Origin of the sequence: Streptomyces caeruleatus, assembly GCF_001514235.1 — a bacterium.
GTDB classification, from domain to species: Bacteria; Actinomycetota; Actinomycetes; order Streptomycetales; family Streptomycetaceae; genus Streptomyces; species Streptomyces caeruleatus.
In genome coordinates, this window is the sequence record NZ_KQ948934.1 from 1 (window position 1) to 230686 (window position 230686).

Here is a 230686-nt window from a genome sequence, read left to right on the forward strand (position 1 = left end):
TTGTTCCAAACTCTATCAGGATTTTTCCGCCTCCCTGACCACCGTCCTGCAGGCATGCAGAAAGTGACCCAGAGATAGGATCTGACAAGTTTGGTGCTGCCGGACGAGGATGCGTAGTTGCGTCACTCAGCCCCAAGCAGGAGTACGACTGTACACGCGCCAACAGAGCGGGTGCAAATCGATGTGGGGTATGGTCTAGACCACTCTGAAGCGCCCACGCGGAACCGGCACTTCGTGTGACATACCCTGCTGAACAGTGTGCCGCCCGCACAGGCAGCGACGGCCCATATCGATCTCCACCCCTGGGAGGCTTCCCATGACCACCGTCACGTCCCCACTTGCAGGACGCGCCGTCGGACTGGCGTCAGTGCCGGATCCGGTCTTCTCCGGGGCCATGGTCGGCCCCGGCACGGCGATCGACCCGGTGCGCGAGCCGTCCGAGGCGGTGTCGCCGGTTGACGGAGTCATCGTTTCCCTCCACCCCCACGCATTTGTCGTCGTCGATGAGCAGGGCCACGGTGTGCTCACCCACCTGGGCATCGACACCGTGCAGCTCAACGGCGAAGGCTTCGAGTTGCTCGTGAACAAGGGGGACACCGTGACGCGCGGCCAGGGCATCGTCCGCTGGGACCCCTCGGCCGTCGAGGCAGCCGGCAAGTCGCCGGTATGCCCGATCGTGGCCCTCGAAGCCACGGCAGAGGCCCTCTCCGAACTGCGTGACAACGGCGATGTGAAGGCTGGCGACAGTCTCTTCGTCTGGAAGTGACTGCGTTGCCGTCCTGCGGCGGCAAGTAAGGACGACAACCACCGCGGCGGCGGGACCCGCCGCACTATCGGAGACGGGTGAGATGGAGACAACCCTGCGAGGCGTCGGCGTGAGCCACGGTGTGGCGATCGGCGAGGTTCGGCACATGGGAACGGCGGTCCTCGAACCGCCTGCCAAGCAGATTCCGGCCGAGGACGCGGAGCGTGAACAGGGGCGCGCTCGTAAGGCCGTGGAGGCAGTGGCAGCCGACTTGATGGCGCGCGGCAATCTGGCGGGCGGGGAGGCCCAGGCGGTCCTTGAGGCGCAGGCCATGATGGCCCAGGACCCGGAACTGATGGCGGACGTGGATCGGCGTATCGCCGTGGGCAGCACTGCCGAGCGTGCTGTGTACGACGCCTTCGCCGCGTACCGCGAGCTGCTGGCGGGTGCCGGCGAGTATCTCGCCGGTCGGGTGGCCGACCTCGATGACGTGCGGAATCGTATCGTCGCTCGTTTGCTCGGGGTCCCGATGCCGGGTGTCCCGGACAGCGACGAGCCCTACGTCCTGGTCGCTCGCGACCTCGCTCCGGCCGACACTGCGCTGCTGGACCCGGCTCTCGTTCTTGGCTTTGTCACGGAAGAGGGTGGACCGACCAGTCACAGCGCGATTCTGGCGAGGGCCCTCGGTGTCCCGGCCGTCGTCGCGATGCCGGGTGCCGGTGAGCTCGCCGAAGGCACGGTCATCGCTGTCGACGGCAGCACGGGCAACGTCTTCGTGAACCCGACCGATGCCAAGAAGACGGAGCTGGAGGCGGCTGCTGCGGCGCGCAAGGCGGCACTCGCGGCGTCGACCGGACCGGGTGCCACGGCGGACGGCCACAAGGTGCCGCTGCTCGTCAACGTCGGCGGTCCGTCGGATGTGCCGGCCGCTGTCGAGGCAGGCGCCGAGGGTGTCGGCCTGTTCCGGACCGAGTTCCTCTTCCTCGACGACAGTAAGAAGGCGCCGTCGGAGGAGAAGCAGGTAGAGGCCTACCGGCAGGTGCTCGAGGCCTTCCCCGAGGGCCGTGTTGTCGTGCGTGTCCTGGACGCGGGCGCGGACAAGCCGCTGGACTTCCTGACGCCGGCCGACGAGCCGAACCCGGCGCTGGGTGTGCGGGGGCTGCGGACGCTGCTGGACCACCCCGAGGTGCTGCGAACCCAGCTGACGGCTCTCGCGAAGGCGGCGGAGGGACTTCCTGTCTACCTCGAGGTCATGGCCCCGATGGTGGCGGACCGTGCCGATGCGAAGGCGTTCGCGGACGCGTGCCGCGCGGCCGGGCTTCAGGCGAAGTTCGGTGCGATGGTGGAGATTCCGTCGGCCGCGCTGCGGGCGCGGTCGATCTTGCAGGAGGTCGAGTTCCTGTCGCTGGGGACGAACGACCTCGCGCAGTACACCTTCGCCGCGGACCGTCAGGTGGGTGCAGTGTCCCGGCTTCAGGATCCGTGGCAGCCGGCGCTGCTCGACCTGGTCGCTTTGTCCGCAGAGGCGGCGAAGGCCGAGGGCAAGAGCTGTGGTGTCTGTGGTGAGGCGGCGTCGGACCCGCTGCTGGCGTGTGTGCTGACCGGTCTGGGTGTCACCTCTCTGTCCATGGGTTCGGCGTCGATTCCTTATGTCCGGGCGACGCTGGCGAAGTACACGCTGGCGCAGTGTGAGCGTGCTGCTGCGGCCGCGCGGGCGGCGGACAGCGCCGAGGAGGCGCGCAACGCCGCTCAGGCGGTGCTGTCCGGCGAGTAGTCGATCCGGCCCGGTCGGGTCGTGAGGTTGTGGGGCGCTCCACTCTTTGGGTGGAGCGCCCCGTTCGTGTTCAGTGACGGTGTGCCGGTGGGGTTTCCTCATTGCCGAGATCCGGCGGTACGCAGTAGTCGACGCCCGATTCCGGGGAGATGAGGTCGCCGGAATCGATGTCGGTGCAGTAGGCATCGAAGACTTCGCCTGCGGTCAGGGGTTCCAGGCCCTCTCCACGCAGGCGCCAGCCGTAGATGCGGTCGGAGGTGCCGGCGGCGCTGGTCCGCATGACGAGCCCGCCGGGGCTCTGGGTGGCGAGGCCGAGGGCGAGGACGGTGGTGAATTCCAGGGCTTCGGCCTCGTCGAGGTGTGTCGCGCCCTCGGTGTCTTCGTCGGCGTGCAGGACGGAGACGAGTGTCTCGGGGGTTCCCGTGACACTGCAGACGAGGTGTCGGCTTCCGGGATGGGCCGTGTCGAGGATGCGGACGACGAGGTTCGAGGCGCGGGCGAAGGCCGCGCGGCCGATGTCCTCGCCGCAGGTGGCGCAGGCGCCGAGACGTGCCAGGAGTGTGGACGCGTACTCCCAGGTGGCTTGTCGGACGGCTTCGTCGACGAGGGCCGGGACGAGGTCTGCCAGGGGCTGGCCCTGGTAGGGGATGGTGGGTCCGGTCGTCGCGAGTTGGGCGGTAAAGCGCGTGCGGCTCGACGGGTCGTCGGGAGCCAGGCCCGTTTCCGCGCAGAACTCGGCGTATTCCTGTGGGTCGAAGAGGGCTAGCGTCGTATGGCTGCCTTGCGAGGCCCGGGTCCTGAGGAGGGCCTCCACTTGTTGGAGGTAGATCTTGTGATCGTCGAAGGTGAAGCTGCGGTAGTGCCTCATCGCACGGAAGTCGTGCTCGTCGGTCAGCAGGCCGATCGTGCCGGCGATTTCGCGGCGCAGGATGCGTCGCATTGTCTGGTCGTCGGTGTGTGCCACGTTTCCCCCTGTGCGCAGTCGATCAATGCTCACTCACAGTAACCGGCGGCACTGACAACGGCTTCGGGGCGATGGCGTCGCGAGCGTCCCGGCCCTCGGGCTTCTCCTGAATTGGGGGCCCGAGGCCGGGGGCGTGGGTCAGGCGCGCTTGCGGGCGAGTTCCTCGTAGAAGTGCAGAAGGTCGAGGTTGTCGATGGAGCCCGGGTTGACCGCCTTCTCCAGCGGGGTGCCTTGGAGGAGGCGCTTGACCGGGACTTCGATGCGCTTTCCGGTGAGGGTGTGGGGGACGCCGGGGACCTCGATGACCTCGTCGGGGACGTGACGTGGTGAGAGCTGTTCGCGGATGGTCTGCTTGATGCGGTTCAGGAGGTCTTCGTCGAGCACGGCTCCCGGGGCCAGGTGCACGAACAGGGGCATCCAGTAGCCGCCGTCGGGCTGTTCGATGCCGATGACGAGGGTTTCCTTGATCTCGGGGAGGCGTTCCACCGCTTCGTAGATGTCGGCCGAGCCCATGCGGACGCCCTGGCGATTGAGCGTCGAGTCGGAGCGGCCGTGGATGACGACGGAGCCGCGGGAGGTGACGGTGATCCAGTCGCCGTGGCGCCATACGCCGGGGTAGGTGTCGAAGTAGCTGTCGTGGTACCGGCTGCCCTCGGGGTCGTTCCAGAAGTAGATCGGCATGGACGGCATGGGGTTGGTGACCACGAGTTCGCCGACCTCGTCGGTGACGGGGTTGCCGCTGGGGTCCCAGGACCGCAGGTCGGTGCCGAGGCTGGGGGCCTGGAGCTCGCCGATGTGCACGGGCAGGGTGGGCACGGCTCCCGCGAAGCAGGAGCACACGTCCGTGCCGCCGCTGACGGAGGCGATCCAGAGGTCGTCGCGGACCTCGTCGTGCAGCCAGCGGAATCCGTCGGGCGGCAGTGGTGATCCGGTGGTGGCGACGCACTGCACCTTGGTGAGGTCGAAGTCGCGGCCGGGGTGGACGTCGGCCTTGCGGCAGGCCATGACGTACGCGGCGGAAGTGCCGTAGAGGGTGGCTTCCGTGCGTTCGGCGATGCGCCACTGGGCGCCCGTGTCGGGGAAGCCGGGGCTGCCGTCGTACAGGACGATCGTGGTGCCGGTGAGGAGGCCGGAGACGAGGAAGTTCCACATCATCCAGCCCGTCGAGGTGTACCAGAAGAAACGGTCCTCGGGGCCCAGGTCGCAGTGCAGGCCGAGTTGTTTGAGGTGCTCGACGAGGATGCCTCCCTGGGACTGGACGATGGCCTTGGGAAGGCCGGTCGTGCCGGAGGAGTAGAGCACCCAGAGGGGGTGGTCGAAGGGGACCTGTTCGAAGACGGGTTCCTCGTCGGCGGAGGTGAGCGCCGACCAGTCCAGGGCGCCGTCGGGGGCCTCGGTGCCGAGGAGGGGAATGTGCACCACGGCGCGCAGCGTGGGCAGTTCGCGGCGCAGTTCGGTGACGATGTCGCGGCGGTCGTGCTCCTTGCCGCCGTAGCGGTAGCCGTCGACGGTGAACAGGACGATCGGTTCGATCTGCTGGAAGCGGTCGAGGACGCTGCGGGCGCCGAAGTCGGGTGCGCAGGAGGTCCAGACGCCGCCGACGGCGGCCGTGGCCAGGAGGGCGACCACAGCCTGGGGGATGTTCGGGAGGTAGCCGCTGACGCGGTCTCCTGGGCGTACGCCGAGGGCGCGCAGCTCGGCAGCGAGGGAGCCGACCTGGCGACGCAGTTCGGACCAGGTGACGGGTCGGGGGTCGTGGGACTCGTCGACGTACAGAAGCGCGGGTTCGTCGGCGCGGGTCGCGGAAGCGCGCAGGGCGTGTTCGGCGTAGTTCAGGGTCGCGCCGGGGAACCATTGGGCGCCGGGCATCGAGCGGTCGCCGAGCACGCGCGCGTAGGGGGTGGAGAAGCGTACGTCGAACCACTCCGTGACGGCTTTCCAGAAGGTGTCCAGTTCGTCGACCGACCATCGGTGCAGGGCCGCGTAGCCGCCCTCGGAGGGGGCGTCGTGGTTTTCGGCGGCCCAGGCCTGGAACTTGGTGACCTGAGCCTGGGCGATGCGTTCCGGATCTGGCTGCCAGAGCGGCTGAGGGTTCATGATCGACATGGAGCGGCTCCCGGACTGTGCGCGTCGTGTGCGTCTTCCGCGCACGGCTGGGTTGTGCGCGTGACGCGGCTGACACGGACGATGCCATGTGATCGACTTCTGCACCAGGGTCCGCCCCACATAGTCCGTGTCGTGAAGATGTGGTCCAGGCACGGGTGAACGGCAGTTGAACGACACGCGTGTGTGGGGCGGTCAATGGCAGGCTGAGCAGCATGGACGGTCGTGACCTGGTGCGTTCGATGAAGGTGGTCGGTTCTGTGGGGGCGGCCCAGGGGTTGCGTACCGTGCGGGCGGCGTGGCGTAGGAGGCGTGTCGACGCCGCGGGGCTGCCGCCCCGGGGTGCCGAGCGCGCTCGGGTGCCCGGACCTGTGCAGGAGGTGCGGCCGGGGCCGGGCGGTGGTGTGATCCGGTTCAGCCGGTCCGAGCTGCGCGTGACCGTCGCCGTGAACGGGGCCGTGTTCTGGGGCTGGGACGGGGCCGGTCCCGAGCCGTCGTACGCGCTCGTGGACCGCTGTCCGGAGCCGGATCCCCGGGCGGTGCTGGAGCCCGACAAGGATGGTGGCTGGCGGGTCGTGGCGGAGCGGGTGACGGTCGTCATCTCGCGGCACGGCGCCGTGGAGGTGCAGACGCCCGGGGGCGTGACGCTCCGGCGTGAGCTGCCGCCGCGCTGGTGGGAACCAGTGGGTGGTGGGTCCGCACGATGGATGCAGCGCTCGGAGGTAGCCGCGGACGCGCGGTTCTTCGGGCTCGGGGGACGGGCGTCGGGACCTCGGTTGAGGGACGGGACGTATCGGCTGTGGAACACCGACCCCGGCCATGCGTTCGACCCGGGCGACGATCCGCTGTACATCACCATGCCGGTGCAGCTGGTGGTGGCCGACGCGGCCACGCACCTGGTGTTCTACGACACCTCGTGGGACGGCACGGTGACGCTGCTGGCGGGCGAGGAAGGCGCCGGCTCCGGGCATGACCGGGCGGGGACGAGTGAACTGCGGATGGACGGCGGCCCGCTGCGCTGCTGGGTGATAGTGGGCACCCCAGCGCGCGTGCTGCTCGTCTGGGCCGCGCTCACCGGTGCGGCCGCGCTGCCGCCGGCGTGGGCGCTGGGCCACCAGCACGCGCGGTGGGGCTTCGGCAGCGAGCAGGAGGTGCGGCGGATCGTCTCGGGGTATCAGGAGCGAGACCTGCCGCTGGATGCCGTGCATCTGGACATCGACCACCACGACGAGCACCAGGTGTTCACGGTCGACCAGGAGCGCTTTCCCAAACTGCCGCAGCTTGCCGAGGACTTGCGCGGGGACGGCATCCGCCTGGTGTCGATCGTCGACCCGGCGGTCAAGGCAGTGGCGGGCAATGCCGTGTACGACAGCGGATCGGCCGAGGACGCGTTCGTGCGGGACGCCTCCGGGCGGCTCGTGCGAGGGGTCGTCTGGCCCGGGGAGGCGGTCTTCCCGGACTTCACCCACGCGCGCGTGCGGCAGTGGTGGGGTGGTCTGTACGAGGAACGGCTGGGGCAGGGCTTCTCGGGTTTCTGGCATGACATGAACGAGCCGACTTCGTTCGCGGCGTTCGGGGAGTCGACGTTGCCGCGTTCGGCCCGGCACTCATTTGAAGGGCGGGGCGGGGACCATCGGGAGGCGCACAACGTCTACGCCCTGTGCATGGCCCGGGCCGGTTACGAAGGGCTGCTCGAACTGGCGCCCGAGGAGCGGCCCTTCGTCTTCTCGCGTTCCGGGTGGACCGGCATGCAGCGCTACGGCGGGACCTGGTCCGGGGATGTGGCGACAGGCTGGCCGGGTCTGCGGGCATCGCTGTCGCTGGTCATGGGCCTCGGGCTGTGCGGTGTGCCGTACTCGGGGCCGGACGTGGGCGGCTTCGACGGGAGCCCCTCGCCGGAGCTGTATCTGCGATGGTTCCAGTTGGCCGCGTATCTGCCGCTGTTCCGTACGCACGCGAGTCTGCGGGCGGGACGCCGGGAGCCGTGGGAGTTCGGTCCCCAGGTGCTGGAGCACGCACGCGTGGCGCTCGTCGAGCGTCGGAGACTGCTGCCGTACTTCGTGACGCTGGCGCATCTGGCCCGGCGCACCGGGGCGCCCTATGTGCGTCCGCTGTGGTGGTCGGCGCCCGAGGACCGTGCGCTGCGTGACTGTGAGGATGCGTTTCTGCTGGGCGACTGCCTGCTGGTGGCACCGGTGCTTGACCCGGGCACGGACCGGCGTGCGGTGCAGCTGCCTCAAGGCCGTTGGTACGACACGGCAACGGGGCGGGCGTACGAAGGCCCAGGGCAGGTTCTCGTCGAGGCGCCCTTGTCCCGCATCCCGGTGCTGGCGCGTTCGGGCGCCGTCGTCCCCGTGCGTGGGGACGACGGCGGGCTGGAACTGGAGGTGTGGGCGCCCGCCCGGGGGCGCACCGGCGGCGGGCTGGTCGTGCCTGATGCGGGCGACGGCTGGGACGAACCGGAGATCGAGCGTTACGTCACCCGCTGGGACGGACGGAAGCTGCTGGTCGAGCTGGAGCACGAGGACGGCGTGATCACATCACCCCGTCCGGTGCGCATACGAGGGCTCGACGAGCGTCATATGTAGCGGCCCTCGAAGAACGCCTTCACGGCCAGCGTGTGCAGCGGGAAGGCCAGTTCCTCCGGCCTGTGCAGGAGGTGCCAGCCCTCGGTCTCGTCCGTGGCAGCCGAGGTCGGCAGACGGTCGGCGGGCCGTTCCGGCAGGAGGCCGAACAGCAGCAGGTGGCCGTCGGGCGAGCTCATCGCGTCGGCGAGTCGTACGTCGCGGCCGGCCGCGGCGATGCCGGTCTCTTCCTTGAGTTCGCGTACGACGGCCTGCCGCCAGTCCTCGCGATCGTCGATGTAGCCGCCCGGCAGGGCGATGCCTCCGCGCGCGGGGGCCACGGTTCGGGTGATGACGACCAGGGCCGTGCCCTTGGTGTCGTACACGGGCTGGAGCGCGACGGCTACCGGCAGGGGGTTGCGGTAGGCCACCGTGCCGCATGCCGGGCAGGTGCGGGGCCAGCTGGAGACGCCCTCTCCGTAGGGCGCGCCGCAGCTCGAACAATGGGAGTCTGCTGCGGAGTTGGGGACGGAGAACTGAGTTTCGGACACGCGGCGGACTGTATCCGATCAGCGGAAGGGCGTCTTCCGGGGGCCGGTCATCAGGGCTTCGTGAGGGAGTTCCAGGACACGGGGAAGTCGAAGTAGGTGTCCGGATAAGGCTCCGGCTTGTATGTGAAGTGCCACCACTCCTCGGCGAGGTTCACGAATCCGAGGGCTTCGAGAGTGCTCTTGAGCAGCAGTCGGTTGGCGCGCTGTTCGCCCTGGATACGTGGGTCGAGCGTGTGCGAAAGGGTGTCGAAGCAGTCGAATCCGGTGCCCATGTCGACGGAGTTGTCGGGGAAGCGCTCGCCCTGCGGCGCGTAGCAGGGCACAAGGGGCTCTCCAGGTACGTACGGCCTGGTGGGTTTGGCCGGCAGCCTGACGATCGTCAGGTCCATGGTCGAGCCGCGGCTGTGGCCGGATTTCTCCGCGATGTATCCGTCTTCGAACAGGCGGGTCTTGTCGACGTCGGGGTAGAACTCGCCTTTCATGGCCTGGTCGTCGAGGTCCTCGGCCCAGCGGACGAAGTGGTCGACGGCGCGCTGAGGCCGGTAGCAGTCGTACACCTTGAGTGTGTAGCCCTGGCGCAGCAGCCGTCTCTGGGCCTGGTGGAGCGCTTCGGCGGCGGCTCGGGTGAGGATGCAGAGGGGCTGTCGGTAGCCGTCGATGCGCTCGCCCACGAAGTTGTGCGGGGTGAAGTAGCGCATCTCCTGAATGATGGTGGGATCCACGGTTCTCAGCGCCACGAAGTTCTCCGGCGCTCGTGGCTCGGGTTTCGCCTGGGCGGTGGCGGGAGCGGCGGTCACGGCCAGCAGGGTGGCGAGGGTGATGACCAGTCCCCGTACCGCGGTCGAGAGTCGTGTCATGTCTCCTGCGTCTATCAGGAGTCCGTTCCGTGAGGGAAGTGGCCGGACGCGGTCCACTCGTAAGGTCACTCTGCCGCTTCGCGGTTGCCCGTGGCACACTTCTGACGTTCCGTCAGATACGTTCCTCAGGAGGGACTATGCCACGCACGCGCACGCCGGTGGTCGCAGGGTGGTTCGCCGGTGACGGGGACGACTTCCGACTGCTGGGCACCCGCTGCTCGACCTGCGCGTCGGTCTTCTTTCCTCGCGAGGACGCGCACTGCCGCAACCCGGGCTGCTCCGGCGGCGATCTGGAGGAGTTCCCGCTCTCGCGGCGCGGACGCGTTTGGTCGTACACGGACAGCCAGTATCGGCCTCCGTCACCCTATGTGACCGATCCGGAACTTCCGTGGGAGCCGTACGCGTTGATCGCTGTGGAACTGGAATCCGAGCGCCTCGTGGTGCTGGGGCAGGCGGTTCCCGGGGTCACCGTCGCCGATCTGACGGTGGGCATGGAGGTCGAGGCCGTCCCGGGCGTGCTGCACGAGGACGCCGAGACCATCTGGACGACCTGGCATTGGCGGCCGACGGGGGTGGCGGCGTGACGGACGAGGTGGCGGTGCTCGGTGTGGGCATGCATCCCTGGGGCAAATGGGGACGCGGTTTCGTCGAGTACGGGGTGGCGGCGGCCCGCGCGGCACTCGCCGACGCGGGGCTGGAGTGGCGGGACATCGGGTCGATCGTCGGCGCGGACACCGTGCGGGGCGGCTATCCGGGCTATGTGGCCGGGGCGACCTTCGCGAAGGCCCTCGGCTGGCAGGGTGCCCGGGTCACGAGTGTGTACGCGGCGTGCGCGTCCGGGGCGCAGGCCGTCAACACCGCGCGGGCGCAGATACTTGCGGGGCTCGCGGACGTGGTGCTCGTGGTGGGGGCCGATGCGGCGCCCAAGGGGTTCTTCCGGCCGGCGGGCGGTGACCGTCCCGACGATCCGGACTGGCTTCGCTTCCGCGTTCTCGGCGCGACCAATCCGGCGTACTTCGGGCTGTACGCGCGTCGGCGGATGGCTGTGCACGGGGACACGCCTCAGGACTTCGCGCAGGTCAAGGTGAAGAACGCCGCCCTGGGCGCGCTGAATCCCTACGCCCGCTACCGCAAGCCGGTCACCGCCGAGGAGGTCGCCGCCTCCGCGGTGGTCGCCGACCCGCTGCGGCTGCTCGACATCTGCGCGACCTCGGACGGAGGTGCGGCGCTCGTGCTGGCCGGCATGGAGTTCGCACGTCGGCACGGCGTCACGGATCCGGTGCGGATCCGGGCGGTGTCCACTGTGACGCCGCGCTATCCGAACACGGTTCTGGATCTGCCCGACATAGCGACGGACTCGGCAGCGGCGGTACCACCGGAGGGGACGTTCCGGGAATCGATCGCACGCGCCGCCTACGAGGAGGCGGGCATCGGCCCCGAGGACCTGAGCTTCGCGGAGGTCTACGACCTGTCCACCGCGCTGGAGTTGCAGTGGTACGAGGACCTGGGGCTGTGCGGTCAGGGGGATGCCGCGAAGCTGCTGCGGGAGGGCTCGACAGCGCTGGGCGGACGCATACCGGTGAACACGAGCGGCGGCCTGGCGTCGTTCGGGGAGGCGGTTCCGGCCCAGGCCATCGCCCAGGTGTGCGAACTCACTTGGCAGCTGAGAGGAGGTGCGGGTGACCGGCAGGTCGCCGGGGCGCGGGCGGGCATCGCCGCGAACCAGGGGCTGTTCGGGCACGGGTCGGCGGTGGTCGCGGTGCGATGAGGCGTGACGACCAGGCATCCATCTACGCTGTGTAAGCAACCCGGAATCCTGTGTGAACGTCTCATGAACTGGGCTCGGGCGTACGTGGTGGGCGCAATCATGCTCCCGTGGACTCCTGGACGGATACTCTCCGCTTCGCTTTCCAACCGGTGGTCAATCTGACGACCGGAGGAGTAGCGGGGCTGGAGATACTCGCCCGCCCGGAGACCGGCGACGTCCTGGCCGAGGCCCGCCGCGATCCTGAACTCGACGGTCGGCTGGCCGTGTTGGCGTTCCGTGCGGCAGCTCGCAAGGAGACGTTGCTACCCCTGTACGTCAACGTGTTCGCCGGCACTCTCGCCGACCTGGGCGGGCTCACACCGCTGCACGACGCCGTGCGCGCGGCGGGCCGGCTGCCGTGGGAGGTGACGATCGACATCGGGCCGCCATACACGCACGTCCCGCAGCAGGCGCTGCTGGAAGCGATCGGCGCGCTCCGTGACCAGGGTTTCCGGATCTGTGCGGACGGCGTCGGCGACGGAGACGTCCCGTTGCGGCTGCTCACCGACATGGCGCCGGACCTGGTGAAGCTCGACGCGTCCCTGCTGGCGCGGCCTGCGGGGGTGCGGGCGATGCGGACGCTGTGCGAGCAGTCGGGCGCGCTCCTGTGCGTCGAGGGTGTGGAAACGGAGCTGCAGTGCGCTTCCGCGCGGTCGGCCGGTGCCCAGTTGGCTCAGGGTGAGCTGTTCGCCCCGCCGGCTCGGTTGCCCGCGGCGGAGGTATACGTTCCGCCGCGCTCCCCAGGGCTGGCGGCGACGCCGCGATCGGGGCCGTCGGTGCGGGAGTTCGTGCGGCCGGCCGCGCTGCTGCCCGCCACCGCGTCCGCGGGCCAGGTCCGGGCTCTGCTGACCGGGTCGCCGGACGTGTCCGGGGTCCTTCTGGTGGACCGGAGCGGCGTTCCGGTGCGGTCGGTGCACCGTTCCCGCTTCCTGCTGTCGATGTCGGGACGCTACGGCCATGCCCTGTACGCGGACCGGCCCGCGGCCAAGCTCGGGGATCAGCCGCGCACGGTGGGCGTCGACGCCACCGCGTGGGAGGTGTTGGACGTCGTCGCGGACGGCGGCAGGGCCCGTACGTCGGACGATGTGGCCGTGGTCGACCGGTACGGCAGGTGTGTGGGGGTCGTACGGCTCGCGGACCTCGTGCGGGCCCTGGCAGAGACCCGGGTCGAGGAGGCGGCCGGACTCAACCCGCTGACCCGGCTGCCGGGCTCGGACTCGATCACCGGCGAGGTGGACCGGCGGATCGCGGACGGGCGGACGTTCGCGTTGAGTTGGCTGGATGTCGACCACTTCAAACAGGTCAACGACGGCGCCGGCTTCGCGGCGGGCGACGAGCTCATCCGGTCGGTGGGACGGGCGCTGCAACACGTGGCGTCGGACAGTACGCGCGTGGGTCACATCGGAGGGGACGACTTCCTGGTGCTGGCGGATCCGGAGGGGTTGCACCCGCTGGCCGCCTCGGTCCTCGACGCGCCTTGGTCGGCGGCTGGACGTCCCGTCACATTGTCCCTGGCCACGGTCCTCTGCGAACCCGGAAGCGTGACGGACCACCGGCAGGCGGCCTCCTGTCTGGCTCCGTTGAAGAAGGCCGCGAAGTCGCTGAGCGGGGCGAGCTGGGTGCTGGGCCGCGCAGGGGTGCCCGGGCTGGAGATCCTGCGCGGGGTGGAGACCGCCCCACCCCAGGCGCAGTGCGCGGTGGCGGAGCCCGGCAGGGGGTGAGACGCTTTCTCCACGTGGCCGACGGTGGCTGAAAGGTGACCGAAGGCCTCAGCACAGCCATGACCATCGGCCTCTGCCGGGTCCAGCAGGAACTGGCCTGCCTGCCGGCCTCAGCAGGGCCTCGGTGCCCATCCCACCCACCAGCGGGCGCGCCAGGAGCACGGTCGGCGTGGGTCCGTGACCCGTCGGCACGCCCTCAACCGTTGGCGTCGGCGACCTTGACGCCCCTTGGACGCCGGTGAACACTTCCCGGTGTCAGCCGACATCGCCGTACATTCTCGGCGTATCCACGCACTGCGCCGTGCGGTTCCGCCTGTACCAAGGCCCACTCCCCCACAGGTGATTCGGCTACTACGGCACGCTCGTCACGGACGCCGGGCGGGGCGCGGGACCATCCCTGCCTTCGGCTGAAGTCGCCATGGGAAACGCACCCCGCAGGAGACCGGGCCGATGGTCCCGGTCAGGGCCTAGGAGCCGCCATGAGCAATGGAGACATATTCCTCGGTGAGGTCATCGGTACCGCGATCCTGATCCTCTTCGGGGCGGGCGTGGTCGCCGCCGTCCTACTCAACTACTCCAAGGCCAAGGACGCGGGCTGGGTCGTCATCGCCTTCGGCTGGGGGTTCGGCGTGATGGCCGGCGCCTACACCGCGGCGCCGCTGTCCGGCGGACAGCTCAACCCGGCCGTGACGGTCGGGATCGCCATCGACACCGGGGAGTGGGACAAGGTCCCCGTCTACATCGCCGGCCAGATGGTCGGCGCGATCCTCGGTGCGGTGTTGTGCTGGCTGGTCTACTACGCACAGTTCCAGGCCAACGCGGACGAAGAGATCGCCCAGCCGACCCTCGGGATCTTCTCCACGGCGCCCGCGATCCGCAACACCGTGGCGAACCTCGTCACCGAGATCATCGCGACGATCGCGCTGGTGCTGCCGATCCTCGCCTTCGGCCTGACCAAGGGACTCGGTGTGTCCGGCACCGCCATTCTGATTGTCTCGTTCCTGGTGGTCGGCATCGGTCTGTCGCTCGGCGGTCCCACGGGATACGCCATCAACCCGGCCCGTGACCTGGGCCCCCGCATAGTCCACGCTCTGCTCCCGATTCCCAACAAGGGAACCTCGGACTGGAGTTACTCGTGGATTCCGGTGGTCGGACCGCTGATCGGCGGGGTGCTGTCCGGGCTCATCTTCAACGCAGCCTTCTGAAGGAACCGACGAAGGGGACGCCATGACGGACAAGTTCGTTGCCGCCATCGACCAGGGCACGACCTCGAGCCGCTGCATCATCTTCAACCAGGACGGCGCCATCGTGGCCGTCGACCAGCGCGAGCACCGCCAGATCTTCCCCAAACCCGGCTGGGTGGAACACGACGCCACCGAGATCTGGTCAAAGGTGCAGGCCGTGGTCGCCGGTGCCATCGCCAAGGCCGGGCTGCGTGCCGACCAGCTCAGCGCGCTCGGCATCACCAACCAGCGTGAGACGACGGTTCTCTGGGACCGGGCCACAGGCAAGCCGGTGCACAACGCGATCGTGTGGCAGGACACCCGTACGGCGGCATTGTGCAACCAGCTCGGCGGCTCGGACGGGCAGGACCGTTTCCGCGAGCAGACCGGCCTGCCACTGGCCAGCTACTTCTCCGGCCCCAAGGCGGCCTGGCTGCTGGACAACGTGCCCGGTCTCCGGGCCCGTGCCGAGCGCGGTGAGATCGCCTTCGGCACCATCGACTCCTGGCTGATCTGGAACCTCACCGGCGGCACGGACGGCGGGCACCACGTCACCGACGTGACGAACGCCGGACGCACGATGCTGATGAACCTGGAGACCCTGCAGTGGGACTCCTCGATCCTGTCCGCCATGAGCGTGCCGGAGGCCGTGCTTCCGGAGATCAGGTCCTCCTCCGAGGTGTACGGAACCGCCGTCGGACAGCTGGCCGGGGTGCCGGTCGCCTCGGCCCTGGGCGACCAGCAGGCCGCCGTGTTCGGGCAGGCCTGCTACGACGTGGGCACGGCGAAGAACACGTACGGCACCGGCAGCTTCCTGCTGCTCAACACCGGCAACCGGCCGGTTCCGTCGAAGAACGGCCTGCTGACGACGATGGGCTACAAGATCGGCAGTGAGGCGCCGGTGTACTGCCTGGAGGGGGCGATAGCCATAACGGGCGCGCTGGTCCAATGGTTCCGCGACCAGCTCGGCATCATCCGCACCGCCGACGAGATCGAGCCCTTGGCAGCCAGCGTCGAGGACAACGGCGGTGCGTACATCGTGCCCGCGTTCTCCGGCCTGTTCGCGCCGTACTGGCGTTCCGACGCGCGCGGGGTGATCACCGGCCTGACGCGCTACGTCACCAAGGCGCACCTCGCTCGCGCGGTTCTGGAAGCGACGAGCTGGCAGACGCGCGAGGTCGTGGACGCCATGTACCAGGACTCCGGCGTGGAGATCACGACTCTGAAGGTCGACGGTGGCATGACGAAGAACAACCTGCTCATGCAGCACCAGGCGGATGTGCTCGACGTGCCGGTGATCCGGCCCAAGGTCTCCGAGACGACCTGCCTGGGGGCCGCGTACGCCGCCGGGCTGGCCACCGGGGTGTGGAACGACCTGGACGAGCTCAAGGCGCACTGGGCGAAGGACGCCGAGTGGACGCCCGGCATGACCGCCGATGTCAGGGACCGTGAGTACCACAACTGGCGCAAGGCGGTGGAGAAGAGCTTCGGCTGGCTGGACGACGGCGAGAGCTGACGGGACGGCTTAAGCCGAAGAACGGTCCACGCGTGCGTACGTCCCTCGTGAGAGCTACGCGCGCGTGCCCATGAGCCACGGCTCGTACCCCGGTCGGCGGGGGTACGGGCCGTGCCCATCTCTCCCGGACTCAGGTGGTCACGGTCTCGCGGCGGTCCGCCTGGAAGGCCATGGCGTGCTGGACGACACCGATGAGGATCTCCTTCACGGACTCCCTGTCGCGGGCGTCGCACAGCAGCAGCGGTACGTCGCTGTCGAGGTCGAGGGCCTGCCGTATGGCCTCCGCGGGGTAACGGTCCGCCCCCTCGAAGCAGTTGACGCCGACGAGGAAGGGTATGGAGCGCCGCTCGAAGTAGTCGACGGCGGCGAAGCAGTCCTCAAGGCGGCGGGTGTCGGCGAGCACGACGGCGCCGAGCGCGCCTTCGGACAGTTCGTCCCACATGAACCAGAACCGCTCCTGGCCGGGTGTGCCGAAGAGGTACAGCACCAGATCCTCGCGCAGGGTGATGCGACCGAAGTCCATGGCCACGGTGGTGGTGCGCTTGCCCTCGACACCGCTCGTGTCGTCGACCGGGCGTCCGGCCTCGGTGAGCAGTTCCTCGGTGCGCAGCGGCCTGATCTCGCTGACCGCGCCGACGAGGGTCGTCTTGCCCACCCCGAAGCCGCCGGCCACCAGGATCTTGAGCGTGACGGGCTCGACCGGAGGCTTCCCGCGCTCAGAACGCCCGAAGATCATCGATCTCTTCTCCTGCTTGATGGGGGTCTCGCGACGGCCGGCCGTAGCCTCCGCCGCCAGGGGTTTCGATGACGAGTACGTCGCCGGGGCCGACGTCCGCGGAATCGCTTCCGCCGAGTGCGGTGACCGTTCCGTCGGCGTGTTCCACGCGGTTGGCTCCCAGCGCGCCCGGTTCTCCGCCCGCCATGCCGTACGGCGGGATCCGGCGGTGCTGGGACAGCGTGGAGACGGTCATGGGCTCGTGGAACCGGATACGGCGCACGGCACCGTCCCCGCCGCGCCACTGGCCGGCCCCGCCGCTGCCGTGCCGTACGGCGAACTCGTCGAGCTGTACGGGCAGTCGCCACTCCAGCACTTCGGGATCGGTGAGCCGCGAGTTGGTCATGTGGGTCTGGACGACAGGCGCGCCGGGGAACCCGTCCCCCGCTCCGGATCCGGAGGCCACGGTCTCGTAGTACTGGTGGCGTTCGTTGCCGAAGGTGACGTTGTTCATGGTGCCGGAGCCCTCGGCCTGGACGCCCAGTGCTGCGTAGAGGGCGCCGGTGATGGCCTGGGAGGTCTCCACGTTTCCCGCGACGACCGCTGCCGGGGGTTCGGGGGCGAGCATGGAGCCGGGCGGCACGACGATGTCGAGGGGGCGCAGGCAGCCGTCGTTGAGCGGGATGTCGTCGGCGACGAGGGTGCGGAAGACATACAGGACGGCGGCGTTGACGACCGAGAAGGGGGCGTTGAAGTTCGTGGCCAGTTGTGGGGACGTGCCGGTGAAATCGACGGTGGCGGAGCGGTTTTCGCGGTCCACGCGCACGCGTACCCGGATGAACGCGCCGGAGTCGGTCTCGTAGGCGTACTCGCCGTCCTCCAGGGCGTCGACGACCCGGCGTACTGCTTCCTCCGCGTTGTCCTGGACGTGCTTCATGTACGCCTGGACGACGGCGAGGCCGAAATTGTCGATCATACGGGCGACTTCGTCGACGCCCTTCTGGTTGGCCGCGATCTGGGCGCGCAGGTCCGCGAGGTTGGTCTTGGGGTTACGGGACGGGTAGGGCGCGTCGGTGAGCAGGCGGAGGGTCTCCGGCTCGCGGAAACGACCGTTCTCGGCGAGCAGCCAGTTGTCGAAGAGGATGCCCTCCTCCTCGATGGTGCGGCTGTTCGCCGGCATGGAGCCGGGGGCGATGCCACCGATCTCCGCGTGGTGGCCGCGTGAGGCGACGTAGAAGAGGAGCTCTGGTTCACGCTCCGTGTTCGTCGCGCCGTTCGTGTCGAAGACGGGGGTGATCACGGTGACGTCGGGGAGGTGGGTGCCGCCGTGGTACGGGTCGTTGACGGCGTAGGTGTCACCGGGACGCATCCGCGAGCCGCGGCGGCGGATGACCTCCTTGACACTGGTGCCCATCGAGCCCAGGTGGACGGGGATGTGTGGGGCGTTGGCCACCAGGTTTCCGTCCGGGTCGAAGAGCGCGCAGGAGAAGTCCAGGCGTTCCTTGATGTTGACGGACTGGGCCGTCGATTCGAGCCGGGCGCCCATCTGTTCGGCGATGGACATGAAGAGGTTGTTGAAGACCTCAAGAAGAACAGGGTCGGCTTTCGTGTCGAGATCGGAACTCTCCGTAATCGCCGCGCGTTCCATGACCAGATGCCCGTCGTCAGTCGTCGCGGCTTGCCAGCCGTCGTCGACGACGGTCGTCGCGCTGGCCTCGGTGATGATCGCCGGGCCGGTGACGGTCTCGCCGGGGGGCAGGTACTCACGGCGGTGGAGGGGTACGTCGCACCAGGTGCCGCCCGTGTGGAGGCGGACGGTCTCCGGTGCGGCCGGGCTGCCTTCGGGGGCGGCTTCGTAAGGGGCGAGGACGGAGAGATCGGGGGGTTCGGTGATGCCGGTGGCTTCGGCGGAGAGGGCTTCGACGACGATCGGGCGGTCGAGCGTGAAGGAGTACGTGGCGCGATGACGATCTTCGAAAACGTGCCTCATCGTGTGGGGTTCGGTGAGTTCGACGGTGAGGGTGGTGTCGGTGCCGTCGTAGCGGAGTTGGGCACGACGGGTGACCTTGATGCGGTCCTCGGGGACGTCCGCGTCGAGGAGTTCGGCGCGGGCAGCGGATTCCAGGTCGTTGGCCGTCTTGTGGACGCCGGGCATCGAGGCGGCCTCCAGGGGTGCCTCGACGGACTGTTCGCGCATGGACGTGGTGTCGGCGAGGCCGATGCCGAGGGCGGACAGGACGCCGGCCATGGGCGGCACGAGGACGGTGCGGATGCCGAGGGAGTCGGCGACCATGCACGCGTGCTGGCCGCCCGCTCCACCGAAGGTGGTGAGGGCGTAGCGGGTGACGTCGTGGCCTTTCTGTACGGAGATCCGCTTCACGGCGTTGGCGATGTTGGCGACCGCGATCTGGAGGTAGCCCTCGGCGACCTGCTCGGGCGTGCGGTCGTCGCCGGTGTCGTTCCGGATGTCGCGGGCGAGGTCGGTGAAGCGCTCGCGGACGAGGGCGGCGTCGAGCGGCTGGTCGCCTTCGGGGCCGAACACCTTGGGAAAATGGGCGGGTTGGATGCGGCCGAGCATGACGTTGGCGTCGGTGACCGCCAGCGGGCCGCCGCCCCGGTAACAGGCGGGACCCGGGTCCGCGCCCGCCGAGTCCGGCCCTACGCGGTAGCGGGACCCGTCGAAGTGGAGTACCGAGCCGCCGCCCGCTGCGACGGTGTGGATGTCGAGCATGGGGGCGCGCAGCCTGACCCCGGCGATCTGGGTGGTGAAGACGCGTTCGTACTCGCCGGCGAAGTGGGAGACGTCAGTGGAGGTGCCGCCCATGTCGAACCCGATGACCCGGTCGAAGCCGGCGAGCTGCGACATGCGCGCCATGCCGACGATGCCTCCGGCGGGGCCGGAGAGGATCGCGTCCTTGCCGCGGAACTGTCCTGCTTCGGCGAGGCCGCCGTTGGACTGCATGAACATCAGCCGTACGCCTTCGAGCTCGTCGGCGACGTGCTGGACGTAGCGGCGCAGCACGGGCGAGAGGTAGGCGTCGACGACGGCGGTGTCCCCGCGCGGGACGATCTTCATGAGGGGGCTGACCTCGCTGGACAGCGAGATCTGCGGGAAGCCGACGCGGGCGGCGAGCTGCCCGACGGCCTGTTCGTGGGCGGGGTGGAGGTGGCTGTGCATGCAGACCACGGCGACGGCGCGGATCCCGTCGTCGTACGCCTGCTGGAGGTGGTCTTCGAGGGCGCCCAGGTCGGGCGAGCGCACGACCGTGCCGTCGGCGGCGATGCGCTCGTCGATCTCGACGACCCGTTCGTACAACAGCTCGGGCAGTTCGATGCGGCGGGCGAAGATGCGCGGGCGGTTCTGGTAGGCGATGCGCAGGGCGTCGCGGAAACCCCGGGTGATGACGAGCAGGGTCCGCTCGCCCTTGCGCTCGAGGAGGGCGTTCGTGGCGACCGTCGTGCCCATGCGGACCGCCTCGACGGGGTCCCGGGAACCGTCGAGCAGCTGGCGTACGCCCGCGACGGCCGCGTCGGAGTAGCGGGCCGGATTCTCCGAGAGGAGCTTGTGCGTCAGCAGCCGGCCGTCCGGGCGGCGCGCGACGATGTCCGTGAAGGTGCCGCCTCGGTCGACCCAGAACTGCCAGCCTGTCACGTCACTACCCCGCTTCCACGCCGCTCACAGCGCCCGCAGGCCGTTGATCACGTCGCGCAGAATACTCTCGTCCACCAGCTCCGCCGGCGGTACTGGCCGGTTCACATGGACGAATTCCGCGTCCACGAGATCCCCGATGAGGACCCGTACGACTCCGATGGGCAGATCGAGCTCGGCGGAGAGTTCGGCGACGGACTGCGGCGCGTGACGGCACAGTCCGACGATGTCCACGTGCTCCGGGGACAGCGTCGAGTCCGCTTCCGGGTCGTCCGCGTGCGGTTCCGCGACGACCACCGCGATCAGGTCGAGGCGGTGCTGGGCCGCACTGGTGGTGCGGCCCCGCGTCATGGCGTACGGACGAACGACTGGTCCGGCCTCGTCGTCGAACCAGTGGCTTCTTCCCTGACCGTCAGCGCTCATGCCATCCCACTACCCGCCCGCGGGCAGATCGGTGCGCGGAGCGGTACCGAGGTGCACCCCGACACGCTTGACGAGCAGCGTCATCTCGTAGGCGACGAGGCCGACGTCGGAATCGGCGTCCGAGAGGACCGCGAGGCAGCTGCCGTCGCCTGCGGCCGTGACAAACAGGAAGGCGTCGTCGAGTTCGACGACGGTCTGCCGGACGTTGCCCGCCTCGAAGTGGCGGCCCACGCCCTTGGCGAGGCTGTGGAAGCCGGACGCGACGGCGGCCAGGTGCTCGCTGTCCTCGCGGGTCAGGTCCTTGGACACGCCCGTCGGCAGGCCGTCGCCGGAGAGCACGAGGGCCTTGCGAATGCTGGCGACGCGGTCCACCAGATCGTCGAGAAGCCAGTTGAGCTCGCCGGCCTGGTTGGTCGCGGTGTGGCCGGTCGCCTTCGGTGCGGTCATCGACCGTCCCCCTTAGTCGTTCGTTGTGGTGCTGTGCCGGTGTGGGCGTCCTCGCCCTCGGCGTTCTCCTGGCGGCCGCGCTGCCAGCCGCGTTGGAGGGAGGCCATGCGGCTGCGGACCTCGTCCGCGTCCCGCTCGGCGAGCTCCGCACGGTCCTCACCGCGCTGTGCGGGGCCCTGTTTGAGCTGCGGAGCGAGGCTGGCCTGTCGCACACGGCGGGGCAGCGGTCCCACGCCGGAGGCGGTCTGCGGTTGCGCTGCGGGCCGGTCCGGGGCGGGGTCTTCGGGGCTGCTCGACGCGATGGCGGGACGCCGTGCGCGCCTCGGGAGAGCCGGGGGCTCCGGCGGTTCACCGGTGCCGCGCCCAGTGGAGGGCGAATCGTGGCCGCGGCCGCCGATCCGGTCGGGCGCTTCCGCTCCCTCGCCGTGGTGCCCGGTAGTGCGACGGCGGGTCGGCAAGGGAGCGAGGCCGTTCGGCTCCGGCCGGCTCGGGCCCGGCGAAGGCTCCGGGTCCGGTTCCTCCCGGCGGGAGCGCTGCTCGGTGACCGGACGTCCGTGCGAGCTGACCAACTTGGGCGTCCTGCTGCTGCGGCGGGGCAGCGGAACCGGGGCGCTCACCTCGTCGTCCGGGTCGGCCTGGGCCGGTCCGCCGTGGATGCCGGAGACCGGGCGCTGTTCGCCGAGGGGACCCGTCGTCTCGTCCTCCGTGGCGGCGAGGGTGCGACGCGGGCGGAAGAGGCCCCCGCGCTCGGCTTCCTCGTCGTCGAGCCCGTCCGGGAAGTCGCTGAGGGCGTCGAGATCGACGGGACCCTCCAGCTCGACCGGGCCGTCGAGGAGCGCCCCGGGCAGACCGGGTACGCGGGCCGGGACATGGGACAGGGCGGCCCGGCGCGCCTCCTCCAGCTCGGCTTCCTTGGAGGGCGTGGGGCGATCGAGGCGGAAACCGATGCCGTTGGTGTCCGGGACGTCATCAGTAAGGAGCGCGTCGGGGATGAAGACGACGGCGGTGGTCCCGCCGTACGGCGACGGCTGCAGCGAGACCCGGACGTTCTGCCGCTGGGCGAGGCGGCTGACCACGAACAGGCCGAGCCGGTCGGTGTCGGACAGTTCGAACTCGGGTGTCTCGGCGAGCCGGAGGTTGGCGTCCAGCAGAACGTCGGCCGCCATACCCAGGCCGCGGTCGTGGATCTCCAGGGTGAAGCCGTTGGCGACCCGCTCGCCGAGCACCTGGACTGCGGTGTGCGGCGGGGAGAACACCGTGGCGTTCTCCAGGAGTTCGGCCACGAGGTGGGTGATGTCCGCGACGGCGGGGCCGGTGACGGCGACGCGGGGCAGACGGCGGACCTCGATGCGCTCGTAGTCCTCGACCTCGGCCACGGCGGCACGGACGACGTCCATGAGCTGTACGGGTTTGCGCCACTGCCGGGAGGGGGCGGCGCCGGAGAGGATCACCAGGCCCTCGGCGTGCCGGCGCATACGGGTCGTCAGGTGGTCCAGGCGGAACAGGTCGGCGAGTTCGTCGGTGTCCTCGGTCCGGCGTTCCATGGTGTCGAGGAGCGTGAGCTGCTTGTGGAGGAGGACCTGGCTGCGGCGGGCGAGGTTGACGAAGACCTCGGAGACGCCTGCGCGTAGTTCGGCCTGCTTGACGGCTGCCTCGACGGCGGCGCGCTGGAGGGTGTTGAGAGCCTGGCCGACCTCGCCGATCTCGTTCTTGTCGTACTCCAGGCGCGGGACCTCGGTCTCCACGTCGACCTGTTCGCCGGCGGAGAGGCGGCGCATCACGCTGGGCAGCCGTACGCCGGACGCCTCATGGGCGTCCAGGCGCAGTTGTCGCAGATCGCGGATGAGGGCGCGACCGATGCGCACGGACAGGATGAGCGAGAACAGCAGGGCGAGCAGACCGAGTACGCCGGCGATGGCCGCCTTGATGATGACGCCCATCGCGACGGGGCTGACACGGTCCTGATAGCGGGTGCCCGCCTCGTCGTTCATCTGGCTGAGTTCGTCGAGGACGCCGGCGGCGGCGGTGTCCCAGGTCTTGGCGTCGACGGTGCTGGGCCTGCCGGGCTGGGTGGCGATGACGGCCTGTTCGACGTCGTTCAGTGGCGCCGTGGAGGCGTTCCGCCAGAAGCGCTCGTAGCGCTCACGCTCCGACGAGGGCAGATCCATCAGGCTGATCTCGTACATGAGCGTGCGCTGGGCGACGAGATCGGAGACGTCGTGTATCTCCTGGCGGGAGAGCTTTCCGACCACGAGGGCGGAGCTGAGCAACGCGTCCTCGCGGGAGAGCAGTTCGCGGGCTCGGGTGACGTTGAGGAGGGCGCGGGCCTGCTTGTCCATCGCCACGCTGTCGATCCCGTCGAGGGAGCCCAGCAGGGTGTAACAGGGGTCGACGAGCCGGTTGTAGAGGCCGAGGGCCTTGGTGCGGGTGACCGTGCCGTCCTCGACGCTGCGGCGCAGGGGGCTGATGCCCTCGAAGGCGTCGAGGACGGCGGTGAGGCGTTCGCTGTCGCCCTGGTCCAGTCCGTCGCGGACGTCGGGGTCCTTGGCGTTCTTGCGGATCTCGGCGACGGCGGCGTCGGTGGCGTTCTGGGTGGCCCGCAGTGCGGTCAGGGCGTCCGAGGCCCGGCGATCGGCGAGATAGACCAGTGCCTGGCGGCGTTCCTGTTGCAGGACGCGGACGGCGTCCTCGGTGGAGTAGCCGATCTTCTCGACGAGGGACGACACCGTGAACAGCTGGGCCACACCTCGCCCGGTGAGTACCGTGGCGAAGCCCCAGATGGCGGTCAGGGACACCAGCGGCACGAGAAGCAGCGCCACCATCTTCCGGCGGATCGACTTCCCGCGAAAGCGCATGGCCTCCCCCAGCTCAAACCCCCCAACCGGGCAGGGGGCACACCTGTGCGTCAACAATTGGCGCGAGCCTACTACCGACGCACAAGTAACTCGAAGAGAGATCCGGAAGCTGAACTTCCGCACTGCCGACGAGACATGGGGAGTTGTCCGGGCATTGCGGGAGATTGCCTCCCGTGATCCCCCGGCGCCCGCACGAACGGTTCCGGCCAGTCCGCGGGGCCAGTTGGCCGGAAATTTATCTTTCTCGGGAATCTTCGGGACGCGCCGATCGTCCTTCTGTACGGGAAAGGGGACGGAATGGGCCACAGGAGCCGCATCCCGTCACCCGGGCGGCGTAAAACAGCGCAAGCCGGGCAGCCACTGGGGAGCCGAGTCTTCAGGCACGGGCAAGCGGTCTGCTGGCGGTGGGGAGTGACACGGTGATGGGCACGGCGGAGCGGCACGACGCAGCCGAGGACGGCGCCACGGCGCATGTGACGGTGCGGCGCGGCACCGAAGCGCTGGATCGCGACATTCCGGTGGACGGGCGCGAGGCGACGGGCGGTGGCCGGGATGTCCCGGTGGGCGCGGGTGCGTTGACAGCGGACGAGCGCGACACCTCGGTCCCCTCCGGCGTCGAGGCCGCGAGAGGCGAGAGTACGGCCGTGATGAGCGGCGGCGGGGCGAGCCGAGGTTGGGCGACCCACCGGCCGCTGTGGGTGGAGGAGGACGCCCGGCGGCCCCGGATGCCGGATCCGGTGCGGACGTCGGCCGTGCGGGCGGTGCTGATCATCGCGGTCACACTGATCCAGGCGATGGTGGCCTTCCTGTGCACCATGGCGGGGTCATGGCTGGCCTTCCCGATGGTGATCAGCAGTGTGGTCAGCACCGTGGTGGCCACGTGGGGTGCCCTGGACGTCTGGGTGACCCGCCAAGTGTGGAAGCAGCGCAACGGCGTGGTCTCGACGCCCAGCAGCACGGCACGCGCCCTGCGCCGTGAGCGGCGGCGGGCTCGACGCCAGGCACGGCAGGCCGAGCGCGCACAGGAACGAATACGGCGGCAGGGCGGGGCCGGGCAGCTGTCGCACTCCTGAGCACGGTCGAGCGGCGCGGAGCCGGAGGCCACCGCGCCGCCCGCAGACACTCAGCGGTGGCGAGTCGGCTCCGAACCACCCGGGGACAGGGTCAGGGCCGCTGCCGTTCCAGCGTGCCGCTGCCGCCGGCCCGGGACCAGGTCGAGCGAACGGCTCCTGAGAGATCAGGTCATACGACGGCCGGCCGTTCCTGGTTCGCCCCACAGACCAGTTCACGCCGGGCTCGCATGAAGGGGCGTGGACGGTCCACCGAGAGGACCGCGGTCGTACGGCCGTCCCGTTCGTACAGAGCGAGGAACCCGTCCTCGGCCGGCGCTCCGTCGGAGAGTTCACCTTCGACGATACGCACCGTGTCCCCGCCTGACGCCGGACGACGAACTGGATGCGTGCGCCGTACTGGTCCGACCAGAATGGACGAGTGCGCGGCGGGGATGTCGATCGTCCAGGAGGAGTCCTTCGGTCCGGTGCTCACCGTGGAGCGCTTCAGCGGCGAGGACCAGGCGGTGCGGCTCGCGAACGGCACGATCTACGGCCTCGCCGACGCCGTGTGGACGAGCGACGAGGCGAAGGCGGCGCGTGTGGCGGCCGCGCTGCGCCTGGGCACGGTGTGGATCAACGACTACCACCCCTATGTCCCACAGGCCGGGTGGGGTGGCTTCAAGCAGTCCGGCTTCGGCCGCGAACTCGGGCCCTCCGGGCTCGCCGAGTACCGCGAGACGAAGCACATCTGGCGCAACACCAATCCCACACCGCAGGGGTGGTTCGCCTCACTCTCGGGTAACAGCACGCTCAACACCTGTCCCTGATCACGACATCCCCACGAGCCACTCCCTCCCCCCTTCCCCGGCCCACGAGGAGTCCGCTCATGTCAGCAACGGAGCAACCGACCACTCCACACAGTCAAGACGACGCCGAACTCGCCGAGTTCGGCTACAAACCCGAACTCAAGCGCACGCTCGGCAACTTCCACACCTTCGCCGCCGGGATCAGCTACATCTCGATCCTGACCGGCACCTTCCAGCTGTTCTACTTCGGCTACGGCAGCGGCGGCCCCGCCTACTGGTGGTCGTGGCCGATGGTCTTCGTCGGCCAGTTCATGGTCGCCCTCTGCTTCGCGGAGCTGGCCGCCCGGTATCCCGTCGCGGGGTCCGTCTACAACTGGTCGAAGAAGATCGGCAATCCGCATCTGGGGTGGCTCGCCGGCTGGATGATGTTGATCGCGTCCATAGTGTCCATATCGGCCGTGGCGCTGGCCTACCAGTTGACGCTCCCCCAGATCTCGTCGGCCTTCCAGCTCGTGGGCGACGGCACCGGCACGTACGACGTGGCGACCAACGCGGTCATCCTGGCCGCGGTGTTGATCCTCTTCACCACCTTGGTGAACGCCGTCGGAGTCAAGTTGATGGCGAGGATCAACACCGCGGGCGTGTTCATCGAGTTGATCGCCACTGTCGTATTGATCGTCCTGTTCGCCGTCCACATCACCCGCGGCCCGCAGGTGGTCATGGAGACGAACGGCACCAGCGCGGGTTACGGCGCCGGATACCTGGGCGCCTTCCTGGTGGCCTCACTGGCGTCCGCGTACGTCATGTACGGCTTCGACACGGCCTCCTCCCTCGGTGAGGAGTGCCTGGACCCGTCACGCAACGCGCCGCGTGCCATCATCCGTGCCATCGTGGCCTCCTTCGTCCTCGGCGGCCTGATCCTGCTGCTCGCGCTGATGAGCGTCTCCAGCCTGAACGGCGAGGAGCTGTCCACGGACGGCCTCCAGTACGTCGTGCTGAACGTCCTCGGCCCGACGGCCGGCAAGGCCATGCTGTGGTGCGTGCTGATCGCCGTCACGGTGTGCGCCCTGGCGGTCCACACGGCGGCGATCCGGCTGGCGTTCGCGATGGCGCGGGACAACAACCTCCCAGCCTCGTCGAAGCTGGCGAAGGTCAGCCCGCGCTTCCAGACACCGATCCTGCCGACCGTGATCATCGGCGTCCTGGCGCTCGCCATCCTGGTGGTCAACATCCGCCAGCCGCAGATCTTCACCGTCGTCACCAGCATCGGCATCATCATGATCTACCTCGCCTACCTCGGGGTCACCGCGCCGATGCTGGTGGCGCGACTGCGCGGCAAGTGGCAGCCGGCGGGCGACGGCAAGTTCTCCCTGGGCCGGTGGGGGCTGTTGGTCAACATCGTCGCCGTGGTGTGGGGCGCTGCCATGACCCTCAACCTGATCTGGCCGCGCGCCTCGGTCTACAACGCGACGGCTCCGTACCACTGGTATCTGCGATGGGGCGCGGTGCTGTTCGTCGCGGTCATCGCGGGCGGCGGCTTCGCCTACTACTGGTTCGTCCAGCGGCACCGCACCGGCGTCCTCGCCGAACACAGCCTGGAGACCCCGGCCACGCCCACCGAGGAGGTCGACTCCGCATGACTGTCGACGAGTTCGACGCCCGCGGTGCCGCCGGTGCTGGGCGGCTGCTCCTCGCACAACTCCTGCATCGCCTTCCGGGCCCCGGCCGAGGACCTCGACGACTGGGCGGCCGCGGGCTGTACGGGCTGGAGCGCGGCCGACGTCTTCCCGCTCTACCGGCGGCTGGAGAACAACGACGCTCCCGGCGACCACCACGGCCGCACCGGCCCGGTGAAACTGCGCACGCTGAAGGGCGCGGACCCGTGCGGCACGGCCCTGTTGGAGGCCTGCGCGCAGGCCGGGATCCCCACGGTCGGCTTCAACACCGGGACGACGGTGGGCCGCGGCGCCAACTGGTTCCAAATCAACTCCGACGAGAACTACGTCCGCCAGTCCTCGTCCGTGGCGTATCTCCACCCGGTCATGGGCAAGCGGCGGAACGTAGAGGTCCGTACGGGCGTACGCGCCAAGAAGCTGGTCCTCGACGGACGGCGCTGCGTGGGCGCCGAGTATCTGGACCCGGACCTGATCCACGCGCGGACGGTACGGGCCCGGCGCGAGGTGATCGTCTTCTGCGGGGCGATCGACTCGCCGAAGCTGCAGATGCTGTCGGGCATCGGCCCGGCCGAGCAGCTGCGTGAGGTCGGCGTCGAGGTCGTGGTCGATGCGGCCGGCGTGGGCGAGAACCTCCAGGACCACCCCGAGGGCGTCATCATGTGGGAGGCCCGGCAGCCGATGACCACCATGTCCAGCCAGTGGTGCCAGGCCGGCATCTTCTACGACACCGAACCCGGCCTGGACCAACCGGACCTGATGTTCCACTACGCCTCGGTGCCGTTCGACATGAACACCGCCCGGCACGGCTACCCGACGTCGGAGAACGCCTTATGCCTCACCCCGAACGTCACGCGCGCGAAGTCACGCGGGACGGTGCGGCTGCGGACGCGGGACTACCGGGACAAGCCGACGGTGGATCCGCAGTCCTTCACGCACGAGCACACGCACGAGCACGAGGTGCGGGTGATGACGTACGGGCTGAGGCTGGCGCGTCGCATCGCCGCGCAGCCCGCGCTCGGCGGCTGGGCGGGCGCCGAGCTGGCGCCCGGCCCGGACGTGTGGACCGGCGTGCATCACGACGATGATGATCGGCGAGAAGTGCGCGGACCTGCTGAAGGCCGACGCCTGAGAACTCGCCTCAGAGGGCGTTGCTCGCGGGCTTCTTGTACATACGCGTCGCCGTGATCTCGCTGTGCACCGCCTCCCCCGCCCGGGGCTGCTGGGGCAGTCCCGGGCGGAGGTGTTCCTCCACGCTGATGTACTTCAGGCCCGCCCTGAGGTCGGCGTCGTTGCGCAGTCGGATGACCAGCGGGAACTCGGCCAGCGCGGTCGTGTCGAACAGACCGGTGGTGTAGAGGAGCTGGACGCCGAGCGCGTCCGACACCGCGCGCTGGAGTTCCAGCAGGTAGGTGGCGTTGGCGCGGCCGATCGGGTTGTCGAGGAACAGGGTCCCGGCATGCCGGTGCTTGTCCCGGCCCCGGTCGTTCGAACGCAGCGCGGCCATCGTGCAGTACAGGGCGATGGCCGCCGTGAGCAGCTGACCGCCCGAGAACACGTCGCCCATCTGTCCCACGGGCACGCGCTCGGCCCGCAGCACCGCGTCCGGCTTGAGGATCTCGACGGCGACGCCCTTCGGCTGGAGGGCCGCGGCGACGCCGCGCAGCAGCAGGGACATGCCGTCGCGCCGCAGGTCCGAGTTCTTCTTCACCGCGGCACGAGTCGCCTCGTCGATGACCTCGCCCAGCCGTTCGGTGAGAGTGGCCTGGTCGGGCTCCTCGAAGCGGATACGCAGGAACTCCTGCCCGGACCACTCGCCGAGGCCCTCGGGGAGCCGGGACAGCCGCTGGGCGGACCGCAGGGTGGTCAGCGCCGACTCGACCAGGCCCCTGAGCCGGTCCACGATCGAGTCGCGGTTGCGCTCCAGCTGCGCCAACTCGTCGGTGAGCACGCGGAGCCGGGGCGCGAAGGCGTCCGCCCACTTCTGCGCGTGCTCGGGCAGCGCGGAGGCGGGCAGCTCGCGGATCTGCTGGCGGGCGGGCGTGCGGACCTGCTCGTAGCGGGTGGAGTTGGCGTGCCGTACGAGCACGTCGCTCGCCTCGCGTACGGCGGTCTCGGCGGCGGAGAGGTCGGCGGCACAGCCGCGCAGCGACCGGCGGGCCTCGGCGGCGGACTGCCGGGCCTCCTCCGGGCTGCCGGGGTACGGCTCCGGCGTCTCCTGCTCCTCGTCCGAGGTGTGCTCGCGCAGCAGGTCGCGCAGCATCGCGGCGATCTCGTCGAAGCCGCCGGCCGCGTCCTCGGCGGCCCGGTGCGCGTCGAGGAGCTCGGCGTGGGCCTCGCGGGCCCGTGTCAACGCCTCGGTGCGGGAGGCGAGTTCGGCGGTCGCCGTGCGCAGCAGGGCCTGCGCGTGCTCGGCGTCACGCGGCTGGAGTTCCTCGGACAGCTCGGTGTGCGCCTCGCCGTCCTCGGGCGCGTGCCGCTCGGCCTCGCCACGCAGCCTTCCGAGCTGCTCCATCGCGCTGGACATGCGGGTCTCCAGGAGCTGGACCAGCTCCTCCGCGCGCGTGGCGGCCGCTTGCCGGGAGGGCCCGTCGGAGCCGTCGGGCGACTGAAGGAGCTGTTCGGCGCGGGTACGGACCTTGTTACTCAGCCGGTCCAGCTCCGCGCGGGCCGCGCTCTCGTCGCTCTCCGCTCGGGCCTGCTCGGCCCGCAGATCGGCGCCGACGCCGACCTTCTCGTACACCTGGGAGGCGGCCCGGTACGCCTCGCGCAGCGCGGGCAGGGACGACCTCGGGGCATCGGCGTCGGCGTCCGTGTCCGGTACGTCGTCGGGGGCGCCCGCGATCTCCGAGCGCTCGGCGCGCAGGGCACGTGCGGTGCGGCGCGCGTCGTCGGCTGCGCGCTGGGCGGCACGGCGGTCCTCGTCGGCGGCGCGGGCGCGCTCCAGGCACACCTGGGCGCGGGCCTCGGACTCGGTGGCCTCGTCGGCGAGTTCACGCAGCTTGACCTGCCAGCCGGACCGCTCGCGCAGCCGGAAGGCGAGTCCGGCGAGGGCGTCGGCGGCGCGCCGGGCCTTCTGTGCGGCCTCCTGCCGCTCGTCACGGACCTGGGCGGCCTCGGCGGCGGCTTCGTCGGCCTCGGCCCGCACCGTCCGCGCCTCGGCCAGCTCGGCCTCGGACTCCTCGGCGAACGCGCGCGTGTCCCGGGCGGTCTGCGCCAGTTCCACCAGGTGGCCGGCCGGGCAGCCGGTCCGCCAGGAGGCGAGCCGCGCCGCCAGTTCCCGGTCCTTGCCGAGCCGGGCGGCGAGCGTACGGATCTCCTCGTCCCGCTCGGTCGCCCGCGCGCGCAGCGCCTGCCGCTCCTCGTCGGCGGCGTGCTCGTCGTGCATGGCCGGGTTCGGCGGTACGAGGAAGACGTCCCCGCTCTGGGAGTCGGGCGCCGGGGTCGGGGCGAGCAGGGCCGCCGCCGTGCCGACCGCGACGGCCGAGCGGGGCAGCAGCGCCGCGTCGCCGAGCGCCTCGCGGGCACGCGCGTGTGTGTCCGGGTCGGTGATGATCACGCCGTCGACCAGTTCGGGCCGGGCGGCCAGCACGCGCGCGTGGTCGGCGGGGTCGACGGCCTGCGCGAGATAGCGCCAGCCGGGCAGGGCCGGGATGCCCTGCTCGCCGAGGAACTCCACGGTGGCCAGCACGTCCGGGCCGGGCGGCAGCAGCCCGCCGTCGCCGAGCGCGCCCAGGATCCGGGAGTCGTCGGCGGCTGCCGTCCGCAGCTCGAAGAGCTGCCGCTCGGCGGCGGAGACGGCGTCGTCGAGGAGTTCACGCAGCTCGTCGGCGAACCGGTCGAGGTCCTCGGGCGTCAGGCCGCCTTCGGCGGCGGCACCCGAGGCGGCCTCCAGCCCGCCGTCGCGCGCGGGTGTGGCCCCCTTGCCGTCGTCACCACTGCGCGGAGCGGGCACGGCACCGCGCCGCGCGCCAAGATCGCCGGTCTCCCCGAAATCGCCGGTCAGACCGATCAGTTCGGCCAGCCGCTCCTCCGCCGCCAGCCCCTCGGTGAGACGGCGCTCGGCGTCGTAGGAACGCTCAGCGGCGGTCGCCGCGTCCGCCGCGCGGGCCGCCGTCAGCTCCGCGCGGGACTCGGTGGAGGCCGCTTCGCGCGCGTGCTCCGAGGCGCGCCGCGACGCCTCGCGGGCGGTGTCCCAGGCGGCGACGGCTGACTTCTCGGCGTCGCTCGCCGCGAGGGCCGCGCGGGCCGGGTCGGCGTCGGGCGCGCTGTCGTCGAGCCAGCCCGCGCGCACGGCCTCGGCGGTCTCCTGCTCGACCTCGGACAGCCGCTGCTTCAGATGCCCGACCTCGCTGCGGGCCCGCTGTGCCTCGGTGGCGGCGGCGGTGGAGTCCCGGTAGGCGGAGTCGCTGACCTCCTGGAGGGCGGCGGACCGCTCCTCCTCCTCGTTGGCGAGTGCCTCGGCTCCCTGAGCGGCCGCTTGCAGGGCCCGTACAAGATCGACGGCGGCCTTGGCGCGGGCGGCCAGCGCTGGGGCCGCGTCCCGCTCGGCCTCCTGGATCGCGGCGGCCACGCGGGCGACGCGGTCGGCGGCGGCGCGGTGGCGCAGGGCGGTCTCGGCGGCCTGCCAGGCGGAGTGCAGCGTGCGTGCCTCGGCGAGTTCGCGCTTCTGCGCGGCCGCCGTCTTCTCGGCCGCCGCGAGCGCCAACGAGGCGTGCCGGTAGGCGAGTTCGGCGGCGATCAGCGCGCTGCGCTCCCGCGCCGCCTCCGAGTGGGTGACGGCGTACGCGGCGGCGGTGACCCGCTGGGCGAGGTCGCCCGCCCGGACGCGCTCCTGGACACCGCGTGCGGACAGCCGCCGGGCCAGGGTCCGGGTCCGCCGCTCGGCTCCGGCGTGGATGTCACGCGCGCGTGCACGGGTCTCGGCGGCCTCGACGATCCGCCCGAGCAGGTCGACCGACCCACCGGTGAAGTCCCGTTCGGCGATCAGCTCGGCGCGCCGGCCCAGCTTGTTGCCGAAGCCGCTGACCAGGTCGGCGAGGCCGTCGGTGTCGCGGGTGTCGGTCACGGCCCGCAGCAGCAGGTCGGTGAAGTCGGAGTCCTTCTTGACCGCGAAGAGCCCGGCGGCCTCACCTTCGTCGGCGTTCATCTCCCGCTGGTAGCGGAAGAGTTCGGGGTCGAGCCCGAGGTCGCCGAGGTGCTCGATCCAGCGGTCGTGGATCTCCTCCCAGTGCACCTCCAGGTGCGGGTAGGCCTTGCCCGCCTCGGTGATGGCGTCCCGGAAGCCCTTCATGGTGCGGCGTCGGCCCTGGGCGCCCGACTGGCCCTCGACAGGCGGCCGTACGGCGGTCGACTCGGCGACGGGCAGGTTGTCCAGGCTCAGCCCGGGTCCCGGCCGGAAGGAGTACCAGGCCTCGGCGAACTTGCGCGGGTCGTTGGAGACCTGGCGTCCGCGCCACTCGCTGACCTTGCCGACGACGACGCACTCTCCGGTGAGCGTGTGCTGCCACTCCAGCGCGACATGCCCGCAGTCGTCGGCGAGCAGGAACTTGCGCAGCACTCCGGAGCTGGCGCCGCCGAGGGTGTTGCGGTGGCCCGGCAGCATCACGGAGAAGATCAGCTTGAGCAGGACCGACTTGCCGCCGCCGTTCTCCAGGAAGAGCACGCCGGCGGGAGCGGGCCGGCGCGGCGGCCCGACGGGCTCCTCCTCGAAGAACTCCGCCTGCGTGGGCGCGGGATCGGGCACGGGCTCACCGACACCGCGCAGGTCCAGCACGGTGTCGGCGTAGCGCGCACCGGCCGGCCCGATGGAGTAGAGGCGGACCCGGGACAGCTCGTACATGGCGGACTCTCGTAAGTCTTCGGCTAGGTCTTGGGCGGATCAGGGGCGGTCGGGGATGCAGGCGAACAGGACTCGGGGCGAGGGCACTCAGGCGGAGTGGAACGGCAGCCCGGCGTCGGCCACCAGGTCCAGGTCCTCCGTGTCCTCGGCGGCCAGCAGCGTCGGAGTGCCGTCGGTGACCGGGACCACGCCCAGCTCCAGCAGTTCGGCCATGGCCGCGCCGCCCGCCATGTCACGCACCTGGAGCTGGTAGCGGGCCGTGGTGCGGTACGTGCCGCCGTTGTCGTCGCCGGTGCGCTGGAGGAAGCCGGAGTCGGTGAGGAAGGCGGCCGCCTTGCCGACGATGCCGGTGGTGGAACCGGCGAGTCTGCGCGCGGCCTTGGTGGCACCGGTCGCGCTGCGTCTCACCCAGATCCGCCAGGCGGCCTCCAGACCGGGCGCGTCCGTCGCCGGGTCGGTGTTCTCGCCCTGCTCGTCGGCGCGCTCCTCCAGCCGCCGGCACGCCTGCCGTACGAAGGCGTCGACGCCGTTGACCGTGACGCGTCCGATGTAGCCGTCGTCGGCGAGGTCCTCGGGCCGGGGGAACGCCATCGCGGCGATGGCGAGATGGGCCAGGCCGTGCAGGAAACGGTCGCCGCCGTCGGCGGAGGTACGACGCGCGTAGTCGCCCATGCGGACGGCGAACACGGAGTCCTCGGCGGCCGTCACGGCCATCCCCGCGCGCGGGGACACTTCCAGCACGACCAGTCCGAGCCCGGCGGCGACGGCGTCCGCGAGCCGGGCGAACGGCGGGTCCTCCCGGTACCGCCGCAACAGTTCCGCGTACTCCTGGTCCCGCGCGGGCTGCAGCTTCGGCTGGAGGCCGAAGGCGACCAGCCGGGCCGCGTCGGCGGCGTCGGCGGGGGTGACGGCGGCGGTCGCCGATGGGGCGGGGGCCTCCGTGTCACTCCATTCGACGTGCTCGCTCACGGTCGGTGCTCCTTGCTGCGCTGTCGCTCACTCATGCTGCTTCCGTCCTGTCCGCCGCCATCCCGGCCGCGTCCAGCAGGGCCGTACCGACGATGAGGTCGGCTCCGCCGAACTCCGGATCGTCCAGCTCGGTCCCGTCGTCCACGGCGAACAGCAGCTTCTCCTCGCCCTGCCGGTAGGCCGTGCCGACCGGTGGGCTGGCCGCGTGAACGGCCAGCAGCGCGACGAGGTAGGGCAGATCGGGGTCCTGTCGACGTGCCTGGGCCAGCAGTCCGGAGAGTCTGCGCGGTGCGTCGGCCGGCAGGTCGAGCAGCTCCATCGCCGCGGCCAGCTGCTCCTCGCTGAACCGGCTGTCGTCCGGCGTCGCGATGAGGTCGGGCTCGGGCATCTCGGCGCCCAGGTGCTCCCGCTCCACGGGCGGCGTCAGCAGTATGTCGACGAGATCGCCCACCCGCACCGAAACCGGCGTACGCAACCCGGTCCCGCGCGCGAAGAAGGCGTCCGTGACCCGGACGGACTGCTCCAGGGGCAACGGCAGGACGGGGGCGACGAGATGGCCGTACAGGTCGATGCCCGATGTCGTCATCGGTGTCGCGAAGGCCTGCCGGTCCTGTTCGGCGCGGAAGAGCGGGCCGGCCTCCAGCAGGCGGGACTGCAACTGCGTGTGGCGTCGGATGCAGTCCTTGACGATGTCGACCAGCTCGGCGGCGCGCCGCTTGTGCTCCGGGTCCTCGGTCTCGTCGCGGGCCTTGCGGATGTTGGTGAGGATCGCGTTCTCGTGACGGTACCGGTCGGCCACGTGGTCGAGTGCCTCGGCGATCATGTCCGGCACCGCGTTCAGCCAGTCGACCGCGCGGACGTTGCGGCGGGTCGCGTCCAGGGCCCTGCGGAGCGTCTCGGAGTACTGCACGGTGCGGTACCGGGCCTGTTCGGCGGCCAGCTGGGCGTCGGCGAGGCGGCCGCGGTTGATCAGCACCTCCAGCTTGACCTCGGCGGCGATCTGGGCGCTGGTGACATCGGTGTCGAGGGCGCCGACCAGGACGTTGACCGCCTCGTCCGTCGTGCGGAGGTACACCGTGCCGCCCGGTCCCGGCACCTCCTCGATCAGCTTGAAGTCGTAGTCCCGGCGGACATAGCTGCCGTCCGGCGCGAAGGTGCCGTACACGGCGCGGAAGCCGCGGTCCACGCTGCCGACGTTGATCAGGTTCTCCAGGACCCAGCGGGCCACCCGCTCGTGCTCGGCGACCGGGCGGTGCGGGGCCTGGGCGGCGATGCGCGGGATGAGCCGGGCGACGACCTGATCGTGGTCGGCGCCCGTGTCGAAGTCCATGTTCAGGGTGACCAGGTCGATGGCGGCGAGGGCCACCTCGGCCATGCCGTACACCGAGTACTCGCCGGCGAGGTTGGCCTTGCGGGCGTCCAGGTCGTGCAGCGGCGCGGTGCACGCGAGCGCGCGCAGCCGCCGCGCCAGGCCCTCGTCGGCGGCCGGGCCCGGAGCCGGGCGCGGTCCCGCGCTGAGCTGGGGCGGAACACGGTCCGTCGATGCAGGCGAAGTCACGGTGCACAGACTAGGTCCTGGGTCTGACATCGACCCAAACGGAAGCGCTCCGCCGGGTGAGCCGGGGGCTGCGGGTCGCGGGGGGGGTGCGGGTCATCGCTTGCCTGCGGGCCGTCCGTGGTTGCTCGCGCCCGCGCGGCGGAACCGCATGTCGACGCAGCCCCGCGCCCCTACGAGGCGCCCGTCACCCGGCGCCGGTAGACCTCCACGACCCGGTCCAGCGAATCGTCGAGGTAGACCGCGAGCAGCTTCTCGGCCTCGCCCTTGTCGCCCGCCTCCAGGGCCCGAAGGATCTCCCGGTTGCGCGCGAGGTACGGCTCGTGCAGCCGACGCGGATCGTCCACCACGTGGAAGGCCAGGCGCAGCTCCGCGAAGACGCTGCGCATCAGCTCGTCCGTGCGGGCGCTCCCCGCGAGGGCGACCAGCTCCCGGTGGAAGTGGATATTGGCCGTACCCACACCTTTCCAGTCATCCTCGGCGGACGCCCGGCGGCCCTCCCCGACGGCCGCCGCGAGGCTGTCCAGAGCGTACGGCGGCTCACCTAGACCCCGTACGACGGCACACTCGACGAGGCGTCGGGTGCGGTAGATGTCCTCGACGTCCTCCACGGCGAGGACCCGGACGAACACGCCCCGGTTCAGCTCGTGCACCAGCAGCCGTTCATGGGTGAGCAGCCGGAACGCCTCGCGCAGTGTGTTGCGGGACACACCGAGCGCCCCTCCGATGCTGTCTTCCGACAGCCGCGTGCCGGGCGGGAAGAACCCTTCGGCGATACGGCTCCTGAGGATGTCCGAGACCCGTTCCGCGGTGCTCGTGCGGCCCAGGAGGGCACGGTCGTCGGCCAGTCCGCCCAGCTGCTCTGCCATGCCCGGAATTCAACCGCAGAGACGAGAACGAAACAACAGGGGTATTGAAGGATCGTTCAACGATCCTCTACCTTGCTGCTCACCGTTCAGCTCAGTCCCGCACCCTCCGTCCCTCTCTGCGAGGTGCCCATGAGCACGCCCCCGCCACCGAAGGCCCTGCCCGACGCCTACTCCACCGCCGGTGAACGCACCGCTGACGAACGCACCGCTGACGAACACGCCGCCGACGACGGCGCGTTGGCCTGGCTGCGCGCCCTGGGTCCGCGCGGCCGCCGCGCCTTCGCGGGCGCTTTCGGCGGCTATGCCCTGGATTCGTACGACTACTTCACACTGCCGCTCAGCATGGTCGCGCTCGCCGCGTACTTCGGTCTGGACAGCGGCCAGACCGGCCTGTTCACCACCGTCACGCTGGTGGTCTCCGCGGTCGGCGGCGCCCTCGCTGGCGTGCTGGCCGACCGGATCGGCCGGGTCAGGGCGCTGATGATCACGGTCGTCACGTACGCGGTCTTCACCGTCGCCTGCGGCTTCGCGCCCAACTACGAGACGCTGCTGGTCTTCCGCGCCCTCCAGGGCCTCGGCTTCGGCGGCGAGTGGGCGGTCGGCGCGATCCTGGTCGCCGAGTACGCGAGCGCCAAGCACCGGGGCCGCACCCTCGGCGCGATCCAGAGCTCCTGGGCCGTCGGCTGGGCTCTGGCCGCGATCATGTACACCCTGGTCTTCTCGCTCGCCGACGACGACCTGGCCTGGCGCGTGATGTTCTGGACCGGCGCGCTGCCCGCCCTGCTGGTCATCTGGATGCGGCGCCGGGTGCACGACGCGCCGGAGGCGGTGGCCGTACGCGAACAGAGCCCGCAGAAGGGCTCGTTCACGGCCATCTTCAAGCCCGGCCTGTTGCGGACAACGGTCTTCGCGGGGCTACTCTCCACCGGCGTCCAGGGTGGCTACTACACGCTGGCCACCTGGGTGCCGACGTATCTGAAGACCGAGCGCGACCTGTCGGTCGTCGGCACCGGCGGCTATCTGACGTTCCTGATCTCGGGCGCCTTCATCGGCTACCTGACTGGTGGTTATCTCACCGACCGGCTGGGCCGCCGGCGCAACATCTGGCTGTTCGCGCTGCTGTCGGCCGTCTGCATCCTGGCGTACGCGAACATCCCGGACGGCGCCAACACCCTGCTCCTCGTACTCGGTTTCCCGCTCGGGTTCTGCATGTCGGCGATCTTCAGCGGCTTCGGGTCCTACCTGAGCGAGCTGTACCCGACGGCGGTGCGCGGCACGGGACAGGGCTTCACGTACAACACCGGCCGCGCGGTCGGCGCCGTCTTCCCCACCACGGTCGGCTTCCTCGCCGACAGCTGGGGCGTGGGCGGCGCGCTGGTCTTCGGCGCGATCGGCTACGGCATCGCTGCGCTGGCCCTGCTCGGGCTGCCGGAGACGCGCGGGAAGGAGCTGGTGTGAACCGCACGGAGGCCCGCCCGGTCACTCCCCCGACGGCGGACCGGCCCGTTACCGCCGTCGACGAGCACGCGCACGCGTGGAGCCCCGCGACCGCCCGCGACCGCTTCCGGGCGGGCCTCACGGGCCCCACGGCCGGGGTCGCCGCCGGGCACACCCAGGTCAACCTGATCTCGGTGCCCGCCGACTGGGCGTACGACATGCTGCTGTTCTGCCAGCGCAACCCCAAGCCCTGCCCGGTCCTCGACGTCACGGACGCCGGTTCCTGGACCACCGTCCTCGCGGACGGCGCCGACCTGCGCACGGATCTGCCGCGCTACCGGGTGTGGCGGGACGGCGAGTTGGTGGAGGAGCCCACGGACGTGCGTGCGCACTGGCGGGGCGATCTGGTGTCGTTCCTGATCGGGTGCAGTTTCACCTTCGAGTCGGCGCTGGCCGGGGCGGGCGTCCCGATCCGCCATGTCGAGCAGGGCCGTAACGTCCCGATGTACGTCACGACTCGGCAGTGCCGCCCGGCAGGACGGCTGCACGGCCCGATGGTGGTGTCCATGCGCCCGGTGCCGCCGCAGCACGTGGCGGCAGCCCTGCGCGAGACGGGCCTGCTGCCCGCGGTGCACGGCGGCCCCGTGCACTGCGGCGATCCCTCGGCACTCGGCATCACCGACCTCGACCGTCCCGATTTCGGCGACCCGGTCGACTTGGAGACGGACGACATCCCGATGTTCTGGGCCTGCGGAGTGACCCCGCAGGCAGCCGTGACGGCCTCGCGCCCGCCGTTCGCCATCACCCACGCACCGGGCCAGATGTTCCTGACCGATGCCCGCGACGAGCAGTACCGCATCGTCGCCTGACCACAGGACTGAGGAAACGACACAACCATGACCTCGATCGATCTCAACGCCGACCTCGGCGAGGGCTTCGGCCGCTGGCAGCTCACCGACGACGAACGGCTGTTGTCCGTCGTCACGAGCGCCAACGTGGCCTGCGGCTTCCACGCCGGGGACGCGGCCACCATGCGGCGGGTGTGCGAGCAGGCGGCCGAGCGCGGCGTACGGATCGGCGCCCAGGTCTCCTACCGGGACCTGGCGGGGTTCGGGCGGCGCGCGATGGACGTGCCGCCCGCCGAGCTGATGGCCGAGGTGGCCTACCAGATCGGCGCCCTGGAGGTGTTCGCGCGAGCGGCGGGGACGCGCGTGTCGTACGTCAAACCGCACGGCGCGCTCTACAACCGGGTCGTGCACGACGAGGAGCAGGCCGGCGCGGTCGTCGACGGCGTGCTCCTGGCGGACGCCACGCTGCCCGTGCTCGGCCTGCCCGGCTCGCGGCTGCTGGACCTGGCCGCCAAGGCCGGACTCCCGCCCGTCGCGGAGGCGTTCGCGGACCGTGCGTACACCGAGCAGGGCACGCTCGTGCCGCGCGGCCAGGACGGCGCCGTGGTCACCGACCCGGGGGCCGTCGTGGAGCGCTCGGTGGGGCTGGCCCGCGCGGGCGTGGTCACCTCCCGCTCGGGGTCCCGGGTCGAGGTACGCGCGCGGTCCCTGTGCCTGCACGGGGACACGCCCGGGGCCGTCGAGCTGGCCCGCCGGGTGCGGGCGCGGCTGGAGGAGTCGGGTGTCAGGGTGGAGGCCTTCGTATGAGGGCGCTGCCCGTCGGCGATGACGCCCTGCTCGTCGAGGTGGCCTCGGGCGAGGAGGCCCGGGCGCTGCACACGGAGTTGCTGCGGCGCCGTGGCGAGGGCTCGCTGTCGGTCCGCGAGATCGTCCCCGCCGCCCGGACCGTCCTGCTCGACGGCCTCGCCGACCCGGCCCGGCTGGCCTCCGAACTGACCACCGCCGTGGTACCGCCCGCTCCCCCACGCGCGCGTGAGGTCGTCGAACTCCCGGTGCGCTACGACGGGCCCGACCTCGCCGACGTGGCCGCGCACTGGGGCGTCACCCCGCGCGAGGTGGCCCGTATCCACGCGGACACCGAGTTCAGTGTGGCCTTCTGCGGCTTCGCGCCCGGGTTCGGCTATCTGACGGGTCTGCCGCCGCGCTACGACGTCCCGCGCCGGGCCACCCCGCGCACGGCCGTCCCCGCCGGTGCGGTGGCGCTGGCGGGTCCGTACACGGGCGTGTACCCGCGCTCGTCGCCGGGCGGCTGGCAGCTGATCGGCACCACGGACAGCGTGCTGTGGGACCACACGCGCGTGCCGGCCGCGCTGCTGTCGCCGGGCACGCGCGTGCGCTTCGTTCCGGTGGGGAACTCATGACCGACCGCGCGCTCGGTGTCGTACGCGCCGGGGCACTCACCACCGTGCAGGACCTCGGCCGCCCCGGACACGCCCACCTCGGCGTGCCCCGCTCGGGCGCGCTGGACGGGCCGGCGGCGGCGCTGGTCAACCGGCTGGTCGGCAACGCCCCCGAGGCCGCCGTACTGGAGACCACGCTCAACGGCTGTGCGCTGCGGCCTCGTTCGGCGGTGACCGTCGCGGTCGGCGGTGCGCCCTGCCGTGTCACGGTCGACGGACGCCCGGTCGCCTGGGGCGCACCGCTGCGGGTGCCCGCCGGTGCGCTCCTGGACGTCGGCGCGGCCGTGTCGGGCGTACGGAGCTATGTGGCCGTCTCCGGCGGCATCGCCGTCGAGCCGGTCCTCGGCAGCCGCTCCACGGACCTCCTGTCCGGCCTGGGCCCACCGCCCCTCACGGACGGCACCGTGCTCCCCCTGGGCCGGGCGACGCGCCTGCACGCGCGCGTGGACGTCGCCCCGCAGCCCGCGCCGCCCGCCGAACTCGTCCTGCGCGTGACGCCGGGCCCGCGCGACGACTGGTTCACACCGGCGGCCGTGCGCGCCTTCACCTCCCGCGCGTACCGCGTGTCCCCCGCGAGCAACCGCATCGGGCTGCGCACCGAGGGCCCCGCACTGGAGCGGGCGGTCACCCGCGAACTCCCCAGCGAGGGCGTCGTCCTGGGCGCGGTCCAGGTCCCGCCCGACGGCCGTCCGGTCGTGTTCCTGGCCGACCATCCGACGACGGGCGGCTACCCGGTCGTCGCCGTCGTCCGCGCCGCCGACCTCCCGGCCGCCGCGCAGGCGGTACCGGGCACCCCGGTGCGCTTCGTGGCCGTACGGCGTCGCTGACCTCGCGCTCCGCCACGCACGCGTGCGCTACGCCGCCTCCGGCGCGGGCCGCTGCCCCGCGACCGAGCGCGGCCCTGGCACCGCCAACCCCTCCGGCAGGGACCACTGCCCCGACACCGACCGGGGCTCCGGTACGGGGCGCTCCAGCACGGGCCGTTCGATCACCGGCCGAGGCTCCGGCACGGGCCGCCGCTCCGGCACGGGCCCCGGCCCCGGCACGGCTCTCTGCTCCGGCAACGACATCCGCTGCTCCGGCACCGGCACCGGCACCGCCAGCGAGGCCAGTGCCGCGGACACCGACTGCGCCGCGCCCAGGTCGAGCCGGCCGCAGGTGCCCTTCGCACGGTGCCGCATCTCGGTGACGGCGAGGCGCAGCAGCTGGGGCAGCAGGTCGTTGCAGCGCCGGATCACCCAGGCGGTACCGGCGGTGGCCAGCCACAGCAGGCTCGCCGACCTGGTGGGCGGCGGGAACTCGGGCTCTGCCGAAGGCGCGGCCCCGGTCGCGATGCCCCGCTTCGCCAGCATCGCGTGGAAGCGCAGCGCCAGTTGCCGGTGCCCGCGCTCCCCGGGATGCAGCCGGTCCGAGCTCCACATCGCCGGATCGCCGATCCAGTCGTCGTCGACGGCGTGCAGATGCACGGCCCCGTACCGCTCGGACAGCGTGTGGACCACCGTGTTGACCGCCCGCTGCCGTCGGGCCAGCGGATTGCCCAGCACCCCCGGCAGCCCCAGCATCGTGCCCGGGTCGGGCAGACAGGCCGTGAGCACGGCGGTGCCCTGCCGGGCGAAGGACGCGTAGACCTTGTCGAGGCGTTCGGCGATCTTCTCGATGTCGTAGGTGCCGCGCAGCGTGTCGTTGACGCCCACGACGACGGACGCGACCTGCGGGCGCAGGGCCAGCGCGGCCGGCAGCTGGGTCTCCAGCACGTCCCGCGTCTGGGCCCCGCTGACGGCCAGATTGGTGAACTCGGCGGAGGGTTCGGACAGCCCGGCGGCGAGCAACGCGGCCCAGCCCCGCCACCCGTCCCCCACCGGATCGCCCACCCCCTCGGTCAGCGAGTCCCCGAGGGCGACGTACCGGAGCGGTCTCATGCCGCGCCCTCCGCACGCGCGAAGGGACGCACCGGCACCGCCGCGTCGTGCGCGGTGAGGAAGGCGTCCACCGCCGTGCCCCACCCGAAGCACTCCGCACGCGCGCGTGCCGCCTCCCGGCGCTCGCGCTCGGGACGGTCGAGCAGCGTCTCCACGGCGTCCGCGAAGGCGTCCCCGTCGTTGGCCGCGGTGGCCCCGGCCGAGCCGATCACCTCCGGCAGCGCGGACGACGAGCTCGCCACGACGGGTGTGCCGCAGGCCATGGCCTCCAAGGCGGCGAGCCCGAACGTCTCGGCGGGTCCGGGGGCCAGGCAGATGTCGGCGGACGCCTGGAGCGCGCCGAGCAGGCTGCGGTCGGCGACGTGCCCGAGGAAGGTCACCGGCAGGTCGCGCTCCTGCGCCCGCTGTTCGAGCCGGGCGCGCAAAGGACCGTTTCCGGCCACCACGAGCACCGCGCGCACCCCGCGTCCGCGCAGCGCCTCCAGGGCGTCCAGCGCGGTGCCGGGCCGCTTCTCCACGGAGAGCCGGGAGCACATCACGAGCAGCTTCTCGTCGGCACGCGCGTGTGTCTCGCGCAGCGCCGCGTCGCGCAGGGTGGGACGCCGGTTCATCAGATCGACGCCCAGCGGGGCCCGTACGACGTTGCGGGCGCCGATCCGCACGAACTCCCGCTCGGCGAACTCGGTGGTGCACACGACCTTGGAGTACGTGTGGGCCGTGCGGACGTTGAGGGCGTCGGCGGCGCGCCGGGACAGGTTCTCCGACAGGCCCCAGGTGCGCAGGACGCCGTCGGCGGTCTCGTGGGAGACCATCACGGCCGGCACCCGGGCCCGGCGGGCCCACCTGCCGGTCCAGCGCAGCGTGGTGCGGTCGGAGACCTCCAGGCGGTCGGGGGCGAGTTCCTCCAGCAGGGCCGCGACCCGGCGCTTGTCGATGAGCACGCGGTAGCCGCCGGTGCCGGGCAGCATCGGGCCGGGCAGGGTGATCACGCGGCCCTGCTCGGTCTCGCAGTCGCTGTACTTCTCGCCCGGCACCACGAGGACGGGGTCGTGGCCCGCCAGCTTGAAGCCCTTGCCGAGCTCGCGCAGCGCGGTCCGCAGCCCTCCGGAGGCCGGGGCGACGAAGTTCGCCAGCCGGACGATGCGCAGCGAGGCGTCGACCGGGGCGTTCGTGGAACTGTTCATCGAGCTGTTCATACCGCCACCGCCGGCCTCCGTGCCTTCAGCACGGCCTCGTAGTGGGCGATCAGCTGATCGCCGATGGCCGCCCAGGTGCGTCCCTCGACCGTGGCCCGTGCGGCGGCCCCGTACGCGGCCCGCAGCGCGGGGTCGGCGACCAGGGACCGTACGGCGTCCCGTACGGCGTCGGCGTCGCGCGGCGGCACCAGGAGCCCGGTGCGGCCGTGGTCGACCAGGTCCAGCGGGCCGCCGGCGGCGGGCGCGACGACGGGCACGCCGCTCGCCATGGCCTCCTGCACGGTCTGGCAGAAGGTCTCGAACGGGCCCGTGTGGGCGAAGACGTCGAAGGAGGCGAAGATCCGGGCGAGGTCGGCACCGCCGCGGCGCCCCAGGAAGACCGCGCCGGGCAGCGCCTCGGCGAGGGCGGGCTGGCTCGGCCCGTCGCCGACGATGACGACCTTCACGCCCGGCAGGCCGCACACACCGGAGAGCAGGTCGATGTGCTTCTCGGGGGCGAGCCGCCCGACGTAGCCGACGATGGCCTCGCCGTTCGGGGCGAGTTCGCGGCGCAGCTTCTCGTCGCGGAGTTCGGGACGGAAGCGGGCGGTGTCCACGCCGCGTGCCCACAGCTTGAGCCGGGGCACCCCGTGGGCCTCCAGATCGCGCATGGACGCGCTGGACGGGACGAGGGTGAGGTCGGCGGCGGAGTGGACGGACCGTATGCGCCGCCAGGCCGCGGCCTCGCCGGCGCCCATATAGGTGCGGGCGTACCCGGCCAGGTCGGTCTGGTAGACGGCGACGGCGGGGATGCCGAGCCGGGCGGCGGCTGCCATGCCGCGCACACCGAGCACGAAGGGGCTGGCCAGGTGCACGACGTCGGGCTGGTGCTGGATCAGCGCGGCGGCCAGTCGCCTGCTGGGGAGCGCGACCCTGACCTGGGGGTAGCCGGGGAGCGGAAGGGAGGGGACATGGACGACGGGGCAGGGCGCCAGAGCGGCGGCCGCCTTGTTCCCGGGAGCGGGGGCCGGGGCGACGACGATGGGGGCGTGACCGCGATCGACGAGGTGTCGGGCGGTCTGGAGCGCGCAGTGAGCCACGCCGTTCACATCGGGGGGAAAGGATTCGGTCACGATGACTACACGCATACCGGTGTTGTCGCCGTGCTGGACGTGGCCGCGTCAAAGTGGATCTTTCCGAACGACAAACGTCCCATGAGCGTTCCGCTGCGCCCCCGAGCGGGCCAGGTCATGTCCATGCACACCTGACCCGCAGGTCATCCGGAGTTCACCCGGCGGGCGGATCTCCGCGACGTTCACAGGGCGGACACATGCCCGCCGGAGGGTCAGCCGGCGGTCGTGTCCGGCCCGATACGGCTGCGTACGGCCGTCTGCACCTCGGCCTCCTCGGCCGGGTCGGCGGCCAGTCGGCGCAGTCGCTCGACAACGCGCGTGTCACCGGTCTCGGCGTGCCGGGCGGCGATCTCGCGGGTGCTCTCCTCGCAGTCCCAGAGGCACTCGACGGCGAAGCCGGCCGGGAAGGAGGGGTCGGTGGCGGCCAGGGCACGCGCGGTGCGGCCGCGTAGATGGGAGGAGGCCGTCTCGCGGTAGATATGGCGCAGGACGGGGGCGGCGCAGACGATGCCGAGCCGTCCGGTGCCGTCGACCAGGGTCCACAGGGTCGGGGCGTCGGGGCCTTCTCCCCGTACGGCCTCCCGTAGCGCCGCGAGGACCAGGTCCTTGTCCTCGACTCCGCCCCGGCAGGCGAGCACGCGTCCGGCGGCGGCGCCCAGCTCGTCGGGCCGTCGGGCCCAGCCACGCGCGCGGTCGACGGCGGCGACGCTGCGCATCCGTTCGAAGGCGTCGACGGCGGCTTCCACGACCGCCGACGAGCCGGTGACCACGGCCGCCTCGATCAGGTCGAGGGCCTCGGGGTCATTGCTGTCGGCAAGGTAACGCAAGGCGGTGCAGCGGGCTCCGTCGGTGCCGTCCTTGGCGGCGGCGACGATGTCCGGCCGGTCCTCGGGGCCCGCGACGGCCATGAGGCACCGCGCGGCGGGCACATGGAGGGCCGCTCCGCGCTCGATGCCCTGCTGGGCCCACTCGAAGACCGCCTGCACGCTCCACCCCGGACGGGGCCCGGTAGGTCGCATCTGCCGTTGCCAGCGGTCGAAGCAGCCGGTCTCGTGCGCGGCACGCACACGCGTGGCGATCGATTCGCGCGGATCCTCCGCCCACAGCCGCCACGGCCGTGGCTCAAAAGCATCGCGTACGGCGGTGGCCAGCTCGGCCTCGCCCTCGGGATCGGCCGGGAAACGCGCGAGGACGGGCGCGGCGAGGGCACGCAGCCCCGCGTCGTCGTCCCTGAGCGCCAGCTCGTCCAGCGCCCAGGCCCAGTTGGAGCCCGTGGCGGCGTACCTGCGCAGCAGTTGGAGCGCGTCCCGCCTGCCGTAGGAGGCGAGATGGCCGAGGACGGCCAGGGCCAGGCCCGTGCGTGACTCCTCGGTGTCGAGGGCGTCCTCGACGTCGAAGAGGTGCGCCTCGATCTCGTCCAGCTCGCCGTTCAGGTCGAGGTAGAGACGGGCGTAGTACAGGGAGCGGTTCTCCACCTGCCAGTCGTGGCGGGGGTCCCGCAGCACACAGTGGTTCAGGGCCGCGAGCGCCTCGGCGCGCGGGGCGGTGAGCGCGTGCAGTGTGCCGTCGCCGCGACCCCGCTGGAGCAGGCCGAGCAGCGTACCGCTGGGCGCTATGACCGGTTCGAACATGGGAAACAGCCTCACATCAAGCGTCGACGCAACCGGGGATCTTGCTTCACCTGGCCGCGTGACAACACGTCGGGGCGCCCGCCGTTTCCTGCTTGCTGTAGACCATTTTCCTCTGCCTCTCGTCAGTGGCCCTCGCGGACCGCATCACGGCCCGCGCGGTGCGGCAACACCTGCCCAGCCATCGCGTCCGTGAATCACGACGTCATGATGACTCGGCACTTCCGTCTGCCGCGACCGAAATTTCGGCGGCCCTGTACCGCCTCCCCCGTTTTCCGTGTTTTAGCTGGTCAGATCATTCGGATCGGTGTGCGCCGAACAGTTCGAGCAGTTCGGTCTTGCCGAACATGCGGGCCGTGTCGACGGCCGACGGGGTGCCCGCGGCCGGGTCGGCACCGGCCTCCAGAAGGACCTTGATCACTTCCGCCTCCCCCTTGAAGACGGCACCGGCGAGTGGCGTCTGCCCCCGGTCGTTGACCCGGTCGCCCTCGGCACCCCGGGCGAGCAGGGCGCGGACCGCGTCGGCGTGGCCGTGATAGGCGGCGAGCATCACGAGGGAGTCGCCGCGGTCGTTGGTGAGGTTGGCCGGAACGCCCGCGTCGACGTACGCCACGAGTGCCTCGGTCTGACCCTGCCGGGCCAGATCGAAGATCTTGGTCGCCAGCTCCACGACCTCTGGGTCGGGGGCATCAGTCATCGGCCGGACCGCCTCTCACTACGTACACGGGGACTGCGGGAACTGCGGGAACTACGGGAACTGCGGGGGAGCACGGGTACGACCGGCGAGCGGTGTCGGCCGTACGAGTGATTCGCCAGGGTACTGGCTCGCGCGGCACATGACCCGATGCGTCCGAGGCAAAGATCATCGCAGACACCGCCGGACGCAACACCCAAGCTCATCCGGGCAAGGACACTCCGCCAGAAGTAGGAAATCTGCCGAATTTCACCCAGTTGCACCTTTTATCGTATGGATACATCCTGTGATCCTGGAAGTACTCATGGTGACTGTCCCCACCCGAACCAGGAGCACTCACATGATCCTCTCCATCTCAGGCGTCGTACTGCTCGGCATCATCGTCTTCATCTTCTTCCGCAAGTGCGGGCTGAAGGCGTCCCACGCCCTGATCTGCGCGCTGTTCGGCTTCTATCTGGCCAGCACGGCCATCGCCCCGAGCATCAAGGCCGGCGGCGAGAGCCTGGCGAGCCTCCTGGGCGGCATCCAGTTCTGACGCCGCCCGTCCAGCCCGTACGCACCTCCAGGAGACAGCAGTGGCCCGCCGCCCCCTCCCCCGCATCCTGAGCACAGGCAGCGCGCAGATCGCCCGAAGCCGGGAGCTGGCCCGGGCGCAGCTCACCCGAAGCCGGGAACTGGCCCGGACGGCGAGCGACAGCGCCTCTGACGTCCTCCATCCGCTGATCACGATCACCCGCGGTCTGCGCCGGCTGGCCTCGGCCGGGCGGCGCAGGTGGGCCGACACCCCCAAGGACAAGCGCGGACCGCTGCTGTTCCTGGTGGCCTCGGTGATCCTGGTCGTGGCACTGGTGCCGTACGGACCGCTGCTCGCCGTCATCACCCTGATGGCGGCGGCAGCCTGGCAGGGCAGGGACCGCGAACCGACCGCGCCCGAGGGGCCCGACGAGTCCCAGACGGAGCGGCTGAGATCGCTGTACGAGGCGCTGGTCCCGTACTTCTCCGCCGCCGACGACCCCGCGCCGCTGTACACCCACGGCGGCGAGTGGGAGAAGGCCTTCCCCGAGTACGAGTTCGACGGCACGAGCCGGATCAGCAGCCTGCTGGTCCGCTACCCCGCCTACTTCACCGACGGCGAGGCACCGGCCCGCGCGCGGATCGAGCACCTGCTGACCGCCAAGTCCGGCCGCGGCCGGGAGTACCACTTCACCTGGGACGAGATGGGCAACGAGCTCACCGTCACCGCCCTCGCTCCGCTGCCGACCGACATCGCCGCCCAGCGCTTCGTCACGACGCCCGGCGAGACCGTCCTCGGCTTCACCGACCCCACCTTGGTCCAGCGCACGCTTCCGCTCACCCACGGCGCTCAGCAGCGCGACGTACGGCCGGTCGTCTGGCGCACCGGCATCCGCTCCACCGAGCCCCATCTGCTGGCCCTGGGCCAGCCCGGCAGCGGCACCTCGACCCTGCTGCGCTCCATCGCCCTGCAGGCCCTTCAGTACGGCGACGTCGTCATCGTCGAGGGCGGCGGCACCGGCGAGTACGCGTGCCTGACCGGCCGGGACGGCGTCCTGGCGGTCGAGTGCGGGCTGGCCGGGGCGCTGGCGAGCGTGGAGTGGGCGGCGACGGAGACGGAGCGGCGCCTGATCGCCGTGAACCGGGCCCGCCAGGCGGGCAACCCGCCGCCGGAGGACACCAAGCGCCCGCTCTGGATCCTCCTCGACCGCCCGACCGCGTTCTCCCACCTCGCCGCGGCGGACAACCGCAAGGACCCCCAGGCCCTGCTCCAGGTCCCGCTCCGGCACGGCCGCTCGGCCAATGTCACGGTGGTCGTGGCCGAACAGTGGGACAGCCTGGACGCGCTGCACGACGCCGTGCGACAGCACACACGCGCGCGTGTCGTGCTTGGCCCCGCCACGGCCGAGCAACTGCGGACGGCCCTGGGCGCTCCCCCGCACACCACCCCGGTCGCCGACGTCCCGCCCGGCCGCGGTTACGCCCGGCTGGGTACCGGCCCGGTCCACCGCCTCCAGGTCCCGGCCACCCCGGACCCGTACGACGACGCGACCAGCGACGCCCACCGGCAGGCCGTACTGGAACTGCTGCCGGAGCGGACGACTCCGGTGGAGGCGGAGACACTGGGCGGGCTGGAGAAGGCGGACCAGGAGCCGGAGCCGGTGCCCGCGGAGGCCGTGGTGGCCGAGGCGGCCGTGGCGGCGGAGCCCGCGTGAGCCGGGCGGCATGCCGGACGGCGTGAGCCACCGGTCCGCCCCGGGCGCCCACCCCGGCACCCGGCCCTCACACCGGCCGCGTCACGCGACGAACGGCCGGACCGACTCCCCCGCCCCGGTCGCCCCGCTCTCCACCAGTCGCGCGGCGGCCCCCAGCCGCACAGCGGCCTCCTCCGCCACCGCGCCACCCACGGTGAACGGCAGCCGCACATACCCCTCGAAGGCCCCGTCCACCCCGAACCGGGGCCCGGACGGCACCCGTACGCCCACCCGCTCCCCGACCTCGGCGAGCCGCGAGCCCGACAGGCCGCCGGTCCGGACCCACAGCGTGAGCCCGCCCCGCGGCACCTCGAACTCCCACCCGGGCAGCTCCCGCCGCACCGCCGCGACAAGCGCGTCCCGGTTCTCCCGGGCCTGCCCACGCCGCAGCTCCACCGCCTGCTCCCAACCCCCGGTACCGAACAGCCAGTTCACGGCCAGCTGCTCCAGCACCGGCGTGCCGAGGTCGGCGTAGGCGCGCGCGGCCACGAGGCTGCGGATCACGTCCGGAGCCGCTCGCACCCAGCCGATCCGCATCCCCGCCCAGAAGGCCTTGCTGGCCGAGCCGACGGTGATCACGGTCGATCCGGCGGGGTCGAAGGCGCACACCGCGCGCGGCATCTCCACGTCCGGGTCGAGCCACAGCTCGCTCATCGTCTCGTCGGCGATGAGCACCGTCCCCGCCGACCGCGCCGCGTCCACCAGCCGCCGCCGCTGGTCCTCGTCGGCCAGCGCACCGGTCGGGTTGTGGAAGTCGGCGACGACATAGGCGAGCCGGGGCGCGGCCTCCCGCAGCACCTGCCGCCAGCGGTCCACGTCCCAGCCGGCCAGCCCCTCGGCCATGGCGACGGGCACGAGCCGGGCACCCGCCTCCCGCATCAGCTGGAGGATGTTGGCGTACGACGGCGACTCGACCGCGATCCGCTCGCCGCGCCCCGCGAACAGATGGCAGATCGCGTCCATGGCGCCCATCGCGCCGGTCGTCACCATGATCTGCTCGGGCATGGTCGGGATCCCGCGCGCCGAGTACCGGTCGGCGATCATCGCGCGCAGCGCGGGCAGCCCGGCCGGATAGTCGCCGTGCGTGTGGGCGTACGGGGGCAGTTCCTCCAGGGCGCCCTGGACGGCACGGGTCAGCCAGGGCTCGGGCGCGGGCAGCGCCGCGGTGCCCAGGTCGATCATCGACCCCAGTGCCTCGGGCGGCAGCGGCTCCAGACCGCGGGCGGGCAGCGGGTTCCCGGCCGGTACGGCCGTCCAGCTCCCGGCCCCGCGCCGCGACTCCAGGAACCCCTCGGTGCGCAGCGCCTCGTACGCGGCGGCCACGGTCGTACGGCTCACCGACAGGGCGAGGGCCAGTTCCCGCTCGGCGGGCAGCCGCGCGGCGACCGGGACGCGGCCCTCCAGGACGAGCAGCCGGATGCCGTCGGCGAGGGAACGGTACGCGGGCGGGCGCTTGGTTCCGGGGCCGGCGGGGCGGTCCTGCTGCGAGGTGAGCAGCCGGGCGAGCTGCGCGGCCCCCACCGCGGAAGTCCACTGCGCCATGATTCCAGTCCACCTTCCCCGAATTGGCCATGGAGGGCGTCGCCTCCCAAGCCACAGGGTGTCATGCATCAGTCCACTACGACCACAGGGGGGCACACCTTGTCCACGCCTGGGCCTCCCACGAAGCGGCGCGTGCGAGGGCATCTCGTACGGCGGCTTTCGCAGCTCTACGTCGGGCTCGCGGTGTACGGCGCGAGCTCGGCGCTGCTCGTCGAGGCGGGCCTGGGTCTGGAGCCCTGGAACGTGCTGCACCAGGGCCTCGCCGAACGGACCGGCCTGACGATCGGCGTCGTGTCGATCATCGTCGGCGCGGCCGTGCTGCTCCTGTGGATCCCGCTGCGCCAGCTCCCCGGCCTCGGCACCGTCTCCAACGTCTTCGTGGTCGGCCTCGCCATGGACGGCACGCTCGCCCTGCTGCCCGAGGCCCACACCCTGGCCGTACGGATCCCCCTCCTCCTGGCCGGCATCGTGCTCAACGGCGTGGCCACCGGCCTCTACATCGCCGCCCGCTTCGGCCCCGGCCCCCGCGACGGCCTGATGACCGGCCTGCATCGGCGCACCGGCCGCTCGATCCGCCTGATGCGCACGGCCGTCGAGGCAGCGGTCGTCGTGACCGGCTTCGCCCTGGGCGGCACGGTCGGCGTCGGCACGGTCCTCTACGCGGTGTCCATCGGCCCGCTCGCCCAGCTCTTCCTGCGCCTGTTCGCCGTCCCCTCGGCATCGAAGGGCAGCACGGTCGTTGCCACCGGGCAACCCCGGGGAGCGATACTGCGTCCGTGAGCACCACGCGGATACGCCACCCCTACCTCGACCACCCCGGTCCGATCCCCTTCGCCCACCGGGGTGGCGCGGCCGACGGCCTGGAGAACACCGTGCTCCAGTTCCGGCGCGCGGTCGAGATGGGCTACCGGTACATCGAGACGGACGTCCACACCACGCGCGACGGCAAGCTCGTCGCGTTCCACGACTCCACCCTGGACCGGGTGACGGACGGCGCGGGCCGGATCGCGGACCTGCCCTGGAACGACGTACGCCGCGCGCGCGTGGGCGGCAAGGAGCCGGTGCCCCTCTTCGAGGAGCTCCTGGAGACCTTCCCCGAGGTCCGCTGGAACGTCGATCTCAAGGCGGAGCCCGCGCTCCATCCCTTCCTCGACCTGATCGAGCGCACGAACGCCTGGGACCGCGTCTGCGTCGGCTCCTTCTCCGAGGCTCGCGTCATCCGCGCCCAGCGCCTGGCCGGGCCGCGCCTGGCGACGTCTTACGGCACCCGGGGCGTCCTCAATCTGCGGCTGCGCTCCTGGGGCGTCCCGGCCGCGCTGCGCCGCTCGGCGGTCGCCGCCCAGGTGCCCGAGGCACAGTCCGGAATCCAGGTGGTGGACCACCGCTTCGTACGGGCCGCCCACGCGCGCGGGCTTCAGGTGCACGTGTGGACCATCAATGATCCCGAGGTGATGCACCGGCTCCTGGACCTGGGAGTCGATGGCATCATGACCGATCACATCGACACACTGCGCAAGGTCATGGAGGACCGCGGCGTCTGGGTCTGACCCCTGCCCCCGTCCCCAGCCGCGCGCGGGATCATCACGGGGAAGCGAGGGCGCGGTGGGCACCGGAACCGTGCGGACAGAGCCGGCCGACGAGGCCGCCGGACGCCGGCGCGAACAGCGCGGCTGGTACTTCTACGACTGGGCGTGCTCGGTCTACTCGACGAGCGTGCTCACCGTGTTCCTGGGCCCGTATCTGACGTCGGTCGCCGAGGCGGCGGCGGACGCGGACGGGTTCGTCCACCCCTTGGGCATCCCGGTGCGCGCGGGGTCGTTCTTCGCGTACTCGGTGTCCCTGTCGGTGATCGTGGCCGTCCTCGTGATGCCCCTGGTGGGCGCGGCGGCGGACCATACCGGCCGCAAGAGGCCGCTCCTCGGGGCCGCCGCCTACACGGGAGCCACGGCCACCACAGCCATGTTCTTCCTGGGCGGCGACCGCTATCTGCTCGGCGGCCTCCTGCTGATCGTCGCGAACGCGGCCCAGTCGGTCGCGATGATGCTCTACAACTCCTACCTCCCGCAGATCGCCCCGCCCGAGGAACGCGACGCGGTCTCCTCCCGGGGCTGGGCCTTCGGCTACGCCTCGGGCTCGCTGATGCTGGTCGTGAACCTGGTCCTGTATCTGGCGCACGACTCTTTCGGCGTCTCCGAGAGCACGGCGGTCCGCATCTGTCTCGCGTCGGCGGGCCTGTGGTGGGGCGGCTTCGCGCTCATACCGCTGCGACGGCTGCGCGACCGCCGCGCCCGGAGCGAGGACGGCGAAGAGGCACCGTCCGGGAAGAACGGGAAGAGCGGGAAGAGCGGGAGGAACGGGAAAAAGCAGACGGCCATGGGCTTCCGGCAGCTCGCGGCAACCGTCCGCGACATGCGCCGTCACCCCCTGACGCTCGCCTTCCTCCTCGCCTACCTGATCTACAACGACGGCATCCAGACGGTCATCTCCCAGGCGTCGATCTACGGCTCCGAGGAACTCGGCCTCGGCCAGTCGACGCTCATCGGCGCCGTCCTGCTGGTCCAAGTGCTGGCGGTGGTGGGGGCGCTGACGATGGGGCGGCTGGCCCGGACGTACGGCGCGAAGCGGACGATTCTCGGCTCGCTGGTCGCGTGGACGGTGACGCTGGCGGCCGGGTACTTCCTGCCGGCCGGGGCGCCGGTGTGGTTCTTCGTGCTGGCCGCCGGCATCGGGCTGGTCCTCGGCGGCAGCCAGGCCCTGTCCCGGTCCCTGTTCTCCCATCTCGTCCCGCCGGGGAAGGAGGCCGAATACTTCTCGGCGTACGAGATGAGCGACCGCGGCATGAGCTGGCTGGGGCCACTGCTGTTCGGTCTCACCTACCAGCTGACCGGAAGTTATCGAGACGCGATCATCTCGCTCGTGGCCTTCTTCGTCCTCGGATTCGCCCTGCTCGCAAGGGTTCCGGTACGCCGGGCGATCAGGGACGCGGGCAATCCGGTGCCGCACACGATTTAGCGTTCCGAGTGAAAGGGCGGTAGTGTACGCGTTTGGCCTGCCAGGCGTACCGTTACTGCGCGTCAAAGATGCCGAAATGCTGGGTTACATCTGCTAGCAGATGTGACAAACCGGGCGCCGGTGGGTACGACATTGGTCAGCAAGGCTGCGGCTACGACGGCGACGCATCACCCGGAACGGGACACCGATCGGGAATCTTTACCGCCGACCGGACGTTGACCGGATGACGACGACAGCGACACCTGTCCTGTGGGCGACAAGCCCGGGAGGCACGATTCATGAGTGAGCGAGCTCTTCGCGGCACGCGCCTCGTGGTGACCAGCTACGAGACGGACCGCGGCATCGACCTGGCCCCGCGCCAGGCCGTGGAGTACGCATGCGAGAAGGGGCACCGGTTCGAGATGCCCTTCTCGGTCGAGGCGGAGATCCCGCCGGAGTGGGAGTGCAAGGTCTGCGGGGCCCAGGCACTCCTCGTGGACGGCGACGGCCCTGAGGAGAAGAAGGCCAAGCCCGCGCGTACACATTGGGACATGCTGATGGAGCGGCGTACCCGCGAGGAACTCGAAGAGGTCCTCGAGGAACGGCTCGCCGTTCTCCGCTCCGGGGCGATGAACATCGCGGTTCACCCCCGAGACAGCCGTAAGTCCGCCTAGTCCCCACGGGGGCTTGGGCGGAACGACCAGGCAACGAGTAACCGCGGGCGTCGTACGTGAAGGTGACGTACGACGCCCGCGGTTTGGCGTGCCCTGACAGGGGTGCCCAAAGAAAGAGGCCCGGCGCTCGATGGCGCCGGGCTTCTTTGACGCGTCAGCGCGTCAGCGGCGGCCTCGGCTCCTGCGGGGCGTCCCCGGGCTCCTCCCTGATGACCTCGCCCTGGACGACCTTGCCGTCGGGGCGGTGCATACGGGCCTGCTGGAAGGCGTCACCGAGCGAACCCGAGGTCGCCTCGCGCAGCTTGCGCTCGAACGTCCGCTCCGCAAGACGGCTCACCGCCTTCTGGACCGGCGGGATCAGCAGGAGCAGACCCAGCGCGTCCGAGACCAGGCCCGGCAGCATGATCAGCAGGCCGCCCAGCATCATCAGTCCGTTGCCACCGCCGCTGGTCGGGGTGCCGCCGCGCTGCAGCGCCTCGTTCAGCGCCTGGAAGGCCCGTCGGCCGGCCCGCTTGATCACCACCGAGCCGAGCACGAGACCGGCGAGCAGCAGCAGGAACACCACGAGCCCGCTCGTCGCGCCCGCGACCACGGTGAGCAGCCAGATCTCCAGCACCAGCCAGGCGGCGACGCCCAGCGGCAGAAAGGTGCGCAGCCGGGAGCGCCGGGGCCGGGCGGGGTAGGTGGGGGTCGGTGCGCCAGTCGTCATGCGTCCAGTGTGCCTGGGCCCGGCTCAGCGCGGGATAAGGGGACAGGACGAGCGGGACCGGCGGGCGGAAGCTACGACTGCCGGGGCGGCGACGACGGTTTCGTACGGCTCATCAGCTTGCCGACCCGCTCCTGCGCACCCCACGACGTGACCCGCCACAGCGCCTCGACCAGGATGTCGCGGCTCATCTTCGAGTCACCGAGTTCGCGTTCGACGAAGGTGATCGGCACCTCGACGACATGGAAGCCGGCCTTGACCGCGCGCCGGGCGAGGTCGACCTGGAAGCAGTAGCCCTGGGAGGCGACGTCGTCGAGGCCGAGGCCCTGCAGGGTCTCGCGGCGGAAGGCGCGGTAGCCGCCGGTGATGTCGCGCAGCGGCAGGTCCAGGGCGAGCCGGGAGTAGAGGCTGCCGCCGCGGGAGATGAACTCGCGGGACTTGGGCCAGTTCACGACCCGGCCGCCGGGCACCCAGCGGGAGCCGAGGACGAGGTCGGCGCCCTTGAGGGCGGTCAGCAGCCGGGGCAGTTCCTCGGGCTGGTGGGAGCCGTCGGCGTCCATCTCGATCAGGACGCCGTAGTCGTGCTCGATGCCCCAGCGGAAGCCGGCGAGGTAGGCGGCGCCGAGACCCTCCTTGCCCTTGCGGTGCAGGACCTGGACGTGGTCGTCCTCGACGGCCAGTTCGTCCGCGAGCTTGCCGGTGCCGTCGGGGCTGTTGTCGTCGGCGACGAGCACGTGCGCGTCGGGGACCGCCTTGCGGACCCGGCCGACGATGCTCTTGATGTTCTCCGCCTCGTTGTAGGTCGGGATGATCACCAACGCCGTGCCGAGCGGCCCGAACTGCCTCCCCCGGTGCTGTGCCCCGAGAGTCCCGTCGCCGTCGTTCACTGCTGCCCCTTCATGTCCGTCCGCAGACGTCCACCATAGTGGGCGCGGCCTGCGCTGACGCGACAGCACGTTCGTATGGTGGTGTCGATTCCACAAGAGCGGGGTAAGCATGCGTTTTCTGTGTGCGGACGCCGCCGTGCCTGCTGCGGATGGGGGCCCGGCGCCCTTCGGGCCGACCTGGGACCCGCTGGCTGCGGATCGACCGAAAGCCGTTGTCTACTGAGCTCCCGGGCCCCACCCGGGTCACACCTCCCCGACCGGCCGGAACGTTCCGTCGTCGCCGCGCGGGCACTGAGCCTGGCTCCCAGTGACGGTGCCCCGGTGCGGCACACCGTCCCTGACCCAGCGGCGTTGCGACGGGTTCCCGGAAGTTCCGCGGTTGCCCGGTCGGGCGTCCGGTGGTGGACCCGGCCGAACCTACCGGCCCCGGGCGTCCGCCTGTCAACAGCCCTTTGACCTGCGGGTATTCACCCAATGCGCTGGTCAGGGCAGAGGATGCGCAGGTCGCGCCGACGGGTGGCGCGCGATGATCGGGTTCGCGCCACCCCGGTAGATCACTCGCCCGGCCGTACGAAGACCGTTCGTCCGCCCACGACCGTGCGCAGGCAGGTGGGGAGGTCCCGGCCCGGGCTCAGGTCGGGCAGTCCGGGCGTGCCGGAGCGGGGGTCGGTCGACCAGCGCGCGACCCGGTCGTCGGGGGCCTGGACCACCAGTTCCTCGGTGCGCCACACGGCGTAGTCGGCGGGCGCGCCCGGCACCAGGACGCCCGCGTCGTCGCGCCCGACCGCCCGCCAGCCGCCGCGCGTGTGCGCCGTGAACGCGGCGCGCACGGAGACCCGGTGCTCGGGCGTGCGATGGAAGGCCGCCGCGCGGACCGTGCCCCAGGGGTCGAGCGGTGTGACGGGGCTGTCGGAGCCGAACGCGAGGGGTACGCCGGCGCGCAGCAGGGCCGCGAACGGGTTGAGGGAGCGGGCGCGTTCGGCGCCCAGGCGCTGGGCGTACATGCCGTCCTCGCCGCCCCACAGCGCGTCGAAGGCGGGCTGGACGGAGGCCGTCAGGCCCAGCTCGGCGAAGGCCGCGACGGTCTCGGGGGTGAGCATCTCGGCGTGCTCGACGCGATGCCGGGCGGCGCGGACACGGGCGAGGCCGACCTTCTGCGCGGCGGCCCGCACGCCCTCCACGACGGCGGTCACGGCGGCGTCGCCGATCGCGTGGAAGCCCGCCTGGAGGCCGGCCTCGGTGCAGTCGACGACATGGGCGGCGACGGCGGCCGCGTCCAGGTAGGCGGTGCCGGTGTGCCCCGCGTCGGCGTACGGCTGGTGCAGACAGGCGGTGTGCGAGCCGAGGGCGCCGTCGACGAAGAGATCACCGGCTGCGCCGACCGCGCCCAGCTCCCGCGCCTTGCGCACGTCCTGTTCGGCCCAGTAGCCGACGACGCGCGGCCCGGCCTCGTCGCCGGCCAGCCGGAGCAGGCCGCTGAAGTCGTCCTCGGAGGAGATGTCCGGTCCCCCGCACTCATGGACGGTGCCGATCCCGAGGGACGCGGCGTGCGCGAGCGCGGCCCGCTGGGCCTCGACGCGCTGGGCGGGCGTGAGGGAGGCCAGCGCGGTGGCGCGTACGGCGTGATGGGCGTCGGCGACGAGCGGCCCGTCGATCGCGCCGGGGCCGCCCGGCGTCATGTCCAGCAGGGCGGTGGTGACGACCGCCGAGTGGACGTCGATCCGGGAGAGGTAGAGGGGACGGCCACCGGCGGCCTCGTCGAGCTCGGCGCGCGTCGGGGGCCGCCCACCGGGCCAGCGGGCGGCGTCCCAGCCGTGCCCGAGGAGCACGCGGTCGTCGGGCCGGGCGGCGGCGAACTCCCGCACGAGACCGAGAGCCGCCTCCAGAGTGGGCGCACCGGACAGGTCGAGACCGGTGAGGGCGAGACCCGTGGCGGTGGTGTGCACATGAGCGTCGGTGAACGCGGGCGTGACCAGCGCCCCGTCCAGATCGACGACCTCGTCCACCCCGTCGGCAAAGGCGTCAGCGGCCCCCTCGGACCCGACCCAGGCGACCTGCCCCCTTTCCACGACCATGGCGGTGGCGAAGGGATCGGCGGGGCTGTGGACTTCCCCTCGGCGGAGCAGGACGGTCTTCGGCTGGGCGGTGCTGTCACTCATGAGGAACAGTCTCGCGCCTCGCGCCGACCCCTCGGTACGCAGGTCCCGCACGTACTGCACGGACGGCGACCGCAACGCCCCAGGGGCGCGGGGAACTGCGCGATCAACCACGAACGACCCGCGGCCGACGAACGACCGACAGCCCGGCGGCGATGAGTCCCCCGTGAATCAAACCCGCGGCGGCCGCGCCTCGTACGGCGTGGACAGCACCACCGTCGTCCGCGTGGACACCCCCGCCAACGACCGGAGCCGAGCCAACAGCTCCTCCAGCTCGTGCGGCGTGGCCACCCGGACCTTGAGGATGTAGTTCTCGTCCCCGGCCACGCTGTGACAGGCCTCGATCTCGGGCACTCCGGCCAGCCGGTCCGCGATGTCGTCCGGCGCGCTGGGATCGAACGGTTTCACCGAGATGAACGCGGTCATGGGCAGCCCCACGGCCTCGGGGTCCACGACCGCGGCATACCCACGGATGACGCCCCGCTGCTCCAGCCGCCGCACCCGCTGGTGCACGGCCGATGTGGACAGGCCCGTGGCCTTGCCCAGGTCGGTGTAACTCATCCGCCCGTCCTTGACGAGCAGCTGCACGATCTGCCGGTCCAGCTCCTCCATGACGAAGAACCTACAGTGCGCTTGATCTCCTCGGATACCTGAGCAGCGCAGGTCATACCCGGTTTGTGATCTGGCCGCCGGAACCCGGTGCGCCACCTGAGGGACCAAGCGGCAGCGCCCGGCACCTGCGGGCGGCATGTGACGAAGGCCACAGGCCCCGAACAGCCTCCGTGATGCTCCCGTGATTAACGCCGAGAGCAGGCGGGAAGTGCTTGCTGTGGTCGAGGCCGCAGTGCCGTCACGGCCCAGCCCGAGGGGGAGAACCCAATGCAGAGTCTTAAGCGCCCTGGTCGAACCGCACCCAAGCGCCTCCAGGCAGTTGTCGAGCCCGAGCCGGAGGGCGTCGAACCCGACGCCTTCGACGACGAACTCGACGCGTACGACACCTTCGAGATGTTCCGGGTGATCTGCCCGGACTGCGCGCAGCCCATCGCCCTGCTGGCCGACGAGGAGGTCCTGCCGGAGCACGCGCTGTGCGCCTCGCCGTGGAACCCGTTCGGTCTGACGGTCTGCGCGGGTACGGGCCGCAGGGCCGCCGAGGCCCGCTCCGCGGACGAGTCGCCGGAGCCCCAGGAGCAGGACACCGCCCTTCTGTTGACGCTCCCTCAGGGGCTGGACTGGCGGACCCAGCCCTTCTCGCACGTCGGCGGCCCGGGCTCGCGCCCCATCAGGGTCCCGGTCATGCGCCGGCAGGCCGCCTGAGCGCACACCGCTCCGCGCGGCGGCGTCGACGTCGCATCGCTCATTTCCAGTAGCTGCCCTGCACCATGGCTCGCAGGCTGCCGTGGTGCAGGATCAGTGTGTCCGGGTCCGCCGGGACGGCGACTTCGCCGAAGTGGGCCTGGCGGTAGGCGATCCGCAGCATGACGACGGCGTGCCGCAGAGCGGCGTACAGCGTGTGGAAGTCCATGTCGTGCGGCGTGTGGCCGGTGAGGTCGGCGTAGCGCTCCTCGATCCGTTCGCGGCGCAGGAAGTCCGGCAGTCCGCGCTGTCCGAAGGCGGCCGTCAGGTCCTGGAAGAAGCGGTGCAGATAGATCGTCCAGCCGAGGTCGACCTCGCGCGGTGCGAGGGCCGCCATCTCCCAGTCGAGGACGGCGGCGGGTTCGAACCCGGCGTAGACGATGTTCCCGATGCGTGCGTCTCCCCAGGTGAGCACGGGTGGGCACGGGTCGCGCGGCCAGAGCTCCTCCAGCCGGGCGAACGCGTCCTCGATCAGCGGTGAGCGGGCGCGTCCGTCAACCACCCATTCGTAGTAACCGCGTTGGGACGTGACATGGTGTCGCAGTGCGTCACCGTCGCCCGGAAGGGTGAGCAACTCGGCCTGCGCCAAGGGAACTTGGTCGTGCAGCCGGGCCAGCACTCCGATCGTGGCCGCTTCCAGGCGCTCGCGCTCCTCGTCGCTCGCCGCGTGCAGCCAGTTGCCCTCGTAGGTGTACGGCATGACGTCCGGCGGCACCCGTCCGTCGACGCGCTCCATGACGAAGAAGGGCGCGCCCAGCGGGCCGGGGTCCTCCTCCAGCCAGAGCACCTTCGGCACCGGCACATCCGTGTGCTCGGCGACGACGCGCATCGTCCGGTACTGGCGCGGCATGTCGTACACCGGGAAGACGGTGTACGCCGCCGGGTCCGCCGCGAGCCGCAACGCGCAGGTGCGCAGCGGTGGTTCGGGGTGCTCGATGTCGAAGAGCAGGGTCTCGCTGGACATGCCGTTCGACTCGGGGACCGTGACGCCGACCGCCTTGGCGCCCGGCAGCCGGGTGCCCAGCCAGGCGGTGAGGCGGCGGGTGAGTTCCTCGGGGTCGCGGGTGCTGGTGCGCGGACGGGGTGCCGTGGCTGCCATGGAGCGAACCCCCTACGGTGCGACCGACTTGAAGTCCGTGAACCCGCTCGGGTCGTGCCGTCCGAACGAGCCGTGCTCGAAGATGCCGTGCCCGACCCGGCCGTCGAGACGGAACCGCGCGGCGTGGTCGGTGACGCCGTACGCGGCGAGCGGGTGGGCTGCGGGGTCGGCGAGGTCGTAGGTACGGCGATCCGTCCACCCGCGGCCGCGCCAGGTGCCGTGCTGCCAGTCGTCGGCGGGCGGGTAGCCGGCGCCTACGGCGAGCGGGGAGGAGGCCAGGATCTCCACCTGAAGCTCCTCGGGCTTGCGGACGTCGCCGAGGTGGACGAGGGCGCGTTGCGGGTGGCGGGTGCCGGGGCGGTAGGTGATCTCGGCCTGGGGCCAGCCCAGTTGGCGGTCGCGGTGACCGGGACGGACCATCGTCGCCTCGCTGAGCGTGCGATGTCCGTCGGCGTCCTCCTGGACGATCACCATCAGGAACCGGTCCTCGAAGCGCACCGGGCACCAGATCCAGTGGAAGCCCTCGGTCGGGTGCTCCTCGGCGTACCGCCCGCCCTCCTCCCCGGGTATGGGGCGCACTCCCCAGCTGCGGTCACGGGTCCCGGTCCACTCGGCGGGCGTGACCCGGAACTCCTCTCCGCCGGCGCGCACGACGCCCGCCACGCCGCCCGCCTGGACGAAGCGGCGCCCTTCGAGAGTGAGCCGGTCGCCGCGGCGCTGGAGGTGGTGGGGCTCCCAGAGCGCGGGGAAGTCGGCGGTCCAGGTGAGGTCGTACGACAACTCCTCGTCGTCGCACGTCAGGCGCAGCCGTCGCAGGGGTTCCCCGACCTCGATGCGCAGCGGCCCGACGGCGAGCCGCATCCGGTCCTCACCGAGGGCGTCCGACGCCCGCACGGCGTGCAGCCGGTCCCCCACGCGCAGGGTCGCGTACGCGTCCATCACCCCGGCGTTCGGGTACACCCCGAGGCCGAGGATCAGCAGGGCGCGTCCCTGGTGGTCGAGGACGTGGAAGATGCAGCGGTCGTAGGCGTTGCGGTCGCTGGTCGCGACGTACTTCATGGACAGCGGCACCTGGTGCACCGGGTACTCGTCGAGCGCGACGGGGCGGTCGTCGTCGGCCACGGCATACCTCCCTGGAGGCGGCTGGGCTGACGGTACGTCAGACATCGACCGGTGACCAGAGCGGGAGCCGGACGGCCGTGAACTCACGCCCGATTCCCGCGGGCGGTGACTTGTCCCGCCACCTCCGCGTTGCCCTGGTATGCCCCCCACCTATTCAGCGACCGGGCCTCAGCGCCGCGTCTTCGTGCCGCGCCCCGCGGGAGCACTGGCGCCGGCGCCTCCGCAGCAACCGGATCCGCCCATCTACCGCGAGCTGATGCGCACCTGGGCCGACCGTGGCCGCACCCTGCCCGGGCGCCACGACCCGGAGTGGATCCGGCTCGCGGCGCCGACGGTCAAGCACGGTCAGTTCAGCGTCCCTCGGGACCTGCTAGGTGACGGGCGATGACCATCCGCTGAATCTGGTTGGTGCCCTCGACGATCTGCAGGACCTTGGCCTCGCGCATATAGCGCTCGGCCGGGAAGTCCGCGGTGTAGCCGTACCCGCCGAGGATCTGGACGGCGTCGGTGGTGACCTTCATCGCGGTGTCGGTGCAGTGCAGCTTGGCCATCGCCGCCTGCTTGGCGAACGGCCGCCCCGCGTCACGCAGTCGCGCCGCCGTGAGGTACAGCGCGCGGCCCGCCTCGATCTGGGTCGCCATGTCGGCGAGCATGAAGCGCAGGCCCTGGAAGTCGGCGATCGGCTTGCCGAACTGCCGGCGCTCGGTCGCGTAGGCCACCGCCTCGTCCAGCGCGGCCTGGGCCACGCCGATCGCGCAGGCGGCGATGCCGAGCCGGCCGGAGTCGAGGGCGGACAGGGCGATGGCGAAACCCTGTCCCTCGTCGCCGATGCGCCGCTGGTCGCCGACCCGGACGCCGTCGAAGTGGACCTGGGCGGTGGGCGATCCCTTCATGCCCATCTTCTTCTCGGGCGCCGCCGCACCGACCCCGTCCGCGTCGCCGGGCACCAGGAAGGCGGTGATCCCGCGCGGGCCCTCCTCGCCGGTGCGCGCCATCACCGTGTAGAAGTCGGCGATGCCGCCGTGGGTGATCCAGGCCTTGGTGCCGGTGATCACCCAGCCGTCGCCGTCGCGCACCGCCTTGGTGCGCAGCGAGGCCGCGTCCGATCCAGAGGCGGGCTCGGAGAGGCAGTACGCGCCGAGCAGCCCGCCGCCGAGCATCGCGGGCAGGTGCTCGACCTGCTGCTGCTTGGTGCCGTAGGCGGCGAGGGAGTAGGAGGCCAGGGTGTGCACGCTGACGCCGAGGCCGACGGTGAGGCGGACCGCGGCGAGCTCTTCGAGGACCTGGAGGTAGACCTCGTACGGCTGGTCGCCGCCGCCGTATTCGGAGGCGTACGGCAGGCCGAGGAGTCCCGATTCGGAGAGCAGGGTGAAGACCTCGCGCGGGAAGCGGCCGGCGTCCTCCTCCTCGGCCGCCTTCGGGGCGATCTCGCGCTGCGCGATGTCGCGGACGAGCGAGATCAGATCCCGGGCCTCGTCCGTGGGCAGTTGACGGTCCACCGGCTGCGGGGCGCGGTCGGGCATGGCGACGATCCTCCCTGTCGGGCACATCAGCGGGCATCCGCCTTGGGTGGGGCGGCTCCGCCGGGTCTCTCTGGTGCCGGGCCGATGCTCGCATTTCCGGGTCTCGGAAGCTGCTGACCAGCGGCTGTGCGCTGTGAGTATGCCCGATCGGAGGCATCGCGTCACCGGTTAACGACCGCTCACTAAAAGAAGTATCCAGCACGTTACCCATGGCATAGAAATTGGTCCGAACCATTGACGTACTGGTCTAGTCCTCCTACGGTGACGGATCAACGCATCAGCGCGTCCATGCCAATCGGAGCATGCTCACCTCTCCCCCACGAGGAGACACCCGATGCACCTCTCGCACCGCCCCCGCGCCCGGCTCATGGCGCTCGTCTCCGCCGCGTGCGCGGCCGTCCTCGGCGCCGGGCTGCTCGCCGGCGCGGACACCGCCACCGCCGAACCCGCCGCCGGGCCGAAGCTCGCGGCCGGCTCCAAGGTCGTCGGCTACTTCACGGAATGGGGCACCTACGACCGCAAGTACTACGTCAAGAACATCGAGACGTCCGGATCGGCGGCCAGGCTCACCCACATCAACTACGCCTTCGGCAACGTCACCGGCGGCAAGTGCGCGATGGGCGACTCCTACGCCGCGGCCGAACGCACCTACACCGCCGCCGAGTCGGTGGACGGCGTCGCCGACACCTGGGACCAGCCGCTGCGCGGCACCTTCAACCAGTTGCGGGAGCTGAAGAGGAAGCACCCCGGCCTGAAGGTCCTGTGGTCCTTCGGCGGCTGGACCTGGTCGACCGGCTTCGGCGAGGCCGCACGCAACCCGGCCGCCTTCGCCCAGTCCTGCTACGACCTGGTCGAGAACTCCAAGTGGGCCGACGTCTTCGACGGCATCGACATCGACTGGGAGTACCCGAACGCCTGCGGCGCCACCTGTGACACCAGCGGCCGTGAGGCGTTCAAGAACCTGATGTCGGCGGTGCGGGCCAAGTTCGGCTCCGGCAACCTGGTCACCGCGGCGATCACGGCCGACGCCACGAGCGGCGGCAAGATCGACGCGGCGGACTACGCGGGCGCGGCGCAGTACGTCGACTGGTACAACCCGATGACGTACGACTTCTTCGGCGCCTGGGACGCGACCGGTCCCACGGCTCCGCACTCTGCGCTGAACTCCTACTCCGGCATCCCGAAGGCCGGCTTCCACACCTCGGCGACCATCGCCAAGCTCAAGGGCCTCGGCATCCCGTCGTCCAAGCTGCTGCTCGGCATCGGCTTCTACGGCCGCGGCTGGACCGGCGTCACCCAGTCGGCCCCCGGCGGCACGGCGACCGGGGCGGCCCCCGGCACCTACGAGGCGGGCATCGAGGACTACAAGGTGCTCAAGTCAAAGTGCCCGGCGACCGGGACCGTGGGCGGCACGGCGTACGCCAAGTGCGGGAGCGAGTGGTGGAGTTACGACACCCCCGCGACCATCGCGGCGAAGATGACGTACAAGAACCAGCAGGGGCTGGGCGGGACCTTCTTCTGGGAGCTGAGCGGGGACACGTCCGGCGGTGAACTGATCAAGTCCATCAAGTAGCGGGTCCCACGGGGGGACGCAGGGGCGGAGGGCCACGAGCCTCCGCCCCTGCGTCCTGCCGCTTCGTGGGTCAGCTCTCCCGGCGCGCGGGCTCCGGGGCCGGGTAGGCGGGGTCCATCTCCTCGATGGCGCGCAGGGCGCCGCCCAGCGTCCTCACCAGCAGCTCACACATGGTGTCGCGCGGCAGTCCGGGGCGCTCGGTCCAGTCCAGGGTGGCACCCTCCACGCTGCACACCCAGGCGAGCAGGCCCACGCGGGCGAGCGGGGCGATGTCGGTACGGCCGTACGCCCCCTCGGCGATGGTCGCCACGATCGCCTCGCGCACGCCGTCCCGGATGGCGTGCACCTCGGCGTCGAAGCCGACACCGCCGCTGACGATGGTGCGGTAGGCGGCCTGGTTGTGCTCGGCGTAGCGGAGATAGCTGTCGATGGTGCGGTGCACCCGGTCGACCGGCTGGAGTTCGAGGCCGCTCGCGGCGAAGGTGACCAGGTCGGCGACGGAGTCCTGGATGATCGCCAGGTAGTAGCCGCGCTTGGACTGGAAGTAGTAGTAGATCAGCCCCTTGGCGACATGGGCCTGGCGGGCGATGTCGTCCATGGAGAGCGCGTCGTACGACGTGTCGGCGAACAGCTTCCGCCCGATGCTGATGAGTTCGGCACGGCGCGCCAGCGAGCGCTCGGTGCCGCGCGCCCGGGGCCGGGCCGCGTCACGCTGTTGACTAATATTCAATTTAGACCCTGTTGTTCAACGGGCGGCGGGACATCCGCAGTATGGCAGACCTGCACCAACTGCTCGTTCGAGTCTGATCGAGTTTGGTGGGTCTGCCCGACAACCGGGTCGGGACATGTCCGACCAAAGGGCTCTGTGTGTGTCAGCTCACAGCAGGCCGAGCTGAGTGATCAGCATCGCGACGACCATGACGAGGGTCCAGCCCATGACGTGCTCGAGGATCTTCGGGCCGTCTTCCCGGGGGCCGCCGGTACGGACGCGCGCGGCGGTGGCGGAGTGCGTGGTCATAGGCCCACCCTGCCACCGACGACCGTGTGTGGGGCGGAGACGTTGCTCACAGCACGCCCGGCGCTCACACCACGCCCACCGCCGTGAGCGCCGCCCGCTGCCGCGGGGTCGGACGCGCCGGGAAGTAGAGGTAGCAGACGCCGCCGGTGCCGGAGGCGACCTTGCCCTCGGCGTTGTACCGCTTGGTCCGCAGCCAGATGTTCTCCCACTCGCGCCGCTTGTAGACGCGTCGCACCGCCTCGTTGCTCGGCGAGTTCGGGTCGTTGGCGATCACGTCGCCGTCGGCGGTGAAGCCGATGACGGTCATGAGATGCCCGGCGGTGCCGTACCCCGCCCCGGCCAGCTCCCCCTTCAGAAAGGACTGGGACGTTATGGCCGGGATGCCGGCCGCGATCAGCGTCTCCAGGTCGGTGAGCGAGCCGAGCCGGGTGACGACGCCCTGGAGGTCCTTGAAGGTGGCCGCGTAGGCGGCGTTGAAGGGCCAGTTGCCGCAACCGTTGTACTGGTGGTCGAAGGTGTACCGGGCCGCGTGGCAGACCTGCGGATCGGCGAACGCCGGGTCGACCCAGGCCAGCTGCTCCGGGGTGAGCCGGCCGCCCCAGTACTCGACGATCATCTGCGAGGAGGTGGGGCTGCACCAGGCCTCGCCGCCGTTGTCGTACTCCGGGTACTGGCCGATGTGGATCTCCTGCGAGTAGCGCGGGACGGTCAGTTCCCGGTCCAGGCCGGGGGTGGAGGCGGGAACCGTGAAGCGGTCGGGGACGTCGGAGCCCATCGCGCCGGCCCGCCACACGGTGGGGGTGAGCTTCGTTCCGGGCCTGCGGTACAGGGTCAGCCGCAGCCGGTAGGAGGCGACGCGCAGTCCGCCGGCCGGGTCGTCGACGGCGAGGGTGTCCGTCCAGACGGTGCTCTTGCCGTCCTTCTGGTCGTCGACCGAGGTCCGCCTGATGTCCTGGTCACCGGCGGCCCAGCGGCCCAGCACGTACCAGGGGGTCGCGGTGCCGTCCGAGTACGTTCCCCCGAGTTCGATCTGGATCCAGGTGCCGGTGGGGGTGTGCGCGTTCCAGGAGGCGATCACCTCGGTCGCGGGGACGGTGAGCCGGTGGACGGGGGACGTCCAGGCCGCGTACTCCCAGGGGGCGCTCCCGCCGGTGTGCGGGTCCGTGTAGTCGCGGGTGCCCGCGGCCGTGGCGATGACCAGGCCGGGGCGGGCGCCGGCGACGGCCCGGGTGCCCTGGGCGGTACCGCCGCGCCAGTCGGTGTACGTGGTCCAGGCGCGGTTGTCGACGGTGCGGGCCGGGGCCTGCGCGAGGGCCGGGGCCTCGGCGGTGGCGTCGAGGGCGACCGCCGCGCCCGCGCCGCCGCTGACGGTTGCGGCGACCGCTGCTGCCAGAACGATTCTGCGGGACGGCTGCTCGGCTCTGCTCATGGGCGGAAGACCCCCAGGGTGTCCGGGTCGGGCGGGTCCAGTGCGGCCGGTGCTCGGCTGTCCGCCCACTATGGCCGCAGGGGCGGGCGTCTGCCAGCACTTCGGCCCGGGCGCGCCTACGAATATTGGTGTCGACCACTGGCATGACCTGGGCGGAGGCCGAATGGCTCAATCGGCGTACGGGCGGGGCGGGGTGAGCGGCCGCCGGGCGGATCCCGGCTCCCGGCGTCCGCGCCGCGTGGCACCGGACGCCGGGAAGGGTGACGAGTCGTCAGACGAGGTCCATCGCCGCGACCTCGTCGGGGCGGCCGTAGCTGACCGGGCCGTGGAAGCGGCGGCGGGCGCTGGTGAACCACCACACGGTGGCCACGGCCAGGACGACGGCCAGGGCGACCGGCGCGTAGTTGAAGGTGCCGGCGGTGACCGGCGAGGCGTGCGGCAGCATGAACAGGACGCTGCTGAGCAGGGTCCAGGCCACCGCGACGACCCCGACCGGCCGCCCCCAGCGCCCCAGGTGCCAGGGCCCCGGCTGGAACTCGTCGCCCAGACGCAGCCGGAGCAGGATCGGGACGGCGTACGCGAGGAAGAGGCCGACCACGTTGACGCTGACGATGGCGGTGAACGCCGTGTGCGACCACCAGCCGGGCACCACGAGCGCCAGCGAGCAGGCGACCGCCAGCCAAACCGCCTTCACGGGGGTGCGGGTGCGCGGCGAGACCGAGTGCCACCAGCGGGAACCGGGCATCGCGCCGTCCCGGGAGAAGGCGAAGATCTGCCGGGTGTTGCTGGTGAGATTGGCGAGGCCGCAGAAGAGCATGGCGCCGATCACGATCAGCAGCAGCGCCTTCGCCGTGCCCGCGCCGAGCCCGTCGATCAGGATCTGCACGGGCGACGCGTCGGCGCTCGCCACCCGGTCGTAGTCACGAATGCTGTAGACCAATGCGAGCATCAGCAGCAGTCCCGCTATCGCCGAGTAGGCGATGGCCCGGGTGATCCCGCGCGGCGCATTGACCGTGGCCCGGACGGTTTCCTCGGACATGTGGAAGCTGCCGTCGAAGCCGGTGAAGGTCCAGCTGGTGACCAGCAGACCGAGCAGGCCGCCATAAAGGCCGCTGGTGAAACCGGTGTTGTTCGCGAAATGCGTGACGAACGAAGTCGACTGATGATGATCGGGCATGACCATCAGGGCGGTCACGATGATCACGAGTCCGATCAGCAGCCACCACACGGAGATCCGGTTCAGTACGGCGACCAGCTGCACGGTGTAGGTGTTGGCGAGCCCCTGGAGCACGATGATCAGGGCCGTGATCAGCACCGTTCGGTGTCCGGTCGGCTCGTACGAGGGCCACTGAAGGGCGATGAACGCCTGGACGAAGGTGGCGGCGGCGTATCCGGTGGCGGCCGTGCCGCCTACCTGGCCCACGAAGTTCAGCCAGCCGGTGTACCAGGACCAGGCGCCCTTGTGCCGCTTGGCGAGCTTTCCCGCGGAGAAATACAGCGCGCCGCTCGTCGGATAGGCGGAGGCGACCTCTGCCATCGATGCCCCCACGAAGAGCACCATGACGGAGACGCCGATCCAGCCGAAGACGAGAACGCTCGGGCCGCCCGCGTTCAGACCGAATCCGAAACCCGAAAAGATACCCGAAATGATGTTGATGATGGTGAAGGAGATGGCGAAATTGTCGAATGCCTGAAAGCGGCGGGTGAGTTTTCTCGGATAACCCATCGCATGCAGGGTCGCGTCGTCGTCGAGCGCGATCGGATCGGCTCCCCCGCGTGCCGCGGCACGCGGAACCGATATCCGTTCTGACACGGGTCGGGCCTTTCTCTAGGTGGGGGGTTGTGGTCCGTCAGGCGCTCGGCACGGGCAGGCCGCAGGCGCGGCGCGCCCGGGACAGCTGCGCGGCCGGGTCACCGAAGACGGACCAGGGCATGCGCGAGGCGTACGGCCCCATCGCCGTGAAGACGGCGCGTGCCTCCTCCTCGCACCGGGCCATGACCAGGGCGTGCGCGAGGTAGGCCAGGTCGAGGACCGGAGTGAAGGGGTAGTCGGCCACCGTGGGCAGCCAGTTCCGGTGGATCGACAGCGAGGTCGAGCGCCACTGCGGCTGCTCCCAGACCCGGTCGGCGAGCAGTTGGGTCGGGTCGTAGCACTCCACCAGGGCGACCAGCGGCAGCAGGCGCAGCGGTGAGTCGGCGGGGGCCCGCTGGCCGAGGAAGGCGGCGACGTCCCAGGCCGCGGTCACGGAGCCGCCGTAGCGGGTGAAGAAGCAGGCCAGGAAGCGGTGGTGGGCCTCGCGGTGCCAGGGGTCGAGGGAGAGGATGTGGGCGAACAGCTGCCAGGGGCCGGGCGGCGCCGTGAGCAGTCCGCGCGGCGCCCGGTCGCGCAGCCGGTGCAGCCGGGCCATGGCCAGCTTGGCCACCAAGGGCGTCGGATCGGCGGGGGCCGCCGCGGCGGCCCGGTCGCAGGCGGCCAGCGCTATCCGCTCCAGCGCCTCGGTCCGCGGGTCGCCGGCGTCGGCCGCGCGCAATGCCCGCAACACGGCCACCCGCGCCCACATCAGCGCCGCCTCGGGGCCGGGATCCTCGTGCAGCCAGCGCTCGACGAGATCGGAGTCGGCGGCCTCCGAGGCGAGCACCAGAGAGCGGTGGGCACGCAGGGCGAAGTCACCGCGGGTTTCGGCCAGGGCGTCGAGGGAGCTCAGATATCGGCCGGCCCGGACATCGACGCATACGCTCCCGAGCACGCGGTCGTCGGCCGCCGGATGCCACACATACTGCCCCTCGAATAACCCCGCGGCCATCTGTCCCAGCCCATCCCCGTTACGGCGCCTCACAGTTGCACTCCAGGCACCTTACTCAGCGTGCGGCTCAACCGGAACGTGGATTTCACCGTGGTGGCCGGAGTTTTTCGACGGGATTGCGGGCAGCCGTCGGCTAGTTCAAAGTGACACCTTTTCCCATCTCCTTCTCGCGCTCTAGAATGTTCCAAAGAGATATGCCCACCACCCCGTCCCACTTCAGGAAAAACGATTCACAACCTCGCCACCCGGCTCCGCCGCCTCCCCCCGTCCTGCGGCCCGGTCCGTCTGATCGCCGTCGACGGACACGCCGGCTCAGGAAAGTCCACGTTCGCCGGGCAGTTGGCCCGCGCGCTGGACGACGCCCCGGTGCTGCATCTCGACGACATCGCGAGCCATGCCGAGCTGTTCGAGTGGACCGGGCGGCTGCTGGCCCAGGTGATCGAACCGCTCGCACGAGGCGAGGCCGCCCACTACACCCCCTACGACTGGCGGGCCCGCCGCTTCGGACCGCCCGTCGCCGTGCCGCCCGCCCCGGTCGTCGTCGTCGAGGGCGTGGGCGCCGGCCGTCGCGCACTGCGCCCGCATCTCGCCCAGTTGCTGTGGATGGAGCTGACGCACGAGGAGTCCTGGACCCGGGGGCGCGCACGGGACGGAGCGGAGCAGCGGGAGTTCTGGGACGGGTGGGTCAGGGCGGAACTGAGGCACTTCACGCAGGACCCGTCCCGGCCCTTCGCCGACCTTCTGGTTCGGCAGAGCGGGAAGGGGTATGAGGTGGTTCCTGGGCCTGCCGGGACCGTTGGACCGGACCAGACGGTCACACACGGTGACGACCCAACGGCAATGTGCTGAACTTGTGAAGAGCCCTCTCGGGCAAGTTCGCGGAGTGCCTCAACTCTGCTTGACCCGGGGGCCGTACAGGACTTACGTTCTCAATGTGCGGTCAATCGAAGCCGCCCACTGACGCGAAGCCCCCGGTTGTTCCCCCGTGATCGGGGGCTTCGTTCTGCCCTGACTCCTCATTTCGGGCGCCGAGAGACGCGATTCGCTCACCCTGGGTCACCGAGCGCGCTCCGCCCGATCCGCTCCCACCTCGCCAAACGGCCGGTGCGGCACCCTGGGGCGGGCGACACCCTCGCAGGTACGATGCCCTCGGTGCGGCGTACGGACGGCTGCTCTGCGCACCGTTGCAACTCCGGTCCGCGGCACGGCGGTTCGATCGATCCGATCAAGGCGGCCGACGGACGAGCGGTCGGTCAACCGACGGGGGCACGGTTTGTGGGGGACGTGATGGACTTCGGCACGCAGGGCCCCGAGGCCCCGGCCGACCTCGCCTGGTTGCGAGGTGTGGATGCCTACACGATGGGGGCCTATCCGCAGGCGGAGGAGGAGTTCCGCACCGCGGTACGGATCGATCCCGGGATGGCCGACGGCTGGCTCGGTCTGCACGCGCTGCGCGTCGACACGACGACCGCGCTGCTGCGGATGTACCGGCACCGGGAGCGCTTCGGGGAACAGCGCGCCCGGCATCGGCGGGCGATCAACTCCTGGTACTGGCTGGGCTGGTGGGTGCAGCCGGTGCTGGAGAGCCCGCGCGATCTGCTCCTCGCCCACGCCTCCCACTGGCTGGACGGACGGCATGTGCCGGAGCTGGACCGGGCGCTGGCCGGGCTCCCGCCCGTCGACACCGACCACCAGGTCCGCTTTCTGCACGCGTGCCGCTCCTATCTGGTCAAGGACTGGGAGCAGCTCGTACGGCACACCGACCCGCTGCTCGACGACGCGATGCTCGGCATCGAGGCGGGCCTGTTCGGCGGCATGGCGCGGGTGCGACTGGAGATGTACGGGCAGGCCGAACCTCTGCTCTCGGCCGCGCTGATGCGCTGCCGCAGCGAGCAGCCGCAGCGCAAGGAGCTGCGGTACTGGCTGGCGCGGGCGCACGAGGGCACGGGCCGGTCCGCCGCCGCGCTCCCCCTCTACCGCGCGGTGCACCGGGTGGACCCCGCCTTCATGGACACCTCGGCGCGGCTCGCGGCCATCGCCGAGGGCGACGGCTACGACGACACCACCGACCTCGCGGCGATCACGTTGACCGGGTTCGGCGGGGACATGGGCGACGGACCCGATGGGCTCGACCCGCTCTTCGGCACCGAGGGGCGCGACCTGAAGCTGTCCGACCCGGACCTGCCGCCCACCGGGCCGCTGCCGTCGGTGGTGGATCCGACGGTGCGCGAGAAGACCGCGGTGTCGTCGCAGCCGTTGCCCGCCGGGCCGACAGACCCCCGGTTACTCGAGGAGGCGCTCGCCGAGCTCGAGCGCATGGTGGGTCTTGAGCCCGTCAAACGGCAGGTCAAGGCGCTGTCCGCCCAGTTGAACATGGCCCGGCTGCGCGCCGGGCAGGGGCTGCCCGTACAGCCGCCCAAACGGCACTTCGTCTTCTCCGGCCCGTCGGGCACCGGCAAGACCACGGTCGCGCGCATCCTGGGCCGCGTCTTCTACGCCCTCGGGCTCCTCGGCGGCGACCATCTCGTGGAGGCCCAGCGGGCCGACCTGGTCGGCGAGTATCTGGGCCAGACGGCCGTGAAGGCCAACGAGCTCATCGACTCCGCGCTCGGGGGCGTGCTCTTCGTCGACGAGGCCTACTCGCTCTCCAACACCGGCTACGGCAAGGGCGACGCGTACGGCGACGAGGCCCTCCAGGTGCTGCTGAAGCGGGCCGAGGACAACCGGGACCACCTGGTGGTGATCCTCGCCGGCTATCCCGAGGGCATGGACCGGCTGCTGGCCGCCAACCCCGGCCTCTCCTCCCGTTTCACGACCCGCGTCGACTTTCCCTCGTACCGTCCGCTCGAACTGACCTCCATCGGTGAGGTGCTCGCGGTGGAGAACGGTGACGTCTGGGACGAGGAGGCGCTGGACGAGCTGCGGTCCATCGCCGGGCATGTGGTGGACCAGGGGTGGATCGACGAGCTGGGCAACGGGCGGTTTCTGCGGACGCTGTACGAGAAGAGCTGCGCGTACCGGGATCTGCGGTTGTCGACGTATCCGGGGGCGTTGACGAGGGACGACTTGTCGACGCTTCGGTTGCCGGATCTGATGCAGGCGTACGGGGAGGTTCTGTCGGGGCGGGGGCCGCAGGATCCGTCGGCCATGTGACGGACCCTGCGCGGCGGTGGATTCTCGCCCCCGCCGCCCCTACCCGTCCCATCCTTGAAGGGGCGCTGCCCCTTCCACCCCGCCAGGGGGCTCTGCCCCCTGGACCCCCGCTCCTCAAACGCCGGAGGGGCTGAAATATGGGGACGCCGGCGGGGCTGCGCCAAGGCTGGGGTCAGACCGTCAGTGCTCCCTCCGGCTCTCCCGTGCTCAGGCGTGGTCCCGTCACCCGTACCTCCGGCAGGTCCCGGTGGGCCGGGTCGCGGACCTCGCCCACCAGGAGTTCGAGGACGTCCTCGAGGGCGACGAGGCCGAGGACTCGGCCGGAGGCGTCGGCCACCTGGGCGAGGTGGGTGGCGGCGCGGCGCATGACGGTGAGGGCGTCGTCCAGGGGGAGTTCGGAGCGGAGGGTCGTCATCGGGCGCCAGACGTGCTGGGGCACCGCGCGTTCGGACTCCTCCAGGTCCAGGACGTCCTTCACGTGGAGGTAGCCCATGAAGGCGCCGGTCTCCGCGGCCACCGGGAAACGGGAGTAGCCGGTGCGGGCGGTGAGGGCGACGATCTGGCCGGGGGTGACCGACGGGCTGACCGTGACCAGGGACTCGCGCTTCAGGAGGACGTCCGTCACCGGGCGGGAGCCCAGCTCCAGGGCGTCCCCCAAACGTTCCTGCTCCTCCGGGTCGAGCAGGCCGGCCTGGCCGGAGTCCTCGACGAGCCGGTTGAGCTGCTCGCTGGTGAAGACCGCCTCGACCTCGTCCTTCGGTTCGACGCGGAAGAGCCGCAGGATGGCCCGCGCGACGGCGCCGAGGGCCACCGTGATCGGACGGCAGAAGCGTGCGAAGTAGACCAGGCCGGGGCTGAGCCACAGCGCGACCTTCTCCGGCGCCGCCATCGCCATGTTCTTCGGCAGCATCTCGCCGATGACCAGGTGGAAGAAGACCACCGCGGCGAGCGCGATGACATAGGTGAGGGGGTGGATCATGCCCTGCGGCAGGCGAACCCACTCGAACAGCGGCTCCAGCAGGTGCGCCACCGTGGGCTCCGCCACCGCGCCCAGCGTCAGCGAGCACACCGTGATGCCGAACTGCGCCGCCGCCATCATCTGCGGCAGCCGCTCCAGGCCGTACAGCACCTGGCGGGCGCGGGCCGTGCCGAGCGGTTCGATCTGGCTGCGGCGGACCGAGACGAGGGCGAACTCGGCGCCCACGAAGAAGCCGTTGGCCAGGACCAGCAGCGCCGCGAAGAGAAGTTGGAGCACGCTCATCGGGCGACCTCCACCACGGCCCCGGTCCGGACCAGCCGGACGCGCTCGGCGCGGTAGTGACCGACCCGGCGCACCGAAAGCCGCCAGCCCGGCAGTTCCGCCTTGTCACCGACGGCCGGGATACGGCCGAGCTGATCGGCGACCAGCCCGGCGACGGTCTCGTACGGGCCCTCGGGCACGTCGAGTCCTATGCGCTGCAGGATGTCGACCCGGCAGCTGCCGTCGGCGTCCCAGGCGGGCCGGCCGTCCTCCGGAGGGGCGGCGGCGAGTTCGGGCAGGTCCTGCCCGTCGTGTTCGTCGCGCACCTCGCCGACGATCTCCTCGACGATGTCCTCCAGGGTGACGACCCCGGCCGTACCGCCGTACTCGTCGACGACGACGGCGATGGGCTGCTCGCTGCGCAGCTGGGCGAGGAGCGGCTGGACGGGCAGGGTCTCGGGGACCAGCAGGGCCGGGCGGGCGATACGGCCGACCGGGGTGCGCAGCCGTTCACTCGAACGGATCGCCAGGGCGTCCTTCAGATGGACCATGCCGACGATCTCGTCGATCCTCTCCCGGTAGACCGGGAAGCGGGACAGACCGGTGGCGCGGGTCAGGTTCACCACGTCCTCGGCGGTCGCCGACGACTGCAGGGCGCTGACCTTCACGCGCGGGGTCATCACGTGCTGCGCGGTGAGCTCGGCGAGCGACAGGGTCCGTACGAAGAGATCCGCGGTGTCCTGCTCCAGGGCGCCGGCCTGGGCGGAGTGGCGGGCCAGGGAGACGAGTTCACCGGGGGTGCGGGCGGAGGCCAGCTCCTCGGTCGGCTCGATGCCCAGGGCGCGCACGAGACGGTTGGCGACGGAGTTCAGCGCGGCGATCACCGGGCGGAACAGCCGCGCGAACACATGCTGCGGGCCGGCGACGAAGCGCGCGACCTGCATCGGCCGGGACACCGCCCAGTTCTTGGGCACGAGCTCGCCGATCACCATCTGCACGGCCGAGGCCAGCAGCATGCCGACGACCACGGCCACCCCGGACACCGCGCCCTCGGGGATGCCGATCGCGGTGAAGGGGCCGCCGAGCAGCTCGGCGAGCGCCGGTTCGGCGAGCATGCCGACGACGAGGGAGGTGATGGTGATGCCGAGCTGGGTGCCGGAGAGCTGGAAGGACAGTTCCTTCAGTGATTCGACGACCCGGTGGGCCCGTCGGTCGCCCTCGGCTGCGGCCTTCTCGGCGTCCGTCGCCTCGACTGTGACCAGGCCGAACTCGGCGGCCACGAAGAAGCCGTTGGCGAGAATCAGGAGGAACGCGGCTGCCAGAAGCAGCAAGGGGATGCTCATGATGCCGCCGCCCCGGTATGTCGGGAGGGGGCGGCGCAGGTACTACAGGACGATCCGTCCATCGCTGGAGGGAATCACTCCTCGGGTAGCAGGGGGCCTCTGAGTGCGGGCTGGGACATCAAAGGCGGAGGCGTCAGAAAACGCCTCCGCCAACAGATTAATCAAGACATGGCGATTTACGTCAGGGTGAACGTCCCCCAGTGAGCCCCGATGGCCCCCTGAGTCAGCCCTGATGCTCCTCCGGACCCCTGAGGGCACGGGCCTCGGCGAGCGCCCGCAGTGCGCGTGCGTCGGCGATGGCCCGCTGCTTGGCGATGCCGGGCTGGATGCCGAGCGCGGGCAGGCTGGTGCCGTCGCTGAGGTTGAGGAACACCCAGGGGTCGCCCGGACGGAGGTTTACCTGGACGATCTCGGCCCACTCCAGTCGGCGCCTGGTGGCGATGTTCACCACGGTGACGCCGGTCTCGTCGGCGACGACCTTCACGCGCGCCAGCATGGCCAGCACGCCGAACATCAGGGCGCCGGTGAAGACGAAGCTGAGGCGCTCGCCGGGGCCGAGCTTCTCCAGCAGCAGCGCGACCGCCGTGATGACGACGAAGATCGCGACGCCGGCGGAGAGCAGGACGGCCCTGGTGCGGCCCGGCCGGAATGTGACGGGCAGGGCGGGCAGTTCGGAGGACATCGGTCTACGGCCTCTCGGGTCAGAGGCGGCAGGCGTGGATGGCCGTGGTCAGGATGGCCCGCGCGCCGATGTCGTACAGGTCGTCCATGATGCGCTGGGCTTCCTTGGCGGGGACCATGGCCCGGACGGCCACCCAGCCCTCGTTGTGCAGCGGCGAGACGGTCGGCGATTCCAGGCCGGGCGTCAGAGCCACGGCCTTCTCCAGCTGCTCGACGCGGCAGTCGTAGTCCATCATCACGTAGGTCCGCGCGACCAGGACGCCCTGGAGGCGGCGCAGGAACTGCTGGACCTTGGGCTCCTCGCCGTCCGCGCCGGTGCGGCGGATGACGACGGCCTCGGACTTCATGATCGGCTCGCCTACGACCTCCAAGCCGGCGTTGCGCAGCGAGGTGCCGGTCTCGACGACGTCCGCGATGACCTGGGCGACACCGAGCTGGATCGCGGTCTCGACGGCGCCGTCGAGGTGGACGACGGAGGCGTCGATGCCGTGGTCGGCGAGGTGCTTGGCGACGATGCCCTCGTAGGAGGTGGCGACCGTCTTGCCGTTGAGGTCCGCCAGGTCGGCGCCGACGGTGCCGGGCTTGGTGGCGAAGCGGAAGGTGGAGCGGGCGAAGCCGAGGGCCAGGATCTCCTCGGCGTTGGCGCCGGAGTCGATCAGCAGGTCACGGCCGGTGAGGCCGATGTCGAGCTGCCCGGAGGCGACGTAGATGGCGATGTCGCGGGGGCGGAGGTAGAAGAACTCGACGTCGTTGCCGGGGTCGACGATCCGCAGTTCCTTGGACTCGCGGCGCTGGAGGTAGCCGGCCTCATGCAGCATCTCCGCCGCAGGGCCGGACAGGGAACCCTTGTTGGGGACGGCGATGCGCAGCATGAGGTCGGCTTCCTTCGTTCGCTCTTACGGGTGTGCTGGTTCGGTGGTGCTCAGAGGTGGGCGTAGACGTCGTCGAGGGAGATCCCGCGCGCGACCATCATCACCTGGACGTGGTAGAGCAGCTGCGAGATCTCCTCGGCGGCGGCTTCCTTGCCCTCGTACTCGGCGGCCATCCAGACCTCGGCGGCCTCCTCGACGACCTTCTTGCCGATGGCATGGACGCCCTTGCCGACCAGCTCTGCGGTGCGGGAAGTGGCGGGGTCGCCGCTTACGGCCTTGTGCTGGAGCTCGGTGAAGAGCTCCTCGAAAGTCTTCTTGGACATGGTGGCGCCCACTTTACGCGTTGACCGGACGACCTAACGCCATGGTTCGGATACTGAGCGGAGGGTCGCCGCCGTGGCCACCGCCGCCGTCACCGCCTCGTGTCCCTTGTCCTCGTTGGAGCCCTCGATGCCCGCCCGGTCCAGGGCCTGCTCCTCGGTGTCGCAGGTGAGGACGCCCATGCCGACGGGGACTCCGGTGTCCACCGAGACCTGGGTGAGGCCCTGGGTGACGCCCTGGCAGACGTACTCGAAGTGCGGGGTGCCGCCGCGGATGACCACGCCGAGCGCCACGATGGCGTCGTAGCCGCGGCCCGCGAGGACCTTGGCGACCACCGGGAGTTCCCAGCTGCCGGGGACCCTGAGCAGGGTCGGCTCGTCGATCCCCAGGTCGTGCAGGGCGCGCAGCGCGCCGTCCACCAGACCGTCCATCACCTTCTCGTGCCACTGCGCCGCGATGACCGCGACCCGCAGGTCGCCCACATTGCGTACGGACAGCTCCGGTGCGCCCTTGCCGCTCACGTTCTCAGGTCTCCTCGGTGTGTGCTCTTACTGGTTGGTGCAGGTGGACAGGGCGGCCGGGGCCCCGGGTGCCGGGTCCAGCCAGGGCAGGTCGTGCCCCATCCGGTCGCGCTTGGTGCGCAGGTACGTCAGGTTGTGCTCGCCCGCCTGTACGGGCATCGGCTCCCGCTCGGTGACCTTGAGTCCGTGGCCGGTGAGCGCGTCGGTCTTGTCGGGGTTGTTGGTCAGCAGGCGCACGCTGTGCACGCCGAGGTCGACCAGGATCCGCGCGCCGGCGCCGTAGTCGCGGGCGTCGGCGGGCAGGCCGAGTTCGAGGTTGGCGTCGAGGGTGTCGCGGCCGCGCTCCTGGAGTTCGTAGGCGCGCAGCTTGGACATCAGGCCGATGCCCCGGCCCTCGTGTCCGCGCAGGTAGACGACGACTCCGCGGCCCTCGTCCTGGATGCGCTCCAGGGCCGCCTCCAGCTGGGGGCCGCAGTCGCAGCGCAGGGAGTGGAAGACGTCGCCGGTGAGGCATTCGGAGTGGACGCGGACGACGACGTCCTCGCCGTCGCCGATCTCGCCGTGCACGAGGGCGACGTGCTCGACGCCGTCGACGGTGGAGCGGTAGCCGTACGCCGTGAAGGCGCCGTGGGCGGTGGGCAGGTGGACCTCGGCCTCGCGGCGGACGGCCGGGCGGTCCGGCAGGCGCTGCTCGACGAGGGCGGGGCGCTGCTCGGCCGCGGCGGGCGCCTGCCGGGCCGGCTCCGGGTGTTCGGCGGCGCGGCGGTAGGCGATCAGGTCCTCGATGGAGATGATCGTCAGGCCGTGCTTGCGGGCGAACGGGATCAGCTCGGGCAGCCGCAGCATCTCGCCGTCCTCGCCGGCGATCTCGACGATGGCGCCGGCCGGGCGCAGCCCCGCGAGCCGGGCGAGGTCGACGGCGGCCTCGGTGTGGCCGTTGCGGACGAGGACGCCGCCGGGCCGGGCGCGCAGCGGGAAGATGTGGCCGGGGCGGACGAGGTCCGACGGCTCGGCCTTGCCGCTCGCGAGCAGCTGGAGCGTGGTCGCGCGGTCGGAGGCCGAGATACCGGTGGTCACACCGTGCGCGGCGGAGGCGTCCACGGAGACGGTGAAGGCGGTCTTCATCGACTCGGTGTTGTCCGCGACCATCTGCGGGAGTTCGAGGCGCTCCAGCTCCTCGGGCTCCATGGGCGCGCAGATCAGGCCGCGGCACTCGCTCATCATGAAGGCGACGATCTCGGGCGTCGCGTGCTCGGCGGCGACGACGAGGTCACCCTCGTTCTCGCGGTCCTCGTCGTCGACGACCACGATCGGGCGGCCGGCCGCGATGTCGGCGATGGCCTGCTCGATCGGGTCGAGCCGGAGGTCCTCGACGTCTTCGGTGCGGTACAGGATCGGTGCCGTGGTCATGCCGGCGCTCCTTCCAGGACGGGCCGCGCGGTCTTGCGGGAGCGCAGCCACCAGTCGCGCATGCCCCACAGGACGAGTGCGCCGTAGATGACGTAGACGAAGCCGGAGAAGGCGTAGCCGTTGGCGAAGTTGAGGGGGACGCCGACCAGGTCGACGAGGAGCCAGGCGAACCAGAACTCGACCATGCCGCGTGCCTGGGCGTACATGGCGACGACGGTGCCGACGAAGATGTAGGCGTCGGGCCAGGGGTCCCAGGACAGGGTCGGGTACGCCTTGAAGAGCAGCGCGACCGCGACGGTGCCGGCGGCGGCCGCCGCGACCATCGTGCCGCGCTCGCGCCAGGTGGCGAACCGCACGCTGATGTGGCCGTCCTCGCCCTGGCCCTTGCCGCGCTGCCACTGCCACCAGCCGTAGAGGGCGACGACCATGACGACGGCCTGCTTGCCCGCGCTGCCGGTGAGGTGGCCGAAGAAGGCGCCGAAGAGGATCAGGCCGGCCAGGAACTGCACGGGCCAGGTCCATATGGAGCGCCGCCAGCCGAGGGCGAGGGCGGCGAGGCCGAAGAGGTTGCCGATCATGTCCGACCAGAGGATGTGCTGGCCGAAGAGGGTGAATGCCTCGGAGTTCAGCGAGTTCACTTGGCCGTCGCCCCTTCGGAGGAGAGCCGGTCGCCCAGCATCCGCTCGACGTACTTGGCGATGACGTCGACCTCGAGGTTGACCGGGTCGCCGGGCTGCTTCAGGCCGAGCGTGGTCAGGTCGAGGGTGGTGGGGATGAGGCTGACGGTGAAGTAGTCGGGGCCGGCGTCGACGACGGTGAGGCTGATGCCGTCGACGGTGATGGAGCCCTTCTCGACGACGTACCGGGAGAGGTCCGCGGGGAGCGAGATCTTGATGATCTCCCAGTTCTCGGAGGGCTTGCGTTCCAGCACCTCGCCGGTGCCGTCGACGTGTCCCTGCACGATGTGCCCGCCGAGGCGCGCGCCCACGGCGGTGGGGCGCTCCAGGTTGACGCGGGAGCCGACGGCGAGAACGCCCAGGCTGGAGCGGTTCAGGGTCTCGGCCATGACGTCGGCGGTGAACTCGTCGCCCTCGTGTTCGACGACGGTGAGGCAGACCCCGTTGACGGCGATGGAGTCGCCGTGCTTCGCGCCTTCGGTGACGACGGGGCCGCGCAGTCGGAAGCGACAGGCGTCGTCGAGGCTCTCGACAGCCGTGACGTGGCCCAGCTCTTCGACGATTCCGGTGAACACTTCCCGGGTCCTCCTGCCGCATAGGGGCACGGACTCCGGGGCTGTCGATGACGACAGAATGTACGAGCAGGGACACCGAGGGCGACGCCGAACAGAGCTCGCCGCGGAGGGCGAACCAATACGGCGGCGCGCACGAATGCCCGCCCGCCGCGCACTGCCTCCCATCCGGACTTTAACCGTCGGTCCAGGAATTTCACCTGGTCAACCGGCCGCTGGAGGCGACCGGGTCGCGGACTGTAACCGCCGGTTCGGACTTTCACCGACCCCGGAGTGCGCTGCTTCTGGTACAGGGCCAGTGTGCCACGCCCGGTCCAGGTCCATGCGGGTGAATGTTGTGGAGTGGCTCACAGGCCACCCGCCTCAAACCCCCTCCCAGGATTGGTCCATACCTATTGACGCACTGGTCTAGTCCTCTCTAGGGTCTGCGCAACTTCCGTGGAGAGGAACCGACTTGCTGTCCCTTTCACGCCACCGGGCGAGACCCGCCGTGCTCGCCGCCCTCGGCACCATCGCCGGCCTGGTGCTCGCCGGTCTCCCGGCGACCGTCTCGCACGCCGCCGACCAGGAGTCCTGTCGCCCCGACGGTCTCTACCGGACGCCGGGCGTCGACGTCCCGTACTGCTCGGTCTACGACGGCGCCGGCCGGGAGAAGATGGGCGCCGACCACCAGCGCCGGGTGATCGGCTACTTCACCGGCTGGCGCACCGGCAAGGACGGCACGCCCGCCTACCTCGCCCCGGACATCCCCTGGGACAAGGTCACCCACCTCAACTACGCCTTCGCGCACATCGACGGCGGCAACGAGATCTCCGTCGGCACCGACGGCGCGACGAACCCGGCGACGGGAATGACCTGGCCGGGGGTGAGCGGCGCGGAGACGGACCCGGAATTCCCCTACAAGGGCCATTTCAATCTGCTGAACAAATTCAAGAAGCAGCACCCGGACGTCAAGACGCTGATCTCGGTGGGCGGTTGGGCCGAGACCGGCGGATATTTCGACGACAGCGGCACGCGCGTGAACTCGGGCGGCTTCTACTCGATGGCCACGAACGCCGACGGTTCGGTCAACCAGTCCGGCATCGACACGTTCGCGGATTCCGCGGTCGCGTTCATCAGGAAGTACGGCTTCAACGGCGTCGACATCGACTACGAGTACCCGACGTCCATGAAGGACGCCGGGCACCCGCTGGACTGGCCCCTGTCCAACGCCCGCAGGTCCGGCCTGGTCAAGGGCTACGCGGCCCTGATGAAGACGCTGCGCGAGAAGCTCGACCGCGCGGGCTCGGCGGACGGCAGGCACTATCTGCTCTCGGTCGCCGCGCCCTCCTCCGGATATCTGCTGCGCGGCATGGAGACCTTCCAGGTCCAGAAGTACCTGGACTACGTCAACATCATGTCGTACGACCTGCACGGCGCCTGGAACGAGTACGTCGGTCCGAACGCCTCCCTCTACGACGACGGGAAGGACGCCGAACTCGCCGCTGCGGGCGTGTATTCCACGTCCCAGTACGGCGGAATCGGCTATCTGAACACGGACTGGGCGTACCACTACTTCCGCGGTTCGATGCCGGCGGGCCGTATCAACATCGGGCTCCCCTACTACACCCGGGGATTCAAGAACGTCACGGGCGGCACGGACGGACTGTGGGGCAAGGCGCCCTCGACGACCTGTCCCGCCGGCTCCGGGCTGACCAAGTGCGGTGACGGAGCCGTCGGGATCGACGACCTCTGGCACGACCTCGACACCGCCGGCAAGGAGTCGCCGGCGGGTTCGAACCCGATGTGGCACGCCAAGAACCTGGAGAAGGGCGTCGTCGGGGACTACGTCACGCAGTACGGCTTCCCGGCCGGGACCCGGCTGACCGGTACGTACGCCCGCAAGTACGACTCGACCCTGGTGGCGCCCTGGCTGTGGAACGCGGAGAAGAAGGTGTTCCTGTCCACCGAGGACGAGCAGTCGGTGAACGCCAAGGCCGACTATGTCGTCGACCAGGGCATCGGCGGCACGATGGTGTGGGAGCTGGCCGGCGACTACGGCTGGAACGCGGGCAAGGGGCAGTACGAGCCGGGTCCGACGCTGACCTCCGCGATGTACGAGAAGTTCAAGTCGGCGTCCCCGTACGGCGCGAAGCGCTCGACGGTCGATCTGCCGGCCGAGGCGCTGGACATCGGCGTCGACTTCGGGCAGTTCCCGCTCGGCGACTCCAACTACCCCATCAGCCCCAAGCTGAGGATCACCAATCACTCCACGGCGACGCTGCCCGGCGGCACGGAGTTCCAGTTCGACTACGGCACCTCGGCGCCCGCGAACGCCAAGGACCAGTCGGGCTGGGGGACTTCGGTGATCCGCAGCGACCACACGGGCAGCAACGTCGGCGGGCTGAAGGGTGACCACCACAGGGTGTCGCTGAAGCTGCCGGGCTGGCAGACGCTGGCGCCGGGGGCGTCGGTGGAGCTGGACCTCGTGTACTACCTGCCGGTGTCGACGCCGTCCAACTGGACGGTGGCGTTCGGCGGGAGGACGTACGCGCTGGCCGGGGACCTCGCACGCGGCACGACCGTGGTGGAACCGGGATCGGGAACCCCGACCCCCTCCCCCACCTCTTCCGGTGGAGAGTGCGCGAACCCCGGCTGGAGCGCCACGACGGAGTACGGCGGAGGCAGCACCGTGTCCCGGGCGGGGCACTCGTGGAAGGCCAGGTGGTGGACGAAGGGCGAGGAGCCCGGCACCACAGGTGAGTGGGGTGTGTGGCAGGACCTCGGAGCCTGCTGACCCCGCGCAGTCGGCCCGGCGGCGGTGACGACGGCCCTTGCCCGCCGCCGGGTCTCCCAACGCCCGCGCCCTGCCGTTCTGGCAGGGTGAGGGCATGACCACCGCGACCGCCGACGAGTTCGAGACCCATCGCCCTCGGCTGTTCGGCCTGGCCTATCGCATGCTGGGCTCCGCCGACGAGGCCGAGGACACCGTCCAGGACGCGTATCTGCGGTTCAGCGGCGCCGACCGGGGCGCGATCGAGTACCCGGCGGCCTGGCTCGCCAAGGTCGTCACCAACCTCTGTCTCACCCGGCTGACCTCGGCCAGGGCCCGGCGCGAGCAGTACGTCGGGCCCTGGCTGCCGGAGCCGGTGGTCACCTCGGACGGCGTGCTCGGACCGCTGGAGTCCGCCGAGCAGCGGGATGCCGTGTCCATGGCGATGCTGGTGCTGCTGGAGCGGCTCACGCCGACCGAGCGTGCCGTGTACGTGCTGCGGGAGGCGTTCGCGTACGGCCACCGGGAGATCGCCGAGGCGCTGGAGCTGTCCGAGGCCAACTGCCGGCAGCTGTACCGGCGGGCGGTCCAGCGGGTGGGTGAGGAGCGGGCGCGGTTCGAGCCGTCACCGGGGCGGCAGGAGGAGCTGGTCAGGTCGTTCCTCACGGCGGCCCGCGACGGCGACCTCGGCGGGCTGGAGAAGCTGTTGGCGGCGGACGTCGTCTGGTCGAGCGACGGCGGCGGCAAGGTCTCGGCGGCCCGGCGGCCGATCGAGGGCCGGGACAAGGTGTTCCGTTTCCTGGCGGGTGCGACGCGGACGTTCCTGGCGGGCGTGGACTTCACCGCGGTCGAGATCAACGGCGCGACCGCGCTGGCCGCCTGGGAGGGCGACACGCTGCTCTCGGTGACGACGTTCGACGTGCGGGACGGGCTGGTCGCGCGGGCCTGGGCCGTGGTGAACCCGGACAAGCTGGACTTCGTACGCCGTCAGCTGGCGCGGGCGTAGCGGGCCGGCGGCGAGATCGTCCGCGGCTGTCACATTTCACGCGGGGTACTCGGTCCCAGCTGACGAGGGGCGCTCCGTCCGGGAGTGCCCGGCGTCCGAAGGGGCTGAACAGCATGACCACGATCCTGGTGACCGGCGGCACCGGCACACTGGGCAGGCTCGTCACCGAGCGGTTGCGGGCGGACGGGCACGAGGTGCGGGTGCTCAGCCGGCACGCCCAGCCGTACGCCGTCGACCTGCGCAAGGGTGGTCCTGCCCTCGACGCGGCCATGGAGTCCGTGGACACGGTCGTGCACTGCGCGACCTCGACGGGCGGCGGTGACGAGGAGGCGGCGGCGCGTCTGATCGCGGCGGCGCGCCGGGCCGGCGTACGGCACCTCGTGTACATCTCGATCGTCGGCGTCGACCGGGTGCCGTTCGGCTACTACCGGAGCAAGCTCGCCGTGGAGCGGCTGGTCGAGGAGTCGGGGCTCGGCTGGACCGTGCTGCGCGCGACCCAGTTCCACGATCTGCTGGTGCGGGTGCTCGGCATGCTGGCCAAGTCGCCGGTCATGCTGCTCCCGGCCCGGGTGAAGGACCAGCCGGTCGAGGTGGCGGAGGTCGCGGCCCGTCTCGCCGAACTGGCCCTGGACGACCCGGCCGGACGCGTCGAGGACATGGGCGGCCCCGAGGTGCGGACCTTCGACTCGCTGGCCCGTGCCTACCTCGAGGCCACGGGCCGCAGGCGTGTCGTGCTGCGCGTGCCGCTGCGGGGCAAGGCGTACGACGGCTTCCGCTCGGGCGGTCATCTGGCGCCGGGGCATGCGGTGGGCAAGGGGACGTTCGAGGAGTACCTGGGGCGGCGGTTCGGGGGTGGGCAGCGCGCTTGACCTGGGCTTTCCAGGTCCCCGGGTCACCGGTCCGGCGGCCCGAACAGCTCGTCCTGCGCGGCGTCCCGCGCCGTGAGCAGCGCCCCGCGCAGGACGGCCCCGCCGCCGAGGCCGGTGGGCCGGACCACGGTCGCCAACGGCGACATCCGTCGGATCCGCTCCTCCACCCGCCCGGCGAGCACCGCCCCACCGGCCTGTCCGACCTCCCCGCCGAGCACCACGCAGCCGGGGTCGAGGATGGCGACGACGGAGGCGACGCCCACGGCGAGGCGATCGGCGAAGGCGTCGAGGAAACGGGCCGCGGAGGCGGCGTCGCCGGAAGGTCTCGCGGAGACGGTGGCGCCGCCCGTCTCCCGGACCGCTGCGACGCGGGGCTCGTCTGCCCGGTCGGCAGGGCCCGCCGTGTGCGCCGACCCGCCCCGCTCCGCCGAGCGCCCCTCCCCTACGTCCTCGCCCCCGGTGTTCTCGCCGTCCCCGCCCTGACTGCCCCCGGCCCCCGCCACCAGTCCCACAGCCTCCCTGACGACCCCGGCGGCGGGCGGCTCGTGCGCGGCCGTGCCCTCGGTCGGCAACCCGTACGCCCTCGCCAGGTCCACGATCGCCGCCGACCCCGCCAGGGAGTGGAACCCGCCCTCGCAGTCCACCGCCGACGGAAGTCCCGAGGTGCCCGGTACCGGCAGGAAGCCGATCTCGCCGGTGCCGCCGGAGGCTCCCCGGCGCAAGGAACCGTCGAGGACCACGGCCGCGCCCGTGCCGTGGCCGAGCCAGAGCAGGACGAAGGTGTCGCGGTCGCGGGCGGCTCCGTCGCGCTGTTCGGCGAGGGCGGCGAGGTTGGTCTCGTTCTCGACGCTGACGCGGGCCTCGGGGAGCCGCTCCTGGAGGGTCGCGACCAGGCGGCGGTGCCATTCGGGCAGGCCGGTGGAGTCGCGGAGCTCGCCGCTAGCCGGGTCGATCAGGCCCGGGGCGCCTATCCCCACCGTGTGCAGCCGGTCCGCCCCCGCCTCCTTCGCGACCCGCTCCACGAGCGTGACCGCCTGCTCCACGGCGGGCCCGGTCCCCGTGTCGCCGCCGATCGGTACCGACGCCTCGGCGAGCACGGCTCCGACCAGGTCGGACACCACCACGGAGACGCCTTCGGTACGGACGTCCAGCGCGGCCAGGTGGGCGCGGTCGGCGACGATGCCGTACAGCCTGGCGTTCGGGCCGCGTCGCTGCTCGCCGGCCTCGCCGACGACCGCGATGAGGTCGGCGGCCGTGAGGCGTTCGACGAGGTCGGCGACGGTCGGCCGGGACAGGCCGGTCAGCTGCTTCAACTGCCCTGCCGTCAGCGGGCCCTCCTGCTGGAGCAGTCGCAGGGCGAGCCGGTCGTTGATGGCCCGGGCGGTGCTCGGGGATGCGGGCATGCCGGGATCCTTCCAGATCGGCGGGGCCGTTCGGTGGGCGGCCGGGATATCCCCTATCTATCAGGCAGGGACCCTGATAGTTTACGCCCGGCGTCAACACGGAGTGCGATGCGCACGGAAACGGTCCGTACGGGACGCAGTCCGCACGGGACGCAGTCCGCATGGAGCGAGGACCAGGAGGGGCCGGACAATGGGTGAGGTGGTCTACGACCTGCGCGAGGTGAAGCGCTCCCGGTACGCCGTGGCGGCGGTCTTCGCCGTGCACGGCGCCGTCACCGGCTCGTTCGCGACACGGGTGCCCTGGATCCAGGACCATGCCGGGGTCAGCGCGGGCCAGCTCGGTCTCGCGCTCGCCTTCCCCGCGCTCGGCGCCTCCCTCGCGATGCCGCTGGCGGGCAGCGTCAGCCACCGCTTCGGCGCCCGCAACGCCCTGCGCGGACTGATCGCCCTGTGGACCCTCACACTGGTCCTGCCCTCCCTCGCCCCCAACCTGCCGACCCTGTGCCTGGCGCTGTTCACCTACGGCGCCAGCGCGGGAATGGCGGACGTGGCGATGAACGCGCTGGGCGTCGAGGTCGAGAACCGGCTCGGCCGGTCGATCATGTCCGGACTGCACGGCATGTGGAGCGCGGGCGCCCTGATCGGCTCGGCGGCCGGCACACTCGCGGCCCACCTGGGCTCGGACGCCCGGCTGCACCACGCGCTGGCCGCGGTGACCCTCACCGTCCTCGGCGTCGTGGCCTGCCAGTGGGTGCTCGACCTCCAGCCCGCCGAGGACGAGGAGCCGCCGCCCCGGTTCGCGCTGCCGCCCAGGTCGGCGCTGCTCATCGGCGCGGTCGGGTTCTGCGCGGTCTTCGCGGAGGGCGCGAGCCTGGACTGGTCGGCGGTCTATCTGCGGGAGCAGTTGGAGACCTCGGCCGGACTCGCCGCCGCGTGCACGACCGGCTTCACCCTCACCATGGCGCTCGCCCGGCTCGCCGGGGACAGGATCGTGGACCGCTACGGCGCCGTGCGCACCGTCCGGTTCAGCGGGGTCCTCGCGACGCTCGGCGGCCTGCTGATCGTGCTGTCGGACCAGCCGGCCGTGGCGATGGCCGGGTTCGCGCTGCTGGGTCTGGGCATCGCGGTGGTCGTGCCGCTCTGTTTCGCGGCCGCGGGCCGCAGCAGCAGCAATCCGTCGCTGGCCATCGCGGGCGTCGCGACGATCACGTACACCTCGGGTCTGATCGCCCCGAGCGCGATCGGCGGAATCGCCCAGGCCACCAGTCTGATGGTGTCCTTCTGCCTGGTGACCGTGCTGTCCTTCGGCCTGGTGGTGTTCGCACGCGTCCTGCGCGCCGGCGACCGCGACCGCCCGAAGGTCAGCCGGCCGGAAGCGGCGGTTCCCGACCCGCGGCCCTGAGGCCCTCACGCGGTCGTTCAGCAGGTGCGATCAGCCCTGGTCGGTGCGGTTCTCCACGTACCTGACAATGGTCCGGTCACCCACCCGCACGACGAAAGCGAAACCGCACCATGGATCTCGGCGTCCGCTGGAAACTGCACGGCGACGGACGCACGCCGGCGCCCGGAGCGGTGGTCCGCCCCGACGAACGGCTGTCGTGGCCCCGCACGGTCGGGCTCGGCGCCCAGCATGTGGTGGCCATGTTCGGCGCGTCCTTCGTGGCGCCGGTCCTGATGGGGCTGGACCCCAACCTGGCGATCATGATGTCCGGCGTCGCGACGCTCGTCTTCCTGCTCGCCACGCGCGGCCGGGTGCCCAGCTATCTCGGCTGCTCCCTCTCCTTCGTCGGGGTCGCCGCCGTCATCCGGGCCGACGGCGGTACGAGCGCGACCGTCACCGGCGCGGTCCTCGTCGTCGGCGCCGTGCTGTTCCTGGTCGGTCTCGCCGTGCGGAAGTTCGGCGCGCGGATCATCCACGCCACGATGCCGCCCATCGTCACCGGCGCCGTGGTGATGCTGATCGGCTTCAACCTCGCCCCGGTGACGGCCTCGACGTACTGGCCGCAGGACCAGTGGACGGCACTGCTGGTGATGCTGTTCACCGGGCTCGCTGTGGTCTGTCTGCGCGGGTTCTGGTCCCGTGTCGCGATCTTCCTGGGCCTGGTCTTCGGCTACGGCATCTCCTGGGTCTTCGACCGTGTCTTCGGGAAGATCCACTCGGTCGACGCGAGCGGCAAGCTCACCGACCACTGGCGGCTCGACCTCTCCGGGGTCGCGAAGGCCGACTGGATCGGGCTGCCCGATCTGCACGGCCCGTCCTTCCAGTGGTCGGCGATCCTCGTGGCCCTGCCCGTCGTGATCGCCCTGGTCGCCGAGAACGCCGGGCATGTCAAGGCGGTCGGCGAGATGACCGGCGACAACCTGGACGACAAGCTGGGCACGGCGATCTCCGCGGACGGCGTCGCCTCGATGCTCTCCACGGCGGTGGGCGGCCCGCCCAACACCACGTACTCCGAGAACATCGGCGTGATGGCCGCGACCCGCGTCTACTCGACCGCCGCCTACTGGGCCGCCGCCGGCTTCGCCCTGCTCTTCGGCGTCTGCCCCAAGTTCGGGGCCGTCGTGGCCGCCATCCCGGGCGGCGTCCTCGGCGGCATCACCGTCATCCTGTACGGCATGATCGGCCTGCTCGGCGCGCAGATCTGGCTCAACGCCAAGGTTGACCTGCGCAATCCGCTCAACCTCGTCCCGGCGGCGGCCGGCATCATCATCGGCGTCGGCAACGTCACCATGGAGTTCACCGACACCTTCCAGCTCAGCGGCATCGCGCTGGGCACCCTCGTCGTCATCACCGGCTACCACGCGCTGCGGGCCTTCGCCCCGGCCCACCTCAAGACGCAGCACCCGCTGCTCGACGAGGGCACGTCCTCCTACGACGAGGAGAGCGGCACCGGCGACGGGACTCAGCGCGCCAAGTCGTAGGCGTACGACGCCGTGAAGGTCCCCGGACTCCCCTTGCACCCGTCCGACTCTCCCGGCAGCTTCACCCACAGATAGCCGTCGATCCGCGCCTCGCCGGTACTGAGCGTCGGTGCCCGGCCCAGCTTGCGCCCGGCGGGGTCGCACCACTCCCCGTCGGCCGGGGCGCCGGCGCCGTTGCGGCTGGTGTCGATGACGGCGCCGAGCGAGGCGGGGCCGCCGAGGGCGTCGAGGACCTGTCGGTCGTAGGCGATCTCGGCGGTCGTGGCGTGGAAGTTGGAGACGTTGCTGAAGACGCCGTCGGAGGACGCGGTCGAGGCGGCGCCGGCCTGGCGCAGCCACTCCGCCTGCTTGCCGGGCGCGTGCCAGCCGGAGTGCCCGGCGTCGTAGTAGACGCGGGCCCTGGGGTTCGCCGTCTTGAAGGCGCGGCCGGCGCGGGCCAACGAGGCCAAGCGGTCTGCGCGTTCGGCGGCGGTCAGGCACTCGGACTGGGCGACCGAGTCGGGCTCCAGGATCACGATGACGTCGGAGGAGCCGAGTCCGGCGGCGAACCTGTCGATCCAGGCGTCGTAGGCGTCGAGGCCGGGCGCCCCGCCCTGGGAGTGCCCGCCGCAGTCACGGTCCGGTATCGCGTACGGCACCACCACCGGCACCCGCCCCAGCGCCGAACCTGCCGAAGTGACCGCGCGGACCCGGTCGGTGATGGTGTCCGGTGTGAAGTCGGCGAACCACACGGCGGCCGGCTGGGCGGCGATCCTGGAGGCGATGACCGCGTGGCGCGGGTCGCCGGTATTGCCGCGGACCCACTCCAGGACCTGGGAGTCGGGGTGGCGGTAGAGGCGGGCGGAGACCACGGTCGGCTGTCGGCTCCTGTCGGTCCTGGTCGGGGTGGGCGTGGGGCTCGCGGGGGCGGCCTTCTTCTCCTTCGGGGGCGGTGAAGTCGGCGTGGGAGACGGGGACTTCGTGGCCGACGGGGACGGCGAGGGCACGAGCGGCAGGGAGTCCAGGCTCGGCGAGCGCGTCACCTCGGGCGGCCTGGCCTCGTCCGAGCGCCCTCTGTCGTCGAGCGCGGAGATCATGCCGGTCGCGGTGCCGACGGCGACCACGACGGAGGCCGCCACGACCATGGCCTGGCGCCGGGCCGCCCTCCTGCGCTCGGACCTGCGTGCGGCCAGTCGCTGGGCACGTAAGCCTGGCACCGTCCTGCTCCCCCTCCCCCGACAGCGGGCGCGTTCCCCCGTTCTGGGGAAGCGCCGGGCCCGCCGACACTTGCGCCAGCCTAAAGCTGGGACTCTGCCCCCATGGCGCAATGCGAACAATTCACCACACCCGTGGACGCCGTCATCTCCCGTATGCGCGCCCTCCACGCGACCCTGCCCGAACGCGACGGAGTGGCCGTCTTCAACCGCGTCTACCTCACCGTCACGGAGGCCGTCGACCGGCACATCGACGAAGGCCGGTTCACGGACGCGCGAGCGGCGATCACGCTGGACGTGCGGTTCGCGGAGCGGTATCTCACGGCGGTGGAGCGGGCCGAGGACGAGCGGCGTCCGCCCGCCTGCTGGCGGCCCCTGTTCCAGATGCGCCGGCATCCCGGCGTACGTCCGTTGCAGTTCGCGCTCGCGGGCATCAACGCGCACATCGGCCACGATCTGGCGCTCGCCGTGGTGGACGCCTGTCGTAGCCTCGACTGCGAACCGGCCGATCTGGAGGACGAGTTCGACCGGGTGGGTGATCTCCTCGTCTCGCTGGAGGAGCGCGTCCGCGAAGAGCTGATGCCGGGTCCCGACCTGCTCCAGATCGCCGACCCGCTCACCCATCTGCTCGGTTCCTGGAGCCTGGAGCGGGCCCGGGACGCGACCTGGTCGGCGGCGCGGGCTCTGTGGGCACTGCGCCGACTGCCGGATGTCGCCGAGGAGTTCACCGAGCGGCTGGACGCGGCCGTGGGGTTCGCCGGACGCATGATGCTCACGCCGCTGCCGGAGTGATCCGGCCACTCCTGTGACGGGTCCCCTCAACTGGTAGATGAACGTTGTACGTTCGACAGGAGTGGACCTCTTGCGAAGGAGCACAGGCATGGCGACTCGGCTCGGACTGGCACTCCCCCAGAACAGGCAGTACGACCTCGGCAGGGACGTCCCGGACGTGGCACGCGCCGCGGAGGCGGTCGGCTACGAGAGCCTGTGGGTGTACGAGCGGGCCCTGTTCCCCGAGCCGGCCACCCAGGGCCTGTACGGCATCGAGGGCCTGCCCTGGCCGGACGCCTACCGCGGGGTCGCCGACCCGCTGGTCACGCTCACGCTGGCGGCCGCGGCCACCGAGCGGGCCCGGCTCGGCACCAGTGTGCTGGTGGCCCCGCTGCACGTGCCCTTCCAGCTCGCCAAGACGCTCGCCACCCTGGACGCGGCCAGCGGCGGCCGGGTCGTCGCGGGCCTCGGCACCGGCTGGTCGCACGACGAGTACGCGGCGGCCGGGGTACGCCCCTTCGAGGAGCGCGGCCAGGTCCTCGACGAGGTGCTCGAGGTCTGCCGCGCGGTGTGGGGCCCGGACCCGGTGTCCTACGACGGCCGGACCACGCGGATCGCCCCCGCCGTGGTCGGCCCCAAGCCCGCTCGGCCCATCCCGATCCTGCTCGCCGCCGCCACCCCCAAGACACGGCGCCGGCTGGTGGACCACGCCGACGGCTGGATGCCCGTCGCCATGAACGCCGAGTCGCTGGCCAAGCAGTGGCAGGAGGTGCGGGACCTGGCCGCCGAGCGGGGTCGCACGGCGCCGTTGCAGACGGTGGTGCGCACCAACGCGCGCTACACCGCCAAGGGGTACGAGGGCTCCGACCGCACGCCCTTCCACGGCAGCGTCGACCAGATCGTCGAGGACCTGGTGGCGTACGCCGAGGTGGGCCTGGACGAGATCTTCGTCGACCTCCAGAGCTCCGTGCGCGACGCCCAGGAGCTCAAGGACGTCGCGGCGGAGGTGTACGAGAAGGCGCGGGCGGCCGGGATCTGAGCCTCTTCTCGCGGCCTCAGTCCTCGGGCAGCTCGACCGGCGCGATCTCGTCGTAGACGTCGCCCGGCCCCGGGTTGGTCGCGTCGGTCGCCCCGCCGAAGTGGTGCATGACGCCCCAGACCGCGTTCAGCGCGGTCTGGACGGCGCCCTCGGCCCAGCCGGCCGTCCAGGAGATGTCGTCGCCGGCGAGGAAGATGCCCCGCTTGTCCTCGTCCAGCCGGTCCTGCATGAAATGCGTGAACAGGCGCCGCTGGTAGCGGTAGTGGCCGGGGAGGTTGGCCTTGAACGCGCCCATGAAGTACGGCTCGTTCTCCCACGACACGGTCACCGGGTTGCCGATGACGTGCTTTCTGATGTCGACCTTCGGGTAGATCTCGCCGAGCGACTTCAGCATGACCTCCATCCGCTCACTCGCGGACAGCGGCAGCCACTTCAGGCTGTCGTCGCACCAGGTGTAGGAGAGGCAGATGACGGCGGGCTTGTCCGGGCCGTCGTCGAGCAGGTAAGTGCCGCGCGTCATTCGGTCGGTGAGCGTCATCGACATGACGTCCCGGCCGGTCTCCTCGTCCTTGTCGAGCCAGAAGGGCCTGTCCACCGGCACGAACAGCTTCGAGCTCTCCATGTAGTGGGTCCGCTCGATCGCCGTCCAGTGGTCGATCGGGAAGAGCGAGTCGTCGCAGGCGATCTTCGACAGCAGCATCCAGGACTGGGCGGTGAAGACGGCCGCCTGGTAGGTACGGATGTCGCCGTTCGCGTCGGTCACGGTGATCCGGTTGCCGGCGGTGCGGTGCAGCCGGGTCACGGCCGGGCGGGGCTCGCCGTTCTCGTGGAGCTTCGCGAGCGAGGTGCCGTAGGACCAGTGGACGATCTTCTCCGGCTCGCGCTCCCACAGGCGCAGCGGCAGCTGCTGGGAGCCGCCGACGATGCCGCGGTGGTGGTCGTCGGCCTCGGTGTAGACGACCCGCAGGATCTCCAGGATGGAGTTGGGGAAGTCGGTGTCCCAGCCGCCGGTGCCGAAGCCGACCTGGCCGAAGATCTCGCGGTGCCGGAAGGACTTGAAGGCCTCGGAGTCGCAGAGGAAGCCGTAGAAGGTCTGGTTGTCGAGCTTCTCGACGAGCTTCGCCCAGATCTCGCGGATGCGCGGCACGTCCCGCTCGCGCATGGCCCGGTTCATGTCGGAGAAGTCCGCGCCCTCTTCGAGGCACTTGTTCCAGGCCTCGGCGACGTCCCGGTAGACCTGCGGGAGGTCGTCGATGGTCTCGGCGTAGTGCGACTCGCCCTTCAGGTCGACGACGGTCGAAGGCGTCGCCTCGGCAAGGGGGTTGGGGAAGGGCTGGGTCTCCAGGCCGACCAGGTCGATGTAGTGCTGGAGCGCCGTGGAGGACGGCGGGAAGCGCATCGCGCCCATCTCGGCGGTGAGGGCCGGGTCACAGCCCTCGAAGCCGACGGTCCGCAGCCGGCCGCCGATCCGGTCGGCCTCGTACACGACGGGCTTGAGACCCATCTTCATCAGCTCGTACGCCGCCACGATCCCGGAGAGGCCGCCGCCGATGACCGCGACCTCGGTGCCGTGCTCGGTCGCCGGTATCTGGCCGAGCCCCGCCGGGTGGGCGAGGAAGTCGTCGTAGGCGTACGGGAAGTCCGGGCCGAACATGGTGATCGGCGGCTGCTGCTCGTCGGCGTGCTGGACGGCGTTGGGCACCGTGGACGTCATGGGGTGCGGACTCCTTGCACAAACAGGGACTGCGGGGGGAGGGGCGGAGGGGGGCGAGGCTCAGATCAGGGACCCGTAGAGACCGGGGCGGCGGTCCTGCAGATACGGGTTCTCCTCACGGCATGCGCCGAGGAGGACGGGGTCGACGTCGGCGAGGACGAGTTCCTCGGCGCGGCCGGCCCGGGCACGGGCGACCCCGTCGGGGCCGGCGAGGGTGGAGAGGCCGACGAACTCGAACTCCCCTTCCCGGCCGACCCGGTTGACGTACGCGACGTACATCTGGTTCTCGAAGGCGCGCACCGGGATCATCGACTCGGCGACGAACTGGAACGGGTGCATCTGCGCGGTCGGCACGATCAGCAGGTCGGTGCCGGCGAGGGCGTGGGCGCGGACGTTCTCCGGGAACTCGACGTCGTAGCAGATCAGGATGCCGACGCGGACGCCGTCGAGCTCGGCCTGGACGACCTGCTGGTCGCCCGGCGTGAAGTGGTCGCGCTCGAAGCAGCCGAAGAGGTGGGTCTTGCGGTAGTTGGCGAGCCGGGTGCCGTCGGCGGAGATCAGCTGCGCGGAGTTGTAGACCGTCCCGCCCGCCCGCTCCGGGTAGCCGTAGGCGATGGCCAGACCGTGCCGTGTCGCGCTCTCGGCGACGGCGTCCGCGCAGTCGCCGTCGGCCGGCTCGGCGAGCCGTGCGATGTCGTCACCTATCGCGTACCCGGTCAGGAACATCTCCGGAGCGACCAGCAGCCCCGCCCCCGCGGCGGCGGCGCGCCCCACGGCCTCGTCGAGGACCTTGAGGTTCTCGACGGTCGAGCCGGGGCGGCCGGAGCTCTGGAGCAGGGCGGTACGCATGCGTGTTCCTCACCGGGCGGAAGGGGGGGGACGGGAGGGCCGTGTAGGGGCCACGTAGACGGTACGGGCGGCTGAGCAGGGCGGACAAGGAGGAGCCGTTGCGCGTCCGTGAGCGGTTTGTTGCGTGGGTACGCGCGTCGGCGGCGATTCGTTGCGCGCCCTCGGACGGGGGTCCCGTCCTCCTCCGAGAGGAGGGCTCTGCCTGCGTCCCCACCGTGCGGCAAAGGCGGGGTCCCGCCCTCGGTGCGATGTGGCGGGAGCGCGCCGCCGGAAGAGTGATGGCTGTCCGGTTGACCTGCGGAAAGGACCCCAATGAACCGCCGTGCCAAGACCGTCGTACTGTGCCGTGCGCCGCTGATGCTCACCGCCGGAACGGTCGGTCCCGCCGCCACCGCGGCGAACGAACCGCCGCAGCCCGAGGCCGCCGCGCTCACCGGCACCGCCAAGCTGTACCGGACGGCCGGAGACGACATCACGTTCACGTTCGACGCGCACCTCGCCGCGGCGGACAAGGCCGACCCGATGAAGGCCACCGGCGCCTTCGAGTTCAGCCACTACCTGAACGACCGGGGCGCTTGGGCGAAGGCCAGGGTCGACTGTCTGATCACCGGCGGCAAGGCGGGCCAGGAGCCGCCCAGGTGCGTGAGCTCCGCCCCCTTCGAGAAGGTCCAGAAGGGCACCGGCGACTTCACGGTCGTGCCGTGGCAACCCGAGCTCCAGCCAGGGCCAGTGCTGTCACCAGGTAGGGAATCGCGAGTACGGCGAACACCGTGCCGTGTGCCGCGCCCGTGCCGAGCAGCGCGTACAGGCCGAAGGTGGCGACCGTGGCCAGTTCGGTGCCGAGGCTCGCGACGGAGGTGAGGGTGGCCCGGCGGGACTCGTCGATGCGGTGCTGGAGGCGGACGTCGGCGAGCACCTCCGCCACCTGGAACCCGCCGAAGGCGAGGCCCACGAGGGCGATGCCGGCCACCGAGCCCGCGGCGGCTCCCACGGCCAGGGCGAGGGCGGCGGCCGCGAGCAGTACCGCGAACCCGGTCGTGCCGAGGCGTTCGGCCGGCCCGGTCAGGAGGCTTCCGGCGGTGACCGCGGCCCAGATCAGCAGGATCAGGTAGGGGACGGTGGCCTCGGCCACGCCGATGTCCCGGACCAGCAGCGGGGTGTACTCGTCGAGCGCGCCCCACACGGCGGCGACGGCGGGGACCAGCAGCAGCGCACCCCGCACGGAACGGTCCTCGCGGACCTCGGCGAGCCCGGCCCGCAAGGTCGTCGCCCAGCTGTCCTCCCCCTTCTCCGGCCGCTCCCGGTGCTCCGGGAACCGGGTCGCCGTGGCGGCGGTCAGCAGACACGCGAGGACGCTGGCCGCGCCGACGACGGGGTAGCCGCCGAGCGCGAAGGCCGGCCCGGCGAGACCGGCGGAGACCATCGTGCCCACCAGTCGCGCGGCCCGGCCCCGGCCCATCACCCGGGCGTACCGGTCGGCGGCGCCCAGCCGGTCCAGCTCGTCGTACACGAGCGCCTCCAGCGCACCCGAGCCGAGCGCTCCGCCGGCGCCCCACAGCACGAAGCCCACCGCGAAGGCCCAGTACGCAGGGGTGGCGACCCACAGCCCGAAGCCGACGGCGGTGAGCAGCGGACCGATCCACAGCAGCCGACGCCGCGACACGGTGTCCGCCCAGGCCCCCGAGGGAACCTCCAGCAGCACGCCGGTGATCGACCACAGCGCGAACAGGGAGGAGATCTGCCACAGCGACATACCGGTGTCGGCGAACAGCAGCGCGTACACCGGGTAGAGCAGGACGAAGTCGTCGAGGAACGAGTAGCCGTACAGCGTGGCCGTGAGGCGGCGGACGCCGGTGGCGGGCACGCGTGCAGGTGGGAGTGTCATGAGGCCTTCCCGCAGGGACAGTTCGGACGCCGGTGATACGGCGCCCGAGGCGGCCCTCGGGAGGCACGGCTGGTGGATCAATGTCGCCAGGTCATGGCATCGATGGTAGGCGCCCCTGGCGGGATAGTCCCGGCACCTGCCGCCCCCAGGGACGCGGGGCGGTATCGATTTGCGGCTCCGCCGCGTGGGCGCGACCAGCCACAACGAATCAGCAGACGGCCCACGACATGACGAGGCACCCCCCACCCCGCCCGACCCGCGGAGCGCTACGCAGGGGACCCGGAAGAGAACCGCCGCAACAAGGGCGACAGCACCAGCACCGACTTGGTCCGCTCCACGAAGGGCTCCCCCGCGATCCGCTCCAGGACCCGCTCGAAGTGCCGCATGTCCGACGCGAAGACCTGCACGACCGCGTCCGCGTCCCCGGTCACGGTGGACGCGGCCACGACCTCCTGATACCGCTCAAGACCCCGCCGGATCGTGTCCGGCGAGGTGTTGTGGCGGCAGTAGATCTCGACGAACCCCTCGGTCTCCCAGCCGAGGGCCGACGGGTCCACCCGTACGGTGAACCCGGTGATGGCCCCGGTGGCGCGCAGCCGGTCCACGCGCCGCTTCACGGCGGGCGCGGACAGGCCGACGAGTTGCCCGATGTCCGCGTAGGAGCGGCGGGCGTCCTCGGCGAGGGCGTGCACGATGCGTTCGTCGAGATCGTTCAGCACTGCGGGTGGTTCACTTCGCTTCTGGCGTGGTTGCTTGCGTGGCAAGACGGGAACGGCGATAGCCGTACAGGAAGTAGAACACGAGTCCGGCGGCCATCCAGCACCCGAAGACCACCCAGGTCACGGTGTCGAGGCTGAACATGTTGTACGCGCAGAACAGGAAGCCCAGCACCGGCAGTACCGGCCCGAACGGCACCCTGAACGTGCGCTCGAGCTCCGGTCGCCGGTAACGCAGGACGATCACCGCGATGTTGACCAGCGCGAAGGCGAACAGCGTGCCGATGCTGGTGGCGTCGACGAGCTTGCCCAGCGGGATCAGGGCGGCGAGCGCACCGCAGAACACGGACACGATGATCGTGTTGAGCCGCGGCGCACCGGTCTTCCGGTGGACCTTGCCGAGCGCCTTCGGCACCAGGCCGTCCCGGGACATCGCGAACAGCACGCGGGTCTGGCCGTAGAGCACGGTCAGTACGACGCTGGCGATGGAGATCACGGCGCCGAGGGCGAGCAGCGTGCCCCAGAAGCTCTGGCCGCTGACGTCGGTCATGATCGCGGCGAGGGAGGCCTCGGAGCCCTCGAACTTGGTCCAGTTCCAGGCGCCGACGGCGACGCCGGCGACGAGGACGTACAGCGCGGTCACGATGATCAGCGACAGCATGATCGCCCGCGGCAGGTCCTTCTTGGGGTCCTTGGCCTCCTCACCGGCGGTGGAGGCGGCGTCGAAGCCGATGTACGAGAAGAAGAGCGTGGCGCCCGCGGCGCTCACGCCCGCCATGCCGAGCGGCATGAAGTCGGAGTAGTTGCCGGACTTGAAGCCCATGAACCCGACCGCGCAGAACAGCACCAGCGCGGCGATCTTGACGGCCACCATGATCGTGTTGGCGCGCGCGGACTCACGGACGCCGCCGAGCAGGAACACCATCGCCAGCAGGACGACGATCAGCGCGGGCAGGTTGATGATCCCGCCCTCGCCGGGCGCGGAGGACAGCACGGACGGGATGGTGACGCCTATGGTCCCGTCGAGCAGCTCGTTGAGGTACTCGCCCCAGCCGACGGCGACGGCGGCCACCGAGACGCCGTACTCCAGCACCAGACACCAGCCGCAGACCCAGGCGACGAGCTCGCCCATCGTTGCGTACGCATACGAGTACGAGGACCCGGCGACCGGGATGCTGCCGGCCAGCTCGGCGTAGGACAGGGCCGAGAAGAGCGCCGTGAGACCGGCGATCACGAAGGCCAGCGTGACGGCCGGGCCGGCCTCCGGAACGGCGTCGCCGAGGACGACGAAGATGCCGGTGCCGAGGGTGGCGCCGATGCTGATCATGGTCAGCTGCCACATGCCGAGGGAGCGCCGCAGGGACCCTCCCTCGCCCTGGCCGCCCTCCGCGACCAGGTGTTCCACGGGCTTGCGACGTAGCAGGCGCGCGCCGACGCCCGGGGACGCGGGGGCGGCGGTCTGGCTTGGGTTCTGCGGTGGTGCGCCTTGGTCGAGCACGCGCTGGCTCCTTATCGCTGCCGGTCAGGGCGGCAGGGACCGGCGGCGCCCATGCAGCTGGGACCCACCGAGCGGGGTCCCTGCCACGCCACGTACGAGGCGACAGCCTATGAGGAGTGGCGTTGCGGATGAAATGCAGCAACCTTGCGTGTACTCGCAAGATCATTGCGTTCCTGAGAGCTCGGTGGGTGTTCGTTGCGTGGGGACTTTCGACCGTTGCAGGGTGCGGCTCGGTAGGGGCTGGTCGCATGCAGCCGTACCCGCCCCCTTGGGCGAACCGGCGTTGACCGAGCGTCAGCTCCAGCTGGCGTGCAGCGGCTTGCCCTCGGCGTAACCGGCCGCGCTCTGGATCCCGACGACCGCCTTCTCGGCGAACTCCTCCAGGGACCCGGCACCGGCATACGTGCACGACGACCGCACGCCCGCGATGATCGAGTCGATCAGGTCCTCCACTCCCGGCCGGTCCGGGTCGAGGAACATACGGGAGGTGGAGATGCCCTCCTCGAACAGCGCCTTGCGGGCACGGTCGTACGCCGACTCGTCCGACGTACGGTTGGCCACGGCCCGCGCGGACGCCATGCCGAACGACTCCTTGTAGAGCCGCCCGTTGGCGTCCTGCTGGAGGTCGCCCGGCGACTCGTACGTGCCGGCGAACCAGGAGCCGACCATCACGTTGGACGCACCGGCGGCGAGCGCCATGGCGACGTCGCGCGGGTGCCGGACACCGCCGTCGGCCCACACGTGCTTGCCGTACTTCTTCGCCTCGGCCGCGCACTCCAGCACGGCGGAGAACTGCGGCCGGCCGACGCCGGTCATCATGCGGGTCGTGCACATGGCGCCCGGACCGACACCGACCTTGATGATGTCGGCGCCCGCCTCGATCAGATCCCGCACACCCTCGGCGGCGACGATGTTGCCCGCGACGATCGGCACCCGCGGGTCGAGCGCCCGCACGGTCCGGATCGCGGCGATCATCGACTCCTGGTGGCCGTGCGCCGTGTCGATGACGAGCGTGTCGACGCCCGCGTCGAGCAGCTGCTTGGCCTTGCCCGCCACATCGCCGTTGATGCCGACAGCGGCGGCGATACGCAGCTTGCCGTCGGCGTCGACGGCCGGGGTGTACAGCGTGGCGCGCAGGGCGCCCTTGCGGGTGAGGATGCCGGCGAGGCGGCCGTCTGCGTCGACGGCGGGGGCGTAGCGCCGGTTGTGGTGGTCGAGGGTGTTGAAGGCCTCGCGCGGGTCGAGGCCGGCGTCGAGGAGCAGCAGGTCACGGGACATGACCACTTCGAGCTGCGTGAAGCGGTCCACGCCGGACAGGTCGGTGTCGGTGACCACGCCGATCGGCTTGAAGTCGTCGTCGACGACCACACCGGCGTTGTGCGCGCGCTTGGGCAGCAGGGCCAGCGCGTCGGCGACGGTCTGGTGCGGGGCCAGCACGATCGGGGTGTCCAGGACGTGGTGGCGGCTCTTCACCCAGGAGACGACGTCCGTGACGACGTCGATCGGGATGTCCTGCGGGATGACGACCAGGCCACCGCGCCGGGCCATCGTCTCGGCCATCCGGCGGCCGGCGATGGCGGTCATGTTGGCGACGACCAGCGGGATCGTGGTGCCCGTGCCGTCCGGGGAGCTGAGGTCCACGCCCTGCCGCGAGCCGACAGCGCTGCGGCTCGGGACCATGAAGACGTCGTCGTACGTCAGGTCGTACGCGGGCTGGATGTCATTGAGGAAACGCACGTGCTGCACATCCCAGTCGATCAGAGGTGGCCCCCGGACAGGTCAGCCAGGGGAGAAGAGCACGTACTTCATTGTCCCATGCTGACCGGATCGCGCTGCACGGTCGCTTCATACGAGCAGGTCAGAGGGGCGTTAGGAGGATCCTCCGAGAGCGAGCATGACACTGAGCGACGGCGCCCGGTCCACGGCCGCGGAGAACACCTCCTGGGCGATCTCCCACTCCTCGGGCCGCGCCTTCGCGTACGGCTGCCAGTTCCGTACGACGACGAGCAGCCCGTCCGCGGCGTCCTTGGGCCACACGGAGGGGTCGGAGAGGCTGTCGGCGAGGGCGTCCCAGTTGCGGCCGAACCAGTCGGGGAGCTCCAGGGTCAGGGCACAGCGGTCCATCAGGGACGCCTTGTCCGTCACCCCGTCGAGGTCCAGTGTGACCGCGAGGTCCGTCATCTCAGTACCGCCAAGTCCGTAGTGCTCGTAGATGAACGAAGGGGGCGGCCACCGGGCCACCCCCCTGCTGACATACCGTCACTGTCCGTCCGGGTCGGCCCTGTTGAGCGTCGACCTCGGGGTCGGCCCCGCCGTCATCAGCACGTCGGCCGCCGACGTGTCCGTCACCAGGCTGGTGACGAGCCCGGAGCGCAGCACCGCGTCGATCGCGGCGGCCTTGCGCGCACCGCCGGCGATGGCGACGACCTCCGGGATACGGCGGAGCTGGTCCGCCTTGACCGTGATGCACCGCTCTCCGAGGTCCCGTCCGACCCGGCGTCCCTCGGTGTCGAAGAGGTGCGCGGACATCTCGGCGGCGACGCCGAGCGAGGCGTAGTGGGCCCGCTCCTCGTCGCTGAGCATGTCGTGCACCGTCGAGATGCCGGGCTCCCAGGAGCCGATGGAGACACAGGCGACCGTGACCTTGTCGAAGTACTCGAAGGCCCGGGCGATTCCGGTCTGGTGGCGCAGCGCCGCCGCGGTGGCCGCGTCCGGCAGCAGCATCGGCGCGTAGATCGGGTGGGCGTCGCCGCCGGAGACCTGAGCGGCCCGCCGTACGGCCTCCACCGAACCGCGCTCGGCGGTCCCGGCGTCGTACACGCCCGTCAACTGCACGACCGTGCAGGGCGGCAGCCGGTCGAGGGCGGCCGCCATGTGGATGGTGGAGCGGCCCCAGGCCAGGCCCAGCACATCCCCCTCGTTCACCAGCTCGCCGAGCAGGTCGGCGGCCACTTCTCCCAGGTTCTCGGGGTCGGGCGTCTCCTCGGCCTCGGCCGGGGACTCGACCACGACGGCGTGCCTGAGGCCGTAGCGGGCGCGCAGCGCGTCCGAGCGCTCCGCGTCCAGCTCGGCCGGCACACGGATCTCGATGCGCACCAGATCCCGTTCGAGAGCGGTCTCCAGGACCCGGGCCACCTTGAAGCGGCTGACGCCGAACTCCTCCGCGATCTGGATCTTGGACTTGCCCTCAAGGTAGAAGCGGCGGGCCATGGCCGCCGCCTGCACCAGCTCAGCGGGTCCCATCCGCATGGCTGACCGGCCCGCCGACATACCCGACACGGCGATCTCCTCACTGCTGTTCACACTCTGGATTCGCCGTTCATCCTTGCAGATCCGGCGCTCTTGATCCGCCCTGATGGGCGCCGTTCACGTTCCCTTGGCTCAGTGGTCGCATGCCCAGGCGGCGGTCTTCGTGACCGCCTCCGCCTGAGCACGCAGCCCACGGACCGCTTCGGCCGGGTCCTCGGCCCCGTACACCGCCGAACCGGCGACGAACACATCGGCACCCGCCTCGGCACATCGCTCGATGGTCGAGGCGGAGACTCCGCCGTCCACCTGGAGCCACAGCTGAAGGCCGTGCTTGCTGATCAACTCGCGGGTGCGGCGAATCTTCGGAAGCATGATGTCGAGAAACGCCTGACCACCGAAGCCCGGCTCGACCGTCATGATCAGCAGCATGTCGAGTTCGGGGAGCAGATCCTCGTACGGCTCGACGGGTGTCGCGGGCCTGAGCGCCATGGAGGCGCGGGCGCCCTTGGCCCGGATCTCCCGGGCCAGCCGCACCGGTGCCGCGGCGGCCTCGACATGGAAGGTGACGGAGGAGGCCCCCGCTTCCACGTACTGGGGCGCCCAGCGATCGGGGGCCTCGATCATCAGATGGCAGTCCAGCGGAGTGTCCGTCGCACGGGCCAGGGACTCTACGACCGGCACGCCGAGCGTGAGGTTCGGGACGAAATGGTTGTCCATGACGTCGACGTGGAGGTAGTCGGCTCCTTCGACCGCCTTCGCCTCGTCCGCGAGGCGAGCGAAGTCGGCGGACAGGATGCTGGGGTTGATCTGCACGGCCATGACCCAAGACTGCCATGTCCGGGCACGAATGTTCGCGCCGGTACAGACCTGAGACGTTCATCGGATGTTGTGTCCGGTTCGCCCGTGCCATGCTGGGCGCCCGGCGGGACCGTTGGACGGCTGCGGGGGTGGCCATGACGGAGATCCAGGACGAGCGGTGGCCGCAGCGGCCACGGCCGACACGGTCGGGACAGCGAGGCATCGCGCACCTGGTCTGCGGACGACGCGCCAAGTGGGTGGTGCTGGTCCTGTGGCTTGCGGTGCTGTTCCTGACGGCACCCTTCGCACAGAAGCTGACCGACGCACAGGACAACGACGCGGCGTCCTGGCTGCCCGGCTCCGCGGAATCCACCCAAGTCCTGGAGATCTCCGAGAACTTCAGGCCGGAGCAGATCCCCGCGGTCGTCGTCTACGCCCGCGACGGCGGCCTGACGGCCCAGGACCGGGCGGCCGTCACCGAGGACGTCGCCCAGCTCAAGCAGCTCACCGACCACGGCATCCGCGGCGCCGAGACCCGGGGCCCGGTCTTCGACCGTGAGGTGGACCCGCAGGCGGCCCAGGTCCAGGTCCCGATCACGATGGACGAGAAGGGCTGGGAGCGCATCGCGCCTGCCGTCGACTCCATCAGGGACGTCGTCGGCACGGGCGGCGCCGGACTCGCCGTGCACATCACGGGCCCCGGCGGCACGTCCGCCGACTTCTCCGAAGCCTTCGAGGGCATCGACTCCACGCTCCTCCTCTCGGCGATGGCGGTCGTCATCGTCATGCTCCTGATCACCTACCGCAGCCCGACCCTGCTCCTGGTGCCCCTCGTCGCCGTGATCGTCGCCCTGTTCACCGCGCAGGCCTTCATCTACCTCCTGGCGGAACACGCCGGCCTGACGGTGAACGGCCAGAGCGCCGGCATCCTCACGGTCCTGGTCTTCGGCGCCGGCACGGACTACGCCCTTCTGCTGGTGGCCCGCTACCGAGAGGAACTGCGCCGTCACGAGGACCGCCACGAGGCGATGGCCCTGGCCCTGCACCGCGCGGGCCCGGCGGTGATCGCCTCCGGCGCGACCGTCGTCCTGAGCATGCTGGTGCTGCTGGCGGCGGAGATGAACTCGACGAGGGGCCTCGGCCCGGTGGCGGCGATCGGAGTCGCGGTCGCCCTGATCGCGATGATGACCCTGTTCCCCGCCCTCCTGGTCATCTTCGGCCGCTGGATCTTCTGGCCGGTCATCCCCCACCTGGGCACGGAGAACCCGGACAGGCGAGGCGTCTGGGCCCGCATGGGCCGCCGTATCTCGCACCGCCCCCGCATGGTCTGGACGGTCACCGCGATAGCCCTGGCCGTCTGCTCCCTCGGCCTGATCCAGCTCCGCGCCGAGGGACTCGGCAACGCCGACGCCTTCACCGACAAACCCGACTCCATCACCGGCCAGGAGATCTCCGAACGGTACTTCCCGGCCGGCAGCGGTGACCCCTTGGTCATCATCAGCAACCAGTCCCAAGCCGTCCAGGTGGGCCGGGCCGTAGCCGGAACAGACGGCGTCGTCCCCACCTCACTGGGCCTCCCACCAGGCACAAAACCTTCCTACGAAGGCAAGGTGCTCTTCGAGGCGACGATGACCGCCCCCGCCGACAGCGAGGCCGCGAAACAGACCGTCGAACGGGTCCGGGACGCCGTCCACGCGGTACCGGACGCGGATGCGCAGGTCGGCGGCGGCACGGCGGCCCTGCTCGACATGGACGAGGCGACGACCCACGACAACATACTGATCATCCCGTTGGTCCTCGTGGTGGTCCTGCTGATCCTCACCGCCCTGCTCCGCGCCCTGATCGCCCCCCTGCTCCTGATCGGCACGGTGATCCTTTCCTTCACGGCCGCCCTCGGCATCAGCGCCCTGGCCTTCCGCCACCTCTTCGACTACGCGGGCGAGTCGACCGACTTCCCCCTCTTCGTCTTCGTCTTCCTGGTGGCCCTGGGCATCGACTACAACATCTTCCTCACCACCCGCATCCGCGAGGAAGCAGCCCACCAGGGCACCCGCCCCGGCGTCGTCACCGGCCTCGCCGCCACAGGCGCGGTCATCACCTCCGCCGGCCTGGTCCTCGCCGGCACCTTCGCCGCCCTCGGCACCCTCCCCATGGTCGCCTTCGCCGAAATCGGCTTCGCGGTGGCCCTGGGCGTCCTCCTGGACACCTTCATCGTCCGCTCGATCCTGGTGACATCCCTGTTCCTGGACGTGGGCCCGAAGGTGTGGTGGCCCCATCCCCTGGCCCGGAGCGAGGAGCAAGCGCCCACTCCCAACCCGTCCGGCGTCTGAGGACGAGCCCCACCTCCAGCCCGTCCGCGTCTGAGGACGAGCCGCACCTCAAGCCCGTCCGGCGTTTGAGGACGAGGCCCACCTCCAGCCCGTCCGCGTTTGAGGGCGAGCCGCCCCTCCAGCCCATCCGGCGTCTGAGGACGAGCCCCACCTCCAGCCCGTCCGGCGTTTGAGGACGAGGCCCGAAGGGCCGACAGCGGGGTCGAAGGGGCGGAGCCCCTTCAAGGGATGGGACGGGTAGGGGCGGCGGGGGCGAAAACCGCCAGCTCAGCCCACCCGCCGAATCAGCGCCAAATACATCGCATCAGTCCCATGCACATGCGGCCACAACTGCACATCAGGCCCCTCCCCCAACTCCGGCACCCCCACCAACAACCCTCGCGCATCGATCAGCTCAGCCCCACCCCGCTGCTTCAACACGTCCTCCACCACCGCCCGGGTCTCGGCAAGATGAGGCGAACACGTCGCATACCCCACCACCCCACCCACCCGCACAGAATCAAGCGCCGCCCGCAACAACTCCCGCTGCAACGGCGCAAACCCCTCAAGATCCTCCGGCCGCCGCCGCCACCGAGCCTCCGGCCGCCGCCGCAACGCCCCCAGCCCCGTACACGGCACATCCACCAGCACCCGGTCAAAACTCCCCGCCCGCCAGGCCGGCCGAGTCCCATCAGCGGTGATCACCTGATACGGCCCAGGGTTACCCGCCAGAGCCTTCGCCACCAGCCCCGCCCGATGCGGCTGCTTCTCGGAGGCCAGCAACACGGCCCCCCGCTCCGCAGCCAGCGCCCCGAGCAGCGCCGCCTTCCCCCCGGGCCCGGCACACCCGTCGAGCCACTTCTCGTCAGGCCCCTCCAACGGCGCGTTGGCCAGCGCGAGAGCGACGAGCTGACTCCCCTCGTCCTGCACCCCCGCACGCCCTTCCCGTACAGCCTCCACGGCCCCGGGCTCCCCGCCCTCGGCGAGCCGCACGGCATACGGCGACCACCGCCCCGGCACCGCGGCCTCCTCACCGAGCAGCTCCTCGGTCGTGGCCCGCCCCGGCCGCGCGACGAGCGTCACCTCGGGCCGCTCGTTGTCGGCGGCCAGCAACCGCTCGATCCCGGCCCGCCCACCACCGAGCGAGTCCCAGAGCGCCGAGACAACCCACCGCGGATGCGAGTGCACGAGGGCGAGATGGTCCTCGGGATCGTCGTCGTACGGCGGAGCGACCCGCTGGATCCACCCGTCGAGATCGTCCTGCGCGACCTTCCGCAGCACGGCGTTCACGAACTTGGCCCGCCCGTCGCCCAGAACCACCCGCGCGAGTTCCACGGACGCGGACACGGCGGCATGCGGCGGGATCCGCGTCCCGAGCAACTGGTGCACACCCAGGCTGAGCACATCGAGCACCGGCGGGTCGACCTCGCGCAGAGGCCGGTCCACACAGGCGGCGATGACGGCGTCGTACGTCCCCTGCCACCGCAGCGTCCCGTACACCAACTCGGTGGCGAGCGCGGCGTCCCGCCCGTCGAAGTCGCCCTTCTCCCGCGCCTTCCGCAGCAACGGCGGCAGCACGAGGTTGGCGTACGCGTCCCGCTCGTCCACCGCGCGCAACGCCTCGAAGGCGAGGACGCGGACGGGGTCCTTCTGGGGCCGTCGATAGGGCTTGCCGGGTCTGCGGGGCCGACGGGAGGTGTCGCTCACGAAAAAGGTGCTCCGGATGTGCGGGAAGAGATGTACGACCAGCCTACGTCGCACCACGACCCCGGCGTACGGCTGGTGCACCCGAGGCCATGGGGCCGTCGGCCGGTCAGACCCCGAGCTTCTCGCCGTCCCCGATCCGCACGCCCCGCGCCCAGTCGGCGGCCCGCATCGGCTTCTTGCCCTGGGCCTGCACCCACAGCAGCTCGACGGCGTACGACCCGGTCCCGACGTACACGTTGTTCTTCCCCACCGACAGCGCGCCCGGGGCGAGGTCGTCCCGCCCGGGCACCGGCTGCACCTGGATCAGCTTGAGCCGCTCGCCACGGAAGACGGTCCAGGCGCCCGGCGCCGGGGTGCACCCGCGCACGAGACGGTCGACGCGCAGGGAAGGCGCGGCCCAGTCGATGTGGGCGTCCTCGACGTTGACCTTGGGAGCGAGGGTGATCCCCTCGTTCGGCTGCGGCACGGCCTTCAACGTGCCGTCCGCGATCCCGTCCATGGTCGCGGCGAGCAGCCCGGCCCCGGCGAAGGCGAGCCTGGTCAGCAGGTCGCCGCTGGTGTCGGTGTGCCGGATCTCCTCGGTGACGGTGCCGTAGACGGGCCCGGAGTCGAGTCCTTCCTCGATGAGGAAGGTGGAGGCCCCGGTGATCTCGTCGCCCGCCATGATGGCGTGCTGCACGGGTGCGGCCCCACGCCAGGCCGGAAGCAGCGAGAAGTGCAGGTTGACCCAGCCGTGGGCCGGGATGTCGAGGGCGACGCGGGGCAGCAGGGCGCCGTAGGCGACGACGGGACAGCAGTCGGGCGCGATCTCCCTGAGCCGCTCCAGGAACTCGGGGTCCCGCGGCCTGGCCGGCTTGAGCACCTCGATCCCGGCCTCCACGGCCCGCTCGGCCACCGGACTCGCCACCATCCGGCGCCCGCGCCCCGCCTGCGCGTCCGGCCGCGTCACGACAGCGGCCACCTCGTGCCGCCCGGAGGCGATCAGAGCGTCCAGAGCGGGAACAGCAACCTCGGGGGTACCGGCGAAGACAAGCTTCATGGGTGGACACGGGCCTCTCGGGCGGGGTCGGTTGGGCAACACACAAGTCTATGGGTGCCCGGGACGGGACTCACATGCGGAACCCCACGAGCGGTTGCCCCAGGTGCGCGGGTGGGCAGGCGTCCGAGGCCGGAGGTCGAGGCGCGCACCCCCGTCCAGGGGCGTAGGCATATGCCCATACGCCCCCACTGCGTGACCCCCGGACCGCTCCCGCGTTGGTCAAGAGAGAGTTGACCACAACGGGCCGCACCCGCCCCACCCGCCGTACCCGCGGGGCGGCCCTCCACTTTTCAACGCCGGTTCGAGAGGCTTGTTCATGGCCGACCACGCAACCCACGACGCCCAGGCTCGGGCCAGCCTGCACTTGCTGGTGCGGGACATCGAGCGGGTCCGCCGGCAGGTGGACGCACTGCGTACGCTCACCGCCCAGTTGGGCAACGTCTACCGCCCGCGCCGCTCCGGCCCCTCCACGGGCTTCGTCGTCTACGGACGGGCCCCCGCCCCGACGGTCCGTCTCGCCCAGGAGCTGCGGGACAGTGTCGAAACCCTGGTCACGGCGGCCGTGGACTTCGACCGCTCGCTCGGCTTCTCCTGGGACGCGGTCGGTTCCGCCCTCGGCGTCACCAAGCAGGCCGTCCATCGCCGCTACGGCGCGCGCCGCGCCGCCACCCAGGCCGCGGCCGAGGCCGAGCGGACGACCGAGCCCTCGGGCACCCGGACGGTCAACGTCACCACCGCCCTCCCCCCGGTGCCGACCGTTCCCGCGGCCCGCTCCATGCCGACGCAGCCGACGGCAGGCAGTCCGGCCATCCGCGACGAGGCCAGGCCCACGGCGTTTCCCGGCCCTCGCAACGGCTGACACCCCCCACGCTCTGCCCTCCCGAAGCGCACCCGGGAGGGCAGAGGCATGTCCGAGCCGACTCGGCAGCCCGTCCTGCCCCCGCGGCACGCCGCACTCTCCCGCACTCTCATCGCGCCCTCCGGGCCCCGGGGCCCGCCGCCCTCACCCGATGTCCGGCGGGTCGATCCGAACCCGCACCCCGGCCTCGCCGCCTCCCCGCGCCATCCGCGCCGCCTGCGCGGCCTTCAACGCCGAGGCCAACGCGGCCCCGCTGCCCGGCGGCACCCGCACCAACGCCCGCTCCCACTGCTCACCCGGCGGCGGCGCCCCCACACGCCGCGGTCGCCCCACCGCGGTGACGGGCACCGGTACGGGCCCCAACACCTCGGCCCCCGGCGGTAGTTCGGCCGTACGGAGGAACTCGGCGACCGCCTCCCCGGGCCCGGCCACGGAAGCCATCCGGGACACCGGCGGAAACCCGAGCTCGGCCCGCTCCCCGAGCTCCCGTACCGCATGTCCGACGGGGTCCCACCGCACCAGCGCCTGCACCGGCCGCAGCGTGGGCTCGGCCACGACGACCACCGTCCCCCCGGCACTCTGCGGCCGCACGAGTGAGGCGGCCGCGATCCAGCGGCGCAACGCGTCCTCTGCGGCCCGCAGATCGGGTCGCCCGAGCATGGCCCAGCCGTCCAGCAGCAGAGCCGCCGCATAACCGCCCTCGGCTACGGGTTCGGCCCCGGGCGTGCTCACGACCAGTGAGGGCGTCCCCGGCACGGTGTCCAGCACATGCTCACGCCCAGAGGTCCGAACGGGTACGGCGGGAAAGGCCCGCCCCAACTCCTCGGCGGTTCGCCTCGCCCCCACCACCTGGGCGCGCAACCGGAACGCACCGCACTCCGGGCAGTGCCAGGCGCCCTCCTCACGCCCGCACCACCCGCACCGCAGTTCGGCGCCGGAGCCCTGCGCCTCCAGTGGCCCGGAGCAGTGCCGACACCGAGCTGGCGCCCGGCAGTTGGCGCAGGCCATCCTCGGCACATAGCCGCGCCGGGGCACCTGGACCAGCACCGGTCCCTGCCGCAGCCCCTCCCGCACCGCCTGCCAGGCGAGCGTCGGCAGCCGGGCGGCCCGCGCGGCCTCGTCCCGTGCGAGATCAGCGTCCCCCACGGTCCGTACGAGCGGAGCCGCACCCCGCACCTGCTCCCGCCCGGCGACCAACGGCCGGGCCCACCCGCTCTCGACGAGCTGGGCGGCCTCGACGGTGCAGCTCCAACTCCCCAGCAGAAAGCCGCACTTGTCCTGCGCCGCCCGCAGCAGCAGCACATCGCGCGCATGGGGCTGCGGGGCGTGCGGCTCGCTGTGGCTGTCGTCGCCGTCGTCCCAGAGGGCGACCAGCCCGAGATCCCGCACGGGCGCGAACATGGCCGCCCGGGTCCCCACGACCGCCCGTACGCTGCCCCGGTGTACCGCGAGCCACTCCCGATACCGCTTCTCGGGCCCGGCGTCGGCGGTCAGCACCGCATGCCGTCCCTTGCCCATGAGCGAGGTCAGCGCGGCATCCACCCGCGCGACGGCCCGGCCGTCCGGCAGGACCACCAGCACGCCCCGGCCGGAGGCCAGTGTCGCGACGACGGCCCGCGCCAGCTCCTCGCTCCAGTCGGGCCCGGGCAGCGCGTTCCACACGGCACGCGGGGCACCCCCGGAGGCCAGCGACTCCAGAAAGGCGGCCCCCCGCTCGTAGCGCCCCCAGGACCCCGCCTCGGGCCTGCCGGGCGGCGGCAGCGGCTCCGGTGACGGCCGCTGCTCGGCCCGTGCGCTGCGCGGCGGCACGGCCAGCTGGAGCACATCGGCGAGCCCACCCGCGTACCGGTCGGCCACGGCACGTGCGAGCCCGAGCAACTCCTCGCTCAGCACCCGCTCCGGGGAAACGACCTGGGCGAGCGCCGCGAGCGGCCCGGAGTAGTCGGACTCGGCAAGGCGTGCCACCAGGAACCCGTCGATGAGCCCGCCGCCCTCACGCCGCCCCTCACGCACCCGATGCCGTCCGGCGCCGAACCGCACCCGCACCCGCACCCCGGGCTGCGCGTCGGCGTCCAGCTCCGCGGGCACGGCGTAGTCGAAGTACCGGTCGAGATGCAGTACGCCCTTGTCGACGAGGACCCGGGCGACCGGCAGCTCCTTCGCGAGCTCGGCCCCCCGCCAGGTCCTGGGCTTGGCCCGCGGCACCTTCGCCTGCCGCACGCTCTCCCGAATGAGCGCGAGCTGCTCGGGCGACGCCCCCTCGGCCCCGCCCTGACCGTTCTCGTTCTCGCTGCTCACGCCTGCATTCTTACCAAACGCCACTGACAACCGACGGCGCCCGAGTTCCCGCACGAGGACACGCCGAAGCCCGGCCTCCCACAAGGGAGACCGGGCCTCTTGCGGAGCTGGGGACCCTTACAGGCCCACTGCCTTCTGCAGCGCCTCCACCCGGTCCGTGCGCTCCCAGGTGAACTCCGGCAGCTCACGGCCGAAGTGGCCGTAGGCCGCGGTCTGGGCGTAGATCGGGCGGAGCAGGTCCAGGTCGCGGATGATCGCGGCCGGACGCAGGTCGAAGACCTGCTCGATGGCCTTCTCGATCTTCTCGGCGTCGACCTTGGCCGTGCCGAAGGTCTCGACGAACAGACCGACGGGCTCGGCCTTGCCGATCGCGTACGCCACCTGCACCTCGCAGCGGGAGGCCAGGCCGGCCGCGACGACGTTCTTGGCGACCCAGCGCATCGCGTACGCCGCCGAACGGTCCACCTTGGACGGGTCCTTGCCGGAGAACGCGCCGCCGCCGTGGCGGGCCATGCCGCCGTAGGTGTCGATGATGATCTTCCGGCCGGTCAGACCGGCGTCACCCATCGGACCACCGATCTCGAAACGGCCGGTGGGGTTGACCAGAAGGCGGTAGTTCTCCGTGTCGAGCTTGATGCCGTCGTCGAGGAGGGCCTTCAGCTCCGGCTCGACCACGAACTCCCGGATGTCGGGAGCGAGGAGGGAGTCGAGGTCGATGTCGCTCGCGTGCTGCGAGGAGACGACGACCGTGTCCAGGCGGACCGCCTTGTCGCCGTCGTACTCGATGGTGACCTGCGTCTTGCCGTCGGGGCGCAGGTAGGGGATGGTGCCGTTCTTGCGGACCTCGGAGAGGCGCTTGGACAGGCGGTGCGCCAGGAAGATCGGCAGCGGCATCAGCGTCGGCGTCTCGTCCGTCGCGTAGCCGAACATCAGGCCCTGGTCACCGGCGCCCTGGCGGTCCAGCTCGTCCTCGTCGCCCTCGACCCGCGACTCGTACGCGGTGTCCACGCCCTGCGCGATGTCCGGCGACTGCGAGCCGATCGAGACCGAGACACCGCAGGAAGCGCCGTCGAAGCCCTTCTTCGAGGAGTCGTAGCCGATCTCGAGGATCTTGTTGCGGACCAGCGTCGCGATGTCCGCGTACGTCTTGGTCGTGACCTCGCCGGCCACGTGCACCAGACCGGTCGTGATCAGGGTCTCGACGGCGACGCGGGACGTCGGGTCCTCACGCAGAAGCGCGTCGAGAATGGTGTCGCTGATCTGGTCAGCGATCTTGTCGGGGTGACCCTCGGTCACGGACTCCGAGGTGAACAGGCGACGGGACACAACGCTCCCTGTGGTTGCAGCGGCTGCTGGCTGATCATTGGCGGACGGGACGGGGGCTGCGCCCGGCGTCGTCCGAGGACAGTTTATCTGTCGCGCTCGGCCACCGACCCCCTGTCTCGCCTCTCGGGAGCGCTGTGACCTGCGGCACGGGCATTCTGCCCAATCCCACACGCCCTTGGCCAGGGGCGCCACACCCGAATCGAGTGAGGCTCGCGGGATGCCGACAACGCATCAAACATTTGAGCCCAGTCGGCGTGCCACCAGGTCCCATACGGTTTCGGCCAGGGCCTCCTTGGGCCCGTACGGCACGGGTGTCTCGGTGCCGTCGGCGCCCAGGACGACCGCCTCGTTCTCCTCGGAGCCGAAGGTCTTGCGCTCGCCCACCTCGTTCACCACGAGGAGGTCGCACCCCTTGCGCTCCAGCTTCTTACGGCCGTTGGCCAGGACGTCGTCCGTCTCAGCGGCGAAGCCGACGACGACCTGGCCGGGACGGGCGCGGTCGGTCGAGATCTCCGCGAGGATGTCCGGATTCCGCACCAGGACGATGGGCTCGGGCTCCTGGCCGTCCCGCTTCTTGATCTTTCCGGCGGCGTACGTGGCCGGTCGGAAGTCCGCGACCGCCGCCGCCATGACCACCGCGTCGGCGTCCGGCGCGGCCTTGAGGACCGCCTCGCGCAGCTGTACGGCCGTGCCGACCTGGACGACGTCCACGCCGGCCGGGTCGGGCATGCCGGTGTTGGCGGCGATCAGTGTCACGCGGGCGCCCCGGGCGGCGGCGGTGCGGGCGAGGGCGTAGCCCTGCTTGCCGGAGGAGCGGTTGCCGAGGAAGCGGACGGGGTCGAGGGGCTCGCGGGTGCCGCCGGCGCTGACGACGACGTGCCGTCCCTCGAGGTCGGGCTCGGTGACGCCGCGGGCCAGCACACGGCGGCAGACCTCGAAGATCTCCGCGGGGTCGGGCAGCCTGCCCTTGCCGGTGTCGACGCCGGTGAGGCGGCCGACGGCGGGCTCGATGACGATCGCGCCGCGTCGGCGCAGCGTCGCCACGTTCTCCTGGGTGGCCGGGTGCTCCCACATCTCGGTGTGCATGGCGGGGGCGAAGAGCACCGGGCAGCGGGCCGTGAGCAGGGTGTTGGTCAGCAGGTCGTCGGCGAGGCCGTGGGCCGCCTTGGCGAGGATGTCGGCCGTGGCCGGGGCGACGACCACCAGGTCGGCGTGCTGGCCGATGCGGACGTGCGGGACCTCGTGGACGTCGTCCCAGACCTCTGTCGAGACGGGATTGCCGGACAGGGCGGACCAGGTGGCGGCGCCGACGAAGTGCAGCGCGGAGGCGGTGGGCACGACCCGGACGTCATGCCCGGACTCCGAGAGTCTGCGCAGCAGCTCACAGGCCTTGTACGCGGCGATGCCACCGCTGACGCCCAGAACGACCTTCGGCTTGTCCACCGTCTCTCCCCGGGATCGGCTCATGTGCGCCAGGGACCAGCGCACGACTCCACTACACACCACAGGCCCGGCAGTCGGCCTGCCGGGCCTGTGGAAAAGTCAGCTGCAAGCTGTAAATCGTACTTACTGTGCCGGGCCCTCGACGGCCTCGGACGTCAGCAGACCCGCGTTGATCTCGCGCAGGGCGATCGAGAGCGGCTTCTCGTGGACGTGGGTGTCCACCAGCGGACCGACGTACTCGAGGAGGCCCTCGCCGAGCTGCGAGTAGTACGCGTTGATCTGGCGGGCACGCTTGGCCGCGTAGATCACGAGGCTGTACTTCGAGTCGGTGGCCTCGAGGAGCTCGTCGATCGGCGGGTTGATGATGCCCTCGGGCGCGGAGATGGAAGAGGACACGCTCTACCTTCCGATGGATGGGAAAGATTCAGTGTGCATGGTCAGTGACGATCACACAACGTCCATCAAGGCTAGCAGCTCGCGCGCCACGTCCTCGACGGAGGTGTTGACCAAGGTCACATCGAACTCCGGCTCGGCTGCCAGCTCGACCTTCGCCGCGTCCAGCCGGCGTTCGATCACCTCGGGCGGCTCGGTGCCACGTCCGGTGAGTCTGCGCACGAGCTCCTCCCAGGAGGGAGGGGCCAGGAACACGAGCTGGGCCTCCGCCATGGACTCGCGGACCTGCCGGGCACCCTGGAGGTCGATCTCCAGGAGCACGGGCTCCCCCGCCTCCAGCCGCTCCAGCACGGCCGCACGCGGCGTGCCGTAGCGGTTGCCGGCGAACTCGGCCCACTCCAGCAGCTCACCGTTGGCGATCAGCTTGTCCATCTCGTCGTCGGTGACGAAGAAGTAGTGGACTCCGTGCCGCTCGCCGGGGCGGGGCTTGCGGGTCGTCGCCGACACCGAGAGCCAGACCTCGGGGTGTTCCTTGCGCATATGGGCGACGACCGTGCTCTTGCCGACCCCGGAGGGGCCGGAGAGCACGGTCAGCCGCGGACGTTCACTCATGCAGCGATTATTCCAGCAATCCCGGAGTGCCCGGGACTCCCGGTCCGGAGTGACCGGATCAGGAGCCGGTGCTGCCGAACTCGCGCTCCAGGGAAGCGATCTGGTTCGAGCCGAGGCCACGCACGCGGCGGCTCTCGGAGATGCCGAGTCGCTCCATGATCTGCTTGGCGCGGACCTTGCCCACGCCCGGCAGGGACTCAAGCAGGGCGGAGACCTTCATCTTGCCGATGACGTCGTTCTCCTGGCCCTGCTTGATGACCTCGTGAAGCGAGGCGCCGGAGTGCTTGAGTCGATTCTTGACCTCGGCCCGCTCCCGGCGAGCCGCGGCGGCCTTTTCGAGCGCGGCTGCGCGCTGTTCAGGGGTAAGGGGCGGAAGAGCCACGCCTACGTCACCTCGGATGTTGACTGTCGGATACGGACCGGTGAGGAACCTAGTCGCCCCACACCTGGGGAGCCACGAGCAACACGCTTGCCCGTTGACTCTCGTCGGAGACTAGCGGCCAAGTCCGCCAGAGTCAGCGAGAACAGCGGAAAAGTCCTGGTCAGCCTCCGCCAGGCCGGACATTTAGGACATAATGCCCTGGATTTGAGGATGTATTCAGACTCAAGTCGGCCGGGAGCCACTCGACGAAGCACTCATCGGAGGATTCGCGGAGCGGCTCGAACGCCCCTGACGGCAGTCAGACACCCGCCACAGCGACCCTGACGTCTTCGGCGAAGCGTGACGCGGCGTCACGCAGCGCGACGACGTCGGGACCGTGCCGCAGCACACCCCGGCTGACGTTCGGCACGACGTTGCGCGCGGCGGCGCCGAACACCCGGGGAATGTCCGCCGGCGTGGCGCCCTGGGCACCGATGCCGGGGGCGAGCAGGGGACCGTTGATGTCGAGCTCGTACGACGACAGGTCTCCGAGGGTGGCGCCGACGACCGCCCCGAAGGAGCCCAGCGGCTCCTCCCCCACGTTCTCGGCCGCCAGGTGCGCCAGCATCGTCGCGCCCACGGTGCGGCCGTCCGCGCGGATGGCGTGCTGGACCTCGCCGCCCTCCGGATTCGAGGTCAGCGCGAGCACGAACAGGCCGGTGCCGCTCTCCCGGGCCAGCGCGACGGCGGGCGAGAGCGAGCCGTAGCCGAGGTAGGGCGAGACGGTCAGCGCGTCGGAGAAGAGCGGCGAGTCCTTGCGGAGGAAGGACTCGGCGTACGCGGCCATGGTGGAGCCGATGTCGCCGCGCTTGGCGTCCATCACCACCAGCGCACCGGCCGCCCGCGCCTCCTCGACCGACTTCTCCAGAACCGCGACGCCGCGCGAGCCGAAGCGCTCGAAGAAGGCGCTCTGCGGCTTGAGCACGGCGACCCGGTCGGCCATCGCCTCGACGACCGTGCGGCTGAACCGCTCCAGACCGGCCACGTCGTCGTTCAGGCCCCACTCGGAGAGCAGGGACGCGTGCGGGTCGATGCCTACGCACAGCGGGCCGCGTTCGTCCATCGCGCGGCGGAGGCGTGCACCGAAGGATTCCAGGACAGTCATGCGGCTTCCTCTGGCTTCCTGACGTCGGCGCCGACCGCGTCGGCGAGGGTGACGTACGGGCTGGTCCGCAGGCGGGCGGCGAGCCCCTTGTGGATGGCGCGGCCCCAGAAGGGCCCCTCGTAGATGAAGGCGCTGTAGCCCTGGACCAGCGTGGCACCGGCCAGGATGCGCTGCCAGGCGTCCTCGGCGTTCTCGATGCCGCCGACGCCCACGAGTGTGATCCGATCGCCCACGCGCGCGTACAGGCGCCGCAACACCTCCAGCGAGCGTGCCTTCAGGGGCGCGCCGGAGAGACCGCCGACCTCCTTGACCAGTGAGGGTTCGGATTTCAAACCGAGGCTCTCGCGCGCGATGGTGGTGTTCGTGGCGATGATCCCGTCCAGACCGAGCTCGACGGCCAGGTCGGCGACCGCGTCGACGTCCTCGTCGGCGAGGTCCGGCGCGATCTTCACCAGCAGCGGCACACGGCGGCTGGTCACTGTGCGGTCGGCGGCCTCGCGCACGGCGGTCAGCAGGGGGCGCAGCGACTCGGTGGCCTGGAGGTTGCGCAGGCCGGGCGTGTTGGGCGAGGAGACGTTGACCACCAGGTAGTCGGCGTACGGCGCCAGCCGCTCCGTCGACTTCACGTAGTCGCCGGCGGCCTCCGCCTCCGGGACGACCTTGGTCTTGCCGATGTTGACGCCCACGACGGTCCTGAAGACCGGCTCACGGGACGCCAGGCGGGCCGCCACGGCCAGCGAGCCCTCGTTGTTGAAGCCCATGCGGTTGATCAGCGCCCGGTCCTTCACGAGGCGGAACAGCCGCTTCTTGGGGTTGCCCGGCTGGGCCTCCCCCGTGACGGTGCCGATCTCGACGTGGTCGAAGCCCAGCATCGACATGCCGTCGATCGCGACCGCGTTCTTGTCGAAGCCTGCGGCGAGTCCGAAGGGGCCGTGCATGCGCAGTCCGAAGGCCTCGGTCCGCAGTTCCTGGTACCGGGGCGCGAGGGCGGCGGCGACGAAGGTGCGCAGCACGGGGATGCGGACGGCGAGCCGGATCCAGCGGAAGGCCAGGTAGTGGGCCTGTTCCGGGTCCATCCGTTTGAAGACGAGATTGAAGAAGATCTTGTACATGGTTCCCTCACGAAGAGGGGGACACCGTTTCCGGTGTCCCCCTCAGGGCTGCTAGTCGCGGGCCGCGGTCAGGTGTTCCGCGTGTTCCTGGAGCGAACGGACGCCCACGTCACCGTGGTTGAGGGCGTCGATGCCCTGGACGGCGGCGGCGAGCGCCTGGACCGTCGTCAGGCACGGGACCGACCGCGCCACGGCCGCCGTACGGATGTCGTAGCCGTCGAGGCGGCCGCCGGTGCCGTACGGGGTGTTGACGATGAGGTCGACCTCGCCGTCGTGGATGAGCTGCACGATGGTCTTCTCGCCGTTCGGGCCGGTGCCCTCGGACTGCTTGCGCACGATCGTGGCGTTGATGCCGTTGCGCTTGAGGACCTCGGCCGTGCCGGACGTGGCGAGCAGTTCGAAGCCGTGGGCGACCAGCTCACGCGCGGGGAAGATCATCGAGCGCTTGTCGCGGTTGGCGACCGAGATGAAGGCGCGGCCCTTCGTCGGCAGCGGACCGTACGCGCCCGCCTGCGACTTGGCGTACGCCGTGCCGAAGACGGAGTCGATGCCCATGACCTCGCCGGTGGAGCGCATCTCCGGGCCGAGGACGGTGTCGACGCCGCGGCCGTGGATGTCGCGGAAGCGCGACCACGGCATGACGGCCTCCTTGACGGAGATCGGCGCGTCGAACGGGAGCTCGCCGCCGTCGCCGTTCGCCGGAAGGAGGCCCTCGGCACGCAGTTCGGCGATGGTCGCGCCCAGCGAGATCCGGGCGGCGGCCTTGGCCAGTGGCACCGCGGTCGCCTTCGAGGTGAAGGGGACGGTGCGGGACGCGCGCGGGTTGGCCTCCAGGACGTACAGGATGTCGCCGGCCATCGCGAACTGGATGTTGATCAGGCCGCGGACGCCGACGCCCTTGGCGATGGCCTCGGTCGAGGCGCGCAGGCGCTTGATGTCGAACCCGCCCAGCGTGATCGGCGGCAGCGCGCACGCGGAGTCGCCGGAGTGGATGCCGGCCTCCTCGATGTGCTCCATGACGCCGCCGAGGTAGAGCTCGGTGCCGTCGTAGAGCGCGTCGACGTCGATCTCGATCGCGTCGTCCAGGAACCGGTCGACGAGGACCGGCCGCGAGGGGCTGATCTCGGTCGACTCGGCGATGTAGGACTCCAGCCGAGTCTCGTCGTAGACGATCTCCATGCCACGTCCGCCGAGGACGTACGACGGCCGCACCAGGACCGGGTAGCCGATCTCGTCCGCGATGGCCTTGGCGCCGGCGAAGGTGGTCGCGGTGCCGTGCTTGGGGGCCGGCAGGCCCGCCTCGGCGAGGACGCGGCCGAAGGCGCCCCGGTCCTCGGCGGCGTGGATGGCCTCCGGGGACGTACCGACGATCGGCACGCCGTTGTCCTTCAGCGCCTGCGACAGGCCCAGCGGGGTCTGGCCGCCGAGCTGCACGACGACGCCCGCCACGGGACCGGCCTGCTGCTCCGCGTGGACGATCTCCAGCACGTCTTCCAGCGTCAGCGGCTCGAAGTACAGACGGTCGGAGGTGTCGTAGTCCGTGGAGACGGTCTCCGGGTTGCAGTTGACCATCACGGTCTCGTACCCGGCGTCGCTCAGCGCGAAGGAGGCGTGCACGCAGGAGTAGTCGAACTCGATGCCCTGGCCGATGCGGTTGGGACCGGAGCCCAGGATGATGACGGCCGGCTTCTCCCGCGGGGCGACCTCGGTCTCCTCGTCGTAGGACGAGTAGAAGTACGGCGTCTTCGCGGCGAACTCGGCGGCGCAGGTGTCGACCGTCTTGTAGACCGGGCGGATGCCCAGCGCGTGCCGGACCTCGCGGACAACGTCTTCGCGCAGACCGCGGATCTCGGCGATCTGGACGTCGGAGAAGCCGTGCCGCTTGGCCTCGGCCAGCAGGTCGGGGGTGAGCTCCGGTGCCTCGGCGAGCTCGTCGGCGATCTCCTTGATCAGGAAGAGCTGGTCGACGAACCAGGGGTCGATCTTCGTGTACTCGAAGACCTCCTCCTGCGTGGCGCCCGCGCGGATGGCCTGCATGACGGCGTTGATACGGCCGTCGGTGGGCCGTACGGCCTCGCGCAGCAGCTCGACCTTGTCGCCGGGCTCGCCGACGAACGTGAACTGGCTGCCCTTCTTCTCCAGCGAGCGCAGCGCCTTCTGGAAGGCCTCGGTGAAGTTACGGCCGATGGCCATGGCCTCGCCGACCGACTTCATGGTGGTCGTGAGGGTGGAGTCGGCCTGCGGGAACTTCTCGAAGGCGAAACGCGGAGCCTTCACGACCACGTAGTCGAGCGTGGGCTCGAAGGAGGCCGGGGTCTCCTGCGTGATGTCGTTCGGGATCTCGTCGAGGGTGTAGCCGACAGCGAGCTTGGCGGCGATCTTGGCGATCGGGAAGCCGGTCGCCTTGGAGGCGAGCGCCGAGGACCGCGACACGCGCGGGTTCATCTCGATGACGATCACGCGACCGTCCTCGGGGTTCACCGCGAACTGGATGTTGCAGCCGCCGGTGTCGACGCCGACCTCGCGGATGACGGCGATGCCGATGTCGCGCAGGGTCTGGTACTCGCGGTCGGTCAGCGTCATCGCGGGCGCCACGGTGATCGAGTCACCCGTGTGCACGCCCATCGGGTCGAAGTTCTCGATGGAGCAGACGACCACGACGTTGTCGTTCTTGTCGCGCATCAGCTCCAGTTCGTACTCCTTCCAGCCGAGGATGGACTCCTCCAGGAGCACCTCGGTGGTCGGCGAGAGCGTGAGGCCTTGGCCCGCGATGCGGCGCAGCTCCTCCTCGTCGTGCGCGAAACCGGAGCCGGCGCCGCCCATGGTGAAGGAGGGGCGGACGACGACCGGGTAGCCGCCGAGCGTCTCGACGCCCGCGAGGACGTCCTCCATGGAGTGGCAGATGACCGAGCGGGCGGACTCGCCGTGCCCGATCTTCTGGCGGACGGCCTCGACGACGTCCTTGAACAGGTCGCGGTCCTCGCCCTTGTTGATGGCCTCGACGTTTGCGCCGATCAGCTCCACGCCGTACTTCTCCAGCGTGCCCGCCTCGTGCAGCGAGATGGCCGTGTTGAGGGCCGTCTGGCCGCCCAGGGTGGGCAGGAGCGCGTCCGGGCGCTCCTTGGCGATGATCTTCTCGACGAACTCCGGGGTGATCGGCTCGACGTAGGTGGCGTCGGCGATCTCCGGGTCGGTCATGATCGTCGCCGGGTTGGAGTTGACGAGGACGACCCGCAGGCCCTCGGCGCGCAGGATGCGGCACGCCTGGGTTCCGGAGTAGTCGAACTCGGCGGCCTGGCCGATGACGATCGGGCCGGAGCCGATGACCAGGACGGACTGGATATCGGTGCGCTTAGGCACGCTGGCCCTCCATCAGGGATACGAAGCGGTCGAACAGGTAGGCGGCGTCGTGCGGGCCCGCTGCCGCTTCGGGGTGGTACTGGACGCTGAAGGCCGGCTTGTCGAGGAGGTGAAGGCCCTCCACCACGTTGTCGTTGAGGCAGACGTGGGAGACCTCGGCGCGGCCGTAGGGGGTCTCGGAGACCTTGTCGGTCGGGGCGTCGACGGCGAAGCCGTGGTTGTGCGCGGTGACCTCGACCTTGCCGGTCGTGCGGTCCTGCACCGGCTGGTTGATGCCGCGGTGGCCGTACTTCAGCTTGTACGTGCCGAAGCCCAGCGCACGCCCCAGGATCTGGTTGCCGAAGCAGATGCCGAAGAGCGGGGTGCCGCGCTCCAGGACCGCCTGCATGACCGAGACCGGGTGGTCGGCGGTGGACGGGTCGCCCGGGCCGTTGGAGAAGAACACGCCGTCGGGGTTGACGGCGTACACGTCCTCGGCGGTCGCCGTCGCGGGCAGCACGTGCACCTCGATGCCGCGCTCGGCCATCCGGTGCGGGGTCATGCCCTTGATGCCGAGGTCGACGGCGGCGACGGTGAACTTCTTCGTGCCGATCGCCGGGACGACGTAGGCCTCCTTGGTGGCGACCTCGGCGGAGAGGTCGGCGCCCTTCATCTCGGGGGCCTGGCGGACCTCGGCGAGCATGGTGCCCTCGTCGGGCAGCGCGTTGCCGGAGAAGATGCCGACGCGCATGGCGCCGCGCTCGCGCAGGTGGCGGGTGAGCGCGCGGGTGTCGATGCCGGAGATCCCGACGACGCCCTGGTGGCGCAGCTCGTCGTCCAGCGAGCGCCGGGAGCGCCAGTTGGACGGCACGCGCGCGGGGTCGCGCACGACGTAGCCGGCGACCCAGATCTGCTTGCTCTCCGGGTCCTCGTCGTTGACGCCGGTGTTGCCGACGTGCGGGGCCGTCATCACGACGACCTGGCGGTGGTAGGACGGGTCGGTGAGGGTCTCCTGGTAGCCGGTCATTCCGGTGGAGAACACGGCCTCGCCGAAGGTCACCCCCACGGCCCCGTAGGCGCGGCCGCGGAAGATCCGGCCGTCCTCCAGGACGAGTACCGCAGGAACCTTGTCGGCTCCCCTTGTGGAGGTCGTCATCGTTCGGCGCCTTCCGTGCTGTTGGTGTTGATCATGGAGTTAATGACGTCGACCCACTCGTTGTGCTCCGCCGCGTGGTCCGAGCGGAAGCCGGAGTCGATCAGGCGGTCACCGTGTGCCCAGGTCACGACGAGCAGTCCGCCCTCGGTGAGGACCTTGCCCGCGATGCCCTTGTCGAGCCGGGCCTCGCGCAGCCGGTCGGCCGGGACGAAGAAGTCGGCCGCGCCGGGGCGTACGACGTCCAGTCCCGCGTCCGTCAGCGTGAGCTCGACCCGGCTGCGGGTGCCGAGGCCGTGCGCCACGATGCGGTCCAGCCACTGACCCGCGGTGGTCGAGCCGTGGTAGCGGCCGCTCATGCTCAGTCTGGCCGGGCCGGGGTCGTCCGGCGCGCTGGGCAGCTCGGGGAGGTCGCCCTGGAGCGTGCCACGCCACTTCCAGCCCTCGCGCATCAGCCAGTAGACGAGCGCGACGAAGAGGGCGAGTCCGACGACCCAGCCGACGCGTGCGGCCCAGTCGGTCACTTCGGCCGACTTCTGTTCGGCCGCGAGTCCGGTGCCGGCTGCGAGCAGTGTTGCAGGTGTCACGTGAGCTTCCCGTCGACGAGCGTGGCCTTGCCCCGGAGCCACGTGTGGGTCACACGGCCCGGCAGCTCGCGCCCCTCGTACGGAGTGTTGCGGCTGCGCGAGGCGAAGCCCTCGGGGTCCACGGACCCACGGTATTCCGTGTCGACGAGCGTGAGGTTGGCGGGCTCACCAGCCGAGACGGGCCGTCCGTGTCCCTTGGCCTGCCCGATCTCGGCGGGCTTGAAGGACATGCGCTCGGCGACCCCGGCCCAGGTGAGGAGCCCGGTGTCCACCATGGTCTCCTGCACCACTGACAACGCGGTCTCCAGGCCGACCATCCCCATGGCGGCCGCGGCCCACTCGCAGTCCTTGTCCTCGTGCGGGTGCGGGGCGTGGTCGGTGGCGACGATGTCGATCGTGCCGTCGGCGAGCGCCTCGCGCAGTGCCAGCACGTCACGCTCGGTGCGCAGCGGCGGGTTCACCTTGTAGACCGGGTTGTACGTGCGGACCAGCTCGTCGGTGAGGAGGAGGTGGTGCGGGGTGACCTCAGCGGTGACGTCGATGCCGCGGGACTTGGCCCAGCGGACGATCTCCACCGAGCCGGCGGTCGAGAGGTGGCAGATGTGCACGCGGGAGCCGACGTGCTCGGCGAGTAGGACATCCCGGGCGATGATCGATTCTTCGGCCACCGCGGGCCAGCCCCCGAGCCCCAGCTCGGCGGAGACGATGCCCTCGTTCATCTGGGCGCCCTCGGTCAGCCGCGGCTCCTGCGCGTGCTGGGCGACGACACCGCCGAAGGCCTTCACGTACTCCAGTGCCCGGCGCATCATCACGGCGTCGTCGACGCACTTGCCGTCGTCGGAGAAGACGGTGACCCCGGCGGCCGACTCGTGCATGGCGCCGAGCTCGGCGAGCTTCTTGCCCTCCAGGCCGACGGTGACGGCGCCGATGGGCTGTACGTCGCAGTAGCCGTGCTCCTGGCCGAGCCGGTAGACCTGCTCGACGACACCGGCCGTGTCGGCGACCGGGAAGGTGTTGGCCATGGCGAACACGGACGTGTAACCGCCGGAGGCGGCCGCGCGCGTGCCGGTCAGCACGGTCTCGGAGTCCTCGCGGCCGGGCTCACGCAGATGGGTGTGCAGGTCGACCAGGCCCGGCAGCAGCACCTTGCCGGCCGCCTCGACGACCTGGGCGCCCTCGTCCGAGAGCCCCGTGCCGACCGCCTCGATGACGGCACCGTCGATCAGCACGTCCTGCGGCTCGCCGCCGAGCACCTTCGCACCACGGATCAGGATCTTGCTCATCTGTCTTACTTCTCCTCGGTGGTACGGGCGTGGGTGAGGGCGGGTTCGTTGCCGCCGAGCAGCAGGTACAGAACGGCCATCCGGATGGACACTCCGTTTGCGACCTGCTCGACGACGGTGCAACGTTCCGAGTCGGCGACCTCTGCGGTGATCTCCATGCCGCGCACCATCGGGCCGGGGTGCATCACGATGGCGTGCTCGGGCATCCGCGCCATGCGGTCGCCGTCGAGTCCGTAGCGCCGCGAGTACTCGCGCTCGGTCGGGAAGAACGCGGCGTTCATACGCTCGCGCTGCACGCGCAGCATCATCACCGCGTCGGTCTTGGCCAGGGTGCTGTCGAGGTCGTACGACACCTCGCAGGGCCAGGTCTCGACGCCGACCGGCACCAGGGTCGGCGGGGCGACGAGGGTGACCTCGGCGCCGAGGGTGTGCAGCAGGTCGACGTTGGAGCGGGCGACCCGGCTGTGCAGGACGTCGCCGACGATCGTGATGCGCCGGCCGTTGAGGTCCTGGCCGAGCCCGGCGTCCCGGCCGACGAGCCGGCGGCGCATGGTGAAGGCGTCCAGCAGGGCCTGGGTGGGGTGCTGGTGGGTGCCGTCGCCCGCGTTGATGACGGCTGCGTCGATCCAGCCGGAGTTGGCGAGGCGGTACGGCGCTCCGGAGGCGCCGTGCCGGATGACGACGGCGTCGACGCCCATGGCCTCCAGGGTCTGCGCGGTGTCCTTCAGGGACTCGCCCTTGGAGACGCTCGACCCCTTGGCGGTGAAGTTGATGACGTCGGCGGAGAGGCGCTTCTCGGCGGCCTCGAAGGAGATACGCGTGCGCGTGGAGTCCTCGAAGAAGAGGTTCACGACGGTGCGGCCGCGCAGGGTCGGCAGCTTCTTGATCGGCCGGTCGGCGACCCGCGCCATCTCCTCGGCGGTGTCGAGGATCAGGACGGCGTCGTCGCGGGTGAGGTCGGCGGCCGAGATGAGATGACGCTGCATCTGTCAGGCTCCGTAAGGCAGTTCGGGAGATTACGGGCAAGTGCGGGCATGCCGAAGGGAGGCGTTCCCGCCGGCTTGCTACGGGGTCTGCTTGGCACCGAGCAGCACGGTGTCGCGACCGTCCTCCTCGGCGAGCTGGACCTTGACCGTCTCCCGCAACGAGGTGGGGAGGTTCTTGCCGACGTAGTCGGCGCGGATGGGCAGTTCGCGGTGGCCTCTGTCGACGAGGACCGCGAGCTGCACCGCACGGGGGCGCCCGATGTCGTTCAGTGCGTCGAGGGCGGCGCGGATGGTGCGGCCGGAGAACAGGACGTCGTCGACGAGGACGACGAGGCGGCCGTCGATGCCGTCACCGGGGATCTCGGTGCGGGCCAGCGCACGCGGCGGGTGCATGCGCAGGTCGTCGCGGTACATGGTGATGTCGAGCGAGCCGACCGGGATCTTGCGCTCGGTGATCTGCTCGAGCTTGGCGGCGAGCCGCTGGGCGAGGAAGACGCCGCGGGTCGGAATGCCGAGGAGCACCACGTCGTCGGCGCCCTTGGCGCGTTCGACGATCTCGTGCGCGATGCGGGTCAACACCCGCGCGATGTCAGGGCCTTCGAGAACGGGCCGGGCTTCGGACGCTTGCGTGTCCTGCTGGCTGTCCATACGAGAGGGACCTCCTTCTCCGCCTCACGGGACGGACCTTAAAGGACGTCTGGTTTGCGCCATCCACCGTAGCAGGTCGGCGACCCGCTCCCGTTCACCCACTTGGCCTAATCGGCCACCGATAGCACGGAAGAGTCGGTGTGGACCATTCGGCTTGACGCGCCAGAGTAACGCTGCGTAACCTCACAGTGAGTTACCAACCGCGCGGCATGGAACCCAAGCCAGTCGCGTCGACCCAGTGCCGGGGAGCTATATGTCCAGCGAATACGCCAAACAGCTCGGGGCCAAGCTCCGGGCCATCCGCACCCAGCAGGGCCTTTCTCTTCACGGTGTCGAGGAGAAGTCCCAGGGACGCTGGAAGGCCGTTGTGGTCGGTTCGTACGAGCGCGGCGACCGCGCCGTGACCGTGCAGCGCCTCGCCGAGTTGGCGGATTTCTACGGCGTTCCGGTGCAGGAGCTGCTTCCGGGCACCACGCCCGGCGGCGCCGCCGAGCCGCCGCCGAAGCTGGTCCTGGACCTGGAGCGACTGGCCCACGTCCCGGCCGAGAAGGCGGGTCCGCTGCAGCGGTACGCCGCGACGATCCAGTCGCAGCGCGGTGACTACAACGGCAAGGTGCTCTCGATCCGCCAGGACGACCTGCGCACACTCGCCGTCATCTACGACCAGTCGCCCTCGGTCCTCACCGAGCAGCTGATCAGCTGGGGTGTGCTGGACGCGGACGCGCGCCGCGCGGTCTCCCACGCCGAGGAGGGCTGAGCCCTCTCCCAGGGGTCGAGGCCCTTCAGCAGAAACGTGCCGCCGGGGTGGCCGGAACTATGCGGTTCCGGCCACCCCGGCGGCGTTCTGTGGGCCTGCGAAGGCCCAGAGGCACCGGACCCGCCGGAGGGCCCGCAGCATCCCTGCTGCGGGCCCTCCGGCGCTCTTCGAAACCCCTACGCCTCGTCGCGACGCAGGGAGGGCTTCAGGTCCTTGAGCCGGCCGAGCAGGCCGTTGACGAACGAGGGCGACTCGTCCGTGGAGAACTCCTTCGCCAGCTGCACCATCTCGTCCAGCACGACCGCGTCCGGAGTCTCGTCGACCCAGATCAGCTCATGCGCGCCGAGGCGCAGGATGTTGCGGTCCACGACCGGCATCCGGTCCAGCGTCCAGCCGACCGAGTACTGGGCGATCAGCTCGTCGATCCGCTTCGCGTGTGCCGCGTAGCCCTCGACCAGCTCCATCGTGTACTCGCTCACCGGCGGCTGCCGGGTGTCGGCCCGGGAGAGCCGGACCCAGTCCGCGAGGACCGTCAGGACGTCGACGCCGCGCTGGTCGCCCTCGAAGAGGATCTGGAAGGCGCGCTTGCGGGCCGTGTTGCGGGCAGCCACGGTTAGCTGTTCACCCGGCCGAGGTAGTCGCTCGTACGGGTGTCGACCTTGATCTTCTCACCGGTGGTGATGAAGAGCGGCACGTTGATCTGGTGGCCGGTCTCCAGGGTGGCGGGCTTGGTGCCACCGGTGGAGCGGTCGCCCTGGACGCCCGGCTCGGTCTCCTGGATGACCAGCTCGACGGCGGCGGGCAGCTCGACGAAGAGCACCTCGCCCTCGTGCTGGGCGACGGTGGCGGTGAAGCCCTCGATCAGGAAGTTCGCGGCGTCGCCGACGGCCTTGCGGTCGACCATGAGCTGGTCGTAGGTCTCCATGTCCATGAAGACGAAGTACTCGCCGTCCATGTAGGAGAACTGCATGTCGCGCTTGTCGACGGTGGCCGTCTCGACCTTCACGCCGGCGTTGAAGGTCTTGTCGACGACCTTCCCGGAGAGCACGTTCTTGAGCTTGGTGCGCACGAAGGCCGGGCCCTTGCCGGGCTTGACGTGCTGGAACTCGACGACGGACCAGAGCTGGCCGCCTTCGAGCTTGAGCACCATGCCGTTCTTGAGGTCGTTCGTGGAAGCCACGGTTGCGGAATCTCCTGGACTGACGTGGACGACCCCGGCGCACGCGCGTAGCCGACGAGCTAGAGCGCGAGCAGCTCCTTGGTCGTGATGGTGAGTAGCTCGGGTCCGCCGTCCGCCTCGGGGCGGACGACGAGCGTGTCATCGATCCGGACACCGCCCCGGCCCGGGAGGTGGACCCCCGGTTCGACGGTGACCGGCACGCAAGCGTCCAGTTTACCCATGGCCGCGGGAGCCAACTGAGGGTCCTCGTCGATTTCGAGTCCGACACCGTGTCCCGTCAAGGGCGGAAGGCCCTGCGCGTACCCCGCGGAGTCCAGCACCTGGCGTGCCGCACGGTCCACATCCCGGTAGGCGGCGCCCGGCGCCAGCGACTCCCGTCCGGCGCGCTGGGCGGCGAAGACCAGGTCGTACAGCTCGATCTGCCAGTCGGCGGGCGACGTACCGATGACGAACGTACGGCCGATCTCGCACCGGTAGCCGCGGTACGTGGCACCCAGGCAGACGGAGAGGAAGTCGCCCTCCTCAACGCGGCGGTCGGTCGGGCGGTGTGCGCGTCGGCCGGCGTTCGGGCCGGTGGCGACGGAGGTGGGGAAGGCGGGGCCGTCGGCGCCGTGATCGACGAGGCGGCGTTCGAGTTCGAGGGCGAGGTGGCGTTCGGTTCGGCCGACGAGGATGGATTCGAGCAGCTCCCCGAGGGCCTGGTCGGCGATCTCCGCGCCGATCCTGAGGCAGGAGATCTCCTCCTCGTCCTTGACCACCCGAAGCTGCTCGACCGCGCCGCCGAGGTCGGCGAGGCGCAGTCGCGGCACGACCGAGCGGATGGCTCGGTGCCGGGCCACGGTGAGGTGGTGTTCCTCCACGGCGAGACAGACCCCGCCCTGCGCCGCGGCGAGGTCGGCCGCGGCTACGGCGGGGTCGCCTCCGGCGCCGGGGAGGGCGTGGATCCGCAGTGCCTCGTCGGGACGGCCTTCGCTGGGGCGGTCGTCGAGCGGGCCGGCGCACACGAGCAGGTCTTCGGTCTTGCCGAGGAGCAGCACGGAGCCCTGCGGGGCGGCGCCCGCGAGGTAGCGGACGTTGGCGGGGCGGGAGATCAGCGCGGTGGCGCTGCCGCTGGCTTGGCAGCGGTCCCTCAGCCGGGATCGGCGGGTGGCGTACACCTCTGACATGACCCGAGCGTAAGAGCTCCGCTCGGTTGGCGCCGGTTGGGGGCGTCTGAGTGGGGTGTCTGGATTGTGGGGGTTGGTGGGGGAGCTGTGTGTGTGGGGGGGTGTGGGGTGTGAGTGCCGCTTGAGGTTGTGTGCCGGGTGCGGGGTCGTGGGGGTGCCGCTTGAGGTTGTGTGCCGGGTGCGGGGTCGTGGGGGCTTGTCGCGCAGTTCCCCGCGCCCCTGGGGCGCTGGCCTGCGGGTCGGCTGCCAGATCGGGAGTCGGCCCCTGGGGTGCTTCCCTGCGGGTCGGCCACCGGATCGGGAGTCGGCCCCTGGGGCGCTGCCCCGCAGGTCCGCCGCCAGATCGGGAGCCGGCCCCCGGAGTACTCCCCCGCAGGTCCGCTACCAGATCGGGAGCCGACCCCCGAAGTACTCCCCCGCAGGCCCGCCGCCAGATCGGGAGCCGACCCCCGAAGTACTCCCCCGCAGGTCCGCTACCAGATCGGGAGCCGACCCCCGAAGTACTCCCCCGCAGGCCCGCTACCAGGTCGGAGGGCTGGCGATGGAGCGGGACAGGACGTCGTTGAGGACCTGGGCTGTTTGAGGGACGTCGAGTTGGGAGTTGTCGATGATGGGGAGGCCGGAGCCGTACCAGCCGGCCATGCGGCCGTGGATGCGGGCGACCTCCTCGTCGGTGAGGCGGCGGTTGCCGGAGCGTTCGGCGTTGCGCTCCAGGACGATCTCGAGGCCGGGGAGGAGGACGACCGGGAGGAGGCCGGGGCCCACGTGGCGCTTCCAGCCGCCGAGGCCGACCACCGGGCGGTCGGGGAAGACCGCGTCGTCGAGGATGCACGAGATGCCGTTGGCCAGGAAGTTGCGCGCGGCGAAGCCGCAGGTGCGGCGGGCGAGGCGGTACTGGGCCTCGGAGTTGTCGTTCCAGCCGGACTGGGGGTCGGCGAAGCCCGAGCGGACCCATTCACGGACGTCGTCGAGGCTGATGTGGGCCGTGGGGACGCGGCGGTGGTCCGCCCAGTACTTGGCGACGCTGGTCTTGCCGGCCCCGGCCGGGCCGATGAGCAGGACCGCGAGGGTCGTGGCGGCGGGGTCGGGGGCCGCGGCGGCGGGCGGGGCGCTCGGCATGCCCACGGGGCCGCCCGGCGGCAGCGGGACGTGGCCGGTGGTCTCCGGCGCGGGCGGGACGTGGGCGTGCTGCGGGCTGTGCGGGGCCGGGCCGGGCGGGGTGAAGCCCGGTGCCGGAGGCGGCGGGGGCACGGGAGCGGATCCCTGGTGCGGGGCCTGCGGGGCAGGGCCCTGATGCGTGCCCGGGTGGTGCGGACCCGGGTGTTGTGCGGCCGGCGTCCAGCCGTGCCCCGACTGGTGGGGCGGCGGCAGCGGAGAACCCACTGCGTGCTGCATCCGGTGCCACTCCGTCTCGTCTTCCATGACCATTGGCGCTGGCAGCAGGGTGTGAACCCCGCTCGCTACCGAACGGTACCGCCCCCGGCCGCCGTTTGGTGAACGGCCGGTGGCGGTCCGAAGTGCCCATCGCCACAGGCGAATCGGACGGAAGGGCGGTTCGCCGGACTTACTGGCCGACTTCGCCGTACGCGGCGAGCAGAACGGCCGGGTCCGGTCCCTCCAGGACGGTCGGCTTGGCCAGGCCGTCCAGCACGATGAAGCGCAGCAGGTTGCCGCGGGACTTCTTGTCGACCTTCATGGTCTCCAGCAGCTTGGGCCACTGGTCGTAGCGGTAGTGGAGGGGGAGGCCGACCGATTCGAGGATCGTGCGGTGCCTGTCGGCCGTCGCGTCGTCCAACCGCCCGGCGAGACGGCCGAGTTCGGCGGCGAAGTGCATGCCGACGGCGACCGCGGCGCCGTGCCGCCACTTGTACCGCTCGTTCTTCTCGATGGCATGGGCGAGCGTGTGGCCGTAGTTGAGGATCTCCCTCAGGCCCGACTCCTTGAGGTCGGAGGAGACGACCTCGGCCTTGACCCGGATGGAGCGCTCGATCAGCTCGGCCGTGTGCGGGCCGGCCGGGGTGCGGGCGGCCTCGGGGTCGGACTCGATGAGCTCCAGGATCGCCGGGTCGGCGATGAAACCGGCCTTGATGATCTCGGCGAGCCCGGAGACGTAGTCGTTGACCGGGAGGGAGTCCAGCGCGGCCAGGTCGCAGAGCACGCCGGCCGGCGGGTGGAAGGCGCCGACGAGGTTCTTGCCCTCGGCGGTGTTGATGCCGGTCTTGCCGCCGACGGCCGCGTCGACCATGGCGAGCACGGTCGTCGGTACGGCGATCCAGCGCACCCCGCGCAGCCAGGTCGCGGCGACGAACCCGGCGAGGTCGGTGGTCGCGCCGCCCCCGACGCCGACGACGACGTCGGTGCGGGTGAACCCGGACTGGCCGAGCGCCTTCCAGCAGTAGGCGGCGACCTCGGCGGTCTTGGCCTCCTCGGCGTTGGGCACCTGGATGGCGACGGCCTCGTAGCCCTGCTCGGCGAGGTCGGCTCGCAGCGCCTCGCCGGTCTCGGCCAGCGCCTCGGGGTGGAGGACGGCGACCCGCTGGGCCTTGTCGCCGATCAACCCGCCGAGCTCGCCCAGGAGTTGACGGCCCACCAGGACCTCGTAGGGCTCGCTGCCCGCGGTGCCGCCGACCTGGACCCGCGTCACTGCCTCGCTCATGCTTCCTTCAACTCCAGTGCGTCCAGGGCGGCTTGGGTGACTTCTTCGGGGGTACGGCCGTCGGTGGCCACGACCGCCGTGGCCACGCTTTCGTACAGATGACGGCGCGCCTCCATCAGCTCGCGCCACTGCTTGCGCGGGTTCACCGCGAGCAGCGGACGGGCCGCGTTGAGGCCGGTGCGCTTGACCGCCTCCTCGACGTCCATCGACAGGTACGCCACCCGCTGTCCCGCCAGGAGCTCACGCGTGTCCGCGTCGAGGATGGCGCCGCCGCCGAGAGCCAGGACGCCGTCGTGCTCGGCGAGGGCCCGGTGCACGGCCGCCTTCTCGATCGCCCGGAAGGCGGGCTCGCCCTCGTCGACGAAGATCTCGGCGATCGACCGGCCCTGCTCGGCCACGATGTCGTCGTCGGTGTCCCGGTAGACCACGCCGAGCCGCTCGGCGAGCAGCTGTCCGACGGTGGACTTGCCCACGCCCATCGGACCGACGAGGACGACCACGGGTGCTGGGCTCACCGGATGGCCAGGTTGTCGAGGTACGACCGCACGTTGCGGCGGGTCTCGGTCACCGAGTCGCCGCCGAACTTCTCGGCCACCGCGTCCGCGAGGACGAGGGCCACCATCGCTTCGGCGACGATGCCGGCGGCCGGGACCGCGGACACGTCGGAGCGCTGGTGGTGCGCCTGCGCCGCCTCGCCGGTGGTGACGTCCACCGTCCGCAGGGCGCGCGGCACGGTCGCGATCGGCTTCATCGCGGCACGAACCCGCAGCAGCTCACCGGTGGTGAGGCCGCCCTCGGTGCCGCCGGAACGGCCGGAGGTGCGCCGGATGCCCTCGTCGGTCTTCACGATCTCGTCGTGCGCCTTGGAGCCCGGGACCCGCGCCAGCTCGAAGCCGTCGCCGATCTCCACACCCTTGATCGCCTGGATGCCCATGAGCGCGCCCGCGAGACGGGCGTCCAGCTTGCGGTCCCAGTGCACATGCGAGCCGAGGCCCACCGGGACGTCGTACGCCAGGATCTCGACGACGCCACCGAGGGTGTCGCCGTCCTTGTGGGCCTGGTCGACCTCCGCGACCATCGCCTTCGACGTGTCCGCGTCGAGGCAGCGCAGCGGGTCGGCGTCCAGCTTCTCGACGTCGGCCGGCGTCGGGTACACACCCTGCGGGGCCTTCACGGAGCACAGCTCGACGACATGGCTGACGATCTCGATGCCGGCCGTCTCCTTGATGTACGACCGGGCCACCGCGCCCAGCGCCACCCGGGCGGCGGTCTCACGGGCCGAGGCGCGCTCCAGGATCGGCCGGGCCTCGTCGAAGCCGTACTTCTGCATGCCGGCGAGGTCGGCGTGGCCGGGACGGGGCCGGGTCAGCGGTGCGTTACGGGCGAGGCCCGCGAGGATCTCGGGGTCGATCGGGTCGGCCGCCATGACCTGTTCCCACTTCGGCCACTCGGTGTTGCCCACCATGATCGCGACCGGGGAACCGAGGGTGAGGCCGTGCCGGACGCCGCCGAGGAAGGTGACCTCGTCGCGCTCGAACTTCATGCGCGCGCCGCGTCCATAACCGAGCCGGCGCCGGGCCAGGTGGTCCGCCACCATCTCCGTGGTGATCGGCACGCCGGCGGGAAGGCCCTCCAGCGTCGCCACGAGTGCGGGACCGTGGGACTCCCCCGCGGTCAGCCAGCGCAACCTGCTCAACGGTGCTCCTCAGTGCTCGCGCCCTGGTACTGCCCTGCGTACGCGCGTCCTCGCGTACGTCGACGGCGTGACCAGGTGCGCGGCCCCGGCCCGCCACCTTCGATCCTCCCACGTCCGGGCCCGGTCCCCGGCCGCCGGTCCACCAAGCGGACGGCGGTGCGGCGGCACCGGGCCCCGCAGCGGATCACGCCGGGCCGTTGCCCTGACGCTGCTGCGGCGCGTACGCGCCGAGGAAATCGGCACCGCTCGGCTGCTGCGCGGGCTGCGGCGCGGCCTGCTGGGGCGCGTACGGCCCCAGGTAGTCGGCGCCCCGCCCCTGCCCGTGCTGTGCCGTCACCTGGACGGCCTGTCCCGCGCGCGCCGCACGCCGACGATCGATCCTGCGCTTCAGCTTGAAGCCCCACGACCCCACGACGAGCAGCACGATCAGGACCAGCACGGGGATCTGCACCCAGTCCGGCATGAACTGCAGGACGACCTGGAATATCTCGCCCTTGCCGGACGCCAACGGCACACCAGTGGTCACGTCTGGTACTCCCCCCAGTTCTTCTCCGCCCCCTGCGGAACTCAGCGGATCCTAGCGGGCCGCGAGAGCGCGCTCTCCCGCTTTTCGCATGGCCTCGACGGGCGCGGGGGCGCGGCCGGTCATCTGCTCCACCTGGAGGACCGCCTGGTGCACCAGCAGGTCGAGGCCGCTGACGACGGCTCCGCCGTACATGGACCAGCGCGCCGCGAGAGCGGTCGGCCAGGGGTCGTAGAGCACGTCGAACAGGGTGGCGGGGCGCTCCGGTACGGCAGCGGCGAGGGCGTCCGTCGTACCGGCCGGGGTGGTCGCGATCACCAGCGGGGCGCGCAGCGCCTGGTCCGCCTCGGCCCAGTCCGCCGTACGGATGTCGACGTCGAGGCGCTCGCCCCACTGCCGCATCTCGGCGGCGCGGGCCTCGCTGCGTACGTACGCCACGACCTCACCGGTGCAGACGCGCGCGAGCGCGGCCAGCGCGGAGGACGCCGTGGCGCCGGCGCCGAGGATGGCGGCCGAGTCGACCTGTTCGATGCCGCGCTCGCGCAGCGCGGCGACCATCCCGGGGATGTCGGTGTTGTCGCCGACGCGTCGGCCGTCCTCGCCGAGGACGACGGTGTTGACCGCCTCGACGGAGGCCGCCGTCTCGCTGATCTCGTCGAGCAGCGGGATGACGGCCCGTTTGAGCGGCATGGTCAGCGACAGGCCGGCCCACTCCGGCCCGAGTTCCTTCAGGAACCCGGGCAGAGCGGCCTCGTCGACCTCGAACCGGTCGTACGACCAGCCCGTGAGCCCGAGCTCCTCGTAGGCGGCGCGGTGCAGCACCGGGGAGAGGGAGTGGGCGATGGGCGAACCGAGAACGGCGGCCCGGCGGGCGTCAGTTGCCCCTGCTCTCATTGAACTTGTCCTTGAGCTTCAGGAAATCATCGTGGGTCTTGGCGAATTCTGTCTTGTTCACGCCGTCGGTCGCCACGAAGTAGTACCAACCCTGGTCGGTCGGATTGAGCGCGCCCTTCAACGCGCCATCGCCCGGGTTTCCGATCGGGCCGGGCGGCAGACCCTTGTGGTAGTAGGTGTTGTACGGGTCGGAGTTGCTCTTGATCTCCGACTCGCTGATGTCGATGTTGCTCTGACCCTTCAGGTAGTTGAAGGTCGAGTCGAACTGGAGGGCGCCGTAGGTCTCGGGGTTCGCGAGGTCGAGGCGGTTGTAGACCACTTCCGCCATCTTGCGGTAGTCGTCTTCGGTCTTGCCCTCGGCCTGGACAAGGCTGGCGACCGTGATGACCTGCAGCGGGTTGTCCAGCTTGAGTGCCTTGGCCTTGCTCTCCAGGTTGAGCGCCTCGTACTTGTCGGCGGCCTCGGTGACCATTCCCTTCAGGACGGCTTCCGGCTTCATGCCCTTCGCCGCGGGATAGGTGCCCGGATAGAGGAAACCCTCCAGCGGGTCCTTGATCTCGTCGTTGCTGTTCGCCCAGCTCGGAAGTCCGAGGCTCTTGTATTTCTTCTCGGCGACCTTTTCGGTGGTGCCGGACGGCAGTTCCAGTTTTTCGTCGATCGTCTTGTAGACGCTCAGATTGCGCTCGCCCGGCCTGACCAGCACGTTGTTCTGGCTCTCGGGGCTGAGCATCATCTCGACGGCGGCCGCTGCGGACATCTGCTTCTTCAGCAGATAGGCGCCCGCCTGGATCTTGTCCCCGTCTTCGTTCTGCTGCTGGGCGGCGACGAACGCGTCGACGCTCTTCACGACCCCGGCCGCCTTCAGCCGCTGACCGATCTCGGAGCCGAACGCGCCCTTGGGGATCTCGACGGTGACCGTCTCGCTCGTGCCGTCACCCGCGTAGTCCGGGGCGTCGCCGAAACGATCCTGGTAAAACTGATAGCCGAAATATCCGACTCCGGCGACGCCTCCGCCGAAGATCAGCGCGACCACCAGACAGGCCATCCCGCTGCGCCGCTTCTTGGGCTTTCCGCCCCGGCCCTTGCGGTCACCGCGGCCGCGGCCGCTTCCCGACCCGTCGTCGGAGTCGTCCTCGTCATCGTCGCCGCCACCGGCAAAGAAGGCATGTTCACCCTGGTCAGGCCCAGGATCCCAGTCGGTTTGGGGCGGCTCCGGCTCGGCCTGCCGACGGCTCGGCGGCTCCGGCGGCGGGTACGCCTCGGGCGTGCCGTAGTAGTCGGGCTGCTCACCGCCGTACCCCGCGGGCTGCTGCCCGTACGGGTCCGCGGGGCCGGGGTACTGGACGTGCTGCTGGGCGCCGTCGGCCCAGCCGTTGTGGTCGTACGACTGCTGGCCCTGGCCCGCGTAGTGCTGCTGCTCGTATTGCTGGGCGTACTGCTGGCCCTGCTCCGGGTACTGCTGACCCTGCTGGTACTGCTGCGCCTGACCGTATGCGGCCTGCTGGCCGTTGCCCCAGTCGCCGTAGTGCTGCGGCTGCTGCGGCTGCTCCGGATAGTGCTGCGGCTGGCCGCCGTAGGCAGCCTGCTGACCCGAATGGGCCTGCTGCCCTTCCCATCCCCCGTCCCCGTACAACGGGTCCTCGGGATGCCACGGTTCGGAGCCTGGGCCCCGGCCATACTCAGTCATCGATCCCCTAGAGCCGCGAGGCGGCGGTCACGCGGCTGCTGAAGATCCGGTTCCCGTCCCGCCTCTCTTTGTGCGCCAGCTGTTCGAACACCGGCGCATCGCGCGGAACGTTACCGTATCGCGATCAGATAACCACTTCGACGCTCTCTCCGGGTGCTTTACCTGACACCCGTTCGGATTCGAGCGCCTGCTGCAGAATGATCACAGCGGCCGCCTGGTCGATCACCGACCGGCCCTTCTTCGACCTCACCCCCGAGGCGCGCAGTCCCTGACTGGCCGTCACGGTTGTCATCCGCTCATCCACGAGCCTGACCGGTACGGGCGCGATCATGCGTGCCAGTTCCTGGGCGAAGCCCCTGACCTTGACCGCGGCCGGGCCCTCGCCCCCCTTGAGGGAGCGAGGCAGACCGACGACGACCTCGATCGGCTCGTACTCCTCGACGAGTTGCCGCAGGCGGCGGTGGGCTGCGGGGACGTCCCGGCCCGGGACCGTCTCCACCGGGGTGGCGAGGATCCCGTCGGGGTCGCACGAGGCGACGCCGATGCGGGCGTCGCCGACGTCGATCGCGAGGCGACGGCCCCGGCGCATGCCCGGGCCGTCGCCACCTGCGGGTGTGCCGTCGCTCACTTGGCCGTTTCCGTCACGAGCCGCTCGACGGCGTCGACGGCCTCGCCGACGGCGGCCGGGTTCTGGCCGCCGCCCTGGGCGACGTCCGGCTTGCCGCCACCGCCGCCGCCGAGGGTCTTGGCGGCCGTACGGACCAGGTCACCGGCCTTGAGTCCACGCTCGCGGGCGGGCTCGTTGGTGGCGATGACCGTGAGCGGCTTGCCGTTGTTCACCGTGAACAGGGCGACCACGGCGGCGCGTCCGCCCTGGATGCGGCCGCGCACGTCGAGGACCAGCTTGCGCAGGTCGTCGGCCGTGGTGCCGTCCGGGACCTGGCCGGTGACGACGGCGATACCGCGTACGTCCTTGGCGGACTCGGCGAGACCGGCGGCGGCCTGGAGCACCTTCTCGGCGCGGAACTTCTCGATCTCCTTCTCGGCGTCCTTCAACTTGCCGAGCATGGCGGAGACCTTCTCCGGGAGCTCCTCCGGACGGCCCTTGATCAGCTCCTGGAGCTGGGCGACGACCGTGTGCTCACGGGCCAGGAAGTTGTAGGCGTCCACGCCGACGAGGGCCTCGATCCGGCGCACACCGGAACCGATGGACGACTCGCCGAGCAGCTTGACCAGGCCGAGCTGGGCGGTGTTGTGGACGTGCGTGCCGCCGCACAGCTCCTTGGAGAAGTCGCCGATGGTCACCACACGGACCCGCTCGCCGTACTTCTCGCCGAACTCGGCGATGGCGCCCTGCTTCTTGGCCTCGTCGATGCCCATGACCTCGGCGTGCACGTCCAGGTCGCGGGCGAGCACCTCGTTGATCTTCTGCTCGACGTCGGTCATCACGGCCGTCGGAACGGCGGACGGCGAACCGAAGTCGAAGCGGAAGCGGCCGGGCTGGTTCTCGGAACCGGCCTGGGCGGCCGTCGGGCCGAGCGCGTCGCGCAGCGCCTGGTGGGTGAGGTGGGTGGCCGAGTGGGCGCGGGCGATGGCCCGGCGGCGCAGCGAGTCGATGGAGGCGTGGGCCTTGGCACCGACCGTCACCTCACCGACCTGCACGACGCCCTTGTGGACGTAGACGCCAGGCACCGGCTTCTGGCAGTCGCGGACCTCGATGACGGCACCGGTGTCGACCTTGATCCGGCCGGTGTCACCGATCTGACCGCCGCCCTCGGCGTAGAACGGGGTGCGGTCGAGGACGATCTCGACCTCGTCGCCCTCGGTCGCGGCCGGGGAGGAGGCGCCGTCGACGAGGATGCCGACGATCGTGGACTCGCCCTCGGTGTCGCCGTAGCCGATGAACTCGGTCTCGCCGACCTTGTCGGCGATCTCCCGGTAGGCACCGGCGCCGGCGTGACCGGTCTTCTTGGCCTGGGCGTCGGCCTTGGCGCGCTCCCGCTGCTCCTTCATCAGGCGCCGGAAGCCGTCCTCGTCCACGGACAGCCCCTGCTCGGCGGCCATCTCCAGGGTGAGGTCGATCGGGAAGCCCCAGGTGTCGTGGAGCAGGAAGGCCTTGTCGCCGGCCAGCACGGTGGAGCCCGCGGCCTTGGTGTCGGAGACGGCGGTGTCGAGGATGTTGGTGCCGGCCTTCAGCGTCTTGAGGAAGGCGTTCTCCTCGGCGAGGGCGACCTTCTCGATGCGCTCGCGGTCGGTGATGAGCTCCGGGTACTGCTGGCCCATCATGCCGATGACGACGTCGATGAGGTCCTGGACGACCGGACCGGTGGCACCGAGCAGACGCATGTTGCGGATGGCGCGGCGCATGATGCGGCGCAGGACGTAACCGCGGCCCTCGTTGCCGGGCGTCACACCGTCGCCGATGAGCATCACGGACGTACGCATGTGGTCGGTGACCACGCGAAGGGACACGTCCGAGGCGTGGGCGTCGCCGTAGGCGACACCGGTCAGCTCGGTGGCCTTCTTGATGACGGCCATGGAGGTGTCGATCTCGTACATGTTCTGCACGCCCTGCAGAATCATCGCGAGTCGCTCCAGGCCGAGGCCTGTGTCGATGTTCTTGCTCGGGAGCTCGCCGAGGATCTCGAAGTTGTCCTTGCCGATGCCGGCGCCCCGCTCGTACTGCATGAAGACGAGGTTCCAGATCTCCACGTACCGCTCGTCGTTGACGGCGGGGCCGCCCTCGACGCCGAACTCGGGGCCGCGGTCGTAGTTGATCTCGGAGCAGGGTCCGCAGGGGCCGGGGACGCCCATGGACCAGTAGTTGTCCTTCATGCCGAGACGCTGGATGCGCTCCTTCGGCACGCCGACGACGTCGTGCCAGATGCGCTCGGCCTCGTCGTCGTCCTTGTAGACGGTGATCCAGAGCTTCTCCGGCTCCAGGCCGTAACCACCCTTGTCCTGGGGGCTGGTGAGCAGCTCCCAGGCGTACTTGATGGCGCCTTCCTTGAAGTAGTCGCCGAAGGAGAAGTTGCCGCACATCTGGAAGAACGTGCCGTGCCGGGTGGTCTTGCCGACCTCTTCGATGTCCGGCGTGCGCACGCACTTCTGGACGCTGGTGGCACGGTCGAAGGGCGGCTTGACCTCACCCAGGAAGTAGGGCTTGAAGGGCACCATGCCGGCCGGGACGAGGAGCAGAGTCGGGTCGTCCGCGATGAGCGACGCCGAAGGGACGACGGTGTGCCCGCGCTCCTCGAAGAAGCTCAGCCAGCGGCGGCGAATCTCGGCCGACTCCATCAGTGGTCCTCGTTTCGGTTGTACGAGTACGTCGTCCTGTCGACGTACTTCGGGTTGTTGCGGTTCTCGATGGCGGCGAACCGCCGGGGTGCGGGGAGTTCCTGGTCGACGGGGGTGTTGAGCCCGAGCGCGTCGCCCAGTTCCTCCTCACGCTGGGCCATGTTGTCGCGGACGTCGAGCGCGAAGCCCACCGCGCGGTCCTTGAGCCGGTGACCCGCCTCGATCGCCTTGTTCGTCGCGGTCGCGGCGAGGCTTTCGGGGGTCAGCTGCTTCAGCTTCCGGTTGACCTTGGTGGTGGCCCACACACCGGCGGCGACGCCCGTGGTGAACCAGAACGTACGGCGGAACATGCTGGGTCTCAGTCCCTCTTTCCGCGGAGGTTTCGCTTGTCCCGTCGCGCGGCCGGAACCGTGCGGCCCACGATCACGGTACGCCGGGCCTCTTTGGCGGGCACGTCGTCCTTGCTGCCGCCGAGGGCCCGGCGCACGCCGTAGCCGAAGGCCGCGATCTTGACGAGGGGGCCGCCGAAGGTGGAGGCGACGGTGGTCGACAGGGCGGAGGCGTTCGAGGTGACCTCCTGGACGTCGGAGGCAATCGCGTCGACCCGGTCGATCTGGGTCTGCGCGGAGCGCACCGCCGTGGAGGCCTCTGCCAGGAGCGGGACGGCCTGGTCGGTCACGTCCGCGACGAGCTTGGTGGTCGCCTTGAGCGTCTGGGCCAGCCTCGCCAGCGCGACGGCGAGGAAGGAGACCAGAATCGCCCAGAAGACGGCCACCAGGATCCCGGCAACCTCTCCACCGGACACTGTGCACCCGCTCCCTGAAGTGGTGGAACCTGTCATTGAACCTGGTTCTGAACCTCGTATCGAACCTCGTATTGAACCTGGTTCCGAGGTTGAGCCTATCGCGCCGGACCCGGCGCTCCGTACCGCATTACCGGCATGCGAAAGCCCGCCGCCCCGCCCACCCGGAAGGGCGGGGAGACGACGGGCTTCAGGCGCGGAAGTCCTACGACCGTCGAGGGATCAACGGGCGTAGTACTCGACGACGAGCTGCTCGTCGCAGATCACCGGGATCTCCTTGCGGTTCGGCTCACGGTCCAGGCGGAACGCCAGGGCCTTGAGGTTCACCTGGAGGTAGCGCGGGGTCTCACCCTCGGGGGCGAAGCCACCCTCACGGGCGATGGAGAAGAGGGTCTTCTCGCGGCTGCGCTCACGGACCATCACGACGTCGTCGGGCTTGACGCGGAAGGACGGCTTGTCGACCTTCTGGCCGTTGACCTCGATGTGGCCGTGCACGACCATCTGACGGGCCTGGTAGATGGTGCGGGCGATGCCCGAACGCAGGACCAAGGCGTCGAGACGGCGCTCGAGCTCGATGATCAGGGCCTCACCGGTCTTGCCCTGAACCTTGGAGGCACGCTCGTAGGCGCGGACGAGCTGACGCTCGGACACGTCGTACTGCGCGCGCAGACGCTGCTTCTCCAGCAGACGGACCTTGTAGTCCGAGTTCTGCTTGCGGCCACGGCCGTGCTCACCCGGCGGGTAGGGACGGGCCTCGAAGTACTTGACGGCCTTCGGGGTCAGGGCGATGCCGAGGGCACGCGACTTCTTGACCTTGGGGCGGGACTGGTTCGCCACAATCTCTCATTTCTCAGTGTTCGGCTCGTCAGGGTTGAGGGAGGTCGCATCCGCAGCCGGGGAAACCCTCCTCGCCCGCATGGACGGGGTGGGCAGCCGCTCCCCTGGTCTGGGCACATACGTGCAGCACGCGAGTGGCCCACCGACCGGTCCCGTCGTACGACGAGTGGTGGTGGGCTGCCCGCGACACCGTTCGACGGTGCGCGACGCTCCTGGAGTCGATCCGGGGACTGGGTCCTGGACCGGCTCCGGCTGACCGTCCCGTTCTGACAGCACGGGACACAGCACTTCGGGGAAGTTTACAGGGTGCTCAGGACCGCTTGCGACCGAGGTGTTTCCTGGTCCACTCCACGGCGTCCGCGTACCGCGCCTCCGATCCGTGCCGGGTCGGGGTGTAGTACTCGCGGTCCTTGAGGGCGTCCGGCGCGTACTGCTGCTCGGCGATGCCCTCGGGCAGGTCGTGGGGATACACGTACCCCTGGGCGTGGCCGAGCTTGGCGGCGCCCTTGTAGTGCCCGTCACGCAGGTGCGGCGGCACGGGACCGGCCAGTCCCTTGCGTACGTCTTCCAGGGCGGCGCCGATCGCGGTCGTCGCGGCGTTGGACTTCGGTGCGAGGGCGAGGGCGATGGTGGCGTGGCTGAGGGTGAGGGCGGCCTCGGGGAAGCCGATCATGGCGACGGCCTGGGCGGCGGCGACCGCGATCGGCAGCGCGTTGGGGTCGGCGAGGCCGATGTCCTCGCTGGCGGAGATCATCAGGCGGCGGGCGATGAAGCGGGGATCCTCGCCGGCCTCGATCATCCGGGCCAGGTAGTGCAGTGCGGCGTCGACGTCGGAGCCCCTGATGGACTTGATGAGGGCACTGGCGACGTCGTAGTGCTGGTCGCCGTCGCGGTCGTACTTCACGGCCGCGCGGTCGACGGTCTGCTCCAGCGTCTGGAGGCTGACCTCGGCCTCGCCCTGGTCAAGAGCGGCACCGGCCGCGGCCTCCAGGGCCGTCAGCGCGCGACGGGCGTCGCCGCCGGCGATCCGCAGCAGGTGTTCCTCGGTGTCCTCGGGGAGGCCCACGGCGTCCTTCAGCCCGCGCTCGTCGCCGAGCGCCCGCCGCAGCAGGCCTCTGACGTCGTCGTCGGTGAGGGGTTCGAGGGTGAGCAGGAGGGAGCGGGACAGCAGCGGGGAGATGATCGAGAAGTACGGGTTCTCGGTGGTCGCCGCGATCAGGGTCACCCAGCGGTTCTCCACGGCCGGGAGGAGGGAGTCCTGCTGGGCCTTGCTGAAGCGGTGGATCTCGTCGAGGAAGAGGACGGTCTCCTTGCCGTAGCCGCCGGTGGCGCGGCGGGCGCCCTCGATGACCGCGCGGACCTCCTTGACGCCGGCGGTGATGGCGGAGAGCTCGACGAAGCGCTTGTTGGTGGCCTTGGAGACGACGTACGCCAAGGTGGTCTTGCCGGTGCCGGGCGGGCCCCAGAGGATCACCGAGGACGGTCCGGCGGGGCCGCCGCCGGACTCTCCGACCAGCCTGCGCAGGGGCGAGCCCGGCTTCAGCAGGTGTTGCTGGCCCACGACCTCGTCCAGGGTGCGCGGGCGCATGCGCACCGCCAGGGGACTCCCCGCGGGGTCCTTCTCCTGGCGTTCTTCTGCGGCGGCGGTGAACAGGTCGGGCTCCACGTCGGCAACCCTAAATCACCGCACTGACATCGGGCTCGGAGCGGGTCAGGCGGCCCAGAGCTGGCTGCCCCAGCGGGTCAGGATCAGCATGGCGATGACGCCGCAGTGCGTGACCGGGAGCACCCAGGTGAACTCGGCGAGGAAGTTCTTCAGCGGGCGCGGGGCGGGCAGGAAGCCGTTGCGGACGTTGAAGGAGGTCACGTACCAGAACATGGTGAGCGTGGCCGCCCAGGCCAGCGAGCACCACAGGCAGAGCGCGCCGATGTTGTACAGCGACTGGTACATCAGCCAGGTGCAGAAGGCGACGCCGAAGAGGGTGCCGAAGTTGAAGGTCAGCCAGTACCAGCGCGGGAAGCGGGCGCGGGCGAGCAGGCTCATGCCGACGCAGATGACGATGCCGTAGCAGACGAGGCCGAGCATGGGGTTGGGGAAGCCGAAGACGGCCGCCTGCTTGCTCTGCATGACGCTGCCGCAGGACACGATCGGGTTGAGGCTGCACCCGGGGGTGAAGGTCGTCCCCGCGATCTTGGCTTCGAGGATCTTGAACTTGTCGATCGTGATGACCCACGCGGCGAGCAGTCCGGCCGCGCCGGTGATCACCAGCAGCAGAGCGAACGCGCGGCTGCCGCCCAGCAGTTGCGGCGGCGCTTCGGCAGGCTCCCGCTCGGGCTCGGTGGAGACGTCTTTGACTGTCGTCTTGCTCATCACGCCGATTCCGTCACTTGAGAGTTGGACCTTCTCCGGGCACGGCACATTGTGCCGTACACAGCCGCGTGTCCGCCGTTCGTAGGGCATAAGCAAAAGCCCGCGAGTGGGTAAAGGCATTCGGTTCAGGACACCGTCGGAACTGCGAAGAGCGGGGACCGGCAGGCCCCCGCTCCTCGGAATTCAGCGCTCCGGAAATCAGCCCAGTCGGGCTTCCAGCTCCGCCACGATCTCGTTGACGCCGACGGCCGCCTGCTCACCGGACTCCATGTCCTTGAGCTGGACGACGCCTTCGGCGAGGTCGCGCTCACCGGCGACGATCGTGTAACGGGCGCCACTGCGGTTGGCGTTCTTCATGGCGCCCTTGAGGCCCTTGCCGCCGAAGGAGAAGTCGGCCGCGATGCCGACCTTGCGCAGCTCGGTGACCTTCGCGAAGAGGACCCGGCGCGCCTCCTCGCCGAGCGGGACGGCGAACACGCTGGTCGTGGAGGGGAGTTCGAGCTCGACGCCCTCCGCCTCCAGCGCCAGGACCGTGCGGTCGACGCCGAGGGCCCAGCCGACGGACGGCAGCGCGGGGCCGCCGATCATCTCCGACAGGCCGTCGTAGCGGCCGCCACCGCCCACCGCGGACTGGGAGCCCAGACCGTCGTGGACGAACTCGAAGGTGGTACGCGTGTAGTAGTCCAGGCCGCGCACCAGCTTCGGATCGTCCTCGAAGGAGACGCCGGCCGCCGTGATCAGCTCGCGGACCTCCTCGTGGTACGTCTTGCAGGCGTCGCAGAGGTAGTCGCGCAGGAGCGGGGCGTCGCCCAGCTGCTTCTGGACCGACTCGCGCTTGTCGTCGAGGACGCGCAGCGGGTTGATCTCCGCGCGGCGCAGGGTGTCCTCGTCCAGGTCCAGGCCGCGCAGGAAGTCCTGGAGCGCGGCCCGGTAGACCGGGCGGCACTCCTGGTCGCCCAGGCTGTTCAGCAGGATCCGGAAGTCGCTCAGACCCAGCGAGCGGTACGCCTGGTCGGCCAGAATGATCAACTCGGCGTCCAGCGCCGGGTCCTCGGCACCGATCGCCTCGGCGCCGACCTGGGAGAAGTGCCGGTAACGGCCCTTCTGGGGACGCTCGTAGCGGTAGTACGAGCCCGAGTACCAGAGCTTGACCGGGAGGTTGCCCGCCTTGTGCAGGTTGGCCTCCAGGGCGGCGCGCAGGACCGAGGCCGTGCCCTCGGGGCGCAGGGCCAGCTGGTCGCCGCCCTTGGTCTCGAAGGCGTACATCTCCTTGGTCACGATGTCGGTGGACTCGCCGACACCGCGCGCGAACAGCTCGACGCTCTCGAAGCCGGGCGTCTCGATGTAGCCGTAGCCGGAGTTGCGCAGCGGGGCGGCGAGCGCCTCGCGGACCGCCAGGTACCTGGCGGAGTCCGGCGGGATCAGGTCGTACGTGCCCTTGGGGGCCTTGAAGGTGCTCACGGAAGGTCTCGTCACATTCCTCGTCGGGGAGCGTTCACGTCGGCTCCCGGGCCGGCGGCCACCTGCCGCAGATAGGGGTTGGTGGCGCGCTCCTGGCCGATGGTCGTCTGGGGGCCGTGGCCGGACAGCACCACGGTCGAGTCGTCGAGCGGCAGGCACACGCGGGCCAGCGAGTCGAGCATCTCGGCCATGTCGCCGCCGGGCAGGTCGGTGCGTCCGATGGAGCCGGCGAACAGCAGGTCGCCCGAGAACAGGATCGGCGGGATGTCCGCCGCCTCGGGCAGGCCGAAGGTCACCGACCCCCTGGTATGGCCCGGCGCGTGCGCGACGGAGAGCTCCATCCCCGCCAGCTCCAGCTTCGCGCCGTCCGTCAGCTCCTTGACGTCGTCCGGCTCCCCGATGGTCAGCTCGCCCATCAGATGCATCCCGATGGAACGGCCGAGCGCCTTCTCGGGGTCGCTCATCATGTACCGGTCCTCGGGGTGGATCCAGGCCGACACGTCGTGCGCGCCGCACACCGGGACGACCGAGGCCACGTGGTCGAGGTGGCCGTGGGTGAGGACGACGGCGACGGGCTTGAGCCGATGCTTCTTCAGTGCTTCCTCGACTCCGGGGGCCGCTTCGTGGCCCGGGTCGATGATCACGCACTCCTCGCCGGCGGCGGGGGCGACGAGATAACAGTTCGTCCCCCAGGCCCCGGCGGGGAACCCGGCAATGAGCACGATCGTCCTTCGTTTGTGTCGACACGAGTGGTTTGTCGGCGGGCTCCGCCTGTGGTCAGAGCCTACCGGCGCTGCCGATTTCTCAGCGAACCCATATACGGTACGGGGCACACGCAGGCAGTCGGCTCACCGGACGCACGCGTACCGGTCGACACACACGACGCATGAGGAGAGAACCCGGTGGTCAGCCAGGAACAGCGGCGGCGTCAGCTCTCCCGGGAGAAGTTCTTGCGGCAGCAGCAGCGGCGTACGTCCGCCCGGCGCAAGGCACGCATGCGCAACTCGGTGATTGCGTCGGTGCTCGGCGTCGTCGTCATCGGCAGCCTCGCGCTGTACACGACCGGAGTCCTCAAGAAGGACGACGCCAAGGAGAACGCGGGCGCGGAGGTCACGCCCAGCGCGACACCCAGCAAGGCTCCGGACCCGTGCGAGAAGCCCGCCGAGGGCAAGGTCAAGACGGCGACCTGGAAGAAGGAGCCGGAGCTGACGGTCGACAAGTCGGCCAGGTACACGATGAAGCTCGCGACGACGTGCGGTGACATAGACATCGCGCTCAAGGCGTCGGCAGCGCCGCACACCGTGAACTCGTTCGACTTCCTCGCCGGCAAGGGCTACTTCGACCATTCCAAGTGCCACCGGCTCACCACCAACGGCATCTACGTGCTGCAGTGCGGTGACCCGACGGGTACCGGAACGGGCGGTCCCGGGTACACGATTCCGGACGAGAACCTGAAGGACAAAAGCCTCAAGAACAACATCTATCCCGCGGGCACCGTGGCGATGGCGAACACCGGCCAGAAGCACTCCGGCGGCAGCCAGTTCTTCCTCGTGTACCAGGACAGTCAGCTGCCGCCCAGCTACACACCGTTCGGTACCGTTTCCGAATCCGGCATGAAGGTACTCAAGAAGATTGCCGACGCCGGCGAGAGCACCGGCCAGGGCGACGGGGCGCCCAACGCGACGGTGGTCATCGACAAGGCGACGGTCACCAAATCCTGACCGCCAACTGCGAAATTTCGGTCGCGCGGGATGCGGACAGGCAACCCGCCGGTCGCCTATGTTGGCCGTGACGAAACTGTGGACGATGCCCGGGGGAACAGAAGCCCCTCGCAGGCATCATGTGGAGGAGGCGCTGTGAGCAGCGACCCGTGGGGCCGCGTCGACGAGACGGGGACCGTGTACGTGCGTACGGCCGACGGCGAGCAGGTTGTCGGTTCTTGGCAGGCAGGCACTCCTGAAGAGGCGCTGGCCTATTTCGAGCGCAAGTACGAGGGCCTGGTTGTCGAGATCGGCCTCCTCGAGAAGCGAGTGAAGACCACCGACCTGTCGGCGAAGGACGCGCAGATCGCGATCGACCACATTCGCGAGCAGGTCGACGCGCACCACGCGGTCGGCGATCTGGACGCCCTGAAGACCCGGCTGGACAAGCTCGTCGAGACGGTCGAGAAGCGGCGCGAGGAGCGCAAGCAGCAGCGGGCGAAGCAGTCGGACGAGGCGCGGCACGCCAAGGAGGCGCTGGTCACCGAGGCCGAGGAGCTGGCGCAGTCCGACCAGTGGCGGGCCGCCGGTGAGCGGCTGCGGGCCCTGGTGGACACGTGGAAGGGTCTGCCGCGGCTCGACCGCAAGTCGGACGACGAGCTGTGGCACCGCTTCTCGCACGCCCGGTCGGCGTTCTCCAAGCGCCGCAAGGCGCACTTCGCGCAGCTGGACGCGCAGCGCGAGGAGGCCCGCAAGACCAAGGAGCGGCTGGTCGGCGAGGCCGAGGCGCTGTCCGGGTCGACCGACTGGGGTCCGACGGCGGCCCGCTACCGCGATCTGATGTCGGAGTGGAAGGCCGCGGGGCGCGCCCAGCGCGAGCACGAGGACGACCTGTGGAACCGCTTCCGCGGCGCCCAGGACATCTTCTTCGCGGCCCGCAGCTCGGTCTTCGCCGAGCGCGACGCCGAGCAGGCCGAGAACCTGAAGCTGAAGGAGGAGCTGGCCGAGGAGGCCGAGAAGCTCCTGCCGATCGGCGACCTGAAGGGCACGCGTGCCGCCTTCCGCTCGATCAACGAGCGCTGGGAGGCCATCGGCCATGTGCCGCGCGACGCGCGGCCCAAGGTGGAGGGCCGGATGCACGCCGTCGAGCGGGCCATCCAGGAGGCCGAGGACTCCGAGTGGCGCCGGACCAACCCGGAGGCACGCGCGCGTGCCGAGGGGATGACCGGCCAGTTCCAGGCCGCTGTGGACAAGCTCAAGGGCCAGATCGAGCAGGCACGCGCCCAGGGCAACAACGCGCGGGCTGACAAGCTGGAGGGTGAGCTGGAGCGGAGCCAGGAGCTGCTGGACCAGGCTCTGAAGGGCCTTCAGGAGTTCGGCGGCTGACAGGCCGTCACCCCTGCTGCGACGAGAGGGGCCCCGTACCTCGGGTACGGGGCCCCTCTCGTCGTATGCCTACGGGCTCGGCGCGTCCTACGACCAGCTGCTCCTACGACCGGCTGCGCGCGGAGGTCACGCGGTACACGTCGTACACGCCCTCCACTCCCCTGACCGCCTTCAGGACGTGCCCGAGGTGCTTCGGGTCGCCCATCTCGAAGGTGAAGCGGGAGGTGGCGACGCGGTCGCGGGAGGTCTGGACGGCCGCGGAGAGGATGTTGACGTGCTGGTCGGACAGGACCCGGGTGACGTCGGAGAGGAGCCGGGAGCGGTCCAGGGCCTCGACCTGGATGGCGACCAGGAAGACCGAGGACTGGGTGGGCGCCCACTCGACCTCGAGGATGCGCTCGGGCTCGCGGGACAGTGACTCCACGTTCACACAGTCGCTGCGGTGAACCGATACTCCGCTACCGCGCGTGACGAAGCCGATGATCGGGTCGCCGGGTACGGGCGTACAACAGCGGGCCAGCTTGACCCACACGTCCTCGACGCCCTTGACGATCACACCCGGGTCGGCGCTGGAGCGGCGCTTGCGACTGCGACCGCGGGCCGGCGGAACCGACTCGTCGATCTCCTCCGTGGCGGCTTCCTCGCCACCGAGGGCCTGGACGAGCTTCTGCACGATGTTCTGCGCGGAGACATGGCCCTCGCCGATCGCCGCGTACAGCGCGGAGATGTCGGCGTAGCGCATCTCGTGCGCGAGGGTGACGAGCGAGTCGCCGGTCAGGATGCGCTGGATCGGCAGGTTCTGCTTGCGCATCGCGCGGACGATGGCGTCCTTGCCCTGCTCGATGGCCTCGTCGCGGCGCTCCTTGGAGAACCAGGCCCGGATCTTGTTGCGGGCACGCGGCGACTTCACGAAGCCGAGCCAGTCGCGGGAGGGGCCCGCGCCGGCCGCCTTGGAGGTGAAGACCTCCACCAAGTCGCCGTTGTCCAGGGTGGATTCGAGCGGTACGAGGCGGCCGTTGACCCGCGCCCCTATGGTGCGGTGGCCGACCTCGGTGTGGACGGCGTACGCGAAGTCGACCGGGGTGGCCCCGGCCGGGAGCGCTATGACGTCGCCCTTCGGGGTGAAGACGAAGACCTCGTTGCGGGACAGGTCGAAGCGCAGGGACTCCAGGAACTCGCCCGGGTCCTCGGTCTCCTTCTGCCAGTCCAGCAACTGGCGCAGCCACGCCATGTCGTTGAGGTGGTCGTCCTTGCCCTTGCCGGCCTTGGGCACGTCGGTGCGCACCTTGGAGGCGCCGGCGACGGCCTCCTGCTTGTACTTCCAGTGCGCGGCGATGCCGTACTCGGCGCGGCGGTGCATGTCGAAGGTGCGGATCTGCAGCTCGACCGGCTTGCCGTTGGGGCCGATGACCGTCGTGTGCAGCGACTGGTACATGTTGAACTTGGGCATCGCGATGTAGTCCTTGAACCGCCCCGGAACCGGGTTCCAGCGGGCGTGGACGGTGCCCAGTGCCGCGTAGCAGTCGCGGACGGTGTCCACGAGGACGCGGATGCCCACCAGGTCGTAGATCTCCGCGAAGTCACGGCCGCGGACGATCATCTTCTGGTAGACGCTGTAGTAGTGCTTCGGGCGGCCGGTGACGGTCGCCTTGATCCGGGCGGCCCGCAGGTCCTGCTGGACCTCGTCGGTCACTATGGCCAGATACTCGTCACGCTTCGGTGCCCGCTCGGCCACCAGCCGTACGATCTCGTCGTACATCTTGGGGTAGAGGATCGCGAAGGCGAGGTCCTCCAGCTCCCACTTGATGGTGTTCATGCCGAGGCGGTGGGCGAGCGGCGCGTAGATCTCCAGCGTCTCGCGCGCCTTCTTCTCCTGCTTCTCACGCTTGAGGTAGCGCATGGTGCGCATGTTGTGCAGGCGGTCGGCGAGCTTGATGACCAGGACGCGCGGGTCCTTGGCCATGGCGACGACCATCTTGCGCACGGTCTCGGCCTGCGCGGCCTCGCCGAACTTGACCTTGTCCAGCTTGGTGACGCCGTCGACGAGCAGCGCGACCGAGTCACCGAAGTCGCGGCGGAGCTGGTCCAGGCCGTACTCGGTGTCCTCGACGGTGTCGTGCAGCAGGCCCGCCATCAGGGTGGCCGGATCCATACCCAGCTCTGCGAGGATCGTGGTCACCGCGAGGGGGTGCGTGATGTACGGGTCGCCGCTCTTGCGCTTCTGGCCGCGGTGCCAGCGCTCGGCGACCTGGTAGGCCTTCTCGATCTGGCGGAGGGTGGCGGTCTCGATCTTCGGGTCGTTGCTGCGGACTATCCGCAGCAGGGGCTCCAGGACCGGGTTGTACGGGTTGGAGCGCTGGACGCCGAGACGGGCGAGGCGGGCGCGGACGCGGTTGGAGGAGCCGGTGCGGGCGGGCTGGCCGGCGGACGGGCGGGCCGCGGGCGTGTTGACGGGCCGCTCCGGTGGGGCAGGCTTGGGCCGGGCCTGCTCGGCCGGCTTGTCGACGGGCGCGGACTGGGCATGCTCGACCGTCCCGCGCGAGTCGTTCTTCGCGTGCGGCGCGTTCGGTGCGGGCTTCGCCGCGGGCGCCGAGGCGGACTCGGGCTTGGCGGCGGTCAGGTGCTGGGCCTCGTCTGGCAAGAGGACTCCTCGTGCGCGATCCGGGTCCCCCGGTCAGGCTCCGGAGAACCCATGGTAGCGATCCTGCGCCCGAGGATCGCCTTCAGGCCGATGTGAGGGCCGTCTACCCGAGTAACGCGAGGGGCTGCCGTCGGCATTCCGGAGCGCCTGGAGCGGCGGGGCCTGGGGTCCATTGGCGGCTGCTGGCGCCGTTGTGGCTGGTCGCGCAGTTCCCCTCGCCCCTTACGGAGCTCCCCGTGCCCCCTTTGGAGTCTGCGCGCCCCCTTGAGTGGCGCGAAACGGCCGCCCCGGTTTCCCGGGGCGGCCGTAATCATCGTGCGCTCAGATCACCAGCAGCGCTTCCAGAGGGGCTCCTGCCAGAGATGGTTCCAGGCGGGCTCGGCCGCCCAGGAAGCCCAGTTCCATCAGGACCGCCAGGCCCGCCACGTCGGCGCCCGCGCGGCGGATCAGCTGGATCGAGGCCTCCGCGGTGCCGCCCGTCGCGAGGACGTCGTCGATGACCAGGACGCGGTCGCCCGCGGCCAGGTCCTCGGCATGCACCTCGATCTCCGCCGAGCCGTACTCCAGGTCGTACGCCTGGCTGAGGGTCGCTCCGGGGAGCTTGCCCGCCTTGCGTACGGGGATGAAGCCGAGGCCCGCTCGGACGGCGACCGGGGCGCCGAGGATGAAGCCGCGGGCCTCCAGGCCGACGATCTTCGTGGCGCCGGTGTTCGCGGCGATCTCGGCCAGTGCGTCGGTGAGCGCCGTGAACGCCGCCGGGTCGGCCAGGAGCGGGGTGATGTCCTTGAACATCACGCCCGGCTCCGGGTAGTCCGCCACATCGCGGATCCGGCTGAGCAGGAGTTCCTTGATGTCGGTCATCGGCGCTTCCCGGACGGGCGGCCGCGGCCCCGGTTACGGGACGCGGGCTGGTTGCGGGGGCCGACGACCGCGGGGGTGGCGTCATCCGGCTCGTCGTCGAAGGGCTCGTCGGCGGCCGGGGCGTCCGGCGCCTCGCCCTGGGTCGAGGCCTGAGCCCGCTTGGCGAGCACGCGCTTCTTCAGGGCCTTCATCTGCGGCTCGCGCTCCTTGAGGTCGGCGACGAGCGGCGTGGCGATGAAGATCGAGGAGTACGCACCGGCGGCGAGACCGACGAACAGCGACAGCGAGATGTCGTTGAGCATGCCGGCGCCGAGGAAGCCGCCACCGATGAAGAGCAGGCCCGCCACCGGCAGCAGTGCGACCACCGTGGTGTTGATGGAGCGGACCAGGGTGCTGTTGATCGACCTGTTGGCGATGTCGCTGTAGGTCCAGCGGGTCTGCTTGGTGATGTCCTTCGTCTGCTCCTTGAGGCTGTCGAAGACGACCACCGTGTCGTAGAGCGAGTAACCGAGGATCGTGAGCAGACCGATCACCGTGCCCGGTGTGACCTCGAAGCCCACGAGGGCGTAGATGCCGACCGTGATGGTGATGTCGTGGATCAGGGCGACGAACGCGGCGAGCGCCATGCGCCACTCGAACGCGATGGCCAGATAGATCACCACGAGGACCAGGAAGATCCCGAGGCCCTGCCAGGCCTTGTTGGCGATCTGCTCACCCCAGCTGGGGCCGACGAGCTCGCCGGTGACGTCCTTCTCCGCGACGCCGAGGTCCTTGGCCAGCTGCGCCGAGACCTTGTCGGCCTGCTTGGTGTCGATGCCGGCGACCTGGATGCGCAGGGTCGCCTTGTCGCCACTGCCGAGCTTCTGGACGATCGCGTCGTGGCCGGAGGCCTTCTCCGCGTACTCCTGCGCCTGGGAGACCGAGACGCTGGTCTTCGGGGTGTTGAAGACCGCGCCGCCCTGGAACTCGATGCCCATGTTCAGGCCGCGCACCGCCAGGCCGACGATGGCCGTGATGGTGATCAGGATCGAGAGGCCGTACCAGATCTTGCGGTTGCCGACGAAGTCGTAGCCGACCTCGCCACGGTGCAGTCGGGCGCCGAGGTTGCCGAGCTTCGACATCTCACGCCTCCTTCGTCTCGACGGGGGCGGAGGGACGTCGGGTGCGGCGCAGCGGCGGCTGGGCACCGAGTCGCTTGGGATCGAGGCCGGACCAGCTGTGTCCGCTGCCGAAGAACTTGCTGCGGGCCAGGAGCGTCAGCAGCGGCTTGGTGAACAGGAACACGACGACCACGTCGAGCAGGGTGGTCAGGCCGAGCGTGAACGCGAAGCCCTGGACCTTGCCGACGGTGACGATGAAGAGCACCGCGGCGGCGAGGAAGGACACGAAGTCCGAGACCAGGATGGTGCGCCGGGCGCGCGGCCAGGCCCGCTCGACGGCGGGGCGCAGCGAGCGGCCCTCGCGGATCTCGTCACGGACGCGTTCGAAGTACACGATGAATGAGTCCGCTGTGATGCCGATGGCGACGATGGCGCCGCAGACGGCCGGCAGGTTCAGCGCGAAGCCGATGGTCGGGCCGAGCAGCGACATGATCGTGTAGGTCAGGGCGGCGGAGACCAGCAGCGACAGGATGGCGATGATCGACAGACCGCGGTAGTAGACCAGCAGGTAGATCACGACCAGGGCGAGGCCGATCGCACCGGCGATCAGACCGGCCTTCAGCTGCTCACCGCCGAGCGCGGCGGTCACCGTGGTGACGCTGTCCTCCTGGAAGGTCAGCGGCAGGGCGCCGTAGGACAGCATGTTGGCGAGGCTCTCGGCCGACTGCTGCGTGAAGTTGCCGGAGATCTCGGCGTTGCCGCCGGTCAGGGCCTCGCTGACGGACGGGTCGGAGACGACCTCGCCGTCCAGGACGATGGCGAACTGGTTCTGCGGCGGCTGGTTCTTGGCGAGCTTGCCGGTGATGTTGGCGAACTTCTTGCCGCCCGAGCCCGTGAACTTCATGGTCACGGTCCAGCCGGCGGCGTTCTGCGCGTTCCACACGGCCTGGGCCTCGTCGACGTCCGTGCCGTCGACCTCGGCGGGGCCGAGGATGTACTTCTGCCACTGGCCCGAGGAGTTCTGGCCGCAGGCGACGGTGGGGTCGGTCGGCTTGGCGCCGTCACCGGCCTTGGCGCGGACGGCTTCCTTGGTGCAGTCCAGCTTGGCGTACTGCGCTTCGAGGGCGCTGGTCGCCTGGTCGCCGGAGGCGCTGCTGCTCGCGGACGGGGAGGCGCTGGAGGAGGCGCTCGTCGACGGCGTCGGGTCGGCCTTCAGGGCGTCGGTGACCGCGCGGCCCTGGGTGGTGGAGCTCGGCGACGGGCTGGTGGAGCCGGAGGGGGACGCGGAGGAGGTCGCCTTGTCGGTGGAGTCGCCCGACGCGCTGCTGGAGGCGCTCGGCGTGGGCGTGGCGGCCGCGTCGGCGCCGGAGATCTCGGTGGTCAGGACCGGGCGGAAGTAGAGCTTCGCGGTGGTGCCGACCTGGTCCCGGGCTTCCTTGGAGTTCGTGCCCTTGGGGATGTTGACGATGATGTTCTCGTCGCCCTGGGTCTGTACCTCGGACTCCGAGACACCCAGACCATTGACACGGCGCTCCATGATCTCGACCGCGGTGTCCATGTTGGTCTTGTTGATCGCGGATTCCTGGCCGGGCTCGGCCACCGCGCGAAGCGTGATGCTCGTACCGCCGGCCAGGTCGATGCCGAGTCGCGGCTTGGTGTGCCCCGAGGCGAACATCCCTCCGGTGAGCGCCGCGATGGCGATCAGGATGAGGGCCAGCGAGCGCCCTGGCTTGCTCTGGGCACCCGCGCTGCGGCCCTTCTTAGGTGCTGCCACCTTCTCGTACTCCCTCTCGGGCCGCCTCGCTCCGGGTCAACGGGCGGGCGGCCATGACATGGTGTCGGGATCCCGTGCGAGCTCAGCATGCCCGGGGGCGCGCAGGCGTGTCCCGCCCGCGCGCCCCGGAGCATGGCTACTTCGCGTCGGAGTCGCCGTCGGTCTTCTTCGGCTCGTCGTCCGTCTTCGCCTCGGCGGACACGGCGTCGGCGGACTCCTCGGCCTTGTCCTCGTCCTTCTTACCGAGGTCGACGGGCTTCTCGTCGGAGTCGGCGGCAGCGGCGGGCTCGTCGGTCTCGGTGAGGGAGGAGGCGTCGTCCGGGACGACGTCGGACTTCAGGTCGTGCTCGATGCCGTGCACGATGCGGTTGTACTCGTCGTCGGAGAGGACGGCACCGATCGCGTTCTTGGCGAAGAGGAGCTCCACGCCCGGGCCGGCGTCAACGAGGACGGTGTCGTCGCTGACCTCCTTGACCGTGGCGTACATGCCCCCGATGGTGCGGACACCGGATCCGGGCTGCATCTGGTTCCGCATGTCGGCGGCCTGCTGCTGCTTCTTCTTGGCCGACCGGGTCATCAGGAACATGGCCCCGATGAGCACGATGAACGGGAGGAGGGTCACGAGACTCACGGGTCGGAACTTCCTTCACACGACCGCGATGGTGAGCGGCCTGATGGTTGGGGGTATGTGTGCCGCCGACATAGGCGGCATCGGCGGAGTCTAAGCGAGTCTCCGCGCAGGGAACAACGCTCAGCATGGCACCGGGGTTCCTGCTCCGGCCAGTGTGCTCGCCGTGACCGGGCCGTCACGTCCCGAACAGGTTCTGTTGTCCGTTTCCCGCAGCTTGCGAGCGTGGCGGGGTCAGGCCCAGGTGTGCCCAGGCGGCGGGCGTGGCGACCCGGCCGCGCGGCGTACGGGCGAGCAGGCCCTCCCGTACGAGGAAGGGTTCGGCGACCTCCTCCACGGTCTCACGCTCCTCCCCCACCGCGACCGCGAGCGTGGACAGTCCGACCGGGCCGCCGCCGAACAGCTTCAGCAGCGCCTCCAGGACGCCGCGGTCCAGGCGGTCGAGTCCGCGGGCGTCGACCTCGTAGACGGCGAGGGCGGCCGCGGCGATGTCCCTGGTGATGAGCCCGTCCGCCTTGACCTGGGCGTAGTCCCGGACCCGGCGCAGCAGGCGGTTGGCGATACGGGGCGTGCCGCGGGAGCGGCCGGCGATCTCGGCGGCGCCGTCGGCCTCGATCTCGACGTCGAGCAGACTGGCCGAGCGGTGGATGACGCGCTCCAGCTCGGCGGGCTCGTAGAACTCCATGTGCGCGGTGAAGCCGAAGCGGTCGCGCAGCGGGGGCGGCAGCAGGCCCGCGCGCGTGGTGGCGCCGACCAGGGTGAACGGGGGCAGTTCGAGCGGGATGGCGGTGGCGCCCGGGCCCTTGCCGACGATCACGTCGACGCGGAAGTCCTCCATCGCCATGTACAGCATCTCCTCGGCGGGCCGGGACATGCGGTGGATCTCGTCGAGGAAGAGGACCTCGCCCTCCTGGAGGGAGGAGAGGATCGCTGCGAGGTCGCCCGCGTGCTGGATGGCGGGGCCGGAGGTGATGCGGATGGGGGCGCCCATCTCGGCGGCGATGATCATCGACAGGGTGGTTTTGCCGAGGCCGGGGGCGCCGGAGAGCAGCACATGGTCGGCGGTGGCGCCGCGCGCGCGTGCGGCGCGCAGGACGAGGTCGAGCTGTTCGCGGACCTTCTCCTGGCCGATGAACTCGTCCAGGTCCTTGGGGCGCAGCGCGGCCTCGACGGCCTGGTCCTCACGGTCGGCGACAGAGCCCACCAGCCGCTCGGGGGCGGGGGTGTCGGTCGTGTCGTCCCAGTTCATGGAGTGTGCCTCGGGGTCGCGGTGGGTGTCGTACGGGCTGGGCGGACGGGGTGTGTCGTACGCCCATGGCGTCGGGTCTGTCGGTCAGCGTGCTCTGTTGAGAGTCTGAAGGGCCGCCCTCAGCAGCTGTCCGACCTGGGGCGTGCCCTCCGTCGCCTCGGCCTGCGGGGCCACGGCGGCGACCGCCTCGTCGGCCTCGCGGGTCGCGTACCCGAGGCCGATCAGGGCGGCGTGCAGCTGGTCGCGCCAGCCCTGGGTGACCGGTGCGCCGACGGCGGGCGCGCCGATGGGCTCGCCGAGGCGGTCCTTCAGCTCCAGGAGCAGCTTCTGGGCGCCCTTCTTGCCGATACCGGGGACGGCGGTGAGCGACTTCTCGTCGGCGGTCGCGACGGCTCGGCGCAGTGCGTCGGGCGAGTGCACGGCCAGCATCGCCTGAGCCAGGCGCGGGCCGACGCCGCTCGCGGTCTGGAGCAGCTCGAACGTCTGGCGTTCGTCGTCGTCCGCGAAGCCGTACAGCGTGAGGGAGTCCTCGCGGACCACCAGCGAGGTGTGCAGCTTGGCGGGCTGGCCCAGGCGCAGGGTGGACAGCGTGTTCGGGGTGCACTGGACGGCCATGCCGACCCCGCCCACCTCGACGACCGCGGCGTCCGGAGCGAGTGCGGCCACTGTGCCGCTGACGAAGGCGATCATGCCGTACGGCCTTTCGGTGCTTTGGCGGTGTGCAGGGCGACGGCCTGCTGGAGTCGGTTCTGCGCGGGGGCGCGCCAGATGTGGCAGATGGCGAGCGCGAGGGCGTCGGCGGCGTCGGCCGGTTTGGGCGGGGCGCTGAGCCGCAGCAGGCGGGTGACCATGGCGCCGACCTGGGCCTTGTCGGCGCGGCCGCTGCCGGTGACGGCGGCCTTGACCTCGCTGGGCGTGTGCAGGGCGACGGGGATGCCGCGGCGGGCGGCACAGAGCATGGTGACGGCGCTGGCCTGGGCGGTGCCCATCACCGTACGGACGTTGTGCTGGCTGAACACCCGCTCCACGGCGACGAATTCGGGCCGGTACTCGTCCAGCCACTGCTCGATGCCCTGCTCGACGGCGACGAGGCGCTGCCCCAACTCGGCGTCCGCGGGCGTCCGTACGACACCGACACCGAGCATGGTGAGCTGGCGCCCGGCGACGCCTTCCACCACGCCGACACCGCATCGGGTCAGCCCCGGGTCGACCCCCAGTACGCGCACCCCGCGCCCCTCCCCTCTTTGCGGCTGAACCACCGCCGCTCTCGCGGACCTGGCTGAGCACCGTCGGGGTTCCTCAATTGATGGTTGCGGCCCGTGGACGGCGATCTTTGACTCCCGCCAGGCTATCCGCTGCCACTGACAAGAGCGGCGGGCCGGTGGGATGTGTCCCACCGGCCCGCCGAAACCGCTCAGCTCGCGGCAGCGCTACGCGTCGACCTTCTCCATGATCTCGTCGCTGACGTCGAAGTTGGCGAAGACGTTCTGCACGTCGTCGCTGTCCTCGAGCGCGTCGATCAGCTTGAAGATCTTCTTGGCGCCCTCCTCGTCGAGCTCGACCTGGACGGACGGCACGAAGCTGGAGTCGGCGGAGTCGTAGTCGATGCCGGCTTCCTGGAGGGCGGTGCGGACCGCGACCAGGTCGGTGGCCTCGCTGATGACCTCGAAGGACTCACCGAGGTCGTTGACCTCCTCGGCGCCGGCGTCCAGGACGGCGCCGAGGACGTCGTCCTCGGACAGCTCGCCCTTGGGAACGATGACGACGCCCTTGCGGCTGAACATGTACGACACCGAGCCCGGGTCGGCCATGTTGCCGCCGTTGCGGGTCATGGCGACGCGGACGTCGGAGGCGGCGCGGTTGCGGTTGTCGGTGAGGCACTCGATGAGCACGGCGACGCCGTTCGGGCCGTAGCCCTCGTACATGATCGTCTCGTAGTCGGCGCCACCGGCCTCGAGGCCACCGCCGCGCTTGACCGCGGAGTCGATGTTCTTGTTCGGGACCGACTGCTTCTTGGCCTTCTGGATGGCGTCGTAGAGCGTCGGATTGCCGTCGATGTCCACGCCGCCCATGCGGGCCGCGACCTCGATGTTCTTGATCAGCTTCGCGAAGAGCTTGCCGCGCTTGGCGTCGATCACGGCCTTCTTGTGCTTCGTCGTAGCCCATTTAGAGTGGCCGGACATCTGCCTGTCTCCTTCGCGTAACCCATCCAAACAACGAACGCCAGAGATCCTACAAGGACTCCGCCGTCCGGTTCGCGTGCACCATGTCGACGAACAGGCCGTGCACACGGTGGTCGCCGGTCAGTTCCGGGTGGAACGACGTGGCCAGTGCGTTGCCCTGGCGGACCGCGACGATGTGGCCGTCGTGCTCGGCGAGGACCTCGGCCTCGGCGCCGACGGACTCGACCCAGGGGGCGCGGATGAAGACGCCCTCCACAGGATCGCCCGTGACGCCCTTCACGTCGACCGCCGCTTCGAAGGACTCGTTCTGACGTCCGAAGGCGTTGCGGCGCACGATCATGTCGATGCCGCCGATCGTCTCCTGGCCCGAACGCGGGTCGAGGATCTTGTCGGCGAGCATGATCATGCCGGCGCAGGTGCCGTAGACGGGCATGCCGTCCCGCACGCGCGCGCGTAGGGGCTCCATCACGCCGAAGAGAACGGCGAGCTTGGAGATGGTCGTGGACTCGCCGCCGGGGATGACGAGCCCGTCGACCTCGGCGAGTTCTTCGGGGCGCCGCACCGGCCTGGCCACGGCGTCGGCCGCGGCCAGGGCGATGAGGTGCTCCCGTACGTCGCCCTGGAGGGCCAGGACGCCTATGACGGGGGTGTTGCTCATGGGATGCAGTGCCTTACCAGCCGCGGTTGGCGTAGCGCTCGGCCTCGGGGAGGGTGTCGCAGTTGATGCCGACCATGGCCTCGCCCAGGTTGCGGGAGGCGTCCGCGATGATCTTCGGGTCGTCGTAGAAGGTGGTGGCCTTCACGATGGCGGCGGCGCGCTTGGCGGGGTCGCCGGACTTGAAGATGCCGGAGCCGACGAAGACGCCCTCGGCCCCGAGCTGGCGCATCAGCGCTGCGTCGGCGGGGGTGGCGACGCCGCCGGCGGAGAACAGCACGACCGGGAGCTTGCCGAGCTCGGAGACTTCCTTGACCAGCTCGTACGGGGCGCGCAGCTCCTTGGCGGCGGCGTACAGCTCGTTGTTGTCGAAGCCGCGCAGCTTGGCGATCTCGTTCTTGATCTGGCGCAGGTGGCGGACGGCCTCGACGACGTTGCCGGTGCCGGCCTCGCCCTTCGAGCGGATCATCGCGGCGCCCTCGGCGATGCGGCGCAGGGCCTCGCCCAGGTTGGTGGCGCCACAGACGAACGGGGTGGTGAAGGCCCACTTGTCGGAGTGGTTGACCTCGTCGGCCGGGGTGAGGACCTCGGACTCGTCGATGTAGTCGACGCCGAGGGACTGCAGGACCTGGGCCTCGACGAAGTGGCCGATGCGGGACTTGGCCATGACCGGGATGGAAACGGCGTCGATGATGCCCTCGATCATGTCCGGGTCGGACATCCGGGCCACGCCGCCGTCCTTGCGGATGTCGGCGGGAACCCGCTCCAGGGCCATGACGGCGACGGCGCCCGCGTCCTCGGCGATCTTCGCCTGCTCCGGCGTGACGACGTCCATGATCACGCCGCCCTTGAGCTGCTCGGCCATGCCGCGCTTCACGCGCGCGGTGCCGGTCTCGGGGGCCTGGTTTTCGGAGATGGACACGGGTGACCTCGCTCGGTGGAAAAGGGGGCTACTGCAAGCATCGAGGAAACGCGAGGGGTGCGGGCCACTTCAAGGGCCAATGGTGAGGCGGTGGATCGTTTTGCCCGAGCCCGGGACCCCGAGCGGCGTTAGTGTCCTGGCATGGAACAGCGCATCAGTCTGGTCACGCTGGGAGTTTCCGATGTGGCGCGCTCGCGTGCCTTCTACGAGGCCCTGGGCTGGCGGGGGCAGGAGGTCGAGGAGACCGTCTTCTTCCAGGCGGGCGGCCTGGCCCTGGTTCTGTGGGGCCGCGACAAGCTCGCGCGGGACTGCGGGCTGACGGACGGCACGGGGGCCGGCTTCGGTGGCATCGCCCTGGCCCACAACGTGGCGTCCGACGCCGAGGTCGACGCCCTGCTGACGGCCGCGGAAGGGGCCGGAGCGACCGTCACCAAGGCCGCGGCCACCAATGCCGTCGGCTTCTACTCGGGGTGCTTCGCCGACCCGGACGGCCATGCCTGGGAGATCGCGCACAACCCCGGCTTCGCGCTCGCCGCCGACGGGGCGCTCATCCTCCCCGACTTCGGCACGTCCTAGGCCGCCCGGTCGGCGAGGGCCACCGGGGGCTCGTCGTCCATCTCGAAGGCCAGCGGGAACGGAGCGTGGCCCGCGAGGCGGAACCAGCGGACCTTGCGGTGCCGGCGCAGGGCCCGGGCGGCCCGTACGGCGTCGTTGTGGAAGCGGCGGGCCATCGGTACCCGGCGCACCGCCTCGGTCAGCTCGCGGGCCGCCTCCTCGCCGCCGGGAGCCTCCCGTACGGCCTCCACCTGCTGGGGCTCCGCGAACACCGCCCGCAGCGCCTGGCTCAGCTCGCTCTCGGCGACCTCCCGCTGTTCCTCCTCGGCCTGCCGCGCGGCGTGGGCCGCCTCGTACAGGACGATCGACGCTGCCGGATCCAGGACGCCGGAGGTGGCCAGTTCCTGGGCCACGGAGGCGCGGCGCAGCAGCTGGGCGTCGAGCGCGGCGCGTGCCGCGTCGATCCTGGCGTGCAGCCGGTCCAGACGGCCTGCGGTCCAGCTCAGGTAGAGGCCGATCGCGACGAGGGCGACGAGGATCCAGATGAGAGTTGCGGTCACGGCGGCACCCTACGCTCCGCGGGGTGAGCCGTTTGTCGCGCGGGGGTTGGCGTTCGTGCGGGGGTGTTGGTGTGGCCGTCACTGGGGGCTGCCGCCCCCAGACCCCCGCTGTCGGCCCTTCGGGCCTCGTCCTCAAACGCCGGACGGGCTGAAGATGCGGCTCGTCCTCAAACGTCGGACGGGCTGAAAAGCCTCAGTCGCGCGCCAGACCCAACCGTGCCCGCAGCCCGCTCCCGCCGCCCCCGGTCCGCTCGTCCGCCGCCACCGCCGCCGCGCCCGCCGTCACCGTCTCGTAGACCGACAGGATGTCCGCACCGACGGTCGACCAGTCGAAGCGGCGCACATGCGCGCTCCCCCGCTCCCGCAGCTCGGCCCGGCGGGCCGGGTCCTCCATGAGGCGTACCGCCGCCTCGGCGAGGGCGTCGGCGTCCTCGTTGGCGAAGAGTTCGCCCGCCGCGCCCTGGTCGAGGACCTGGGCGAAGGCGTCCAGGTCGGAGGCGAGGACCGGGGCGCCGGCCGACATCGCCTCGACCAGGATGATCCCGAAGCTCTCGCCGCCGGTGTTGGGGGCGAGGTACAGGTCGACGCTGCGCAGGAAGCGGGCCTTGTCCTCGTCGCTGATCATGCCGAGGAACTCGACGCGGGAGCGCAGTTCGGCGGGCAGGGACTCGACCGCCTCCTCCTCGTCGCCGCGTCCGGCCACCAGGAGCCTGGTCTGCGGGCGGGCGGCGAGGATCTTCGGCAGGGCCTTCATCAGGACCGGCAGGCCCTTGCGGGGCTCGTCGATGCGGCCCATGAAGCCGATCGTGTCGCCCTGCCAGTCGGGGTTGGGCTCGGCCTTGGCGAAGAAGTCGACGTCGACGCCGTTGGGGATGACCACCGCGTCGCCGCCGAGGTGTTCCACCAGGGTGCGGCGGGCGTACTCGCTCACGGCGATGCGGGCGCTGATCTTCTCCAGGGCCGCCTGGAGGATGGCGTAGGCGGCGATCATCGCCCGGGAACGCGGGTTCGACGTGTGGAAGGTCGCCACGATCGGGCCCTGGGCCGCCCAGCAGGTCAGCAGGCCCAGGGACGGCGAGGCGGGCTCGTGGATGTGGATGACGTCGAACTCGCCCTCGTGCAGCCAGCGGCGCACCCGGGCGGCCGAGAGGAAGCCGAAGTTCAGGCGGGCGACCGAGCCGTTGTACGGGACCGGGACGGCGCGGCCGGCGGAGACCACGTACGGCGGGAGCGGGGTGTCGTCGTCGGCCGGGGCCAGCACGGACACCTCGTGGCCGAGGCGGATGAAGTAGTCGGCGAGGTCGCGGATGTGGAACTGGACACCTCCTGGGACGTCCCAGGAGTACGGGCAGACGATGCCGATCTTCACGGACGCTCTCCGTCCGAGCCGTCACCCGGTCGTGGTTCCAGGTCGGCGAGCCACAAGCGCTGGAGCATGTGCCAGTCCTCCGGATGTTCGGCGATCCCCGTGGCGAAGGCATCGGCCAGCGCCTGTGTCATGACAGACGTCTTCTCGGCCCGGGCGCCTGTCTCCGGTACCTCGATCGGGGGGTGGACACGGCCCTGCATGACCGGGGAGTCGTCGTACCAGAGCGTGACCGGCAGCAGAAGCGCCCCGGTCTGCTGGGCCAGCAGCGCCGGGCCGGCGGGCATCCGGGCCGTGTCCCCGAAGAACTCGACCTCGACGCCGGACGCGGACAGGTCGCGGTCCGACACCAGGCAGACCAGGCCGCCGTCGCGCAGCCTGCGGGCCAGGGTGCCGAAGGCGGTGCCGCCGCTGTGCGGCAGGACCTCCATGCCGAGGCCCTCGCGGTAGGCGACGAAGCGGTCGTAGAGCGTCTCGGGCTTGAGGCGTTCGGCGACCGTCGTGAACGGCGTCTCCAGCTCGGTGGTGACCCAGGCGCCGGCGAGGTCCCAGTTGGCCAGGTGCGGCAGCGCGAGTATCACGCCCTTGCCCGCGGCCAGGCCGTCGGTCAGGTAGTGGACATCCTTGACGTCGAAGCCGCCCTTGACTCGTTCGGCGCTCCAGGCGGGCAGGCGGAAGGACTCCATCCAGTAGCGCAGGTACGAGCGCATGCCCGCGCGCGAGAGCTCGGCCAGGCGCTCCGGGCTCGCGCCCGGCACCACGCGCGCGTAGTTGCTCTCCAGCCGCCGCACGCCCTTGCCGCGCTGCTTCCAGGCGAGGTCGGCGATGGTGCGGCCGAGCCGTACGGCGACGGGCTCGGGGAGCTTCTTGACGGTGCCCCAGCCGAGGCCGTACAGCGCGTCCGTGAGGCGGTCCTGGGCACTCACTTGGCGGCCTCGCTCCCTTGAGAGGCGCTCTGCGGCTTGTCTTTCGCGGCCGCCGCGGCCTCCGCCTCCGCCTCCGCGGACTCACGGCGGACCGTGACGACCCGCTGGATCAGCGTGACGAGGCTGCCGACGGCGACGATCCACAGGGCGACGGGCAGCAGGTACTGGATACCGGGTACGCCGAACTTGTGCAGGCCCGCGAAACCGGCCGCGACCAGCGAGATCACCAGGCGCTCGGCGCGCTCCACGAGGCCGTTGACGGCGACGGGCAGGCCGATCGACTCGCCGCGGGCCTTGGTGTACGACACCACCTGGCCGCTGGCCAGGCAGAAGATCGAGACGGCGCACAGCACGAGGTCGTCGCCGCCACCGGCGTACCAGAGGATGAAGCCGCCGAAGATCGCGCCGTCGGCGACGCGGTCGAGCGTGGAGTCCAGGAAGGCGCCCCAGCGGCTGGAGCGGCCGAGCTGGCGGGCCATGTTGCCGTCGACGAGGTCGGAGAACACGAAGAGCGTGATCACGACCGTGCCCCAGAAGAACTCGCCCATGGGGTAGAAGACCAGCGCGCCCGCGACCACACCGGCCGTGCCGATGAGCGTGACCGTGTCGGGGCTGACGCCCCGCCGGATCAGAAACGCGGCGAACGGTGTGAGGACACGCGTGAAGAATGCACGCGCGTACTTGTTCAGCATGGCCTTCCCGAGGGTCGGTGTGGCCGGGCGGCCCCTGCTGGCCACCGGCTGGCCCATCGTAGCCACGCGCGCGTGCGGGCGGCCGCCGGGCACTCGTACCCGGCGTGAGCGGCCCGGTCCACGGTGCCGGGCGGCGCGATCACGTCCGCCGTATGGACGCACCGTGACGGGAGTGGAAAGCTCGAAGGACCGCGGGCGTCATCGGAGCCGCCATCGCACGCGGATCCGTATGTCCGCGCCCACAGTGACCTCACCGTGCACGGGAGGCAGGATCATGGGCGACAAGGCGAACGCACACCCCGGAGCCGCCGGCAGGGCTACGGCGGCCGACCACCCCGCGTCCGTACGGAATGTGGTGCTGGTCGGCCACTCCGGATCGGGCAAGACCACGTTGGTGGAAGCCCTCGCGCTGACGGCGGGGGCGGTGAACCGGGCGGGCCGTGTGGAGGACGGCGGCACCGTCTCGGACTACGACGAGATCGAGCACCGGCAGCATCGTTCGGTGCAGCTCTCCCTGGTGCCGGTCGAATGGGACGGCATCAAGGTCAACCTTCTGGACACCCCCGGATACGCCGACTTCGTCGGGGAACTCAGGGCCGGTCTGCGAGCGGCGGACGCGGCCCTTTTCGTCGTCTCGGCCTCGGACGGCGTGGACGGCTCGACCCGCATGGTGTGGGAGGAGTGCGCGGCCGTCGGCATGCCGCGCGCGATCGTCGTCACACACCTGGAGTCGGCTCGGGCCGACTACGAGGAGATGACGCGGATCTGCGCGGAGGCCTTCGGCGGGGACGACCCGGACGCCGTGATCCCGTTGTATCTGCCGCTGCACGGCCCGCAGGCACCAGACGGGCACGCGCCCGTGACCGGGCTGATCGGGCTGCTGTCGCAGCAGCTGTTCGACTACGCCTCCGGGGAGCGCAAGGAGGCCGATCCCGGCGAGGAGCAGCTGCCGCAGATCGAGGAGGCCCGCAACCGGCTGATCGAGGGGATCATCTCCGAGTCGGAGGACGAGACCCTGATGGACCGGTATCTCGGCGGCGAACAGATCGACGTCAAGACGCTGATCGAGGACCTGGAGCGGGCGGTCGCGCGGGGCGTCTTCCACCCCGTCCTGGCCGCCGCCCCCGCCACCGACGGAGCCCGGCAGGGGCTCGGCACGGTCGAGCTGCTGGAGCTGATCACGCGCGGGTTCCCGACGCCGCTGGAGCGCGCGGCGCCCTCGGTCACCACGGTCGACGGCAAACCGCGCGAGCTGAGGCTGTGCGACCCGGACGGACCGCTGGTCGCTGAAGTCGTGAAGACCGCGTCCGACCCGTACGTCGGCCGGGTCTCGCTGGTCCGTGTCTTCTCCGGAACCCTGCGCCCCGACGAGACGGTGCACGTCTCCGGGCACGGCCTGGAGGACCGGGGGCACGAGGACCACGACGTCGACGAGCGGATCGGCGCCCTCTCGGCGCCCTTCGGCAAACAGCAGCGCACGCTCAGCCACTGCATCGCCGGTGACCTCGCGTGCGTGGCGAAGCTGAGCCGCGCGGAGACCGGCGACACGCTCTCGGCGAAGGACGACCCGCTGCTGATGGAGCCCTGGCAGATGCCCGACCCCCTGCTGCCGCTCGCCATCCAGGCGCACAGCAAGGCGGACGAGGACAAGCTGTCGCTGGGCCTGTCCCGGCTGGTCGCCGAGGACCCGACGATGCGGCTGGAACAGAACCAGGCCACCCACCAGGTGGTGCTGTGGTGTCTGGGCGAGGCGCACGCGGACGTCGCCCTCGAACGGCTGCGCAGCCGCTACGGCGTCCAGGTCGACGTCGTGCCGCACAGGGTCTCGCTGCGGGAGACGTTCGCGAACAAGTCGGCGGGCCGCGGGCGGCATGTGAAGCAGTCCGGCGGCCACGGGCAGTACGCGATCTGCGAGATCGAGGTGGAACCGCTGCCGGGCGGTTCGGGCATCGAGTTCGTGGACAAGGTCGTCGGCGGCGCGGTGCCGCGGCAGTTCATCCCGTCCGTGGAGAAGGGCGTCCGGGCCCAGGCCGCCAAGGGGGTCGCGGCCGGCCATCCGCTGGTCGACGTCCGGGTCACGCTGCGCGACGGCAAGGCGCACTCGGTGGACTCCTCCGACGCCGCCTTCCAGACGGCCGGCGCGCTCGCGCTGCGCGAGGCGGCGGCCGACACGAGGATCCATCTGCTGGAGCCGGTGGCCGAGGTGTCCGTCCTCGTCGGCGACGACTACGTGGGCGCCGTGATGAGCGACCTGTCCGGGCGGCGCGGCCGCGTCCTCGGCACCGAGCAGACCAGCGGCGGGCGCACGCTCATCAAGGCCGAGGTGCCCGAGATCGAGATCGGGCGGTACGCCGTCGATCTGCGGTCCCTGTCGCACGGCACGGCACGCTTCAACCGTTCGTACGCCCGGCACGAACCGATGCCGGCGCAGATCGCGGAAAGGATTCGTGAAGAGGCGCGCGAAGCCTCGTAGTTGGCGCCGGGCGCCACCAGGTGGCCTGCGGAACGCTCCTCTCCGCGTCGGCGGGCGGCATTGGCCGTCCGCCGACGATTGTCAGTGGCGGGGGATACTCTGAATCATTGATCAACAGGTGTGCGCAGCACGGAAGTCGGGAAGGCCGCAGAAGCGACAGTGCGGCGATCGGGGGCGGGAATGACCGTTGAGAGCGGTTACGCGGACATCTTCGGTCCGCAGGTACCGCGCACGGCCGGAGAGGGTCAGACGGCGACGTTCGCGCTGGCCTCGGCGGCCTACCGGGACAATGCGTTCGAGGACATCAAGAAGGCCGACAACGAATGGCACCAGACCGACGTCAAGGCGGGCCGCAGCTGGGCGAAGATCTTCCGGCCCAACCTGGGTGAGGCCTTCTCCCGGGCCGTGGTCGACCGCATGCTCGGCAGCGGCCGCAAGCCCCTGATCCAGTCCTTCGGCACCGAGCCGCAGGTCGTCGTCGAGCACTGTCTGGCCGCGAACAACATCCGCAAGGCCCGCGACCGGATGCTGAGCGCCATCATGGTGATCTGCGGTGTGCTGTTCCTGCCCGGACTGCTGGTCTGGCTGCTGGTCTTCACGCTGCGCACCACCATCGTCAAGCGGGACGACAAGCGCGGCGGCGCCCTGGCCTCCGTACTGCTGGTCGCGGCGGGCGCGCTCGCCGTGCTGTTCCTGCTGCGTATGCCGTTCAGCGGCTTCTGGGGCTGGTATGCGCGGGCCTCGGTCCTGATGCCGGTGGTCGGCTGGTTCTGGGCCAAGCAGGTCTGCGAGCGCACGGCGAGGGATCTGCGGGAGCGCTGGGACAGCCTGCTGGCCGGCAGCAGCGTCGGCGCGAAGGTGCCGGAGGCGGTGCCGACCAGCCCCACCGAGACCCAGGCCGAGCAACTGCGCCAGTCCCTGGCCAAGTTGAGCGCCGAGCAGCAGTCCAACTCCGTGTTCTACGCCGGCCCCAAGGGGATACTCGGCATGGGCACGCGCTGGGGCAGCTGGCAGCTGGCGGAGGACCTGGTGCCCGCCGATCCCACCCGGGAGATCCACCCGTTCCGCAGCTGGGACGTGATCCGCTCGATCCACGACCAGCTGCGCATGCTGGAGCGCGGCCCGCTGAACACCGGCGGTTTCCCGAAGCCCTCGATACGGCACTGGGTCGTCACGCCGATCGCCGAGGGCGCCAAGGCCGTCTCCCGGCCGGAGGGCACGGACGTCGAGGCGTACCAGGTCAAGTCGCACGCCATACAGGACATCTGCAACAAGCAGCAGTTCGGCAGCGGTGACCGGCACTACCTGGGCGTCCAGTGGACGCTGTGGGACGGCCAGTTGATCATCACGATGCTGATCACGGTGACCGTGCTGCACGAGACACTGCGCATCGAGGTGACCGGACACGCCCTCGGACCCGTGAACGGGCTCTTCCAGCAGAAGCCGGAGGCGCCGACCAAGGAGGTCGCCAAGTCGTTCAAGCCGTGGGAGACCCGCAAGGTGAAGCTTCCGCTGGTCAACACCGACGAGGTGGTACGGCTGGCGGTCCGCGCCCCGATCTCCTGGTATCCCCCGCTGCTCAACTGGCTCGGCGGGACCATAGGACTGCCCGAGCCGTTCGGGCTGCGGCATGCTTGGGCGGATCAGCCGTGGCGGCACCGGTTCATGGCCGACGACGCGCTGCGCGCGGCCGCCCCGGTGCTGCGGGTGGTGCATGCCTCGGCGATCAAGGTGCTGGCGGAGAACGGCGTGGACACGGAGAAGTTCGGTACGCGGTCGTCGTTCCTGAGTACGGCTGTGCAGGATCCGTCGCCTCGGAAGGCGGACGTCTACGACGCGTAGGCCTCCGGCGGTTCAGCCGGGTGGGGTGGGTCTGGGTGGGGCAGGTTTGAGTGAGGTGGGTCTGGGTGGCCGTCCCTGGGGGCTGCGCCCCCAGACCCCCGCTGTCGGCCCTTCGGGCCTCGTCCTCAAACGCCGGACGGGCTGATGGGTCGCATCAAGCCGTCGGCCAGGCTTCCGCCAGCATCTTCCTGGTGTCCGCCAGCAGCTGCGGCAGCACCCGCGTGTGGCCCACCACCGGCATGAAGTTCGTGTCGCCGCCCCAGCGCGGGACGATGTGCTGGTGCAGGTGGGCCGCGATGCCGGCGCCGGCGACCGTGCCCTGGTTCATGCCGATGTTGAAGCCGTGGGCGCCGGAGGCGGTGCGCAGGGCCGTCATCGCCTGCTTGGTCAGGGCGGCGAGCTCGACGGTCTCCGGCTCGGTGAGGTCGGTGTAGTCGGCGACGTGACGGTAGGGCACGACCATCAGGTGGCCGCCGTTGTACGGGTACAGGTTGAGGACCGCGTACACCTGCTCGCCGCGCTTGACGATCAGCCCGTCCTCGTCGGACTTGGCCGGGATCGAGCAGAAGGGGCAGCCGTCGTCCGCTCCGGGACCGGTCGGCTTGTTCTCACCCTGGATGTAGGCCATCCGATGGGGCGTCCACAGACGCTGGAACGCGTCCTGGATCCCCACTCCCCACTGCTGCTCCGGCTCACTCGTCATGCGTGCAGCATATGGCTTCGTCCGTTCGCGGCGTGTCGCCGGGGCTCGCACCCGGTCGGCCCGAGCCAAGCTTGGCCGGTGGACGACGACAGCCGCTTGGCACGCTGGCAGCAGCGCACCGAGATCCCTCTCGGTGTGGCGTCCCTGGTCTTCCTCGCCTCGTACGCGATCCGTGTCCTGGGCCATGGTCATCTCACGGACGCCGTGCTCGACCTCTGCCTGGCCCTGACCTTCACGGCCTGGGCGTTGTTCGGTGTCGACTACGCCGTGCGCTGGCTGCTCAGCGGGCAGCGCTGGGGCTTCGTCCGGCGGCACCCGCTGGACACGGTGGTGCTGTTCCTGCCGCTGCTGCGGCCGCTGCAGATCGTGAAGACGTACGACACCGTCCAGCGCCGGCACGGACGGCCCTGGCTCACCGTGCAAGCGCGCGTGATCGTCTACGCCGGTCTGTCCACCGTCCTCCTCGGCTTCACGGGTGCCCTCTCGGTCTACCACCAGGAGCGCGGGGCGCCGGGCGCGACCATGCGGACCTTCGGGGACGCCCTGTGGTGGACGTGCTCGACGCTCGCCACGGTCGGCTACGGCGACTTCACGCCCGTCACGGTTCGCGGGCGGCTGATCGCCGTAGGGATCATGGCCGTGGGACTGGGCCTGCTCGGGGCCGTGACCGGCACCTTCGCCTCGTGGCTGCTGCAGGCCTTCTCCCGCGAGGAGGACGAAGGGCCCCCGGGGAGCTGAACTCCCCGGGGGCCCTCCACAGGTGCCTGCTGCCGGATCAGACCTGCGTCCGCTCCTCGACGACCTGCGCGATCTTCGCGATGGCCTCGTCGAACGGGATGCCGTTCTCCTGCGAGCCGTCGCGGTAGCGGAAGGAGACGGCGTTGTTCGCCATGTCCTCGTCGCCCGCGATGACCATGAAGGGCACCTTCTGCTTCTGGGCGTTGCGGATCTTCTTCTGCATACGGTCGGAGGAGGAGTCCACCTCGACCCGCAGGCCCTTCTTCTTCGCGGCCGCCGCGAACTTCTCCAGGTAGTCCACGTGCCCGTCACCGATCGGGATGCCGAGCGCCTGGACCGGGGCCAGCCACGCCGGGAAGGCACCCGCGTAGTGCTCGAGCAGCACCGCGAAGAACCGCTCGATCGAGCCGAACAGCGCGCGGTGGATCATGACCGGGCGCTGCTTGGAGCCGTCCGCCGAGGTGTACTCCAGGTCGAAGCGCTCCGGCAGGTTGAAGTCGAGCTGGATGGTCGACATCTGCCAGGTCCGGCCGATGGCGTCCTTGGCCTGGACGGAGATCTTCGGACCGTAGAACGCGGCGCCGCCCGGGTCCGGGACCAGCGGCAGCCCCTGCTTCTCGGCGACCTCGCGCAGCGTCTCCGTCGCCTCCTCCCAGACCTCGTCCGAGCCGACGAACTTCTCCGGGTCCTTGGTGGACAGCTCCAGGTAGAAGTCGGTCAGACCGTAGTCGCGCAGGAGTCCGAGGACGAAGGTGAGCGTCTTGTCGAGCTCCTCCGACATCTGCTCGCGCGTGCAGTAGATGTGCGCGTCGTCCTGGGTGAAGCCACGCGCACGCGTGAGGCCGTGCACGACGCCCGACTTCTCGTACCGGTACACGGTCCCGAACTCGAAGAGGCGCAGCGGCAGTTCGCGGTAGGAACGGCCGCGCGCGTCGAAGATCAGGTTGTGCATCGGGCAGTTCATGGGCTTGAGGTAGTAGTCCACGCCCTCGTCGAGCTGCATGGGCGGGTACATGCCCTCGGCGTACCAGTCCAGGTGACCGGACGTCTCGAAGAGCTTCCCCTTCGTCGCGTGCGGGGTGTAGACGAACTCGTAGCCCTCTTCCTCGTGGCGGCGGCGCGAGTAGTCCTCCATCACGCGGCGGACGATGCCGCCCTTGGGGTGGAAGACCGCGAGGCCGGAGCCGATCTGCTCCGGGATGGAGAACAGGTCCAGCTCGTTGCCCAGCTTGCGGTGGTCGCGCTTCTCGGCCTCGGCGAGGAAGTCGAGGTGTGCCTTCAGCTCGTCCTTGGACGGCCAGGCGGTGCCGTAGATGCGCTGGAGCATCGGGTTCTTCTCGCTGCCGCGCCAGTACGCGGCGGCGTTGCGCATCAGCTTGAACGCCGGGATGTTGCGAGTGGTCGGCAGGTGGGGGCCCCGGCAGAGGTCCTTCCAGCACAGCTCGCCGCTCTTGGCGTCCAGGTTGTCGTAGATCGTCAGCTCACCGGCGCCGACCTCGACGTCCGCGCCGTCGTCGGACGAGGCGGAGCCCTTGAGGCCGATCAGCTCCAGCTTGTAGGGCTCGGCGGCGAGCTCCTCGCGGGCGGCGTCGTCGGTCACGACACGACGGGAGAAGCGCTGCCCCCGCTTCTGGATCTCCTGCATCTTCTTCTCGATGGCCTTGAGATCCTCGGGCGTGAACGGCTTCTCGACGTCGAAGTCGTAGTAGAAGCCGTCCCTGACGGGCGGACCGATGCCCAGCTTGGCCTCGGGGAAGAGCTCCTGCACGGCCTGCGCCATGACGTGTGCGGTGGAGTGGCGGAGGATGTTCAGGCCGTCCTCGGAGGAGATCTCGACGCCCTCGACCTCCTCGCCGTCGGCGAGCACGTACGACAGATCCCTGAGCTCGCCGCCCACGCGCGCGGCGATGATCGAGCGCTCGCCGGCGAAGAGGTCGGCGGCCGTAGTGCCCGTCGTCACCACGCGCTCTTCCCGCTCGGAATCGCGTTGGATGATCACACGGACGTCTGACACCGGTCTCTCCTGACTGAAGGTGGGCCGCACTACCGCGTACGGCATGGCACTGCAATGCCTAAGGATCCTACCGAGCGCAGCACACCCTCCGCGAAACAGTTGCTGTCAGTCCCCCTCCTCCCCGCCACAAGCCCCCTCGAAGAAGTCCAGATCCTCCTGCAGCGACTTCATCAGCCGATCCCGCTCAGCTTCGTCCACCTGCACCGGTACGACCCCGGACGCCCCGGTGACCTTGCGGAAGCCGCCCCGGCTCTCCAGTCGTCCGTGGACCCGCACCGGCAGTCCGACGAGGTGGGCGTGCCCCGCGATGCGGTACGACTCCTCGTCCAGGGTGAGCCGGACGTGCGGGATCTCCGCGCCCGCGAGGACACGCAGCCGTACGGTGCCCTCCCCGCGCGGCCCGGACCTGCGCATCCGCACGACCGTGCCCGTGATCCTGACCGGTACGGAGGGCTCCTCGCGCAGATAGCGGGCGGCGGCCTCGCGCAATACGGGCAGGTCGCCCGGCGAGAACTCGACGGGTTCGACGGCGCTCGCGCAGTCCTCGGGCACTCCGGCCGCAGGAGCCCACTCGACGGCGATGCGCGCGCCTTCCGTACCGCGCACCAACGCCACCAGTGCTTCGGTGAGCTCGCGGCTGACGCCCGCCTCGACGGCGCCGTCGAAGGCGTCCATGCCGCCGGTGGCCCGCTGGTAGTCGATGGCCTCGCGGGCGGCGTACAGGGCTTGGTGGAGGCGCACGGCGAGGGGGCGTCCCGTGCCGACGGGTACGAAGGCGGCGAGGTGGCGGCCGCCGGCCCCGGAGCCGACGAGGACGCTCTCCAGCATCGCGGCGGCGGCGCGGCGGTGCCGGGCGCCGTAGTAGCCGGCACGCGCGCGCGTGGCGAGCGCCGCGGCGAGGAGCATCTGGCGGGCGCCGGTGCGCAGTTCCTCCTCGACGGTCCAGGGCGCGGCGCCGGCCGGTCCGCTGGGCGTGTCCCGCCACCAGCGGATCTCGTCGCTGGGCACGGCGAGCCCGACCAGCACCTCACGGGCGGAGGGCATGCCGCTGCGGGCGAGGGCGATCAGCGCCTCGCCGAGCAGGTCGTCGCTGTCGGGGAAGGCGCGGGACTCGGGGACGAGCAGGCTGGTGCCGTTGCCGCCCGGACCGGGCGGGGTCCAGCGGCCGTAGCGCCCCGCCGCTCCCCCGCGCCGCTGCCAGCCGTGCCGGTGCAGCAGGGCGCTGAGCACGGCGGGGTCGACGTCGCCGGGGTCGGGGGGACGGTCCCAGGACACGTCGACCGGGTGCGGCCGCACTGGGCGCAGGGGTTCCTCCAGCGGGCGGTGCGTCATGGTCTGCCTCCGGTCCCGACCCGCGTCATGATCTCGCAGAGCGCCCGGTCGTCGAAGATGCGTGAGGTCGGTATGCGCACGGTGGTGCGGCGCCGGCCGGTGATCGCGTGCCCGGCGAGGTTGACCCAGTAGCAGCAGTGCCGCAGGTCGAGCCGGTCGTGGCCGGCCCGCAGCCACTGTTCCTGCGAGCGCGGGACGATCATCACGACGAGGATCTTGTGCACCGAGACCGGCGTGCGGGCGAGTTTCGCCAGGTGGTCGTTGTCGAGCGTGAAGGAGAAGAAGCGGCCCGGGGGGTTCGGTGCGAGCTGGTAGGTGGCCTTGAGCTGCACCTTGATGGTCACCTCGTCGTCGACGGTGTGACCGGGCGCGCTGTGGCTGACGTGCCAGTCGATGCCGTTGTCCGGAAACGGCTGGGACAGCGAGCATCCGGACGCCGCCGCTACGGCGTGCAGATAGCCCACCTGCAGTGTCTCCATGCAGGCGGTAGTGGCGAGTGAACCGCGATGGGGGCCCGTTCGTTCGGGCAGCAGCCCGCCCCGCTCGGGCTGCGCTATCGCCATGGCGAACAGCCTTCCAAGCAAAGTGATTCCCCGTACCGGGCCGCTGAACTGCAAAGACCCGCACTCCTGTTGTGTCCTTCCGGCGTACACCGCAAACGGCCCGGGTATCACCAAACGGGCAGAAGACGGAACGTCAGCTGCCGTGGGTGAACGAGGGGTTGTGTAGTTATGGCGTGCTGGTATGAGGGCCCGCTGGCGGCATTCGACACGGAGACGACAGGCGTGGACGTCGAGACCGACCGGATCGTTTCGGCGGCCGTCGTCGTACAGGACGCCCCGGGGACCCGGCCGAGGGTGACCCGGTGGCTGGTGAACCCGGGCGTGCCGGTGCCGGAGGCGGCGACGGCGGTGCACGGACTGACGGAGGAGCATCTTCAGCGCAACGGCCGTTGGCCCGCGCCGGTGGTGCACGAGATAGCCGGCGAGCTGGCGGAGCAGGCGGCCCGGGGACGGCCGGTGGTGGTGATGAACGCGCCGTTCGATCTGACGCTGCTCGACCGCGAGTTGCGCCGCCACCGCGCCTCGTCCCTGGACCACTGGTTCGATGCGACGCCCCTGTTGGTGCTCGACCCACGGGTCCTGGACAAACACCTGGACCGCTACCGCAAGGGCCGCCGCACCCTGACGGACCTGTGCGCGCACTACGACGTCACGCTGGACGGAGCGCACGACGCGGCGGCCGACGCGCTGGCGTCGCTGGAGGTCGTCCGGGCGGTGGGGCGTCGTTTCGCGGCCCGGCTGGAGCGTCTGTCACCGGCCGAGCTGCACACGTTGCAGGCGGTGTGGCACGCGGCGCAGGCACGCGGGCTCCAGGCGTGGTTCGCCCGCAGCGGCAGCGACGAGGCGGTGGACCCGGCGTGGCCACTGCGCCCGGATCTGCCGGCGGCCGCCTAGGCGGTCCGGAACGGCGGAAGCCGAGCGACAAAGAACCGGGGAGCGAAACCGGGCAGCAAGAACAGGGCAGCAAAAAAGCCGGTCCGCTGTGGCGGACCGGCCTTTCCCGGTGGGCGATACTGGGTTCGAACCAGTGACCTCTTCGGTGTGAACGAAGCGCTCTCCCACTGAGCTAATCGCCCGGGAACGGACTGAACAATACAGGTCCCGGCGCGCTTCCTTCAAACCGCTTCCCGCCGACCGGCGAGGTGGGCAAGGAGCCCCCGCCGTCCGGCGCGCATCATCAGCCGGTGGTTGGCCCGGAAGAGGGGTCGTCCCGGCACCGCGAGCCGTCTCAGCAGCGGCTTGTTCACGTCGACGACCTGGTCGTAGCGGGCGAGAGTGCCGGAGCCGTGCGGGGTGATCGTCCAGCGTGCCCAGCCCTCGATGTCTCCGGACATGGCGATCTCCAGGACCCCGGCCGCGCGGTCCCGTCGCACCTCACGCGCCGTGAAGGTCATGTCGTACGGCAGGACGGAGCGGATCGTGATCACGCCACTGGTGTCGTCGATCCGGTCGACCTCGCGCACCTGTGGCCACCAGCGCGGGTAGTCCTCGGCCTCGGCCAGCAGGTCGTAGACGGTGGCGGGCGGGGCGGGCAGGGCCCACAGGCTGCGGAAGCGGTAGTGGCTCCAGTCCATGGCACGAGTCTGCCCCTGTGCAGCGGGTTTCCCCCGTATCTGAGTACGTTCTGAGTACCCGCACTCATGCCCTGCGGCGTGACGCGGGCCACACTCCAGGCATGACGCACATTCCGCCACCGGCCGAGGAGTTGCGGCTCCTCGACCACGAGCTGCGCCAACTGGACGCCCGTCGGGCCCAGTTGCTGCACCGCCGCGCCTGGCTGGTCACGGCCCTGCACGCGGCGGCCATGCCGGCCTCGGCTCCGACGCCCGTCGCAACCCGGCACCCCGAGACCTCGGCGCCCCGGGTCCAGAACGTGCTGCTGCTGCTCGGCGGTGTCCTGCTCACCATCGCCGCGATGGCGTTCACGCTGGTCAGCTGGGGCCACATGGGGATCACCGGGCGGGCCCTGGTGCTCGGCGGGATCACGGTGGCGGTGCTGGCCGCGCCGGTGCAGCTGTTGAAGCGCGGGCTGCGGTCGACGGCCGAGTCGGTGGCGGGCCTCGGGCTCGCGCTGACCGTGCTCGACGCGTACGCCCTGCACGAGGTCGCGCTGACCGACGTGGACGCCACGGGTTACGTCGCGGCCGCTTCCGCCGCGCTGGCGGCCCTGTGGACGGCGTACGCCTTGCTGCCGCGCACCTCCACGCTTCGTCTGCCCCTACCCGCCGCCCTGATCGCCGCCCAACTTCCCCTGACGCTCTGGGCGGTGGCCGCCGACGCCGGTCTGTACGGGATCGCCGCGGCCGTGCTGGTGACGGCCGGGTTCGACACGGTTGTGGCGCTCCGGGTGCCCGCGAAGTCCGTACGGATCACCGCGATGACCGGTGCGTACGGCATGGGCGCGTGGGGCGTGTGTGCCGCCGGCTGGCTGTCCTGGACGGCCACCGGCCCGAGCGCCGCCGCCCGTGCGGCGGCGCTCCTCCTCCTCGCCGCCGGCATCGCGCTGACGGCTGCGTGGCAGCAGGTCGCCGAGAAGCAGGCGGCGGGGCTCACCGTGACCGCCGGCCTGCTCGCGGTCGCCGCGACCGGGGGCACGGCCCGCTCCGTGCTGCCGGACGCGTGGACGGTTCCGGCGTATCTGGCCTGCGGGATCGCCCTGTTGGCGACGGTACGGCTGGGCCGGCTGCCGCAGACGGTACGGCTCGGGCTGACCCGCGCCTCCGTCGCCGTACAGGCGCTCGCCCTGCTCTGGACGCTGCCCCTGGTGGGCGTCACGCTGCTGGGTCCGCTCGCGTGGGCGGATCAGGTGTGGTCCGGGGCGCCGGGTGACGTGCGTGCGGCCGTGACGGTGTCCATGCCGTGGCCGCCCCACGCGGAAACGGTGCCCGTCGTCCTGGCCGTCGTCGCCATGGTGCTGGCCCTCGCGGTACGGGACACCGTCTGGCGGCCTCGTGCCCTGAACGGTGTGCTGGTGCTGGCGTGGGCGACGGCGCTGACGCTTCCGTCGGTGCTCGAAGTCCCTTACGTGGCAGGCCTGGTGGCCCTCGGCCTCACCACGGCCGGCGCGCTCGCGGCAGCCGCGTGGACACGCCCGTCCGAGCGCCCCGAGGCGACCCCGCCCCCTCAGCCGGCCCCGGCCCTCGGCTTCCCCAGCCCGCGCCCGACCGCCACGACCCTCGCCGTCCTCACCTCCCTCACCCTCGCCTTGCTCTCCCTGACCGGTGAGCCCGCGACCCTCGCCGTGCTGTCCACGCTCACCGCACTGTTCGCCGCCGCCTCCTGGAGGCCGCACCTCGCCCCGGTCACGGCCCCGACCGCACTCGCGTACGCCGCCGTATTGGCCTGCGCGACAGGTGCCGCGGCCGACTGGCAGCCGCAGTACACCGCCCTGCTGGTCCTGACGGTCCCGGTGGCGGCGGCCTTGCTCGCGGCACGCCTCGGGGGTTCGCCCACGACGATCCCGGTGGAGATCACCGGCGCGCTCGCCGGACTGCTCGCCGTCGCGCTGGCCGCGGCCTCGGCCGACCTGCCGATGCTCGCCCTGGTCCTGGCACTGTGCGGCGTGATCACCGCCGGTACGGCGGTCCGCGCCGACCGCCGCCCCGTCGCCCACGTCTCCGCCGCGCTCTTCGTGCTGGCCGCCTGGGTGCGCCTGGCGGCCTGGGACATCGGGACGCCCGAGGCATACACCCTGCCGGTCTCCGTCCCCGCGCTGCTCGTCGGCGCCCTGCGCAGGCGCCGCGACCCGCAGGCCTCGTCCTGGACGGCGTACGGCCCCGGTCTCGCCGCCACGCTCGTGCCGAGCCTCGTCACGGCGTGGGGCGACCCGGACTGGACGCGCCCCCTGCTGCTGGGCCTCGCCGCCCTTGCCCTCACCCTCCTGGGCGCCGGCCACCACCTGCAGGCCCCGCTGCTCCTCGGCGGCACGGTCCTCGCCCTGGACGCGCTGCACGAACTCGCCCCGTACCTCGTCCAGGTCACCGATGCCCTCCCCCGCTGGGCACCGCCCGCCCTGGCCGGCCTGCTGCTGCTCGCACTGGGAGCGACGTACGAGCAACGCCTCAGGGACGCCCGAAGGATGCGGGACTTCTTGGGCAACATGCGCTGAAGCGCCCCGTCAGGGGCGTGGGGAACTGCGCGACCGGCCACAACGGTCCCGCAGTTCCCCACGAGCCGTTACGGCATCCTGTCCCCAAGCAGCGCCAGATTCTCGATGGCCGCAAGCCCGTACAGCGCGGTGTCGTTCGTCGACACCCAAGCGGCCTCACTACCCGGAACCAAGGCAGCCGGCCCGCTCAGCTCCTCCGTCTTCCAGGGCGCCGACTCCTTGTACCCGTCGGAGTTGTAGAACTTCTCCCACGCCCGCTTGGCGAGCTTCTCGTCCCCCGTCTGCACGGCGGCGTACGCGTCGAGGCGCGAGTGTCCCTGGAAGAGCAGCAGCGTCCCGAAGTTGGAGCCGTAGCGTGCCGCCTGCTCGGCCTTGGTGGCGTTGAAGTAGCGGCAGTAGTCGAAGTACGCCTCGTTGAACTTCGGCATGTCGACGAGGTCGATGAGCTCGGCGCACAGTTCGTTGAGCCCGAACACCGCGGACAGGTGGGAGACGCCGACCACCGGCTCCGCGGCGACCGCGAACTTCCCCGTGTCGAGGTCGTACAGCCCCGTGCCCTGCACGAACCCGTTCGGCTGGGCGGCGATCGTCTCCATGGTGGACAGCACCCGCGCCTTGGCCTTCTCCCACTTCGGGCCCTTGCGCTCCCACTCCGTCAGCCAGGCCGACACGAGCCCGCTCCAGTCCGTGCCGAAGCCGATCGACAGCGCGTGCCGGTCGGGGGTGTAGGGCTCGGTGCGGATCTTGCGGATCGGGTCGAGAACGAGGAACGTCTCGTCGGAGTCGACGTTGGCGTGCATGAGGTCGCCGACGCGCTCGTCGGCGGTGAGGAAGTAGTAGTAGCGGCGGTACGTGGTGTTGGCGATGCGCTGCTGCTTGGCGCTGTCGGCGTAGTGCTGGACGCCGTGCCGGGTGCCGAGACCGGCCCACTTCCCGAGGTGGTAGACGTCGACCTCACCGGTGTGCCGGGTCATCGCCTCGGCGAACCGGAAGATGTCCGCGCGCCCGGAGCGCAGATACGCGAACCACAGCCACAGGTCCGGCGAGAGCTCGGAGTTGTCCCAGGCGTAGCCGCCGATGTCGTACCGCCACTGGTGCCGGACGGTGTCATAGGTGTGCATGATGTCGCCGTAGTCCCAGAAGCCGTACCAACGGCGCTGCTCCACCTGGTCCTTGTAGTAGGTGAAGAGGAAGTCCAGGTGGTCCTCGATCTTCGCCTTGGCCGGGGTGGAGCGGTCCGGCTCGGAGTACAGGCCGGGCCCGAAGACTTTGGCCTTGATGAGCTGCTTGGGCGGGGCGGCGAGCTGCGGCAGCACGCGTACGGCCTCGACCTGCTGGGCCAGGGCCTCGGGTGAGGGAGTGGACTCGTTCGCCCAGAACAGCAGCTCCGAGGTACGGGCGATGCCGTACGGCGTGCCGAACTCCGGCTCGTAGTCCTCGTAGGTGATGTTGAGGCCTTCGAGCTGCTCGGGGTAGGTGTCCTGGCCCATGCCGTCGTGGTAGAAGCGCAGGTCCATGGGCTGTGCCTCGGGCGACCAGAGCCACATGGTGACCTCGGCCGCTTCGGTCTGGGCGTCACGGATGTCGAGCTGGGCGGGGAACTTCTCCCAGAAGTCCCGCAGCCCGAAGGACAGTCCGCCGCTGACGCCTCCGACGTAGCCGAAGCCGGAGGCGCGCTTGCCGCCGCCGGCGCCGATCCAGCCGTGGCCCTTCTTCGTCCGCTTGCGCAGCGTGAAGCCGTCGGCGGAGAGCTGGGAGAGGGTGTAGTCGCCCCACTCGGGGATGTACTGGAGGCGGGTGGTGACCCGCTGGTCCCAGGTGGACGGGTCGGGCAGCTTCTCGCCCGCGAACTGCGCGGCCTGTACGGCGGCCCCCGGGTCGCGGCGCAGTCCGGTGATGCCCTTGACGGCCTCGCGGAGCATGCCGGTGCCGTCGCCGCCGATGCGGATGTGGCGATCGTAGGACTGGTCGCGCATCGGCACGGTGAAGCGCACGCCGATGCCGCGGATGAAGTCGCCGCTGGCCTTGCCGGGCTCCTGGGTGCCGTCGAAGGTGATGGTGTGCACCATGCGGAAGGAGTCGGCGCCCGCGTAGAAGTAGAGGCGGATGGAGAAGGGGAGCCAGCTGCGGCTGCCCTTGCGGTGCTTGCCGTCGATACGGACGACCGCGCGGACGGGGCCCTCCTGTTCGACCTCGACCTTCGAGATGGCTCCTTCGAAGCGCTCGGTCTTGACCGAACCCTGGTCCTCGTCCTCGATCTCGGGCTGGCGGATCAGGACGAGACGGCCGTTCCTGGCGATCTCCGTCGAGCCTCGCATGACCGACTTGACGAGGGTGGCGCCGGACTTGCCGATCTTCGCCGTGATGACGCCGGTCGAGACGTCGATCGTCCCGCCGCTCTTGTCGACGGTGACCTTCTTCTCCGGTACGGCGGCGTCGCCGGCGGCGAGGGTGAGCTTGCCGTTGCCGGAACTCACCGCGTGGGCCGTCCACTTGAGGGATCCGTCGGGCCAGTAGGCGATCGGCCAGGACTGCACGGGCACGGACTTGCCGTCCGCGTCCGTGAGCGCGAAGGTCTGGTCCTGCTGGTAGGCGCCCTTCGGCCAGGGCACGCCGACGGTGGAGCCGGGCGCGGCACCGAGGCCGCCGTCCTCCAGCCAGTCCAGGATGACGGGGCCTTCGTCGGCCTCGGCGGCTCTGGGGGCGGCCTGCGCGTCCTTGGCTCCTAGCGCCCAGCTGAACTGCGCGGCGGCTCCGGCGACGGCGGCCGCCTTGAGGATGGACCTACGGGGGATGGGAGACATGAGAAGTCCGGCCTTTCCTTCCGTACGGGGGATGCGAGCTAGGTAGTCAGGGGCATGACAGCGAGAGGTGCGGCGCCCGGGGCGCCGACCTGGTGCGAGGGCAGCGGCGTGTCAGCGGTGCCGGTGGCGCTGCTCCACGGCGACGGCGGCCGCCGCGACGGCCCCCAGGACGGGGACCGCCAGCGGCGGGGCGAACCAGGCGGACAGGGCCACGACGGCCAGCCCGCAGACGACCAGGAACGACCCGGCGGGATCGAGCACGGTCCGCCGCCCTGCCTCCGCGAGCAGCGCCCGCCAGGCCGCGCCCGGCGTCCAGACGGCGGCCGCCCGCAGCAGGGCGACGGTGGCCGCGATCAGCGCGAAGACGCCGACGGCTCCGACGAGCGGCCCGCCGGGAATCCCGGCCCGAGCGGCCAGGACGTCCACCCAGACCGCGGCCGCCACCGCCCACCCGGCGAGCCCGACGGCCCACCCGCCGCGCACGGCCGCCCGGAAGTCCGCGACGAACTCGCGCAGACCACCGCCCTCGTGGGTGGTACGACGCCGCAGGTGCCGTGCGCCGGCCGCGAAGGCCGCGGGGTAGGTGACGATCCCGAGGCAGGCCACGGCGATCCACACGCCGGTGAGCAGGGTCTCGGCGAAGACCGAGAAGCGCTCGCCGAACACGGACTCCTTGCGCCGGGACTCCTTGCGCCGGAACTCCTTGCGCGGTGCGCGGGCCTTCACGTGTGCTTGCGCCATGGTGACCGCCTCAGCCCTTTCACTTCAGTCCGGACGTCGCCATGCCGTCGATGAGATAGCGCTGGAAGGCCATGAAGAAGGCGATGACCGGCACCAGCGCCACCAGGGACATCGCGATCATGCTGCCGTAGTTGGAGATGCCCTCCTGGTCGCGGAACATCATCAGGCCGAGCGAGACGGTGTACTTCTCGGGGGTGTTGAGGTAGATCAGCGGCCCCATGAAGTCGTTCCAGGCGTTGATGAAGGTGAAGATCGCGCTGGTGATGATCGCGGGCCGGCTCAGCGGCAGCACGATCGACCAGTAGGTGCGCAGATGCCCGCAGCCGTCGAGCTTGGCGGCCTCGTCCAGTTCGCGCGGCAGTCCCCGCATGAACTGCACCATCAGGAACACGAAGAAGGCTTCCGTGGCCAGGAACTTGCCCGCGACGAGCGGCACCAGGGTGTCGGTGAGCTCCAGGTTGCGGAACAGCACGTACTGCGGGATGAGCAGTACGTGGTACGGCAGCAGCAGGGTGCCGATCATCAGGGTGAAGAGCAGGTTCCGCCCGGCGAACCGGATCTTGGCGAAGGCGTACGCGGTCAGGGAGCTGGACAGGACGACACCGACCACGGCGAGGCCGGCGTACATCAGCGAGTTCCAGAAGAAGCTGCTGATGGAGATGCCGGAGATACCGTCGGCGAGCCCGGAGAAGTTCGCCCAGACCGGCTTGGTGGGCAGCAGGTCGAGGCTGGCGATGATGTCCTTGCTCGGCTTGAACGAGGCGCCGACCACCCAGATCACGGGATAGAGGACGACCGCGAGGACGGCGAGCGCGCCCACGTGCCAGGCGATCGATCCGGTGCGCCGCCGCTCGTTCGCGGTGTGCAGGGCGGGGCTGGTGGCGGTGGTCACTTGGCGGCCTCCTCGTAGTGCACCCACTTCTTCTGCGACCAGAACAGGACCGCCGTGACGAGCGCCACCGCGATCACCAGCGTCCAGGCCATCGCGGAGGCGAAGCCCATCTGGGCCTCCTTGAAGCCCTTCTGGTAGAGGTAACAGGTGTAGACGAGCGTGGCGTCGGCGGGTCCGCAGCGGGTGTCGGAGACGACGTAGGCGGAACCGAACACCTGGAACGCGTGGATGGACTCCAGCAGCACGTTGAAGAACAGCACCGGGGAAATCATCGGCAGCGTGATGTTCCAGAACCGCCTGAGCGGACCGGCCCCGTCCACCTCGGCGGCCTCGTACAACTCCTGCGGGACCTGCTTGAGGCCGGCCAGGAAGATGACCATGGGCGCGCCGAACTGCCAGATGCTCAGGGCGACCAGGGCGTAGATGACGTAGTCCGGGTTGCCGATCCAGCCGCCCACGTCGAGCCCGAAGATCTTCTGCCCGCGGTCCACGATCGCGTCGTCCGAGAACAGCGCCCGCCACACGAAGCCGACGGAGACGCTGGCACCGATGAGCGACGGCATGTAGAACGCGGCCCGGTACAGGCCCTGACCGCGCCGCTTCTGTGCGAGCAGCAGCGCCACGCCGAGCGCGAGCAGCAGCTTCAGGGGCGTGGCCACGACGACGTACTTCAGCGTGACCTCGACCGACTTCTGCCAGCGCGGGTCCTGGAACATCGTCGTGAAGTTGTCAAGACCCACCCACTGGGGCGGGGTGAACAGGTTGTAGCTGGTGAACGCGTAGTACAGCGAGGCGACCATCGGCCCCGCCGTGAGCAGCAGGAACCCCGCGATCCACGGCGACATGAAGAGATAGCCGGCGAGGTTCTCGCGGCGCCGCCCGCGCCGCCCGGCGGCGGGAGCGGCGGACCGCTTCCCGGCCGGGCGCACGGGCGCTTCCTTGACAAGCGTCATGGTGGTACGTCCCCTCAGCCCGCGAACGCGGCCTTGGCCTCGCTGAACAGCTTCTTGGCGGCGTCGGCCGGCTTGGTCTTGCCCTGGGCGACCTCGCCGCCGATGCGCAGGAACGCCGCCTCGATGACGTCGGCGCCGGAGGGGTGCGGGGTGATCTTCCCGAGGACGCCGGCCTTGGCGACCTCTTCCTCGTACGCCTTCACGCCCTTGTTGTTGTCGTCGGTGGGCGTGTACGCGTCGTACTGCTCGGTGGTGGCGAGGATGCCTCGGTCGTAGCCCATGATCTTGCCGACCTCGGGGTCGTGGACCATGAAGTCGATGAACTGGGCGACTTCCTTGGGGTGCTTGGTTCCGGAGAAGGCGCTCAGCATCAGCGAGCCGAGGTACTGGCCGGTGTCCTTGCCGTCCGTGGTGGGGATCGGCGCGAGCCCGTAGTCCGAATCGCCCTCGCCCTCGTAGCGGATGGAGAAGTTGTCCCAGGTGAACTCGGAGGCGGCGAGCCCCGCCGAGAGACCGGACTTGGGCTTGGCCTGCTCGATCTTCTTCGGGTCGGCGACGAGCCCGGACCGCACGCGCTTGTAGCCGTCCTCCCACCACTGCGTCAGATCGTCCTCGGTGAAGCCGAGATCGGTGTCGGTGAAGAAGGCCTTGCCGTTCTGCCGCAGATAGAGGTCGTAGAGGTACATGATGGCGAAGTAGCCGGTGTCGCCGGCGATCTTCAGCTTGTCCTGGATCGTCTGGAGCGCGTCGAAGTACTCGTCCCAGGTCCAGCCCATCTTCGCCTCGACGCCCGCCTTCTTGAAGGCCTTGAGGTCGATGACCAGCGCCATGGTGTTGGCGCCGACGGGAATGCCTATCTGCTTGCCGTCGACCTGACCGTTCGCCAGAACGCCGTTGCGGAAGTTCTCCAGGCTCAGATTGCCCGCGTCGGCCTGCGTCTTGAGATCCATCAGTACGCCGCGCTTGTCGTACTTACGCAGGAAGCCGACCGCATTCTGGAAAACATCCGGCGGATTACCGCCGGAGGCCTGGGTCTGGAACTTCTCCCAGAACGCCTCATAGTCCGTGAATTCAGGCTTGATCTTGATCTTCGGGTACTTCTTCTCGAAGAGCGCGATCGTCTTCTTGATGGCGATGGTGCGCGGCTCGCCACCCCACCACGCGTAACGGAGCGTGACCGTCCCGTCTCCGGAGCCGCTGTCACCGCCGCACGCGGTGGTCGCCCCCAGGCCGACCACGGCCGCGGAGGCCCCCGCCGCCTTCAGGATCGTACGCCTCTCAACATTCCTGCTGGTTCCCATGGTTGGGCCCCCTCCCCGCAGCGTCATCGCCGTCTGCATGAATCGTTTCAAGTAAGCGCTTGCTGGCACAAGCTACGAGGGGCCTCGTGGTGCGTCAATGATTCGGACAGGAATTTCTTGTGGACCGGCGCGGTGACTTGACGACCCGTCGGGAACGATTCGGGCGCTTGCTCGGCCAACTCCGCAGGTAGAACAGGTGTGGTCGGTCGGCCGAACGCGAACTGGCCCCCCGCACGGGGGAATTGGTCGGCTGAAATTGGCCTGCCGGAGGGCGGGCGACGCGGGTGGATCCTGAGGGCGGGCGGCGCGTGGGCCGGGGTGGGCCGAGCGGGGCTGGTGCGGACTGGGCCGGGGCGGCGGGACCGGCAGTCGGCACAGACCGGCGTCGACGAGCCCCGGTCGGCCTCTCCGGGAGGGGACCGGCTGACCGGCACCGGCCGGCACTGACTGGCCCGACCGGCACCGACCGGCACCGACCGACTCTCGCTGGACGCGGACCTGCGGTGACTGGTGCCGATCGGCCCGGGGCTCTCCGTCGACGCACGCAAACGACGACGGCCCGTCTGCTCTCAGAGACGGGCCGTCGTATCCGGGTGGGCGATACTGGGTTCGAACCAGTGACCTCTTCGGTGTGAACGAAGCGCTCTCCCACTGAGCTAATCGCCCGGACGCAGGAAGAACATTACCCCATGTCAGGGGGTGCGGGTGACCAGCGCGAACCCGCACCGGACGACGTCCGCACCCTCGTCGCGGATCACTGGTCCTTGATCTTCCAGGGCATGACTATGCCGAACTTCCACACGTAGAAACCAACGAGCACGCCCACGATCACGAGGCCGATCGTCATCAGAATGATGTTGCGGCGGCGCACCTTCGGGTCGAGGGCCCGCTGGGCCGCCTCGGTGACCTTGCGCTTGGTCCAGCGCAGCACCAGCTGGGCCCAGACGAACTCGGTCGCCCAGATCGCCATGCCGCCGAAGATCACGACCCAGCCGGGACCGGGCAGCGGCAGCATGATGATGCCGGCGACCACGACCGCGAGGCCGATGACGAAGACACCCACCTGCCAGCTGACATGCAGCGCACGACGCGCCTTGATGAACTCCGGCGCTCTCGAACCGAGGCCCTGCTCGCTGTCGCCTTTCACACCGTCCACTTCGATCTGTCCCGTCGCCACGGCAACTTCGCCCGGCTCGTTACTCCCCGTATTCATACGGCCAAACCCTACCGGACAGAAACCAGTCACCGGAATGGGCGTACTTCGCGAACCTGTCCTCGGCCGGAAGAGTTACGTAAACACACGCAAAACACTCAGAGGGGTTTACAACGGCACCGTAGGTGGCATGTCGATTTCGCCGACGTGCGAATCCCCGAGCGCACACTGAGCGAAAGGCCCTGGCGCTTATGAACACCACGGTCAGCTGCGAGCTGCACCTGCGCCTCGTTGTGTCGAGCGAGTCCTCCCTGCCTGTCCCCGCAGGCCTGCGGTACGACACGGCCGACCCCTACGCCGTGCACGCCACCTTCCACACCGGAGCAGAAGAGACCGTCGAGTGGGTGTTCGCCCGCGACCTCCTCGCGGAGGGCCTCCACCGGCCCACCGGAACCGGCGACGTCCGCGTCTGGCCGTCGCGCAGCCATGGCCAGGGCGTCGTCTGCATCGCCCTGAGCTCTCCGGAGGGCGAGGCCCTGCTCGAGGCCCCGGCACGGGCTCTGGAGTCCTTCCTGAAGCGAACAGATGCCGCCGTGCCTCCCGGTACGGAGCATCGGCATTTCGATCTCGATCAGGAGCTCTCGCACATCCTGGCGGAAAGCTAGGGCGAGGCGTCCCCTCAAGGCCGCCCGGCGCCGTCGACTCGGGGAGACGGCGCGGGCCAAGACAACCGCATACGGCACACATCGCGCCGCCTCCGCTCCACGGGGGCGGCGTTGGTGTGCCTGTGGCCTCGGGGAGCCATGGGGGTGATGCTGTGAGAGTGACGGTGAGTAGTGGTCGGCCCGGGCGCGGCGGGAACTGTCGGGGCCTCCCCGACGTTGTATTCGAAGCCATGTGCGGGCTCGGCCGATGTGTGGGCGCCGTGAGCCACTACCATCGGCCAGCATCGGCGGGCGCCCCGCCCGACCCCAGGCCAGGGAGCGAAACGTGCTGATCACCCATGACACCCGGTGTGCACTCGATGCCGTGGTGGATCTGGTGAACACCTCGCCGGAGGGCGACGACACGCCGGACGGACTGTCGGATGTCGCGGCTCTCGCCGATTTCGTACGAAAGCACGAGATCAGTGATGTCGGTGTGCTGTCGGAGTTCGACCTGTCGGCGGTGCGCAAGGTGCGCGGGCGGTTCGCCGCGATCTTCGCGGAGCCGGAGGCGCGCCGGGCGGCCGGACTGATCAACGAGCTGGTCGCCGCCGCGGGCACCACTCCCCGGCTGACGGACCACGACGGCTACGACTGGCATGTGCACTACTTCGCCCCCGGCGCCTCCGTCGCCGACCATCTGGCGGCCGACTGCGGCATGGCGCTGGCGTTCTTCGTGGTCGCCGGGGAGCAGGAGCGGCTGCGGCGCTGCGAGGCACCGGACTGCCGGCACGCCTTCGTGGATCTCTCCCGCAACCGTTCGCGGCGCTACTGCGACAGCCGTACCTGCGGGAACCGTCTGCATGTGGCCGCCTACCGGGCGCGACGCAAGGAAGCGGCCGGCTGACACGACGGGTGTGTCGACGCGGACCCCGGCGGGTGGCGCCGGGGACCGCGGGTACGGCTCAGAGCAACAGCAGATCGTGCAGCGCAGCCATGAGCAGCAGACACCCGATCACCGCAAGGAAGATCATCAGCGGTGGCTGGGAAAGGGCGAAAAGGCACCCGCGAGGTTCGTCCTGAGCCGGCGCGGCCTCGCTCTGTGTCGTGTCCAGCATCTCGCGCCGATGATGGCGCAGTTGTCCCTGGTCGCGCGATCAACACGCCCGGAATGAGCGGGAGTTCGCTGGATTCCGTGATGTCCGGTTCGAGTCGTGATCGCTTACGGCCGGGCGGCGACCCACTGTGTCGTTTCAGCCCTGCGCAGGGCCGTCATATGCCGTGCTTCTTGAGGATCGCCTCGATGTCGCTGAAGTCGTCCGAGGCCTCGGCCCGGGGCGCTGTCGCGGGTTTGGTGGACGGCCGGGAGCCCGCGCCGAGCGAGGGCGCTGAGGCCGCCGGGGCCACCGCCTCGCGCTGCGCGGCGGCTCGGGCCTCCTTGCGCTCCTTGCGGGTGCCCCCGCGCCGGCGCTCCACCGCCCGGGTGCTCGCGAACAGCAGCCAGGACGCCCCGAGGACCCCGAAGCCGGCCCAGGCGGTCGGGCTGAACGCGGTGTCCGCCAGCCACTCGACGACACCGGTCATCACCAGCCCGAGGGGCACCAGCGAGTACGCGGCGATGCGCGTGGCCGCGAGGAAACGCTTGCGGTACGCCGTGACCGCCGCGATGCCCAGGCCGGCCGCGGCGACGGCGGAACAGACGGTCTCGGCAATCATCCGGTCCTCCAGGCAGGCTGGGTCGGGCAGGGCACTTTCGTCCCTTCCATCCTGCACCGTGGCAAGCCCGCCCGGCCATGCCTCCGTCCGACATCAGGGACATCTCCGGGTCGCCTCCTCCGCAGGTGCCGGTCGAGGGCGTACGACCACATCGGATTGGGTCGCCCGGGCCGCTGCTGGGAGACTGGGGCCATGAGCGACTCCTCCTCCGACCGTCCCGCCGCACCCGTCCTCGACATCTGGTGCGAGCTCCAGTGCCCCGACTGCCGCGGCGCCCTGGACGACCTCCGCGCCCTGCGTGCCCGCTACGGCGACCGGCTGGAGCTCCGGTTGCGGCACTTCCCGCTGGAGAAGCACAAGCACGCCTTCGCCGCCGCGCAGGCCGCCGAGGAGGCCGCGGAGCAGGGGCAGGGCTGGCCGTACGTCGAGGCGGTGCTGGGCCGGGTCGAGGAGCTGGACCGTAAGGGAGAACCCTTCCTGGTCGAGACGGCCCGGGAACTCGGCCTGGACGCCGAGGAGTTCGACACCGCGCTGATCGACGGCCGGCACATCCTGATCGTCGACGCCGACCAGGCCGAGGGCAAGGCGATCGGCGTGACCGGTACGCCGACCTATGTGATCGGCGGCGAGCGTCTGGACGGCGGCAAGAGCCAGGAGGGGCTGCGCGAGCGCATCGAGGAGATCGCCGACCGGCTGCTGTCCGGGCAGGGCGCCTGACCCTCGACCAGTGGCCTCTGGCCCCTGCCCTCAACCCCGCCGGACGACTACAGCAGCGTCTTGTACAGGCCGTGCTGTCGCGTCTCGTAGCCGAGTGACTCGTAGAGCCGCTCGGCGGGAGCGTTGCCGGCGAAGACGTTGAGGCCGATGGTCCGGTGCCCGGCGTCGATCGCCTGGGCCTCAGCAAGCAGCATCAGGGTGCGGCCGTGGCCCTTGCCACGGTGGGCGGCGTCGGTCTCGACGTCGTAGACGTAGGCGCCGCCGTCGCGCTCGGCCACCCACAGGGTGCCCACCGGGACGCCCACGTGCTCGAGGACGCTCAGGAACACCTTCGGCGTACGCGGGCCGTCCGGGAGAAGTGCCGCGTGGTCCCGCTCGGACCTGGCCCGGGCCTCGGCCTCCGGCACCCCGCGCTCGGCCCAGCTGCGGAGGTAACCCTCGTGGCTCTCGGCCAGCCAGGGCCCGTACTCGGCCTCCGTCATGGGGCGCGCCCGGCTGCCCGGCGGCAGCTCGGGCGGTGTGTCGCCGAGCGTCTTCACCATGCCGCGGTTGCGGACGACGTAGCCGAGCGCCGTGGCGAGGCGCAGCGCCGGTCCGGCGTCGCCGGGGAGGGTCGTCTCGATGCGCCGGCAGCCCCAGCCGCGCGCCACCTCCTCCGCGGCGAGGGCGGCCACCGTGCCGCGGCCGCGACGCCGGTCCGGTTCCTCGATCCGCAGCGTCGTTATCCGGGCCACGGCCGCGCCGAAGACGGGATGCGTGCCGAGGTGGAGGGCGCCGACGGGACGGCCGTTCACACACACCTGGTAGTGGCGCGAACGGGTTCCGTCCTCGTTGTGCTGAAGCGGCTCGGTCGGCCGCAGGGTCGTGGTCATCAGGGGTGTTCTACCCACGACACGGACCCACGGCAGCCCATTTTTTTCCGCTCCTACGGATCCAGGTCGTCCCCGGACCGCTCCTCGAAGACCCGCATGGCCTTGGCGGTCACGGGGCCCGGCGCGCCCGGGAGTTCGCGGTCGTCGACCCGGTGCACGGCCTGCACGTCCCGCAGGGTGGAGGTCAGGAAGACCTCGTCGGCCCGCTCCAGGACGTCCAGCGGCAGGTCGGTCTCCTTGGCGCCGGTCCACTCGACGGCCAACGCGCGCGTGATGCCCGCGAGGCAGCCCGAGGCGACCGGCGGGGTGTGGATCTCGCCGTCCAGGACGACGAAGACGTTCGACCCGGTGCCCTCGCAGAGCCGTCCGACCGTGTTGGCGAACAGGGCCTCGGAGGCGCCGTGTTCGTGGGCGCGGGCGAGAGCGACGACGTTCTCGGCGTACGAGGTCGTCTTCAGACCGGTCAGCGCGCCGCGCTCGTTGCGGGTCCAGGGCACGGTGATCACGGCCGTGGAGTCGGGGCGGCGGGTGGTCTCGCCGAGGGCGACGACGAGGGTGGGGCCGTGTTCGCCGCGGTCGGAGCCGAGGGGTCCGTGACCGCCGGTGTAGGTGATCCGCAGCCGGCCGAGCGGCATCGGGTTGGCCTCCAGCACCTCGGCACAGGCGCGGCGGACCTCGTCATGGTCGGGATCGGGCAGACCGAGTCCGCGCGCCGAGCGCGTCAGCCGGTCGAGGTGCCGGGTCAGCGCGAACGGCCGGCCGTCCACCGCTTTCACCGTCTCGAAGATGCCGTCGCCCACGGTCAGCCCGTGGTCGAAGACGGAGACACGGGCGGACTCGATGTCCTGGAGCACGCCGTCCAGCCAGATCTTCACGATTGCAGTCCCTCTCCACTCACCTCGTACATTCCCGACGCTACCGCGAGCAGCCGGGCCGCCTTCAGCTCGGTCTCCCGCCACTCCCCCTCGGGATCCGACCCCCAGGTGATCCCGGCACCGGTGCCGAAACGCAGCACGCCCTCGCCCCGGTCGATCCAGAACGTACGTATCCCGACGGCCAGCTCACCGACCCCCCGGTCGGCGTCCACCCACCCGATGCCACCGCAGTACGGCCCACGCGGCGCCGTCTCCAGCGCGTCGAGGATCCGCAGGGCGCTCGACTTGGGCGCACCGGTGACCGACCCGGGCGGGAAGGCGGCGCCGAGCAACTCGGACCACCCGGCGCCGGCGTCCAGCTCACCGCGCACCGTGGACACCAGGTGCACAAGCCCCGGATGCTTCTCCACGGCACACAGATCAGGGACGGTGACGGTCCCCGTCGCACACACGCGGCCGATGTCGTTCCGGACCAGGTCGACGATCATCACGTTCTCGGCGTAGTCCTTCTCCAGCAGGTCCGCCTCGGTACGCCCGGTGCCCTTGATCGGCCCCGACTCCACGACCCGCCCGTCCCGCCGCAGGAAGAGCTCGGGAGACGCGGTCGCGATCTCCACACCGTGCTCCGGCAGCCGGATCGTTCCTGCGTACGGCGCCGGGTTGCCACGGGCCAGCAGGGCGGTCAGGGCGTCCACGTCCGCGTCCGCCCCGATCGGCGCGCTCAGCACCCGGCACAGGTTGGCCTGGTAGACCTCGCCGGCCGCGATGTACTCGCGGATGCGGCGCACCCCCGCCGTGTACGCGGCGCGATCCAGCGAGGACGTCCAGTCACCGACCGCCGGACCGACCCACCGACCGGGCACCGGCGCGGGCACGGGCTCATGGCGTACGTCCCGGAAGCGGGCGCAGGTCAGACCGCCCTCGAAGTCGGCGCAGACCGCCCAGAAACCGTGGGAGTCCAAGGCGGCGGGATCGTTGGTGACATCGAGGAGTCCGGTGGCGACGCGATCGCCGAAGCGGGCGAGAGGAGGGAGGTCGAGCACGCAGTCGAGTCTATGGCGGGTGTCCTGCGGGTGACCTGCCCATGTCCCTTCGGAGGGCTCCGGCAGGTCCCTGAGCAGGTGCAGCGCAGCACGCTGCACAAACGCGTTTTTGTACTGGCCCCGGAATCCGCTAGAGTTCAACACGTCGCCGGGCCGCGGGAGCGGAACGAAACGACAGGCGGACGTAGCTCAGTTGGTAGAGCGCAACCTTGCCAAGGTTGAGGTCGCGAGTTCGAACCTCGTCGTCCGCTCGAAGGAACAAGGGGATCTTCCCGAACCCCTGCACTCCTGGTGGAGTGGCCGAGAGGCGAGGCAACGGCCTGCAAAGCCGTCTACACGGGTTCAAATCCCGTCTCCACCTCCAAGGACGATTAGCTCAGCGGGAGAGCGCTTCCCTGACACGGAAGAGGTCACTGGTTCAATCCCAGTATCGTCCACTGGATCTTCGAGAGATCATCGAAGGTCTGACCCGCGCGATTAGCTCAGCGGGAGAGCGCTTCCCTGACACGGAAGAGGTCACTGGTTCAATCCCAGTATCGCGCACGCAGCCCCTCTCACGGGGTGGCTGATCTGGACGATTAGCTCAGCGGGAGAGCGCTTCCCTGACACGGAAGAGGTCACTGGTTCAATCCCAGTATCGTCCACACGACGAAGCCCCCGGTCCTGCGACCGGGGGCTTCGTCGTGGTGCGGTTCAGCTGGAGAAGAGCATGTGGCCGAAGCTCTTGTGCCGCTGGTGGCCGTAGTGACCGCCGTGGTGCCCGCCGTGCGGGGCGCCCCAGGCCGGTGCCTGCGGAGCGGCGGCCGGGTAGGCCTGCGGTGCGGCCGGAGGGGGCGGGGCCGGCTGGGCCCACTGGGACTCCAGGCGGGTCAGCGACTCCAGCTCGCCGTAGTCGAGAAAGATCCCGCGGCAGCCGCTGCACTGCTCTATCTGGACACCGTTGCGGTTGTACGTGTGCATCGGGGCTCGGCACTTCGGACACTGCATGGTCGGCTCAACTCCTCGCCGGTCGGTCCTGCTTCGTGTATCGCCAGGACAGACTCTGTCCGGCTGCGGTCGGTTGCACACTACTTTGCGTATCCCTGGGTCAACTCAGGGGGGACGGCAGCCATTCGGTCACAGGCGTCCACGAGTGCCTGCTCGACCTCGTCCAGGAGACGTCCCTCCACCTGGGCCTTGGTGATCGCCCGGGCCGCGGTCTGCACGGTGAGGGCACGGGCCGGCACGTCCAGCGCGGGCCAGGGATCACCGTCGCCGGGAACGGCCGGGCCCCCGGCCACGCGGTACGCGACCAGGAAACGGTCCCATTCCTCGGGCGACAGCAGCCCACACGCATACCAGGCGGCCGGCCGCCCGAGATCCCAGGCCGGCACGCCCACGCCGAGATCGTCGACGTCGATGAGCAGCCAGGGGCCGTGCGGCGCCGGGTGGCGCACGAGTTGGCCGAGATGGAGGTCGCCGTGGCAGAGCGTGGCGGTGTCGGGCTGCGGGGCCTCGGCACGGGCCCACTCGGGAAGGGCGCCCCAAGCGCGAAGAACGGCGTCGGCACCCGACCCCTCGGCCCCCGCCGCCCGGAGCCGGGCCACCGCCAGCGCGGCCTTGACCGGACCGCGCATGGGGGGCACCGCGACGGGAGCCGCCGTTTTGTGCAGCCGAGCTAGAAGCGACGCCGCCGCCTCCCAGGGAGCCGCATCCGGATCCTCCGGATCCACCGGAGTGCCGTACGGCCAGAAGGTCACCAGCCGGCCGTGCAGATCGACGGGGTGCGGGCTGAGCGGGGCGAGGAGCAGGTCGGGCAGTGCGGCGGCAGTGGCAAGACGGGGGTTCAGTTCGCCGGACCCCATGCCCTGGGCGTGCGCCTTTGCGACAGTTCCGCCATGGCAAACGACGGTGGCATCGACCCGATCGGCGAGCGTCACGGTCGCTCCGCAAGAACAGGCGGACGTACGCGAGTGAGCCTCGACCTCGGCACGTACGGCGAGATCGGACAGGAGCGGGTTCGAGGTCACGGGCGTCCTTGGATGCGGGAGATCTGGGCCGAGGGTACGCGGCGTTTCTCAGGCGCGTGTCTGGAGCAGCATCTCCGCTCAACCGCCGGAGGCAACCCGCCGGAGGCAACCCGCCGGAGGCAAAAGCAATGCCGGCGCAGCTCCCCAGCTGCGCCGGCATTTGTGCCGTCCGCCGCACCCCCGTCCCCACGGGGTTTCATGGGTGGATGTCCCCGCCCGGACCGCTCTTCCGGGCCTGGGGTCGCCGCTCAGCGCCCCAGCATCACTCCCACGGACGACGCTTGTGTGGCCACTGTCTCCCAGCCGTCGAAGACGAGGAGGAGAAGGGCCGCCAGGGGGAGGGCCATGAGCGTCGCCACCAAGGGGTGGCGGCGGCCCTGGCGACGCGGACGCAGCAGCGTGCGCTCCTGCATGCGGATCACTGTCCGCGGTGCCGTCTGGGCCATGGTCCCTCTCCTGACCTGTGTCTGTTGTCGTTGGCAGCGGCGGGTGTCTGACCTCGGGGGACGAGTGCTGCCACCCGCCGCTTGACCTCAAATCTAGGTGTCCGGCGCTCCCCGCACGTCATGCCCTCGTACCGATTGGCGGGCCTCCCGGAGGATGAGCCATGACCTGCGGAGTACTCCCCTGGGTGGAGACGAGGACCTAGGTCTCGGGGTCTTCCCGGAGGGGACGCCCGCTGTGCCCCGCTTTCTCCGAGCTGTCCTCACGCGGCACCGGCTGCTCGACCAGCGCCAGGACGCGGGTCGCCATGAAGCGGGCCGTACGCACGACCGAACCGCTTCTGGTGACTTCGCTCACTTCCACGACACCTCGGCGCACCGCCGTCTCCACCCGGCGGCCCGCCCTGCTCGCCACCACCTCGTACGTGCGCGTCGTGTCTCCCGCGTCCACGACTATCTCCACGCGATCACCCTTCACGGACTCAATCCCCCTTCTGTGATGGGTGGTTGGGGGACAAAGCACACCGAAGTAGCCCTGCTCGCCAGCCCCCTGACCACCCTTCAAGTCTCCCACCCACCACTGACAATCCGTCGTCCTGAGAGGGCGCGGCCTCTGCGCACGGCGGCCCGTGGAAACGTAAGCTGTGGCTCGTCACACGGACCGGGCAGCGGGGATGAACATGGCGATGATGCGCCTGAGGCGCGAGGACCCGCGCGTCGTCGGCTCGTTCAGGCTTCACCGACGGCTCGGCGCGGGCGGTATGGGCGTCGTCTACCTGGGCTCCGACAAGAAGGGGCAGCGGGTCGCGCTCAAGGTGATCCGGCCCGACCTGGCGGAGGATCAGGAGTTCCGCTCGCGGTTCGCGCGTGAGGTCTCGGCCGCCCGGCGGATTCGCGGGGGCTGTACGGCACGGCTGGTGGCCGCGGACCTGGAGGCGGAGCGCCCCTGGTTCGCCACGCAGTACGTGCCCGGTCCCTCCCTGCACGACAAGGTCGCCGACGAGGGCCCGCTCGGCGCGGCGGAGGTCGCCGCCGTCGGTGCCGCCCTGTCGGAGGGGCTGGTCGCGGTCCACGAGGCCGGGGTCGTGCACCGGGATCTCAAGCCGTCCAACATCCTCCTCTCCCCCAAGGGTCCGCGGATCATCGACTTCGGTATCGCCTGGGCGACGGGGGCCTCGACCCTCACGCACGTCGGCACGGCCGTCGGCTCGCCCGGATTCCTCGCCCCGGAGCAGGTGCGCGGCGCCGCCGTCACCCCGGCCACGGACGTCTTCTCGCTCGGCGCCACGCTGGCCTACGCCTCGATGGGCGACTCTCCCTTCGGGCACGGCAGTTCCGAGGTGATGCTGTACCGCGTGGTGCACGAGGAGGCGCAGCTCCAGGGCGTACCGGACGCGCTGGCTCCGCTGGTGCGGGCCTGTCTGGCGAAGGACCCGGAGGAGCGGCCCAGCACGCTTCAGCTGTCGCTGCGTCTCAAGGAGATCGCGGCCCGGGAGGCGCAGGGACTGGGGGACGTACGCCCGCCCGCGCCGCGTTCCGCCGAGGCGGACCGTCTGACCGGGCGGCTCGCCGACACCTACCCGGAGCCGCAGCGCGCCCAGCGTCGTCCGCAGGGCACTCCCCCGCCGCGCGGCCACAGCACGTCCCGAGGGCCCGGCCCCACGCGCGACGGGGTTCCTCCGGCGAGGGGCGCCAGCGGGACGAGAGGTACGGCCGCCTCCCGGTCCGGTACCCGGTCGACGCCGGCCTCCCGCAACAGTCCGCATGCGGGCAAGGGCGGCCGACCGGTGCAGCGCAACGGCGGCGGTCGTCCGGCGCCGCGGAACACGAGCACCGGTCGCCGTCCCGCCAACCCCCAGCTGCTGCGGCAGCGGCTGTTCGTGTTCGTCGTGGTGACGCTGCTCGTGGCGATGGGCATCGCCGCGGCGCAGGGCTGTCAGGGGCCGCAGCGGGGTCTGGGCGGCGACGGAGACGTTGTACGGCCGCGGCACGAGCAGGTGGATCCGGGCTCCGAGCCGTACGAGTCGACGTACGAGATCACCGACTAGGCGGCGTCCCGGGGCGGGCGGACGTCAGAGGTCAGGCGGGATCCGTTCGAAGAGCTCCTGGTCGCCGTCGAAGACCGGGGCCAGGGACAGGAACTCCTCCCACCAGTGGAGGCGGAAGCTGCCGTCGTCCGTCTCGGACTCCCAGACCTTCGTCAGGGGGACCACGGTGCGGCCGACCTCCTCGCAGACCTCCCGGACGACGCCTCGCGTTGGCTCTCCCCCGGCTCGCTCCTGCCGCTGACCGGCTGCCGGTAGAGCCCTAGAGCTGGGGGCGGCCGGTGGCCACGGCGTAGAAGGCGACCGCGGCGGCGGCGCCGACGTTGAGGGAGTCGACGCCGTGGGCCATCGGGATGCGGACCCATTCGTCGGCGGCCACCAGGGCCTGGGTGGACAGGCCGTCACCCTCGGCGCCGAGCATCAGGGCGACCCGGTCCATCCGGTGCGGGGCGGCCTCGTCGAGGGTCTTGGCCTTCTCGTCGGGAGTGAGCGCGAGGAGGGTGAAGCCGGCCTCGCGGACCGATTCGAGGCCCTTGGGCCAGGTGTCGAGGCGGGCGTACGGCACGGAGAACACCGCGCCCATGGAGACCTTGACGCTGCGGCGGTAGAGGGGGTCGGCGCAGTCCGGGGAGAGCAGGACCGCGTCCATGCCGAGGGCCGCGGCCGAGCGGAAGATGGCGCCGATGTTGGTGTGGTCGTTGACCGACTCCATGACGACCACCCGGCGTGCGGACCGCAGTAGTTCGGTCGCCGTCGGGAGCGGCTTGCGCTGCATGGAGGCGAGCGCGCCGCGGTGTACGTGGTAGCCGGTGACCTGCTCGGCGAGGTCCGGGCTGACCGCGTACACCGGGGCGGGGAGTTCGTCGATGACGTCGCGCATGACGTCGACCCACTTGGCGGAGAGCAGCATCGACCGCATCTCGTAGCCGGCTTCCTTCGCCCGCCTGATGACCTTCTCGCCCTCGGCTATGAACAGGCCCTCGGCCGGTTCGCGCTTGCGGCGCAGTTCGACGTCGGTCAGGCCTGTGTAGTCGCGCAGGCGCGGGTCGGTGGGGTCATCGACGGTGATGAGATCGGCCACAGGGTGATACTGCCTTGTCCTGGGTACGGTGCCAACGGTTGGAACGGGTTGCGTTACCCGCGGTTACGCGGAGGGGTTCGGTCCTACGTTCACGACCTCGCCGATGACGATCACCGCCGGCGGCTTCACCTCGTGGGCGAGCACCGCCTCCCCCGCCGTCGCGAGCGTCGCGTCCACCCGACGCTGGGCGGCCGTGGTGCCCTCCTGGATCAGGGCGAGGGGCGTGTCCGGGGACTTGCCGTGGGCGATGAGGGTCTCGGCGACCTTCGCGATGGTGGCGACGCCCATCAGGATGACCAGGGTGCCGGTCAGCTTGGCGAGGGACGGCCAGTCGACGAGGGAGCGCTCGTCGTCGGGCGCGATGTGGCCGCTGACCACGGTGAACTCATGGGCGACACCTCGGTGGGTGACGGGGATTCCGGCTGCGCCCGGCACCGAGATGGAGCTGGAGATGCCGGGCACGACCGTGCACGCGATGCCCGCCTCGGCCAGCGCCTGGACCTCCTCCATGCCGCGTCCGTAGACGAAGGGGTCGCCGCCCTTGAGGCGTACGACGGACTTGCCCTGCTTGGCGTGCTCGATCAGCGCGTTGTTGATGGCCTCCTGGGCCATGAACCGGCCGTAGGGAAGCTTCGCCGCGTCGATCACCTCGACGTTCGGGGGCAGCTCCGTGAGCAGGTCGCGGGGGCCAAGGTGGTCGGTGATGACCACGTCGGCCGCGGCGAGCAGACGGCGGCCGCGCACGGTGATCAGGTCCGGGTCGCCGGGGCCTCCGCCGACCAGCGCGACGCCCGGCGCACGGGTGCGGTGGTGCGGGGCGACGAGGGTCCCGTCGCGCAGGCCCTCGACGACGGCGTCGCGGATCGCGGCGGTGTGGCGGGGGTCGCGGCCCTTGGCGTCGGTGGTGAGGACGGCGACCGTGACGCCCTCGCTGTGACCGGTGGCCGGCGTCCAGGCGGTGGCCTCGTCGGCGTCGTCGGAGCGGACGCACCACACGCGGTTACGCTCGGCCTCGGCGGAGGCACGGGTGTTCGCGTCGTGGTCGCTGGTGGCGATGAGGGCGTACCAGATGTCGGTGAGGTCGCCGTCCGCGTAAGGGCGCCGCTCCCAGGTGAGCTCTCCGGCGTCCGCCATGGCTTCGACCGACGGGGTCACCTCGGGCGAGACGAGCGTGATGTCGGCGCCCGCTGCGATGAGTGCCGGAAGACGGCGCTGGGCCACCTCGCCGCCACCGAGGACGACGACTCGGCGACCGGTGAGGCGGAGGCCCACGGGGTAGGCGGGGTGTTCGGCCATGAGGCTGCGGCTCCTCGTGCTGGCGGTGCGATGGGTGCTACGGCGCTGGAGCAGCCCTGACGTGCGGATTTTAGACGTGGGCTCAGCGTACGGCGGGGCCGGGGGACGCGCAGGAACGCATACCCCGGGCCCTGCCCGGACTCACTTCTCGGTGACGCCCGCGGAGTCGAACGTCGCGACCTCGTGCATCGCCCTTGCCGTGCTCTGCACCAGCGGCAGCGCGAGCAGCGCGCCCGTGCCCTCGCCGAGGCGGAGGTCGAGGTCGACGAGGGGACGCAGGCCCAGCTTGTTCAGGGCGGCGACGTGGCCGGGTTCAGCGCTGCGGTGGCCCGCGATGCAGGCGGCCAGTACCTCGGGGGCGATGGCGCGGGCGACCAGCGCGGCGGCACCGGCGCTGACGCCGTCCAGGATGACCGGCGTACGCAGCGACGCGCCGCCCAGCAGCAGGCCGACCATCGCGGCGTGTTCGAAGCCGCCGATGGCCGACAGGACGCCGATGGGGTCGGCCGGGTCGGGCTGGTGGACCTCGATGGCGCGGCGGACGACCTCGGTCTTGCGGGCGAGGGTCTCGTCGTTGATGCCGGTGCCCCGGCCCGTCACGTCGGCCGGGTCGGTGTCCGTGAAGACCGAGATCAGGGCCGCCGAGGCGGTCGTGTTGGCGATGCCCATCTCGCCCGTCAGCAGCGCCTTGTTGCCGGCCGCCACCAGGTCGCGGGCCGTCTCGATGCCGACCTCGATGGCCTGCTTGGCCTCCTCGCGGGTCATCGCGGGGCCGGTCGTCATGTCGGAGGTGCCCGCGCGGACCTTGCGGGGAAGGAGGCCGGGGGTGGCGGGCAGGTCGGCGGCCACGCCCACGTCCACCACGCACACCTCGGCGCCCACCTGGCCGGCGAACGCGTTGCAGACCGCGCCGCCGCCGAGGAAGTTGGCGACCATCTGGGCCGTCACCTCCTGGGGCCAGGGAGTAACGCCCTGGGCGTGCACACCGTGGTCGCCGGCGAAGATCGCGACGGCCGCGGGCTCCGGGATCGGCGGCGGGCACTGCCGGGACAGCCCGGACAGCTGCGCGGAGATGATCTCCAGCATGCCGAGCGAGCCGGGCGGCTTCGTCATCCGCTTCTGCCGTTCCCAGGCCTCGCCGAGGGCCTTGGCGTCCAGCGGGCGGATCTGGGCGACGGTCTCGGCGAGCAGGTCGTGCGGCTCCTCACCGGGCAGGGCGCGACGGCCGTACGTCTCCTCGTGCACGACCCACGACAGCGGGCGGCGCTTGGACCAGCCGGCCTGCATCAGCTCGGGCTCGTCCGGGAACTCGTCGACGTACCCGACGCACAGGTAGGCGATGACCTCCAGGTGCTCGGGCAGCCCCAGCGCGCGGACCATCTCGCGCTCGTCGAAGAAGCTGACCCAGCCGACGCCGAGGCCCTCGGCGCGCGCGGCGAGCCAGAGGTTCTCGACGGCGAGCGCGGCGGAGTAGGGCGCCATCTGCGGCTGGGTGTGCCGGCCCAGGGTGTGACGGCCGCCGCGGGTCGGGTCGGCGGTGACGACGATGTTGACCGGGGTGTCGAGGATGGCCTCGATCTTCAGTTCCTTGAACTGCTTCGCCCGGCCCTTGGGCAGGGACTTGGCGTACGCGTCGCGCTGACGCATCGCCAGCTCGTGCATGGTGCGCCGGGTGTCGGCCGAGCGGATGACGACGAAGTCCCAGGGCTGCGAGTGCCCGACGGAGGGCGCGGTGTGGGCGGCCTCCAGGACGCGGAGCAGGACCTCGTGCGGGATGGGGTCGCTGCGGAAGCCATTGCGGATGTCGCGGCGCTCGCGCATGACCTTGAGGACGGCCTCGCGTTCGGCGTCGTCGTAGGCGGGCGCGGCCGGGCCGGTGGGCTGTCGTACCTCTTCCACTGCCGCCGTGCTCTCTTCTTCCGGGGCTGCCGGGACCTGCGGGTCCTCCTGGTCGGCGGCCCGCGTGTCCAGGTCTTCCGCGTGCTGTACGAGACCGGGGTCGCCCTCGCGGGGTGCGGGGACCGTGGCGACGGCGGCCGGTGTCTCCTGCGCCGGGAGGACGATCGGCTGCGGCGGGGTCGGAGCGAGGTGCGGGGTGGTCGGCACCGAACCCTCGACCGGGACGAACTGGCCGAGCGGCTGCTCGGGCGCGGCCTCCCGGGGGACGTCGGCCTCGGCGGACTCCACGGGCTCGACGGCCGGGTGGGCCGGGTCCTGGAGGACCTGCACGGGCGGGGCGACCGGGGACTGGAGCTGCGGGCCGGCCGGTTCGGCGACGAACGGCTCGGGGGCCTCGGCCGGGACCGGCTGCTCGTCGGCGGGGTCCCGCACCACCGGGTTCGCGGCGGCGAGCGGCTGGGGCGGCACGACCAGCTCGGCGTCGGCCTCCGGGGCCTGCGGGGCTTCCGGGAACTCGGCCGCGGGCTCCGCGACGGGCGCTTCCGCCTCGGGGAGGGGGGCACTCTCGGCCGCCGCCTGCACCTCGACGCCGGGGTCGTCCGTCGGAGCGGCCTGCTCGCCCGGCTGCTGCGGCTGCGGGAATTCCGGATCGGCGGCGGCTTCGGGGGCCTGCGGCTCCTCGACGGGCTGGACGGGCTCCGTGACCGGGACGGCGGGCTCGCTCTCCAGCGGGGCGGCCTGCTCGGCGTCCTGGGGCTGCGGGGCCACTTCGGGGGTTACGTCGGCGGGGGCCTCGGCGGGCTCGGCGACGGCGTCCGTGGGCTGCTCGGCCGGCGCGAGGTGCTCGGGCTCGGGGGCGGGTGCGGCCTCAGGCTCGGGGGCGGCCGCGCCCTCGGGCTCGGGGGCGGCCTCGACCTGCGCCGCGTCCGATGCGGGCGGGAGGGGGCTGGCCTCCGGGGTGGGCTGGGGGTCGTCAGCCGGGGCGGGGGCCTCGGGGACCTGCGCGGCCTCCGGGAACGGCTGGGCCTCGGGAGCCTGCGGGACCTCGGGCCCGGAGGGCTCGGGCGCCTGTGCGGGAGCCCCGGGCTCGGCAGTGTCGAGAACCTGGACGGCTTCGGGAGCGGGAGCCGGGTCGTCGGGGGCCTGCGCTGCCTCAGGGGCGGGGGCCTCGGGGAGCGCGTCGGCCTCGGCGGCGGGCTCGTCAGGGAGCTGCGCGGCCTCGGGCGCGGGGTCCGCCTCGGGAGCGGGGTCCGCCTCGGGAGCGGGGTCGACCTCGGGAGCCGGGGGCTGCGCGGCCTCGGGAGCGGGGGCCTCGGAAACCTGGTCGGCCTCTGCCTCGGGCACCTGGGACGCCTCGGGAAGCGGCCCGGCCTCAGCGACGGGGTCGGCAACCGGAGCGGCGACTTCAGGTACGGAACCCTCGTGAGAGACCTGAGCGACCTCGGCCACCTCGGCCACCTCGACCGCCTCGGCCACCGGAGCTTCAGGTCCCTCGGCAGCCTCAACGGCATCCGCGACAGGCACAGCAGCGGGCGCCTCGTCTCCCTGGGCGGCGCCGGCCACCCGGGACACCGCCGCCTGCGCCATGCCCGGCTGTCCGGTCGGGACAACCGTTTCGGCAGCCGTCCCCTCGGCGCTCACCTGGGCCGGAGCCGGTGCCTGGACCTGGACGGCGGCCGGGGCGGGGGCGCCCCAGGGTGCCGCCGGCAGCGGGGCCGCCGCCTCGTGCGGCTGCGGGACGTCGAGGTACTCGGGGCCGGTCGGGGCCTGGCCGGGCTGGCGTACGGGCGCGCCGACGGCGCCGCGGTCGGCGAGCGAGCGGACCGGGCTGGCGGAGGCGTCGGGAATGGGCGGGCCGAGGTGCAGGGGGCGGCGCGGGGTGATCGGCGGGATCGGCGACGAGGGGGCCGACGGGCCGGGCAGCCGTACGGCGCTGAGGTCGACCGAGCCGCTGTCGCGGCCGGAGATCTCGTGCGCGTCCGGCTCGTGCACGGCCTCGACGACCGGTTCCGGCGCGGGCGGGGCGACCTCGTTGCCCCAGGCGCCGTGGGAGCCGGGCAGCAGCAGGTCTTCGTCCTGGGCGGTGCTCTCGGAGAGGTAGGTGTACGAACCGTGCGCCGCGGGGGCGCCCGGCTGCTCCACCATGCCTGCGCTCTCCGGCAGTCCCTCGCCCGGGACCTGGCCGGTGTCGGTCATGCGTACCCCTCGCCCATCGGTTAGTGCTTCTACGACCAGCTCACCGGGGACGGCGCACCGACCGCCCCCGCAGTGAAGAACGAGCGTGCGTGCCCAGCGGCACGAACGACCCGCCCAAAAAAGGCGACAAAGCCATTGAGTGGCATTGTCGTGGCCGTTCGGCCGTCGCGACAGGTTGATCCGCGACAGGCCGCTGTGGACTGCGCCACGTTGCGCGTCCTCCGGTTTCGCCGTACCACACCCACCCCAAACGGGGCGCGTTTTTCCGGACATTGACCGACGAAGTGCCGGGCGACCGAGTGCGGTACAACGATCGGCCAGCCTACCGCGCGCGGTACGACAACAGGATCACGGGGACGGGTTCACGGTCACGCCGTGCGGTCGGGCAGTACCCCGCTGAGCAGGAACGCGACACTGCGCTCGCGCTCCGTCCAGGCCCGCGTGTCGAGTTCGACGGACTGCAGCAGGGCGCACTCGACGTCGTAGCCGCGTGCGGTGAGGTCGCGTCCGACGATCTCGGCGGCGTCGCGGGTCGCCGCGTGCGTGACGATGCGCTGTGGACGCCGGTCGACGACGGCGGAGACGACGGCCGCTCCCCCGCCGCCGATGCGTACGACGTCCGGTTCGGGGAGGTTCTCCAGCGCGTGCGGGGCGGCGCCGTTCACGATCTGCAGCTGGACCCCGAAGGCGCGCGCGTTGGCCTCGGTTCGGGTGCAGGCCTGGGGATCGCGGTCGACGGCGATGACGGCGGCGCCGGCCCGGGCGGCCTCGACGGAGAAGGCGCCGCTGCCGCAGCCGATGTCCCACACGAGGTCGCCTACGCGCGGGCCCAGCCGGGCGAGTTGGGCGGCGCGCAGCGGTTCCAGCTCGCCTTCGCCCATGAGGCCGCCGTAGGACTCGGCGGGCAGGGTCCAGCCGCGGGGGCCGGCGGCCGGGTCGCGGCCGGCGATCCAGTCGCCCGACTCGCGTGCGGCGGCCGTGCCGCCGATGACGATGACGACGTTCGGATCGCGCCAGGCGTGGTCGGCGGCCTTGTCGGAGGTGACGACGGTGACCTGCTCGCGTTCGCTGCCCAGCGCCTCGCAGATGACGAAGGTGCGGTGGACGCCTTCCAGGAGCAGTCCGAGTTCGGCGGGTCCGGCGCCCGGTGAGGTGAGGACGGCGACCTTGGTGTGGGCGCGGCACACATTCACCGCGCGTCGCAGGGTGCGACGGTGTGCGACGACCACCTGGGCGTCGTCCCAGGGCATGCCGGCGCGGGCGAAGGCCGCGGCGACCGAGGAGACGGCGGGGACGACCTCGACCTCCAGGCCGAACTCGGGTGCGCGCAGGGTGCGTACGACTCCGAAGAAGCCGGGGTCGCCGTCGGCGAGGACCACGGCGGTGCCGCGGTGGCCGGCGATCCGGCGGGCGGCGAGGGCGACGCTGCCGAGGCGGATGCGCTCGGCGGTGGGCGGCACCTCGGGGAGCGCCAGGTGGTGGGCGGCACCGGCCACCAGCGTGGCGGCGCCGAGAGCGGAGCGTGCCGCGGCGGTCAGCGGTGAGCCGTCCCAGCCGATCACCGTGACGCGGTCGGCCATCGTCGTCAGTCTCCTGGTTCGCGCAGGTCGTCGTAGGCCAGCCCGAGGGGGCGGGCTCCGTGAGAGTACCTGTTCGGCGGGTCGGCGCCGCCGGTGGCGGGGGGGTTCGATTCCCGTCAGTTCCAGTCGCCGTACGAGGTGAAGCCGCCGGTGTCGGCCAGTTGCTCCCCGGCGCCGTCGAGGTCCTCCGGCAGGAGGCTCCACACGATGTAGTCGGTGCGTACGTCGGTCCAGGTACCGTCCTCGGCCCGCACCCGCGCTATGCAGGCGTTGCGCAGCACGCCCTCGCTGATACAGCCGATCTTCTGGGCGACCTGCTGGGAGGCGGTGTTGTCGGCGGCGGTGCGCAGTTCGATGCGCTCGAACTTCTGGTCGCCGAGGAGCCACTGGGCGGTGGCGAGCGCCGCCTCGGAGGCGTAGCCCTCGCCGCGCGCCCAGGGCGCGATGATGTACGACATCTCGGTGGACCGCACGTGCCAGTTGGTCTTGGCGAGCTGGACGATGCCGACGAGTCGCTGGGTGAGGAACTCGGTGACGGCGAGGTCGATGCCCCGGCCGGCCCGCCGCTCGCCGGGGGCGTACTCGGTGATCCAGGTGCGGGCACGGTCCTCGGTGTAGGGCTGGGGTACGGCGGTCCAGGCGCCGACCTGCTCGTCGTTCATCATCTCGGCCAGTGCGGGCACGTCGTCCTCGTCGAGGGGACGCAGCACCAACCGCTCCGTGCTGATGGAGATGTTGGGGAAGGTGCTAGTCATGCGCCGCTCCGTAAGCTTCGGAAACCTTCAGGGCCTGCTGAACTGCCCAGCATGCAGCATGAAAGCACTGAGATGCACCACGGGGTCCACACCAAGTGAAGGTGTGGACCCCGTGCGTGGCGATACGCGGTAAACGCACCGTCAGATGCGGTCCGGCCGCTCAGAACGCCGCGACGACGGCGCCGTCGTACTTGTCCTCGATGAACTTCTTCACCTCGGGCGAGGTGAGCAGCTTCGCGAGCTTCTTCACACGCGGGTCGTCCTCGTTGCCCTTCTTCACGGCGAGGAAGTTGCCGTACGGGTTGTCCTTGGGCGACTCGGCGGCGATGGCGTCCTTCGCCGGGCTGAGGTCGGCCTCCAGGGCGTAGTTGCCGTTGATGACGGCGGCGTCGACGTCGCCGAGGGAGCGCGGCAGCTGGGCCGCTTCGAGCTCCTTGAACTGGAGGTTCTTGGGGTTGGAGGCGATGTCCTTGGGGGTCGCGTCGTAGCCGACGCCCGCCTTGAGCTTGATCACGCCGTTGGCTTCGAGCAGCTTCAGCGCACGGGCCTCGTTGGTCGTGTCGTTCGGAACGGCGACCGTGGCGCCCTTCTTCAGGTCCGTCAGCTTCTTGACGCCCTGGGAGTACACGCCGAGCGGCTCCAGGTGCACCGTGGCGTTCGGCACGGCGACGATGTCGGTGCCGTTCTTCTTGTTGAAGTCGTCCAGGTACGGCTGGTGCTGGAAGTAGTTGGCGTCGACCTCACCCTGCTGGACGGCCGTGTTGGGCGTCACGTAGTCGGTGAACTCCTTGACCTCGAGGTCGAGGCCGGCCTTCTTGGCGAGCTTGTCCTTGATGTAGGTGAGGATCTCGCCCTGCGGGGTGGGCGTCGCGGCGACCTTCAGCGGGGCGCTCGCGTCGGAGCCGGAGTCCTTGTCCGAGCCGCAGGCGGTGAGCCCGAGGGTGAGGGCTCCGGCGGCGAGGACGGCAGTGGTGAACTTGGCGGTGTTACGCACGAAAAGTGCCTTTCCTTATGGTGATGCGACCCCGTGAGGGTGTTACGGGGAGATCTGAGGGGGGCCGGACCTAGACGGTCTTGGTCGTCGCCGTGGACGCCTTCAGCAGCCGTAGCTTCGGCCCGGGGCCCGAGTGGCCGCCCCGGCGGTGCAGGGAGCGGGCCGCGTAGTCGCCGGCGAACTGGATGAGGGAGATGACGACGGCGAGGATCGCGACGGTCAGCCACATCAGTTCGGTCTCGAAGCGCTGGTAGCCGTAGCGGATGGCGATGTCGCCGAGGCCGCCCGCGCCGACCGTGCCGGCCATGGCGGAGTAGCCGATGAGGGCGACGATCGTGGTCGTGGTGCTGGCGATGAGGGACGGCAGGGACTCGGGTACGAGGACCTTGCGGACGACGGTCCAGGTGTTGCCGCCCATCGACTGCACGGCCTCCACTAGCCCGCCGTCCACTTCGCGGACAGCCGTCTCGACCAGACGCGCGAAGAACGGGATGGCGCCGATGGCGAGCGGCACGATCGCGGCCTCGCGGCCGATGGTCGTACCGGTGACCCAGCGGGTGAAGCTCATCAGCGCGACCATCAGGATGATGAACGGCATCGAGCGGGCGACGTTCACGATCTGCCCGATGACCTTGTTGGCGAGGACGTTCTGGAGCAGGCCGCCCCGGTCGGTGAGGACGAGGAGGATGCCGAGCGGGAGGCCGCCGACGACGGCGATGAGGGTGGACCAGCCGACCATGTAGAGGGTGTCCCAACACGCCTGCTCCAGCAGGGGCTGCATCTCGGACCAGGTCACTTGGCACCTTCCTTCAGCAGAACGGGCTCCTGGCCCAGTACGTCGATCTGCAGGCCCTGCTCGCGCAGGAAGCCGATCGGCACGACGTTGTCCTCGTAGCGGCCGGGCAGTTCGATGCGCATCCGGCCGACCTGGAGGCCGCCGACGGTGTCGATGGCGGCGCCGAGGATCGAGATGTCGATGTTGTAGGTGCGCGAGAGCTGGGAGATGACCGGCTGGGTGGCGGCCTCGCCCTGGAAGGTCACGTCGACGACGGTGCGGTCGTCGGCGGAGGCCTCGCCGCCCACCGGGAAGAGGGCGGAGGCCAGCTCGGAGCCGGGGGTCGCGAGCAGCTCGCTGACCGTGCCGGACTCGACGACGCGGCCGTTCTCCATGAGCGCGGCGGAGTCGCAGATCGACTTCACGACGTCCATCTCGTGGGTGATGAGCAGGACGGTCAGGCCCAGCTGCCGGTTCAGGTCGCGCAGCAGCTGGAGGATGGAGCGGGTGGTCTCCGGGTCGAGGGCGCTGGTCGCCTCGTCGGAGAGCAGCACCTTGGGGTCGCCGGCCAGGGCGCGAGCGATGCCGACGCGCTGCTTCTGACCGCCGGAGAGCTGGGCGGGGTAGGCCTTCGCCTTGTCCGCGAGGCCGACCAGGTCGAGCAGTTCGAGCGCCTTGCGGGAGCGCTCCTTGCCCGACTTGCCGAGGATCTCCAGCGGCAGCTCGACGTTGTCCTGGACGGTCCGGGAGGACAGCAGGTTGAAGTGCTGGAAGACCATGCCGATACGGCTGCGCGCCTGCCGGAGTTCCTTGCCTGCGCGGGGTCCTCGCCCCGCGAGGGCGGTGAGGTCCTGTCCGGCGACGGTCACCGTGCCGGCGGTGGGGCGCTCCAGCAGGTTGACGCAGCGGATGAGCGAGGACTTGCCGGCGCCGGACTGGCCGATGACGCCGTAGACCTCTCCTTCGCGGACGTGGAGATCGACGCCGTCGAGGGCGGTGACCTCACGGCCGCGTGAGCGGTAGACCTTGGTCAGGCCCGTGGTGGTGATCACTGGGGTTTCCGTCACTGTCGAGTGCGCGGCACGTCGTGGGCGCCGGGCACAGGGCGTTCATGGTCGGAGGCAGCCAGGACGCAGCACGGTTCTCCGGGGCGCGGTGGAACCGGAGAGGAGAATCGTGTGCGCGGGGCGCGGCTCAGTCACCTACGCGGGGCGTACGGGCGGACTTGAGCGGGCTCTCGCTTCGGGGCGCGAGGCTCAGCGGTGGTGCGGGGGCCCTCTAGAAGGCGCACATTCGACACATACAACGAGCACCGGGCGTCAGGGTCGCCTCGGTCGCAAGGGTGCGGCAGCTCGTCGTGGTCATGCGATCAGTAAACCAGACCTACGGTCCTTACCGACACGCCGCTGTCCACATACCGGACAGCGGCGGACAGCTCTCAGTCGCGTACGGAGATCTCGATCCCGGCGTCCGTGACCAGGGCGGACAGGGCCGACAGGTCCCGCACCACCAGGTCGGCGTCGAGCTCATGGGCCCGGTGGGTTGTGGTGAACGCCACGGTGGTCATCCCGGCGGCACGACCGGCCTGGAGTCCGGCGGGGGCGTCCTCGAAGACGACGCAGTGCGCGGGGTCGACGCCGAGCTGCCGGGCGGCGAGGAGGTAGGGCTCGGGGTCGGGCTTGCCGCGCGTGATGTCGTCGGCGGCGATCAGCATCTTGGGCAGGATGCCGACGGCGTCGAGGCGGGCCTCGGCGAGCCGCCGGGTGGCGGAGGTGACGACGGCCCAGCGGTCGGCGGGCAGTGAGTCGAGGAAGTCCTTGGTGCCGGGCAGCAGGTGCACGCCGTCGTTCGGTACGTCCTCGACCTCCAGCGTCTCGATCCGGGCGAGGGCCTCCGGCACGACGTCGGCGGGCAGCAGCTCGGCGACTATCTCGACGGCCGGACGTCCGTGCAGCTCGACCCGGCCGAACTCCTCCGTGATGCCGTACTCCTCGGCCCAGCGTGCCCAGCAGCGGTCCACGGAGTCGAGGGAGGAGACAAGGGTGCCGTCGTTGTCGAACAGGAGGGCGCGTGCATGGATCGTCATGGTCTAGACCCTACGGGGCCGCCGCGGATTGCCGGACCCGCCCTCCGGCGTCGATCATGACCGGCATGAGACCAGAAGTACAGGCCTTTCTGGCCGCCGGACCGCTGCCCGACGAGGACGCCGAAGGGGACGAGATCGACCTGCGGGTGGCGCAGCTGGAGGCGATCAAGGAACCGGTGACGGCCGACGAGGCCCGCGCGCTGGCCGACTGTTTCGGGCCCGACGACTGCTACGGCGTGGCCTGGACGCTGCTTCATCTGATCGAGACGGGGCCGAACCCGGTGTTCACGGTGCGGCCCGCACCCGATGCCAACGAGTGGCAGCACAGGTTGTGGCAGCGGTGCGTGAACGCCGGACTCGTCGCCGACGAGCTGTCCGGCTGACCGCCGGGGTCGGCCGCATCAGGCCTTTTGGGCCGTAATAGGCTCGCCGCATGTTTGATGCCCTGACGCTGGTGACCGGGGTCGCCGCGCTGTTGCTCGCCGCCTGGTGCGGCTGGGCGGCCTACCGTGACCAGCCGACGAAGGACTGGCACTTCATCGGGATGGCCGTGGTGACGGTACTGGCCCTGGTGCAGCTGGTGGTCGGGATCGTGCTGCTGGCGCGGGGCGAGAAGCCGGAGCAGGGCACGACGATCTTCGTGGCGTATCTGCTGGGATCGTTCGCGTGCGTGCCGGCCGCGGGCTTCATGTCGCTGGCCGAGCGGTCCAAGTGGGGTTCGGTGACGGTCGCCGCCGGCGGTGTGGTGCTGGCCGTGCTGGAGGTGCGGCTCTATGACATCTGGGGAGGCTGAGGTGGCCGTGACCGAGGACAAGCCGACGCGGCTGATCAGCGGGCCGGGGATCCTGCTCGTGTGGCTGTACGGCGTGATGGTCGTCGGGGCCGTGTCGCGGTCGGCGTACCAGATCGCGACGGAGTTCGACCGGGCGCCGCTGGCCTATTCGTTGTCGGCGGTGGCGGGTGTGGTGTACGGCTTCATCACCTACACCCTGGTGCGCGGGGGCGAGACGGCTCGCAAGGCGGCGCGGGTCTGCTGCGCGGCCGAGTTGGCGGGCGTGCTGATCGTGGGTACGTGGACCATGGTCGAGCCCTCGGCGTTCCCCGATGCGACTGTGTGGTCCGATTTCGGCATGGGGTACGTGTTCATTCCGGTGCTCTTGCCGATGTCCGCGCTGTATTGGTTGCGCAAGCGTGCGCCTCATGGGGGTGCCGCCTGAGGTTTTCAGGCGGCATCCGGTCCGTTGCGGCTTGTCGCGCGGGCGTTGCAGTTACGCCGTGGTTGCGTACGCGCCGGCCGCCTTCTCCAGGACGACCATCGGGACCCCGTCGGCGCCCTTGGACGTGCCCACCGCCTCGTAGCCGACCTTGCGGTACAGGCGGAGGTTGCCCTCGCTGCGGTGGCCGGTCTGCAGGCGGAACCTCTTGGCGCCGCGCTGTTCGGTCAGAGCCGCTTCCGCCGCGCGCAGCAGCCGCGCGCCGATGCCGTGGCCCTGGAGGCGGGGGTGGACGCAGAGCTTGCCGATGGCGGCCGAGCCGTCCTCGGTGACGCTGCCGCGGACCGAGCCGACGACCTCCTCGCCGAGCCGCGCCACGAAGACACAGTCCCCGGCTACCTCGGCCCGGACCGAGTCCAGGGTTTGGACGAGCGGGTCGATGCGGTAGTTGCCGTACAGCGCCGCTTCGCTCTGGAAGCACAGGTACTGCAACCTGAAGATCTGCTCCGCGTCCTGCTCGGTCGCCGCAGAGATGGTCACGCTCATGCCCATGTGCGCACGCCTCCCGCTCACCTGATCGCCTGTAGTCCCCCACTCCTATCCCCGCGCTTCGCGGGCCGCAACCTCCGGTGTGAGCAATCGGCGCAGACATCCCAGGCATCTGGAACGTTCCGGGCCGAGACTCCCCTGTGAGATACCCAACTCCCCCGCGATTTCCCGGTATGTCGGGTCCCGCGGGGACAGGAGGGCCTCGACGAGCCGGGGGCAGCGGCCGGGGAGCCGGCGGACCGCTTCCCGCAGGGCGCGGCGGCGGGCGGCCATGAGGGCGAGGTGTTCGGGGTCGTGCCGGTCGGTGTCGGCGGCGGGCTCGTGCTCGTACGGCCGTTCCTGTCGTGTCGTACGGCGGCTTCGGCGGGCCTCGGAGCGGACGGCGCGGCGCAGCCAGCCCGGCGGGTCCGGGGGCGGGCCGTCGGTGTCGAGGCGTTCCAGTAGGCGGAGCCAGACCGCCTGTTCCAGGTCGGCCGGCTCGGTTCCGGAGGCGTGGGCCTCGGCGGAGGCCTCCGCGAGGAGCAGCGGGCGCAGGGCGGCAACCAGGTCGTGCGTCATATGCGGCACGACGCGGCCGCCCGGGCAGGGGGTTGCCCAGGCGGCCGTCAGTCACCCCAACCGGGGCGTGTCGCTCAGCCGTTGACGAAGTCCTCGCGGGCCAGCAGGCCGGTGTCGGGGTTGTCGGTGAAGACACCGTCGATGCCCGTGGCGAAGTACGTCCGGTAGGCGCCGAAGACATCGCCGTAGGCGTCCGCGTCGGTGCCCTTGCGGAAGTTCGTCGGGAGGAAGGGGTTCTCGTTGCGCATCGTGTAGGGGTGGAGGATCAGGCCGACCTTGTGCGCGTCGCTCACCAGCGTGGTGGGGGTGGTGAGGTTGCCGTTCGCGTCCTTGGGGATGACCAGGTCCAGGGTGGGGCCGATGCCCTGGGCGTAGGAGGCGATCTCCCTGAGGCCGGCCGGCTTGATCAGGTCGGCGACCGTGCGCGGGTCGCCCGTCTCGACGAAGTCCCAGGGGCGGGAGGTCGCGCCGGAGAGCAGGACCACGAGCGGGTTGTCGACGAGCTTGTTCAGGCGCTGGACGCTGGTCGGCTCGAAGGACTGGAGGATGACCGGGGAGTTGCGCCGGTCCTTGCCGTGCTTGTGCAGCACCTTGGCGACCCGCTCCTCCAGGGCCAGGCCCTGCTTGCGGAAGTAGGTGGGGTGCTTGAGCTCGGGGTAGATCCAGACCTGCTTGCCGCGCCCCCGGGTCTGCTCGTCCTGCCAGCGCAGGACCTCCTCGAAGGTGGGGATCTCCCAGCGGCCGTCGTAGAGGGTGTTGTGCGGGCGGTTGGCCGGGATGCGCTCGGTCGCGCGCAGGGTCTTCAGCTCGGCGAGCGTGAAGTCCTCGGTGAACCAGCCGGTGGTGGAGACACCGTCGAGGGACTTCGTCTTCTTCCGGTCGGCGAACTCGGGATGGTCCGCGACATCGGTCGTGCCGCCGATCTCCGGCTCATGGCGGCAGACCAGATGGCCGTCCTTGGTGGGCACCAGGTCACCCGCCTCGACGATGTCGGCGCCCAGGTCGAGGGCCAGCTGGTACGAGCCGAGGGTGTGCTCGGGCCGGTAGCCGCTGGCGCCGCGGTGGCCGATGATGGTCGGCTTGGGCAGGCTCTTCACGCCGCCACCACCGCCTCCGTGCCGGGTCTCCGCCGCCCTCGCCGTGCCGGAGAGCCCGAGGACCGCTCCGCCCGCGCCGAGCACGGCCGCGCCGAGAAGCATCCGCCGTCCGGTGACGCCCGTCTGCTCGTTCTCCTGGGTTCCCATGTGGGCCCTCCCTGACCGTCCGCTCATTCAGTGCGCGCCGATCGTAGGTGCGCGTGCGTGACGGATGGGAGACCTCCGGCGGAACTCGCGGGTGACGCTGAATGTCGTACGGGAAAGGTGAGGTGACGTTCCGTCGGAATGGGCGCGGGAGTGCGGGGAAGTCGTTCGCTAGGCCCTCGGGGCGATGTCGGTCACATCATGTCGGGCGGGTTACCGCCCGTCCACGCCGCGTCACCGCAGGTAAACCTGTGTCAACAGTGCGTAAGGCCTCGGTGAAGTCGGCCCACCCGATGTGCGGGACCCCGGGAACCGCGAGTATCGTCCTCACCTGCACAGACTTATACCGAATCCCTTGACACCGGAGGGCCCGTTGTCCCGCTTCGCGCTCATCAAGGCAGTGCTCGGACCGATCATGCGCCTGATGTTCCGCCCACAGGTGGAGGGCGCGGAGCACATCCCGGGCGACGGTCCGGTCATCCTGGCCGGCAACCACCTCACCTTCATCGACTCGATGATCCTGCCGCTGGTCTGCGACCGTCAGGTCTTCTTCATCGGCAAGGACGAGTACGTCACCGGCAAGGGCCTCAAGGGCCGTCTGATGGCCTGGTTCTTCACCGGCACCGGCATGATCCCGGTCGACCGGGACGGCGGCCGGGGCGGGGTCGCGGCGCTGATGACCGGCCGCCGGATCCTGGAGGAGGGCAAGGTCTTCGGCATCTACCCCGAGGGCACGCGGTCTCCCGACGGGCGGCTGTACCGGGGGCGCACCGGTATCGCGCGGCTCACGCTGATGACCGGCGCGCCGGTCGTCCCGTTCGCCATGATCGGCACGGACAAGATCCAGCCGGGCGGGGCGGGGATGCCCCGCCCGAGCAAGGTGACGGTGCGGTTCGGTGAGGCGATGGAGTTCTCGCGGTACGAGGGGATGGACCGCGACCGTTATGTCCTGCGGGCCGTGACCGACTCGGTGATGGCGGAGGTCATGCGGCTGTCGGGGCAGGAGTACGTGGACATGTACGCCACGAAGGCCAAGGAAGCGGCGTAGCTCCGCTGGTTGGGCCGGGGGGTCGTGGGGGTGCGGGAAAGGTGTCGGCCGCGGGTTCGTCGTGGCTGGTCGCGCAGTTCCCCGCGCCCCTGGGCGCTGCCGCGCCCCCAGGGGCTGTCGCGGCCCTCAGGCGCTGTCGCGTTCCTGAGGCCAGTTGGCCAAGCGCTGGTTTCGTAGCATGAACCAGGCTGCCACCGCCGCTGCGAGCAGCACGGCCGCTCCGGCTCCCGCTGCCAGTGCGAGGCCGTCGACGAAGGAGCTCCGTGCCGCGTCGAGCATCGCCTCGGATGTGTGCGCCGGCATGCCCGCCGCCGCCTCCACCGCGCCGCCCAGGGATTCGTGGGCCTCGGGCGGAGTGCCTGCCGGGCCGGTGAAGTCGCGGTAGACGCCGGTCACGATCGAGCCGAGGACCGCGATGCCGAGCGCCGCGCCCAGTTCGTACGCCGTCTCGGACACCGCGGATGCCGCGCCCGCCTGGTCCTTGGGTACGGAGGAGAGGATGACGTCGGACGTGACTGTGAAGGAGAAGCCGGCGCCGACGCCCACCACCAGAAGGGCGGCGCCCAGCAGGGGGTATCCCGTCGTGCGGTCGACGACGGTGAGCGCGGCCAGGGCGAGGCCGATCGCCGCGAGGCCGCCGGAGACGACGGCACGCACCGAGTAGCGACGGGCCACGCGGCCGGCGATGAGGCCGGCCACGACCGCGCCGATCGCGGCGGGCAGTTCGGCCAGGCCCGCCTCCAACGGGCCCCTGCCCTGCACGAGTTGCAGGAACTGGGAGAGGAAGAAGACCAGTCCGGACAGGCCGAGGATGGTCAGCAGGTCGGCCAGCACCGCACCGCTGAAGCCAGGGTGCCGGAACAGCCGCATGTCCAGCAGCGGGGACGGCAGCGCGAGCTGACGGCGTACGAAGGCGTAGAGCGCGGCGGCGCCGGCGAGGCCCGCGGCGAGCGTGGTCCAGCTGAAGCCGTGAGCGGCCGCCTCCTTGACGGCGTACACGACACCGATCATGCCGACGAGCGACAGGGCGACGCTGGTCATGTCCCAGGGACCGGGGCTCGGGTTGCGCGACTCGGGCAGCAGCTTGATGCCGACGAGGACGAGGACGACCATCACGGGCAGGTTGATCAGGAAGACCGAGCCCCACCAGAAGTGTTCGAGCAGGAAGCCACCGGCGATCGGGCCGACGGCGGTGCCGGCGGAGGCGGTCGCGCCCCAGATGCCGATGGCGAGGCTGCGTTCGCGCGGGTCGTGGAAGAGGTTGCGGATCAGTGCCAGGGTCGCCGGCATCAGGGTCGCGCCCGCGACACCGAGCAGCGCCCGGGCGACGATCATCATCTCCGGGGTCGTGGCGTAGGCGTTGAGGACGGATATCGCGCCGAACGCCGTGGCGCCGACGAGCAGGATCCGCTTGCGGCCGATGCGGTCGCCGAGGCTGCCCATCGAGACGAGCAGACCGGCGATCACGAAGGAGTAGACGTCGCCTATCCACAGGAGCTGGGTGCCGGAGGGGTTCAGGTCCTCGCTGATATAGGGGGTCGCGAGACCGAGGACGGTCGCGTCGACGGCCACCAGCAGCACGGCGAGCACGAGGACGGACAGCGCGAGCCAACGGCCCGGGCGCTTGGTCACCGCCTCGGTCGTGGTCGCCGCCTGCACGGTGCTGGTCATGGTGCCTCTCTCCGTAGTGCGCCGCCGAGCAGCAGCTCGACGATCATGTGGGTGAAGTCGTTGCGGGCGACCCGGCCCTCGGCGACGGCCCAGGCTCCTGAGCCGATCAGGCCGTAGAGCGCCTCGGTGAGCCAGACCGGGCTCAGGTCGATACGGAACTCGCCGCTCTGCTGGCCGCGCCGGAAGAGCGCGGCGATACGGTCGTCGATGCGCGCCCAGCCCGCGTTCTGCTGCTCGCCCTCGAACAGCTGGTTCTCCGTGTAGAGGAAGGCGAGCAGTCCGGCCGCCGGCTCGATCTCGCGGACCAGCCGGTGCACGGCGTCCCGCGCCGGCCCCTCGTCCGGGCGGGCGGCGTCCAGCGCGGCCTCGCACTCGGCGATGCCGAGCGACTCCAGCGCCCGGACGAGCGCGTCCCGCCCGGCGAAGTGGCGGTGCAGGGTGGCGCGGCTGATCCCGGCGGCCTTGGCGACCTCGTCCATGGTCGCGGTGGATTTACGGGTCAGCAGGGCTGCGGCGGTGCGCAGCACATGATCACGATCGACGGCCATGAGACAAGAGTAACCCATGTGAGACGTTGGTGTCTCATGCTGGGCATGTGTGACTCATGGCTGGCGATCGGTGGGGTCTACGGAACCGCGGGGTCCACGTCAGTGCCAGGGCAGCTGCCCGCGCCGCTCCCAGTACGCGCCCGGCTCCTCGACCAGCGAGCCGAGCCGCTCCAGCTGGGACTCGTCGAGGTCCACGGCGGCGGCGTGCAGATTGGACCCGAGCTGTACGGTCGTCGCGGCACCGGAGAGGACCACGCCGGCCCAGGGTTGACGCAGGATCAGGGCGAGGGCGACGGCGTCGCAGCCGAGTTCCGTCTCCCCGGCCACGGCCTTCAGCGCGTCCGGCGCGTACGGGTCGGCGAGCCGTCCGTTGGCCATGCCCTCCTTGACGATCACGGTGAGCCCGGCGTCGTGTGCCTCGGCGAGGGCGGGGGCGGCCGAGGTCTCCAGGGCGTTGTACGTCGACTGGACGGTACGGAAGAGGGGCTCGCCGTCGACGGTCACGGCGAGGGCGGCGCGGATCGCCGCCGCCTGGTCGGGGCCGCTGGTGGAGAAGCCGATCGTGAGGCCCTGGGCGGCGGCTTCGGCGAGCCTCGCGTGGAGGTCCTTGTCGGTGAGGGCGGGGCTGTCCGGGGTCACCGAGTGGATCTGGTAGAGGTCGAGGCGGGCGCCGAGCAGGGCGTCGGACTCGGCGCGCTGACGCTCGTAGGTCTGGAGGGTGTGGTCCTTGACCTCGTGCTTCTCGGCGTCGGTGGACCAGTCGGCGGTGTAGGTGTAGCCCCATTTGCTGCCCACGACGATGTCGTCGAACGCGGGCCGGGCGTTCAGCCACTCGGCGAGGAACTCCTCGGAGCGGCCGTAGGAGCGGGCCGCGTCGAAGTAGCGGACGCCCTGGGCGTAGGCGGCGTCGAGGAGTTCGTGGGTGCGGGTGCGCAGCGTGTCGACGCTGCGGTTCTCTCCGAGGTCCTGGTCTCGGCCGAGGTTGATGTAGCCGGGGCGGCCGACTGCGGCGAGGCCGAGTCCGATGTGGCAGGTGGGGGTGGTCGCTGTTGCCAGTCGGGCGAAGGGCATCACGGGCTCCGTTCGGTCGGTTCCGGTACGGCTTGCGACCAACGTAACCCGTGATGACCTTCGCCTCAGAGCTCGGGTTGTGCGGTGTTCTGGCGGGTGCGGGAACGTCGCGGCTTGTCGCGCAGTTCCCGCACCCCTAAGGGCGCGACCCTCATCGGCGTTGGATCAGCCCTGCTTCTTGGCGCCCGCCCACTCGTGCTGCATCGCCACATCCGCCTTCACCTCGGCCAGTTGGACGGCGACCGCGCTCGGCGCCGTGCCACCCCGGCCGTTGCGGGACGCCAGTGCGCCCGGGACGTTGAGGACCGTCCGCACCTCCGGCGTCAAGTGGGCCGAGATCTTGGCGAACTGTTCGTCCGTCAGGCCGTCCAGTTCCTTGCCCTCGGCCTCGGCGACCTTGACGCACTCGCCGGCGACCTCGTGGGCGACGCGGAAGGGGACGCCCTGCTTGACGAGCCACTCGGCGATGTCGGTGGCGAGGGAGAAGCCGGCCGGGGCCAGTTCCTCCATGCGCTCGCGGTTGACGGTGAGGGTGGCCATCATGCCGGTGAAGGCGGGGAGCAGGACCTCCAGCTGGTCGCAGGAGTCGAAGACCGGCTCCTTGTCCTCCTGGAGGTCGCGGTTGTAGGCCAGGGGCAGGGCCTTGAGCGTGGCCATGAGGCCCGTCAGGTTGCCGATCAGGCGGCCGGACTTGCCGCGCGCGAGCTCCGCGATGTCGGGGTTCTTCTTCTGCGGCATGATCGACGAGCCGGTGGAGAACGCGTCGTGCAGGGTGACGAAGGAGAACTCCTTCGTGTTCCAGATGATGATCTCCTCGGCGATCCGGGAGAGGTTCACGCCGATCATCGCGGTGATGAAGGCGAACTCGGCGACGAAGTCACGGGAGGCCGTGCCGTCGATCGAGTTGGCGGCCGACCCGTGCTCGAAGCCGAGGTCCTTCGCCACCGCCTCCGGGTCCAGGCCGAGGCTGCTGCCCGCCAGGGCGCCGGAGCCGTACGGCGACACGGCCGTGCGCTCGTCCCACTGACGCAGCCGCTCCGCGTCCCGGGACAGGGACTGGACGTGGGCCAGGACCTGGTGGGCGAAGAGCACCGGCTGGGCGTGCTGGAGGTGGGTGCGGCCGGGCATGGCCACGTCCGGGTGGGCCTCCGCGAGGCCGATCAGCGCGTCCTGGAGGTCGGCGATCAGACCGCCGATGACGCGGGCGTGGTCCCGGAGGTACATCCGGAAGAGGGTGGCCACCTGGTCGTTCCGGGAACGGCCCGCGCGCAGCTTGCCGCCGAGGTCGGCGCCGAGGCGCTCCAGCAGGCCGCGCTCCAAGGCGGTGTGGACGTCCTCGTCGGCGATGGTGCCCACGAAGGAGCCGTCGGCGACGTCCGCTTCGAGCTGGTCCAGTCCCGCGATCATCCGGGTCAGCTCGTCCTGCGTGAGCAGCCCCGCCTTGTGCAGCACGCGCGCGTGGGCGCGCGAACCGGCGATGTCGTACGGGGCCAGCCGCCAGTCGAAGTGGACCGATGCGGACAGCTTGGCCAGGGCCTCGGCGGGACCGTCGGCGAAACGGCCGCCCCAGAGCCGGACGTCACCGCTGTTGCTGCTCACTTGCTGCGCTCCTCGGGAGGGTCTGGATGTGGCACCGCCTCCCCGTGGCGTGAACGGGGAGGCGGTCGTCAGGCTAGTGCGCTTGACCACACATTCGCCTGCATGAGTATGCAGAGCTCTGCATGATTCGTCAATTCAGGCAGCCGGTCGATCGAGGGCGGCGGGAAATTCGCGCTCCCTTTGAACGCGGGAAACCGCTTGCCCGTACCTCTCGCCGAACGCAGGCGCCGCGTTTGCAAGAGACATCACGTACAGACGACACCCCCGAACCCGAGTGAGGCATCCGCATGTCCAGGGCTCTTCCGAAGTACAACAAGCGCCGCGTCGCGTTCATCGGCGGCGCCGCCGCGGTGGCGCTGTCCGGCACGGTGATCGCCGGCTTCGCCCTCGCCGGGGAGACGAGCTCGTCTTCGAAGAGCGCCGGCACGAACGCCCGCACGCTGGCCGGACCCGGCACCATCACGTGCCCGGACGTGACCGGCCAGCTGCCCGCGATCCCCGCGTCCGCGCAGGCCGAGGTCGACCGCAACCTCGCCCAGCTCCAGACCCAGATCGACGAAGCCAACCAACGCCTCGTCGACACCGTCGGACAGGGCGGCCCCAACTTCGTCCAGAACGCCATCCTCGGCCCCCTGGAGGACAAGCGCGTCGCCGCCCTCAACCGCATCGAGACCTCCATCGGCCGCGCGGCCGCCAAGCCCGAGGGCCTGGAAGCGTTCGCCGCCTGCACGCTCAACGCCGATGGTGCCGGCGGCGGGGCGGGTGCGGGTGAGGAGGCAGGCGCCGGGGCCGGCGCGGGTGAGGAGGCCGGTGCCGGTGCCGGTGAGGAAGCGGGCGCCGGGGCGGAGGCCGGGGCGGGCGAGGACGCCGGTGACGCGGCGGGCGACGCGGGGAACGCCGGGGTCGGCACGATCAGCTGCCCGGACGTGACCGGCCAGCTGCCCGCGATCCCCGCGTCCGCGCAGGCCGAGGTCGACCGCAACCTCGCCCAGCTCCAGACCCAGATCGACGAAGCCAACCAGCGCCTCGTCGACACCGTCGGACAGGGCGGCCCCAACTTCGTCCAGAACGCCATCCTCGGCCCCCTGGAGGACAAGCGCGTCGCCGCCCTCAACCGCATCGAGACCTCCATCGGCCGGGCAGCCGCCAAGCCCGAGGGCCTGGAGGCGTTCGCCGCCTGCACGCTCACCCAGTGACGTGACAGGCAGCCGTGGCCGCCCCGTTGGCACGCCGACCGGGGCGGCCGCGGTGATACCGCCCGCGTCCAGCGCGGTAATTCCTTAGACAAACGAACGACCTGCGCCCATAATCGGTTGACGTGGGAAAAACTTATGAACGCATAGACGGCAGGCTCCGCACGTTCATCGAGGAGCAGCCCCTCTTCTTCACCGCGACCGCCCCCCTGTCCGCCGACGGCACCGTCAACCTCTCCCCCAAGGGCCTCAAGGGCTCCTTCGCGATCCTCGACGAACTGACCCTGGCCTACCTCGACTTCGCCGGCTCCAACGCCGAGACCGTCGCGCATCTGCGGGAGAACGGCCGGATCACCCTGATGTGGTGCGCCTTCCAGGGCCCGCCCAACATCGTCCGGGTGCACGGCCGCGGTGAGGCCGTCTTCCGTGACGACCCGCGGTTCAAGGAGCTGCTCGGGCATTTTCCCGACATCGACCCGTCCCCGCACGGTCTGCGCGCGATCGTCGTGGTGCGGGCCGATGTCATTCGCGACTCCTGCGGATACGCCGTCCCGCTCATGACGTACGACGAGGACCGCGACCTGCACGGCCGACGGTTCGCGCGCGAGGACGACGACTCGCTGAGCGCGTACTTCGCCAAGAGGGACATCGCGACCAGCCTGGACGGCCTACCCGGAGTGCCGTTGCCACTCCCCCCGTCTAGCGTCTGAGCCATGCGTCCCGGTGTCGTCGCCCTCGCGTCCGCGTCCCTGCTCGTGCTCGGCGCCGCGCCGGGTGAGGGACCGCCACGGCCGCTGCCCGCACGCATGGCCGACACCGGGGGTGGCACCCAGCTGATCACCGCCGTGGCACCGGGGCCGGGCTCGACCTCCGGCATCGTGACCTGGTGGAACCGGCTCGACGGGACGTGGGTGAAGGCCGGTTCGGCGTCCGCCCGCTTCGGCGCGAAAGGGCTCGTCGAGGGGGCCGGGCGCAAGCAGGGCACCAACACCACGCCGACCGGGCTGTACGGGCTGCCGTACGCCTTCGGCATCAAGGCGGCGCCGCGCGGGACGGCGTACGAGTACCGCCGGGTGCGCAAGAACTCCTGGTGGTGCCAGGACACCGGCTCCCGCGCCTACAACCGCTGGACCGAGCCACGGGCACGCGACTGCCGGGCCGCCGAGTCCGAGCATCTGGTCTCCTACGGCTCGCTCTACTCGTACGCGCTCGTCATCGGGTTCAACTACGAGCGGCCGGTGAAGGGCCGCGGCGCCGGGATCTTCCTCCATGTGAAGGGGCGGGGGGCGACGGCCGGCTGTGTGTCGGTGTCGCGGGGCGCGATGCGCCGGATCCTCAAATGGGCCGATCCGGGGCGCAAACCGCACATGGCGATCGGGACGGCGAAGGGGCCGACGGCCATCACCCGGTACTGAGCGCGCACCACTGAACACACGGACCTCCCCGCACGTATCTCAGGGCCAAGGGACCACGCCCAACACGCACCCCCCTTGCCCCGTCCCCGGAGGAACCGTGACCACCACGCTCGCAGGCGGCCGTGCCGCTCGCCGCCAGACGATGCGCCGTATCCGCCCGCGCCGCTCCCCGGCCGTACCGCTGGTGATCGCCCTGTGGGCGGGCGCGGCGGCGGTACTGTGGCTCTGGTGGGACAACACGCCGTCCCTCGCGGACAACACCGCGAAGATCCTCGCCGCGGGCCGGATCACCGGGCTGCTCGCCGGCTATCTGATGGCGCTCGTCGTGCTCCAGATGGCCCGGGTGCCGGCGCTGGAGCGGCGGGTGGGCTCGGACCGGGTCGCCCGCTGGCACGCGATGAGCGGGCGCTACACGATCTGCCTCGTCATCGCGCATGTCTTCCTCACCATGTGGGCGTACGCGCTCCAGGCCGGCAAGACCCTGAGCGATGTCGTGCAGCAGACGATCGACTCGGTCAACACGCTGCCGGACATGGGCAAGGCGGCCATCGGCACCGGGCTGCTGTTCCTCATCGCGTTCCTCTCGATCGGCGGCATCCGCCGCATGATCGGGTACGACACCTGGTACCACGTGCACCTGCTGACGTACGCCGCCGTGTACCTGACGTTCTGGCACCAGATCACCACCGGCAACGAGTTCGCCGTCGAACCCACCGCGAAGACCTTCTGGTACGGGCTGTACGGCATCGTGACCGCGCTGGTGCTCTGGTACCGGGTCATCACCCCGATCCGGCTCAACCTGCGGCACCGGATGTACGTCGAGGCGGTCATCGAGGAGACGCCGGGCATCGTGTCGGTGCTGATCGGCGGGCGCAAGCTGCACCGGATGGGGGCGGAGGCGGGGCAGTTCTTCCGGTGGCGGTTCAAGGCGCCGGGGATGCGGTTCAGCTCCCACCCGTACTCGCTGTCGGCGGCGCCCCGCCCGGACATGCTGCGGATCACGGTCAAGGCGATCGGCGACCACACGTCGCGGCTGCGTGACCTGAAGCCCGGCACCAAGGTGTGGGCCGAGGGGCCGTACGGCGCGATGACGGCCCAGCGGCGCAGCCGCGGCAAGGTGCTGCTGGTCGCCGGCGGTGTCGGCATCACGCCGATGCGGGCGCTGTTCGAGACCCTGCCCGGCGCGTCCGGTGACATCACCCTCCTCTACCGGGCGAACAGCACCCAGGACCTGGCGCTGTGGGACGAGCTGGCCAAGATCGCCGACGAACGCGGCGCCCGTCTGATGTACGCGGTGAACAGCCCGGACGGCGAGCGGCCCGACATCTCGGCGGAGCGGTTGCAGCAGAAGCTGCCCGACATCGACAAGCACGACGTCTTCATGTGCGGGCCGGCCGGCTTCGCGCAGTCCGTCTACGAAGCACTGCGCGGCGCGGGTGTGCCCGCCCGCCGCATCCATCACGAGTCGTTCGAGATGTGAGCGACGGGACTCAAAAGACTTCAGGAGCTGTAGGAGCGATGAGGAAGAGTCACCCCATCCGGCGTGTCGTGCTGGCCGGCGCCGCCACCGTGTCCGGGATCGTGCTGCTGCTGTCGCTGAAACCGGCGTCCGACCCGGGTTCCGCGCAGGCGGCCGGCATCGGCGCACCGCCGGCGGCCTCGGCCCAGGGCGGCGCCCAGGCGGCGGCCACCGGCACGTTCACCGGTGACGCGGCGCAGACCCAGTACGGGGCCGTGCAGGTACGCCTGAGCGTGGCCAACGGGAAGATCACCAAGGCCGAGACCGTCCAGGCTCCCCAGGGCGGCCAGAGCGACCAGATCACCGCCAACGCCGTACCCAAGCTCAACCAGGCGGCCGTCACAGCGGGCACCGCCGACATCGACGCCGTGTCCGGAGCCACCTACACCAGCGCCGGCTACAAGAAGTCCCTCCAGTCCGCCCTCTACAAGGCACAGGCGAGCGCCGGCTCGTCCCAGGGGTCCGGGTCCGCCCAGGCCGCCACCGTCACCGGCCACGCCGTCCAGACGCAGTACGGCGCGGTCCAGGTCCGTATCACCGTCAACGGCGGCAAGATCGCCAAGGCGGAGACGGTCCAGGCCCCCAAGGGCGGCCAGAGCGACCAGGTCACGGCAAACGCCGTACCGAAGCTCAACCAGGCAGCCGTGGCAGCGGGCACCGCCGACATCGACGCCGTGTCGGGAGCGACGTACACCAGCGCCGGGTACAAGGAATCCCTCCAGTCCGCCCTCGACAAGGCGCAGGCCGGCGCCGGTGCGTCGCAGGGCTCCGGGTCCCAGGGTTCGGGCGCAGCGCAGGCCCGTACCGTCACCGGCAAGGTCTCCCAGACGCAGTACGGCCCGGTCCAGGTCCGGGTCACGGTCGCGGGCGGAAAGGTCACCAAGGCCGAGGCGGTCCAGACGCCCAAGGGCGGGCAGAGCGACCAGGTCACCGCCAACGCGGTGCCGAAGCTCAACCAGGCAGCGGTGGCGGCCGGAAGCGCCGACATCGACGCCGTGTCCGGAGCCACCTACACCAGCGCCGGCTACAAGGAATCCCTCCAGTCGGCACTGGACCAGGCCGGTGGCTGACACGGTGGCGGAACCGACAGAAGCTCCCGCCGCGGTACGTCATGCGGAGGAGGTCATGGGGACGGTCTTCTCCTTCGACGTCCGCGGCGGGGACCCCGGTGCCGTGCGGTCGGCACTGGAAGACGCGGTCGCCGGACTGCACCGGGTCGACGAGGTGTTCAGCACCTACCGCGACGGCAGCCAGATCTCCCGGCTGGCACGCGGTGAGCTGACCGTCGACGAGTGCGATCCGGAGGTCGCCGAGGTGCTGGAGCTCGGCGCCGAGGCCGAGCGGGCCAGCGAGGGCTGGTTCAGCACGTCGTACGAGGGCCGCCTCGATCCGACCGGCATCGTCAAGGGCTGGTCCGTGGAACGCGCGGCACGTGCCCTTGCGACGGTCCCCGGTGTGACCGGCGTGAGCCTGAACGGCGGCGGCGACGTCCAGCTGCTGGGCGTACCCGGCCCCCAGCGACCCTGGCGGGTCGGCGTCTCCGACCCCCTCCGCCCGGGCGGCCTGGCTGCCGTGATCTCCGCCGCCGGCCTGTCCGAACTGGCGGTCGCCACTTCCGGCACGGCAGAGCGCGGCGCCCACATCGTCGACCCCCGCACGGGCCGCTCCGCGGTGACGGACCTGGTGGCGGTGACGGTCGTCGCCCCGTCGGTGACCTGGGCGGACTGCTGGGCGACGGCGGCTTTCGCGATGGGTTCCAGGCAGGGGTTGCGCTGGCTGGAGTCGTTGCCGGACGTGGAGGCCCTGCTGATCACGGCGGGCGACGAGGTGAGATGCACAGGCGGCCTGGCATCTCGGCTCGGGTGAGTCACCCAACCCAGGGGCGCGGGGAACTGCGCGACCAGCCGCAACGAACCCGCAGTCGGCGACTTACCTCCGCCACCCCTCTCAGTGGCCGTTCTGCGCCAACCGCAGCAAATGATCGGCCAGAGCCTGACCCCCCGTGGGGTTCCGGCTGATCAGCAGCAACGTGTCGTCACCGGCAATCGTCCCCAGGATGTCCTGCAACTCGGCCTGATCAATGGCCGAGGCCAAGAACTGCGCGGCCCCCGGAGGGGTCCGCAGGACCACGAGATTCGCGGAAGCCTCCGCGGAGATGAGCAGTTCCTGCGACAACCGCCGCATCCGCTCCTCCTTCGCCGACTCTCCCAGCGGCGCCCGAGGCGTACGAAACCCGCCCTCACTCGGCACCGCGTAGATCAGGTCACCGTCGTTGTTGCGGATCTTCACCGCGTTCAGCTCGTCCAGATCCCGGGAGAGCGTCGCCTGCGTGACGCTCAGCCCGTCGTCCGACAGCAGCTTCGCCAACTGACTCTGTGACCGCACGGGCTGCCGGTTGAGGATGTCCACGATCCGGCGGTGGCGTGCGGTACGGGTCTGCGGCACGGCAGGCCCGACGGCCCCGTTGTGCTCGTGGTCCTGCGCCTGACTCATCGTCGTCTCATTCCCCGGTCATCCGTCCCCGTTGGCCCGATCAAGGATGCCGGGAAGGGCCTGAAGAAGCGCCTCCACTTCGTCGTCGCCGAGGTTCAGCGGCGGCATGAGCCGTACGACATCGGGGGCGGGCGCGTTCACCAGGAAACCGGCGTCCTGAGCCGCCTGCTGCACCTTGGCGGCGTGCGGCTCGGTGAGCACGATACCCAGGAGCAGTCCCGCGCCCCGGACATAGTCGATCAGCGGGTGGCCCAGCGCCTCGATCCCGTCGCGCAACTTCTCGCTCTGCCGCTTGACGTTCTCCAGCAACCCGTCGTTCGCGATGGTGTCCAGAACCGCGAGGCCCGCCGCGCACGCGACCGGGTTGCCGCCGAAGGTCGTCCCGTGGTGACCGGGCTGCAGCAGCTCCGCGGCCCGCCCGAAGGCGACCGTGGCGCCCAGCGGCAGGCCGCCGCCGAGCTGCTTGGCGAGGGTGACGACGTCGGGCAGGACGCCCTCGTGGGCCTGGTACTCGAACCAGTGCCCGGTACGGCCGACGCCGGTCTGCACCTCGTCGAGGACGAGGAGCGCCCCGCTCGCGGCGGTGATCGCCCGCGCGGCCTTCAGATAGCCGGCCGGCGGCACGACGACTCCGAGCTCGCCCTGGATCGGCTCGATGATCACGAGGGCCGTCTCCTCGGTGACGGCCGCGGCCAGCGCCTGCGCGTCACCGAACGGCACATGGGTGACGTCGCCGGGCAGCGGCAGGAACGGCTCCCGCTTGCCGGGCTGCCCGGTCATCGCGAGGGCGCCCATGGTGCGGCCGTGGAAGCCGCCCTCGGTGGCGACGACGTGGGTGCGCCCGGTCAGCCGTCCGATCTTGAAGGCGGCCTCGTTGGCCTCGGCGCCGGAGTTGCAGAAGAAGACCCTGCCGTCCCGGCCGAAGAGCTGCAGGAGCCGTTCGGCGAGGGCGACGGTGGGCTCGGCCATGAAGAAGTTGGAGATGTGACCGAGGGACGCGATCTGCTTGCTCACGGCCTCGACGATCGCCGGGTGGGCGTGGCCGAGCGCGTTGGTCGCGATCCCGCCGACGAAGTCGAGGTACTGCTTGCCGTCCGCGTCCCAGACCTTCAGACCCTCGCCGCGCACGAGAGGGAGCCGCGGGGTTCCGTAGTTGTTCATGAGCGAGCCCTGCCACCGCTGGGCGTACTCCTGGTTCCCGGTCATTCCGCGTCCCCCTCGGCTACGTCCGGCACGACCATCGTGCCGATGCCTTCATCCGTGAAGATCTCCAGCAGGATCGAGTGCTGGACCCGGCCGTCGATGACGCGGGCGGTGGTGACGCCACCCCGCACGGCGTGCAGACAGCCCTCCATCTTCGGCACCATGCCGGAGCTCAACTCCGGCAGCAGCTTCTCCAGTTGGCTGGCGGTGAGGCGGCTGATCACCTCGTCGGAGTTGGGCCAGTCCTCATAGAGGCCCTCGACGTCCGTGAGGACCATGAGGGTTTCGGCGCCCAGAGCAGCAGCGAGTGCCGCAGCCGCCGTATCAGCATTGACGTTGTAGACATGCCCGTCGTCCTCGGAGCGGGCGATCGACGAGACCACCGGGATCCGGCCGTCGGCCAGCAGCGCCTCGATCGCGCCCGTGTCGATGTCGGTGATCTCGCCGACCCGCCCGATGTCGACCAGCTCGCCGTCGATCTCGGGCTGGTGCTTGGTGGCGGAGATGGTGTGCGCGTCCTCGCCGGTCAGGCCGACGGCGAGCGGGCCGTGCTGGTTGAGCAGGTTGACCAGCTCGCGCTGGACCTGTCCGGCCAGCACCATCCGTACGACGTCCATGGCGTCCTCGGTGGTGACCCTGAGGCCCGCCTTGAACTCGCTGACGATGCCGTGCTTGTCGAGGGCGGCGCTGATCTGCGGGCCGCCCCCGTGCACGACGACCGGCTTGAGACCGGCGTGGTGCAGGAAGACGACGTCCTGGGCGAAGGCGGCCTTCAGCTCCTCGTCGATCATGGCGTTACCGCCGAACTTGATGACGACCGTCTTGCCGTTGTGCCGGACCAGCCAGGGCAGTGCCTCGATGAGGATCTGGGCCTTGGGGAGCGCGGTGTGCTTGCGCGCGGGTGAGTTGCTCATGACGAGTACGCGCTGTTCTCGTGGACGTAGTCGGCGGTCAGGTCGTTGGTCCAGATCGTGGCGGTCTCCGAGCCTGCCGCGAGGTCGGCGACGATGTGCACCTCGCGGTAGCGCATGTCGACCTTCTCGCGGTCCTCGCCGACGCCGCCGTTCTTGCACACCCACACGCCGTTGATGGCGACGTTGAGCTGGTCGGGCTCGAAGGCGGCGGACGTCGTGCCGATCGCGGAGAGGACGCGGCCCCAGTTGGGGTCCTCGCCGTGGATGGCGCACTTGAGGAGGTTGTTGCGGGCGATGGAGCGGCCCACCTCGACGGCGTCGTCCTCGGTCGCGGCGTTGACCACCTCGACCTTGATGTCCTTGCTGGCGCCCTCGGCGTCCCGGATCAGCTGCTGGCCGAGGTCGTCGCAGACGGTCCGTACGGCGGCCGCGAACTCCTCGTATCGCGGGGTGACTTCGGAGGACCCGGAGGCGAGCAGCAGCACGGTGTCGTTGGTGGACATGCAGCCGTCGGAGTCGACGCGGTCGAAGGTGACCTTGGTGGCGGCGCGCAGGGCCCGGTCCAGGACGTCGTTGTCGAGGTCGGCGTCGGTGGTGAGGACGACCAGCATGGTGGCGAGGCCGGGGGCGAGCATGCCCGCGCCCTTGGCCATGCCGCCGACGGTCCAGCCGTCCTTGGTGACGACGGACGTCTTGTGGACGGTGTCGGTGGTCTTGATGGCGATGGCGGCCTTCTCGCCGCCGTGCTCGGAGAGCTGCGCGGCGGCGGTCTCGACGCCGGGGAGGAGCTTGTCCATGGGAAGGAGGACGCCGATGAGACCGGTGGAGCAGACGGCGATCTCGATGGCGCCGCGGCCGAGGACCTCGGCGGCCTTCTCGGCGGTGGCGTGGGTGTCCTGGAAGCCCTTGGGGCCCGTACAGGCGTTGGCGCCGCCGGAGTTGAGGACGACGGCGGAGACCTGGCCGCTCTTCAGGACCTGCTCGGACCACTGGACCGGCGCGGCCTTCACGCGGTTGGAGGTGAAGACACCGGCGGCGGCGCGGCGGGGCCCGGTATTGACCACGAGGGCCAGGTCCGGGTTGCCGTTCTCCTTGATCCCGGCGGCGATGCCCGCCGCCGTGAATCCCTTTGCTGCCGTCACGCTCACGGCGCAACTCCGATCGTCGTCAGTGCGGTGGTCTCGGCGAGACCCAGGGCGAGGTTCATGCTCTGGACGGCACCACCGGCGGTGCCCTTGGTCAGGTTGTCGATGGCGCTGATCGCGATGATCCGGTTCGCGGCGGCGTCGTACGCGACCTGCACCTGAACGGCGTTCGAACCGTAGACGGACGCCGTGGCGGGCCACTGTCCCTCCGGCAGGAGGTGGACGAAGGGCTCGTCGGCGAAGGCCTTCTCGTAGGCGGCGCGCACGGAGTCCGCGGTGACACCGGGGCGGGCGTTCGCGCTGCACGTGGCGAGGATGCCGCGGGGCATCGGGGCGAGGGTCGGCGTGAAGGAGACGGACACCCGCTCCCCCGCCGCGCCGCTGAGGTTCTGGATCATCTCGGGCGTGTGCCGGTGGCCGCCGCCGACGCCGTACGGCGTCATGGAGCCCATGACCTCGCTGCCCAGCAGGTGGGGCTTGGGCGCCTTGCCCGCGCCGGAGGTGCCGGAGGCGGCGACGATCACGGCGTCGGGCTCGGCGAGGCCGGCGGCGTAGGCCGGGAAGAGGGCGAGCGAGACGGCGGTCGGGTAGCAGCCGGGTACCGCGATGCGCTTGGACCCCGTAAGCCGAGCGCGGCCACCCGGCAGTTCGGGGAGGCCGTACGGCCAGGTGCCGGCGTGCGGGGAGCCGTAGAACGTCTCCCAGTCGGCCGCGTCCTTCAGCCGGAAGTCGGCCCCCATGTCGACGACGAGGACGTCCGGGCCGAGCTGCTCGGCGACGGCGGCGGACTGTCCGTGGGGCAGGGCGAGGAAGACGACGTCGTGTCCGGCGAGGACCTCGGTGGTCGTCTCCTGGAGTATGCGGTCGGCGAGGGGCAGCAGGTGCGGCTGGAGCGCGCCGAGCCGCTGTCCCGCGTTCGAGTTGCCGGTCAGGGCCCCGATCTCGACCTCGGGGTGCGCCAGGAGCAGACGCAGCAGTTCCCCGCCCGCGTATCCGCTCGCTCCGGCCACTGCCGCACGTACCGCCATGGAATCCTCCTCCTAGATGGCATGACTATACGTTTCGCTGCACGTTTATGCAATCTTGGCTGGATACCGCCGCCCACCCGGCGCGGCGGGCACGGAAAACCGGCTTTGTCCGTGTCATGTCCATGAGCTAGTGTCCCCGGGCACGTGTCAGGGGATCACAGCAGGTGGGGGACATGGCCGAAAAGATCGGCTCGCCCGAAAAGGGCCACAACGCTTGGGGGCAGGCCGTCGCGGCCGTGGCGTTGTTCGCGGCACTCGGGGGCGGTCTGTGGGCGTCCGAAGTGGCGTCCGGGAACGGGAGCAGTGGCCCGTCGGCCGCCAGCTGCTCCGACGACAAGGCCGACGAGAAGCCCGGGAAGGCGACGGGCCGGGTGACCGGAGCGCAACTGTGCGAGGCACTGCTGCGGCCCGACCTCGCGGAGCTGCTGGGCACACCGACGGAGACCGCGAAGACCGCCTTCGGCAATGACGGCTCCGTCGGACTCGAAGGCGGCAAGAGCACTCCCATGCCCACGGCCGAGGTCGAGTTCGACACCTACACCGTGACGCTGTCGGCCACCTACGACGACCTCCCGGTGACCGCGTCCTATGAAGTACTGGGATGGGACGAGACGCAGCGCACGGTGCTGGGCCGTCCGGCGGTTCTGTACTCGAACCGGACCATCAGGATCAACTTCCGCCTCGACGGTGGCGACGCGCAGAGCGGTACCGGCGTCCCGCTCCGTTCCCTCATGGTCGCTCAGGACACCAAGGACAGCGGCGGCTCCTACGACGTGACCCTGTGGCGCGCGGACGGCATGGTGCCGGACGACGCCGTACTGCTCCGGGTCGCCGAAAAGGTGCTGCCGACGGTCCCGGGGTGGACCGCCGGCAGCTGAGCGCCCCGGGCGCCCTTACCTCTGCTTGATCCGCAGGAA

202 protein-coding genes, 7 tRNA genes, 5 pseudogenes and 1 riboswitch (1 of these 215 cut by a window edge) are annotated in these 230686 nt (G+C 70.8%); of the genes and pseudogenes, 67 read left to right on the plus strand and 147 right to left on the minus strand.

Annotated elements, in window-relative coordinates:
* The first annotated feature begins 316 nt into the window (after positions 1-316).
* The gene (locus AQJ67_RS30000) at positions 317-766 is read left to right on the plus strand and encodes a PTS sugar transporter subunit IIA (RefSeq protein ID WP_062722478.1); all 450 of its coding nucleotides are present in this window, start codon (positions 317-319) and stop codon (positions 764-766) included.
* Between the two features lie 82 nt (positions 767-848).
* Positions 849-2519: a phosphoenolpyruvate--protein phosphotransferase gene (gene ptsP / locus AQJ67_RS30005; RefSeq protein ID WP_062722479.1), complete on the plus strand. Its 1671-nt coding sequence runs from the start codon at positions 849-851 to the stop codon at positions 2517-2519.
* A gap of 70 nt (positions 2520-2589) precedes the next feature.
* Here ptsP and AQJ67_RS30010 read toward each other — a convergent pair whose 3' ends face one another.
* Entirely contained in the window at positions 2590-3483 is an 894-nt protein-coding gene (locus AQJ67_RS30010) for a hypothetical protein (protein ID WP_062722480.1), read from the minus strand.
* A 138-nt stretch (positions 3484-3621) separates the two neighbouring features.
* Entirely contained in the window at positions 3622-5589 is a 1968-nt protein-coding gene (locus tag AQJ67_RS30015; protein WP_062722481.1) for an acetoacetate--CoA ligase, read from the minus strand.
* A 212-nt stretch (positions 5590-5801) separates the two neighbouring features.
* Between AQJ67_RS30015 and AQJ67_RS30020 the strand changes: the two genes are divergently transcribed.
* A complete protein-coding gene (locus tag AQJ67_RS30020; RefSeq protein WP_062722482.1) occupies positions 5802-8174 on the plus strand; it encodes a glycoside hydrolase family 31 protein in 2373 nt (790 codons plus the stop codon).
* Here the strand turns inward: AQJ67_RS30020 and AQJ67_RS30025 are convergent.
* On the minus strand, positions 8165-8701 hold the full coding sequence (locus tag AQJ67_RS30025; protein WP_062722483.1) for an NUDIX domain-containing protein: 537 nt from the start codon (positions 8699-8701) through the stop codon (positions 8165-8167). The two genes, AQJ67_RS30020 and AQJ67_RS30025, sit on opposite strands and share 10 nt — an antisense overlap.
* A 50-nt stretch (positions 8702-8751) precedes the next feature.
* Complete coding sequence (locus tag AQJ67_RS30030; RefSeq protein WP_062722484.1) at positions 8752-9558, minus strand: M15 family metallopeptidase; 807 nt, start codon at positions 9556-9558, stop codon at positions 8752-8754.
* A 158-nt stretch (positions 9559-9716) separates the two neighbouring features.
* Between AQJ67_RS30030 and AQJ67_RS30035 the strand changes: the two genes are divergently transcribed.
* From AQJ67_RS30035 to glpK, 5 genes are all read left to right on the plus strand, one after another.
* On the plus strand, positions 9717-10142 hold the full coding sequence (locus tag AQJ67_RS30035) for a Zn-ribbon domain-containing OB-fold protein (RefSeq protein ID WP_062722776.1): 426 nt from the start codon (positions 9717-9719) through the stop codon (positions 10140-10142).
* Positions 10139-11326 carry a lipid-transfer protein gene (locus AQJ67_RS30040; protein ID WP_062722775.1) on the plus strand — a complete coding sequence of 396 codons (1188 nt, stop codon included), beginning with the start codon at positions 10139-10141 and terminating at the stop codon, positions 11324-11326. The genes AQJ67_RS30035 and AQJ67_RS30040 overlap by 4 nt, the downstream gene beginning before the upstream one ends.
* Before the next feature lie 107 nt (positions 11327-11433).
* Positions 11434-13086, plus strand: coding sequence for a GGDEF domain-containing protein (locus tag AQJ67_RS30045; RefSeq protein WP_062722485.1), 1653 nt, complete (start codon positions 11434-11436; stop codon positions 13084-13086).
* Positions 13087-13565: 479 nt separating this feature from the next.
* On the plus strand, positions 13566-14291 hold the full coding sequence (locus AQJ67_RS30050) for an MIP/aquaporin family protein (protein WP_062722486.1): 726 nt from the start codon (positions 13566-13568) through the stop codon (positions 14289-14291).
* Positions 14292-14313: 22 nt separating this feature from the next.
* The gene (glpK, locus tag AQJ67_RS30055) at positions 14314-15825 is read left to right on the plus strand and encodes a glycerol kinase GlpK (RefSeq protein WP_062722487.1); all 1512 of its coding nucleotides are present in this window, start codon (positions 14314-14316) and stop codon (positions 15823-15825) included.
* A 130-nt stretch (positions 15826-15955) separates the two neighbouring features.
* Here glpK and AQJ67_RS30060 read toward each other — a convergent pair whose 3' ends face one another.
* The 5 genes from AQJ67_RS30060 to AQJ67_RS30080 are packed head-to-tail and all read right to left on the minus strand — an operon-like array spanning position 15956 to position 23914.
* The gene (locus AQJ67_RS30060; RefSeq protein WP_062722488.1) at positions 15956-16561 is read right to left on the minus strand and encodes a GTP-binding protein; all 606 of its coding nucleotides are present in this window, start codon (positions 16559-16561) and stop codon (positions 15956-15958) included.
* Positions 16542-20192 carry a hydantoinase B/oxoprolinase family protein gene (locus AQJ67_RS30065; protein ID WP_062722489.1) on the minus strand — a complete coding sequence of 1217 codons (3651 nt, stop codon included), beginning with the start codon at positions 20190-20192 and terminating at the stop codon, positions 16542-16544. Before AQJ67_RS30065 ends, AQJ67_RS30060 begins: the two co-directional genes overlap by 20 nt.
* A 24-nt stretch (positions 20193-20216) precedes the next feature.
* Positions 20217-20612, minus strand: a complete 396-nt coding sequence (locus AQJ67_RS30070) for a DUF742 domain-containing protein (RefSeq protein WP_062722490.1) — start codon at positions 20610-20612, stop codon at positions 20217-20219.
* Positions 20613-20621: 9 nt separating this feature from the next.
* Positions 20622-21059 (minus strand): roadblock/LC7 domain-containing protein, encoded by a 438-nt coding sequence (locus AQJ67_RS30075; RefSeq protein ID WP_062722491.1) that lies wholly within the window; start codon positions 21057-21059, stop codon positions 20622-20624.
* Positions 21056-23914: a sensor histidine kinase gene (locus AQJ67_RS30080; RefSeq protein WP_062722492.1), complete on the minus strand. Its 2859-nt coding sequence runs from the start codon at positions 23912-23914 to the stop codon at positions 21056-21058. The genes AQJ67_RS30075 and AQJ67_RS30080 overlap by 4 nt, the downstream gene beginning before the upstream one ends.
* Positions 23915-24336: 422 nt before the next feature.
* On the opposite strand from AQJ67_RS30080, the gene AQJ67_RS30085 reads away from it, so the two are divergent.
* The gene (locus tag AQJ67_RS30085) at positions 24337-24987 is read left to right on the plus strand and encodes a hypothetical protein (RefSeq protein WP_062722493.1); all 651 of its coding nucleotides are present in this window, start codon (positions 24337-24339) and stop codon (positions 24985-24987) included.
* Positions 24988-25156: 169 nt separating this feature from the next.
* Here the strand turns inward: AQJ67_RS30085 and AQJ67_RS30090 are convergent.
* A pseudogene (locus AQJ67_RS30090) lies at positions 25157-25410 on the minus strand (oxidoreductase C-terminal domain-containing protein); the annotation flags it as partial.
* Between AQJ67_RS30090 and AQJ67_RS30095 the strand changes: the two are divergent.
* The 3 genes and pseudogenes from AQJ67_RS30095 to AQJ67_RS30105 all read left to right on the plus strand — a co-directional run.
* Positions 25389-25793 (plus strand): annotated as a pseudogene (locus tag AQJ67_RS30095) (aldehyde dehydrogenase family protein); the annotation flags it as partial. The pseudogenes AQJ67_RS30090 and AQJ67_RS30095 sit on opposite strands and share 22 nt — an antisense overlap.
* A 59-nt stretch (positions 25794-25852) precedes the next feature.
* Entirely contained in the window at positions 25853-27412 is a 1560-nt protein-coding gene (locus AQJ67_RS30100; protein WP_062722496.1) for an APC family permease, read from the plus strand.
* A 33-nt stretch (positions 27413-27445) separates the two neighbouring features.
* Positions 27446-28577: pseudogene (locus AQJ67_RS30105) on the plus strand (GMC family oxidoreductase); the annotation flags it as partial.
* 9 nt (positions 28578-28586) lie between these two features.
* On the opposite strand, the gene AQJ67_RS30110 reads toward AQJ67_RS30105, so the two are convergent.
* The 4 genes from AQJ67_RS30110 to AQJ67_RS30125 form a co-directional block, all read right to left on the minus strand.
* A complete protein-coding gene (locus AQJ67_RS30110; RefSeq protein WP_062722497.1) occupies positions 28587-33287 on the minus strand; it encodes a hypothetical protein in 4701 nt (1566 codons plus the stop codon).
* A gap of 87 nt (positions 33288-33374) precedes the next feature.
* A complete protein-coding gene (locus tag AQJ67_RS30115) occupies positions 33375-34256 on the minus strand; it encodes a hypothetical protein (RefSeq protein ID WP_062722498.1) in 882 nt (293 codons plus the stop codon).
* 31 nt (positions 34257-34287) lie between these two features.
* Positions 34288-35814: a hypothetical protein gene (locus tag AQJ67_RS30120; protein ID WP_062722499.1), complete on the minus strand. Its 1527-nt coding sequence runs from the start codon at positions 35812-35814 to the stop codon at positions 34288-34290.
* A gap of 170 nt (positions 35815-35984) precedes the next feature.
* A complete protein-coding gene (locus AQJ67_RS30125; RefSeq protein ID WP_062722500.1) occupies positions 35985-36680 on the minus strand; it encodes a GntR family transcriptional regulator in 696 nt (231 codons plus the stop codon).
* Positions 36681-36809: 129 nt separating this feature from the next.
* Between AQJ67_RS30125 and AQJ67_RS30130 the strand changes: the two genes are divergently transcribed.
* The 5 genes from AQJ67_RS30130 to AQJ67_RS30150 are packed head-to-tail and all read left to right on the plus strand — an operon-like array spanning position 36810 to position 41252.
* Positions 36810-38138: an MFS transporter gene (locus AQJ67_RS30130; RefSeq protein WP_062722501.1), complete on the plus strand. Its 1329-nt coding sequence runs from the start codon at positions 36810-36812 to the stop codon at positions 38136-38138.
* Positions 38135-38986, plus strand: coding sequence for a putative hydro-lyase (locus tag AQJ67_RS30135; RefSeq protein WP_062722502.1), 852 nt, complete (start codon positions 38135-38137; stop codon positions 38984-38986). Before AQJ67_RS30130 ends, AQJ67_RS30135 begins: the two co-directional genes overlap by 4 nt.
* A gap of 27 nt (positions 38987-39013) precedes the next feature.
* Positions 39014-39772, plus strand: coding sequence for a LamB/YcsF family protein (locus AQJ67_RS30140; RefSeq protein WP_062722503.1), 759 nt, complete (start codon positions 39014-39016; stop codon positions 39770-39772).
* Positions 39769-40386, plus strand: coding sequence for a 5-oxoprolinase subunit B family protein (locus AQJ67_RS30145; RefSeq protein WP_062722504.1), 618 nt, complete (start codon positions 39769-39771; stop codon positions 40384-40386). Before AQJ67_RS30140 ends, AQJ67_RS30145 begins: the two co-directional genes overlap by 4 nt.
* A complete protein-coding gene (locus AQJ67_RS30150; protein WP_062722505.1) occupies positions 40383-41252 on the plus strand; it encodes a 5-oxoprolinase subunit C family protein in 870 nt (289 codons plus the stop codon). Before AQJ67_RS30145 ends, AQJ67_RS30150 begins: the two co-directional genes overlap by 4 nt.
* A gap of 249 nt (positions 41253-41501) precedes the next feature.
* On the opposite strand, the pseudogene AQJ67_RS30155 reads toward AQJ67_RS30150, so the two are convergent.
* The 5 genes and pseudogenes from AQJ67_RS30155 to AQJ67_RS30175 form a co-directional block, all read right to left on the minus strand.
* Positions 41502-42344 (minus strand): annotated as a pseudogene (locus AQJ67_RS30155) (SGNH/GDSL hydrolase family protein); the annotation flags it as partial.
* Complete coding sequence (locus AQJ67_RS30160) at positions 42341-43528, minus strand: glycosyltransferase (RefSeq protein ID WP_062722777.1); 1188 nt, start codon at positions 43526-43528, stop codon at positions 42341-42343. The pseudogene AQJ67_RS30155 and the gene AQJ67_RS30160, both read right to left, overlap by 4 nt.
* An 8-nt stretch (positions 43529-43536) precedes the next feature.
* Positions 43537-44667, minus strand: a complete 1131-nt coding sequence (locus AQJ67_RS30165) for a glycosyltransferase family 4 protein (protein ID WP_062722507.1) — start codon at positions 44665-44667, stop codon at positions 43537-43539.
* A 197-nt stretch (positions 44668-44864) separates the two neighbouring features.
* The gene (locus AQJ67_RS30170) at positions 44865-46283 is read right to left on the minus strand and encodes a HEAT repeat domain-containing protein (RefSeq protein ID WP_062722508.1); all 1419 of its coding nucleotides are present in this window, start codon (positions 46281-46283) and stop codon (positions 44865-44867) included.
* A 292-nt stretch (positions 46284-46575) separates the two neighbouring features.
* On the minus strand, positions 46576-46977 hold the full coding sequence (locus tag AQJ67_RS30175) for an ankyrin repeat domain-containing protein (RefSeq protein WP_062722509.1): 402 nt from the start codon (positions 46975-46977) through the stop codon (positions 46576-46578).
* 337 nt (positions 46978-47314) lie between these two features.
* Here AQJ67_RS30175 and AQJ67_RS30180 point away from each other — a divergent pair, with 337 nt between their 5' ends.
* Together AQJ67_RS30180 and AQJ67_RS30185 are read left to right on the plus strand one after the other, a co-directional pair.
* The gene (locus AQJ67_RS30180) at positions 47315-47509 is read left to right on the plus strand and encodes a hypothetical protein (RefSeq protein WP_062722510.1); all 195 of its coding nucleotides are present in this window, start codon (positions 47315-47317) and stop codon (positions 47507-47509) included.
* A gap of 40 nt (positions 47510-47549) precedes the next feature.
* Complete coding sequence (locus AQJ67_RS30185; RefSeq protein WP_062722511.1) at positions 47550-49202, plus strand: hypothetical protein; 1653 nt, start codon at positions 47550-47552, stop codon at positions 49200-49202.
* An 81-nt stretch (positions 49203-49283) separates the two neighbouring features.
* Here the strand turns inward: AQJ67_RS30185 and AQJ67_RS30190 are convergent, their stop codons facing one another.
* Positions 49284-50783 (minus strand): SCO1417 family PLP biosynthesis transcription factor, encoded by a 1500-nt coding sequence (locus AQJ67_RS30190; protein ID WP_062722512.1) that lies wholly within the window; start codon positions 50781-50783, stop codon positions 49284-49286.
* Positions 50784-50846: 63 nt separating this feature from the next.
* Between AQJ67_RS30190 and yczE the strand changes: the two genes are divergently transcribed.
* From yczE to AQJ67_RS30210, 4 genes are all read left to right on the plus strand, one after another.
* A complete protein-coding gene (gene yczE, locus AQJ67_RS30195; protein WP_208615072.1) occupies positions 50847-51563 on the plus strand; it encodes a membrane protein YczE in 717 nt (238 codons plus the stop codon).
* Positions 51560-52330: a glycerophosphodiester phosphodiesterase family protein gene (locus AQJ67_RS30200; protein ID WP_062722514.1), complete on the plus strand. Its 771-nt coding sequence runs from the start codon at positions 51560-51562 to the stop codon at positions 52328-52330. The genes yczE and AQJ67_RS30200 overlap by 4 nt, the downstream gene beginning before the upstream one ends.
* Positions 52331-52385: 55 nt before the next feature.
* On the plus strand, positions 52386-53795 hold the full coding sequence (locus AQJ67_RS30205; protein WP_062722515.1) for an MFS transporter: 1410 nt from the start codon (positions 52386-52388) through the stop codon (positions 53793-53795).
* A 278-nt stretch (positions 53796-54073) separates the two neighbouring features.
* Positions 54074-54448 (plus strand): RNA polymerase-binding protein RbpA, encoded by a 375-nt coding sequence (locus AQJ67_RS30210; RefSeq protein WP_003977404.1) that lies wholly within the window; start codon positions 54074-54076, stop codon positions 54446-54448.
* A gap of 154 nt (positions 54449-54602) precedes the next feature.
* On the opposite strand, the gene fxsA is transcribed toward AQJ67_RS30210, so the two are convergent.
* The 4 genes from fxsA to AQJ67_RS30230 form a co-directional block, all read right to left on the minus strand.
* Positions 54603-55157 (minus strand): FxsA family membrane protein, encoded by a 555-nt coding sequence (gene fxsA / locus AQJ67_RS30215; RefSeq protein WP_062722516.1) that lies wholly within the window; start codon positions 55155-55157, stop codon positions 54603-54605.
* Positions 55158-55228: 71 nt separating this feature from the next.
* Positions 55229-56041, minus strand: coding sequence for a polyprenol monophosphomannose synthase (locus AQJ67_RS30220; RefSeq protein WP_062722517.1), 813 nt, complete (start codon positions 56039-56041; stop codon positions 55229-55231).
* A 554-nt stretch (positions 56042-56595) separates the two neighbouring features.
* Entirely contained in the window at positions 56596-58200 is a 1605-nt protein-coding gene (locus AQJ67_RS30225) for an amidohydrolase (RefSeq protein ID WP_062722518.1), read from the minus strand.
* A 168-nt stretch (positions 58201-58368) separates the two neighbouring features.
* Complete coding sequence (locus AQJ67_RS30230; RefSeq protein WP_016434164.1) at positions 58369-58809, minus strand: Lrp/AsnC family transcriptional regulator; 441 nt, start codon at positions 58807-58809, stop codon at positions 58369-58371.
* A 267-nt stretch (positions 58810-59076) separates the two neighbouring features.
* On the opposite strand from AQJ67_RS30230, the gene AQJ67_RS30235 reads away from it, so the two are divergent.
* A complete protein-coding gene (locus AQJ67_RS30235) occupies positions 59077-59511 on the plus strand; it encodes a hypothetical protein (protein ID WP_062722519.1) in 435 nt (144 codons plus the stop codon).
* Positions 59512-59551: 40 nt separating this feature from the next.
* Here AQJ67_RS30235 and AQJ67_RS30240 read toward each other — a convergent pair whose 3' ends face one another.
* Positions 59552-60649, minus strand: coding sequence for a phosphotransferase family protein (locus AQJ67_RS30240; protein WP_062722520.1), 1098 nt, complete (start codon positions 60647-60649; stop codon positions 59552-59554).
* Positions 60650-60661: 12 nt separating this feature from the next.
* A complete protein-coding gene (locus AQJ67_RS30245) occupies positions 60662-61816 on the minus strand; it encodes an Rv3169 family protein (RefSeq protein ID WP_062722521.1) in 1155 nt (384 codons plus the stop codon).
* Between the two features lie 94 nt (positions 61817-61910).
* Between AQJ67_RS30245 and AQJ67_RS50815 the strand changes: the two genes are divergently transcribed.
* Positions 61911-62159 carry a hypothetical protein gene (locus AQJ67_RS50815; RefSeq protein ID WP_079056263.1) on the plus strand — a complete coding sequence of 83 codons (249 nt, stop codon included), beginning with the start codon at positions 61911-61913 and terminating at the stop codon, positions 62157-62159.
* On the opposite strand, the gene AQJ67_RS30250 is transcribed toward AQJ67_RS50815, so the two are convergent.
* Entirely contained in the window at positions 62122-63294 is a 1173-nt protein-coding gene (locus AQJ67_RS30250; protein WP_062722522.1) for an acyl-CoA dehydrogenase family protein, read from the minus strand. The genes AQJ67_RS50815 and AQJ67_RS30250 overlap by 38 nt on opposite strands.
* Positions 63295-63628: 334 nt before the next feature.
* Between AQJ67_RS30250 and AQJ67_RS30255 the strand changes: the two genes are divergently transcribed.
* Complete coding sequence (locus tag AQJ67_RS30255) at positions 63629-64867, plus strand: glycoside hydrolase family 18 protein (RefSeq protein WP_062722523.1); 1239 nt, start codon at positions 63629-63631, stop codon at positions 64865-64867.
* A gap of 70 nt (positions 64868-64937) precedes the next feature.
* Here the strand turns inward: AQJ67_RS30255 and AQJ67_RS30260 are convergent, their stop codons facing one another.
* The 5 genes from AQJ67_RS30260 to AQJ67_RS30275 all read right to left on the minus strand — a co-directional run bounded on the left by AQJ67_RS30260 (position 64938) and on the right by AQJ67_RS30275 (position 70118).
* Positions 64938-65597, minus strand: a complete 660-nt coding sequence (locus tag AQJ67_RS30260) for a TetR/AcrR family transcriptional regulator (protein WP_062722524.1) — start codon at positions 65595-65597, stop codon at positions 64938-64940.
* Positions 65598-65744: 147 nt separating this feature from the next.
* Positions 65745-65885, minus strand: coding sequence for an SCO1431 family membrane protein (locus AQJ67_RS47085; RefSeq protein ID WP_107123022.1), 141 nt, complete (start codon positions 65883-65885; stop codon positions 65745-65747).
* A 64-nt stretch (positions 65886-65949) separates the two neighbouring features.
* Positions 65950-67314 carry a peptidase C39 family protein gene (locus tag AQJ67_RS30265; protein ID WP_062722525.1) on the minus strand — a complete coding sequence of 455 codons (1365 nt, stop codon included), beginning with the start codon at positions 67312-67314 and terminating at the stop codon, positions 65950-65952.
* Positions 67315-67585: 271 nt separating this feature from the next.
* Complete coding sequence (locus AQJ67_RS30270) at positions 67586-69127, minus strand: amino acid permease (RefSeq protein ID WP_079056264.1); 1542 nt, start codon at positions 69125-69127, stop codon at positions 67586-67588.
* Positions 69128-69164: 37 nt separating this feature from the next.
* Positions 69165-70118 carry a hypothetical protein gene (locus AQJ67_RS30275; protein WP_208615073.1) on the minus strand — a complete coding sequence of 318 codons (954 nt, stop codon included), beginning with the start codon at positions 70116-70118 and terminating at the stop codon, positions 69165-69167.
* Positions 70119-70346: 228 nt separating this feature from the next.
* Between AQJ67_RS30275 and AQJ67_RS30280 the strand changes: the two genes are divergently transcribed.
* Together AQJ67_RS30280 and AQJ67_RS30285 are read left to right on the plus strand one after the other, a co-directional pair.
* On the plus strand, positions 70347-70967 hold the full coding sequence (locus tag AQJ67_RS30280) for a nucleoside/nucleotide kinase family protein (RefSeq protein WP_079056265.1): 621 nt from the start codon (positions 70347-70349) through the stop codon (positions 70965-70967).
* Positions 70968-71405: 438 nt separating this feature from the next.
* Positions 71406-73271: an AAA family ATPase gene (locus AQJ67_RS30285; protein ID WP_062722529.1), complete on the plus strand. Its 1866-nt coding sequence runs from the start codon at positions 71406-71408 to the stop codon at positions 73269-73271.
* Positions 73272-73443: 172 nt separating this feature from the next.
* Here AQJ67_RS30285 and AQJ67_RS30290 read toward each other — a convergent pair whose 3' ends face one another.
* The 9 genes from AQJ67_RS30290 to AQJ67_RS30330 form a co-directional block, all read right to left on the minus strand.
* A complete protein-coding gene (locus tag AQJ67_RS30290; protein WP_062722530.1) occupies positions 73444-74532 on the minus strand; it encodes a hemolysin family protein in 1089 nt (362 codons plus the stop codon).
* Entirely contained in the window at positions 74529-75854 is a 1326-nt protein-coding gene (locus AQJ67_RS30295; RefSeq protein WP_062722531.1) for a hemolysin family protein, read from the minus strand. Before AQJ67_RS30295 ends, AQJ67_RS30290 begins: the two co-directional genes overlap by 4 nt.
* 223 nt (positions 75855-76077) lie before the next feature.
* Positions 76078-76536, minus strand: a complete 459-nt coding sequence (locus tag AQJ67_RS30300; RefSeq protein ID WP_062722532.1) for a PH domain-containing protein — start codon at positions 76534-76536, stop codon at positions 76078-76080.
* A 19-nt stretch (positions 76537-76555) separates the two neighbouring features.
* Entirely contained in the window at positions 76556-77407 is an 852-nt protein-coding gene (hisG, locus tag AQJ67_RS30305; protein ID WP_062722533.1) for an ATP phosphoribosyltransferase, read from the minus strand.
* Between the two features lie 50 nt (positions 77408-77457).
* Positions 77458-77730, minus strand: a complete 273-nt coding sequence (locus tag AQJ67_RS30310) for a phosphoribosyl-ATP diphosphatase (RefSeq protein ID WP_062722778.1) — start codon at positions 77728-77730, stop codon at positions 77458-77460.
* Between the two features lie 33 nt (positions 77731-77763).
* Positions 77764-78249: a 6,7-dimethyl-8-ribityllumazine synthase gene (gene ribH, locus AQJ67_RS30315; RefSeq protein WP_057614122.1), complete on the minus strand. Its 486-nt coding sequence runs from the start codon at positions 78247-78249 to the stop codon at positions 77764-77766.
* 27 nt (positions 78250-78276) lie between these two features.
* Positions 78277-79659, minus strand: a complete 1383-nt coding sequence (locus AQJ67_RS30320) for a bifunctional 3,4-dihydroxy-2-butanone-4-phosphate synthase/GTP cyclohydrolase II (RefSeq protein WP_062722534.1) — start codon at positions 79657-79659, stop codon at positions 78277-78279.
* On the minus strand, positions 79656-80297 hold the full coding sequence (locus AQJ67_RS30325; RefSeq protein ID WP_062722535.1) for a nicotinamide mononucleotide transporter family protein: 642 nt from the start codon (positions 80295-80297) through the stop codon (positions 79656-79658). Before AQJ67_RS30325 ends, AQJ67_RS30320 begins: the two co-directional genes overlap by 4 nt.
* A complete protein-coding gene (locus AQJ67_RS30330) occupies positions 80294-80911 on the minus strand; it encodes a riboflavin synthase (RefSeq protein ID WP_062722536.1) in 618 nt (205 codons plus the stop codon). The genes AQJ67_RS30325 and AQJ67_RS30330 overlap by 4 nt, the downstream gene beginning before the upstream one ends.
* 147 nt (positions 80912-81058) lie before the next feature.
* Positions 81059-81189, minus strand: a riboswitch (FMN riboswitch).
* A 173-nt stretch (positions 81190-81362) separates the two neighbouring features.
* On the opposite strand from AQJ67_RS30330, the gene AQJ67_RS30335 reads away from it, so the two are divergent.
* The 3 genes from AQJ67_RS30335 (at position 81363) to AQJ67_RS30345 (ending at position 85535) form a co-directional block, all read left to right on the plus strand.
* Positions 81363-83684: a chitinase C-terminal domain-containing protein gene (locus AQJ67_RS30335; protein WP_062722537.1), complete on the plus strand. Its 2322-nt coding sequence runs from the start codon at positions 81363-81365 to the stop codon at positions 83682-83684.
* Between the two features lie 94 nt (positions 83685-83778).
* Positions 83779-84666, plus strand: coding sequence for an RNA polymerase sigma-70 factor (locus AQJ67_RS30340; protein ID WP_062722779.1), 888 nt, complete (start codon positions 83779-83781; stop codon positions 84664-84666).
* Between the two features lie 113 nt (positions 84667-84779).
* A complete protein-coding gene (locus AQJ67_RS30345) occupies positions 84780-85535 on the plus strand; it encodes an SDR family oxidoreductase (RefSeq protein ID WP_062722538.1) in 756 nt (251 codons plus the stop codon).
* 23 nt (positions 85536-85558) lie between these two features.
* On the opposite strand, the gene AQJ67_RS30350 is transcribed toward AQJ67_RS30345, so the two are convergent.
* Positions 85559-86938, minus strand: coding sequence for an ROK family transcriptional regulator (locus AQJ67_RS30350; protein ID WP_062722539.1), 1380 nt, complete (start codon positions 86936-86938; stop codon positions 85559-85561).
* A 190-nt stretch (positions 86939-87128) separates the two neighbouring features.
* Here AQJ67_RS30350 and AQJ67_RS30355 point away from each other — a divergent pair, with 190 nt between their 5' ends.
* The gene (locus tag AQJ67_RS30355) at positions 87129-88340 is read left to right on the plus strand and encodes an MFS transporter (RefSeq protein WP_062722540.1); all 1212 of its coding nucleotides are present in this window, start codon (positions 87129-87131) and stop codon (positions 88338-88340) included.
* Between the two features lie 110 nt (positions 88341-88450).
* Positions 88451-89860, plus strand: coding sequence for a uracil-xanthine permease family protein (locus AQJ67_RS30360; RefSeq protein ID WP_062722541.1), 1410 nt, complete (start codon positions 88451-88453; stop codon positions 89858-89860).
* On the opposite strand, the gene AQJ67_RS30365 is transcribed toward AQJ67_RS30360, so the two are convergent.
* A complete protein-coding gene (locus AQJ67_RS30365; RefSeq protein WP_062722542.1) occupies positions 89842-90984 on the minus strand; it encodes a glycoside hydrolase family 6 protein in 1143 nt (380 codons plus the stop codon). The two genes, AQJ67_RS30360 and AQJ67_RS30365, sit on opposite strands and share 19 nt — an antisense overlap.
* A 174-nt stretch (positions 90985-91158) precedes the next feature.
* Between AQJ67_RS30365 and AQJ67_RS30370 the strand changes: the two genes are divergently transcribed.
* Positions 91159-91845: a DUF5995 family protein gene (locus AQJ67_RS30370; RefSeq protein ID WP_062722543.1), complete on the plus strand. Its 687-nt coding sequence runs from the start codon at positions 91159-91161 to the stop codon at positions 91843-91845.
* Between the two features lie 88 nt (positions 91846-91933).
* Positions 91934-92863, plus strand: coding sequence for an LLM class F420-dependent oxidoreductase (locus AQJ67_RS30375; protein ID WP_062722544.1), 930 nt, complete (start codon positions 91934-91936; stop codon positions 92861-92863).
* A gap of 16 nt (positions 92864-92879) precedes the next feature.
* Here the strand turns inward: AQJ67_RS30375 and AQJ67_RS30380 are convergent, their stop codons facing one another.
* Together AQJ67_RS30380 and AQJ67_RS30385 are read right to left on the minus strand one after the other, a co-directional pair.
* Positions 92880-94577, minus strand: a complete 1698-nt coding sequence (locus AQJ67_RS30380) for a flavin monoamine oxidase family protein (protein WP_062722545.1) — start codon at positions 94575-94577, stop codon at positions 92880-92882.
* 60 nt (positions 94578-94637) lie between these two features.
* Positions 94638-95426: a carbon-nitrogen hydrolase family protein gene (locus tag AQJ67_RS30385; protein WP_062722546.1), complete on the minus strand. Its 789-nt coding sequence runs from the start codon at positions 95424-95426 to the stop codon at positions 94638-94640.
* A gap of 312 nt (positions 95427-95738) precedes the next feature.
* Between AQJ67_RS30385 and AQJ67_RS49645 the strand changes: the two are divergent.
* Positions 95739-96143: pseudogene (locus AQJ67_RS49645) on the plus strand (Repetin); the annotation flags it as partial.
* On the opposite strand, the gene AQJ67_RS30390 reads toward AQJ67_RS49645, so the two are convergent.
* The 7 genes from AQJ67_RS30390 to rpe all read right to left on the minus strand — a co-directional run bounded on the left by AQJ67_RS30390 (position 96115) and on the right by rpe (position 103593).
* On the minus strand, positions 96115-97311 hold the full coding sequence (locus AQJ67_RS30390) for an MFS transporter (protein WP_062722547.1): 1197 nt from the start codon (positions 97309-97311) through the stop codon (positions 96115-96117). The pseudogene AQJ67_RS49645 and the gene AQJ67_RS30390 sit on opposite strands and share 29 nt — an antisense overlap.
* A 266-nt stretch (positions 97312-97577) precedes the next feature.
* Positions 97578-98030, minus strand: a complete 453-nt coding sequence (locus AQJ67_RS30395) for an Lrp/AsnC family transcriptional regulator (protein WP_062722548.1) — start codon at positions 98028-98030, stop codon at positions 97578-97580.
* A gap of 10 nt (positions 98031-98040) precedes the next feature.
* Positions 98041-99525, minus strand: a complete 1485-nt coding sequence (locus AQJ67_RS30400; protein ID WP_062722549.1) for an amino acid permease — start codon at positions 99523-99525, stop codon at positions 98041-98043.
* 294 nt (positions 99526-99819) lie between these two features.
* Positions 99820-101262 carry a GuaB1 family IMP dehydrogenase-related protein gene (locus AQJ67_RS30405; RefSeq protein ID WP_062722780.1) on the minus strand — a complete coding sequence of 481 codons (1443 nt, stop codon included), beginning with the start codon at positions 101260-101262 and terminating at the stop codon, positions 99820-99822.
* 132 nt (positions 101263-101394) lie between these two features.
* Positions 101395-101706, minus strand: coding sequence for a barstar family protein (locus AQJ67_RS30410; RefSeq protein ID WP_062722550.1), 312 nt, complete (start codon positions 101704-101706; stop codon positions 101395-101397).
* Between the two features lie 78 nt (positions 101707-101784).
* Positions 101785-102828, minus strand: coding sequence for a sugar-binding transcriptional regulator (locus AQJ67_RS30415; RefSeq protein WP_048581054.1), 1044 nt, complete (start codon positions 102826-102828; stop codon positions 101785-101787).
* A 78-nt stretch (positions 102829-102906) separates the two neighbouring features.
* The gene (gene rpe, locus AQJ67_RS30420; RefSeq protein WP_062722551.1) at positions 102907-103593 is read right to left on the minus strand and encodes a ribulose-phosphate 3-epimerase; all 687 of its coding nucleotides are present in this window, start codon (positions 103591-103593) and stop codon (positions 102907-102909) included.
* A 134-nt stretch (positions 103594-103727) separates the two neighbouring features.
* Here rpe and AQJ67_RS30425 point away from each other — a divergent pair, with 134 nt between their 5' ends.
* Positions 103728-105902, plus strand: a complete 2175-nt coding sequence (locus tag AQJ67_RS30425; RefSeq protein ID WP_062722781.1) for an MMPL family transporter — start codon at positions 103728-103730, stop codon at positions 105900-105902.
* A gap of 267 nt (positions 105903-106169) precedes the next feature.
* Here AQJ67_RS30425 and AQJ67_RS30430 read toward each other — a convergent pair whose 3' ends face one another.
* Positions 106170-107588 carry an RsmB/NOP family class I SAM-dependent RNA methyltransferase gene (locus AQJ67_RS30430; protein WP_062722782.1) on the minus strand — a complete coding sequence of 473 codons (1419 nt, stop codon included), beginning with the start codon at positions 107586-107588 and terminating at the stop codon, positions 106170-106172.
* Positions 107589-107694: 106 nt separating this feature from the next.
* On the minus strand, positions 107695-108627 hold the full coding sequence (fmt, locus tag AQJ67_RS30435; protein WP_062722552.1) for a methionyl-tRNA formyltransferase: 933 nt from the start codon (positions 108625-108627) through the stop codon (positions 107695-107697).
* 316 nt (positions 108628-108943) lie between these two features.
* On the opposite strand from fmt, the gene AQJ67_RS30440 reads away from it, so the two are divergent.
* The gene (locus AQJ67_RS30440; protein WP_062722553.1) at positions 108944-109486 is read left to right on the plus strand and encodes a hypothetical protein; all 543 of its coding nucleotides are present in this window, start codon (positions 108944-108946) and stop codon (positions 109484-109486) included.
* Between the two features lie 144 nt (positions 109487-109630).
* Here AQJ67_RS30440 and AQJ67_RS30445 read toward each other — a convergent pair whose 3' ends face one another.
* The 14 genes from AQJ67_RS30445 to pyrR form a co-directional block, all read right to left on the minus strand.
* Complete coding sequence (locus tag AQJ67_RS30445; protein ID WP_062722554.1) at positions 109631-111784, minus strand: primosomal protein N'; 2154 nt, start codon at positions 111782-111784, stop codon at positions 109631-109633.
* Positions 111785-111901: 117 nt separating this feature from the next.
* On the minus strand, positions 111902-113110 hold the full coding sequence (gene metK, locus AQJ67_RS30450; protein WP_062722555.1) for a methionine adenosyltransferase: 1209 nt from the start codon (positions 113108-113110) through the stop codon (positions 111902-111904).
* A 231-nt stretch (positions 113111-113341) separates the two neighbouring features.
* Positions 113342-114553 carry a bifunctional phosphopantothenoylcysteine decarboxylase/phosphopantothenate--cysteine ligase CoaBC gene (gene coaBC / locus AQJ67_RS30455; RefSeq protein WP_062722556.1) on the minus strand — a complete coding sequence of 404 codons (1212 nt, stop codon included), beginning with the start codon at positions 114551-114553 and terminating at the stop codon, positions 113342-113344.
* Positions 114554-114676: 123 nt separating this feature from the next.
* On the minus strand, positions 114677-114949 hold the full coding sequence (rpoZ, locus tag AQJ67_RS30460; RefSeq protein ID WP_003988945.1) for a DNA-directed RNA polymerase subunit omega: 273 nt from the start codon (positions 114947-114949) through the stop codon (positions 114677-114679).
* Between the two features lie 51 nt (positions 114950-115000).
* Positions 115001-115678, minus strand: coding sequence for a guanylate kinase (gmk, locus tag AQJ67_RS30465; RefSeq protein ID WP_482258145.1), 678 nt, complete (start codon positions 115676-115678; stop codon positions 115001-115003).
* Positions 115617-115940: an integration host factor gene (locus AQJ67_RS30470; RefSeq protein WP_003977346.1), complete on the minus strand. Its 324-nt coding sequence runs from the start codon at positions 115938-115940 to the stop codon at positions 115617-115619. Before AQJ67_RS30470 ends, gmk begins: the two co-directional genes overlap by 62 nt.
* A 298-nt stretch (positions 115941-116238) precedes the next feature.
* Positions 116239-117084, minus strand: coding sequence for an orotidine-5'-phosphate decarboxylase (pyrF, locus tag AQJ67_RS30475; RefSeq protein ID WP_062722558.1), 846 nt, complete (start codon positions 117082-117084; stop codon positions 116239-116241).
* Positions 117081-118196 (minus strand): quinone-dependent dihydroorotate dehydrogenase, encoded by a 1116-nt coding sequence (locus tag AQJ67_RS30480; protein WP_062722559.1) that lies wholly within the window; start codon positions 118194-118196, stop codon positions 117081-117083. The genes pyrF and AQJ67_RS30480 overlap by 4 nt, the downstream gene beginning before the upstream one ends.
* A gap of 51 nt (positions 118197-118247) precedes the next feature.
* Positions 118248-121556, minus strand: coding sequence for a carbamoyl-phosphate synthase large subunit (carB, locus tag AQJ67_RS30485; RefSeq protein WP_062722560.1), 3309 nt, complete (start codon positions 121554-121556; stop codon positions 118248-118250).
* Positions 121549-122691 carry a glutamine-hydrolyzing carbamoyl-phosphate synthase small subunit gene (gene carA, locus AQJ67_RS30490; protein ID WP_062722561.1) on the minus strand — a complete coding sequence of 381 codons (1143 nt, stop codon included), beginning with the start codon at positions 122689-122691 and terminating at the stop codon, positions 121549-121551. The genes carB and carA overlap by 8 nt, the downstream gene beginning before the upstream one ends.
* On the minus strand, positions 122688-123275 hold the full coding sequence (locus AQJ67_RS30495) for a PH-like domain-containing protein (RefSeq protein ID WP_062722562.1): 588 nt from the start codon (positions 123273-123275) through the stop codon (positions 122688-122690). The genes carA and AQJ67_RS30495 overlap by 4 nt, the downstream gene beginning before the upstream one ends.
* The gene (locus AQJ67_RS30500) at positions 123272-124558 is read right to left on the minus strand and encodes a dihydroorotase (RefSeq protein WP_062722563.1); all 1287 of its coding nucleotides are present in this window, start codon (positions 124556-124558) and stop codon (positions 123272-123274) included. Before AQJ67_RS30500 ends, AQJ67_RS30495 begins: the two co-directional genes overlap by 4 nt.
* 5 nt (positions 124559-124563) lie before the next feature.
* On the minus strand, positions 124564-125544 hold the full coding sequence (locus AQJ67_RS30505) for an aspartate carbamoyltransferase catalytic subunit (protein WP_062722564.1): 981 nt from the start codon (positions 125542-125544) through the stop codon (positions 124564-124566).
* Between the two features lie 78 nt (positions 125545-125622).
* Entirely contained in the window at positions 125623-126192 is a 570-nt protein-coding gene (pyrR, locus tag AQJ67_RS30510) for a bifunctional pyr operon transcriptional regulator/uracil phosphoribosyltransferase PyrR (protein WP_062722565.1), read from the minus strand.
* Positions 126193-126445: 253 nt separating this feature from the next.
* On the opposite strand from pyrR, the gene bldD reads away from it, so the two are divergent.
* Complete coding sequence (gene bldD, locus AQJ67_RS30515; RefSeq protein WP_062722566.1) at positions 126446-126949, plus strand: transcriptional regulator BldD; 504 nt, start codon at positions 126446-126448, stop codon at positions 126947-126949.
* Positions 126950-127125: 176 nt separating this feature from the next.
* Here the strand turns inward: bldD and nusB are convergent, their stop codons facing one another.
* The 19 genes from nusB to AQJ67_RS30610 form a co-directional block, all read right to left on the minus strand.
* Positions 127126-127560: a transcription antitermination factor NusB gene (gene nusB / locus AQJ67_RS30520; protein ID WP_062722567.1), complete on the minus strand. Its 435-nt coding sequence runs from the start codon at positions 127558-127560 to the stop codon at positions 127126-127128.
* A gap of 2 nt (positions 127561-127562) precedes the next feature.
* Complete coding sequence (gene efp, locus AQJ67_RS30525) at positions 127563-128129, minus strand: elongation factor P (protein WP_062722568.1); 567 nt, start codon at positions 128127-128129, stop codon at positions 127563-127565.
* Between the two features lie 59 nt (positions 128130-128188).
* A complete protein-coding gene (locus AQJ67_RS30530; RefSeq protein ID WP_062722569.1) occupies positions 128189-129295 on the minus strand; it encodes an aminopeptidase P family protein in 1107 nt (368 codons plus the stop codon).
* A 519-nt stretch (positions 129296-129814) separates the two neighbouring features.
* Positions 129815-130690 (minus strand): Pro-rich N-terminal domain-containing protein, encoded by an 876-nt coding sequence (locus AQJ67_RS30535; protein ID WP_079056281.1) that lies wholly within the window; start codon positions 130688-130690, stop codon positions 129815-129817.
* A gap of 169 nt (positions 130691-130859) precedes the next feature.
* A complete protein-coding gene (gene aroB, locus AQJ67_RS30540; protein ID WP_062722571.1) occupies positions 130860-131951 on the minus strand; it encodes a 3-dehydroquinate synthase in 1092 nt (363 codons plus the stop codon).
* The gene (locus AQJ67_RS30545) at positions 131948-132430 is read right to left on the minus strand and encodes a shikimate kinase (RefSeq protein WP_107123032.1); all 483 of its coding nucleotides are present in this window, start codon (positions 132428-132430) and stop codon (positions 131948-131950) included. The genes aroB and AQJ67_RS30545 overlap by 4 nt, the downstream gene beginning before the upstream one ends.
* 32 nt (positions 132431-132462) lie before the next feature.
* A complete protein-coding gene (gene aroC / locus AQJ67_RS30550; protein WP_062722573.1) occupies positions 132463-133647 on the minus strand; it encodes a chorismate synthase in 1185 nt (394 codons plus the stop codon).
* A 184-nt stretch (positions 133648-133831) separates the two neighbouring features.
* Positions 133832-134173 (minus strand): hypothetical protein, encoded by a 342-nt coding sequence (locus AQJ67_RS30555; protein ID WP_062722574.1) that lies wholly within the window; start codon positions 134171-134173, stop codon positions 133832-133834.
* A gap of 51 nt (positions 134174-134224) precedes the next feature.
* Positions 134225-135064 carry a shikimate dehydrogenase gene (locus AQJ67_RS30560; protein ID WP_062722575.1) on the minus strand — a complete coding sequence of 280 codons (840 nt, stop codon included), beginning with the start codon at positions 135062-135064 and terminating at the stop codon, positions 134225-134227.
* Complete coding sequence (gene mltG, locus AQJ67_RS30565) at positions 135045-136751, minus strand: endolytic transglycosylase MltG (RefSeq protein WP_062722576.1); 1707 nt, start codon at positions 136749-136751, stop codon at positions 135045-135047. The genes AQJ67_RS30560 and mltG overlap by 20 nt, the downstream gene beginning before the upstream one ends.
* Positions 136752-136875: 124 nt before the next feature.
* Positions 136876-137340 carry a Holliday junction resolvase RuvX gene (gene ruvX / locus AQJ67_RS30570; protein ID WP_062722783.1) on the minus strand — a complete coding sequence of 155 codons (465 nt, stop codon included), beginning with the start codon at positions 137338-137340 and terminating at the stop codon, positions 136876-136878.
* A 35-nt stretch (positions 137341-137375) separates the two neighbouring features.
* Entirely contained in the window at positions 137376-140048 is a 2673-nt protein-coding gene (alaS, locus tag AQJ67_RS30575; RefSeq protein WP_062722577.1) for an alanine--tRNA ligase, read from the minus strand.
* A complete protein-coding gene (locus AQJ67_RS30580; protein ID WP_062722578.1) occupies positions 140048-140398 on the minus strand; it encodes a hypothetical protein in 351 nt (116 codons plus the stop codon). Before AQJ67_RS30580 ends, alaS begins: the two co-directional genes overlap by 1 nt.
* 8 nt (positions 140399-140406) lie before the next feature.
* On the minus strand, positions 140407-140853 hold the full coding sequence (locus AQJ67_RS30585; protein WP_062722579.1) for a DUF948 domain-containing protein: 447 nt from the start codon (positions 140851-140853) through the stop codon (positions 140407-140409).
* 219 nt (positions 140854-141072) lie between these two features.
* Positions 141073-141687, minus strand: coding sequence for a 30S ribosomal protein S4 (rpsD, locus tag AQJ67_RS30590; protein WP_062674288.1), 615 nt, complete (start codon positions 141685-141687; stop codon positions 141073-141075).
* Positions 141688-141997: 310 nt separating this feature from the next.
* Positions 141998-143353 carry a replication-associated recombination protein A gene (locus AQJ67_RS30595; RefSeq protein ID WP_062722580.1) on the minus strand — a complete coding sequence of 452 codons (1356 nt, stop codon included), beginning with the start codon at positions 143351-143353 and terminating at the stop codon, positions 141998-142000.
* 45 nt (positions 143354-143398) lie between these two features.
* Positions 143399-144058 carry a vitamin K epoxide reductase family protein gene (locus AQJ67_RS30600; RefSeq protein WP_062722581.1) on the minus strand — a complete coding sequence of 220 codons (660 nt, stop codon included), beginning with the start codon at positions 144056-144058 and terminating at the stop codon, positions 143399-143401.
* 198 nt (positions 144059-144256) lie between these two features.
* Positions 144257-145519, minus strand: a complete 1263-nt coding sequence (hisS, locus tag AQJ67_RS30605; protein ID WP_062722582.1) for a histidine--tRNA ligase — start codon at positions 145517-145519, stop codon at positions 144257-144259.
* An 11-nt stretch (positions 145520-145530) separates the two neighbouring features.
* On the minus strand, positions 145531-146241 hold the full coding sequence (locus AQJ67_RS30610; protein ID WP_062722583.1) for an MBL fold metallo-hydrolase: 711 nt from the start codon (positions 146239-146241) through the stop codon (positions 145531-145533).
* 180 nt (positions 146242-146421) lie between these two features.
* Here AQJ67_RS30610 and AQJ67_RS30615 point away from each other — a divergent pair, with 180 nt between their 5' ends.
* Together AQJ67_RS30615 and AQJ67_RS30620 are read left to right on the plus strand one after the other, a co-directional pair.
* Positions 146422-147240, plus strand: a complete 819-nt coding sequence (locus AQJ67_RS30615) for a peptidylprolyl isomerase (RefSeq protein ID WP_062722584.1) — start codon at positions 146422-146424, stop codon at positions 147238-147240.
* A gap of 135 nt (positions 147241-147375) precedes the next feature.
* Complete coding sequence (locus AQJ67_RS30620; protein WP_062722585.1) at positions 147376-148605, plus strand: DUF349 domain-containing protein; 1230 nt, start codon at positions 147376-147378, stop codon at positions 148603-148605.
* Between the two features lie 103 nt (positions 148606-148708).
* Here the strand turns inward: AQJ67_RS30620 and relA are convergent, their stop codons facing one another.
* The 11 genes from relA to pdxS form a co-directional block, all read right to left on the minus strand.
* On the minus strand, positions 148709-151246 hold the full coding sequence (gene relA, locus AQJ67_RS30625) for a GTP pyrophosphokinase (RefSeq protein ID WP_062722586.1): 2538 nt from the start codon (positions 151244-151246) through the stop codon (positions 148709-148711).
* 321 nt (positions 151247-151567) lie between these two features.
* Positions 151568-152107: an adenine phosphoribosyltransferase gene (locus tag AQJ67_RS30630; RefSeq protein ID WP_062722587.1), complete on the minus strand. Its 540-nt coding sequence runs from the start codon at positions 152105-152107 to the stop codon at positions 151568-151570.
* Positions 152104-153228, minus strand: coding sequence for a protein translocase subunit SecF (gene secF, locus AQJ67_RS30635; RefSeq protein WP_062722588.1), 1125 nt, complete (start codon positions 153226-153228; stop codon positions 152104-152106). Before secF ends, AQJ67_RS30630 begins: the two co-directional genes overlap by 4 nt.
* 1 nt (position 153229) lies before the next feature.
* Positions 153230-154981, minus strand: a complete 1752-nt coding sequence (secD, locus tag AQJ67_RS30640; protein ID WP_062722589.1) for a protein translocase subunit SecD — start codon at positions 154979-154981, stop codon at positions 153230-153232.
* Between the two features lie 136 nt (positions 154982-155117).
* Positions 155118-155612: a preprotein translocase subunit YajC gene (yajC, locus tag AQJ67_RS30645; RefSeq protein ID WP_062722590.1), complete on the minus strand. Its 495-nt coding sequence runs from the start codon at positions 155610-155612 to the stop codon at positions 155118-155120.
* Between the two features lie 175 nt (positions 155613-155787).
* On the minus strand, positions 155788-156858 hold the full coding sequence (gene ruvB, locus AQJ67_RS30650) for a Holliday junction branch migration DNA helicase RuvB (RefSeq protein ID WP_062722591.1): 1071 nt from the start codon (positions 156856-156858) through the stop codon (positions 155788-155790).
* A gap of 84 nt (positions 156859-156942) precedes the next feature.
* Positions 156943-157548 carry a Holliday junction branch migration protein RuvA gene (gene ruvA / locus AQJ67_RS30655; protein ID WP_062722592.1) on the minus strand — a complete coding sequence of 202 codons (606 nt, stop codon included), beginning with the start codon at positions 157546-157548 and terminating at the stop codon, positions 156943-156945.
* Positions 157545-158084: a crossover junction endodeoxyribonuclease RuvC gene (ruvC, locus tag AQJ67_RS30660; protein ID WP_062722593.1), complete on the minus strand. Its 540-nt coding sequence runs from the start codon at positions 158082-158084 to the stop codon at positions 157545-157547. Before ruvC ends, ruvA begins: the two co-directional genes overlap by 4 nt.
* A gap of 204 nt (positions 158085-158288) precedes the next feature.
* Positions 158289-159041, minus strand: coding sequence for a YebC/PmpR family DNA-binding transcriptional regulator (locus AQJ67_RS30665; RefSeq protein WP_062722594.1), 753 nt, complete (start codon positions 159039-159041; stop codon positions 158289-158291).
* Between the two features lie 49 nt (positions 159042-159090).
* Complete coding sequence (gene pdxT / locus AQJ67_RS30670) at positions 159091-159699, minus strand: pyridoxal 5'-phosphate synthase glutaminase subunit PdxT (protein ID WP_062722595.1); 609 nt, start codon at positions 159697-159699, stop codon at positions 159091-159093.
* A 13-nt stretch (positions 159700-159712) separates the two neighbouring features.
* Positions 159713-160618, minus strand: a complete 906-nt coding sequence (gene pdxS / locus AQJ67_RS30675; protein WP_062154397.1) for a pyridoxal 5'-phosphate synthase lyase subunit PdxS — start codon at positions 160616-160618, stop codon at positions 159713-159715.
* A gap of 141 nt (positions 160619-160759) precedes the next feature.
* Between pdxS and AQJ67_RS30680 the strand changes: the two genes are divergently transcribed.
* On the plus strand, positions 160760-161194 hold the full coding sequence (locus AQJ67_RS30680) for a VOC family protein (RefSeq protein WP_062722596.1): 435 nt from the start codon (positions 160760-160762) through the stop codon (positions 161192-161194).
* On the opposite strand, the gene AQJ67_RS30685 is transcribed toward AQJ67_RS30680, so the two are convergent.
* The 4 genes from AQJ67_RS30685 to pgsA form a co-directional block, all read right to left on the minus strand.
* On the minus strand, positions 161191-161733 hold the full coding sequence (locus AQJ67_RS30685; RefSeq protein ID WP_062722597.1) for a LemA family protein: 543 nt from the start codon (positions 161731-161733) through the stop codon (positions 161191-161193). The genes AQJ67_RS30680 and AQJ67_RS30685 overlap by 4 nt on opposite strands.
* Before the next feature lie 193 nt (positions 161734-161926).
* The gene (locus tag AQJ67_RS30690) at positions 161927-163102 is read right to left on the minus strand and encodes a glycosyltransferase family 4 protein (RefSeq protein ID WP_062722598.1); all 1176 of its coding nucleotides are present in this window, start codon (positions 163100-163102) and stop codon (positions 161927-161929) included.
* A complete protein-coding gene (locus AQJ67_RS30695; RefSeq protein WP_062722599.1) occupies positions 163099-164025 on the minus strand; it encodes a phosphatidylinositol mannoside acyltransferase in 927 nt (308 codons plus the stop codon). The genes AQJ67_RS30690 and AQJ67_RS30695 overlap by 4 nt, the downstream gene beginning before the upstream one ends.
* On the minus strand, positions 164022-164774 hold the full coding sequence (gene pgsA, locus AQJ67_RS30700; protein ID WP_062722600.1) for a phosphatidylinositol phosphate synthase: 753 nt from the start codon (positions 164772-164774) through the stop codon (positions 164022-164024). The genes AQJ67_RS30695 and pgsA overlap by 4 nt, the downstream gene beginning before the upstream one ends.
* A 217-nt stretch (positions 164775-164991) precedes the next feature.
* Between pgsA and AQJ67_RS30705 the strand changes: the two genes are divergently transcribed.
* Both AQJ67_RS30705 and AQJ67_RS30710 read left to right on the plus strand, forming a co-directional pair.
* Positions 164992-167190 (plus strand): elongation factor G-like protein EF-G2, encoded by a 2199-nt coding sequence (locus tag AQJ67_RS30705; RefSeq protein ID WP_062722601.1) that lies wholly within the window; start codon positions 164992-164994, stop codon positions 167188-167190.
* 180 nt (positions 167191-167370) lie between these two features.
* Positions 167371-169032: a hypothetical protein gene (locus AQJ67_RS30710; RefSeq protein ID WP_062722602.1), complete on the plus strand. Its 1662-nt coding sequence runs from the start codon at positions 167371-167373 to the stop codon at positions 169030-169032.
* Between the two features lie 154 nt (positions 169033-169186).
* Here the strand turns inward: AQJ67_RS30710 and AQJ67_RS30715 are convergent, their stop codons facing one another.
* Positions 169187-169735: an HIT family protein gene (locus AQJ67_RS30715; RefSeq protein WP_062722603.1), complete on the minus strand. Its 549-nt coding sequence runs from the start codon at positions 169733-169735 to the stop codon at positions 169187-169189.
* 78 nt (positions 169736-169813) lie between these two features.
* On the opposite strand from AQJ67_RS30715, the gene AQJ67_RS30720 reads away from it, so the two are divergent.
* Positions 169814-170473: a potassium channel family protein gene (locus tag AQJ67_RS30720; protein WP_062722604.1), complete on the plus strand. Its 660-nt coding sequence runs from the start codon at positions 169814-169816 to the stop codon at positions 170471-170473.
* 37 nt (positions 170474-170510) lie between these two features.
* Here the strand turns inward: AQJ67_RS30720 and thrS are convergent, their stop codons facing one another.
* The 3 genes from thrS to AQJ67_RS30735 all read right to left on the minus strand — a co-directional run bounded on the left by thrS (position 170511) and on the right by AQJ67_RS30735 (position 174382).
* Positions 170511-172487, minus strand: a complete 1977-nt coding sequence (gene thrS / locus AQJ67_RS30725) for a threonine--tRNA ligase (protein ID WP_062722605.1) — start codon at positions 172485-172487, stop codon at positions 170511-170513.
* Between the two features lie 105 nt (positions 172488-172592).
* Positions 172593-173819 carry a hypothetical protein gene (locus AQJ67_RS30730; protein WP_062722606.1) on the minus strand — a complete coding sequence of 409 codons (1227 nt, stop codon included), beginning with the start codon at positions 173817-173819 and terminating at the stop codon, positions 172593-172595.
* Complete coding sequence (locus tag AQJ67_RS30735) at positions 173816-174382, minus strand: DUF4365 domain-containing protein (protein WP_062722607.1); 567 nt, start codon at positions 174380-174382, stop codon at positions 173816-173818. The genes AQJ67_RS30730 and AQJ67_RS30735 overlap by 4 nt, the downstream gene beginning before the upstream one ends.
* Positions 174383-174550: 168 nt before the next feature.
* On the opposite strand from AQJ67_RS30735, the gene AQJ67_RS30740 reads away from it, so the two are divergent.
* Positions 174551-175276 (plus strand): 3'-5' exonuclease, encoded by a 726-nt coding sequence (locus AQJ67_RS30740; RefSeq protein ID WP_062722608.1) that lies wholly within the window; start codon positions 174551-174553, stop codon positions 175274-175276.
* A 110-nt stretch (positions 175277-175386) separates the two neighbouring features.
* On the opposite strand, the gene AQJ67_RS30745 is transcribed toward AQJ67_RS30740, so the two are convergent.
* Together AQJ67_RS30745 and AQJ67_RS30750 are read right to left on the minus strand one after the other, a co-directional pair.
* Positions 175387-175458 (minus strand) — tRNA-Val (locus tag AQJ67_RS30745).
* Between the two features lie 39 nt (positions 175459-175497).
* Positions 175498-175956, minus strand: coding sequence for an SRPBCC family protein (locus AQJ67_RS30750; RefSeq protein ID WP_062722609.1), 459 nt, complete (start codon positions 175954-175956; stop codon positions 175498-175500).
* A 101-nt stretch (positions 175957-176057) separates the two neighbouring features.
* Between AQJ67_RS30750 and AQJ67_RS30755 the strand changes: the two genes are divergently transcribed.
* The gene (locus AQJ67_RS30755) at positions 176058-178490 is read left to right on the plus strand and encodes an SCO7613 C-terminal domain-containing membrane protein (RefSeq protein ID WP_062722610.1); all 2433 of its coding nucleotides are present in this window, start codon (positions 176058-176060) and stop codon (positions 178488-178490) included.
* 68 nt (positions 178491-178558) lie between these two features.
* Here the strand turns inward: AQJ67_RS30755 and AQJ67_RS30760 are convergent, their stop codons facing one another.
* From AQJ67_RS30760 to AQJ67_RS30790, 7 genes are all read right to left on the minus strand, one after another.
* Positions 178559-181294, minus strand: a complete 2736-nt coding sequence (locus AQJ67_RS30760) for an exo-rhamnogalacturonan lyase family protein (RefSeq protein WP_062722611.1) — start codon at positions 181292-181294, stop codon at positions 178559-178561.
* A gap of 111 nt (positions 181295-181405) precedes the next feature.
* Positions 181406-182035 carry a hypothetical protein gene (locus AQJ67_RS30765; RefSeq protein WP_062722612.1) on the minus strand — a complete coding sequence of 210 codons (630 nt, stop codon included), beginning with the start codon at positions 182033-182035 and terminating at the stop codon, positions 181406-181408.
* A 19-nt stretch (positions 182036-182054) separates the two neighbouring features.
* Positions 182055-182927 (minus strand): carbohydrate ABC transporter permease, encoded by an 873-nt coding sequence (locus AQJ67_RS30770; protein ID WP_062722613.1) that lies wholly within the window; start codon positions 182925-182927, stop codon positions 182055-182057.
* Positions 182924-183880 (minus strand): carbohydrate ABC transporter permease, encoded by a 957-nt coding sequence (locus tag AQJ67_RS30775; protein ID WP_062722614.1) that lies wholly within the window; start codon positions 183878-183880, stop codon positions 182924-182926. Before AQJ67_RS30775 ends, AQJ67_RS30770 begins: the two co-directional genes overlap by 4 nt.
* Before the next feature lie 14 nt (positions 183881-183894).
* Positions 183895-185181 carry an ABC transporter substrate-binding protein gene (locus tag AQJ67_RS30780; RefSeq protein ID WP_062722615.1) on the minus strand — a complete coding sequence of 429 codons (1287 nt, stop codon included), beginning with the start codon at positions 185179-185181 and terminating at the stop codon, positions 183895-183897.
* Between the two features lie 594 nt (positions 185182-185775).
* A tRNA-Val gene (locus AQJ67_RS30785) sits at positions 185776-185847 on the minus strand.
* 88 nt (positions 185848-185935) lie between these two features.
* Entirely contained in the window at positions 185936-186394 is a 459-nt protein-coding gene (locus AQJ67_RS30790; RefSeq protein ID WP_062722616.1) for a TIGR02611 family protein, read from the minus strand.
* Between the two features lie 191 nt (positions 186395-186585).
* Here AQJ67_RS30790 and AQJ67_RS30795 point away from each other — a divergent pair, with 191 nt between their 5' ends.
* A complete protein-coding gene (locus AQJ67_RS30795; protein WP_004002642.1) occupies positions 186586-186999 on the plus strand; it encodes an SsgA family sporulation/cell division regulator in 414 nt (137 codons plus the stop codon).
* Between the two features lie 325 nt (positions 187000-187324).
* The gene (locus AQJ67_RS30800; protein ID WP_062722617.1) at positions 187325-187885 is read left to right on the plus strand and encodes a CGNR zinc finger domain-containing protein; all 561 of its coding nucleotides are present in this window, start codon (positions 187325-187327) and stop codon (positions 187883-187885) included.
* Between the two features lie 58 nt (positions 187886-187943).
* On the opposite strand, the gene AQJ67_RS48375 is transcribed toward AQJ67_RS30800, so the two are convergent.
* Positions 187944-188096, minus strand: coding sequence for a hypothetical protein (locus AQJ67_RS48375; RefSeq protein WP_167366237.1), 153 nt, complete (start codon positions 188094-188096; stop codon positions 187944-187946).
* Positions 188097-188250: 154 nt separating this feature from the next.
* The gene (locus AQJ67_RS30805; protein WP_062722618.1) at positions 188251-188694 is read right to left on the minus strand and encodes a hypothetical protein; all 444 of its coding nucleotides are present in this window, start codon (positions 188692-188694) and stop codon (positions 188251-188253) included.
* Positions 188695-188886: 192 nt separating this feature from the next.
* Here AQJ67_RS30805 and AQJ67_RS30810 point away from each other — a divergent pair, with 192 nt between their 5' ends.
* Positions 188887-189411 carry a DsbA family protein gene (locus AQJ67_RS30810; RefSeq protein ID WP_062722619.1) on the plus strand — a complete coding sequence of 175 codons (525 nt, stop codon included), beginning with the start codon at positions 188887-188889 and terminating at the stop codon, positions 189409-189411.
* A gap of 47 nt (positions 189412-189458) precedes the next feature.
* Here the strand turns inward: AQJ67_RS30810 and AQJ67_RS30815 are convergent, their stop codons facing one another.
* From AQJ67_RS30815 to AQJ67_RS30825, 3 genes are read right to left on the minus strand one after another with little or no spacing between them, the layout of a single operon-like run.
* A complete protein-coding gene (locus AQJ67_RS30815) occupies positions 189459-190283 on the minus strand; it encodes a GNAT family N-acetyltransferase (protein WP_062722620.1) in 825 nt (274 codons plus the stop codon).
* 53 nt (positions 190284-190336) lie between these two features.
* Entirely contained in the window at positions 190337-191158 is an 822-nt protein-coding gene (locus AQJ67_RS30820; RefSeq protein ID WP_062722621.1) for an aminotransferase class IV, read from the minus strand.
* Positions 191155-192201 carry a chorismate-binding protein gene (locus AQJ67_RS30825; RefSeq protein WP_062722622.1) on the minus strand — a complete coding sequence of 349 codons (1047 nt, stop codon included), beginning with the start codon at positions 192199-192201 and terminating at the stop codon, positions 191155-191157. Before AQJ67_RS30825 ends, AQJ67_RS30820 begins: the two co-directional genes overlap by 4 nt.
* Positions 192202-192379: 178 nt before the next feature.
* Here AQJ67_RS30825 and AQJ67_RS30830 point away from each other — a divergent pair.
* From AQJ67_RS30830 to AQJ67_RS30850, 5 genes are all read left to right on the plus strand, one after another.
* Positions 192380-192452, plus strand: a tRNA-Gly gene (locus tag AQJ67_RS30830).
* Positions 192453-192491: 39 nt separating this feature from the next.
* Positions 192492-192565 (plus strand) — tRNA-Cys (locus AQJ67_RS30835).
* A 1-nt stretch (position 192566) separates the two neighbouring features.
* Positions 192567-192638: transfer RNA gene (locus AQJ67_RS30840), tRNA-Val, on the plus strand.
* 34 nt (positions 192639-192672) lie between these two features.
* Positions 192673-192744, plus strand: a tRNA-Val gene (locus AQJ67_RS30845).
* A gap of 29 nt (positions 192745-192773) precedes the next feature.
* A tRNA-Val gene (locus tag AQJ67_RS30850) sits at positions 192774-192845 on the plus strand.
* A 49-nt stretch (positions 192846-192894) separates the two neighbouring features.
* On the opposite strand, the gene AQJ67_RS30855 is transcribed toward AQJ67_RS30850, so the two are convergent.
* The 4 genes from AQJ67_RS30855 to AQJ67_RS30870 all read right to left on the minus strand — a co-directional run bounded on the left by AQJ67_RS30855 (position 192895) and on the right by AQJ67_RS30870 (position 195131).
* Entirely contained in the window at positions 192895-193188 is a 294-nt protein-coding gene (locus AQJ67_RS30855) for a TFIIB-type zinc ribbon-containing protein (RefSeq protein ID WP_079056268.1), read from the minus strand.
* An 80-nt stretch (positions 193189-193268) separates the two neighbouring features.
* Complete coding sequence (locus AQJ67_RS30860) at positions 193269-194210, minus strand: aminoglycoside phosphotransferase family protein (protein WP_062722624.1); 942 nt, start codon at positions 194208-194210, stop codon at positions 193269-193271.
* Between the two features lie 248 nt (positions 194211-194458).
* The gene (locus tag AQJ67_RS30865) at positions 194459-194656 is read right to left on the minus strand and encodes a hypothetical protein (protein WP_062722625.1); all 198 of its coding nucleotides are present in this window, start codon (positions 194654-194656) and stop codon (positions 194459-194461) included.
* Between the two features lie 199 nt (positions 194657-194855).
* Complete coding sequence (locus AQJ67_RS30870; protein ID WP_062722626.1) at positions 194856-195131, minus strand: hypothetical protein; 276 nt, start codon at positions 195129-195131, stop codon at positions 194856-194858.
* Between the two features lie 196 nt (positions 195132-195327).
* Between AQJ67_RS30870 and AQJ67_RS30875 the strand changes: the two genes are divergently transcribed.
* On the plus strand, positions 195328-196701 hold the full coding sequence (locus tag AQJ67_RS30875) for a serine/threonine-protein kinase (protein WP_062722627.1): 1374 nt from the start codon (positions 195328-195330) through the stop codon (positions 196699-196701).
* A 24-nt stretch (positions 196702-196725) separates the two neighbouring features.
* On the opposite strand, the gene AQJ67_RS49650 is transcribed toward AQJ67_RS30875, so the two are convergent.
* The 10 genes from AQJ67_RS49650 to AQJ67_RS30920 form a co-directional block, all read right to left on the minus strand.
* Complete coding sequence (locus AQJ67_RS49650; protein WP_244190635.1) at positions 196726-196866, minus strand: hypothetical protein; 141 nt, start codon at positions 196864-196866, stop codon at positions 196726-196728.
* A 94-nt stretch (positions 196867-196960) separates the two neighbouring features.
* Positions 196961-197779, minus strand: coding sequence for a TrmH family RNA methyltransferase (locus tag AQJ67_RS30880; protein ID WP_062722628.1), 819 nt, complete (start codon positions 197777-197779; stop codon positions 196961-196963).
* Between the two features lie 63 nt (positions 197780-197842).
* Positions 197843-199075: a uroporphyrinogen-III C-methyltransferase gene (gene cobA, locus AQJ67_RS30885; RefSeq protein ID WP_062722629.1), complete on the minus strand. Its 1233-nt coding sequence runs from the start codon at positions 199073-199075 to the stop codon at positions 197843-197845.
* 141 nt (positions 199076-199216) lie between these two features.
* Positions 199217-203170, minus strand: coding sequence for a nicotinate-nucleotide--dimethylbenzimidazole phosphoribosyltransferase (cobT, locus tag AQJ67_RS30890; protein ID WP_062722630.1), 3954 nt, complete (start codon positions 203168-203170; stop codon positions 199217-199219).
* Positions 203171-203538: 368 nt separating this feature from the next.
* The gene (gene cbiE / locus AQJ67_RS30895; protein ID WP_062722631.1) at positions 203539-204750 is read right to left on the minus strand and encodes a precorrin-6y C5,15-methyltransferase (decarboxylating) subunit CbiE; all 1212 of its coding nucleotides are present in this window, start codon (positions 204748-204750) and stop codon (positions 203539-203541) included.
* Positions 204751-204866: 116 nt separating this feature from the next.
* Positions 204867-205505 (minus strand): GNAT family N-acetyltransferase, encoded by a 639-nt coding sequence (locus AQJ67_RS30900; RefSeq protein ID WP_062722632.1) that lies wholly within the window; start codon positions 205503-205505, stop codon positions 204867-204869.
* 160 nt (positions 205506-205665) lie between these two features.
* Complete coding sequence (locus tag AQJ67_RS30905) at positions 205666-206499, minus strand: MetQ/NlpA family ABC transporter substrate-binding protein (protein WP_062722633.1); 834 nt, start codon at positions 206497-206499, stop codon at positions 205666-205668.
* A gap of 70 nt (positions 206500-206569) precedes the next feature.
* A complete protein-coding gene (locus AQJ67_RS30910; RefSeq protein ID WP_062722634.1) occupies positions 206570-207295 on the minus strand; it encodes a methionine ABC transporter permease in 726 nt (241 codons plus the stop codon).
* A complete protein-coding gene (locus AQJ67_RS30915; RefSeq protein WP_062722635.1) occupies positions 207292-208326 on the minus strand; it encodes a methionine ABC transporter ATP-binding protein in 1035 nt (344 codons plus the stop codon). The genes AQJ67_RS30910 and AQJ67_RS30915 overlap by 4 nt, the downstream gene beginning before the upstream one ends.
* A 386-nt stretch (positions 208327-208712) precedes the next feature.
* Positions 208713-209360: an HAD family hydrolase gene (locus tag AQJ67_RS30920; RefSeq protein WP_062722636.1), complete on the minus strand. Its 648-nt coding sequence runs from the start codon at positions 209358-209360 to the stop codon at positions 208713-208715.
* A gap of 65 nt (positions 209361-209425) precedes the next feature.
* Here AQJ67_RS30920 and AQJ67_RS30925 point away from each other — a divergent pair, with 65 nt between their 5' ends.
* Genes AQJ67_RS30925 through AQJ67_RS30935 form a run of 3 tightly spaced genes read left to right on the plus strand, consistent with a single transcriptional unit; the run spans position 209426 to position 210577 of the window.
* Entirely contained in the window at positions 209426-209743 is a 318-nt protein-coding gene (locus AQJ67_RS30925) for a hypothetical protein (RefSeq protein ID WP_062722784.1), read from the plus strand.
* Between the two features lie 50 nt (positions 209744-209793).
* Complete coding sequence (locus AQJ67_RS30930) at positions 209794-210153, plus strand: hypothetical protein (RefSeq protein WP_048581135.1); 360 nt, start codon at positions 209794-209796, stop codon at positions 210151-210153.
* Complete coding sequence (locus tag AQJ67_RS30935) at positions 210134-210577, plus strand: hypothetical protein (RefSeq protein ID WP_062722637.1); 444 nt, start codon at positions 210134-210136, stop codon at positions 210575-210577. Before AQJ67_RS30930 ends, AQJ67_RS30935 begins: the two co-directional genes overlap by 20 nt.
* Positions 210578-210628: 51 nt before the next feature.
* On the opposite strand, the gene AQJ67_RS30940 is transcribed toward AQJ67_RS30935, so the two are convergent.
* The 3 genes from AQJ67_RS30940 to AQJ67_RS30950 all read right to left on the minus strand — a co-directional run bounded on the left by AQJ67_RS30940 (position 210629) and on the right by AQJ67_RS30950 (position 212925).
* Complete coding sequence (locus AQJ67_RS30940) at positions 210629-211126, minus strand: GNAT family N-acetyltransferase (protein WP_062722638.1); 498 nt, start codon at positions 211124-211126, stop codon at positions 210629-210631.
* Between the two features lie 45 nt (positions 211127-211171).
* The gene (locus AQJ67_RS30945) at positions 211172-211681 is read right to left on the minus strand and encodes an RNA polymerase sigma factor (RefSeq protein ID WP_062722639.1); all 510 of its coding nucleotides are present in this window, start codon (positions 211679-211681) and stop codon (positions 211172-211174) included.
* A gap of 74 nt (positions 211682-211755) precedes the next feature.
* The gene (locus AQJ67_RS30950; RefSeq protein WP_062722640.1) at positions 211756-212925 is read right to left on the minus strand and encodes a glycerophosphodiester phosphodiesterase; all 1170 of its coding nucleotides are present in this window, start codon (positions 212923-212925) and stop codon (positions 211756-211758) included.
* 370 nt (positions 212926-213295) lie between these two features.
* On the opposite strand from AQJ67_RS30950, the gene AQJ67_RS30955 reads away from it, so the two are divergent.
* Positions 213296-213970, plus strand: coding sequence for a lysophospholipid acyltransferase family protein (locus AQJ67_RS30955; protein WP_062722641.1), 675 nt, complete (start codon positions 213296-213298; stop codon positions 213968-213970).
* A gap of 126 nt (positions 213971-214096) precedes the next feature.
* On the opposite strand, the gene AQJ67_RS30960 is transcribed toward AQJ67_RS30955, so the two are convergent.
* The 4 genes from AQJ67_RS30960 to argH form a co-directional block, all read right to left on the minus strand.
* A complete protein-coding gene (locus AQJ67_RS30960; protein ID WP_062722642.1) occupies positions 214097-215641 on the minus strand; it encodes an MFS transporter in 1545 nt (514 codons plus the stop codon).
* Complete coding sequence (locus tag AQJ67_RS30965) at positions 215638-216189, minus strand: TetR/AcrR family transcriptional regulator (protein ID WP_062722643.1); 552 nt, start codon at positions 216187-216189, stop codon at positions 215638-215640. The genes AQJ67_RS30960 and AQJ67_RS30965 overlap by 4 nt, the downstream gene beginning before the upstream one ends.
* 99 nt (positions 216190-216288) lie before the next feature.
* Positions 216289-217260, minus strand: a complete 972-nt coding sequence (locus tag AQJ67_RS30970) for an aldo/keto reductase (RefSeq protein ID WP_062722644.1) — start codon at positions 217258-217260, stop codon at positions 216289-216291.
* Between the two features lie 165 nt (positions 217261-217425).
* Positions 217426-218859: an argininosuccinate lyase gene (gene argH / locus AQJ67_RS30975; protein WP_062722645.1), complete on the minus strand. Its 1434-nt coding sequence runs from the start codon at positions 218857-218859 to the stop codon at positions 217426-217428.
* 287 nt (positions 218860-219146) lie between these two features.
* On the opposite strand from argH, the gene AQJ67_RS48710 reads away from it, so the two are divergent.
* The 6 genes from AQJ67_RS48710 to AQJ67_RS31005 all read left to right on the plus strand — a co-directional run bounded on the left by AQJ67_RS48710 (position 219147) and on the right by AQJ67_RS31005 (position 224852).
* Positions 219147-220055, plus strand: coding sequence for a hypothetical protein (locus AQJ67_RS48710; RefSeq protein WP_062722646.1), 909 nt, complete (start codon positions 219147-219149; stop codon positions 220053-220055).
* Between the two features lie 122 nt (positions 220056-220177).
* Positions 220178-220762, plus strand: coding sequence for a pyridoxamine 5'-phosphate oxidase family protein (locus AQJ67_RS30985; RefSeq protein WP_062722647.1), 585 nt, complete (start codon positions 220178-220180; stop codon positions 220760-220762).
* Positions 220763-220765: 3 nt separating this feature from the next.
* The gene (locus AQJ67_RS30990; RefSeq protein ID WP_062722648.1) at positions 220766-221467 is read left to right on the plus strand and encodes a L,D-transpeptidase family protein; all 702 of its coding nucleotides are present in this window, start codon (positions 220766-220768) and stop codon (positions 221465-221467) included.
* A gap of 97 nt (positions 221468-221564) precedes the next feature.
* Positions 221565-222947, plus strand: a complete 1383-nt coding sequence (locus tag AQJ67_RS30995) for a ferredoxin reductase family protein (RefSeq protein ID WP_062722649.1) — start codon at positions 221565-221567, stop codon at positions 222945-222947.
* Positions 222948-222985: 38 nt separating this feature from the next.
* The gene (locus tag AQJ67_RS31000) at positions 222986-224056 is read left to right on the plus strand and encodes an FMN-binding protein (protein WP_062722650.1); all 1071 of its coding nucleotides are present in this window, start codon (positions 222986-222988) and stop codon (positions 224054-224056) included.
* Positions 224057-224111: 55 nt separating this feature from the next.
* Positions 224112-224852, plus strand: coding sequence for an FAD:protein FMN transferase (locus tag AQJ67_RS31005; protein WP_062722651.1), 741 nt, complete (start codon positions 224112-224114; stop codon positions 224850-224852).
* Between the two features lie 81 nt (positions 224853-224933).
* Here AQJ67_RS31005 and AQJ67_RS31010 read toward each other — a convergent pair whose 3' ends face one another.
* The 5 genes from AQJ67_RS31010 to argC are packed head-to-tail and all read right to left on the minus strand — an operon-like array spanning position 224934 to position 229769.
* Positions 224934-225479, minus strand: coding sequence for an arginine repressor (locus AQJ67_RS31010; RefSeq protein WP_062722652.1), 546 nt, complete (start codon positions 225477-225479; stop codon positions 224934-224936).
* A gap of 18 nt (positions 225480-225497) precedes the next feature.
* Positions 225498-226685 carry an acetylornithine transaminase gene (locus tag AQJ67_RS31015; protein WP_062722653.1) on the minus strand — a complete coding sequence of 396 codons (1188 nt, stop codon included), beginning with the start codon at positions 226683-226685 and terminating at the stop codon, positions 225498-225500.
* A complete protein-coding gene (gene argB / locus AQJ67_RS31020; protein WP_062722654.1) occupies positions 226682-227596 on the minus strand; it encodes an acetylglutamate kinase in 915 nt (304 codons plus the stop codon). Before argB ends, AQJ67_RS31015 begins: the two co-directional genes overlap by 4 nt.
* The gene (argJ, locus tag AQJ67_RS31025) at positions 227593-228744 is read right to left on the minus strand and encodes a bifunctional glutamate N-acetyltransferase/amino-acid acetyltransferase ArgJ (RefSeq protein ID WP_062722655.1); all 1152 of its coding nucleotides are present in this window, start codon (positions 228742-228744) and stop codon (positions 227593-227595) included. The genes argB and argJ overlap by 4 nt, the downstream gene beginning before the upstream one ends.
* Complete coding sequence (gene argC, locus AQJ67_RS31030; RefSeq protein ID WP_062722656.1) at positions 228741-229769, minus strand: N-acetyl-gamma-glutamyl-phosphate reductase; 1029 nt, start codon at positions 229767-229769, stop codon at positions 228741-228743. Before argC ends, argJ begins: the two co-directional genes overlap by 4 nt.
* Positions 229770-229942: 173 nt before the next feature.
* On the opposite strand from argC, the gene AQJ67_RS31035 reads away from it, so the two are divergent.
* Positions 229943-230647 carry a DUF6215 domain-containing protein gene (locus AQJ67_RS31035; protein WP_062722657.1) on the plus strand — a complete coding sequence of 235 codons (705 nt, stop codon included), beginning with the start codon at positions 229943-229945 and terminating at the stop codon, positions 230645-230647.
* Positions 230648-230662: 15 nt separating this feature from the next.
* Here AQJ67_RS31035 and AQJ67_RS31040 read toward each other — a convergent pair whose 3' ends face one another.
* Positions 230663-230686, minus strand: the 3' portion of a protein-coding gene (locus AQJ67_RS31040; RefSeq protein WP_062722658.1) for an alpha-L-arabinofuranosidase C-terminal domain-containing protein. 2457 nt of this gene lie beyond the right edge of the window; only the last 24 of its 2481 coding nucleotides appear in the window; its start codon lies off the right edge, out of view; it ends in the stop codon at positions 230663-230665.

Coding starts and splice junctions, on each gene's coding strand:
- AQJ67_RS30505 (WP_062722564.1), bottom strand. CDS start 125,544: ATGCAGCGTCATCTCATCTCGGCCGCCGACCTCACCCGCGACGACGCC.
- ruvA (WP_062722592.1), bottom strand. CDS start 157,548: ATGATCGCCTTCGTCAGCGGCACAGTGGCCGCACTCGCTCCGGACGCC.
- AQJ67_RS30015 (WP_062722481.1), bottom strand. CDS start 5,589: ATGTCGATCATGAACCCTCAGCCGCTCTGGCAGCCAGATCCGGAACGC.
- AQJ67_RS30340 (WP_062722779.1), top strand. CDS start 83,779: ATGACCACCGCGACCGCCGACGAGTTCGAGACCCATCGCCCTCGGCTG.
- AQJ67_RS30425 (WP_062722781.1), top strand. CDS start 103,728: ATGACGGAGATCCAGGACGAGCGGTGGCCGCAGCGGCCACGGCCGACA.
- AQJ67_RS30875 (WP_062722627.1), top strand. CDS start 195,328: ATGAACATGGCGATGATGCGCCTGAGGCGCGAGGACCCGCGCGTCGTC.
- pgsA (WP_062722600.1), bottom strand. CDS start 164,774: ATGGGCCAGCCGGTGGCCAGCAGGGGCCGCCCGGCCACACCGACCCTC.
- AQJ67_RS30265 (WP_062722525.1), bottom strand. CDS start 67,314: ATGAGCAGAGCCGAGCAGCCGTCCCGCAGAATCGTTCTGGCAGCAGCG.
- ruvX (WP_062722783.1), bottom strand. CDS start 137,340: ATGCGCCGGGGCCGTCGCCTCGCGATCGACGTCGGCGACGCCCGCATC.
- AQJ67_RS30410 (WP_062722550.1), bottom strand. CDS start 101,706: ATGACGGACCTCGCGGTCACACTGGACCTCGACGGGGTGACGGACAAG.
- AQJ67_RS30755 (WP_062722610.1), top strand. CDS start 176,058: ATGACGCACATTCCGCCACCGGCCGAGGAGTTGCGGCTCCTCGACCAC.
- AQJ67_RS30365 (WP_062722542.1), bottom strand. CDS start 90,984: ATGGTCGTGGCGGCCTCCGTCGTGGTCGCCGTCGGCACCGCGACCGGC.
- AQJ67_RS30320 (WP_062722534.1), bottom strand. CDS start 79,659: ATGACCACGGCACCGATCCTGTACCGCACCGAAGACGTCGAGGACCTC.
- AQJ67_RS30750 (WP_062722609.1), bottom strand. CDS start 175,956: ATGGACTGGAGCCACTACCGCTTCCGCAGCCTGTGGGCCCTGCCCGCC.
- AQJ67_RS30110 (WP_062722497.1), bottom strand. CDS start 33,287: ATGTACGAGCTGTCCCGGGTCCGCCTCTACTCCATCGGGCCGGCCGGT.
- AQJ67_RS30855 (WP_079056268.1), bottom strand. CDS start 193,188: ATGCAGTGTCCGAAGTGCCGAGCCCCGATGCACACGTACAACCGCAAC.
- AQJ67_RS30865 (WP_062722625.1), bottom strand. CDS start 194,656: ATGGCCCAGACGGCACCGCGGACAGTGATCCGCATGCAGGAGCGCACG.
- AQJ67_RS48710 (WP_062722646.1), top strand. CDS start 219,147: ATGTCCAGGGCTCTTCCGAAGTACAACAAGCGCCGCGTCGCGTTCATC.
- AQJ67_RS30760 (WP_062722611.1), bottom strand. CDS start 181,294: ATGTCTCCCATCCCCCGTAGGTCCATCCTCAAGGCGGCCGCCGTCGCC.
- yczE (WP_208615072.1), top strand. CDS start 50,847: ATGCATCAGTCCACTACGACCACAGGGGGGCACACCTTGTCCACGCCT.
- AQJ67_RS30935 (WP_062722637.1), top strand. CDS start 210,134: ATGACATCTGGGGAGGCTGAGGTGGCCGTGACCGAGGACAAGCCGACG.
- AQJ67_RS30810 (WP_062722619.1), top strand. CDS start 188,887: ATGAGCGACTCCTCCTCCGACCGTCCCGCCGCACCCGTCCTCGACATC.
- AQJ67_RS30390 (WP_062722547.1), bottom strand. CDS start 97,311: ATGACACTCCCACCTGCACGCGTGCCCGCCACCGGCGTCCGCCGCCTC.
- AQJ67_RS30665 (WP_062722594.1), bottom strand. CDS start 159,041: ATGTCCGGCCACTCTAAATGGGCTACGACGAAGCACAAGAAGGCCGTG.
- AQJ67_RS30085 (WP_062722493.1), top strand. CDS start 24,337: ATGGGCACGGCGGAGCGGCACGACGCAGCCGAGGACGGCGCCACGGCG.
- ptsP (WP_062722479.1), top strand. CDS start 849: ATGGAGACAACCCTGCGAGGCGTCGGCGTGAGCCACGGTGTGGCGATC.
- AQJ67_RS30380 (WP_062722545.1), bottom strand. CDS start 94,577: ATGACGTCCACGGTGCCCAACGCCGTCCAGCACGCCGACGAGCAGCAG.
- AQJ67_RS30710 (WP_062722602.1), top strand. CDS start 167,371: ATGACCGTTGAGAGCGGTTACGCGGACATCTTCGGTCCGCAGGTACCG.
- AQJ67_RS30920 (WP_062722636.1), bottom strand. CDS start 209,360: ATGACGATCCATGCACGCGCCCTCCTGTTCGACAACGACGGCACCCTT.
- AQJ67_RS30300 (WP_062722532.1), bottom strand. CDS start 76,536: ATGTCCTCCGAACTGCCCGCCCTGCCCGTCACATTCCGGCCGGGCCGC.
- AQJ67_RS30440 (WP_062722553.1), top strand. CDS start 108,944: ATGGCCGACCACGCAACCCACGACGCCCAGGCTCGGGCCAGCCTGCAC.
- AQJ67_RS30175 (WP_062722509.1), bottom strand. CDS start 46,977: ATGACTGATGCCCCCGACCCAGAGGTCGTGGAGCTGGCGACCAAGATC.
- AQJ67_RS30225 (WP_062722518.1), bottom strand. CDS start 58,200: ATGAGTGACAGCACCGCCCAGCCGAAGACCGTCCTGCTCCGCCGAGGG.
- AQJ67_RS30030 (WP_062722484.1), bottom strand. CDS start 9,558: ATGACACGACTCTCGACCGCGGTACGGGGACTGGTCATCACCCTCGCC.
- AQJ67_RS30140 (WP_062722503.1), top strand. CDS start 39,014: ATGACCTCGATCGATCTCAACGCCGACCTCGGCGAGGGCTTCGGCCGC.
- AQJ67_RS30100 (WP_062722496.1), top strand. CDS start 25,853: ATGTCAGCAACGGAGCAACCGACCACTCCACACAGTCAAGACGACGCC.
- AQJ67_RS30310 (WP_062722778.1), bottom strand. CDS start 77,730: ATGTCCAAGAAGACTTTCGAGGAGCTCTTCACCGAGCTCCAGCACAAG.
- AQJ67_RS30480 (WP_062722559.1), bottom strand. CDS start 118,196: ATGTACAAGATCTTCTTCAATCTCGTCTTCAAACGGATGGACCCGGAA.
- AQJ67_RS30290 (WP_062722530.1), bottom strand. CDS start 74,532: ATGAGCGTGCTCCAACTTCTCTTCGCGGCGCTGCTGGTCCTGGCCAAC.
- AQJ67_RS30740 (WP_062722608.1), top strand. CDS start 174,551: ATGGCGTGCTGGTATGAGGGCCCGCTGGCGGCATTCGACACGGAGACG.
- AQJ67_RS30735 (WP_062722607.1), bottom strand. CDS start 174,382: ATGGCGATAGCGCAGCCCGAGCGGGGCGGGCTGCTGCCCGAACGAACG.
- cbiE (WP_062722631.1), bottom strand. CDS start 204,750: ATGGCCGACCGCGTCACGGTGATCGGCTGGGACGGCTCACCGCTGACC.
- AQJ67_RS30240 (WP_062722520.1), bottom strand. CDS start 60,649: ATGGCAGCCACGGCACCCCGTCCGCGCACCAGCACCCGCGACCCCGAG.
- pdxT (WP_062722595.1), bottom strand. CDS start 159,699: ATGAGCAACACCCCCGTCATAGGCGTCCTGGCCCTCCAGGGCGACGTA.
- AQJ67_RS30170 (WP_062722508.1), bottom strand. CDS start 46,283: ATGTTCGAACCGGTCATAGCGCCCAGCGGTACGCTGCTCGGCCTGCTC.
- hisG (WP_062722533.1), bottom strand. CDS start 77,407: ATGCTGCGCATCGCCGTCCCCAACAAGGGTTCCCTGTCCGGCCCTGCG.
- AQJ67_RS30795 (WP_004002642.1), top strand. CDS start 186,586: ATGAACACCACGGTCAGCTGCGAGCTGCACCTGCGCCTCGTTGTGTCG.
- AQJ67_RS30165 (WP_062722507.1), bottom strand. CDS start 44,667: ATGCGTGTAGTCATCGTGACCGAATCCTTTCCCCCCGATGTGAACGGC.
- ruvB (WP_062722591.1), bottom strand. CDS start 156,858: ATGAACTGGGACGACACGACCGACACCCCCGCCCCCGAGCGGCTGGTG.
- AQJ67_RS30230 (WP_016434164.1), bottom strand. CDS start 58,809: ATGGAGGAGCTGGACCGGCAGATCGTGCAGCTGCTCGTCAAGGACGGG.
- AQJ67_RS30190 (WP_062722512.1), bottom strand. CDS start 50,783: ATGGCGCAGTGGACTTCCGCGGTGGGGGCCGCGCAGCTCGCCCGGCTG.
- AQJ67_RS30345 (WP_062722538.1), top strand. CDS start 84,780: ATGACCACGATCCTGGTGACCGGCGGCACCGGCACACTGGGCAGGCTC.
- AQJ67_RS30705 (WP_062722601.1), top strand. CDS start 164,992: ATGGGCGACAAGGCGAACGCACACCCCGGAGCCGCCGGCAGGGCTACG.
- alaS (WP_062722577.1), bottom strand. CDS start 140,048: ATGGAGTCGGCCGAGATTCGCCGCCGCTGGCTGAGCTTCTTCGAGGAG.
- AQJ67_RS31000 (WP_062722650.1), top strand. CDS start 222,986: ATGAGGAAGAGTCACCCCATCCGGCGTGTCGTGCTGGCCGGCGCCGCC.
- AQJ67_RS30680 (WP_062722596.1), top strand. CDS start 160,760: ATGGAACAGCGCATCAGTCTGGTCACGCTGGGAGTTTCCGATGTGGCG.
- fxsA (WP_062722516.1), bottom strand. CDS start 55,157: ATGACGACTGGCGCACCGACCCCCACCTACCCCGCCCGGCCCCGGCGC.
- AQJ67_RS30630 (WP_062722587.1), bottom strand. CDS start 152,107: ATGACCGACATCAAGGAACTCCTGCTCAGCCGGATCCGCGATGTGGCG.
- pyrR (WP_062722565.1), bottom strand. CDS start 126,192: ATGGACAGCCAGCAGGACACGCAAGCGTCCGAAGCCCGGCCCGTTCTC.
- fmt (WP_062722552.1), bottom strand. CDS start 108,627: ATGAAGCTTGTCTTCGCCGGTACCCCCGAGGTTGCTGTTCCCGCTCTG.
- AQJ67_RS50815 (WP_079056263.1), top strand. CDS start 61,911: ATGCCCCCCACCTATTCAGCGACCGGGCCTCAGCGCCGCGTCTTCGTG.
- cobA (WP_062722629.1), bottom strand. CDS start 199,075: ATGGCCGAACACCCCGCCTACCCCGTGGGCCTCCGCCTCACCGGTCGC.
- AQJ67_RS30775 (WP_062722614.1), bottom strand. CDS start 183,880: ATGACGCTTGTCAAGGAAGCGCCCGTGCGCCCGGCCGGGAAGCGGTCC.
- AQJ67_RS30900 (WP_062722632.1), bottom strand. CDS start 205,505: ATGACTAGCACCTTCCCCAACATCTCCATCAGCACGGAGCGGTTGGTG.
- AQJ67_RS30370 (WP_062722543.1), top strand. CDS start 91,159: ATGGCGCAATGCGAACAATTCACCACACCCGTGGACGCCGTCATCTCC.
- AQJ67_RS30180 (WP_062722510.1), top strand. CDS start 47,315: ATGATCCTCTCCATCTCAGGCGTCGTACTGCTCGGCATCATCGTCTTC.
- AQJ67_RS30070 (WP_062722490.1), bottom strand. CDS start 20,612: ATGAGCGCTGACGGTCAGGGAAGAAGCCACTGGTTCGACGACGAGGCC.
- AQJ67_RS31035 (WP_062722657.1), top strand. CDS start 229,943: ATGGCCGAAAAGATCGGCTCGCCCGAAAAGGGCCACAACGCTTGGGGG.
- secF (WP_062722588.1), bottom strand. CDS start 153,228: ATGTCGAAGCTCGGCAACCTCGGCGCCCGACTGCACCGTGGCGAGGTC.
- AQJ67_RS30930 (WP_048581135.1), top strand. CDS start 209,794: ATGTTTGATGCCCTGACGCTGGTGACCGGGGTCGCCGCGCTGTTGCTC.
- AQJ67_RS30350 (WP_062722539.1), bottom strand. CDS start 86,938: ATGCCCGCATCCCCGAGCACCGCCCGGGCCATCAACGACCGGCTCGCC.
- AQJ67_RS30210 (WP_003977404.1), top strand. CDS start 54,074: ATGAGTGAGCGAGCTCTTCGCGGCACGCGCCTCGTGGTGACCAGCTAC.
- AQJ67_RS30295 (WP_062722531.1), bottom strand. CDS start 75,854: ATGAGCATCCCCTTGCTGCTTCTGGCAGCCGCGTTCCTCCTGATTCTC.
- AQJ67_RS30360 (WP_062722541.1), top strand. CDS start 88,451: ATGGATCTCGGCGTCCGCTGGAAACTGCACGGCGACGGACGCACGCCG.
- AQJ67_RS30560 (WP_062722575.1), bottom strand. CDS start 135,064: ATGAGAGCAGGGGCAACTGACGCCCGCCGGGCCGCCGTTCTCGGTTCG.
- AQJ67_RS30925 (WP_062722784.1), top strand. CDS start 209,426: ATGAGACCAGAAGTACAGGCCTTTCTGGCCGCCGGACCGCTGCCCGAC.
- AQJ67_RS30235 (WP_062722519.1), top strand. CDS start 59,077: ATGCAGAGTCTTAAGCGCCCTGGTCGAACCGCACCCAAGCGCCTCCAG.
- AQJ67_RS31010 (WP_062722652.1), bottom strand. CDS start 225,479: ATGAGTCAGGCGCAGGACCACGAGCACAACGGGGCCGTCGGGCCTGCC.
- AQJ67_RS30285 (WP_062722529.1), top strand. CDS start 71,406: ATGGACTTCGGCACGCAGGGCCCCGAGGCCCCGGCCGACCTCGCCTGG.
- cobT (WP_062722630.1), bottom strand. CDS start 203,170: ATGACCGACACCGGCCAGGTCCCGGGCGAGGGACTGCCGGAGAGCGCA.
- AQJ67_RS30080 (WP_062722492.1), bottom strand. CDS start 23,914: ATGCGCTTTCGCGGGAAGTCGATCCGCCGGAAGATGGTGGCGCTGCTT.
- AQJ67_RS30765 (WP_062722612.1), bottom strand. CDS start 182,035: ATGGCGCAAGCACACGTGAAGGCCCGCGCACCGCGCAAGGAGTTCCGG.
- AQJ67_RS30960 (WP_062722642.1), bottom strand. CDS start 215,641: ATGACCAGCACCGTGCAGGCGGCGACCACGACCGAGGCGGTGACCAAG.
- bldD (WP_062722566.1), top strand. CDS start 126,446: ATGTCCAGCGAATACGCCAAACAGCTCGGGGCCAAGCTCCGGGCCATC.
- AQJ67_RS30130 (WP_062722501.1), top strand. CDS start 36,810: ATGAGCACGCCCCCGCCACCGAAGGCCCTGCCCGACGCCTACTCCACC.
- AQJ67_RS30990 (WP_062722648.1), top strand. CDS start 220,766: ATGCGTCCCGGTGTCGTCGCCCTCGCGTCCGCGTCCCTGCTCGTGCTC.
- AQJ67_RS31015 (WP_062722653.1), bottom strand. CDS start 226,685: ATGACCGGGAACCAGGAGTACGCCCAGCGGTGGCAGGGCTCGCTCATG.
- mltG (WP_062722576.1), bottom strand. CDS start 136,751: ATGACTGAGTATGGCCGGGGCCCAGGCTCCGAACCGTGGCATCCCGAG.
- AQJ67_RS30815 (WP_062722620.1), bottom strand. CDS start 190,283: ATGACCACGACCCTGCGGCCGACCGAGCCGCTTCAGCACAACGAGGAC.
- AQJ67_RS30125 (WP_062722500.1), bottom strand. CDS start 36,680: ATGGCAGAGCAGCTGGGCGGACTGGCCGACGACCGTGCCCTCCTGGGC.
- AQJ67_RS30940 (WP_062722638.1), bottom strand. CDS start 211,126: ATGGGCATGAGCGTGACCATCTCTGCGGCGACCGAGCAGGACGCGGAG.
- AQJ67_RS47085 (WP_107123022.1), bottom strand. CDS start 65,885: ATGACCACGCACTCCGCCACCGCCGCGCGCGTCCGTACCGGCGGCCCC.
- AQJ67_RS30150 (WP_062722505.1), top strand. CDS start 40,383: ATGACCGACCGCGCGCTCGGTGTCGTACGCGCCGGGGCACTCACCACC.
- AQJ67_RS48375 (WP_167366237.1), bottom strand. CDS start 188,096: ATGCTGGACACGACACAGAGCGAGGCCGCGCCGGCTCAGGACGAACCT.
- AQJ67_RS30500 (WP_062722563.1), bottom strand. CDS start 124,558: ATGAGCAAGATCCTGATCCGTGGTGCGAAGGTGCTCGGCGGCGAGCCG.
- AQJ67_RS30060 (WP_062722488.1), bottom strand. CDS start 16,561: ATGATCTTCGGGCGTTCTGAGCGCGGGAAGCCTCCGGTCGAGCCCGTC.
- AQJ67_RS30945 (WP_062722639.1), bottom strand. CDS start 211,681: ATGACGCACGACCTGGTTGCCGCCCTGCGCCCGCTGCTCCTCGCGGAG.
- AQJ67_RS30275 (WP_208615073.1), bottom strand. CDS start 70,118: ATGGCCGCGGGGTTATTCGAGGGGCAGTATGTGTGGCATCCGGCGGCC.
- argB (WP_062722654.1), bottom strand. CDS start 227,596: ATGAGCAACTCACCCGCGCGCAAGCACACCGCGCTCCCCAAGGCCCAG.
- AQJ67_RS30970 (WP_062722644.1), bottom strand. CDS start 217,260: ATGCCCTTCGCCCGACTGGCAACAGCGACCACCCCCACCTGCCACATC.
- AQJ67_RS30355 (WP_062722540.1), top strand. CDS start 87,129: ATGGGTGAGGTGGTCTACGACCTGCGCGAGGTGAAGCGCTCCCGGTAC.
- AQJ67_RS30730 (WP_062722606.1), bottom strand. CDS start 173,819: ATGACGCACCGCCCGCTGGAGGAACCCCTGCGCCCAGTGCGGCCGCAC.
- AQJ67_RS30245 (WP_062722521.1), bottom strand. CDS start 61,816: ATGTCTGACGTACCGTCAGCCCAGCCGCCTCCAGGGAGGTATGCCGTG.
- AQJ67_RS30580 (WP_062722578.1), bottom strand. CDS start 140,398: ATGTTCCGCCGTACGTTCTGGTTCACCACGGGCGTCGCCGCCGGTGTG.
- AQJ67_RS30050 (WP_062722486.1), top strand. CDS start 13,566: ATGAGCAATGGAGACATATTCCTCGGTGAGGTCATCGGTACCGCGATC.
- AQJ67_RS30255 (WP_062722523.1), top strand. CDS start 63,629: ATGCACCTCTCGCACCGCCCCCGCGCCCGGCTCATGGCGCTCGTCTCC.
- AQJ67_RS30000 (WP_062722478.1), top strand. CDS start 317: ATGACCACCGTCACGTCCCCACTTGCAGGACGCGCCGTCGGACTGGCG.
- AQJ67_RS30600 (WP_062722581.1), bottom strand. CDS start 144,058: ATGAGCAAGACGACAGTCAAAGACGTCTCCACCGAGCCCGAGCGGGAG.
- rpe (WP_062722551.1), bottom strand. CDS start 103,593: ATGGCCGTGCAGATCAACCCCAGCATCCTGTCCGCCGACTTCGCTCGC.
- carA (WP_062722561.1), bottom strand. CDS start 122,691: ATGACGACCTCCACAAGGGGAGCCGACAAGGTTCCTGCGGTACTCGTC.
- AQJ67_RS30805 (WP_062722618.1), bottom strand. CDS start 188,694: ATGATTGCCGAGACCGTCTGTTCCGCCGTCGCCGCGGCCGGCCTGGGC.
- AQJ67_RS30790 (WP_062722616.1), bottom strand. CDS start 186,394: ATGAATACGGGGAGTAACGAGCCGGGCGAAGTTGCCGTGGCGACGGGA.
- AQJ67_RS30020 (WP_062722482.1), top strand. CDS start 5,802: ATGGACGGTCGTGACCTGGTGCGTTCGATGAAGGTGGTCGGTTCTGTG.
- AQJ67_RS30530 (WP_062722569.1), bottom strand. CDS start 129,295: ATGTCAGAGGTGTACGCCACCCGCCGATCCCGGCTGAGGGACCGCTGC.
- glpK (WP_062722487.1), top strand. CDS start 14,314: ATGACGGACAAGTTCGTTGCCGCCATCGACCAGGGCACGACCTCGAGC.
- argC (WP_062722656.1), bottom strand. CDS start 229,769: ATGGCGGTACGTGCGGCAGTGGCCGGAGCGAGCGGATACGCGGGCGGG.
- AQJ67_RS30075 (WP_062722491.1), bottom strand. CDS start 21,059: ATGACCGCACCGAAGGCGACCGGCCACACCGCGACCAACCAGGCCGGC.
- AQJ67_RS30545 (WP_107123032.1), bottom strand. CDS start 132,430: ATGGGCGTGGGCAAGTCCACCGTCGGACAGCTGCTCGCCGAGCGGCTC.
- AQJ67_RS30780 (WP_062722615.1), bottom strand. CDS start 185,181: ATGGGAACCAGCAGGAATGTTGAGAGGCGTACGATCCTGAAGGCGGCG.
- AQJ67_RS30715 (WP_062722603.1), bottom strand. CDS start 169,735: ATGACGAGTGAGCCGGAGCAGCAGTGGGGAGTGGGGATCCAGGACGCG.
- AQJ67_RS30160 (WP_062722777.1), bottom strand. CDS start 43,528: ATGAACAGTTCCACGAACGCCCCGGTCGACGCCTCGCTGCGCATCGTC.
- AQJ67_RS31005 (WP_062722651.1), top strand. CDS start 224,112: ATGGGGACGGTCTTCTCCTTCGACGTCCGCGGCGGGGACCCCGGTGCC.
- pyrF (WP_062722558.1), bottom strand. CDS start 117,084: ATGACTGTCCTGGAATCCTTCGGTGCACGCCTCCGCCGCGCGATGGAC.
- AQJ67_RS30385 (WP_062722546.1), bottom strand. CDS start 95,426: ATGCGTACCGCCCTGCTCCAGAGCTCCGGCCGCCCCGGCTCGACCGTC.
- AQJ67_RS30950 (WP_062722640.1), bottom strand. CDS start 212,925: ATGGGAACCCAGGAGAACGAGCAGACGGGCGTCACCGGACGGCGGATG.
- AQJ67_RS30250 (WP_062722522.1), bottom strand. CDS start 63,294: ATGCCCGACCGCGCCCCGCAGCCGGTGGACCGTCAACTGCCCACGGAC.
- AQJ67_RS30535 (WP_079056281.1), bottom strand. CDS start 130,690: ATGCAGCACGCAGTGGGTTCTCCGCTGCCGCCGCCCCACCAGTCGGGG.
- aroB (WP_062722571.1), bottom strand. CDS start 131,951: ATGAGCGAGGCAGTGACGCGGGTCCAGGTCGGCGGCACCGCGGGCAGC.
- AQJ67_RS30965 (WP_062722643.1), bottom strand. CDS start 216,189: ATGGCCGTCGATCGTGATCATGTGCTGCGCACCGCCGCAGCCCTGCTG.
- AQJ67_RS30375 (WP_062722544.1), top strand. CDS start 91,934: ATGGCGACTCGGCTCGGACTGGCACTCCCCCAGAACAGGCAGTACGAC.
- AQJ67_RS30145 (WP_062722504.1), top strand. CDS start 39,769: ATGAGGGCGCTGCCCGTCGGCGATGACGCCCTGCTCGTCGAGGTGGCC.